212 protein-coding genes, 6 tRNA genes, 2 pseudogenes and 1 riboswitch (1 of these 221 cut by a window edge) are annotated in these 227,314 nt (G+C 60.0%); of the genes and pseudogenes, 109 read left to right on the forward strand and 111 right to left on the reverse strand.

The genetic code is table 11. The features are described 5' to 3' along the window. The first annotated feature begins 540 nt into the window (after positions 1-540). The 4 genes from rhtA to ACLBW8_RS16985 all read left to right on the forward strand — a co-directional run bounded on the left by rhtA (position 541) and on the right by ACLBW8_RS16985 (position 3,362). Positions 541-1,428 carry a threonine/homoserine exporter RhtA gene (rhtA, locus tag ACLBW8_RS16970; protein ID WP_259762787.1) on the forward strand — a complete coding sequence of 296 codons (888 nt, stop codon included), beginning with the start codon at positions 541-543 and terminating at the stop codon, positions 1,426-1,428. A gap of 165 nt (positions 1,429-1,593) precedes the next feature. Beyond that, the gene (locus tag ACLBW8_RS16975) at positions 1,594-1,875 is read left to right on the forward strand and encodes a hypothetical protein (RefSeq protein WP_053255332.1); all 282 of its coding nucleotides are present in this window, start codon (positions 1,594-1,596) and stop codon (positions 1,873-1,875) included. 115 nt (positions 1,876-1,990) lie between these two features. Further along, positions 1,991-2,722 (forward strand): SDR family oxidoreductase, encoded by a 732-nt coding sequence (locus tag ACLBW8_RS16980; RefSeq protein ID WP_447805910.1) that lies wholly within the window; start codon positions 1,991-1,993, stop codon positions 2,720-2,722. Positions 2,723-2,771: 49 nt separating this feature from the next. After that, positions 2,772-3,362: a 2-hydroxychromene-2-carboxylate isomerase gene (locus ACLBW8_RS16985; RefSeq protein ID WP_447805911.1), complete on the forward strand. Its 591-nt coding sequence runs from the start codon at positions 2,772-2,774 to the stop codon at positions 3,360-3,362. Between the two features lie 62 nt (positions 3,363-3,424). Here ACLBW8_RS16985 and ACLBW8_RS16990 read toward each other — a convergent pair whose 3' ends face one another. From ACLBW8_RS16990 to ACLBW8_RS17000, 3 genes are all read right to left on the reverse strand, one after another. Then, positions 3,425-5,233 carry a M24 family metallopeptidase gene (locus ACLBW8_RS16990; protein WP_447805912.1) on the reverse strand — a complete coding sequence of 603 codons (1,809 nt, stop codon included), beginning with the start codon at positions 5,231-5,233 and terminating at the stop codon, positions 3,425-3,427. Positions 5,234-5,282: 49 nt separating this feature from the next. Continuing rightward, complete coding sequence (locus ACLBW8_RS16995; protein ID WP_447805913.1) at positions 5,283-6,443, reverse strand: cysteine desulfurase family protein; 1,161 nt, start codon at positions 6,441-6,443, stop codon at positions 5,283-5,285. A gap of 233 nt (positions 6,444-6,676) precedes the next feature. Further along, positions 6,677-6,946, reverse strand: a complete 270-nt coding sequence (locus tag ACLBW8_RS17000; protein ID WP_128590215.1) for a hypothetical protein — start codon at positions 6,944-6,946, stop codon at positions 6,677-6,679. A gap of 399 nt (positions 6,947-7,345) precedes the next feature. Between ACLBW8_RS17000 and msuE the strand changes: the two genes are divergently transcribed. The 4 genes from msuE to ACLBW8_RS17020 all read left to right on the forward strand — a co-directional run bounded on the left by msuE (position 7,346) and on the right by ACLBW8_RS17020 (position 11,512). Beyond that, complete coding sequence (gene msuE / locus ACLBW8_RS17005; protein WP_262667469.1) at positions 7,346-7,909, forward strand: FMN reductase; 564 nt, start codon at positions 7,346-7,348, stop codon at positions 7,907-7,909. A 9-nt stretch (positions 7,910-7,918) separates the two neighbouring features. Continuing rightward, the gene (ssuD, locus tag ACLBW8_RS17010; RefSeq protein WP_128590218.1) at positions 7,919-9,061 is read left to right on the forward strand and encodes an FMNH2-dependent alkanesulfonate monooxygenase; all 1,143 of its coding nucleotides are present in this window, start codon (positions 7,919-7,921) and stop codon (positions 9,059-9,061) included. 148 nt (positions 9,062-9,209) lie between these two features. Next, the gene (locus ACLBW8_RS17015) at positions 9,210-10,397 is read left to right on the forward strand and encodes an acyl-CoA dehydrogenase family protein (protein ID WP_221294358.1); all 1,188 of its coding nucleotides are present in this window, start codon (positions 9,210-9,212) and stop codon (positions 10,395-10,397) included. 11 nt (positions 10,398-10,408) lie between these two features. Further along, positions 10,409-11,512: a sigma-54 interaction domain-containing protein gene (locus tag ACLBW8_RS17020; protein WP_064451697.1), complete on the forward strand. Its 1,104-nt coding sequence runs from the start codon at positions 10,409-10,411 to the stop codon at positions 11,510-11,512. Here ACLBW8_RS17020 and ACLBW8_RS17025 read toward each other — a convergent pair. Next, entirely contained in the window at positions 11,501-11,866 is a 366-nt protein-coding gene (locus ACLBW8_RS17025) for an antibiotic biosynthesis monooxygenase (RefSeq protein ID WP_221294357.1), read from the reverse strand. The two genes, ACLBW8_RS17020 and ACLBW8_RS17025, sit on opposite strands and share 12 nt — an antisense overlap. A 100-nt stretch (positions 11,867-11,966) precedes the next feature. Here ACLBW8_RS17025 and soxR point away from each other — a divergent pair, with 100 nt between their 5' ends. Then, positions 11,967-12,416 carry a redox-sensitive transcriptional activator SoxR gene (gene soxR / locus ACLBW8_RS17030; protein WP_064451695.1) on the forward strand — a complete coding sequence of 150 codons (450 nt, stop codon included), beginning with the start codon at positions 11,967-11,969 and terminating at the stop codon, positions 12,414-12,416. A 124-nt stretch (positions 12,417-12,540) separates the two neighbouring features. On the opposite strand, the gene ACLBW8_RS17035 is transcribed toward soxR, so the two are convergent. Genes ACLBW8_RS17035 through ACLBW8_RS17045 form a run of 3 tightly spaced genes read right to left on the reverse strand, consistent with a single transcriptional unit; the run spans position 12,541 to position 15,232 of the window. Continuing rightward, positions 12,541-13,311, reverse strand: a complete 771-nt coding sequence (locus ACLBW8_RS17035) for a MetQ/NlpA family ABC transporter substrate-binding protein (RefSeq protein WP_221294356.1) — start codon at positions 13,309-13,311, stop codon at positions 12,541-12,543. A gap of 28 nt (positions 13,312-13,339) precedes the next feature. Continuing rightward, on the reverse strand, positions 13,340-14,005 hold the full coding sequence (locus ACLBW8_RS17040) for a methionine ABC transporter permease (protein ID WP_064451693.1): 666 nt from the start codon (positions 14,003-14,005) through the stop codon (positions 13,340-13,342). A gap of 3 nt (positions 14,006-14,008) precedes the next feature. Continuing rightward, positions 14,009-15,232, reverse strand: a complete 1,224-nt coding sequence (locus ACLBW8_RS17045; RefSeq protein ID WP_447805914.1) for an SfnB family sulfur acquisition oxidoreductase — start codon at positions 15,230-15,232, stop codon at positions 14,009-14,011. Positions 15,233-15,457: 225 nt separating this feature from the next. On the opposite strand from ACLBW8_RS17045, the gene ACLBW8_RS17050 reads away from it, so the two are divergent. The 4 genes from ACLBW8_RS17050 (at position 15,458) to ACLBW8_RS17065 (ending at position 19,433) form a co-directional block, all read left to right on the forward strand. After that, a complete protein-coding gene (locus tag ACLBW8_RS17050) occupies positions 15,458-15,916 on the forward strand; it encodes a VOC family protein (protein ID WP_447805915.1) in 459 nt (152 codons plus the stop codon). 249 nt (positions 15,917-16,165) lie between these two features. Then, positions 16,166-17,041 (forward strand): alpha/beta fold hydrolase, encoded by an 876-nt coding sequence (locus tag ACLBW8_RS17055; RefSeq protein ID WP_064451691.1) that lies wholly within the window; start codon positions 16,166-16,168, stop codon positions 17,039-17,041. 96 nt (positions 17,042-17,137) lie between these two features. Then, positions 17,138-18,439: a dicarboxylate/amino acid:cation symporter gene (locus ACLBW8_RS17060; RefSeq protein WP_064451690.1), complete on the forward strand. Its 1,302-nt coding sequence runs from the start codon at positions 17,138-17,140 to the stop codon at positions 18,437-18,439. A gap of 79 nt (positions 18,440-18,518) precedes the next feature. Beyond that, a complete protein-coding gene (locus ACLBW8_RS17065; protein ID WP_447805916.1) occupies positions 18,519-19,433 on the forward strand; it encodes a LysR substrate-binding domain-containing protein in 915 nt (304 codons plus the stop codon). Here the strand turns inward: ACLBW8_RS17065 and ACLBW8_RS17070 are convergent. From ACLBW8_RS17070 to leuC, 3 genes are all read right to left on the reverse strand, one after another. Then, a complete protein-coding gene (locus ACLBW8_RS17070; protein WP_447805917.1) occupies positions 19,414-20,655 on the reverse strand; it encodes an MFS transporter in 1,242 nt (413 codons plus the stop codon). The two genes, ACLBW8_RS17065 and ACLBW8_RS17070, sit on opposite strands and share 20 nt — an antisense overlap. A gap of 73 nt (positions 20,656-20,728) precedes the next feature. Beyond that, positions 20,729-21,343 carry a 3-isopropylmalate dehydratase small subunit gene (leuD, locus tag ACLBW8_RS17075; RefSeq protein WP_447805918.1) on the reverse strand — a complete coding sequence of 205 codons (615 nt, stop codon included), beginning with the start codon at positions 21,341-21,343 and terminating at the stop codon, positions 20,729-20,731. Further along, a complete protein-coding gene (gene leuC / locus ACLBW8_RS17080) occupies positions 21,340-22,758 on the reverse strand; it encodes a 3-isopropylmalate dehydratase large subunit (RefSeq protein WP_447805919.1) in 1,419 nt (472 codons plus the stop codon). Before leuC ends, leuD begins: the two co-directional genes overlap by 4 nt. 291 nt (positions 22,759-23,049) lie before the next feature. Between leuC and ACLBW8_RS17085 the strand changes: the two genes are divergently transcribed. The 8 genes from ACLBW8_RS17085 to ACLBW8_RS17120 are packed head-to-tail and all read left to right on the forward strand — an operon-like array spanning position 23,050 to position 29,203. Further along, entirely contained in the window at positions 23,050-24,252 is a 1,203-nt protein-coding gene (locus tag ACLBW8_RS17085) for a PepSY-associated TM helix domain-containing protein (protein WP_447806060.1), read from the forward strand. Continuing rightward, positions 24,249-24,788 carry a hypothetical protein gene (locus ACLBW8_RS17090; RefSeq protein ID WP_064451685.1) on the forward strand — a complete coding sequence of 180 codons (540 nt, stop codon included), beginning with the start codon at positions 24,249-24,251 and terminating at the stop codon, positions 24,786-24,788. Before ACLBW8_RS17085 ends, ACLBW8_RS17090 begins: the two co-directional genes overlap by 4 nt. After that, complete coding sequence (locus ACLBW8_RS17095; protein WP_064451684.1) at positions 24,785-25,114, forward strand: hypothetical protein; 330 nt, start codon at positions 24,785-24,787, stop codon at positions 25,112-25,114. Before ACLBW8_RS17090 ends, ACLBW8_RS17095 begins: the two co-directional genes overlap by 4 nt. Then, the gene (locus tag ACLBW8_RS17100; RefSeq protein WP_064451683.1) at positions 25,111-25,671 is read left to right on the forward strand and encodes a DUF6162 family protein; all 561 of its coding nucleotides are present in this window, start codon (positions 25,111-25,113) and stop codon (positions 25,669-25,671) included. The genes ACLBW8_RS17095 and ACLBW8_RS17100 overlap by 4 nt, the downstream gene beginning before the upstream one ends. A gap of 19 nt (positions 25,672-25,690) precedes the next feature. Then, on the forward strand, positions 25,691-26,611 hold the full coding sequence (locus tag ACLBW8_RS17105) for a metal ABC transporter substrate-binding protein (RefSeq protein ID WP_053255310.1): 921 nt from the start codon (positions 25,691-25,693) through the stop codon (positions 26,609-26,611). Continuing rightward, positions 26,608-27,354 (forward strand): metal ABC transporter ATP-binding protein, encoded by a 747-nt coding sequence (locus tag ACLBW8_RS17110; RefSeq protein WP_064451682.1) that lies wholly within the window; start codon positions 26,608-26,610, stop codon positions 27,352-27,354. The genes ACLBW8_RS17105 and ACLBW8_RS17110 overlap by 4 nt, the downstream gene beginning before the upstream one ends. Then, positions 27,351-28,250 (forward strand): metal ABC transporter permease, encoded by a 900-nt coding sequence (locus tag ACLBW8_RS17115; RefSeq protein ID WP_447805920.1) that lies wholly within the window; start codon positions 27,351-27,353, stop codon positions 28,248-28,250. Before ACLBW8_RS17110 ends, ACLBW8_RS17115 begins: the two co-directional genes overlap by 4 nt. Further along, complete coding sequence (locus tag ACLBW8_RS17120; RefSeq protein ID WP_447805921.1) at positions 28,250-29,203, forward strand: metal ABC transporter solute-binding protein, Zn/Mn family; 954 nt, start codon at positions 28,250-28,252, stop codon at positions 29,201-29,203. The genes ACLBW8_RS17115 and ACLBW8_RS17120 overlap by 1 nt, the downstream gene beginning before the upstream one ends. A 170-nt stretch (positions 29,204-29,373) precedes the next feature. On the opposite strand, the gene ACLBW8_RS17125 is transcribed toward ACLBW8_RS17120, so the two are convergent. After that, positions 29,374-30,087, reverse strand: coding sequence for a UTRA domain-containing protein (locus ACLBW8_RS17125; protein ID WP_064454894.1), 714 nt, complete (start codon positions 30,085-30,087; stop codon positions 29,374-29,376). 617 nt (positions 30,088-30,704) lie between these two features. On the opposite strand from ACLBW8_RS17125, the gene ACLBW8_RS17130 reads away from it, so the two are divergent. From ACLBW8_RS17130 to ACLBW8_RS17155, 6 genes are all read left to right on the forward strand, one after another. After that, positions 30,705-31,772 carry an ABC transporter substrate-binding protein gene (locus ACLBW8_RS17130; RefSeq protein ID WP_064451679.1) on the forward strand — a complete coding sequence of 356 codons (1,068 nt, stop codon included), beginning with the start codon at positions 30,705-30,707 and terminating at the stop codon, positions 31,770-31,772. Positions 31,773-31,975: 203 nt separating this feature from the next. Beyond that, a complete protein-coding gene (locus ACLBW8_RS17135) occupies positions 31,976-32,782 on the forward strand; it encodes an alkaline phosphatase family protein (protein ID WP_432750393.1) in 807 nt (268 codons plus the stop codon). Further along, on the forward strand, positions 32,761-33,624 hold the full coding sequence (locus ACLBW8_RS17140; protein WP_447805922.1) for an ABC transporter permease: 864 nt from the start codon (positions 32,761-32,763) through the stop codon (positions 33,622-33,624). Before ACLBW8_RS17135 ends, ACLBW8_RS17140 begins: the two co-directional genes overlap by 22 nt. Further along, a complete protein-coding gene (locus ACLBW8_RS17145) occupies positions 33,611-34,411 on the forward strand; it encodes an ABC transporter permease (RefSeq protein ID WP_064451676.1) in 801 nt (266 codons plus the stop codon). Before ACLBW8_RS17140 ends, ACLBW8_RS17145 begins: the two co-directional genes overlap by 14 nt. Then, positions 34,408-35,397, forward strand: coding sequence for an ABC transporter ATP-binding protein (locus ACLBW8_RS17150; protein WP_447805923.1), 990 nt, complete (start codon positions 34,408-34,410; stop codon positions 35,395-35,397). Before ACLBW8_RS17145 ends, ACLBW8_RS17150 begins: the two co-directional genes overlap by 4 nt. 30 nt (positions 35,398-35,427) lie before the next feature. After that, a complete protein-coding gene (locus ACLBW8_RS17155) occupies positions 35,428-36,081 on the forward strand; it encodes an HAD family hydrolase (RefSeq protein ID WP_064451674.1) in 654 nt (217 codons plus the stop codon). A gap of 144 nt (positions 36,082-36,225) precedes the next feature. On the opposite strand, the gene ACLBW8_RS17160 is transcribed toward ACLBW8_RS17155, so the two are convergent. Next, positions 36,226-37,188 (reverse strand): zinc-binding dehydrogenase, encoded by a 963-nt coding sequence (locus tag ACLBW8_RS17160; RefSeq protein WP_221294345.1) that lies wholly within the window; start codon positions 37,186-37,188, stop codon positions 36,226-36,228. A 138-nt stretch (positions 37,189-37,326) separates the two neighbouring features. On the opposite strand from ACLBW8_RS17160, the gene ACLBW8_RS17165 reads away from it, so the two are divergent. Together ACLBW8_RS17165 and ACLBW8_RS17170 are read left to right on the forward strand one after the other, a co-directional pair. Continuing rightward, positions 37,327-39,408: a carboxy terminal-processing peptidase gene (locus tag ACLBW8_RS17165; RefSeq protein ID WP_237140895.1), complete on the forward strand. Its 2,082-nt coding sequence runs from the start codon at positions 37,327-37,329 to the stop codon at positions 39,406-39,408. 117 nt (positions 39,409-39,525) lie between these two features. After that, positions 39,526-41,295 (forward strand): bifunctional diguanylate cyclase/phosphodiesterase, encoded by a 1,770-nt coding sequence (locus ACLBW8_RS17170; RefSeq protein WP_221294344.1) that lies wholly within the window; start codon positions 39,526-39,528, stop codon positions 41,293-41,295. Here the strand turns inward: ACLBW8_RS17170 and ACLBW8_RS17175 are convergent. The 4 genes from ACLBW8_RS17175 to ACLBW8_RS17190 form a co-directional block, all read right to left on the reverse strand. Continuing rightward, positions 41,292-41,663 (reverse strand): hypothetical protein, encoded by a 372-nt coding sequence (locus ACLBW8_RS17175; protein ID WP_005786715.1) that lies wholly within the window; start codon positions 41,661-41,663, stop codon positions 41,292-41,294. The two genes, ACLBW8_RS17170 and ACLBW8_RS17175, sit on opposite strands and share 4 nt — an antisense overlap. Beyond that, a complete protein-coding gene (locus ACLBW8_RS17180; protein WP_064451671.1) occupies positions 41,660-41,998 on the reverse strand; it encodes a helix-turn-helix domain-containing protein in 339 nt (112 codons plus the stop codon). Before ACLBW8_RS17180 ends, ACLBW8_RS17175 begins: the two co-directional genes overlap by 4 nt. Before the next feature lie 95 nt (positions 41,999-42,093). Further along, positions 42,094-42,549 carry a YkvA family protein gene (locus ACLBW8_RS17185; protein ID WP_064451670.1) on the reverse strand — a complete coding sequence of 152 codons (456 nt, stop codon included), beginning with the start codon at positions 42,547-42,549 and terminating at the stop codon, positions 42,094-42,096. A gap of 323 nt (positions 42,550-42,872) precedes the next feature. After that, positions 42,873-43,613, reverse strand: coding sequence for an FKBP-type peptidyl-prolyl cis-trans isomerase (locus ACLBW8_RS17190; RefSeq protein ID WP_064451669.1), 741 nt, complete (start codon positions 43,611-43,613; stop codon positions 42,873-42,875). 245 nt (positions 43,614-43,858) lie between these two features. On the opposite strand from ACLBW8_RS17190, the gene ACLBW8_RS17195 reads away from it, so the two are divergent. The 8 genes from ACLBW8_RS17195 to ACLBW8_RS17230 all read left to right on the forward strand — a co-directional run bounded on the left by ACLBW8_RS17195 (position 43,859) and on the right by ACLBW8_RS17230 (position 55,454). Continuing rightward, a complete protein-coding gene (locus ACLBW8_RS17195; protein ID WP_447805924.1) occupies positions 43,859-45,670 on the forward strand; it encodes a di-heme-cytochrome C peroxidase in 1,812 nt (603 codons plus the stop codon). Continuing rightward, positions 45,667-46,830, forward strand: coding sequence for a catalase family protein (locus tag ACLBW8_RS17200; protein WP_447805925.1), 1,164 nt, complete (start codon positions 45,667-45,669; stop codon positions 46,828-46,830). Before ACLBW8_RS17195 ends, ACLBW8_RS17200 begins: the two co-directional genes overlap by 4 nt. A 554-nt stretch (positions 46,831-47,384) precedes the next feature. After that, positions 47,385-47,483: a K(+)-transporting ATPase subunit F gene (gene kdpF, locus ACLBW8_RS17205; RefSeq protein WP_053255293.1), complete on the forward strand. Its 99-nt coding sequence runs from the start codon at positions 47,385-47,387 to the stop codon at positions 47,481-47,483. Positions 47,484-47,590: 107 nt separating this feature from the next. Then, complete coding sequence (kdpA, locus tag ACLBW8_RS17210) at positions 47,591-49,297, forward strand: potassium-transporting ATPase subunit KdpA (protein ID WP_447805926.1); 1,707 nt, start codon at positions 47,591-47,593, stop codon at positions 49,295-49,297. Positions 49,298-49,307: 10 nt separating this feature from the next. After that, on the forward strand, positions 49,308-49,955 hold the full coding sequence (kdpC, locus tag ACLBW8_RS17215) for a K(+)-transporting ATPase subunit C (protein WP_447805927.1): 648 nt from the start codon (positions 49,308-49,310) through the stop codon (positions 49,953-49,955). A gap of 12 nt (positions 49,956-49,967) precedes the next feature. Further along, positions 49,968-52,037, forward strand: coding sequence for a potassium-transporting ATPase subunit KdpB (gene kdpB, locus ACLBW8_RS17220; protein WP_156526267.1), 2,070 nt, complete (start codon positions 49,968-49,970; stop codon positions 52,035-52,037). A 76-nt stretch (positions 52,038-52,113) separates the two neighbouring features. Beyond that, complete coding sequence (locus tag ACLBW8_RS17225) at positions 52,114-54,765, forward strand: DUF4118 domain-containing protein (protein ID WP_447805928.1); 2,652 nt, start codon at positions 52,114-52,116, stop codon at positions 54,763-54,765. Then, complete coding sequence (locus ACLBW8_RS17230; protein WP_221294338.1) at positions 54,762-55,454, forward strand: response regulator; 693 nt, start codon at positions 54,762-54,764, stop codon at positions 55,452-55,454. The genes ACLBW8_RS17225 and ACLBW8_RS17230 overlap by 4 nt, the downstream gene beginning before the upstream one ends. On the opposite strand, the gene ACLBW8_RS17235 is transcribed toward ACLBW8_RS17230, so the two are convergent. Further along, on the reverse strand, positions 55,414-56,337 hold the full coding sequence (locus ACLBW8_RS17235) for a LysR family transcriptional regulator (protein ID WP_447805929.1): 924 nt from the start codon (positions 56,335-56,337) through the stop codon (positions 55,414-55,416). The genes ACLBW8_RS17230 and ACLBW8_RS17235 overlap by 41 nt on opposite strands. Before the next feature lie 106 nt (positions 56,338-56,443). Between ACLBW8_RS17235 and ACLBW8_RS17240 the strand changes: the two genes are divergently transcribed. After that, the gene (locus ACLBW8_RS17240) at positions 56,444-57,955 is read left to right on the forward strand and encodes an MFS transporter (RefSeq protein ID WP_447805930.1); all 1,512 of its coding nucleotides are present in this window, start codon (positions 56,444-56,446) and stop codon (positions 57,953-57,955) included. 79 nt (positions 57,956-58,034) lie between these two features. Here the strand turns inward: ACLBW8_RS17240 and ACLBW8_RS17245 are convergent. Together ACLBW8_RS17245 and ACLBW8_RS17250 are read right to left on the reverse strand one after the other, a co-directional pair. Further along, positions 58,035-58,111: transfer RNA gene (locus ACLBW8_RS17245), tRNA-Asp, on the reverse strand. 19 nt (positions 58,112-58,130) lie between these two features. Continuing rightward, positions 58,131-58,206: transfer RNA gene (locus ACLBW8_RS17250), tRNA-Val, on the reverse strand. Between the two features lie 159 nt (positions 58,207-58,365). Here ACLBW8_RS17250 and rdgC point away from each other — a divergent pair. The 3 genes from rdgC (at position 58,366) to sugE (ending at position 60,844) form a co-directional block, all read left to right on the forward strand. Next, positions 58,366-59,286 carry a recombination-associated protein RdgC gene (rdgC, locus tag ACLBW8_RS17255; protein WP_003190130.1) on the forward strand — a complete coding sequence of 307 codons (921 nt, stop codon included), beginning with the start codon at positions 58,366-58,368 and terminating at the stop codon, positions 59,284-59,286. 171 nt (positions 59,287-59,457) lie between these two features. Continuing rightward, positions 59,458-60,423, forward strand: coding sequence for a bile acid:sodium symporter family protein (locus ACLBW8_RS17260; RefSeq protein WP_447805931.1), 966 nt, complete (start codon positions 59,458-59,460; stop codon positions 60,421-60,423). A 106-nt stretch (positions 60,424-60,529) separates the two neighbouring features. Continuing rightward, positions 60,530-60,844, forward strand: coding sequence for a quaternary ammonium compound efflux SMR transporter SugE (gene sugE / locus ACLBW8_RS17265; protein ID WP_017136389.1), 315 nt, complete (start codon positions 60,530-60,532; stop codon positions 60,842-60,844). A 117-nt stretch (positions 60,845-60,961) separates the two neighbouring features. On the opposite strand, the gene ACLBW8_RS17270 is transcribed toward sugE, so the two are convergent. The 3 genes from ACLBW8_RS17270 to ACLBW8_RS17280 all read right to left on the reverse strand — a co-directional run bounded on the left by ACLBW8_RS17270 (position 60,962) and on the right by ACLBW8_RS17280 (position 65,350). Continuing rightward, the gene (locus ACLBW8_RS17270) at positions 60,962-62,836 is read right to left on the reverse strand and encodes an MFS transporter (RefSeq protein WP_447805932.1); all 1,875 of its coding nucleotides are present in this window, start codon (positions 62,834-62,836) and stop codon (positions 60,962-60,964) included. A gap of 63 nt (positions 62,837-62,899) precedes the next feature. Next, complete coding sequence (locus ACLBW8_RS17275) at positions 62,900-64,048, reverse strand: TDT family transporter (RefSeq protein ID WP_447805933.1); 1,149 nt, start codon at positions 64,046-64,048, stop codon at positions 62,900-62,902. Positions 64,049-64,162: 114 nt separating this feature from the next. After that, entirely contained in the window at positions 64,163-65,350 is a 1,188-nt protein-coding gene (locus ACLBW8_RS17280) for an MFS transporter (RefSeq protein WP_432750399.1), read from the reverse strand. A 91-nt stretch (positions 65,351-65,441) separates the two neighbouring features. Between ACLBW8_RS17280 and ACLBW8_RS17285 the strand changes: the two genes are divergently transcribed. Continuing rightward, positions 65,442-65,987, forward strand: a complete 546-nt coding sequence (locus ACLBW8_RS17285) for a TetR/AcrR family transcriptional regulator (protein WP_262667453.1) — start codon at positions 65,442-65,444, stop codon at positions 65,985-65,987. A gap of 135 nt (positions 65,988-66,122) precedes the next feature. Here ACLBW8_RS17285 and ACLBW8_RS17290 read toward each other — a convergent pair whose 3' ends face one another. From ACLBW8_RS17290 to ACLBW8_RS17305, 4 genes are all read right to left on the reverse strand, one after another. Continuing rightward, positions 66,123-66,902, reverse strand: a complete 780-nt coding sequence (locus ACLBW8_RS17290) for an ABC transporter permease (protein ID WP_064451655.1) — start codon at positions 66,900-66,902, stop codon at positions 66,123-66,125. Further along, entirely contained in the window at positions 66,899-67,831 is a 933-nt protein-coding gene (locus tag ACLBW8_RS17295; RefSeq protein ID WP_064451654.1) for an ABC transporter ATP-binding protein, read from the reverse strand. The genes ACLBW8_RS17290 and ACLBW8_RS17295 overlap by 4 nt, the downstream gene beginning before the upstream one ends. Before the next feature lie 134 nt (positions 67,832-67,965). After that, positions 67,966-68,583: a glutathione S-transferase family protein gene (locus ACLBW8_RS17300; RefSeq protein WP_447805934.1), complete on the reverse strand. Its 618-nt coding sequence runs from the start codon at positions 68,581-68,583 to the stop codon at positions 67,966-67,968. Between the two features lie 56 nt (positions 68,584-68,639). Continuing rightward, positions 68,640-69,299, reverse strand: coding sequence for a transglutaminase-like domain-containing protein (locus tag ACLBW8_RS17305; protein ID WP_447805935.1), 660 nt, complete (start codon positions 69,297-69,299; stop codon positions 68,640-68,642). Positions 69,300-69,489: 190 nt separating this feature from the next. On the opposite strand from ACLBW8_RS17305, the gene ACLBW8_RS17310 reads away from it, so the two are divergent. Both ACLBW8_RS17310 and ACLBW8_RS17315 read left to right on the forward strand, forming a co-directional pair. Then, positions 69,490-71,937 (forward strand): acyl-CoA dehydrogenase, encoded by a 2,448-nt coding sequence (locus tag ACLBW8_RS17310; RefSeq protein ID WP_262667452.1) that lies wholly within the window; start codon positions 69,490-69,492, stop codon positions 71,935-71,937. Positions 71,938-72,012: 75 nt separating this feature from the next. Beyond that, on the forward strand, positions 72,013-72,420 hold the full coding sequence (locus tag ACLBW8_RS17315; RefSeq protein ID WP_064451650.1) for a PA2817 family protein: 408 nt from the start codon (positions 72,013-72,015) through the stop codon (positions 72,418-72,420). A gap of 127 nt (positions 72,421-72,547) precedes the next feature. Here ACLBW8_RS17315 and ACLBW8_RS17320 read toward each other — a convergent pair. Beyond that, a pseudogene (locus ACLBW8_RS17320) lies at positions 72,548-73,481 on the reverse strand (LysR family transcriptional regulator). Positions 73,482-73,570: 89 nt separating this feature from the next. On the opposite strand from ACLBW8_RS17320, the gene ACLBW8_RS17325 reads away from it, so the two are divergent. Continuing rightward, positions 73,571-74,197 carry an alanyl-tRNA editing protein gene (locus ACLBW8_RS17325; protein WP_447805936.1) on the forward strand — a complete coding sequence of 209 codons (627 nt, stop codon included), beginning with the start codon at positions 73,571-73,573 and terminating at the stop codon, positions 74,195-74,197. Here ACLBW8_RS17325 and ACLBW8_RS17330 read toward each other — a convergent pair. Together ACLBW8_RS17330 and ACLBW8_RS17335 are read right to left on the reverse strand one after the other, a co-directional pair. Next, positions 74,194-75,768 carry an alkaline phosphatase D family protein gene (locus ACLBW8_RS17330; protein WP_447805937.1) on the reverse strand — a complete coding sequence of 525 codons (1,575 nt, stop codon included), beginning with the start codon at positions 75,766-75,768 and terminating at the stop codon, positions 74,194-74,196. The genes ACLBW8_RS17325 and ACLBW8_RS17330 overlap by 4 nt on opposite strands. Continuing rightward, positions 75,765-76,319 carry a GNAT family N-acetyltransferase gene (locus ACLBW8_RS17335; RefSeq protein ID WP_447805938.1) on the reverse strand — a complete coding sequence of 185 codons (555 nt, stop codon included), beginning with the start codon at positions 76,317-76,319 and terminating at the stop codon, positions 75,765-75,767. Before ACLBW8_RS17335 ends, ACLBW8_RS17330 begins: the two co-directional genes overlap by 4 nt. Positions 76,320-76,509: 190 nt before the next feature. On the opposite strand from ACLBW8_RS17335, the gene ACLBW8_RS17340 reads away from it, so the two are divergent. The 6 genes from ACLBW8_RS17340 (at position 76,510) to ACLBW8_RS17365 (ending at position 83,920) form a co-directional block, all read left to right on the forward strand. Next, complete coding sequence (locus ACLBW8_RS17340) at positions 76,510-76,917, forward strand: ExbD/TolR family protein (RefSeq protein WP_447805939.1); 408 nt, start codon at positions 76,510-76,512, stop codon at positions 76,915-76,917. A gap of 2 nt (positions 76,918-76,919) precedes the next feature. Beyond that, positions 76,920-77,654 carry an energy transducer TonB family protein gene (locus tag ACLBW8_RS17345; RefSeq protein WP_128590277.1) on the forward strand — a complete coding sequence of 245 codons (735 nt, stop codon included), beginning with the start codon at positions 76,920-76,922 and terminating at the stop codon, positions 77,652-77,654. 24 nt (positions 77,655-77,678) lie between these two features. Continuing rightward, complete coding sequence (locus ACLBW8_RS17350) at positions 77,679-79,961, forward strand: TonB-dependent receptor (protein ID WP_064451644.1); 2,283 nt, start codon at positions 77,679-77,681, stop codon at positions 79,959-79,961. Between the two features lie 25 nt (positions 79,962-79,986). Beyond that, positions 79,987-80,634, forward strand: a complete 648-nt coding sequence (locus ACLBW8_RS17355) for a MotA/TolQ/ExbB proton channel family protein (RefSeq protein ID WP_064451643.1) — start codon at positions 79,987-79,989, stop codon at positions 80,632-80,634. Positions 80,635-80,689: 55 nt separating this feature from the next. Beyond that, on the forward strand, positions 80,690-81,907 hold the full coding sequence (locus ACLBW8_RS17360) for a phospholipase D-like domain-containing protein (protein WP_447805940.1): 1,218 nt from the start codon (positions 80,690-80,692) through the stop codon (positions 81,905-81,907). A 273-nt stretch (positions 81,908-82,180) separates the two neighbouring features. Next, positions 82,181-83,920, forward strand: coding sequence for a dipeptidase (locus ACLBW8_RS17365; protein WP_447805941.1), 1,740 nt, complete (start codon positions 82,181-82,183; stop codon positions 83,918-83,920). A 247-nt stretch (positions 83,921-84,167) separates the two neighbouring features. On the opposite strand, the gene gltS is transcribed toward ACLBW8_RS17365, so the two are convergent. The 5 genes from gltS to ACLBW8_RS17390 all read right to left on the reverse strand — a co-directional run bounded on the left by gltS (position 84,168) and on the right by ACLBW8_RS17390 (position 85,993). After that, on the reverse strand, positions 84,168-85,379 hold the full coding sequence (gene gltS, locus ACLBW8_RS17370; RefSeq protein WP_447805942.1) for a sodium/glutamate symporter: 1,212 nt from the start codon (positions 85,377-85,379) through the stop codon (positions 84,168-84,170). 199 nt (positions 85,380-85,578) lie between these two features. Beyond that, a tRNA-Gly gene (locus ACLBW8_RS17375) sits at positions 85,579-85,654 on the reverse strand. A gap of 3 nt (positions 85,655-85,657) precedes the next feature. Next, positions 85,658-85,733 (reverse strand) — tRNA-Glu (locus ACLBW8_RS17380). 105 nt (positions 85,734-85,838) lie between these two features. Beyond that, positions 85,839-85,914: transfer RNA gene (locus ACLBW8_RS17385), tRNA-Gly, on the reverse strand. Positions 85,915-85,917: 3 nt separating this feature from the next. Then, a tRNA-Glu gene (locus ACLBW8_RS17390) sits at positions 85,918-85,993 on the reverse strand. Positions 85,994-86,351: 358 nt separating this feature from the next. Between ACLBW8_RS17390 and ACLBW8_RS17395 the strand changes: the two genes are divergently transcribed. Continuing rightward, positions 86,352-87,122, forward strand: coding sequence for a hypothetical protein (locus tag ACLBW8_RS17395; RefSeq protein ID WP_064451639.1), 771 nt, complete (start codon positions 86,352-86,354; stop codon positions 87,120-87,122). Between the two features lie 116 nt (positions 87,123-87,238). Continuing rightward, positions 87,239-88,051: an alpha/beta fold hydrolase gene (locus ACLBW8_RS17400; RefSeq protein WP_447805943.1), complete on the forward strand. Its 813-nt coding sequence runs from the start codon at positions 87,239-87,241 to the stop codon at positions 88,049-88,051. Between the two features lie 39 nt (positions 88,052-88,090). Here the strand turns inward: ACLBW8_RS17400 and ACLBW8_RS17405 are convergent, their stop codons facing one another. From ACLBW8_RS17405 to ACLBW8_RS17420, 4 genes and pseudogenes are all read right to left on the reverse strand, one after another. Continuing rightward, positions 88,091-88,972: a methyl-accepting chemotaxis protein gene (locus tag ACLBW8_RS17405; protein WP_407017591.1), complete on the reverse strand. Its 882-nt coding sequence runs from the start codon at positions 88,970-88,972 to the stop codon at positions 88,091-88,093. Continuing rightward, positions 88,949-90,058 (reverse strand): annotated as a pseudogene (locus ACLBW8_RS17410) (HAMP domain-containing protein); the annotation flags it as partial. The pseudogene ACLBW8_RS17410 and the gene ACLBW8_RS17405, both read right to left, overlap by 24 nt. 114 nt (positions 90,059-90,172) lie before the next feature. Beyond that, positions 90,173-91,585 carry an aminotransferase-like domain-containing protein gene (locus ACLBW8_RS17415; RefSeq protein WP_064451636.1) on the reverse strand — a complete coding sequence of 471 codons (1,413 nt, stop codon included), beginning with the start codon at positions 91,583-91,585 and terminating at the stop codon, positions 90,173-90,175. A gap of 203 nt (positions 91,586-91,788) precedes the next feature. Beyond that, positions 91,789-92,550 (reverse strand): SDR family oxidoreductase, encoded by a 762-nt coding sequence (locus ACLBW8_RS17420; RefSeq protein WP_064451635.1) that lies wholly within the window; start codon positions 92,548-92,550, stop codon positions 91,789-91,791. 229 nt (positions 92,551-92,779) lie between these two features. On the opposite strand from ACLBW8_RS17420, the gene ACLBW8_RS17425 reads away from it, so the two are divergent. Further along, positions 92,780-93,787 carry an NADP-dependent oxidoreductase gene (locus tag ACLBW8_RS17425; RefSeq protein WP_064451634.1) on the forward strand — a complete coding sequence of 336 codons (1,008 nt, stop codon included), beginning with the start codon at positions 92,780-92,782 and terminating at the stop codon, positions 93,785-93,787. Positions 93,788-93,922: 135 nt separating this feature from the next. Here ACLBW8_RS17425 and pyrF read toward each other — a convergent pair whose 3' ends face one another. Continuing rightward, a complete protein-coding gene (gene pyrF / locus ACLBW8_RS17430) occupies positions 93,923-94,621 on the reverse strand; it encodes an orotidine-5'-phosphate decarboxylase (RefSeq protein WP_064451633.1) in 699 nt (232 codons plus the stop codon). A gap of 260 nt (positions 94,622-94,881) precedes the next feature. On the opposite strand from pyrF, the gene ACLBW8_RS17435 reads away from it, so the two are divergent. Together ACLBW8_RS17435 and ACLBW8_RS17440 are read left to right on the forward strand one after the other, a co-directional pair. Beyond that, positions 94,882-95,646, forward strand: a complete 765-nt coding sequence (locus tag ACLBW8_RS17435) for a response regulator (RefSeq protein WP_064451632.1) — start codon at positions 94,882-94,884, stop codon at positions 95,644-95,646. Then, positions 95,646-96,680 (forward strand): sensor histidine kinase, encoded by a 1,035-nt coding sequence (locus ACLBW8_RS17440; RefSeq protein WP_064451631.1) that lies wholly within the window; start codon positions 95,646-95,648, stop codon positions 96,678-96,680. The genes ACLBW8_RS17435 and ACLBW8_RS17440 overlap by 1 nt, the downstream gene beginning before the upstream one ends. 28 nt (positions 96,681-96,708) lie before the next feature. On the opposite strand, the gene ACLBW8_RS17445 is transcribed toward ACLBW8_RS17440, so the two are convergent. From ACLBW8_RS17445 to ACLBW8_RS17485, 9 genes are all read right to left on the reverse strand, one after another. Then, positions 96,709-97,770: an AI-2E family transporter gene (locus ACLBW8_RS17445; protein WP_064451630.1), complete on the reverse strand. Its 1,062-nt coding sequence runs from the start codon at positions 97,768-97,770 to the stop codon at positions 96,709-96,711. A 72-nt stretch (positions 97,771-97,842) separates the two neighbouring features. Further along, positions 97,843-98,661: a DUF4892 domain-containing protein gene (locus ACLBW8_RS17450; RefSeq protein ID WP_447805944.1), complete on the reverse strand. Its 819-nt coding sequence runs from the start codon at positions 98,659-98,661 to the stop codon at positions 97,843-97,845. Positions 98,662-98,775: 114 nt separating this feature from the next. Next, positions 98,776-99,630, reverse strand: coding sequence for an alpha/beta hydrolase (locus ACLBW8_RS17455; RefSeq protein WP_447805945.1), 855 nt, complete (start codon positions 99,628-99,630; stop codon positions 98,776-98,778). Then, positions 99,627-100,430: an alpha/beta fold hydrolase gene (locus tag ACLBW8_RS17460; protein ID WP_064451627.1), complete on the reverse strand. Its 804-nt coding sequence runs from the start codon at positions 100,428-100,430 to the stop codon at positions 99,627-99,629. The genes ACLBW8_RS17455 and ACLBW8_RS17460 overlap by 4 nt, the downstream gene beginning before the upstream one ends. A gap of 97 nt (positions 100,431-100,527) precedes the next feature. Further along, positions 100,528-100,971: a hotdog fold thioesterase gene (locus ACLBW8_RS17465; RefSeq protein ID WP_128590296.1), complete on the reverse strand. Its 444-nt coding sequence runs from the start codon at positions 100,969-100,971 to the stop codon at positions 100,528-100,530. Positions 100,972-101,001: 30 nt separating this feature from the next. Then, complete coding sequence (locus ACLBW8_RS17470; RefSeq protein WP_447805946.1) at positions 101,002-102,651, reverse strand: AMP-binding protein; 1,650 nt, start codon at positions 102,649-102,651, stop codon at positions 101,002-101,004. 86 nt (positions 102,652-102,737) lie between these two features. Then, the gene (gene sixA / locus ACLBW8_RS17475) at positions 102,738-103,187 is read right to left on the reverse strand and encodes a phosphohistidine phosphatase SixA (RefSeq protein ID WP_064451624.1); all 450 of its coding nucleotides are present in this window, start codon (positions 103,185-103,187) and stop codon (positions 102,738-102,740) included. Further along, positions 103,184-103,531 carry a DUF4389 domain-containing protein gene (locus ACLBW8_RS17480; RefSeq protein ID WP_447805947.1) on the reverse strand — a complete coding sequence of 116 codons (348 nt, stop codon included), beginning with the start codon at positions 103,529-103,531 and terminating at the stop codon, positions 103,184-103,186. Before ACLBW8_RS17480 ends, sixA begins: the two co-directional genes overlap by 4 nt. A gap of 10 nt (positions 103,532-103,541) precedes the next feature. Then, positions 103,542-104,567, reverse strand: a complete 1,026-nt coding sequence (locus ACLBW8_RS17485) for an NAD(P)H-dependent glycerol-3-phosphate dehydrogenase (RefSeq protein ID WP_064451622.1) — start codon at positions 104,565-104,567, stop codon at positions 103,542-103,544. A 195-nt stretch (positions 104,568-104,762) separates the two neighbouring features. On the opposite strand from ACLBW8_RS17485, the gene ACLBW8_RS17490 reads away from it, so the two are divergent. The 5 genes from ACLBW8_RS17490 to fabB all read left to right on the forward strand — a co-directional run bounded on the left by ACLBW8_RS17490 (position 104,763) and on the right by fabB (position 111,721). Next, positions 104,763-106,895, forward strand: coding sequence for a TonB-dependent receptor plug domain-containing protein (locus ACLBW8_RS17490; protein WP_221294320.1), 2,133 nt, complete (start codon positions 104,763-104,765; stop codon positions 106,893-106,895). 1 nt (position 106,896) lies between these two features. Then, the gene (locus tag ACLBW8_RS17495; protein WP_262667442.1) at positions 106,897-107,826 is read left to right on the forward strand and encodes an ABC transporter substrate-binding protein; all 930 of its coding nucleotides are present in this window, start codon (positions 106,897-106,899) and stop codon (positions 107,824-107,826) included. Then, positions 107,823-109,724 (forward strand): ATP-binding protein, encoded by a 1,902-nt coding sequence (locus tag ACLBW8_RS17500; RefSeq protein WP_447805948.1) that lies wholly within the window; start codon positions 107,823-107,825, stop codon positions 109,722-109,724. Before ACLBW8_RS17495 ends, ACLBW8_RS17500 begins: the two co-directional genes overlap by 4 nt. A 249-nt stretch (positions 109,725-109,973) precedes the next feature. After that, complete coding sequence (fabA, locus tag ACLBW8_RS17505; RefSeq protein ID WP_032859207.1) at positions 109,974-110,489, forward strand: 3-hydroxyacyl-[acyl-carrier-protein] dehydratase FabA; 516 nt, start codon at positions 109,974-109,976, stop codon at positions 110,487-110,489. Between the two features lie 11 nt (positions 110,490-110,500). Continuing rightward, entirely contained in the window at positions 110,501-111,721 is a 1,221-nt protein-coding gene (gene fabB, locus ACLBW8_RS17510; protein ID WP_053255243.1) for a beta-ketoacyl-ACP synthase I, read from the forward strand. Positions 111,722-112,651: 930 nt separating this feature from the next. Here the strand turns inward: fabB and ACLBW8_RS17515 are convergent. Further along, entirely contained in the window at positions 112,652-113,284 is a 633-nt protein-coding gene (locus ACLBW8_RS17515) for a LysE family translocator (protein WP_053254450.1), read from the reverse strand. Between the two features lie 84 nt (positions 113,285-113,368). Here ACLBW8_RS17515 and ACLBW8_RS17520 point away from each other — a divergent pair, with 84 nt between their 5' ends. From ACLBW8_RS17520 to ACLBW8_RS17530, 3 genes are all read left to right on the forward strand, one after another. Beyond that, a complete protein-coding gene (locus ACLBW8_RS17520; protein ID WP_262667040.1) occupies positions 113,369-114,334 on the forward strand; it encodes a 2-hydroxyacid dehydrogenase in 966 nt (321 codons plus the stop codon). A gap of 30 nt (positions 114,335-114,364) precedes the next feature. Further along, positions 114,365-115,363 (forward strand): methyltransferase, encoded by a 999-nt coding sequence (locus ACLBW8_RS17525; RefSeq protein ID WP_447805949.1) that lies wholly within the window; start codon positions 114,365-114,367, stop codon positions 115,361-115,363. Positions 115,364-115,413: 50 nt separating this feature from the next. Then, a riboswitch (yybP-ykoY riboswitch) is annotated at positions 115,414-115,535 on the forward strand. Between the two features lie 88 nt (positions 115,536-115,623). Beyond that, positions 115,624-116,208, forward strand: coding sequence for a TMEM165/GDT1 family protein (locus tag ACLBW8_RS17530; protein ID WP_053254447.1), 585 nt, complete (start codon positions 115,624-115,626; stop codon positions 116,206-116,208). Positions 116,209-116,334: 126 nt separating this feature from the next. On the opposite strand, the gene ACLBW8_RS17535 is transcribed toward ACLBW8_RS17530, so the two are convergent. The 4 genes from ACLBW8_RS17535 to ACLBW8_RS17550 form a co-directional block, all read right to left on the reverse strand. Beyond that, positions 116,335-117,153 carry a M48 family metallopeptidase gene (locus tag ACLBW8_RS17535; protein WP_053254446.1) on the reverse strand — a complete coding sequence of 273 codons (819 nt, stop codon included), beginning with the start codon at positions 117,151-117,153 and terminating at the stop codon, positions 116,335-116,337. A 190-nt stretch (positions 117,154-117,343) separates the two neighbouring features. Continuing rightward, entirely contained in the window at positions 117,344-117,964 is a 621-nt protein-coding gene (locus tag ACLBW8_RS17540; protein WP_447805950.1) for an SOS response-associated peptidase, read from the reverse strand. Between the two features lie 36 nt (positions 117,965-118,000). Next, a complete protein-coding gene (locus ACLBW8_RS17545; protein WP_064450739.1) occupies positions 118,001-118,261 on the reverse strand; it encodes a putative signal transducing protein in 261 nt (86 codons plus the stop codon). An 11-nt stretch (positions 118,262-118,272) separates the two neighbouring features. After that, complete coding sequence (locus ACLBW8_RS17550; RefSeq protein ID WP_053254444.1) at positions 118,273-118,452, reverse strand: CPXCG motif-containing cysteine-rich protein; 180 nt, start codon at positions 118,450-118,452, stop codon at positions 118,273-118,275. Between the two features lie 131 nt (positions 118,453-118,583). Between ACLBW8_RS17550 and ACLBW8_RS17555 the strand changes: the two genes are divergently transcribed. Next, positions 118,584-119,747, forward strand: a complete 1,164-nt coding sequence (locus ACLBW8_RS17555) for a 1-acyl-sn-glycerol-3-phosphate acyltransferase (protein WP_208604450.1) — start codon at positions 118,584-118,586, stop codon at positions 119,745-119,747. Positions 119,748-119,869: 122 nt separating this feature from the next. On the opposite strand, the gene ACLBW8_RS17560 is transcribed toward ACLBW8_RS17555, so the two are convergent. Then, positions 119,870-120,127: a hypothetical protein gene (locus ACLBW8_RS17560; RefSeq protein ID WP_128588473.1), complete on the reverse strand. Its 258-nt coding sequence runs from the start codon at positions 120,125-120,127 to the stop codon at positions 119,870-119,872. 181 nt (positions 120,128-120,308) lie between these two features. On the opposite strand from ACLBW8_RS17560, the gene ACLBW8_RS17565 reads away from it, so the two are divergent. Continuing rightward, the gene (locus ACLBW8_RS17565; protein WP_053254441.1) at positions 120,309-120,518 is read left to right on the forward strand and encodes a hypothetical protein; all 210 of its coding nucleotides are present in this window, start codon (positions 120,309-120,311) and stop codon (positions 120,516-120,518) included. Positions 120,519-120,585: 67 nt separating this feature from the next. On the opposite strand, the gene ACLBW8_RS17570 is transcribed toward ACLBW8_RS17565, so the two are convergent. Further along, a complete protein-coding gene (locus tag ACLBW8_RS17570) occupies positions 120,586-121,170 on the reverse strand; it encodes a YajG family lipoprotein (protein WP_064450736.1) in 585 nt (194 codons plus the stop codon). 182 nt (positions 121,171-121,352) lie between these two features. Between ACLBW8_RS17570 and ACLBW8_RS17575 the strand changes: the two genes are divergently transcribed. Both ACLBW8_RS17575 and mqo read left to right on the forward strand, forming a co-directional pair. Beyond that, positions 121,353-121,586 carry a hypothetical protein gene (locus tag ACLBW8_RS17575; protein WP_447805951.1) on the forward strand — a complete coding sequence of 78 codons (234 nt, stop codon included), beginning with the start codon at positions 121,353-121,355 and terminating at the stop codon, positions 121,584-121,586. Positions 121,587-122,311: 725 nt separating this feature from the next. Continuing rightward, complete coding sequence (mqo, locus tag ACLBW8_RS17580) at positions 122,312-123,820, forward strand: malate dehydrogenase (quinone) (protein ID WP_064450734.1); 1,509 nt, start codon at positions 122,312-122,314, stop codon at positions 123,818-123,820. A gap of 69 nt (positions 123,821-123,889) precedes the next feature. Here mqo and ACLBW8_RS17585 read toward each other — a convergent pair whose 3' ends face one another. The 4 genes from ACLBW8_RS17585 to ACLBW8_RS17600 form a co-directional block, all read right to left on the reverse strand. After that, positions 123,890-124,177, reverse strand: a complete 288-nt coding sequence (locus ACLBW8_RS17585) for a PA4642 family protein (protein ID WP_447805952.1) — start codon at positions 124,175-124,177, stop codon at positions 123,890-123,892. 208 nt (positions 124,178-124,385) lie between these two features. Continuing rightward, positions 124,386-124,871 (reverse strand): hypothetical protein, encoded by a 486-nt coding sequence (locus ACLBW8_RS17590; protein WP_064450732.1) that lies wholly within the window; start codon positions 124,869-124,871, stop codon positions 124,386-124,388. Positions 124,872-124,906: 35 nt separating this feature from the next. Continuing rightward, positions 124,907-125,374, reverse strand: coding sequence for a WbuC family cupin fold metalloprotein (locus ACLBW8_RS17595; RefSeq protein ID WP_064450731.1), 468 nt, complete (start codon positions 125,372-125,374; stop codon positions 124,907-124,909). A 3-nt stretch (positions 125,375-125,377) separates the two neighbouring features. Then, positions 125,378-125,935, reverse strand: coding sequence for a hypoxanthine-guanine phosphoribosyltransferase (locus tag ACLBW8_RS17600; RefSeq protein WP_053254434.1), 558 nt, complete (start codon positions 125,933-125,935; stop codon positions 125,378-125,380). Between the two features lie 164 nt (positions 125,936-126,099). Here ACLBW8_RS17600 and upp point away from each other — a divergent pair, with 164 nt between their 5' ends. Together upp and ACLBW8_RS17610 are read left to right on the forward strand one after the other, a co-directional pair. Further along, a complete protein-coding gene (gene upp / locus ACLBW8_RS17605; RefSeq protein WP_017138223.1) occupies positions 126,100-126,738 on the forward strand; it encodes a uracil phosphoribosyltransferase in 639 nt (212 codons plus the stop codon). Positions 126,739-126,740: 2 nt separating this feature from the next. Continuing rightward, entirely contained in the window at positions 126,741-128,015 is a 1,275-nt protein-coding gene (locus ACLBW8_RS17610) for a uracil-xanthine permease family protein (protein WP_064450730.1), read from the forward strand. Between the two features lie 124 nt (positions 128,016-128,139). Here the strand turns inward: ACLBW8_RS17610 and hisC are convergent, their stop codons facing one another. From hisC to ACLBW8_RS17660, 10 genes are all read right to left on the reverse strand, one after another. After that, positions 128,140-129,192: a histidinol-phosphate transaminase gene (gene hisC / locus ACLBW8_RS17615; RefSeq protein WP_447805953.1), complete on the reverse strand. Its 1,053-nt coding sequence runs from the start codon at positions 129,190-129,192 to the stop codon at positions 128,140-128,142. 3 nt (positions 129,193-129,195) lie between these two features. Beyond that, the gene (hisD, locus tag ACLBW8_RS17620; protein ID WP_447805954.1) at positions 129,196-130,515 is read right to left on the reverse strand and encodes a histidinol dehydrogenase; all 1,320 of its coding nucleotides are present in this window, start codon (positions 130,513-130,515) and stop codon (positions 129,196-129,198) included. 376 nt (positions 130,516-130,891) lie between these two features. Then, positions 130,892-131,527, reverse strand: coding sequence for an ATP phosphoribosyltransferase (hisG, locus tag ACLBW8_RS17625; protein ID WP_003188599.1), 636 nt, complete (start codon positions 131,525-131,527; stop codon positions 130,892-130,894). Between the two features lie 168 nt (positions 131,528-131,695). Next, positions 131,696-132,961, reverse strand: coding sequence for a UDP-N-acetylglucosamine 1-carboxyvinyltransferase (murA, locus tag ACLBW8_RS17630; protein WP_053254430.1), 1,266 nt, complete (start codon positions 132,959-132,961; stop codon positions 131,696-131,698). Positions 132,962-132,984: 23 nt separating this feature from the next. After that, positions 132,985-133,224, reverse strand: coding sequence for a BolA family protein (locus ACLBW8_RS17635; protein WP_008434291.1), 240 nt, complete (start codon positions 133,222-133,224; stop codon positions 132,985-132,987). Positions 133,225-133,338: 114 nt separating this feature from the next. Beyond that, positions 133,339-133,644: an STAS domain-containing protein gene (locus ACLBW8_RS17640; RefSeq protein ID WP_064450727.1), complete on the reverse strand. Its 306-nt coding sequence runs from the start codon at positions 133,642-133,644 to the stop codon at positions 133,339-133,341. Further along, complete coding sequence (locus ACLBW8_RS17645) at positions 133,641-134,291, reverse strand: MlaC/ttg2D family ABC transporter substrate-binding protein (RefSeq protein ID WP_064450726.1); 651 nt, start codon at positions 134,289-134,291, stop codon at positions 133,641-133,643. Before ACLBW8_RS17645 ends, ACLBW8_RS17640 begins: the two co-directional genes overlap by 4 nt. Positions 134,292-134,302: 11 nt before the next feature. Continuing rightward, positions 134,303-134,770 carry an outer membrane lipid asymmetry maintenance protein MlaD gene (gene mlaD, locus ACLBW8_RS17650; RefSeq protein ID WP_005784855.1) on the reverse strand — a complete coding sequence of 156 codons (468 nt, stop codon included), beginning with the start codon at positions 134,768-134,770 and terminating at the stop codon, positions 134,303-134,305. After that, entirely contained in the window at positions 134,770-135,567 is a 798-nt protein-coding gene (mlaE, locus tag ACLBW8_RS17655) for a lipid asymmetry maintenance ABC transporter permease subunit MlaE (protein WP_053254427.1), read from the reverse strand. Before mlaE ends, mlaD begins: the two co-directional genes overlap by 1 nt. Next, complete coding sequence (locus ACLBW8_RS17660; RefSeq protein ID WP_003171811.1) at positions 135,567-136,376, reverse strand: ATP-binding cassette domain-containing protein; 810 nt, start codon at positions 136,374-136,376, stop codon at positions 135,567-135,569. The genes mlaE and ACLBW8_RS17660 overlap by 1 nt, the downstream gene beginning before the upstream one ends. Before the next feature lie 302 nt (positions 136,377-136,678). Here ACLBW8_RS17660 and ACLBW8_RS17665 point away from each other — a divergent pair, with 302 nt between their 5' ends. The 10 genes from ACLBW8_RS17665 to ACLBW8_RS17710 all read left to right on the forward strand — a co-directional run bounded on the left by ACLBW8_RS17665 (position 136,679) and on the right by ACLBW8_RS17710 (position 143,731). Next, positions 136,679-137,653: a KpsF/GutQ family sugar-phosphate isomerase gene (locus tag ACLBW8_RS17665; protein WP_053254425.1), complete on the forward strand. Its 975-nt coding sequence runs from the start codon at positions 136,679-136,681 to the stop codon at positions 137,651-137,653. Next, positions 137,654-138,178, forward strand: a complete 525-nt coding sequence (locus ACLBW8_RS17670; RefSeq protein WP_064450724.1) for a KdsC family phosphatase — start codon at positions 137,654-137,656, stop codon at positions 138,176-138,178. An 8-nt stretch (positions 138,179-138,186) separates the two neighbouring features. Then, positions 138,187-138,759, forward strand: a complete 573-nt coding sequence (lptC, locus tag ACLBW8_RS17675) for an LPS export ABC transporter periplasmic protein LptC (RefSeq protein ID WP_064450723.1) — start codon at positions 138,187-138,189, stop codon at positions 138,757-138,759. Beyond that, on the forward strand, positions 138,746-139,321 hold the full coding sequence (gene lptA, locus ACLBW8_RS17680) for a lipopolysaccharide transport periplasmic protein LptA (protein ID WP_064450722.1): 576 nt from the start codon (positions 138,746-138,748) through the stop codon (positions 139,319-139,321). Before lptC ends, lptA begins: the two co-directional genes overlap by 14 nt. Beyond that, positions 139,321-140,046 carry an LPS export ABC transporter ATP-binding protein gene (lptB, locus tag ACLBW8_RS17685; protein WP_053254421.1) on the forward strand — a complete coding sequence of 242 codons (726 nt, stop codon included), beginning with the start codon at positions 139,321-139,323 and terminating at the stop codon, positions 140,044-140,046. Before lptA ends, lptB begins: the two co-directional genes overlap by 1 nt. Positions 140,047-140,230: 184 nt before the next feature. Beyond that, on the forward strand, positions 140,231-141,724 hold the full coding sequence (locus ACLBW8_RS17690; protein WP_064450721.1) for an RNA polymerase factor sigma-54: 1,494 nt from the start codon (positions 140,231-140,233) through the stop codon (positions 141,722-141,724). Positions 141,725-141,799: 75 nt separating this feature from the next. Beyond that, on the forward strand, positions 141,800-142,105 hold the full coding sequence (hpf, locus tag ACLBW8_RS17695; protein ID WP_017138237.1) for a ribosome hibernation-promoting factor, HPF/YfiA family: 306 nt from the start codon (positions 141,800-141,802) through the stop codon (positions 142,103-142,105). Between the two features lie 12 nt (positions 142,106-142,117). After that, complete coding sequence (gene ptsN / locus ACLBW8_RS17700; protein ID WP_064450720.1) at positions 142,118-142,582, forward strand: PTS IIA-like nitrogen regulatory protein PtsN; 465 nt, start codon at positions 142,118-142,120, stop codon at positions 142,580-142,582. A 2-nt stretch (positions 142,583-142,584) separates the two neighbouring features. Further along, positions 142,585-143,442 (forward strand): RNase adapter RapZ, encoded by an 858-nt coding sequence (gene rapZ / locus ACLBW8_RS17705; protein ID WP_447805955.1) that lies wholly within the window; start codon positions 142,585-142,587, stop codon positions 143,440-143,442. Positions 143,443-143,458: 16 nt separating this feature from the next. Further along, positions 143,459-143,731, forward strand: a complete 273-nt coding sequence (locus ACLBW8_RS17710; protein ID WP_049709983.1) for an HPr family phosphocarrier protein — start codon at positions 143,459-143,461, stop codon at positions 143,729-143,731. Positions 143,732-143,768: 37 nt separating this feature from the next. Here the strand turns inward: ACLBW8_RS17710 and ACLBW8_RS17715 are convergent, their stop codons facing one another. The 6 genes from ACLBW8_RS17715 to pmbA all read right to left on the reverse strand — a co-directional run bounded on the left by ACLBW8_RS17715 (position 143,769) and on the right by pmbA (position 149,036). Continuing rightward, positions 143,769-144,662: a ZIP family metal transporter gene (locus ACLBW8_RS17715; RefSeq protein ID WP_262667034.1), complete on the reverse strand. Its 894-nt coding sequence runs from the start codon at positions 144,660-144,662 to the stop codon at positions 143,769-143,771. Between the two features lie 31 nt (positions 144,663-144,693). After that, positions 144,694-145,305, reverse strand: a complete 612-nt coding sequence (locus tag ACLBW8_RS17720; protein WP_447805956.1) for a superoxide dismutase — start codon at positions 145,303-145,305, stop codon at positions 144,694-144,696. A 1-nt stretch (position 145,306) separates the two neighbouring features. Next, entirely contained in the window at positions 145,307-145,750 is a 444-nt protein-coding gene (locus tag ACLBW8_RS17725; protein WP_128588501.1) for a hypothetical protein, read from the reverse strand. 27 nt (positions 145,751-145,777) lie between these two features. After that, entirely contained in the window at positions 145,778-147,154 is a 1,377-nt protein-coding gene (locus ACLBW8_RS17730; RefSeq protein ID WP_447805957.1) for a class II fumarate hydratase, read from the reverse strand. Further along, the gene (locus tag ACLBW8_RS17735) at positions 147,147-147,542 is read right to left on the reverse strand and encodes a FagA protein (protein WP_262667031.1); all 396 of its coding nucleotides are present in this window, start codon (positions 147,540-147,542) and stop codon (positions 147,147-147,149) included. The genes ACLBW8_RS17730 and ACLBW8_RS17735 overlap by 8 nt, the downstream gene beginning before the upstream one ends. 147 nt (positions 147,543-147,689) lie before the next feature. Continuing rightward, positions 147,690-149,036: a metalloprotease PmbA gene (gene pmbA / locus ACLBW8_RS17740; RefSeq protein WP_447805958.1), complete on the reverse strand. Its 1,347-nt coding sequence runs from the start codon at positions 149,034-149,036 to the stop codon at positions 147,690-147,692. Between the two features lie 108 nt (positions 149,037-149,144). Between pmbA and yjgA the strand changes: the two genes are divergently transcribed. After that, the gene (gene yjgA / locus ACLBW8_RS17745; protein WP_064450713.1) at positions 149,145-149,666 is read left to right on the forward strand and encodes a ribosome biogenesis factor YjgA; all 522 of its coding nucleotides are present in this window, start codon (positions 149,145-149,147) and stop codon (positions 149,664-149,666) included. Positions 149,667-149,711: 45 nt separating this feature from the next. Here the strand turns inward: yjgA and tldD are convergent, their stop codons facing one another. The 8 genes from tldD to mreB all read right to left on the reverse strand — a co-directional run bounded on the left by tldD (position 149,712) and on the right by mreB (position 160,946). Further along, complete coding sequence (gene tldD, locus ACLBW8_RS17750) at positions 149,712-151,154, reverse strand: metalloprotease TldD (protein WP_064450712.1); 1,443 nt, start codon at positions 151,152-151,154, stop codon at positions 149,712-149,714. Between the two features lie 16 nt (positions 151,155-151,170). Then, a complete protein-coding gene (locus ACLBW8_RS17755) occupies positions 151,171-152,019 on the reverse strand; it encodes a carbon-nitrogen hydrolase family protein (RefSeq protein ID WP_447805959.1) in 849 nt (282 codons plus the stop codon). 48 nt (positions 152,020-152,067) lie between these two features. Continuing rightward, entirely contained in the window at positions 152,068-155,883 is a 3,816-nt protein-coding gene (locus ACLBW8_RS17760; RefSeq protein WP_447805960.1) for a YhdP family protein, read from the reverse strand. Between the two features lie 76 nt (positions 155,884-155,959). Next, positions 155,960-157,417: a ribonuclease G gene (rng, locus tag ACLBW8_RS17765; protein ID WP_053254407.1), complete on the reverse strand. Its 1,458-nt coding sequence runs from the start codon at positions 157,415-157,417 to the stop codon at positions 155,960-155,962. Positions 157,418-157,487: 70 nt separating this feature from the next. Further along, positions 157,488-158,084: a Maf family protein gene (locus ACLBW8_RS17770; RefSeq protein WP_064450709.1), complete on the reverse strand. Its 597-nt coding sequence runs from the start codon at positions 158,082-158,084 to the stop codon at positions 157,488-157,490. A gap of 51 nt (positions 158,085-158,135) precedes the next feature. Continuing rightward, the gene (mreD, locus tag ACLBW8_RS17775; protein WP_017138250.1) at positions 158,136-158,624 is read right to left on the reverse strand and encodes a rod shape-determining protein MreD; all 489 of its coding nucleotides are present in this window, start codon (positions 158,622-158,624) and stop codon (positions 158,136-158,138) included. Further along, complete coding sequence (gene mreC / locus ACLBW8_RS17780; protein WP_447806061.1) at positions 158,624-159,760, reverse strand: rod shape-determining protein MreC; 1,137 nt, start codon at positions 159,758-159,760, stop codon at positions 158,624-158,626. The genes mreD and mreC overlap by 1 nt, the downstream gene beginning before the upstream one ends. A 148-nt stretch (positions 159,761-159,908) precedes the next feature. Next, positions 159,909-160,946: a rod shape-determining protein MreB gene (gene mreB / locus ACLBW8_RS17785; RefSeq protein ID WP_002555108.1), complete on the reverse strand. Its 1,038-nt coding sequence runs from the start codon at positions 160,944-160,946 to the stop codon at positions 159,909-159,911. A 210-nt stretch (positions 160,947-161,156) separates the two neighbouring features. Here mreB and gatC point away from each other — a divergent pair, with 210 nt between their 5' ends. The 6 genes from gatC to ACLBW8_RS17815 all read left to right on the forward strand — a co-directional run bounded on the left by gatC (position 161,157) and on the right by ACLBW8_RS17815 (position 166,381). Beyond that, positions 161,157-161,444, forward strand: coding sequence for an Asp-tRNA(Asn)/Glu-tRNA(Gln) amidotransferase subunit GatC (gene gatC / locus ACLBW8_RS17790; RefSeq protein ID WP_053254404.1), 288 nt, complete (start codon positions 161,157-161,159; stop codon positions 161,442-161,444). Between the two features lie 16 nt (positions 161,445-161,460). Beyond that, entirely contained in the window at positions 161,461-162,912 is a 1,452-nt protein-coding gene (gene gatA, locus ACLBW8_RS17795; protein WP_053254403.1) for an Asp-tRNA(Asn)/Glu-tRNA(Gln) amidotransferase subunit GatA, read from the forward strand. 10 nt (positions 162,913-162,922) lie between these two features. Beyond that, complete coding sequence (gatB, locus tag ACLBW8_RS17800; RefSeq protein WP_447805961.1) at positions 162,923-164,368, forward strand: Asp-tRNA(Asn)/Glu-tRNA(Gln) amidotransferase subunit GatB; 1,446 nt, start codon at positions 162,923-162,925, stop codon at positions 164,366-164,368. Between the two features lie 158 nt (positions 164,369-164,526). After that, positions 164,527-164,898 (forward strand): septal ring lytic transglycosylase RlpA family protein, encoded by a 372-nt coding sequence (locus tag ACLBW8_RS17805; protein WP_064450705.1) that lies wholly within the window; start codon positions 164,527-164,529, stop codon positions 164,896-164,898. 56 nt (positions 164,899-164,954) lie between these two features. Further along, positions 164,955-166,001 (forward strand): calcium/sodium antiporter, encoded by a 1,047-nt coding sequence (locus ACLBW8_RS17810; RefSeq protein ID WP_082895823.1) that lies wholly within the window; start codon positions 164,955-164,957, stop codon positions 165,999-166,001. Beyond that, a complete protein-coding gene (locus ACLBW8_RS17815) occupies positions 165,998-166,381 on the forward strand; it encodes a carboxymuconolactone decarboxylase family protein (protein ID WP_064450704.1) in 384 nt (127 codons plus the stop codon). Before ACLBW8_RS17810 ends, ACLBW8_RS17815 begins: the two co-directional genes overlap by 4 nt. Before the next feature lie 109 nt (positions 166,382-166,490). On the opposite strand, the gene ACLBW8_RS17820 is transcribed toward ACLBW8_RS17815, so the two are convergent. From ACLBW8_RS17820 to kdgD, 5 genes are all read right to left on the reverse strand, one after another. After that, positions 166,491-167,432 carry an AEC family transporter gene (locus ACLBW8_RS17820; RefSeq protein WP_064450703.1) on the reverse strand — a complete coding sequence of 314 codons (942 nt, stop codon included), beginning with the start codon at positions 167,430-167,432 and terminating at the stop codon, positions 166,491-166,493. A 175-nt stretch (positions 167,433-167,607) separates the two neighbouring features. Further along, complete coding sequence (gene garD / locus ACLBW8_RS17825) at positions 167,608-169,161, reverse strand: galactarate dehydratase (RefSeq protein WP_064450702.1); 1,554 nt, start codon at positions 169,159-169,161, stop codon at positions 167,608-167,610. An 11-nt stretch (positions 169,162-169,172) separates the two neighbouring features. Beyond that, positions 169,173-170,537, reverse strand: coding sequence for an MFS transporter (locus tag ACLBW8_RS17830; RefSeq protein WP_262667026.1), 1,365 nt, complete (start codon positions 170,535-170,537; stop codon positions 169,173-169,175). A 180-nt stretch (positions 170,538-170,717) separates the two neighbouring features. Continuing rightward, a complete protein-coding gene (locus ACLBW8_RS17835; RefSeq protein WP_447805962.1) occupies positions 170,718-172,163 on the reverse strand; it encodes an aldehyde dehydrogenase family protein in 1,446 nt (481 codons plus the stop codon). 54 nt (positions 172,164-172,217) lie between these two features. Continuing rightward, entirely contained in the window at positions 172,218-173,129 is a 912-nt protein-coding gene (gene kdgD / locus ACLBW8_RS17840; protein WP_064450699.1) for a 5-dehydro-4-deoxyglucarate dehydratase, read from the reverse strand. 235 nt (positions 173,130-173,364) lie between these two features. On the opposite strand from kdgD, the gene ACLBW8_RS17845 reads away from it, so the two are divergent. Next, a complete protein-coding gene (locus ACLBW8_RS17845; protein ID WP_064450698.1) occupies positions 173,365-174,522 on the forward strand; it encodes a hypothetical protein in 1,158 nt (385 codons plus the stop codon). A gap of 163 nt (positions 174,523-174,685) precedes the next feature. On the opposite strand, the gene ACLBW8_RS17850 is transcribed toward ACLBW8_RS17845, so the two are convergent. The 8 genes from ACLBW8_RS17850 to rplM form a co-directional block, all read right to left on the reverse strand. Then, positions 174,686-175,435 carry a FadR/GntR family transcriptional regulator gene (locus tag ACLBW8_RS17850; protein WP_064450697.1) on the reverse strand — a complete coding sequence of 250 codons (750 nt, stop codon included), beginning with the start codon at positions 175,433-175,435 and terminating at the stop codon, positions 174,686-174,688. 158 nt (positions 175,436-175,593) lie between these two features. Next, positions 175,594-176,013 (reverse strand): ClpXP protease specificity-enhancing factor, encoded by a 420-nt coding sequence (locus ACLBW8_RS17855; RefSeq protein WP_447805963.1) that lies wholly within the window; start codon positions 176,011-176,013, stop codon positions 175,594-175,596. 17 nt (positions 176,014-176,030) lie between these two features. After that, positions 176,031-176,648 (reverse strand): glutathione S-transferase N-terminal domain-containing protein, encoded by a 618-nt coding sequence (locus ACLBW8_RS17860; protein ID WP_017138266.1) that lies wholly within the window; start codon positions 176,646-176,648, stop codon positions 176,031-176,033. Between the two features lie 149 nt (positions 176,649-176,797). Further along, positions 176,798-177,577 carry a cytochrome c1 gene (locus ACLBW8_RS17865; RefSeq protein WP_069553196.1) on the reverse strand — a complete coding sequence of 260 codons (780 nt, stop codon included), beginning with the start codon at positions 177,575-177,577 and terminating at the stop codon, positions 176,798-176,800. Continuing rightward, positions 177,577-178,788 carry a cytochrome b gene (locus tag ACLBW8_RS17870; protein ID WP_053254390.1) on the reverse strand — a complete coding sequence of 404 codons (1,212 nt, stop codon included), beginning with the start codon at positions 178,786-178,788 and terminating at the stop codon, positions 177,577-177,579. Before ACLBW8_RS17870 ends, ACLBW8_RS17865 begins: the two co-directional genes overlap by 1 nt. After that, positions 178,788-179,384, reverse strand: a complete 597-nt coding sequence (gene petA, locus ACLBW8_RS17875; protein ID WP_003216040.1) for a ubiquinol-cytochrome c reductase iron-sulfur subunit — start codon at positions 179,382-179,384, stop codon at positions 178,788-178,790. Before petA ends, ACLBW8_RS17870 begins: the two co-directional genes overlap by 1 nt. A gap of 265 nt (positions 179,385-179,649) precedes the next feature. Further along, the gene (gene rpsI / locus ACLBW8_RS17880; RefSeq protein WP_003216038.1) at positions 179,650-180,042 is read right to left on the reverse strand and encodes a 30S ribosomal protein S9; all 393 of its coding nucleotides are present in this window, start codon (positions 180,040-180,042) and stop codon (positions 179,650-179,652) included. A gap of 14 nt (positions 180,043-180,056) precedes the next feature. Next, on the reverse strand, positions 180,057-180,485 hold the full coding sequence (gene rplM / locus ACLBW8_RS17885; RefSeq protein WP_003171742.1) for a 50S ribosomal protein L13: 429 nt from the start codon (positions 180,483-180,485) through the stop codon (positions 180,057-180,059). 248 nt (positions 180,486-180,733) lie between these two features. On the opposite strand from rplM, the gene ACLBW8_RS17890 reads away from it, so the two are divergent. Continuing rightward, positions 180,734-181,774, forward strand: a complete 1,041-nt coding sequence (locus ACLBW8_RS17890; protein ID WP_447805964.1) for an NADP(H)-dependent aldo-keto reductase — start codon at positions 180,734-180,736, stop codon at positions 181,772-181,774. A 116-nt stretch (positions 181,775-181,890) separates the two neighbouring features. Here ACLBW8_RS17890 and ACLBW8_RS17895 read toward each other — a convergent pair whose 3' ends face one another. Continuing rightward, on the reverse strand, positions 181,891-183,027 hold the full coding sequence (locus ACLBW8_RS17895; RefSeq protein WP_064450693.1) for an acyl-CoA dehydrogenase family protein: 1,137 nt from the start codon (positions 183,025-183,027) through the stop codon (positions 181,891-181,893). 220 nt (positions 183,028-183,247) lie between these two features. On the opposite strand from ACLBW8_RS17895, the gene ACLBW8_RS17900 reads away from it, so the two are divergent. After that, on the forward strand, positions 183,248-184,168 hold the full coding sequence (locus ACLBW8_RS17900; RefSeq protein ID WP_208604459.1) for a GlxA family transcriptional regulator: 921 nt from the start codon (positions 183,248-183,250) through the stop codon (positions 184,166-184,168). Between the two features lie 140 nt (positions 184,169-184,308). Here ACLBW8_RS17900 and zapE read toward each other — a convergent pair whose 3' ends face one another. From zapE to ACLBW8_RS17915, 3 genes are all read right to left on the reverse strand, one after another. Beyond that, positions 184,309-185,403 carry a cell division protein ZapE gene (gene zapE, locus ACLBW8_RS17905; RefSeq protein WP_012722199.1) on the reverse strand — a complete coding sequence of 365 codons (1,095 nt, stop codon included), beginning with the start codon at positions 185,401-185,403 and terminating at the stop codon, positions 184,309-184,311. A gap of 79 nt (positions 185,404-185,482) precedes the next feature. Then, the gene (locus ACLBW8_RS17910; protein ID WP_447805965.1) at positions 185,483-186,838 is read right to left on the reverse strand and encodes a tryptophan--tRNA ligase; all 1,356 of its coding nucleotides are present in this window, start codon (positions 186,836-186,838) and stop codon (positions 185,483-185,485) included. Positions 186,839-186,862: 24 nt separating this feature from the next. Continuing rightward, entirely contained in the window at positions 186,863-187,492 is a 630-nt protein-coding gene (locus tag ACLBW8_RS17915) for an alpha/beta hydrolase (RefSeq protein WP_447805966.1), read from the reverse strand. A gap of 147 nt (positions 187,493-187,639) precedes the next feature. Here ACLBW8_RS17915 and ACLBW8_RS17920 point away from each other — a divergent pair, with 147 nt between their 5' ends. Then, positions 187,640-188,077 carry a YhcB family protein gene (locus tag ACLBW8_RS17920; RefSeq protein WP_064450688.1) on the forward strand — a complete coding sequence of 146 codons (438 nt, stop codon included), beginning with the start codon at positions 187,640-187,642 and terminating at the stop codon, positions 188,075-188,077. 194 nt (positions 188,078-188,271) lie between these two features. Here the strand turns inward: ACLBW8_RS17920 and ACLBW8_RS17925 are convergent, their stop codons facing one another. From ACLBW8_RS17925 to ACLBW8_RS17935, 3 genes are all read right to left on the reverse strand, one after another. Then, a complete protein-coding gene (locus ACLBW8_RS17925) occupies positions 188,272-189,996 on the reverse strand; it encodes an ABC transporter ATP-binding protein/permease (RefSeq protein ID WP_064450687.1) in 1,725 nt (574 codons plus the stop codon). A 99-nt stretch (positions 189,997-190,095) separates the two neighbouring features. Then, positions 190,096-190,656: a response regulator transcription factor gene (locus ACLBW8_RS17930; protein ID WP_003171731.1), complete on the reverse strand. Its 561-nt coding sequence runs from the start codon at positions 190,654-190,656 to the stop codon at positions 190,096-190,098. Then, positions 190,649-191,911: an ATP-binding protein gene (locus ACLBW8_RS17935; protein ID WP_064450686.1), complete on the reverse strand. Its 1,263-nt coding sequence runs from the start codon at positions 191,909-191,911 to the stop codon at positions 190,649-190,651. Before ACLBW8_RS17935 ends, ACLBW8_RS17930 begins: the two co-directional genes overlap by 8 nt. A 205-nt stretch (positions 191,912-192,116) precedes the next feature. Here ACLBW8_RS17935 and ACLBW8_RS17940 point away from each other — a divergent pair, with 205 nt between their 5' ends. The 11 genes from ACLBW8_RS17940 to ACLBW8_RS17990 all read left to right on the forward strand — a co-directional run bounded on the left by ACLBW8_RS17940 (position 192,117) and on the right by ACLBW8_RS17990 (position 209,072). Beyond that, positions 192,117-192,830 (forward strand): SIMPL domain-containing protein, encoded by a 714-nt coding sequence (locus tag ACLBW8_RS17940; RefSeq protein ID WP_064450685.1) that lies wholly within the window; start codon positions 192,117-192,119, stop codon positions 192,828-192,830. Positions 192,831-193,019: 189 nt separating this feature from the next. After that, complete coding sequence (locus ACLBW8_RS17945; protein WP_447805967.1) at positions 193,020-196,355, forward strand: dermonecrotic toxin domain-containing protein; 3,336 nt, start codon at positions 193,020-193,022, stop codon at positions 196,353-196,355. A 116-nt stretch (positions 196,356-196,471) separates the two neighbouring features. After that, a complete protein-coding gene (locus ACLBW8_RS17950; protein ID WP_447805968.1) occupies positions 196,472-198,073 on the forward strand; it encodes an ABC transporter substrate-binding protein in 1,602 nt (533 codons plus the stop codon). A gap of 258 nt (positions 198,074-198,331) precedes the next feature. Next, positions 198,332-199,960, forward strand: a complete 1,629-nt coding sequence (locus ACLBW8_RS17955) for an ABC transporter substrate-binding protein (protein ID WP_447805969.1) — start codon at positions 198,332-198,334, stop codon at positions 199,958-199,960. A gap of 364 nt (positions 199,961-200,324) precedes the next feature. After that, on the forward strand, positions 200,325-201,869 hold the full coding sequence (locus ACLBW8_RS17960) for an ABC transporter substrate-binding protein (RefSeq protein WP_407016639.1): 1,545 nt from the start codon (positions 200,325-200,327) through the stop codon (positions 201,867-201,869). 170 nt (positions 201,870-202,039) lie between these two features. After that, positions 202,040-203,434 carry an OprD family porin gene (locus ACLBW8_RS17965; protein WP_447805970.1) on the forward strand — a complete coding sequence of 465 codons (1,395 nt, stop codon included), beginning with the start codon at positions 202,040-202,042 and terminating at the stop codon, positions 203,432-203,434. Positions 203,435-203,514: 80 nt separating this feature from the next. Continuing rightward, a complete protein-coding gene (locus ACLBW8_RS17970; protein WP_447805971.1) occupies positions 203,515-205,113 on the forward strand; it encodes an ABC transporter substrate-binding protein in 1,599 nt (532 codons plus the stop codon). Positions 205,114-205,189: 76 nt separating this feature from the next. Next, complete coding sequence (locus ACLBW8_RS17975) at positions 205,190-206,200, forward strand: ABC transporter permease subunit (protein ID WP_010565541.1); 1,011 nt, start codon at positions 205,190-205,192, stop codon at positions 206,198-206,200. A 10-nt stretch (positions 206,201-206,210) separates the two neighbouring features. Next, positions 206,211-207,122 carry an ABC transporter permease subunit gene (locus ACLBW8_RS17980; RefSeq protein WP_064450679.1) on the forward strand — a complete coding sequence of 304 codons (912 nt, stop codon included), beginning with the start codon at positions 206,211-206,213 and terminating at the stop codon, positions 207,120-207,122. 10 nt (positions 207,123-207,132) lie between these two features. Next, entirely contained in the window at positions 207,133-208,101 is a 969-nt protein-coding gene (locus ACLBW8_RS17985) for an ABC transporter ATP-binding protein (protein ID WP_017138287.1), read from the forward strand. Continuing rightward, entirely contained in the window at positions 208,101-209,072 is a 972-nt protein-coding gene (locus ACLBW8_RS17990) for a peptide ABC transporter ATP-binding protein (protein ID WP_064450678.1), read from the forward strand. The genes ACLBW8_RS17985 and ACLBW8_RS17990 overlap by 1 nt, the downstream gene beginning before the upstream one ends. A 111-nt stretch (positions 209,073-209,183) precedes the next feature. On the opposite strand, the gene ACLBW8_RS17995 is transcribed toward ACLBW8_RS17990, so the two are convergent. From ACLBW8_RS17995 to ACLBW8_RS18005, 3 genes are all read right to left on the reverse strand, one after another. Next, complete coding sequence (locus ACLBW8_RS17995; RefSeq protein WP_447805972.1) at positions 209,184-209,438, reverse strand: hypothetical protein; 255 nt, start codon at positions 209,436-209,438, stop codon at positions 209,184-209,186. 97 nt (positions 209,439-209,535) lie between these two features. Beyond that, positions 209,536-209,793 (reverse strand): hypothetical protein, encoded by a 258-nt coding sequence (locus ACLBW8_RS18000; protein ID WP_064450676.1) that lies wholly within the window; start codon positions 209,791-209,793, stop codon positions 209,536-209,538. Between the two features lie 256 nt (positions 209,794-210,049). Then, complete coding sequence (locus tag ACLBW8_RS18005; protein WP_064450675.1) at positions 210,050-211,633, reverse strand: peptide chain release factor 3; 1,584 nt, start codon at positions 211,631-211,633, stop codon at positions 210,050-210,052. A 332-nt stretch (positions 211,634-211,965) separates the two neighbouring features. Here ACLBW8_RS18005 and ACLBW8_RS18010 point away from each other — a divergent pair, with 332 nt between their 5' ends. From ACLBW8_RS18010 to ACLBW8_RS18030, 5 genes are all read left to right on the forward strand, one after another. Next, positions 211,966-212,682: an ABC transporter permease gene (locus tag ACLBW8_RS18010; protein WP_025856261.1), complete on the forward strand. Its 717-nt coding sequence runs from the start codon at positions 211,966-211,968 to the stop codon at positions 212,680-212,682. A gap of 20 nt (positions 212,683-212,702) precedes the next feature. Then, complete coding sequence (locus tag ACLBW8_RS18015; RefSeq protein ID WP_064450674.1) at positions 212,703-213,599, forward strand: glycine betaine ABC transporter substrate-binding protein; 897 nt, start codon at positions 212,703-212,705, stop codon at positions 213,597-213,599. A gap of 11 nt (positions 213,600-213,610) precedes the next feature. Further along, entirely contained in the window at positions 213,611-214,264 is a 654-nt protein-coding gene (locus ACLBW8_RS18020; RefSeq protein WP_027604864.1) for an ABC transporter permease, read from the forward strand. Next, positions 214,261-215,418 (forward strand): osmoprotectant ABC transporter ATP-binding protein OsmV, encoded by a 1,158-nt coding sequence (locus ACLBW8_RS18025; RefSeq protein WP_017138294.1) that lies wholly within the window; start codon positions 214,261-214,263, stop codon positions 215,416-215,418. Before ACLBW8_RS18020 ends, ACLBW8_RS18025 begins: the two co-directional genes overlap by 4 nt. A gap of 478 nt (positions 215,419-215,896) precedes the next feature. Then, positions 215,897-217,060: a type III PLP-dependent enzyme gene (locus tag ACLBW8_RS18030; RefSeq protein ID WP_064450673.1), complete on the forward strand. Its 1,164-nt coding sequence runs from the start codon at positions 215,897-215,899 to the stop codon at positions 217,058-217,060. A 49-nt stretch (positions 217,061-217,109) separates the two neighbouring features. Here the strand turns inward: ACLBW8_RS18030 and ACLBW8_RS18035 are convergent, their stop codons facing one another. Both ACLBW8_RS18035 and ACLBW8_RS18040 read right to left on the reverse strand, forming a co-directional pair. Further along, positions 217,110-217,859: a tetratricopeptide repeat protein gene (locus ACLBW8_RS18035; protein WP_407016591.1), complete on the reverse strand. Its 750-nt coding sequence runs from the start codon at positions 217,857-217,859 to the stop codon at positions 217,110-217,112. A 1-nt stretch (position 217,860) separates the two neighbouring features. Further along, positions 217,861-218,541, reverse strand: coding sequence for a Fe2+-dependent dioxygenase (locus tag ACLBW8_RS18040; protein WP_447805973.1), 681 nt, complete (start codon positions 218,539-218,541; stop codon positions 217,861-217,863). 204 nt (positions 218,542-218,745) lie between these two features. Between ACLBW8_RS18040 and ACLBW8_RS18045 the strand changes: the two genes are divergently transcribed. Next, positions 218,746-221,031 (forward strand): TonB-dependent receptor, encoded by a 2,286-nt coding sequence (locus ACLBW8_RS18045; protein ID WP_447805974.1) that lies wholly within the window; start codon positions 218,746-218,748, stop codon positions 221,029-221,031. A gap of 136 nt (positions 221,032-221,167) precedes the next feature. Further along, positions 221,168-223,693, forward strand: coding sequence for a PepSY domain-containing protein (locus tag ACLBW8_RS18050; protein ID WP_447805975.1), 2,526 nt, complete (start codon positions 221,168-221,170; stop codon positions 223,691-223,693). A 131-nt stretch (positions 223,694-223,824) separates the two neighbouring features. On the opposite strand, the gene ACLBW8_RS18055 is transcribed toward ACLBW8_RS18050, so the two are convergent. The 3 genes from ACLBW8_RS18055 to pfkB all read right to left on the reverse strand — a co-directional run. Next, on the reverse strand, positions 223,825-225,366 hold the full coding sequence (locus ACLBW8_RS18055; protein WP_447805976.1) for an alkaline phosphatase D family protein: 1,542 nt from the start codon (positions 225,364-225,366) through the stop codon (positions 223,825-223,827). 189 nt (positions 225,367-225,555) lie between these two features. Further along, positions 225,556-227,274, reverse strand: coding sequence for a fructose-specific PTS transporter subunit EIIC (locus ACLBW8_RS18060; RefSeq protein WP_447805977.1), 1,719 nt, complete (start codon positions 227,272-227,274; stop codon positions 225,556-225,558). Positions 227,275-227,285: 11 nt separating this feature from the next. Next, a protein-coding gene (gene pfkB / locus ACLBW8_RS18065; protein WP_259763064.1) for a 1-phosphofructokinase crosses the window boundary here: on the reverse strand, positions 227,286-227,314 show its end. 913 nt of this gene lie beyond the right edge of the window; only the last 29 of its 942 coding nucleotides appear in the window; the start codon falls outside the window, past its right edge; its stop codon occupies positions 227,286-227,288.

The raw sequence follows: 227,314 nt of genomic DNA on the forward strand, positions 1-227,314 counted from the left end.
GAGCGGTTGGTTAAGATCTTTCGTCTCAACCGAGGCGCGCATTCTACAGCAGCCTCATTTGCTGTCAAGTGATTATTTTCAGAAGTTTTCGAAGAATTCCTCAACAACTTCAACCACTTGCGCTTCCGATCTCTCGTTAGCGGGAGGCGAATTCTACAGCGTTACACGCTGCTGTCAACACCTCTTTTTCTCCGCTTTCGACCGAGAGGATCGAAACGTTAATAGAGCCAAACAACACTGCCCTACCAACTCCTTCTGGGCTTCGATGAACTGAAGCAACTCGCTGCCGAACTCTGCATAACTCTTTGTTTACCAAGGAGTTTTCCGTTTCGACTGCGCCGGAAGTGGGGCGAATTATAGACTTCCAGAATCTGCCGTCAACCCTTAATTTAGTTTCTCTATCAAACAGTCGAAAAACCTAAAAACCCCTTCTATATAGAACGCCAAAACGAACAGCTGAGCAATATATTGCTCAAAGCAGGTCAGTTAAGCATCATACGCGTTCTGCTTCTCTACTATGACTTCGGACGAACACCCCCAATGAACACCCCACCGCGCAGCCTGGCCTCGGCATTGTTTCCAGTCGGCCTGCTGTTGATCGCCATGGCTTCCATCCAATCCGGTGCCTCGCTGGCCAAAAGCATGTTCCCCATCGTCGGCGCGCAGGGCACCACCACCCTGCGTCTGATTTTTGCCAGTGTCATCATGCTGCTTCTATTACGTCCATGGCGCGCCAAGCTGACGGCAAAGTCCCTGCGCACTGTCGTCGTCTATGGAATGGCGTTGGGCGGCATGAACTTCCTCTTCTATATGTCCTTGCGCACAGTCCCCCTGGGCATCGCGGTAGCGCTGGAATTCACAGGGCCACTCGCCGTCGCCATCTACGCCTCTCGCAGAGCTGTGGATTTTCTATGGATTGGCCTCGCGATTGCGGGCCTTCTGTTGCTGATCCCAACGGGGGAAGCCAGCAGCGGTATTGATTTGATCGGCGTCGCCTACGCACTGGGCGCAGGTGTCTGCTGGGCACTCTATATTCTGTTTGGTCAGAAGGCCGGCAACGACAACGGTGTGCAAACGGCAGCACTCGGGGTAATGATCGCCGCCTTGTTCGTTGCGCCGATCGGCATCGTGCATGCCGGTAGCGCATTACTGACGCCTGCGCTGATTCCCGTCGCCCTCGGTGTTGCCATTTTATCCACTGCCCTGCCCTATACCCTGGAAATGATCGCTCTCACCCGCCTTCCTGCCCGTACCTTCGGCACCTTGATGAGCATCGAGCCCGCATTCGGCGCGCTCTCTGGCCTGTTTTTCCTACAAGAGTACTTGTCCCTCACTCAATGGATGGCGATCACTTGCATCATTCTGGCCTCCGTCGGCGCCACGCTGACCATGCGCAATGAATCCAAACCGCTGGTACCGGCTGATTGATCCTCATCGAAGGTAGCTCTGGCATTTGCCGCTCATTTAGGCCATGTTTAGGCCGTAAGCGAATGTCTTTCATGGAGAATTTCGACACGGACAGCTGAACGCTACAATCGAGAGCGCGTAAAGCCTGCATCGAGCCTTTTTGCGAAGCGGCTATTAAGGATAGTGATGAAACGAATTTTGATACTGTTAATGGTCGTGGGCATAGCTGGCTGTGCGGCGACCACCAAGACAGAAGTGAAACGGGGCAAAAAAGGGCTGCATATCAACTGTTCAGGCCTGTCCTCTTCCTGGGACCAGTGCTACACCAGTGCAACCAATTCATGCGGTGCCAAGGGCTACCGGGTTATCGCCAAGTCCGGTGACAACTCCGAAGAGCCGGGGGACTATCCTTTCGGCATCAATCCTGCCGGCTACACCAGCCGCAGCATGATCGTCATCTGTAAATGACCGCCCGAGCAGTCCACGTCCGACTGCTCCCCCCTTCTTAAATTTCGCCCTCAACCCGGCCATTCGCGAAGCCGCGTCTACACTCCTGCTCGACAATCGAGCCAATGGAGTTTCCATGACACACAACAAGAAAATCGTATTGGTAGTGGGTGCCGGTGATGCAACCGGCGGCGCCATTGCCAAGCGCTTTGCCCGTGAAGGTTATGTGGCCTGCGTCACCCGTCGCAGTGCCGACAAGTTGCAGCCCTTGGTGGACAGTATCCAATCGACGGGTGGCGAAGCTCATGGCTTTGCCTGTGATGCGCGTAAAGAGGAAGACGTGATCGCATTGATCGAACAGATCGAAACCGAACTGGGGCCCATCGAAGCATTCGTCTTTAACATCGGCGCCAACGTGCCTTGCAGCATCCTGGAAGAGACCGCCCGCAAATACTTCAAGATATGGGAGATGGCCTGCTTCTCCGGTTTCCTGAATGCTCGCGAAGTCGCCAAACGTATGGTGACCCGTAACCGAGGCACCATCCTGTTCACCGGCGCCACCGCCGGGCTGCGCGGTGCGGCAGGGTTTGCCGCATTCGCCGGCGCCAAGCACGGCATCCGCGCCCTCGCACAAAGCATGGCGAGAGAATTGGGCCCCAGGAATATCCATGTCGCCCACGTGGTGGTTGACGGCGCTATCGACACCGACTTCATTCGCGACAATTTTCCGCAGAAATACGCCCTGAAAGATCAGGACGGCATCCTCAATCCCGAACACATCGCCGACAACTATTGGTACCTGCACAGCCAACCACGCGACGCCTGGACCTTTGAGTTGGACCTGCGCCCCTGGAATGAACCCTGGTAGGCGCGTCTACTGCCCAATAAAGAACAACAATAAGCAGCGAGTATCGACCATGAGTAAAACCCTGGAATTCTTCTTTGACCTCGGCAGCCCGGCCACTTACCTGGCCTACACCCAACTGCCGGCTTTATGCGCCGAAACCGGCACGCAACTGGTCTATCAGCCGATGCTGTTGGGGGGCGTGTTCAAGGCCACTGGCAACGCCTCGCCAATCACCGTGCCAGCCAAAGGTCGTTACATGTTCAATGACCTGGCGCGATACGCCAAACGCTACAACGTGCCGCTCAAGTTCAACCCGCACTTCCCCATCAACACCTTGGTGCTGATGCGAGCCGTTACCGGTATACAACTACGTCAGCCAGAACGCTTCCAGGCCTTCATCGACTGCCTTTTCCGCGCCCTTTGGGTCGAAGGTCGCAACCTGGGCGATCCGGCTGGCGTGGCCGCAGTTCTGGCCGAAGCAGGTTTCGACCCTGAGGAAGTGCTGGCCCTGGCCAACGACGAAAGCGTAAAAACAGCCCTCAAGGACAAAACCGAAGAAGCCATTCAGCGCGGCGTTTTCGGGGCGCCCAGCATGTTTGTAGGCAATGACATGTTCTTCGGTCAGGACCGTCTGGAATTTGTGCGCGAAGCCCTAAGCTAGACATTGATAGCCAACCGACCTTGAACGCCGCTTGCGAGCAAATCGCAAGCGGCGCTTACCGATCAAATAGCCGCGGTACGCACCTGCAGCCACTCCAACGCAGCACCGCTGAGCAATGGGCTCAAACGCTCACGCACTTCGGCGTGGTAGGCGTTGAACCACTCGCGTTCGTCCACCGTCAGCAACGATGGCTCCAGGCAACGCGTGTCGATTGGGCACAAGGTCAGCGTTTCAAACTTGAGGAACTCACCAAACTCGGTCTTGCCGGCTTCACGGTTCAATACCAGGTTCTCAATGCGCACACCCCAACGACCTGGGCGATAAGTGCCCGGCTCAATCGAAGTAATCATCCCCGGCTGCATCGCCGTCTGCGGCGCAGTGGCGGCCTGGTAGGCGATCACCTGCGGGCCTTCATGCACATTCAAGAAATAGCCTACGCCGTGACCCGTGCCATGGCCGTAGTCCACACCTTCAGCCCAGATCGGCGCACGCGCAATCGAATCCAGCAACGGCGACAGAATGCCCTTGGGGAAGTGTGCACGAGACAGCGCAATCACGCCCTTGAGGACCCGCGTGCAGTCGCGTTTCTGCTCCTCACTCGGCGTGCCGATCGGCACCATCCGCGTGATATCCGTGGTGCCGCCCAGGTATTGGCCGCCCGAGTCAATCAACAGCAAACCATCGCCTTCGATCAGCGCATGCTCTTCTTCAGTGGCGTGGTAATGCGGCATCGCACCGTTGGCATTGAATGCAGCAATGGTGTTGAAACTCAGCGATACATAATCAGGGCGACGGGTGCGTGCTGCCGTCAGGTGTTCATCGATGGTCAGCTCGGTGATGCGCTCGCGGCCCAACGCACTGTCCAACCAAGCGAAGAATTCGCACAACGCCGCACCATCCTGCTCCATGGCCTGGCGGATATGCTCCGCGTCAGCCAGGCTCTTGCGGGATTTGGCCAGCGTAGTCGGGTTCAGCCCCTCGACCAGCTTGACGCCCGCGTCGAGGTTCTCCAGCAACCCGGTGGTTACACGCGCCGGATCAACTTGCAAGCTGGCACCCGACGGCACGGCACGCAGCGCATCCGCCACTTCGCTGTAGTCGCGCAAGGTCACGCCATCCCGCTCCAGTATCGCGCGCAGTTCGGTGTCGACCTTGCTCAGCGCGACAAACAAAGTGGCCTGCTGCTGATTGATCAGGGCAAAGGACACGAACACCGGGTTGAACGACACATCACCGCCACGCAGGTTGAACAACCAGGCGATGTCATCCAGGGTGGCGATGAAATGCCAGTCGGCGCCCTTCTCTTTCAAGCTGGCGCGCAGGGCGCTGAGTTTTTCGCCACGGCTGACGGTGGCCTGCGGGGGCAGGTGTTGATAGATCGGCTGGGCCGGCAACGCGGGGCGGTCGTGCCAGGCTTCATTCAGCACGTCGATATCGGTACGCAAGCGCGCGCCGCGCTCCGCCAGCTTGCCGCCCAGGGTACGCGCCGACGCCACGGCCATCACCGCACCATCCACCGCCACCACACCGCCTTCCGGGGTGTGTTCGGCCAGCCATTCCAGGGGGCCGGGCTGGCCCGGTTGCAACTTCACCAGCTCGATACCACTGCCCTTGAGTTCCTTGGTCGCCTGTTCCCAGTAACGGCTGTCGGCCCAGACACCGGCGAAATCTGCGGTGACAATCAACGTCCCTACCGAGCCATAAAAGCCGGACAACCATTGCCGCCCCTGCCAGTAACCCGGCAAATACTCGGACAAATGCGGGTCGGCCGACGGCACCAACAGGGCGTGGATGCCCTCGCGGCTCATCAGTTCGCGGGTAAGCGCCAGGCGCTGGGGAACGGTTCCATGGGTCAAAGGCTGAGTGCTCATTGTGTCTCCTGCTAACCACTAATAATTGTTATGTACTGCGCATGACAAATCAGACGGCCCAGAACGCCGGTGCACTGGCGAGTGCGGCCTTGATCAATTGCACGGCCTGGTCGATGTCCTGCTCGGTGGTGAACCGCCCCAGGCTCAAGCGAATGGTGCGGCCGGCGCTACGTGCGTCATGGCCAAGGGCCAGAAGCACGTGGGATGGCGCATTGCTCGCCGAGTTGCACGCCGAGGTTGCCGAAAAGGCAATGCCTGCGCTCAATGCGGCGGAATTGAATTCACCTTCACTGAACGTGAGGCTGAGCGTATGTGGAATGCGCTGCGTAGGGCTGCCATTGAGGCGCACACCCGCCACCGATTCCAACTGATCCAACAGGCGCTGACGCAAGGCGACGATAGTGGCCTTTTCTGCTGAGAACGACGCTGCCGCCAAAGCGAACGCGGTGCCCATACCCGCAATCTGGTGTGTCGCCAGCGTGCCGGAGCGCAACCCGCCCTCGTGGCCACCGCCGTGAATCTGCGCCAACACTTTCTGCTGGGCACGAGGGCCCACGTACAACGCACCGATGCCCTTGGGGCCGTAAAGCTTGTGTGCGGAGAACGACATCAAATCCACCGGCCACTCAGCCAGGTCGATCGCTACCTTGCCCGCACCTTGCGCCGCATCCACATGCAGCAACGCACCATGCTCACGCACCCGCGCGCCAATGGCGGGGATATCGTTCAGAGTGCCCAACTCATTGTTCACGAGCATCAAGGACACCAGAAAGGTGTCTTCGCGCAGCGCTTCGCTCACCGCTTCGGCGCTGATCAGCCCTTCGGCATCCGGCACCAGGTAGGTCACGGCCACCCCGGCTTCCTGCAGTTGCCGCGCAGTGTCCAGCGTGGCTTTGTGTTCGATCTGGCTGGTGATGACATGCCCACCTGCCACACCACGCGCCTGGGCCACGCCCTTGATCGCGAGGTTGTTGGATTCAGTGGCGCCGGACGTCCAGACGATCTGCTCGGGCTGGGCACCGACCAACTCGGCCACCTGGCGGCGCGACTGTTCAACCGTTTGCCGGGCCGCTTGGCCGAACGCATGGGAACTGGACGCAGGGTTACCAAAGTTGGCATTGAAGCCCAGGCACTCGACCATCACCTGGATGACCCGCTCATCCACCGGCGTGGTGGCGGCGTAGTCGAAATACAACGGACGTTTATTCATGACGTTTAAGACTCGCAGAGCGGATTCCCAAGAGCAGCGTCTCGGGGGCATGGACCGGAACAGAGGTCGTCAGGTTTAACCGATCGAATGCCATTAAAGAAGAACCACTTTATTTAAATGTGCGTAGGAACGCTCCTGAAATTCAGCTTAACAGGCTGAAGTAACCCCATGGCAAACAAAAAGCCCGAGGTTCCTTAAGGGAATCCTCGGGCTTTTTACCGCTCGGCGCGGGCTCAACTGGGACGACCATGCAACACCACACTGCGTTCAGCGTTCATTTCACCCTGATGATCAAAGCCGAAGGGCTTCTGTGGCTGGCCGGTCAGTGCCGCGCGCTGCTGCTGATACTCATCAAACGACAGGCCACGACGGCCCAAGGCCTCCAAAGCCAATTGCTTGGTTTCTTCTGCGGTGTACGGACGCGATTCTGGTGATGGATGGGTCGCACAACCGGCGAGGACGGAGCTGACAACTATTAAGGAAACAGCCAGAAAATGGTTCATGGTGAAGGCCCTGCGAAGGAGGTTTCGAGTCAATGAACACAGGCTACTCCCGCCCTCGCACGGTGAAAAATCACCGTCCGTGATAGTCGCTATCAACCATTCAGCCCCCTTCGATAGGGCGCAAGATATATTCATTTAAGATCTATAAATATGGAAATACGTTCATTTACGGAATAACCGTAACCCTCTATAACTGGCTGCACACCGACTAACACTGTTCGCCACGCAACTGTTGCCCACGCAACAGTCATTCAACAAAACACCAGGCCGACAACAGCAGCTTTTTTCAGCAGTGAGCGCGCAGCCCATGTAAATCAAGGCTTCCAGCCGTTGGTACAGCTCTTGCTCAAGACGCTTCACTTCTCTTGCAATGAACCACTGTTGAAAAAGGAACTGTTCATGACCCGTCCCCTGAATGTCGTTGCCCTCTCCGGCGGAACCTGGCGCCCCTCCCGCACATTGGTGCTGACCCAAGCCGTGCTGGCCGAACTGGCGAGCCTGCTGCCGATCCAGACCACACTGATCGAACTGGGCGACATCGCCCGGCCTTTGGGCGGTGCCCTGTCGCGTGATGAACTGCCGGCCGAGGTCGAATCCCAACTGTTGGCCATCGAACAGGCCGACCTGCTGATCGTCGCCGCACCGGTCTATCGCGGCTCCTACCCTGGCCTGCTCAAACACCTGTTCGATCTGGTCGGCCTGAACGCGTTGATCAATACACCGGTGTTGCTCGCGGCCACCGGCGGTAGCGAACGCCACGCACTGGTCCTCGAGCACCAACTGCGCCCGCTGTTCAGCTTCTTCCAAGCGCTGACCCTGCCGATCGGCGTGTATGCCACTGAAGCCGATTTCACCGACTACCAAATAACCAGCGAGCCCTTGAAGGGCCGCATCCGCCTTGCCGCAGAACGCGCAGCGCCACTGTTTGCCGCGCACTCTCCTTCTCTGCTGAAAATCGCTTAAGGATTTGTCATGGATGTTTTCTGGTTTCTGCCAACGCACGGCGACGGTCATTACCTGGGCACCACCCAAGGGGCACGGCCGGTCACCCTCAACTATCTGAAACAAGTCGCACAAGCAGCTGACAGCCTCGGTTACTACGGCGTGTTGATTCCTACCGGCCGCTCGTGCGAAGACTCCTGGGTTATCGCATCAGCGCTGGTACCGCTGACAGAACGCTTGCGTTATCTGGTCGCCATTCGCCCGGGCATTATTTCGCCTACGGTCTCGGCGCGCATGGCCGCTACCCTGGATCGCCTGTCCAACGGTCGCTTGCTGATCAACGTGGTGACCGGCGGCGACCCCGACGAAAACCGGGGCGATGGCAGTTTCCTCGACCACAGCGAACGCTACGAAGTCTCAGACGAGTTCCTGCAGATCTGGCGCCGAGTGTTGCAGGGCGAATCGGTGGACTTCGAAGGCAAACACCTGCGCGTACAGAATGCCAAGGCCCTTTATCCACCGGTGCAGAAGCCGTATCCGCCGCTGTACTTCGGCGGTTCTTCCGACGCCGCCCACGACCTGGCCGCCGAACAGGTCGACGTATACCTGACCTGGGGCGAGCCGCCCGCCGCTGTTGCGGAAAAACTCGCGGATGTCCGCGAACGTGCCGCCCGCCACGGCCGCACCGTGAAGTTCGGCATCCGCCTGCACGTGATCGTACGCGAGACCGAAGAAGACGCCTGGAAAGCCGCCGACAAACTGATCGAGCACATCAGCGACGAAACCATCGCTGCCGCGCAAAAATCCTTCTCGCGCTTTGACTCCGAAGGCCAGCGCCGTATGGCCGCCTTGCACGACGGGCGCCGCGACAACCTGGAAATCGCCCCCAACTTGTGGGCCGGCGTCGGCCTGGTACGCGGCGGTGCCGGCACGGCACTGGTCGGTAACCCGCAGCAGGTGGCCGAGCGCATCAAAGAGTACGCCGACCTAGGCATCGAGAGTTTCATCTTCTCCGGCTACCCACACCTGGAAGAAGCCTATCGCTTTGCCGAGTTGGTGTTCCCCCTGTTGCCGGAACCCTACGCCAGCCTTGCCGGGCGTGGCGTCACCAACCTCACGGGCCCGTTTGGCGAAATGATTGCCAACGATGTGCTGCCCACAACGAAGGCCTGAGCGCGCTGAATCTGCTTTATGGGGAAGCGGGCTTGCTCGCGAATACGTCAGTTCAGTTAATTCATTTGCCATCTGACACACCGCTTTCGCGAGCAAGCCCGCTCCCACATCTGGCCTTCATTGCCAAACCGATATTGAGGAACATCGTGTGACAGCCAAACCCCACAGCGTCCTGCCATCGCCGTTGCAGACCGCCAAACTGCTGGCCGCCGAATTTGCCCTCACCGCCGTCGAGCGCGATGAGCGTGGCGGCACACCGAAAACCGAACGGGACGCCCTGCGTCAAAGCGGCCTGCTGGCCCTGAGCATTCCCACCCAATACGGTGGCCTCGGTGCACGCTGGAGCGAAACCCTGGGCATCGTTCGCGAGTTCGCCAAGGTCGACAGCTCCATCGCGCACGTCTTCGGTTTCCACCACCTGATGCTCGCCACCGTGCGCCTGTTTGCGCGTCCGGACCAATGGCAGCCCTGGTTCGAACAGACCGCACGCAAAAACTGGTTCTGGGGCAACGCCCTCAACCCGCTGGACACGCGCACGGTGGTCAAGGATTTTGGCGGCTGGCGTGAATTCTCCGGCAAGAAGAGCTTCTGCTCCGGTGCCAGCGATTCGGAAATGCTGATTGCCTCAGCCGTGGATGAAAGCGCTGGCGGCAAACTACTGATTGCTGCGATTCCCAGCGGGCGCAGTGGCATCACCCTACATAACGACTGGAACAACATCGGCCAGCGTCAGACCGACAGCGGCAGCGCCAGCTTCGAACGGGTACGCGTCGAGGAGTCGGAATTGCTGCTCGACCCAGGCCCACTGAGCACGCCCTTCGCCTGCCTGCGCCCGCTGATCGCGCAACTGACCTTCACGCATATGTTTCTCGGCATTGCCGAGGGCGCATTTGAAGAAGCGCGCAATTACACCCTGACCGAAACCCGTTCATGGCATAAATCCTCGGCCGACAACGTACGCCAGGACCCTTACGTCCTGCACCATTACGGCGAGTTCTGGGTAGCCTTGGAAGGCGTGCGCCTGCTGGTGGAACGCGCTACCGAGCTGCTCGACCAGGCCTGGGCCAAAGGCCCCAACCTCAGCGAACACGAACGCGGCCAACTGGCCATTGCGATCGCCACCGCGAAAGTCGCCGCCACGCGCCAAGGCCTGGAGTTGTGCAGCCGTCTGTTTGAAGTCACCGGCGCGCGCTCCACCCACGCCTCGCTGCGCCTGGACCGCCACTGGCGCAATCTGCGCACGCAAACTTTGCACGACCCGGTGGACTACAAGCTCCACGAACTCGGGGACTGGGCGCTGAACCAGTCCCTGCCGATTCCAACGTTCTACTCTTAAGAGAGGTGCCTATGCAGCTTTTAACCTTACCGCCCTCGCCCGCCCTCGCGACGTCGATTCGCGCCACGGCCCAGGTCTTCGAAGACCCGAAATCCCAGGCCCTGCTCGATCACATCCAGCAAGTGGCACCCAGCGAAGCCAGCGTGCTGATCATCGGCGAGACCGGCACCGGTAAAGAGCTGGTGGCGCGCCATATTCATAACCTCAGCGCACGGCGCAACCGGCCGTTCGTGGCGGTGAATTGCGGGGCATTTTCCGAATCGCTGGTGGAGGCCGAACTGTTCGGCCATGAAAAGGGCGCCTTTACCGGCGCGCTCAGCGCCAAGGCCGGCTGGTTCGAAGAAGCCGACGGCGGCACTTTGTTCCTGGATGAGATCGGCGACTTGCCGATGGCGATCCAGGTCAAACTGTTGCGCGTATTACAGGAACGCGAGGTGGTGCGCCTGGGTTCGCGCAAAAGCATTCCCATCGACGTGCGCGTGCTGGCAGCGACCAACGTGCAACTGGAAAAGGCGATTAATGCCGGGCACTTTCGCGAAGACCTCTACTACCGCCTCGACGTGGTCAGCCTCGAGCTCAGCCCGCTGCGCGAGCGCCCCGGCGACATCCTGCCACTGACCCGGCACTTCATCGAAGCCTACAGCCAGCGCCTGGGCTATGGCCCGATCACCATCAGCCGCGAGGCCGAACACAAGCTCAAAAGCTACAGCTGGCCGGGCAATATTCGCGAGCTGGAAAACGTGATTCACCACACCCTGCTGATCTGCCGCAACGGCGTGATCGAACGCGATGATCTGCGCCTGTCGAACCTGCGCATCGAGCGCCAGGACGACAGCCAGCACGGCAGCGATAACAGCGCAGAAGCGTTGCTGGCGCGCGCCTTTCAAAAGCTGTTCGAGGAACAGGCCGGCGCCCTGCATGAAAAGGTCGAGGATGCGTTATTGCGCGCCGCCTACCGCTTCAGCCATTACAACCAGGTGCATACCGCCAGCCTGCTGGGCCTGAGCCGCAACGTCACGCGCACACGCCTGATCAAAATCGGTGAGTTGGCGGTGAACAAGCGCCGCCCTGGGGAAAACGTGCAAGGCGAGCGGATGCTGCACTTATCCATTTAGGCGACAGTGCAACGCGTTGTCATGGCTGCGCTCAAAGCTGCGCAGCACCTGGAACGAACCAAAGGTCACCGCCGTGGCCTGGTGGGCGCGAATCAGCGTCCAGAAATCTTCCTCGCCGTGCTCAAAACATTCAAACGCCGCCTCACCGTCCTCGCGGGAGCGCCATTGCAGGTAATTGAGCACCCGCCGCCCGTCTTCACTGACCTGCACACTCGCATTGATAAAGCCGCCGTGGCCTTGGGCCAGGCGCTCGCTTTGGGTAGACAAGGCCGCTACCAGGGCGAACTGCTGCCGGGGCTCGATCTGAAACTCGATCAATTGAGTGAAGCTGCGATTCTTCTCTGATACCTGCATGAACACTCCCCTTTCTCTGTAAGCAGAATCTTGCGATTCGATGCAACGCAGGGTAAAACCTCTAGTTAAGTCAAGGTCAAGCATTGATTCGGAGTTTTTCATGCTCACTAAAGAACTCACCGTCGGCCAACTGGCCGCCCGCAGTGGCGTAGCGGTCACGGCTCTGCACTTCTATGAATCCAAGGGCCTGATCAAGAGCAATCGCAATGCGGGCAACCAGCGGCGCTACCCACGGGATGTGTTGCGGCGGGTGGTGGTGATCAAGATTGCCCAGCGCTTGGGGATTGCGCTGGCGACCATTGGCGAGGCATTGCAGACCTTGCCGGATGAGCGCACGCCTACGAAGCAGGATTGGGAACGTTTGTCGGCGCTGTGGCGAGAGGACCTGGACGATCGCATCAACAAATTGTTGCTGCTGCGCGACAAACTCAGTGGGTGCATTGGGTGTGGGTGCCTGTCGTTGGACGCGTGCCCCTTGCGTAATCAGGATGATCAACTCGGGGAGCGTGGGCCGGGTGCCCATTTGCTGGAGCCCACCACCGCATCTTGACTTGGGAATGCGACCAATGTGGGAGCGGGCTTGCTCGCGAATGCGGTGTATCAGTAACAAAATTGTTGGCTGACACTCCGCATTCGCGAGCAAGCCCGCTCCCACATTTAGTGATTTGCCAGGCTCAGAATCCTGGGGCAATCTGGCCTTTGTAGCGCGTCAAAATGAACTGGCGCACTGCCTCGGAATTCAACGCCTTGGCCAACTTCTGAATACCCGGGTCGTTGATATTGTCCGGCCGTGCAACCAGGTATTCGACGTACAGCGATTTACCCTTCTCCACAATCAACGCGCTGTTGGTATCGATCCCCGCTTCCAACGCGTAATTGGCAAACACAAACGCCAAGTCCACCTGGCTCACCGAGCGCGCCAGCAAGGCGCCTTCCAGTTCGCGGATTTTCAGGTGCTTGGGGTTCTGCGCAATATCGCGCGGTGTGCTCAAGGTGTTGCTTGGGTCCTTGAGTTTGATCAGCCCGGCCTCATCCAGCAGCACCAGCGCGCGCCCGGTGTTGACCGGGTCGTTGGGGATCGACACGGTGGCGCCGTCCTTGAGCTCAGCAATGTTTTTGATCCGCGTCGAGTAAGCACCAAACGGTTCGATATGCACACCCACCACCGGCACCAGGTCGGTGTGGCGAGTCTTGTTGTAATCATCCAGAAACGGGCGGTACTGGTAATAGTTGGCGTCGATGTTTTTCAGCGCCAATTGCTGGTTGGGCTGGATAAAGTCGGTGAAGACTTTGATTTGCAAATCCACACCTTCCTTGGCCAATACCGGTTTGACGAACTCGAGGATTTCCGCGTGAGGTACAGGGGTCGCGCCCACCACCAATTTCTCGTTGGCGAACGCATTGAACGACAGGACAGCAGCCAAAATGGCCAGGGACTTTTTCATGCATGCTCCAAGGTTAGCTTTATAAGAATTAACGGCGGCTATAACGCGCTACCAAACGATCACCCGTCATCTGCAAGGCCTGCACCAGCACCAGCAAAAGCACCACGGTGACCACCATTACGTCGGTCTGGAAACGCTGATAGCCATAGCGAATCGCCAGGTCACCGAGGCCACCGCCACCGATCACCCCAGCCATGGCGGTGTAGTCCACCAGCACAATTGCGGTCACGGTCACCGCCGCCAGCAACCCGCCGCGAGCCTCCGGCAACAGCGTGTGGCGGACCACCTGCCAGGTACTGGCGCCCATGGACTGGGTAGCCTCCACCACACCGCGGTCCACCTCGCGCAACGCGGTTTCCACCAGCCGCGCAAAAAACGGGGTGCAGCCCACCACCAGCGGCGGGATGGTGCCCGGCACGCCAAGGGACGTGCCGACCAGCAACGTGGTCAGCGGGATCAACACAATCAGCAGGATGATGAACGGCAGCGACCGCAGCACGTTGACCACCACTGACAGCAACCGATACACCACCAGCGCTTCGTGCAACTGGCGCTTGCCGGTGAGAAACAGCAGCACGCCGAGCGGCAACCCCAGCAGCACGGTAAAACCCAGGGCGGCGCCGAGCATGCTCAGGGTTTCCAGGCAGGCTTGGCCGATGTCAGCCCAATAGATGTTTTTAAATAACTCGGCCATGCGTTATGACCAGTCGTGACGTGGCGGCCGGGTGCCATTGAGCAACCAGTTGCCCACCACGTGGTATTTCCAGCGCACCGGGTCGTGCAGGGTGTGCACCCGCGCGTTGCGCCAGTGGCGGTCGAAGTTGTGCTTCTTCAGCGTCGAACGAGTACCGCCAAGTTCGAACAGTTTGTTGCTGGCTTCTATGGCGATTTCAGTCGTCAACACCTTGGCCCGAGCCACGGCCAGGGACGCGTGGGCGACGTTGTCTTCATTCGGTGCCGGGCGTGCGGCGTCCAAGGCAAACCCGGCGCGTTGCAACAGGGCTTCGGCGGCTTCCAGGCGAATATCCAGGGCGCCGACCTGAATGATGGTCAGCGGGTCTTCACTGGCTTTTTGCACCCCGGCGTCGATCCACGGCCGGGCAAATTGCTGCACGAACTGCACAGTGTCGCGCAACGCGGCACGGGCAATTCCGGCGTCGATGGCGGCGGTGGTCAGTTGTGCGAAAGGACCGGCAAGGGTCGGGGAATCGTAGGATTTATGCGTAGGAAACAGATTGAAAGCCGACACCCGCAGGTTTTCCGCGAGCACGCTGCCGCTGCTGGTAGTGCGCTGGCCCATGCTGTCCCAGTCGTCGACGACCACCAGCCCTTCTGTGCCACGCTTGACGAAGGCCAGTTGCGCATTTTGCTGCTCATCCAGCGCCAACACCGCCAACCAGTGGGCGTACAGCGAACCGGTGCAGTAACCTTTGCGGCCGTTGATCACATAACCGTCGCCTTCGCGTCGAATCGTGGCCTGGATGTCCTGCACGTGCTTGCCGCCGGTTTCCGACAGCGCATTGGCAAAACGATGGCCTTGCAGCGCCAGGCCGAAGAAATGCGCCTGCTGCTCGGGCGTGCCTTGCAGGCGAATATCCTCCAGCAGGCAGTAGTGGTTCTGCGGGATCTGCCCCAGCGATGGGTCGGCCGCCGAGATAATCGCAATCACCTGGGCCAGCACCGCATAGGAGACTTGGGCGCCACCAAACTCGCGCGGCACGCTGATGCCCCACAGGCCGCTGTTGGAATACAAGTCGACCACCTCGGCGGGGACCTGGCGGGTGCGGTCGCGTTCGGCGTCCTGCTCCAGCAGCACGGCGGCAACGCGATGGGCGACGGCAACCGCCTGGGCTTCATCGCGGATCAGTTCGGCATGGGGTGCGTGAATGGGGTAATCGGCAGACACAGGCAGTACAGACATACAACGCTCTCGGGCGAATGGTTTGTCTGCTCTATTGCAGCTTCTGTGCCGTGCCCCGAAACAGGCGGCCTGGCCACCAAACCGAGATCGAAAACCGCCTTTGGCGCAGCAATCTGCCTGTTCACTGTTGCCTGGCCAACACCTCGTCGGCTGCCCGCAAGCCGCGCGATACGTGGCCTATAGTAAATAGCCCGTACCTCCATAACCACAATCAAGGAGAACGACATGAGTGCCAAACCTATCCCCGAGGGTTATCACAGCGTTACGCCTTATATGGGCATCGACAACGCCGCCGAAGCCATCGAGTTCTACAAGAAAGCCTTTAGTGCCACGCAAGTCATGCGCCTGGACATGCCCGACGGCAAGGTCGGCCACGCCGAACTGCGCGTCGGTGACTCGGCGATCATGCTGGGCTCGCCCTGCGCTGAAATGGCATTGCGCAATCCGGACGAACACACCAGTGTCGGCTTGCACCTGTATGTGAACGACGTGGATGCGCAATTCGAACAAGCCGTTGCGGCAGGCGCCAGTGTGGTATCAGAGCCCAAGGATCAGTTCTACGGCGACCGGTCGGCGAGCGTGAAAGATCCATTCGGCCATCTGTGGTTCCTGGCCACACGCAAGGAAGACCTGACCGAAGCACAGATCCGCCAGCGCGCCGAAGCGATGTTCAAGCAAGGCTGAGCGCGCGCCTGCAATACACATCAAATGTGGGCGCTGGCTTGCCTGCGATGCAGACACCTCGGTGTTCAGGTACATCGCGTCGATACCATCGCAGGCAAGCCAGCGCCCACAGGGGTCCTCATTGTCTGAGCGATCGGGGCAGGCCGGCAGGCTCCTACACACTTCATGAACAACCCCTACACGCTTTCCCCCTTGCCCCGAACGCTGCGTGATTCCAGGATGCAGGCAATCATCACAAGGAGTCATTCCATGTTCGCCGGATTCCAAAAAGACCAGTGCCACGTCAACGGCGTGGACATCAGTTACCGCAAAGGCGGTACAGGTCCCGGTCTGCTCCTGTTGCACGGGCACCCGCAAACCCACGTCATCTGGCACAAAGTCGCCGAACAGTTGGCCGAGCATTTCACCGTGGTGGCAGCCGACCTGCGCGGCTACGGTGACAGCAGCAAGCCGCCGGCCAACGATCACCACGGTAACTACGCGAAGCGGGAAATGGCCCGCGACGGCGTCGAACTGATGAAGGCCCTGGGCTTTGACACGTTCTCGGTACTGGCCCACGACCGTGGTGCCCGGGTCGCCCATCGCCTGGCGCTGGACCATCCGAACGCCGTGCAACGCATGGTGCTGTTGGATATCGCGCCAACCCTGGCGATGTACGCCCAGACCGACGAAGCCTTCGCCCGCGCCTACTGGCACTGGTTCTTCCTGATCCGCCCGGCGCCGCTGCCGGAGGCTTTGATCGAGAGCAACCCCGAGCTGTACCTGCGCAGCGTGATGGGCAGCCGCAGTGCCGGGCTCAAGCCGTTTACCGATGAAGCCTTCGCCGAATACCTGCGCTGCCTGCAACTGCCAGGTACGGCTCGCGGTATCTGCGAAGACTACCGCGCTGCCGCCGGTATCGACCTTGAGCACGATCAGGCGGATATCGACGCCGGTAACCACCTGAACCTGCCGTTGCTGGTGATGTGGGGCGCCGAAGGCACTGTCGGCCGCTGTTTCGAACCGCTTGAGGAATGGCAGAAAGTCGCCACCGATGTCCGTGGCAAAGCCCTGCCCGCCGGCCACTACATCGCCGAAGAAGTCCCTGAACTGTTGCTTGGCGAAGTCCTGACCTTCCTGCGCTGAGCCATATGACCCCGTGACCTGACGGACTCGCCTCGCCGGCTGAAAATGCCTGCGACGGGTTCGCTTTGCCCAAAAAAAGCCCTCGAGATAATAACAATGACAATCCGAAAACTGCTGGGAACCCTGTACGTGCAGGTGCTCATCGCTATCGCGCTGGGTGTGTTGATCGGCCACGTATGGCCGCAAATCGGTATCGACCTCAAGCCTCTTGGCGACGGGTTTATCAAGCTGATCAAGATGATCATCGGCCCGATCATCTTCTGCACCGTGGTTTCCGGCATCACCAGCATGCACGATGTGAAACAGGTCGGCCGGGTGGGCGGCAAGGCCCTGCTGTACTTCGAGATCGTCTCGACCATCGCGCTGTTGATCGGCATTCTCGCTGCGCACCTGCTGCACCCGGGCGTCGGTTTCAATATCGACGTGAAGACCCTCGACAGTTCGGCCATCGCCGGCTTTGTCGGCCAGGCGCAGCACAGTGAAGGCGTGACCGGGTTTCTGCTGAATGTCATCCCAGCGACCTTTTTTGATGCCTTCGCCAAAGGTGAAATTCTGCCGGTACTGTTTATTTCCGTGCTGTTCGGCCTCGGCCTGGTGATGGTCGGTGAGAAAGCGCGGCCGCTGGTGAGCGTCATCAACCAGGCCAGCGAGGTATTTTTCCGCATCGTGGCGATGATCAGCCGTGTAGCGCCTATCGGCGCCTTCGGCGCGATTGCTTTCACCATCGGCAAGTACGGCGTGGGCTCATTGCTGCCGCTGCTGAAACTGGTCGGCACCTTCTATATCACCGCGTTGTTTTTTGTCGCGGTGGTACTGGGTAGCATCGCCCGTTACGCCGGCTTCAGCATTTTCAAGTTGATGGCTTACATCAAGTCGGAACTGCTGATCGTGCTGGGCACCAGCTCGTCAGAGTCGGCGCTGCCGCAACTGATCCAGAAACTCGAAAGCCTCGGCGCGTCCAAAGGCGTGGTGGGCATCGTGGTGCCGACCGGCTACACCTTCAACCTGGACGGCACCAACATCTATATGACGTTGGCGGTGTTGTTCCTGGCCCAGGCCACCAATATCGACCTGCCGCTGGAGCAACAACTGACGTTGCTGGCCGTGGCCATGCTCACCTCCAAAGGCGCCGGTGCGGTGGTCGGTGCAGGCTTTGTGGCATTGGCTGCGAGCCTGGCGGTGGTGCCGACTGTCCCCGTGGCGGCAATGGTGCTGATCCTTGGCGTCGACCGCTTCATGGCTGAATGCCGCTCGCTGACCAATATCATCGGCAACGCCGTCGCCACGCTGGTGGTGGCCGCCTGGGAAGGTGAGCTGGATCGCGACAAGATGGCGCCGATTGCCCTCAAACATGGCCGGCATGCGCGTGCCGCGCAAGCGAAGATCGCTGCCGAATAAGCATTCACGCCCAGGCGTGCCGGAAGGTGCGCCCATCCGGTGCTATGCTGGCGGCTCATGCCGCCACGCTTGTTTTCTGATGACTAACAAGAAACATAACGTGCCCCTACCCGAAGACCTGCGGGTGTTCCTGACCGTGATCCGCAAGGCAGGTTTCGCTGCCGCCGCCGAGGAGCTGGGGCTGTCGCCTGCGTATGTCAGCAAGCGTATCCAGATCCTCGAAACCACCCTGGCCACTCGCCTGCTGCACCGCACCAGCCGACGCATCGCCCTGACCGAAGACGGTGAACGGGTGCAGCGCTGGGCCGTGCGCATCCTCGAAGATTTCCAGCAACTTTCCGATGAACTCTGCGACGCCCACGACAGCCCCCGTGGGCATCTTCATTTGTGCAGCAGCTTCGGCTTTGGCCGCAACCATGTGGCGCCTGCCCTGTCGTTGCTGGCCGAACAATACCCGGACCTGGAAATCCGCCTGGACCTGTTCGACCGCGTGGTGGACATCGTCAGCGAAGGCTTCGACCTGGAGATTCGTGTGGGCGATGACATTCCCGGTCAACACATCGGCCGACGCTTGGTGAGCAACCGCCGAGTGCTGTGCGCGGCGCCGGCGTACCTGAAGCGCCGGGGCACGCCGCAACAGTTGAGTGACCTGGAGCAGCACGACTGCCTGGTGCTCAAGGAGCGTGACAACGCCTTTGGCATCTGGAACCTGGAGCGTGATGGCAGCGCGCAAAGTGTTCGCGTACGCGGGCCGCTGTCCTCCAACAATGGCGAGATCGTGTTGCAGTGGGCCCTGGACGGACGCGGGGTGTTGCTGCGCTCGATGTGGGATGTGAAGCCGCTGCTGGAACAAGGCAAGCTGGTGCAGGTGCTGCACGACTACACCCAGAGCGCCAACGTGTGGGCGGTGTACCCGACGCGGTTGGCGTACTCCGGAAAATTAAGAGCGTGTGTGGAATTTTTGCAGGAGCACTTCAAGGGGTTGTCGATCTGATGCCCCGATTGGCGCTGTAACCCAACCATAGGCCCATGACCACCAAGGCGGTCAACGGCAGCCCGTGGAACAACACGATCACTTGGGCCGGTGCCCACGTCAGGTAGAACGGCCCGACCACGAGCATGCCTACGCCAAAGCCGGCCATCTGGATCAGGGTCAATAAACTGAACAGCGGCAGGCGCAGGCTATCCGGTTCACTCTGCGCGCGGGAAACCAAGGCCACCTCGGAGACCCCATCGCCCAACCCCGCCCACACCACCCACACGAGTGCCAGCCACAGTTCGGTTTGCTGGAAGGTCAGGATAAAGCCGCTGGACATCAGCGCCACACCGGCTATAAACAGGCGCTCCATGCCTTGGGTACCACGCGTTTTCAACACTGCACTGGCCAGCCGCGCGCCCACGAACTTGCCACAGGCCCAAACCGCCAACAGGTAGCCCATCACGGTTTTTGCCGTATCGGGCGAAATGTACTGGGACAACACCGGCCAGCCGACGTTATGCGCAGCGCTGCCGAGGGTGTCGAGCAGGCTGATCAACAACATCGCGGCCAGCACCGGTGCGCTCCGCAGGCCTTTTTTCAGTTCATGCCATTCAGCGGCGAGGCCTCGATGCACGGGCATCGCGACTGAGTACAACGCCCGCAACGGCAGGATCAGGCAGGCGGCAACGACATAGGTGCCGATGTTCACGGCAAACACCGCTTCGAATCCCGCCGTGGCAATCAGCACCCCGGACAGCAAGCTGCCGAACACCGCACCGGTGGCGGCCGCAGAGGTGATCCATGCATTGGTGGAAACGCGTTGCCCCAGCGCTACCCAGGTGGGCAACTGACTGTTCAGGCCAATCGCAAACAACGAATTGCACAAGCCGATGCCAAACGCGATGAAGGGCAGCACGCTGAGCTGATGCGCCGGTATCAACACCAGCAGCGGCATCAGCAGTAATGCTCGGGCAAGGTCCAGCCCGGCCAACGTGCCACGCCCGGCAAAGCGCCTGAAAAAAGGAATACCGAACAGGCTCGCAATAATCCCACCGGTGACGCGGCACGCCAGGAAAACACTGACAAACACCACGCTTTGGCTGAGCCAGTAGACGTAAGTGGACAACGCCACCATGTTGAGGAACGCGCCGAAATCCGACACCCCGCGGGCGAAGATGATCAAGCGTGCATTGCGGGTCGACCGCGTTGATTCAGGATCAACGTTCAGCACGTCCATGTCAGACACTTCCCTTTCTTATAATGAGCCGACTTCCTTGTCGGTCCCACTTAAGTCTACGGCGCCCGGTGTGTCAACCGAGCCAGGGGTTGGCCGCCAGGTGCCTGCGTTCGAACGCCTGGATCTGTTCACTGCGCTGCAAGGTGCTGCCAATCGCATCCAGGCCGAGCAGCAACGCGGTCTTGCGCAAAGTGTCGATCTGGAAGGGGATCACCTCGCCGTCCGCCAAACGAATCTGCTGCGCCTGCAGATCCACACTGATCTGCGCCTGTTCAGGCTGGCTTACGGTCTGCCCGAGCGTCTGCAGCACCGCCTCGTCCAGGGTGATCAACAACACGCCGTTACGCTGGCAGTTGTCATAGAAGATGCCGGCAAAGCGGCTGCCGATCAGCGCGCGAATGCCCATTTGCTTCAAGCCCCACACCGCATGCTCACGGCTGGAGCCACAGCCGAAGTTCGGCCCGACCACCATAAAGCGCGCGCCCTGCCAGGCCGGCTGGTTGAGCACGAATGCCGGGTTGGGCTCGCCTGACGCGAGGAAGCGCAGGTCGAAGAACAACCCACAGTCGAGGCCGCTGCGGTCGATACCCTTGAGAAACTGCTTGGGCATGATCACATCGGTGTCGATATTCGCCGCAAGCATCGGCGCGGCCTTGCCGGTGACCTGGGTGAACGGTTGCAGGCTCATGCGCGGTCTCCAAAGTGACGAATATCGGTGAGGCGGCCGGTGATGGCGGCGGCGGCGACCATAGCCGGGCTCATCAGGTGAGTGCGGGCGCCGGCGCCCTGGCGGCCTTCGAAGTTGCGGTTGGTGCTGGAAGCGCAGCGGTCGCCGGGGGCCAGCACATCGTCGTTCATCGCCAGGCACATCGAGCAGCCTGACTGGCGCCATTCGAAACCAGCGTCGATAAAGATCGCCGCCAGCCCTTCGGCTTCGGCCTGGTCGCGCACTTCGGTGGAGCCGGGGACGATCATCGCCCGTACGTGGTCGGCCACGTGTTTACCACGCACGACACTGGCGGCGTCGCGCAGGTCTTCGATGCGGGCATTGGTGCAGGAGCCGATAAACGCATGGCTGATCACGATATCGCTCAGCGGCATCCCGGCTTCCAGGCCCATGTAATTAAGCGCGCGGCGCATGTCCTGGCGCAGGATCAAGTCGCTCACGTCTTGCGGGTCGGGCACGCGGGCGCCGATGGGCGCGGCCTGGTCGGGGCTGGTGCCCCAGGTGACCATGGGTTCCAGGGTGTTGGCATCCAGATGTACTTCTTGGTCGAACACCGCATCGGCGTCCGAATACAGTTGGCGCCAACTCACCAATGCCTGCTCCCACACCTCGCCCTTGGGCGCGCGGGGCTTGCCCTTGAGGTAGGCGAAGACTTTTTCGTCCGGTGCCATGAATGCGCCGCGCGCACCGGCTTCCACGGCCATGTTGCAGATAGTCATGCGTGCTTCGACGCTCAGTGCATCAATGGTGGAGCCGCGAAACTCGATGGCATAGCCGGTGGCGCCGGACGCGCCGATCTTGCCGATCAGCGCCATGATCACGTCTTTGGAGGTGAGGCCGCGCGCCAGTTCGCCGTCAACGGTCACGCGCATGCTTTTCAGGCGTTTGTAAACCAGGGTCTGCGAGGCCAGCAGGTGCTCGATTTCCGAAGTGCCAATACCAAAACCGAAAGCGCCCAATGCGCCATAGGTGGTGGTGTGGCTGTCACCGGCGGCGATCACCATGCCCGGCAGGATAAAGCCCTGCTCCGGCGCGATCACGTGTTCGATGCCCTGGCGCTTGTCGAGGATATCCAGCAGCTCGATGCCGAAGTCCCGGCAGTTTTCCGCCAGGTACGACACCTGCCGCGCGCCGCCCGCATCGGGCATCGCCGCAATACGCGTGGGCGTGGTGGGGTTTACATGGTCAACCACTGCCAGCGCCGTGCCGGGGCGCCAAACCTTACGCCCGGCCTCGCGCAAGCCGCTGAACGCCTGGGGGCTGGTGTATTCGTTGATCACCTGGCGGTCGATGTACAGAAGGACATGGCCCTGATCGTCCAGGGGGCACACCGTATGGGAATCGATGTGTTTGTCGTAGAGGGTTCTGGCAGTCATTTTTTCTTCGGGCTCACTCAACGGTATGCCCCCATCCTACGCAGCCCCCCGGCCCCATCAATGGCACCTGGGTGATGGCTTGGAACATGTTTCGTGTTCGATCAACACCCGAAAAGCACTGTGAATGTGAACCTGAAACATTTTCTTTCATATGCGGCCTGGGGATTTCTCATCCTCATCCGTCTTAACTTAGATACAGCCCGTCGCGTCAGCAAAAGCTACGACCGGCCTTTTCCGGGCCTCCATCGCCCTCCTCCGCTCAAGACCCGTATTCACATGTCAAACGTTCACCTGTCAAAGAAGTCACGTTCAAAGCTCTGGTTTCTTGTGCACAGCTGGCTGGCGTTGCCCATCTGGTTTTTTGTACTGATCGTCTGCGTCACCGGCACCCTGGCGGTGGTCAGCCAGGAAATCGTATGGCTGGCCAACCCGGATATCCGTGCAAGCAAGCCGTCGGAGGATGCCCGGATGCTGAGCTTTGACCAGGTGATCGCCGCGATCAAACGCGAAGAGCCCCAAGTGATCGTGCAATCGATCATCCGCCCGGACGAAACGCACTTCGCCCTCAGTGTCGACCTCAGCTACCCGGATGGGCGCTCCGTTGAGGTCTACGTCAACCCCTACACCGGAGCGATCCAGGGCATCAGCCCAGCCTTCAACTTCAAGCAATTTACCCGCGCCCTGCACGGCTGGTGGCTGGTGCCGTTCACCAATGGCTTCAGTTGGGGCTGGTACCTGGTCTCGGCGCTCGGCCTGCCGTTGCTGGCGTCACTGGTGACCGGGCTGGTGGTCTACAAGCGTTTCTGGAAGGGTTTTCTGCGACCGACCCTGCGTATCAGTCACGGTGCGCGAATCTTCTGGGGGGACTTCCACCGCCTGAGCGGGATCTGGTCAATCTGGTTTATCGCGGTGATTTCCATCACCGGCACCTGGTTCCTGATCCAGGCGATCCTGGGGGACAACCAGATTTCCATCTCCAGCGAACCGATCGTCCCGGTGATCGCCCGTGAAAAGGTGCCAATGTCCGCGCCCGGCGTGCCGGCACCGATGATCCCACTGGACGACGCCATCGGCATTGCCACCCAACGCATTCCCGGGCTGGATGCCACGTTCGTGTTCCTGCCGCTCAACGCCTATAGCCACCTGCAAATCGGCGGGCGCGGCTGGTACCCGCTGATGTTCCAGACGGCCCAACTCAACCCGTACAGCGGCGAAATCGCGGTGTCGCACTTGCTGTCCGACCGCTCGACGCTGGAGTTCGTCACCGAGTCCATGCGCCCGCTGCACACCGGCGACTTTGGTGGGCTGTGGATCAAGCTGATCTGGGCATTCTTCGGCCTGGTGCTGAGCATGATGGTGTTGAGCGGCCTGCTGATCTGGACCAAGCGCACCGCCCTGGCCACCCTCAATGCGCTCAAGCGCGAAGCCAAGACGCAACGTGCGCCGGCCGCCGCCCTCGCCATGCAGACTGAAACCTCGGAGGCCAACTCATGAGCAAGGTCGCTCGCGCTACGCCGCCTTCGCCGCTGCGCGCTTTTTGGCTGAAATGGCGGTTCCATATCAACATCCTGCTGTTGCTGGTGCCCCTGGGGTTCATGCCCAAATACTTCGCCGACGCCGCGTTGTTTCGCGGGGATACCGGCATTGGCGAGCGGGTCGTCGGCGACGTGCAGGTCGGCCCCTGGAGCCTGAAACTCGCCGAATTCCGCAACGAAGGCCCGAGCCCGGACCCGGCCGGCCCAATGAAATTCTTCAACGCCGCCCTGTGTGACACCTGCGCCGAGCAGGTCAAGGCCACCTACCTGCGTATCGGCAAACCGCGCAGCTTGCGCGCCGCCGGGGTGATCTTCTTCGGTACGCCCTACCGCATGGGCGCCGCATTACCAGTGCCTGAACGCACGCCGGTCGACGCCGAACTGTGGGTCACCATGGAAGGCTGGGACGGCACGATGCACCAGGGTTCCATCCCGCTGAGCCAGGCCTCGCCTGCCACCATTGCCTGGCTGAACAAGCAAGGAGTTAAACCATGACGTTCAAGCGTCTGACCCGCACCGCTGCGGCGCTGTTACTTTGCGCAGGTTTCAGTACCACCGCCCTGGCGCACAACCCGATGTGCGAATGCAAGGAAATACCCGGCGAGCAGATCCAGTGCACCGGCGGTTTCTCCGACGGCAGCGGCGCCCCGGGCGTGACCCTGGACGTCATCGGCTACGACGAAACCATCCTGCTGCCCGGCAAACTCGGCCAGGACTCAACCCTGACTTTCAAGAAGCCCGCGGCCGAGTTCTATGTGCTGTTTGACGCGGGCCCCGGCCACGTCGTTGAAATCGACCAAGCGGATATCCAGCCTCAATGAGCACGACACAGGTTGTACGCCCCGCCGGCGCCGGCCACGAAACCCTCTACGTGCTCCTGCTGTGCCTGATCATCCTCGCGGTGGCCGGTTCGGTGGTGGCCCTGCACGGTGAAACCCAGGAAGTCGCGGCGCTGCCCAGCCACCAGTTGGACGCCCGTCGCGACCTCAGTGCATCCGAACAAGGCATCTATGCCGACCTGCGGGTGACCCTGGATGAAATCCAGCTGCTGCAACAGGAGCAAAGCGCCCTGCCGACGCCTGCGCAACTGGCCGAAGAAGGTTTCGCACCGTTTGCCCAGGACGCCAGTTCGGTCAGCCGTGGCGACCACCGCTGGGCGTTGCTGGCGCCTGCTGCCTATTTGGGCTTGAGCCAGACGCCGAGCACCAGCGGCTCGCTGCTGATGCGCGTGCACGGTGCCGAACCGGATATCTGGCTCAACCGCCAACCCCACCTCGCCGCCCCTTCCGACCTCACTGACCAGGCGCTGATCGCTGCCGGCTGGCAGCAGGTGGTCGCGCAATTCGATGCCGGCGTTACGCGCCAGCACCGTCACTGAACGAGAAGACCAATTGCCCATGTCTATTTCATCTCCCTTGTTGCGCCTGTTGCTGGTTAGCCTGTTCAGCCTGATGCTGGCGCCCTTGGCAAATGCCGAGGCGGCCAAACGCCTGCGTATCGGCATCACCCTGCACCCTTACTACAGCTACGTGGCTAACATTGTCGGCGACAAGGCCGACGTGGTCCCGCTGATTCCGGCCGGCTTCAACCCGCACGCCTATGAGCCCCGCGCCGAAGACATCAAGCGCATCGGCACCCTCGACGTGATCGTGCTCAACGGCGTCGGCCATGACGATTTCGCCGACCGTATGATCGCCACCAGTGAGCGCCCGGACATCCCGGTGATCGAGGCCAACGCCAACGTGCCGTTGCTCGCCGCCACGGGCAATGCCGCGCGTGGCGCGGGCAAGGTGGTCAACCCGCACACCTTCCTGTCGATCAGCGCGTCGATTGCCCAGGTCAACAACATCGCCCGCGAGTTGGGCAAGCTTGACCCGGACAATGCCAAGGCCTACACCCAGAACGCCCGTGCCTACGGCAAACGCCTGCGCCAGATGCGCGCCGACGCCCTGGCCAAGCTGACCAGCGCACCCAACCCCGACCTGCGCGTGGCCACCGTGCACGCCGCCTACGACTACCTGCTGCGCGAGTTCGGCCTGGAAGTCACCGCCGTGGTCGAGCCCGCCCACGGCATCGAGCCAAGCCCCAGCCAGTTGAAAAAAACCATCGACGAACTGCGCGCCCTGGATGTGAAGGTGATCTTCTCGGAGATGGATTTCCCGTCCACCTACGTCGAGACCATCCAGCGTGAATCCGGGGTCAAGCTGTACCCGCTGTCGCATATCTCCTACGGCGAATACACCCCTGAAAAGTACGAAGTGGAAATGACCGGCAACCTCAACACCGTGGTGCGGGCGATTCAGGAGTCGGGGGCATGACAGCCGCGGAACAACTCAAAGTGGCCAGCATCGGCCCAACCCTCGACTTCGACAAGGTGTCGTTGACCCTGGGCCGCACGGTGATTCTTGACGCTGTCAGTTTCCAGGTAGAACCGGGCAGCATCCATGCGTTGGTCGGCCCGAACGGCGGCGGCAAAAGTTCGCTGATCAAGACCCTGCTGGGGCAAACGCCGCACCACGGTCAATTGCGCCTGCAGTGGCCAAATACGCCCGGCACCATCGGTTACGTGCCCCAGGCGCTGGAATTCGACCGGGGCTTGCCGATGACGGTGGACGATTTCATGGCCGCCATGTGTCAACGGCGCCCGGCGTTTCTGGGCCTGTCCAAACACTACGCCGCCGCGATTGGCGAGGCGCTGGAACGGGTGGGCATGCAGGACAAACGCAAACGCCGCATGGGCGCGTTATCCGGCGGTGAGCGTCAGCGTGTCTTGCTGGCCCAGGGCCTGATCCCGGCGCCACACCTGCTGGTGCTGGATGAGCCGATGTCGGCCCTTGATGAAGCAGGCATCCAGGTATTCGAGCGACTGCTGCATGACTGGCGGCTGGCCGGAATCACCGTGCTGTGGATCGAACATGACCTGGAAGCCGTCGGCCGCCTCGCCGACCGCGTCACCGGCCTGAACCGCCGCGTGCTGTTCGACGCCACGCCCAAAGAGGCATTGACCCCGGACCGCCTGCTGACCCTGTTCTCCACCCATCCTCGGAGCTCGGCGCCATGAGTTATGAAGCGTTTCGTTTGATGGTCCAGGGCTGGGCCTCGTCCGGGTACCTGCCGGAGGCGCTGGCCTATGGGTTTGTGGTCAATGCCTTGCTCGCCGGTTTGCTGATCGGCCCGGTACTTGGCGGCCTGGGGACGCTGGTGGTGGTCAAGCGCTTTGCGTTTTTCTCCGAGGCTGTCGGGCATGCTGCACTGACCGGCGTGGCCGTGGGTATTCTGCTCGGCGAACCCTACACCGGGCCCTATGGCGCACTGTTCGGCTACTGCCTGTTGTTCGGCATTCTGCTCAATTACCTGCGCAATCGCACAGGGTTGGCGCCAGACACCTTGATCGGCGTGTTCCTGTCGGTATCGCTGGCGTTGGGCGCGAGCCTGCTGTTGATCCTGGCAGGCAAGATCAACGTGCATATCCTGGAAAACGTGCTGTTTGGCTCGGTGTTGACGGTTAACGGCAATGACTTGCTGGTACTCGCAATTGTCGGTTCGCTGGTGATGGCCCTGGCGCTGCCACTGTACAACCGCATCATGCTGGCCAGCTTCAACCCACAGCTGGCAGCGGTGCGCGGTGTGGCCGTGAAGACGCTGGACTACCTGTTCGTGATCCTGGTGACGCTGATTACTGTGGCGGCCGTCAAGGTGATCGGCGCCATCCTGGTGGGCGCGCTGCTGGTGATTCCGGCCGCTGCGGCGCGCCTGCTGAGCCAGTCGCTCAAGGGGTTTTTCTGGGTATCCGTGATGATTGCCACGGTCAGCACGCTGTGCGGCATCCTGTTGCCGATCATCATCGACCTGCCCATCCCCTCCGGCGCCGCGATCATTCTGGTGGCCGGTATCGCCTTCGCCTTCGCCGCCATCGCGCGCGGCACTGTGCCCAGCCTCAAAGGGAATCTTGGATAATGCGCCCTGTCTTTCGCCCACTGGCCCTGGCCATCGCTTGTTTGCTCAGCACCTCGGCGCTGGCCGTCGACGGCCTCGACCCCAAGGAATTCAAAGTCAACCAAGGCCTCGGCCATGCCGCCGTGACCCAATCCAAAAAAACGGTCAAGGTCCTGGCGTCGTTGCCCATCACCTACGGGCTGGCCGAGGTGCTGCTCAAGGGCACCGACGTGCAGCTTGAGCGTGCTGCGCCGGCCAACCTGCCCGGCTCGCGCCAGGTGTCCTACTTCACGGGCCGTGGCGCCCCGGCGCTGAATACCCTGGCGCAGGATGCCGATGCCGCCATCGGCCTGCGCTCGCTGTGGGCGGACGATCCGCTGTACCCGGTGGCGCGGCGCAGCAATATCCGTATCGTCGAAGTCGACGCCGCGCGCCCGGTGGACGGCGGCTTGCCAGGCATCGCCGTGCAACCGGGCAGTGCCGATGGCTTGAACAGCCAGCCCTGGCAGTCGGGCAACAATATGGGGCGCATGGCCGATGTGATGGCCGCCGACCTTGGCCGCCTGGCGCCCAACGCCAAACTGAAGATCGACGCCAACCTGGCGGCCCTCAAGCAACGCCTGCTCAAGCTCAGCGCCGACAGCGAAGCGCGGTTGGCCAAGGCGGACAACCTGAGCGTGGTCAGCCTGAGCGATCACTTCGCGTATCTGGTCAGCAGCCTGAACCTGGAAGTGGCCGGTACCGATGCACGGCCGGATGCGGACTGGACGCCACAAGCGTTGCAGGCGTTAAGTGCCCGCTTGAAGGACAGCGACGTGGCGGTGGTGCTGCATCATCGTCAGCCAAGTGAAGCGATTAAAGCGGCGGTGACGGCAGGGGGTGCGCAACTGTTGGTATTGAATGTCGACGGAGCGGACCCGGTGGCAGAGCTGGAAACCAATGTGGATCAGGTCATTAAAACCCTGATGCCATAGGCGAGCGACTCTTCAAGTCGAGATCGATTCAAGTGTGGGGGCTGGCTTGCCTGCGAAAGCAACAACGTGGTCTGTGTGATGTACCGAGGCGCCCGCATCGCAGGCAAGCCAGCTCCCACATTAAGCTCGCGGTGCATCGGCTGATGGTCAGCCAGCCCGGCAGCCGACTGTCAAACCACATCGACGCCGACATGAATCGCATCATGCCGCCAGAACTCCAGGTCGCAGTCGATCAACCGCTGATGCTGGTCATAGTTCACCCGTGCGATGCGCAAGCCCGGGCTGCCCACCGACACGCGCAATGCGCCGGCGGCTTCCACCGGCAATGACGTCGGTACGATTTCGAAGCGCACGCGGCCGTAATGCAAGTCGTACTTGCGCGCATACAGCTCGGTCATTGATTGATTCAGGTCGCATTCCAGAATCCCCGGAAAATACTGCGGGTTCAGGTAGTGCTCCACATACAACACCAGGCGCCCATCAATCCGTCGGCCTCGGCAAATCTGGATCACACTCGACAGCGCCGGCAATTGCAGCCATGCACACACCGCCGCCGACGCCGGTTGCAGGCGCGCAGAAATCACCTCGGTCGACGCCACCCGCCCCTGGTCGCTGACCATCGCGTGAAAGTGGCTGCGTTGCATCAGGTTGTAAGCCAGCCGTGGCGGCGAAACAAACCACCCGCGGCGTTCCTCGCGATAAATCTGCCCTTGGGCCTCCAGTTGTAACAAGGCTTCCCGCACAGTAATTCGAGTGGTACCAAACAACTCGCTGAGCTTGCGCTCGGCGGGCAATTTACTCGCAGGCGGCAACAGGCCGTGGTCAATCTGCTCTTGCAGCGCCAGGCCGATGGAGGTCACCGCCTTGATTGCCTCATCACGCATCAACATTACCTATCTGGACTAGACCAGCACCGTTCAAGTGCACAAACCGCGCTTTATTTGGGCTTCTGCTATTGCCTGCCAGCCTAGGCATTACAGATGACCGACAGATGACAGTCCCTGTCCAGGCCCTGCACCACACCCTGCAATACATCGGCCAAGTCCAGGGCCTGCGGGTACTTGAGCATGGTCTACGCTGAGTCTGCACTGAGCGACAAAAGCGATTTAAAAACGACACAGACATGAAACTGTCATCCATCGAGCCTAGATTGGCTCAGGTATTGCTCTGACCTAGACCAAAGGGGCGATTCATCACTGATTTCTTGGGGCGCGCCGGACCTGATTTTGTGCAGGGCAAGGCGCGAGGAGCGTGGTTTGGTTGTTCCAAATATGCGACGAGTAACGCAGCCCTGCGCAAAATCAGGCCCGGCCCTTCGGGTTGCGCCTGAAAGCCGGCCAGGCTGTGTTGCAGTCCTTGGCAAGGAAACGACCCTTACCTGCGGACTGCGCCTAGCCCGGCCGGCTTTCAGGCGCAACGCGCCACAAGAAATCAGTGATGAACCGCCCCCCCGCAAACGTTCTTAAAAACGCCGCGTTGAAAACGCCCAAAGGAGCTTCGGATGAAAAAGCTTTTCCTGGCATCACTGTTAGGCTCGACCATTGCCATGTGCACCGCCGCCATGGCCGCTGATACCGATCTGAAAACGCTGGAAGCCGCCGCGAAAGCGGAAGGCGCCGTCAACAGCGTCGGCATGCCCGATGACTGGGCCAACTGGAAAGGCACCTGGGAAGACCTGGCCAAGACCTATGGCCTCAAGCACATCGATACCGACATGAGCTCGGCCCAGGAAATCGCCAAGTTCGCCGCCGAAAAAGACAACGCCAGCGCCGATATCGGTGACGTCGGCGCGGCCTTCGGCCCGATCGCGGTGAAACAGGGCGTTGCGCAGCCGTACAAGCCGAGCACCTGGGCGCAAGTCCCGGATTGGGCGAAAGATAAAGACGGCAATTGGGCCCTGGCCTACACCGGCACCATCGCCTTTATCGTCAACAAAAAGCTGCTGCACGGCTCCGAAGCCCCAAAAAGCTGGGCTGACCTGAAGACCGGCAAATACAAGGTTTCCATCGGTGACGTGAGCACTGCCGCACAAGCCGCCAACGGCGTGCTCGCAGCAGCCCTGGCCAATGGTGGCGACGAGAAGAACATTCAGCCTGCCCTGCTGATGTTTGCCGAGATCGCCAAGCAAGGCCGCCTGTCACTGGCCAACCCGACCATCGCCACCATGGAAAAAGGCGAAGTGGAAGTGGGTGTGGTCTGGGACTTCAACGGCTTGAGCTATAAAGCCAAGATGGCCAACCCGGATGACTACGTCGTGCTGATCCCATCGGACGGCTCGGTGATTTCCGGCTACACCACCATCATCAACAAATACGCCAAGCACCCGAACGCCGCCAAGCTGACCCGTGAATACATCTTCAGCGACGCCGGCCAGACCAACCTGGCGCGCGGCAACGCCCGTCCGATCCGTGCCGAGCACCTGACCTTGCCTGCCGACGTCCAGGCCAAGCTGCTGCCTAACGAGCAGTACAAGAAAGTCACGCCGATCAAAGATGCCGACGCTTGGGAAAAGACCTCCAAGGCACTGCCGCAGAAGTGGCAGGAAGAAGTCATCATCAATATGCAGTAAGGCCTGAGCTGTAAACACGGTCAGTGTGGGAACTGGCTTGTGTGGGAGCCGGGCTTGCCCGCGATGCAAACGACTCGGTGTGTCATGTAAGCCGAGGTGATGCTATCGCAGGCAAGCCAGCTCCCACATAAGCAAGCGCCCACATTTGATCCGGTTCCAAGATGAAACCGAGCCAAACCAGCCGTTGCGGAGCGTCTCCCCCTATGAAGCACAACGTCATCCTTGTGGTGCTCGACGGCCTGAACTACGAGGTTGCCCGACACGCCATGGGGCATCTCCAGGCCTATATCGGCGCAGGACGCGCAGCGCTTTACAAACTGGACTGTGAACTGCCGGCCCTGTCCCGGCCGTTGTATGAATGCATCCTCACCGGCGTGCCACCGATCGACAGCGGCATCGTCCACAACAATGTCTCGCGCCTGTCCAACCAGCGCAGCATTTTCCATTACGCCACCGACGCAGGTCTCACTACAGCGGCGGCGGCTTATCACTGGGTCAGCGAGTTGTATAACCGCACGCCCTTTATTGCCGCGCGTGACCGTCATACCGACGACAAGACGCTGGCGATCCAACACGGGCATTTCTACTGGAATGACCACTACCCGGATTCGCACCTGTTCGCCGACGCCGAAAGCCTGCGCCGCAAACACGCGCCGAATTTCCTGGTGGTGCACCCGATGAACATTGATGACGCCGGCCACAAGCATGGCCTCGATACGCCGCAATACCGCAACAGCGCGCGCTCGGCCGATATCATCCTCGCCGACTACCTGCAAGGCTGGCTCGATGCCGGTTACCAGGTGTTGGTGACTGCGGACCACGGCATGAACAACGATCGCTCCCACAACGGCCTGCTGCCGGAAGAACGTGAAGTGCCGCTGTTCGTGCTGGGCTCGGCCTTCAACTTCGACCCTTCTGCCAGCCCCAAGCAAACCGAACTGTGCGGCACCGTCTGCGAACTGCTCGGCGTACCCCACGACAAACCTGTATGCCGGGAGCTGCTGAAGTGAACTCCATCATCCGTGGCAAATGGCTGGCGATCCTCTGCCTGGTACCGTTTGCGCTGTTCTTTATCGTGTTTGAAATCGCCCCGCTGGTGTGGGTGATGATCAACAGCCTGCAATCGGAGGAGTTCGGCTGGGGCCTGGCCAACTTCACCAGGATCTTCAGTTCGAAGTTCTACCTGCAGGCCATCCAGTACAGCCTGGAGATCAGTTTCTATTCAAGCGTGTTCGGCATCATCATCTCGGTGCTCGGCAGCTACTCGTTACGCCGTGTGGACGGGCCGCTGCGCAACTTCGTGACCGCCTTTGCCAACATGACCAGCAACTTTGCCGGCGTGCCCCTGGCCTTCGCGTTCATCATCCTGCTGGGTTTCAACGGCAGCATCACCATCATGCTCAAGCAGGCCGGGATCATTCAGGACTTCAACCTGTACTCCAAGACCGGGCTGATCATTCTCTATACCTACTTCCAGATTCCACTGGGCGTGCTGCTGCTTTACCCCGCCTTCGATGCGTTGCGTGAAGACTGGCGGGAGTCGGCCTCGCTGCTCGGCGCCAACGGCTGGCAGTTCTGGCGGCACATTGGTCTGCCGGTGCTCACCCCTGCCCTGCTCGGCACCTTCGTGATCCTGCTGGCCAACGCCCTTGGCGCCTATGCCACGGTGTACGCGCTGACCACCGGCAACTTCAACGTGCTGCCGATTCGCATCGCGGCAATGGTCTCCGGCGACATCTCCCTGGACCCGAACATGGCCAGTGCCCTGGCCGTGGTGCTGGTGGCGCTGATGACGGCGGTCACCGTGGTCCATCAACTGCTGCTCAAGAGGAGCTACCATGTCTCGCGCTGAAGCCGGCTCGGCCTCCCTCTACCATCGGGTAGTGGTGTATGTGTTATTCGCGATCCTGGTGTTGCCGCTGGTGGGCACCTTTGTCTACTCCATTGCCAGCAGTTGGTCGGCGACGATCTTGCCGGCCGGTTTCACCGTCAAATGGTACGTGCAGCTCTGGAGCGACCCACGCTTCCTGGCTGCCTTCGGCCAGTCGCTGCTGGTGTGCGTGGGCGCACTGATCCTGTCGGTGGTGCTGATTTTGCCGCTGCTGTTCGTGGTGCATTACCACTTCCCCAAACTCGACGCGCTGATGAACATTTTGATCCTGCTGCCCTTCGCGGTGCCGCCGGTGGTGTCATCTGTGGGCTTGCTGCAATTGTATGGCTCCGGGCCATTTGCAATGGTGGGCACGCCGTGGATTCTGATCGGCTGCTACTTCACCGTGGCTCTACCGTTCATGTACCGCGCGATCACCAACAACCTTCAAGCGATCAACCTGCGCGACCTGATGGACGCCTCGCAACTGCTGGGTGCCAGCACCTGGCAGGCGGCGATCCTGGTGGTGCTGCCAAACCTGCGCAAAGGCCTGATGGTGGCGCTGCTGCTGTCGTTCTCGTTTCTGTTCGGTGAGTTCGTATTTGCCAATATTCTGGTGGGCACCCGCTATGAAACCCTGCAGGTCTACCTGAACAACATGCGCAACACGAGCGGCCACTTCACCAGTGCCATCGTCATTTCCTATTTCTTCTTTGTGCTGGTGCTGACCTGGGCCGCCAATATCTTGAACAAGGACAAAAGCCAATGAGCTTCGTCAGCGTCCAACACCTGCAAAAAGGCTACGCCGGCACCCCGGTGTTCAGTGACATCAACTGCGAGATCGCCAAGGGCGAATTCGTCACCCTGCTCGGCCCGTCCGGCTGCGGCAAGTCGACCTTGCTGCGTTGCATCGCCGGGCTTACGTCGGTGGACAGTGGGAAAATTCTGCTGGATGGCCAGGACATCGTCCCCCTGAGCCCGCAGAAACGGCATATCGGCATGGTGTTCCAGAGCTATGCGCTGTTCCCCAACATGACCGTGGAACAGAACGTCGCCTTCGGCCTGCGCATGCAAAAGGTCAACGCCGACGACAGCCACAAGCGTGTGCAGGAAGTGCTGCAACTGGTGGAACTCAAGGAACTCGCCGGTCGCTACCCGCACCAGATGTCCGGCGGCCAGTGCCAGCGTGTGGCACTCGCCCGCTCCCTGGTGACCCGCCCGCGCCTGTTGCTGCTGGATGAGCCGCTGTCGGCGCTGGACGCAAGGATCCGCAAGCATCTGCGCGAACAGATCCGCCAGATCCAGCGTGAACTGGGGCTGACCACGATCTTCGTGACCCATGACCAGGAAGAAGCCCTGACCATGTCGGACCGCATCTTCCTGATGAACCAGGGCAAGATTGTGCAGAGCGGCGATGCCGAGACCCTCTACACCGCACCGGTGGATGTATTCGCCGCCGGGTTTATCGGCAACTACAACCTGCTCGACGCCGACAAGGCCAGCCAATTGCTGCAACGCCCGATCAGCGGGCGCATCGCGATTCGCCCGGAAGCCATCGAACTGAGCCGCAGCGGCGAGCTGGACGCCCTGGTGCGCAGCCACAGCCTGCTGGGCAACGTGATTCGCTACCGCATTGAAGCGCGCGGCGTGGAGTTGGTGGTCGACGTGCTCAACCGTTCCGCCGGCGACCTGCACCCGGATGGGCAGCGCCTGGCACTTTCCATCGACCCGAGTGCGTTGTGTGAAGTAGCCTGACGCAACGATTTAATTGAGAGAGCATGACGGATGGCATTGGTAATTTTTGATCTGGACGACACCTTGATCCACGGCGACTGCGCCACGCTGTGGAGCGAGCAGATGGGTCGCCTGGGCTGGGTCGACCCTGAGTCGTTCATGCGCAAGAACAACGAACTGATGGACGCCTACAGCCAGGGTAAGCTGTTGATGGAAGACTTCATGGACTTCAGCCTGGAGCCGATGATCGGGCGCACGCCGGAAGAAATTGACCACTTGGTAGAGCCATGGGTCGAGGATGTGATTGAGCCGCTGATCTACAGCGACGCCACCAAAACCATCGCCCGGCACCGCGCGAATGGCGACCGGATTCTGGTGATTTCCGCCTCGGGTACTCACTTGGTTACGCCGATTGCCGCACGTATCGGTATCGATGAAGTGCTGGGGATTGATCTGGACGTCAGCCATGGCGCTTACAGCGGCCGTACCGTGGGTGTGCTGACTTACCGTGAAGGCAAGATCACACGGTTGCTGGAATGGTTGGAGCAGGAAGGTGAATCACTGGAGGGGGCGTATTTCTACTCGGATTCGCGCAATGATTTGCCATTGCTGCTGAAGGTCGATCACCCGCAGGTGGTGAACCCGGACCCGGTGTTGCGCGAGCATGCTGAAAAAGCCGGCTGGCCGATCCATCAGTGGGTGTGACCCCACCTCTTTGAATTGAAATCCTATCAAAATGTGGGAGGGGGCTTGCTCCCGACAGCGGTATGACAGTGAAGAATTCTTCATCTGACACATTGCGATCGGGAGCAAGCCCCCTCCCACACTTGATTGCATCTCAACTTGAGATCAGACCAAGCTCTCGTCAATCACCAACACCAATTTCCCGGAAATCTGGTTGCTCGCCAACTCGGCAAAGGCCGCCTCGGCATCCCTGATCGAGAAGGTCTTGGCCAGTTGCGGGTTCAAGCGCCCCTCTGCAAACAGCGGCCACACCTGCTGGCTCAAATCACTCAACAGGTCCGCCTTGAACTCATCGCTGCGGCTGCGCAAGGTCGAGCCGAGTAACTGGATGCGCTTGCCCAGCACCTGAGCCAGGTCGAGCTGAGCGTCACGCCCGCCCATCAAGCCAATCAACACCCAACGACCATCCAGGGCCAACAGCTTCAGGTCCAGGGCCGCGTAATTGCCGCCAACCGGGTCGAGGATCACATCGAACGGCCCAAAATCGCGCAGCCCTTCAATACCGTCGGTACGTACCACGCCGCCCTGGGCGCCGAGCGCCTCGCAGTAGGCCAGCCGTTCCGCCGAGCCGACACTGACCCAGCAGGGGCTGCCAAATGCCTTGCACAACTGGATTGCCGCCGAGCCCACGCCGCTGGCGCCGGCATGCAACAACACTTTTTCACCGGGTTTAAGGCCCGCCAACTGGAACAGATTCAGCCACGCCGTGCTGTACACCTCTGGCAACGCCGCGGCTTCGGCCAGCGACAAACCTTCCGGCACCGGCAGCACGTGGCGGGCGTCCACCACCACTTCTTCGGCCATGCCACCACCGGCCAGCAGCGCGCAGACGCGATCACCGACTTGCCAGGACGAACCTGCACCCACTTCGCTGATTACCCCGGAACACTCCAGGCCGAGTACATGGCTGGCACCCGGAGGGGGCGGATAGAGCCCCGCGCGCTGTAACAAATCGGCGCGATTAAGGCCAGCAGCCGCCACACGAATGCGAACTTGGCCTACATCGCAGGTAGGACTGGGCTCTTCCAACCACTCCACATGACCTTCAACGCCTTGCAATGCTTTCACAGTGCCTCCATAGTGAGTCTGGACTGAGCCCGTAGCTGTAGCGCCGGGCTTTTTGCATTATGCGACCGGATCATATGGAACCGGCTCCCTCAAAGACGGCCTAATATGCGTTATCAATTGCCCCCGCGTCGAATCAGCATGAAGCATCTGTTCCCCAGCACCGCCCTCGCTTTTTTCATTGGTCTCGGCTTCGCGTCGATGTCGACCAATACGTTCGCAGCCAATAGCTGGGACAATCTTCAGCCTGATCGCGATGAGGTGATTGCCAGCCTTAACGTTGTCGAGTTGCTAAAGCGCCATCACTACAGCAAGCCGCCGCTGGACGACGCTCGCTCGGTGATCATCTACGACAGCTACCTCAAGCTGCTGGACCCGTCGCGCAGCTACTTCCTGGCCAGCGATATCGCTGAGTTCGACAAGTGGAAGACTCAGTTCGACGACTTCCTCAAGAGCGGCGACCTGCAGCCAGCGTTCACCATCTACAAGCGTTACCTGGACCGCGTCAAAGCGCGTCTGGACTTCGCCTTGGGTGAGCTGAACAAGGGCGTCGACAAGCTCGACTTCACGCAGAAGGAAACCCTTCTGGTGGACCGCAAGGACGCACCTTGGCTGACCAGCACCGCCGCTTTGGATGACCTGTGGCGCAAACGCGTCAAGGACGAAGTGCTGCGCTTGAAGATCGCCGGCAAAGAGCCGAAGGCCATTCAAGAGCTGTTGACCAAGCGCTACAAGAATCAGTTGGCACGTCTGGACCAGACCCGTGCCGAAGACATCTTCCAGGCCTACATCAACACCTTCGCGATGTCTTACGACCCGCACACCAATTATCTGTCGCCAGATAACGCGGAAAACTTTGATATCAACATGAGTCTGTCGCTGGAAGGCATTGGTGCCGTGCTGCAAAGCGACAATGACCAGGTCAAGATCGTGCGTCTGGTGCCGGCAGGTCCTGCCGACAAGACCAAGCAGGTCGCCCCGGCGGACAAGATCATCGGCGTGGCCCAGGCCGACAAAGAGATGGTCGATGTGGTCGGCTGGCGCCTGGACGAAGTGGTCAAGCTGATCCGTGGGCCGAAAGGCAGCGTGGTGCGCCTGGAAGTGATTCCGCACACCAATGCGCCGAACGACCAGACCAGCAAGATCGTGTCCATCACCCGTGAAGCGGTGAAGCTCGAAGATCAGGCCGTGCAGAAGCAAGTCCTCAACCTCAAGCAGGATGGCAAGGATTACAAACTGGGCGTGGTGGTGATCCCGGCGTTCTACCTGGACTTCAAGGCGTTCCGCGCCGGTGACCCGGACTACAAGAGCACCACCCGCGACGTTAAGAAAATCCTGACAGAGCTGCAGAAGGAAAAAGTCGACGGCGTGGTCATCGACCTGCGCAACAACGGCGGCGGCTCCCTGCAGGAAGCCACCGAGCTGACCAGCCTGTTTATCGACAAAGGCCCGACCGTGTTGGTGCGCAACGCTGACGGCCGTGTCGACGTGCTCGAAGACGAGAACCCGGGCGCGTTCTACAAAGGTCCGATGGCGTTGCTGGTCAACCGCCTCTCGGCCTCGGCTTCGGAGATTTTCGCCGGCGCCATGCAGGACTACCACCGCGCGTTGATCGTCGGCGGCCAGACCTTCGGTAAAGGCACCGTGCAGACCATTCAGCCGCTGAACCATGGCGAACTGAAGCTGACCATTGCCAAGTTCTACCGGGTTTCCGGGCAGAGCACCCAGCATCAGGGCGTACTGCCGGATGTTGATTTCCCGTCGATCATCGACACCAAGGAAATCGGCGAAAGCGCGCTGCCCGAAGCGATGCCGTGGGACACCATTCGCCCTGCGATCAAACCCGCTTCGGACCCGTTCAAGCCGTATCTGACGCAGCTCAAAGCTGACCATGACGCTCGCTCCGCCAAGGATGCCGAGTTTGTGTTTATCCGCGACAAATTGGCCCTGGCCAAGAAGCTGATGGAAGAAAAAACCGTCAGCCTTAACGAAGCGGATCGCCGTGCGCAGCACACTGACATCGAGAATCAGCAGCTTGTGCTGGAAAACGCCCGCCGCAAGGCCAAGGGCGAAGACCCGCTCAAAGAGCTGAAGAAAGAAGATGAGGATGCCCTGCCGACCGAGCCTGAAAAAACCAAGCCGGAAGACGACGCCTACCTGTCCGAGACAGGCCGGGTACTGCTGGACTACCTGAAAATCAGCAAGCAGGTGGCCAAGCAGTAAATGAAGTCAATTTAATGTGAGCGCTCCCAAGAGTGTCATCATATAGACATCATTCTGTCGTGAAATGAAGGACCGCAGGCTTAATGCCTGCGGTCCTTTTTTTTGATCGAGATCGCCATGACCATGACCGAACAGCTGAATGCATTGGGTTCAATCCTGGCTCAAGGCAGTTTGCACAGCTTGTTCCAACCGATCATTTGCCTGTCCGAGCGGCGCATCCTCGGCTACGAAGCCCTCAGCCGTGGCCCGTCCAATAGCCCGCTGCACTCCCCCGTCGCCCTGTTCTCGGTAGCCAGCCATGCCGGGCGCCTCAGTGAACTGGAAATCGCCTGCCGTGAAAGCGCATGCCGGCGCTTCAGTGAACAGAAACTGCCGGGCAAACTGTTCCTGAACATCTCGCCGGAATCCCTGATGGAGACGGCGCACCAGCCGGGCCGCACGCTGCAACTGTTGCGCGACTTCGGTATCCCACCCAGCCAGGTGGTGATCGAGCTCACCGAGCAGACGCCAACCGACGATTTCGACTTGCTGCAAACCGCGCTGCATCATTACCGCAACATGGGCTTCGCCATCGCTCTGGATGACTTGGGCGCCGGCTATTCCAGCCTGCGTTTATGGTCGGAACTGCGCCCGGATTACGTGAAGATCGACCGGCATTTTATCGACGGCATCCACCAGGACGCGCTCAAGCGCGAATTCGTCGGCTCGATCCTGCAAATCGCCCGAGCCTCGCGCGCGCAGGTGATTGCAGAGGGCATCGAATTGCCAGAAGAGCTGGCGGTGCTGACCGAGATGGGCGTTGACCTGGTCCAGGGCTACCTGCTTTGCCGTCCACAGGAACAGCCTCCCCAGGAAGCACGCCTGATGCTGCCCAAACAGGACAACGCCAACCTCGCCCTCAGCGAAGAAAGCAGCGACCTCAGCGCCCTGCTCAACGAACAACCAGCAGTGGATCAGGACACCGCCACGGCCCTGGTCCTGGAATCCTTCCGCCGCCAGGCCAACCTCAACTCCCTGGCCGTGCTGGATGGGCGCGGCCACCCGGTCGGCATCGTGCACCGGCATTCCTTGTCGGACGCGCTGCTCAAGCCGTTCGCCACTGACCTGTTCGCGCGCAAGCCCATCAGCCGCTTGATGAGCGATGACTTTCTGGCAGTGGAGTTGAGCCAATCCCTGCAGCAAGTCAGCCGCTTGTTGACCAGCCGCGCACGCCAGCGAATTGAAGAAGATTTCATCATCACCCTCAATGGCGATTACCTCGGCCTGGGTCGGGTGATTGATGTGCTCAAGCTGATCACCGAACTGAAGATCCAACAAGCGCGCTACGCCAACCCACTGACACTGCTACCCGGCAATGTGCCGATACAGCAATGCCTGACGCGCCTGCTGCAACAACGGCGCGAGTCGGTGATCTGCTACGTGGATATCGACAGCTTCAAGCCGTTCAACGATATCTATGGCTACGGGCGCGGGGATGAGGTGTTGCTGTGCCTGGCGCAGTGCCTGAACGACCGGGTCGACCCGAGCCGCGACTTTGTCGGGCATATCGGCGGGGATGATTTTTTGCTGGTGCTCGGCCCGCAGGATTGGCGCAAGCGGCTCAACCAGTTGCTGGATGACTTCCACACGCAATGCCGACGCTTCTATCGCGCCGAACACCTCGACGCCGGCTGCTTCGTGGCATTGAACCGCCAGGGCGCGCGCCAGGAGTTCGCCTTGCTGTCGCTGTCGATCGGCGTGGTGCATTTGTATCCACAGGCCTGTGGACAACTGGATGCCAGCCAGTTGGCGGAGATGGCCTCACAGGCCAAGCACCACGCCAAGGATGTGGCCGGTTACAGCATTCATGTCATCGACAGCATGGACAGCCTGCCCCAGGCGCTTTAAGCCTCGGCGGATTCCGGATACTCGTATTCGAACACTCGCACCACTTCCGAGGCATGCCAGGACGCGGCGGCCACACCATCGGATGGCCCGCTGAAACGCCCCAGGCGCTCTACACACTCAAAGAAACCGGTACGCGGCAAGCGACTGGCGCCCTGGCTGATGACCAGAGAACTGCGCAAGGGTTGCTCGGCCTTGGCGTCCAGTGCGGCCAGGTGTTCAAGGGCTGCGGCCAGCGTCTGCATCGCCGGTGTGGGGAACTGCAGGCGCTCAAGCAGCGCGCGGTAGGTCAGCAGGTGGCGCTGGCGGCGCGCCTGGTCCAGTTCGTTGAGTAACCCATCCCAGTGTTGACGACTGATTCGTAGGCTCAAGATTCATCCCTCCAACCTGCAACGCCCAATTCCCAGGCCAGGCTGCGGCGTATGGCGGCATCCGGCTGGCGTTCACCACGTTCAATCAATCCAAGATATGACGGGCTGATACCCACCGTGCGGGCCAGGGTTTCGATGGCCAGGCCCTTGGCTTCACGCAGGCCGCTCAGGTCCGCGAGCGGTCGCAGGTCCTGGTCAATCGTGATGGGTGCGGCGGGGGAAGAAGCGGCTGTGGGTTGCGGCTGACCGGCGGCTTTTAGCAGCGCCTGGTACTGGTCCCATGGCAACACCGCATACTCGGGCTCGCCATTGCGTAAAATTATCTGAATATCCATGACTGCCCCGTAGGATAACAACACTTACTAAGTAAGTTCTTTCCTTAGAAGTGTAATCCTAACAGCCCCGAAGGTCGCAGGGGATATAAGAGACATCAGTTTTTTTGTGGGTTTTCCTGGGCCAGGAGTGCAGCCGTCGCAGGCAGTCGCTCAACCACGGCAAGTTTTTCCGGGCGCTGGGCGTCGCGCCAGGCGCGAAAAGCGCTCAGCTCGCCGTTCAAGGTCTTCATGACCCATGCCAGCACAGCGATGTCATCGAGCATGCCGAATACCGGGATAAAGTCCGGGATCGCATCAATCGGGCTGAGGAAATACATCAACCCCGCCACCACCGAGATCAGCGCCTTCGGGCTGATCGCCCGGTATTCTCCGCGCCAGTAAGCCAGGCACAGGGCCTGGAGCAATTTGAGATCATCCTTGAACTTACCCAGCCGGTTGCCCTGGTTTGAGCCTTTGGCGGCAACGGCAAACAGCAGGGTAGGTAAACGCCCACGGCCCAGCAAGCGCGCAGCCATGGGCAGGAAACGGGTGAAATTGAAAGGTGGTTTCATGCGTCACTCCAGTTCCAGGCGACATAAAAGGTTATCCACACAAATTGTGGATAACCTTGTGAACAGAGCCTGTTTTATCGGCTGAAAGCCACGGACTACAAGGCTTTCAGTCAGATCGGGCGTTTTTTGCGCACATAAAAAAAACCCAAGATTTCATTGACTTGGCGCTTCGGTGCGGCTACCCGTGCTCGAGTCTAATATCAGACTGTTTCAGATTGCAGGGGTTCGTTTGGATTTGCATCGGGTTTGACTGGCGAGGTTTTGCCATACCCCAGATACGACAACGCCCCGTCGAAACGGGGCGTCGTGTGTTCAGCTGCCGATTACTTCTTGGCAGCCGGAGCAGCAGGAGCGTCAGGGGCTTCAGCCTTGGCTGGGTCCTTGATGGCCAGCAGTTCCAGATCGAATACCAGCACGGAGTTGGCTGGAATCGCAGGGCTCGGGCTCTGCGCGCCGTAGGCCAGGTCGGACGGGATGTACAACTCGACCTTCTCGCCCACGTGCATCAGTTGCAGGCCTTCGACCCAACCCGGGATCACGCCGCTGACCGGCAGGTCAATCGGGCTACCGCGATCTACGGAGCTGTCAAAGGTAGTGCCGTTGGTGAGCTTGCCGGTGTAGTGAACAGTCACCACGTCGGTCGGCTTAGGCTGAGCGCCATCGGCCTTCTTCACGATCTTGTACTGCAGACCGGAAGCCGTGGTCACTACGCCGTCTTTCTTGGCGTTTTCTTCAAGGAATTTCTTGCCGGCGGTTGCCGACTCCTCGCTCATTTTGGTCATGCGTTCTTCAGCACGCTTCTGCAGTGCGGCAAACGCTTCAACCAGCTCGTCGTCTTTGAGCTTCTGTTCTTTCTTGCCAACGGCATCTTCGATGCCCTGGGCTACTGCTTTGGAGTCCAGGTCATCCATGCCTTCTTGAGCAAGGCTTTTGCCCATGTTCAGGCCGATGCCGTAGGAAGCTTTCTGCGCCGGGGTTTTCAGCTCTACGCTGGTCTGCGAATCACAACCCGCAAGTACCAGGCTAACCAGGGCCACCGCCGCCGCCAACCGATGCTGTTTCATGCTATTTCCTTGTTCGTGCGCCAAAAGGGCATTCGAGTAAAGTCGCGAGCTTATCAGGCGGCCACGACCAATGGCTACCGGCATCTGAGCAGGAAACTTCTGATAAGTTCACGTGTTTAAAAGCATTTTCATTCATTATGACGTTCCGCGAAGGATCGCGGACTGCCTCTAACAGCCTACTGGCCACTTGCCGCACCTGTGGCGCAATGGCATAAGAACGCTACAACTCGACAAGGATAGTTATCTTGCGCATTTTTTCCCGTGTTTTACTCCTGATACTTGCAGTACTGGGCATTGCCCTCACCGTGGTGCTCTATTACACCGCCAACCCCAAGCTGCCGGACTACGTGCCCGTGGAGCAGGTGCACTACCAGGACCAATGGAGTGCGGCTGATCGCCAGACGTATTACTTCACGCCTCAGGGCACCCAGGTAAAAGGCCTGCATTACAACTGGTTTACCGCTCTGGAACTGCCGTTTTCGGAGCAACGTTTTGCCACGCCCGAATACCTCGCGCGCTTTGGTTTCCTGGTCGATCCCAAACAAGTCCCTACCGCGCAGAACCCCGGCAACCTGCCGGTAGGTTTCGCCCGGCATCAGAACGCCGGCAGCAATGCTGAATACCTGGATATCACCTGCGCCGCCTGCCATACCGGCGAATTGCACTTCAAAAACCAGGCCCTGCGCATCGACGGCGGCTCGGCCCAGCATGTGCTGCCCTCCAGCGTGCCGACCCTGCGTGGCGGCAGTTTCGGCCAAGCCCTGGTGGCCAGTCTTGCCGCCACCTATTACCTGCCGTGGAAGTTCGACCGTTTCTCCCGCAGCGTGCTCGGTCACGACTATGACGAGCACAACAAGCAACAATTGCGTCAGGACTTCAAAGCGTCGCTGAACCAGTTCCTCAGCGTTGCCTGGAACGACACCCACCGCGGCCTCTACCCCACCGAAGAAGGGCCGGGGCGCACCGATGCGTTTGGCCGCATCGCCAATGCGAGTTTCGGCGACGCCATTTCAGCGGAGAATTATCGCGTCGCCAATGCGCCGGTGGACTACCCACACCTGTGGGATATCTGGACCTTCGACTGGGTGCAGTGGAACGGCTCAGCCCAGCAACCCATGGCGCGCAATATCGGTGAAGCCCTTGGCGTTGGCGCCACACTGGATTTCTTCGACAGCGCCGGCCAGCCCCTTCAGGGTGATGCGCGCTACCCATCGAGCGTACGGGTGCGTGACCTCAACCGAATCGAGGAGACCCTGCAACGCCTCAAACCACCCGCCTGGCCGGAAGACCTGTTCGGTGCCGTCGACAAGCCCCGCGCCGCCCAAGGCCGTGCACTGTTCGCCGAGAACTGTGCCGGCTGCCACGTGCCCGCCGTCAATCAGGTCAATGGTCGCCCGGTGCAGCAACTGAAAATGCTGCCTGTGGACTACATCGGCACCGACCCCGGCGCCGCCACTAACATCGCCGATCAGCGCTACGACCTCAGCGCCCTGCAATGGGACGCGGCGGAATTGGCCACGCTCAACGTCGAGTTGCACCCCAAGCCGAGCGCCTCGCTAAATCTGCACAAAATGTCGGTTGCCCAGGGCCTCGCCTACGTCACCGCCTTTGTCGAGGACCACGCCTACCGTGCGGCCGGCGTGACCCCGGCCGAACGCCCAAGCCTGGACGGGTTCGGCCTGCCCATTGGCGTGCGCGAGTTGCGCGCCTACAAAGCGCGGCCATTGGCCGGCGTGTGGGCCACCCCGCCGTTCCTGCATAACGGCTCGGTACCCACGATCTTCCAATTGCTCTCGCCTCAGGACGAGCGCAGCACCACCTTCTACAAAGGCACGTTCAACTACGACCCGCGCCACCTGGGCTTTGAGACTGGCGCCTTCAAAAATGCCTTTGTGTTCGATACCACAATCACCGGCAACCACAACAGCGGTCACGAATTCCGTGACGGCAAGCGTGGCAATGGCGTGATCGGCCGCGCCCTGCTGCCGCAGGAACGTTGGGCGCTGCTGGAATACCTCAAAGTGCTGGGCGGCCCGCTGGAGCAACAACTGCCATGATGATCCGATCTCAATACAAGCAACCTTCGATGCTCGCACGTCTGTGGCTGCGCCTCGGCGCATTTCTGGGTAAAACCCTGTTGTGGCTGGTGGGCCTGGGACTGCTGGGCTGGCTGGTGGCAACGGCCTGGTTTGCCTGGCAACACAGTGGCCCGGTGTCACCGGACGAGCAGGTCCCGCCCGGTGAAGCGGCCATGAGCCAGGGCATCATCCAGACGGCGGTGCGTATCGTCGACCAGCATCGCGAAGGCACCCGCTACTTGCGTGATGCCCACGCCAAGGCGCATGGCTGCGTGAAGGCCGAAGTCAGTGTGCTGAAGGACCTCGATCCGGCCTTGCGCCAGGGCGTTTTCGCCGAGCCGGGCAAGACCTGGCAGGCGATAATGCGCCTGTCCAACGGCAACGCCTATCCGCAGTTCGACAGCATCCGTGATGCGCGGGGCATGGCAATCAAGCTGCTGGATGTACCGGGCAAACAGCTGATGGCGGACCAGCAAACACGCACCGAGCAAGACTTTGTGATGTTCAGCCACCCGAACTTCTTTGTCAGCGACGTAGCGGAGTACGCGCAAAACATCGGCGCCCAGGCTGATGGCAAGAAAGTCTTGGCGTTCTTCCCCAACGTCGACCCACGCAGCTGGCAGGTGCGCCACTTGTTTATCGCCCTGGCGACCCTGGCGCCGCCACCGGCCAGCCCGACGCAGACCACGTACTTTTCAGTTTCGCCCTACAAATTTGGCGCGGCGAATGCCAAGTTTCGCGTGGCGCCCGACCCGCAAAACTGCCCGGACTATGTGCTGCCAAAACAGAATCAGGACCTGCCGAATTTCCTGCGCAGCGCCTTGAATCAGCAACTGTCCACCGACCGAGTGCCGGCGTGTTTTGTGTTGCAGATTCAGCGGCAGAATCCGCAGAAGTTCATGCCGATCGAAGACACCAGTATCGAATGGAAGGAAAGCGACGCGCCTTATGAAACGGTGGCCAAGGTGAACATCCCCGCGCAGGACTTCGACACGCCGGCCTTGAACCTCGCCTGCGACAACCAATCGTTCAACCCTTGGTTCGGGCTGGAGGCGCATCGACCGATTGGCGGAATCAACCGACTGCGCAAAGCGGTGTATGAGGCTGTCAGCGACTATCGGCATAGTCGTAACTTGTAATCGATGGGCGCTGGCTTGCCGGCAATGCCAGCACCTCGGTGTATCAGCCACACGGAGTGGCTGCCCTCGCAGGCACGCCAACTCCCACCTCTGGACCGCGTTCGATATAAAAGATGCAGTGACCCATTTCGCGTAAAGAAGGCGTATAGATTGCCTATTCGCCATAACGATTACGTCGTCCCTATTGAGCAACTAAGGCTGCACACTTTACCGTCACTTCCTACCCCCAAAACCCGTAGGAAGTCATCGTGGAAAGTTCAACTTTAGGCATGGTCGTCCTGTCAATGATTGCGCTCTTCGGCACCGCCGCGTTTTGCTTCGAGCACCTTGCTACCCGCGGCGAGAAGAAAAAGAAAGCCAAATAAGCTGATCACTGAAATCAGCAGAACCCCAGACTTTCAAGGGATACCCCGGCATCGGGCTATCCCTTGTTTTCGTTCGTCGGCGCAAAAACCTTCTATATACCGTCTTAATACCGCCGCCCGTAATCAGTGCCCGAGCTTGATACGCCAACGCTTAACCTCGCCGGCTTATTCAACAAGGGGAGTTTCACCGTGCTCACACTGACCTTCATCTATGTCGCCAGCGGTTTATGTGCCGTCGGGCTGTTCGCTTACTTGGGCTACGCCCTCATTCGCGCCGAAAAGTTCTAGGGAGTTCGCCATGTACGACGTGATGTTCATGGGGCTTTCCCTGGTGTTTTTTGTTGCGACTGCCATGGCCATTGTTGCCATGGGCAAGATTTGAACGGAGCCACGACATGTTAAGCACTTTGCTGGAATTTGCGCTGGTCCTGGGGTTGATGACCGCGCTTGCCGTGCTGATGGGCAAGTGGCTGACCCGGGTGTTCACCGGGGCCCGCCATGCCTTGCCGGAACGTTTTACCTATCGCCTGCTGGGCGTCGACCCACTGGAAACCATGGGCTGGGCCCGCTACGGTTCGGCCCTGCTGCTGTCGAACGCGGCGATGATGCTGCTGGGCTATATCGTCCTGCGCTTGCAGGCGGTGATGCCGATCAACCCACTGGGGTTGGCCGCGCAAACCCCGGACCTGGCGTTCAACACTGCCGCCTCCTTTATTACCAACACCAACTGGCAGGCGTACTCGGGTGAAACCAGTCTGTCGAACTTCAGCCAGATGGCCGTCATCACCTTTCTGATGTTTGTCGGCGCCACTTCAGGCGTCGTTGCCGCCGCGGGTTTTATTCGTGGATTGAGCCGCTCAAGTGCGGCCGATATCGGCAACTTCTGGGTCGACTTCACGCGCACGCTGTACCGGGTAATGTTGCCGCTGTGCGTGGGCATGGCGCTGGTGTATGTGTGGCAAGGCATGCCACAGACCTTCGCCTCCCAAGCCTTGGCCACGACGCTGGAAGGCGCGCAGCAACAGTTGATTGTCGGTGCGGTCGCCAGCTTTGAATCGATCAAGCATATCGGCACCAACGGCGGCGGTTTCTTCAGCATGAATGCTGCGCACCCGTTCGAAAACCCGACACCGCTGACCAACATCCTGCACATCCTCAGCATGCTGTTAATCCCGTCGGCACTGACCTACACCTTCGGCAGCATGCTGTTGCAACGCCGTCAGGGCTGGGTGTTTTTCGCCACGTTCCTGGTGATGTTTATCGGCTTCCTGGCGCTGGTGTATGGCGCCGAACAGACCGGCAACCCGCTGCTGACCCAGGCCGGCGCCAACCAGACGCTGTCGATTGAGCAAAGCGGCGGCAATATGGAGGGCAAGGAACTGCGCTTCGGCATCGCCGACAGCAGCCTGTTTATCGCCACCACCACGGCGGCGACCACCGGCTCCGTCAACACCATGCATGACTCGCTGACCCCCATGGGCGGCTTCGTGCCCCTGGCGCAGATGATGCTCAACTGCGTATTTGGCGGTGACGGCGTGGGCTTCATCAACCTGATCCAGTACGCGCTGCTCACGGTGTTCCTGGTGGGCATGATGATCGGCCGCAGCCCGGAATTCCTCGGCAAGAAAATCGAGGCCCGAGAGATGAAACTGGTGATGCTCTCGGTGCTCGCACACCCGATCAGCATCCTTGGTTTCACCGCCCTCGCCGCCCTGTGGCCAGACACGATGGCCAGCCTGAACAACCTCGGCCCCCACGGTTTCAGTGAGGTGCTGTACGCCTACACCTCCGGCACCGCCAACAACGGTTCGGCCTTCGCCGGCCTGAACGCCAACACGCCGTTTTTCAACACCACCATCGGGCTTGCGATGTTGATCGGACGCTTCTTCACCATGCTGCCGATGCTCGCCGTGGCCGGCTCCCTGGCGATGAAAAAGACCGTGCCTGCCGGCGCCGGCACCATCCCTACTGCGACCCCGCTGTTCATGCTGCTGGTGGTGTTCGTGGTGCTGGTGGTCGGTGGCCTGACCTTCTTGCCGGCGCTCGCGCTCGGCCCACTGGTGGAGCAACTGCAGTTGCTGTCCGGCCAGACGTACAACTAAGGACATGTTGATGACGACTCAATCGATATTCAAAGGGCTGTTGCGCCCGGTGCTGGTTTCGGCGGTGTTTTTCATGCTGCTGACAGGGCTGGCGTACCCGGCCTTCACCACACTGGCGGCGCAACTGTTGTTCCCGTTTCAGGCGCAGGGTTCGCTGATTGAACGCGACGGGCTGGTGATCGGCTCCGCGCTGATCGGCCAGGATTTCACCAAGCCCGCGTACTTCCATGGCCGCCCGAGCATGACCCTCGGTACCGACCCGCAAGACCCGAGCAAAAGCGTTTCGCAGCCCTACAACGCAGGCGCAAGCGGCGCCAGCAACCTGGGGCCGACCAGCCAGAAACTGGTGGACCAGGTCAGCGCACGCGCCAAAGCCTATCGCCAGGACAACGGCCTGGCTGCCGACGCACCGGTACCGGTGGACGCGGTCACCGCTTCCGCATCGGGCCTGGACCCGCACATCTCGGTGGCCAACGCCCGGCTGCAACTGGCGCGAGTGGCGCGCTTGCGGCAGATCCCCGAAACCGAACTGCTGCAACTGCTCAACGACCACACCGCCGCCCGCACCCTTGGTTTGCTCGGCGAGCCACGGGTGAATGTGCTGCAACTCAACTTGGCGCTGGATGCGCGTCAGCCCTCTATTGCGGTCAGTGAGTAAGAGATGTCCCTCATGAAGAATGCTCGTTTACCCCTGTTTGATCGGCGCATCGTGCTCACTGCCGGCGTCGATGCGCTGAAGAAATTACTGCCCCAGGCCCAGTGGAAAAACCCGGTGATGTTCGTGGTCTACCTGGGCAGCATCCTCACGACCTTGCTGTGGTTCCAGTCCCTGGGTGGCAAGGGTGAGGCGCCCAGCGGCTTTATCCTCAGCATCACCTTGTGGCTGTGGTTCACCGTGCTGTTCGCCAACTTCGCGGAAGCCCTGGCCGAAGGTCGCAGCCGCGCCCAGGCCGCGAGCCTGCGCGGTATGAAACGCCAGACCCTGGCCAAGTTGCTGCAGCAACCGCGTCATGGCGCAGCCTGGCTGCCAATGGAAGCCAGCTTATTGCGCAAGGACAACGTGGTGCTGATCGAAGCCGGCGACCTGGTGCCGCTGGACGGTGTAGTGATTGAAGGCGTGGCCTCGGTGGATGAGAGCGCGATCACCGGTGAATCGGCGCCAGTGATTCGCGAGGCCGGTGGCGACTTCTCCTCGGTCACCGGCGGCACGCGCGTGCTGTCCGATTGGCTGGTTGTGCGCATCAGCGTCAACCCGGGCGAATCGTTCCTGGACCGCATGATCTCGATGGTCGAATCGGCCAAGCGCCAGAAGACGCCCAACGAAGTCGCGCTGACAATTTTGCTGGTGGGCCTGACCTTGCTGTTCCTGCTGGTCATCGCCACCTTGAGCCCCTACTCGATCTTCGCCGTGGCCATGAGCGGCAGCGGCAGCGTGATCAGTGCCACGGTGTTGGTGGCGTTGCTGGTGTGCCTGATCCCCACCACCATCGGCGGCCTGCTTTCGGCCATCGGCGTGGCAGGCATGAGCCGGATGATGTCGGCCAATGTCATTGCCACCTCCGGCCGTGCCGTCGAGGCGGCAGGCGATGTGGATGTGTTGCTGCTGGACAAGACCGGCACCATCACCTTGGGCAACCGCCAGGCCAGCAGCTTTTTGCCGGCACCGGGCGTGAAGGAAGCCGAGTTGGCCGATGCCGCGCAACTGGCGTCCCTGGCCGACGAAACCCCGGAAGGTCGCAGCATCGTGGTGCTGGCCAAGCAGAAGTTCGACATCCGCGCGCGCGATATCAACGCCCTGGGCGCCAGCTTCGTGCACTTCACCGCGCAAACGCGCATGAGCGGCGTCGACCTGCCGGAAGGCCGGGCGATTCGCAAGGGCGCAGCGGATGCGATTCGCAGCCACATCGAGGCCTTGGGCGGCAGTTTCCCGGCCGCGCTGCAGGCCAAAGTCGATGAAGTGTCACGGCGTGGCAGCACTCCGCTGGTGGTGTCCGACGGTGCCAAAGCCTTGGGTGTGGTTGAGCTTAAGGACGTCGTCAAAGGCGGCATCAAGGAACGCTTCGCCGAACTGCGGCGCATGGGCATCAAGACCGTGATGATCACCGGCGACAACCGCCTGACGGCCGCCGCGATTGCGGTGGAAGCCGGGGTGGATGACTTCCTCGCCGAGGCTCGCCCGGAAGACAAGTTGCAACTGATCCGCGACTACCAGGCTCAGGGCAAGCTCGTGGCCATGACCGGCGACGGCACCAACGACGCGCCGGCGCTGGCCCAGGCCGACGTAGCGGTGGCGATGAACAGCGGCACCCAGGCCGCCAAAGAGGCCGGCAACATGGTCGATCTCGACAGCAACCCGACCAAGTTGATCGAAGTGGTCGAGGTCGGCAAACAGATGCTCATGACCCGTGGTGCCCTCACCACGTTCAGCGTGGCGAATGACGTGGCCAAGTATTTCGCGATCATCCCGGCCGCGTTTGTCGCGACCTACCCACAGCTCGGCGCCTTGAACGTGATGCACCTGAGCAGCCCCAACTCGGCGATTCTCAGCGCGGTGATTTTTAACGCGCTGATCATTGTCGCGTTGATCCCCTTGGCCTTGCGCGGCGTGACTTACCGAGCCATCGGCGCGGCGGCGTTGCTCAATCGCAACCTGTTGATCTACGGCGTGGGCGGTGTGCTGGTGCCGTTCGCCGGGATCAAGTTGATCGACATGCTGCTCAGCGGGTTGGGCTTGGTGTAAACCACACCGTCACTCAACTGTGGGAGCTGGCTTGCCAGCTCCCACCGTTAAATGTGTTGTATTCAACAGGAATGACATGCCCGCATTAAACGACGAACGCCCCGACCCCGACGCCCTATTGGCCCGGGTACAGCTGGAAGAACAGGCCGCCTTGCGCGGCAAATTGCGTATCTACTTCGGCTCAAATGCTGGGGTGGGCAAGACCTGTGCGATGCTCGCAGCGGCACAACGCGAAGTCGCACTGGGCCGTGACGTACTCGCCGGCGTGGTGGAAACCCATGGCCGCGCGGAAACCGCCGCGCTGCTCGATGGCCTCGAACAACTGCCGCGCGCAGCCCTGCTGCACCGTGACTTCGCGCTCAGCGAATTCGACCTCGACGCCGCCTTGCACAGGCACCCCGCCGTGGTGCTGGTGGACGAACTGGCCCACAGCAACGTGCCCGGCTCGCGTCACCCCAAACGCTGGCAAGACGTAGAAGAATTGCTCGGCGCCGGTATCGACGTGTGGACCAGCCTCAACGTCCAGCACCTGGAAAGTCTGAATGATCTGGTCAGTGGAATCATCGGCATCCGCGTGCGTGAAACCGTGCCCGATCACGTCTTCGATAACGCCCACGAAGTGGTAGTGATCGACCTGCCGCCCGATGATCTGCTGCAACGCCTCAAGGACGGCAAGGTCTACCTCGGCCCACACGCCGAACGGGCCTCAAAACATTTCTTCCGTAAGGGCAACCTGCTGGCCCTGCGTGAACTGACGCTGCGGCGCACAGCGGACCGGGTCGACACGCAGATGCGCGTATACCGCCGCGAACAGTCAATCAAAGCCTTGTGGCCCGCTCGCGAACGGCTGCTGGTGGGTGTGGCGGGCGACGCGGGCGATGAGCGCCTGGTGCGCGAAGCCGCGCGCCTGGCGCAAAAACTCGAAGCGGACTGGATCGTGGTGCATGTCGCATCAGCCCAGGGCCGCGGCGCCAAACGCTATCTGACGGCCATGAAAACCCTGACCCTGGCCAGCGAATTCGGCGCCGACACGGCAACACTGCCGGGCATGGACGTCGCCGACGCGCTGGTCGCCTGTGCCCGTGAGCACAACGCCAATCGCCTGGTGCTCGGCCACCATCCGCGCCAGGCGTGGCGGTTCTGGCATCAGTCGGTCAGCGACCGGATCAGCCGCAATCACCCGCAGATTGATCAGATCGTGATAGCCCACGGTGCAGTGCCGGGGCCTGCGCCTGCCATCGAAAAACCGACACCTGCACCGGGCAGAGTCCTGGCCTATCTGTGGTCCACACTCGCCTGTTTCGCCGCCAGCGCCATTGCTGCATTGCTGCTGCAAGTGTTCGACCTGGCCAACGTGGTCATGCTGTTTTTGCTCACCGTGGTGTTGGTGGCCCTGCGTTACGGACGTGGCCCGGGCGTCTGGGCCGCGATGCTGGCGGTGCTGTGTTTCGACTTCTTTTTCGTGCAGCCGCGCTACTCGTTTACCGTCACTGACACCCAGTATTTCTTCACCTTTGCACTGATGCTCGGCATCGCCCTGATCACCGGGCAACTCACTGCGCGCCTGCGCCACGAAGCACGCACCGCCGCCGCGCGCGAACGGCGCGCCACCTCATTGGCGCGACTGGCTCGCGACCTGTCGGCGGCGCTGACGGTGGAGCAAATCAGTGAAGTCGCGCTGCGCACCTTCAGCGGTGTATTCGAAGCACGCGTCGGCCTGGCGCTGCCGGACGCCGCCGACGGCGTGCACAGCGTGGGCGCGGGCGGGTTGCCGATTGACGAGAGCATCGCCCAATGGACCTACGACCACGGCCAGGCCGCCGGTCACGGCACCGACACCTTGTCGGCGGCCAAAGGGTGTTACTTGCCGCTCAAGGCACCGATGCGCGTACGCGGCGTGCTGGTGCTGGAGCTGGCCCAGAGCGAACGCTTGAGCGATCCGCAGGAGCGCCGCCTGCTGGAAGCCTGCATGAGCCAGTTGGCGATTGCGCTGGAGCGGGTGCATTTCGTCGAAGTCGCGCAAAGCACGCTGGTGCAGATGGAAGGCGAAAAGATGCGCAACACCCTGCTCGCGGCAATATCCCACGACCTGCGTACCCCTTTGACCACCCTGATCGGTGCCGCCGACACCGCCCTGCCCCACGCCCCACCAGGCCCGCTGACCGAGTTGCTGCACGGCATCCATGAACAAGCGACGTCAATGCAGCGGCTGATCGAAAACCTGCTGGACATGGCCCGCATGCAGGAACGCGGTGTGCGCCTGAACCGGCAGTGGCATTCGCTGGAAGAAATCGTCGGCAGCGCACTGCGCCAGTTACGTGAACCTCTGGCGCAACACTGCGTGCACACCGCACTGGACCCGCGGTTGCCACTGGTGGAAATCGACGCGCTGTTGATCGAACGGGTGCTGGTCAACCTGTTGGACAACGCCGCCAAATACACCCCGGCAGGCAGCAGCATTACCGTCGCCGCCCGCTCTGCTGCGGACACCATTGTGCTGGACGTCAGCGACAACGGCCCGGGCCGGGCGCCGGCTAACTTGTTCGAACCCTTCACGCGCGGCCAGCAGGAATCATCCGTCGCCGGCATCGGCCTGGGCCTGGCACTGGCCAAACGCATCGTCGAAGCCCACGGCGGGCGCATCGAAGCCAACGCCGTTGAGGCATGCGGCATGCACTTCATCATCACTTTACCGGCGGGCACACCCCCGCCCATGGAAGCCTTATGAGCACCGCACGCATTTTGATTGTTGAAGACGAAGCCAATATCCGCCGCTTCGTCGGGATCGCCCTGCAGGATGAAGGTTTTCAGGTGTTCGAGGCCGACAGCGTCAAACGCGCGCTGATCCATGCGGCGAGCCGTCAACCGGACCTGGTGATCGTCGACCTCGGCCTGCCGGATGGCGATGGCAAACAACTGATCAGTGAACTGCGCGGTTGGTTGGCAGTGCCGATTCTGGTGTTGTCGGCGCGTGATCGCGAAGAAGAGAAAGTTGCCGCCCTGGACGCAGGTGCCGATGATTACCTGACCAAGCCGTTCGGTGTGCCCGAGCTGCTCGCACGCATCCGCGCCCAGCTGCGCAGGCATGGTCAGACCGGCACCGTGGCAGCGACCAGCAAGGTCGCGTTTGGCGATATTGAAGTCGACCTGTCGACCCACGAGGTATGGCGCCAGGGCCAGCCTGTGCATCTCACCCCCATCGAATACCGCCTGCTCTGCGCGATGATTCGCGGCCAGAGCCGGGTACTGACCCACCGGCAATTATTGCTGGAAGTGTGGGGCCTGGATTACGTGGACCGCGCCCACTATTTGCGGGTGCACATGGCGCACTTACGGCAAAAGCTGGAAGAGGACCCGGCGCAGCCGCAGCATTTCATTACCGAGTTGCAGGTGGGGTATCGGTTGATGGGGTTGTAAAAAGGCGTTCGGCGACAAAGTCCACAAATACGCGGATTTTTGGCGAGAGATGCCGGCTCGAGGGCCACAGCGCCCAGAACTGGCCCTGGTCATCGGAATGCCCGTCCAGCACGGTTTCCAGCTGTGCCTGCGCCAGCGCGTCCCGGGCCAGAAAGTCCGGCACGTAGGCTATGCCATGCCCATCGGTGGCGGCCATGAGCATGGCTTCCATGTTGTTCAAGGTCAGCGCAGTGGGCAGGCGTAATTGGGTGATCGCCGGGTTGGCGGACAAGGTCCATTCCATGATTTTGCCGGTGGTTGCAAAGCGATAACGCAGGCACTGATGGCGCTCAAGATCACCGAGGGTTTGCGGACGCCCGTTAGTACGCAAGTATTTGGGTGACGCGCACAGTAAAAAGCGAAAAGGCCCGAGTTTACGGGCCATCAACGTCGAATCGGCGAGGCCACCGCTGCGAATCACCACGTCGAAGCCCTCCTCTATCACATCCACCAGGAGGTCGTTGAAATCCAGCTCCAACTCAATCTCCGGATAGGCTTGCCTGAACGCGAGCAGGTGGGGAAAGAGGAAGCGATAGCCGATGGTGGGCAGGCTGACCCGCAATTTGCCGCGCGGGGCCTGCATGGCATGGGAAAGCATGGCGCGGGCGTCCTGCAGGTCATCGAGAATTTTCCGACAACGATCGTAGAACAATTGACCTTCGGCAGTCAGGCTGACTTTACGCGTGCTGCGGTGCAACAGCCGGACATTCAACGATGCCTCCAGCTTGACCACATTTTTGCCCACCGCCGAGGCGGAAATCCCCATCGCCCGCGCCGCGCCTGTGAAGCTGAGTGCTTCTGCGGTTTTCACGAAGGCGATCACACCACTGAGATTATCGGTCACACCATTACATCCTTATCGTCCGCTATGAACGGAATGTAGGCCTGTTTATCGGTAATTACATCCTGATTAGAGTCTTTATCTTCATAGAACGTTAGGAATGTACGCGATGAACACAGTCGAACCCGCCCATGGTCGCTATTCGATTCTGGCAGCCATTTGCCTGGCAGCCCTGGTGTTGCCCATGAGCTTTACCGGCGGCGCGGTGGCGACGCCGTATATCGGCCAGGCATTTGCCGCCCACCCCACGCAATTGGTGTGGGTCACCAACGCGTTCATGCTCAGTTTCGGCAGTTTGTTGATGGCCGCCGGCACCCTCGCCGACCGCTATGGGCGCAAGCGCTTGTTCTTGTGGGGCATGGCGCTGTTTACCGTGGCCTCCCTGCTGCTGGCCGTGGCGCCGGGCATTCTTTGGCTGGATATAGTGCGCGGGGTGCAAGGCGTTGCGGCGGCCATTGCGTTGGCCAGTGGCTGTGCAGCGCTGGCGCAGGTGTTTGATGGCCATGCCAGGACGCGTGCCTTCAGCCTGCTGGGCACTACTTTCGGCGCGGGCCTGGCGTTTGGCCCGCTGCTGTCGGGGCTGCTGATCGAACACTGGGGCTGGCGCGCGATTTTCCTGGGCACGGCATTGCTGGCGGGGCTCTCATTGCTGTTCGCCGTGCCCAACATGCGTGAGAGCCGCGACCCGCAGGCGCTGCACCTGGACGTGGCCGGCGTGCTGACCTTTTCGGCCATGCTGGTGAGCTTGACCACGGCGGTCATTCTGGCTCCGGAACACGGTTGGGGCTCAGCAACGACCCGGTATCTGCTGGCGGCAGCAGCGGTGTTTTTGCTGGTATTCATTCGGGTTGAAAATCATACGAGCCAACCGATGCTCGACCTGCGGCTGTTTCGCTTTGTGCGCTTTATTGGCGTGCAGTTGCTGCCGATCGGCACCTGTTACTGCTACATCGTCCTGATCGTACTGTTACCGCTGCGGTTTATGGGTGTCGAAGGCGCCAGCGCATTTGAGGCGGGTTTAATGATGCTGGCGCTGTCCGCGCCCATGCTGGTCGTACCGATTATTGCCGCAACGCTGACACGCTGGCTGTCGGCGGGCGTACTGTGCGCCGTTGGCCTGTTGATTGCGGCTGTGGGCTTGTACGGGTTGAGCCTGGTCAGGATCGGCGAGCCGTTGCAGACCGTCGCCGCACTGCTGGTCATCGGGATCGGGACGGGCTTGCCGTGGGGTTTGATGGATGGCCTGGCAATCAGCGTGGTGCCCAAGGAGCGCGCGGGCATGGCGGCAGGCATTTTCAATACAACCCGAGTCGCCAGTGAAGGGGTGGCGCTGGCAATCACGGTTGCCGTGTTGAGCGCACTGGTTGCCCATCATCTGCCCGCAGGCACTGCGCAGGACGCGGCAGTGCTTGCCCAGCAACTGGTCATGGGCGACGTCCGAAACGCCAGTGCAAACATCCCACTGGAATTGCTGCGCACGGCCTACCTTGCGGGCTTCAATACCTTGCTGCAATTGCTGGCAGGACTCACCCTGTCTACAGCGGCGGTGGTCTTTGTGTTCCTGAGCCGACGCGAAGTTGCGCCAATAGCCGCGGCGCCGACCGTTGAGTCGCTGCGCTGAATTGCAGGCAAAAAAAAGCCCGCTCAATGAGCGGGCTTCTTGTGGTGACCTGGCGTTCAGTGTTCCAGGTTACCGAATATGGCGCAGCGGACGGGACTCGAACCCGCGACCCCCGGCGTGACAGGCCGGTATTCTAACCGACTGAACTACCGCTGCGCGTAACACTTGAAACGAATGGTGGGTGATGACGGGATCGAACCGCCGACATTCTGCTTGTAAGGCAGACGCTCTCCCAGCTGAGCTAATCACCCTTCGCTTCGGTGTGGCGCGCATTCTACGGAGCGACCCTAAGTCTGGCAAGCACTTTCTTAAATCTTTTTTTTGAGGCCTTCCAATGGCTTAGGCAGGGTTGGCCTCAGCGCTGATCAAGAGAATAATGCCCCCCTTTGTATAAAGGAGAGACTCACCCCATGTGGTTCAAGAACCTGCTTATCTATCGCCTGACCCAAGATCTGCCTGTTGATGCCGAGGCGTTGGAAGCGGCAATGGCCACCAAACTGGCGCGCCCTTGTGCAAGCCAGGAGTTGACCACTTACGGTTTCGTCGCGCCTTTCGGTAAAGGTGAAGACGCTCCCCTGGTTCACGTCAGCGGTGACTTCCTGCTGATCGCCGCGCGCAAGGAAGAACGCATCCTGCCAGGTAGCGTGGTGCGTGACGCACTGAAAGAGAAAGTCGAAGAGATCGAGGCCGAGCAAATGCGCAAGGTCTATAAAAAGGAACGGGACCAGATCAAGGATGAAATCATCCAGGCCTTCCTGCCGCGTGCGTTTATTCGTCGCTCGTCGACCTTCGCCGCCATCGCGCCGAAACAGGGCCTGATCCTAGTCAACTCGGCAAGCCCGAAACGCGCCGAAGACTTGCTGTCGACCCTGCGCGAAGTGATCGGCACCCTGCCGGTACGCCCGCTGACAGTTAAAACCGCACCGACTGCGATCATGACCGACTGGGTCACCACCCAGAAACCGGCCGATGACTTCTTCGTCCTCGACGAGTGCGAACTGCGCGACACCCACGAAGATGGCGGCATTGTGCGCTGCAAGCGCCAGGACCTGACCAGCGAAGAAATCCAGTTGCACCTGACCACCGGCAAAGTCGTGACCCAATTGTCCCTGGCCTGGCAGGACAAGTTGTCCTTCATGCTCGACGACAAGATGACCGTCAAGCGCCTGAAGTTCGAAGACCTGCTGCAGGATCAGGCTGAACAAGACGGCGGCGACGAAGCCCTGGGCCAACTGGACGCCAGCTTTACCCTGATGATGCTGACGTTCGGCGAGTTCCTGCCGGCGTTGGTTGAGGCACTGGGCGGCGAAGAGACGCCACAAGGCATCTAAGCCATGTGAAGATCAAAATGTGGGAGCGGGCTTGCTCGCGAATGCGCAGTGTCAGTCACTTAATAGGCTGACTGATTCACCGCATTCGCGAGCAAGCCCGCTCCCACATTTGATTGGGTTTCCAAGCAAACATCAGCACTCCCGAACTTACCTGATAACAAGGACATCCCCATGCGTGCTCTCGCCGCCTTGAGTCGCTTTGTCGGCAATACCTTCGCCTACTGGGTGCTGGTTTTCGCGGTCCTCGCCTTCCTTGAGCCCAGCTGGTTCATTGGCCTCAAAGGCGCCATCGTGCCGCTGTTGGGCCTGGTGATGTTCGGCATGGGGCTGACCTTAAAACTTGAAGATTTCGCCGAGGTCGCCCGCCACCCGTGGCGCGTCGCACTCGGCGTGGTCGCGCACTTTGTGATCATGCCGGGCGTGGCCTGGTTGCTGTGCCAGGCGTTCCACCTGCCGCCGGAGATTGCCGTCGGCGTGATTCTGGTCGGCTGCTGCCCAAGCGGCACGTCGTCCAACGTGATGACTTGGCTGGCGCGGGGCGACCTGGCGCTGTCGGTGGCAATCGCCGCCGTCACCACCCTCCTCGCCCCGCTGCTCACACCGGCGTTGATCTGGCTGCTGGCGTCGGCCTGGCTGCCGGTGTCGTTCATGGAGTTGTTCTGGTCGATCCTGCAAGTGGTGCTGCTGCCGATCGTGCTCGGCGTGGTGGCGCAACGTGTGCTCGGCGAGCGGGTCCGCCATGCCGTGGAGGTGTTGCCGCTGGTGTCGGTGGTCAGCATCGTGATCATTGTCGCGGCGGTGGTTGCGGCGAGCCAGGCGAAGATCGCCGAGTCCGGCCTGCTGATCATGGCCGTGGTGATGTTGCACAACAGCTTTGGCTACCTGCTGGGCTACTTCACCGGTCGGTTGTTCAAGCTGCCATTGGCACAGCGCAAATCGCTGGCGCTGGAAGTGGGCATGCAGAACTCCGGGCTGGGCGCCGCACTGGCCAGCGCGCACTTTTCGCCGCTGGCGGCGGTGCCGAGTGCGCTGTTCAGCGTCTGGCACAATATTTCCGGGGCTTTGCTGTCGACTTACTTCCGCAGAATGAGCGAAAAGGAAGACCGTCGCGCTTTGCAGGACACGCCAAAAACTTGATCGCCCGATCAATATTCGGCACTCTACCGAGCTTCGCGGGGACGACCTCGCGACGCTTTCAAGCGCTAATTCCGGGGACGACCCCAGCTATAGTTTGGAGGTCATCATGTCCTGGATCATTCTGTTTTTTGCCGGGCTGTTTGAAGTCGGCTGGGCGGTCGGCCTGAAGTACACCGACGGTTTCAGCAAACCGCTGCCAACGGCCCTGACCATTGCCGCCATGGCTATCAGCCTCGGCCTGCTGGGGCTGGCCATGAAGGAACTGCCGCTGGGCACCGCCTATGCCATCTGGACGGGTGTGGGCGCGGTGGGCACGGTAATCGCCGGGATTATCCTGTTTGGGGAATCCATGGCGTTGTTTCGGTTGGCGAGTGTGGCGTTGATCATTTGCGGGTTGGTAGGCCTCAAGATCAGCGCCTGAGCCACTATCGCTTTCGTGAGCAAGCCCGCTCCCACACTCAACCGCGTTCGCTTGAACAACTCGGTCAACTGTGGGAGCGGGCTTGCTCGCGAAGGGCCCCTGACAGGCAACAAAAAACTACCTGACACTCCCCCGCAACACCCCTACTCGCTCCTGCAACTGCGCAGGCGTCGCCGCCTCCACCGCAACAGGCTCACCCGCCACCAACGTGACATGCGACCAGATCCGATGAAAGAACCCCTTGTTCGGATCGCGACTGAAGAAACTCCCCCACAACCCCTGCAACGCCATCGGAATCACCGGCACCGGAGTCTCTTCGAGAATGCGCGTCACGCCACCACGGAAGTCATTCAGCTCACCGTCGGCCGTCAATTTGCCTTCCGGAAAGATGCACACCAGCTCCCCTTCTTTCAGGTACTGGGCAATCCGCGTGAAAGCCTTTTCGTAGATCTGGATATCTTCGTTACGCCCGGCAATCGGAATCGCCCCAGCCGTACGGAAGATAAAGTTCAGCACCGGCAAACGGTAGATTTTGTAGTACATCACAAAGCGAATCGGCCGACGCACTGCGCCACCGATCAACAGCGCATCGACGAACGACACGTGGTTGCACACCAGCAAGGCTGCGCCTTCATCCGGAATCAGTTGCAGATTGCGATGCTCCACCCGGTACATGGAATGGCTGAGCAGCCAGATCATGAAACGCATGGTGAACTCGGGGACGATCCTGAAGATATAGGTGTTGACCGCAATGTTGAGCAGCGACACCACCAGGAACAGCTCGGGGATCGACAGCTTGGCCACACTCAGCAACAGGATCGACACGATGGCCGAGACCACCATGAACAGTGCGTTGAGAATATTGTTGGCCGCGATCACCCGCGCGCGCTCGTTCTCGGCGGTGCGCGACTGAATCAGCGCATACAGCGGCACGATATAAAAGCCGCCGAACACACCCAGCCCAAGGATATCGAACAGCACCCACCACGCCTGTCCGTAACCGAGCACCGCCAGCCAATCGTTCGCCTGGACGTTCTGCGGGAAGCCGCCGGAGTGCCACCACAGCAGCAGGCCAAACACGGTCAGGCCAAATGACCCGAACGGCACCAGGCCGATTTCCACCTTGCGGCCTGAGAGCTTTTCGCAAAGCATCGAGCCCAGCGCGATACCCACCGAGAACACCGTAAGGATCAGCGTCACCACGGTTTCGTCGCCGTACAACCATTCCTTGGCGTAAGCCGGGATCTGCGTCAGGTAGATCGCGCCGACAAACCAGAACCACGAGTTGCCGACAATCGAGCGCGACACTGCCGGCGTCTGACCCAGGCCCAACCGCAGGGTGGCCCAGGATTCGCTGAAAATATTCCAGTTCAGCCGCAGCTCTGGCGTAGACGCCGCCGCGCGCGGAATGCTGCGGCTGGCCAGGTAACCCAGCACCGCCACACCGACAATCGCCGCCGCCACGATCGGCGCGTAATGGGTGGACGACATCATGATCCCGGCGCCAATGGTGCCGGCCAGGATTGCCAGGAACGTGCCCATTTCCACCAGGCCGTTACCGCCCACCAGCTCATCGTCGTGCAGGGCCTGGGGCATGATCGAGTACTTGACCGGGCCGAACAGCGCCGAGTGCGTGCCCATGGCAAACAGCGCCAGCAGCATCAGTTCCAGGTGATTGAACAGGAAGCCCGTGGCGCCTACGGCCATGATCACGATCTCACCGATCTTGATCGCACGGATCAATGCGTCCTTGTTGAATTTCTCGCCAAATTGCCCGGCCAGCGCCGAGAACAGGAAAAACGGCAGGATAAACAGCAAGGCGCACAGGTTGACCCAGATGGAGCGGTCACCGTCGAGGGTGAGTTTGTAGAGAATCGCCAGGATCAGCGATTGCTTGAAGATATTGTCGTTGAAGGCGCCCAGTAACTGGGTAACGAAAAACGGCAGGAAACGCCGTTTTCGCAGCAAGGTGAATTGTGAGGGGTGGCTCATCGTCCGTGTTCCTGCGTGGCCTGAAGGCTTGGATTGTCAGGCCACGACTTTACCTAATCTCGCTTACTTATTCCCTAGCCCCGCAATGCAAGGCGAAACAAAAAGCTCACCTTTATAGGCGCCCTGCACGGTGCGCTTGGCGACGATCAGCCACATCAGCGCCAATGCCACCACCAGCACAGTGCCAAACACACTGAAGAAACCCAGGTGCAATACGCTCGCAAGCTTCAGCGTGGCCAAGGCGTAAACCCCCAATGGGAAGGTAAAACCCCACCAGCCGAGGTTGAACGGAATGCCCGCACGCAGGTACCGCAGGGTAATCAACACGGCGATCAGCATCCACCACAAGCCGAAACCCCACAGGGTGATGCCCGCCACCAGGCCAAGGCCGTTGGCCATCTCGCCGACACCGGGCAAGCCGTTGGCCGCGAAGATCGCCGGTGCATCGCCGCCCAGCAGCAGCATGCCGAGGGCGCCGGTGCCGATGGGGCCAAGCGCCAACCAGCTCGACGCAGCCATATTTGCGTGGGGCAGTTTGTGCAGGGCCATGCGCAACATCAGTATGGTCAGGATGCTGAACGCCACCGGCAGGGAAAACGCCCACAACACGTAGCTGGTCACCAGCATCACCAGTTGCGAATGGGCGTCGACCAGGTGCGGCGCCAGCAGGCCACCGCTGGCTGCAGCGACTTCGGCCGCGACCACGGGCAACAGCCACACGGCCGTCATCTGGTCGATGCTGTGTTCCTGGCGGGTGAACATCATGAACGGGATCAGTACACCGCAAGCCAGGGCCATCGCCACATCCAACCACCACACGGCTTCAGCCAACGGTATGACATCGCTGCCCCAGCGTGGCAGGCCGAACAGCAGCAAGCCATTGAGAATCGTCGCGAGGCCCATCGGGATGGTGCCGAAGAACATCGAAACCGTGGAGTGCCCGAAAATCCGCCGCGCCTCGTTGAAGAACATCACCCAACGGGCGGCATACAAGAGACTGAACAGAACAAACAGGCCAATGGTGAACATCCAAAGCCCTTCGGCAATGGCGTGCAAGCCGGGCACACTGAAGGGCAATTGGGCCAAGGCCAACGCCAGCACGCCGGTGCCCATGGTCGCGGCAAACCAGTTGGGGGTGAACTGGCGAATCACTTCCCGAGGACGGGTCAAGTGACTGAAGGGTTTATAGCTGATGGTATTGGAGCAGGTCATGATGGCAATCCTCTTCCTCGCATGAGGTTGAAACCATCATAGAACCTGAACGAATATCTATATAACGGGTAATATCTCTAACTGTTATCTGTTTTACCGATATAGCGATATTTCCTATACCGCAGTTCTGGCTCGCCCCGAATCCTGCAACATCAAACCGACCAGCGCACTGAGGGCCAGCACAATCAGCACGGCGCCGTAGCCATCGGTGGTGGCGATGAGGCCAAACACCCGGCTAAGGTTACCCGCCAACAGCGCCGGCACGCAGAACGCCAGGTAGCTCAATACGTAAAACGCAGACATCAAGCCCGCCCGTTCATGGGGCAGCGCCAACCCCACGATACTGCGCACACTGCCCATGAACCCGCCGCCAAAACCCAAGCCGGCAATGACACTGGCGACAAAAAACAGCCACAGACTGGCACTCTGCACGGCGACCAGCAGCAACGCCACACCCGCCGCCAACAAGACCGCCGACAGCCGCATGAGCTTGTCTGCCGCACGCGCGCGCAGGCTGTAAATCATTACCGCGCCACTCAGGGTTACGACTGCCACCAGTCCGCCGCCAATCAGGTGCGAGGTCGAACCGGTCGCAGCCCGCACAAGCGAAGGGGCCAGGGATGAAAAGAACCCGCCCAGCGACCACACCGCCACATTCAGCGGCATCGCCAGCCACAAGGCACGGCGCGCTTGCTCCGGCACATGCAGGGTCGGCGCCAACGACTTCAAGGCACCGGGTATGCGGCTGACGGTTTCGGGCAAGCGTAAAATGCAGACCGCCTGAAGAGCCATCAACCCCAGCAGTGTGAAGTAAACCAATTGAGTCGGGCGTGGTGCGAACTCCACGAGCAAGCCGCTGCCAAGGCCGCCACTGGCCATGCCCAGGAGTGGCGCCAGGCTATTGAGCATCGGGCCGCGCAAACGGTCGGTGTCCAGCAGCGTGGCACTCAGCACCGCCGTTGCCGTGCCTGTCGCGAAACCTTGCAACGCGCGGGCGGCAATCAAGTAGGCGGTGCTGTCAGCGTTGATAAACAGCAGCATCGCCAGCATATTCAGGATCAGTGCGACGAAGATCACCGGCTTGCGCCCCAGGTAATCCGACAGCGAACCCACGGTCAACAACGCCGCTAACAGGCTCACCGCGTAAACGCCGAAAATCACCGTCAGCATGGCCGCGGAGAAATGCAGGCTGTCCTGGTAAACCTGATACAGCGGAGTAGGCGCGCTGGACGCAGCGAGGAAGGTCAACATCGTGATGACCAGGAACGCCAGGCTGGAACGTTGAGACATGACGCTAGACATAAACACACTCCGCTAAAGCTAATATTTTGCTTTTGCAGAGTGTGCTACTGGCAAGCGCTTAAAGCAAATTCTTTGTGTTAAGGTTTTACGCATGGCGATAAAAGAAGGCCTCCGCCCGGGAGGCCGTAGTGCCCGGGTACAAGAATCAGTGCATAACGCCGCGCGCGAACTGCTGGAGGCCCATGAGCGTTCCAGCGTTACCGTACCGATGATTGCTGCGCGCGCGGGCGTGACGCCCTCGACGATCTACCGGCGCTGGGGCGACTTGTCCGCCCTGCTCGCCGACGTGGCCTTGGAACGCCTGCGCCCGGACAGCGAGCCCGCCAACACCGGCACCCTTCGCGGTGACCTGCACGCCTGGGCCGAGCAATACCTGGATGAAATGAGCTCAGAACCGGGTCGCAACATGATGCGTGACGTGCAGTGCAGCGTAACCCCGGGGTACTGCGTCAGCATCCTGAGCGGGCAGCTGCAGACGATTGTCGATCGCTACCAAGGCGCCACACCACCGCCGCCGAGCGTGGACCATCTGATCAACCTGCTGGCGGCGCCGACGGTGTTTCGCATTCTGTTCTCAACCGCACCGTTGACGGTACAAGAGCTGCACGCGCTGATCGAGTTGGCACTGAACGCCTGAAGATCCTGCACAAAACCCAATGTGGGAGGGGGCTTGCTCCCGATGAGGGTGGACCAGTCACTGAATAGGTTGACTGACCCACTTCCATCGGGAGCAAGCCCCCTCCCACATTTTTTATCCGTGTGTAATCGCTGCTTACGTACGCATACCGCGCCCGCTCACCAGCAACCGCGCACAACTGACATACAGCACCACGGTGGCCACCAGCATGAAGGTGATCGCCACGCTGATCTTGATATCCGATACGCCCAGGATGCCGTAACGGAAGGCGTTGACCATGTGCAACACCGGGTTGGCCAGCGACACGGTCTGCCAGAACGGCGGCAGCAAGGTGATGGAGTAGAACACCCCGCCCAGATAGGTCAGCGGCGTCAGCACGAACGTCGGGATAATCGAAATATCATCGAAATTGCGCGCAAATACGGCGTTGATAAACCCCAGCAGCGAGAAGATCGTCGCCGTCAGTACGACCACCAGCAGGGTGACCCCAAGGTGATGCACCTGCAGGTGGGTGAAGAACAATGACAGCAAGGTCACGATCACGCCGACCATCAAGCCACGCAGCACGCCACCCAGGGTGTAGCCGATCAGAATGGTGTGGGGCGACACCGGCGACACCATCAGTTCTTCGATGGAGCGCTGGAACTTGCTGCCGAAGAAACTGGAGACCACATTGCCGTAGGAGTTGGTGATCACCGACATCATGATCAGGCCCGGCACGATGTACTCCATGTACGTGAAACCACCCATGTCGCCGATCTGGCGGCCGATCAGGTTACCGAAGATCACGAAGTACAGGACCATGGTGATCGCCGGCGGCAGCAGCGTCTGCGGCCAGATCCGGGTAAAGCGCTTCACCTCGCGGTAAACGATGGTCTGCAGCGCGACAATGTTGGGTTGCAGTTCGGAACTCATACCGCCACCTTCGCCAGATTTTTCTCCACCAGGGACACGAACAACTCCTCAAGGCGATTGGTTTTATTACGCAGGCTCAGCACTTCAATGTTCTGGGCCGCCAACTGGGTGAACAGCGCAGTGATGCCCATGGCCTTGTCCACCTGGACTTCCAGGGTGTGGTCGTCCACCAGGCGGCTCGGGTAGCCGAGCAGTTGCGGCGCCACCGACAGGTTGTTTTTCAGGTCAAGCAGGAAGGTTTCCACATGCAACTGGCCCAGCAGGTTACGCATGCTGGTGTTCTCGACGATGGTGCCGTGGTCGATGATGCCGATGTTGCGGCACAGTTGCTCAGCCTCCTCCAGATAATGGGTGGTGAGGATGATGGTGATGCCCTTCTCGTTCAGCTCGGTGAGGAAGGCCCACATCGATCGACGCAGTTCAATGTCCACGCCTGCGGTCGGCTCATCGAGGATCAGCAGGCGCGGCTCGTGCACCAGCGCGCGGGCGATCATCAGGCGGCGCTTCATGCCGCCGGACAACGAGCGCGAAGGCACGTCACGCTTGTCCCACAGGCCCAACTGAGTGAGGTACTGCTCGGCGCGTTCCTTGGCGATTTTAGCCGGGATGCCGTAGTAGCCGGCCTGAGTTACAACGATGTCGAAGGTCTTTTCGAACTGGTTGAAGTTGAACTCCTGGGGCACCACGCCGATGGAACGTTTGAGCGCCGCCGGGGATTTGTCCAGGTCATGCCCAAAAATATTCACCGTGCCGCTGGTCTTGTTGACCAGGGTCGAGAGGATACCAATGGTGGTGGATTTGCCGGCACCGTTGGGGCCGAGCAAGGCGAAGAAGTCACCTTCGGCAACGTCCAGATCGATACCACTCAGGGCCTGGAAACCGTTGCCGTAGGTTTTGGTTAGCTGCCGGATGGACAGAGCGGAACTCATATCGGAATACGCACCAAAGAAGGGAATAGAAAGAATAGATGAGGGCGCGGCCCAGGTAGTTCAACGGCGGCGCATGACAGGCATGGTGCTTGCCTGCGCCGCACAAGTACAGTCACCCGTATTAATAGTAGGTATTAAGTCAACGCAGTCATCACGGCTTTGCGGTAGGCCGGGCGTTCCTTAAGGCGCTGGTACCAGGCCTCTAGATGGGGCATTGCAGGCCGCTCGATGGGCATTTCAAACCAGGCGTAGATAAAGCTGCCCAAGGGGATGTCGCCCATGCCGATCGCATTGCCCGACAGGTAAGGTTGCGTCGCCAGCGCTTTGTCCACGGTGCTCAAGGCATCGATACAGGCCTGGCGCCCGGCATTGATGCTGTCCCAGTTCTGCTTGTCTGCGGGGGTGCGCAGGATGCCCCAGAACACGGCCTTGAACGGCTCAGCGAGGGTCGAAGTGGTCCAGTCCATCCATTTTTCGGCATTGGCCCGCGCTTTCAGGTCGCTCGGGTACCAGCTCGACGCTTGCTTGGCGCAGAGGTAACGCACGATGGTGTTGGACTCCCACAGCACAAAGTCGCCATCTTCGATCATCGGCACCCGGCCATTGGGGTTCAACGCTCGGTATTGCGGTGTGTCGACCACACCAAAAGCCCCGCCCGCATCAATCGCTTCATAGTCCAGGCCGAGTTCCTCGGCGCACCAAAGTGCTTTCCTGACGTTTGATGAATTTTTACGACCCCAGATTTTCAGCATGACCGCGCCTTATCGTGAATGAACATGGCTTGATGAACGCAGCAGCATACGCCGCTTCACGCGCGGCTTAAATCGGAGTGCATGTCAGCCAACACGATCGGCATATCCTCGGCAAACAGGTGCGGGTAACACTGCTGAATATGAGCGAAGAAAAACGCCTCGGGCACGTCGGAAAACTGCCCGTGGTCCAGCACATATTCCATCGAGCGCTGCCCCTGGCGATTGAACGCGTGAAACACACTGTCGTTGATGCCATCAAATTCCAGCGGTGGTACATCGAAGACGTCGCACAGTTGCTGATTGAACGCCGGCGTGGCCTTGACCCAACGGCCGCGCAGGTAGAACTCTGTATAGCCGTGCATGGCGAACACATCACTTTTGAGCAACGCGATCAGGCGTGGCGTCGACAGGTGATTGCGCACGTCCGCCAGACCGATGCGCGCCGGTATACCGCAGTGACGGGCACAAGCGGCAAGCAAGGTGGCCTTGGGCACACAGTAACTTTCACCGGTCGCCAAGGCGAAGCTGGCGCGCAAGGTGCCTGGGTCGCGGCTGAAGGTGTAAGGGTTGTAGCGAATCGCCTCACGTACGGCGTAATAAAGACTGACTGCCTGGTCACGTAAATCCGCACTGGGACCACGGTGTTTTTCGGCGAACTCCACCACCGCAGGGTGGTCACTATCGATGAAGCGGCTGGGATTCAGGTACGTATCCATGAGCTTTATCTCCGAAGGAAGCCTGGAGTGTAACGACAGGTCTGCCGTGGAGATAACGACGATTCGGCCAAATGTCGGCGCCTGGTGATGGTGCTCCCAGTACAACTCGTTACACCCTGATCACCGCGCTTTTTCGGATGCCGACTAAGCTCCATGGTGGTTTCGCCCCTGGTTTCACGGAGGATTGAATATGCTGTTGTTGTGGATACTGGTTCTGGTGGTCGGCATTGCCTACCTGGCACACCGCCGCACCGCGCCCCTGCCCGCCCTGGGCGTGGTCGCCGTTTACCTGTTGGCGATGGGCGCCTGGAGCCACGCACCGGGTTGGCTGCTGCTGATCTTCTGGGTGTTGATCGCCGTCGTCGCCGTGCCCTTGCTGCTGCCCGACCTGCGCCGCCAATACTTCACCAAGCCGCTGTTCAGCTGGTTTCAGAAAGTCCTGCCGCCGATGTCCGAGACCGAGCGCGACGCGATTGATGCCGGCACCGTGTGGTGGGACGGCGAACTGTTCAGTGGTCGCCCTGACTGGGACAAGTTGCTGGCCTACCCCAAGGCGCAACTGACCGAAGAAGAGCAGGCGTTCATCGACGGTCCCACCGAAGAGCTCTGTGCGATGGTCAGCGACTGGGAGATCGGCCAGGCCATGGACCTGCCGCCCGCCGCCTGGGAACACATCAAGACCCATGGCTTCTTCGCGCTGATCATTCCCAAGGAATACGGCGGCAAGGGTTTCTCTGCCTACGCCCACTCCCAGGTTGCAATGAAACTCGCCACCCGCAGCGGCGACCTGGCATCCACCGTAATGGTGCCCAACTCCCTCGGCCCGGCCGAACTGCTGCTGCATTACGGCACCGATGAGCAACGCAACCACTACCTGCCCCGCCTGGCCCGTGGCGATGATATCCCGTGCTTTGCGCTGACAGGCCCACTGGCCGGCTCCGACGCCGGCGCCATGCCCGACACCGGCGTGATCTGCAAAGGTGAATGGGAAGGCCAGGAAACCCTCGGCCTGCGCCTGAACTGGGAAAAACGCTACATCACCCTCGGCCCGGTGGCGACGTTGCTCGGCCTGGCCTTCAAGGCCCATGACCCGGATCACCTGCTGGGCGATAAAGAAGACCTGGGCATCAGCCTGGCGCTGATCCCGACCGACACCCCCGGCGTGGAGATCGGGCGTCGTCACCTGCCTTTGGGCGCCGCCTTCATGAACGGCCCCAACTCGGGCAAAGACGTGTTCATCCCCCTGGAATTCCTCATCGGCGGCCAGGAAATGCTCGGCAAGGGCTGGATGATGTTGATGAACTGCCTGTCGGTAGGCCGCTCGATCTCCCTGCCCGCCGTCGGCACCGGCGCTGCCAAGTTCACCAGCCTGGTGACGGGGCAATATGCCCAGGTGCGTGAACAGTTCAACGTACCGCTGTCGGCCTTCGAAGGTATTCAGGAAGCCCTTGCGCGCATCGGCGGCAACGCCTGGCTGATGGACAGTGCGCGCATGCTCACCGCCAACGCCGTGGACCTGGGGGAGAAACCCTCGGTGCTGTCGGCGATCCTCAAATACCACCTCACCGAACGCGGCCGCGAGTGCATCAGCCACGCCATGGATGTACACGGCGGCAAGGGCATCATCATGGGCCCGAACAACTACCTGGGTCGCAACTGGCAAGGCGCGCCGATCTTCATCACCGTGGAAGGCGCGAATATCCTCTCGCGCAACCTGATGATATTTGGTCAGGGCGCGATTCGCTGCCATCCGTTCGTGCTCAAGGAAATGGCCCTGGCCGGTCGTGAAGACCATGACCAGGCGCTGAAGGAATTCGATGGCCTGCTGATGCAACATATCGGCTTTGCCGTGAGCAATGCCGCCAGCACGCTGGTACTGAACCTGGGCGTTGGCCACTTTGAGAAAGCCCCAGGCAACCGCTTGAGCCAGGGTTACTTCCGCGCGCTTAACCGTCAGGCCGCAGCATTCGCCCTGCTCGCCGACCTGAGCATGATGTTGCTGGGCGGTGAATTGAAACGTCGCGAACGCCTGTCGGCGCGCCTGGGCGATGTGCTGAGCCATATGTACCTGGCGTCGGCGGCGCTCAAGCGTTATCACGACCTGGATTCGCCGGACCATCTGGAGCCGCTATTCGCCTGGGCCATGGAAGAAAGCCTCGGCGAGTCGGAGCGTGCGCTGGATGAACTGCTGAGCAACTTCCCGAACAAGGTGCTCGGCTGCCTGCTGAGGGTCATCGTGTTCCCGTTCGGGCGTCGGCATACCGGGCCGTCCGATGCACTGGACGCCGAAGTGGCTGCGGTGATCGGTCGCGCCAAAGGCGACCCGACCCTCGAGGAGTTGCTGGCCGGCTGCTATCGCCCGCAATCGGCGGAAGATCCTGTCGGCGCCCTGCAACATGCCTACGACCTGCTCGGCGCCAGCCATCCGCTGCAGAAAAAACTGCATGCCGCGTTGAAAAGCGGCCAGGTCAAACCGACTGCCGGCGAGCATGCCATCGATGCCGCCCTGCACGCCGGGGTGCTGCAACCGGCCGAAGCGCAAACCCTGCGCGATGCCGAAGCAGCGCGGCGCAAGGTGATCGACGTGGATGATTTCAGCAAGGAAGAGCTCACCCAGGCTGAGGGTAAGGTCCGCTGATACCAGCGGTCATATAAAAACGGGCGCGAGAGGCATATACTCTCGCGCCCGTTTTTGCTTTAGAGGACTTATCTCGTGTCCAACGTCGTTGCCGATCATCTCGTCTTGCTCGACCACTTGCGCAGCATCCTGGTTGCCGTCGGCGAAGCCGAACAGGTGCCCGAGGAAAGCCACACTTTGTTCATGGAGCGTTTCGACGAATTACGCGCCCTGCTGCCGATCGATCCGATCGAAAGCCAATACCTGGGCCAGGACCTGATGAGCCAGGTCATCCTGCGCTACCCGCAAATTGCCCACCTGGTGCCGCGCGACCTGCTGTGGTTCTTCGGTGGTGACTGCCTGCACTTCATGCCGGACGACGAACTGGACCTTTACCAGGCCCTGGAAGAACGTCGCTTTGAAGCCGAACAGAACGACGAACCGTTCGACTGGAACCAGGAAAAGCAACTGTTGGCGATGCCGCAAGACCAGAGCACCCACTGATCTCGGCTGACACACTGTTTTTCTGTGGAAGTTGGCTTGCCTGCGATGCAGGCGACTCGGTCGGTCATTCAAACCGAGGCGATGTCATCGCAGGCAAGCCAGCTCCCACACAAGCCAGCACCCGCCACTACCGTCGGCGCAATGTCGGCTCACGCGCCATACACTCCACCAGATAATCAATAAACACCCGTAGCTTCGGCGGCAGATACCGTGTGGGCGAATGCAGCAACCACGCCTCGCCATGGTAGGACGCAATAAAATCCCACTCCGGTAATACCTGCACCAAACGGCCCTCTTCCAAAGCATGGCGCGCGGTGAAATACGGCAAACTGCCAACCCCCACATGCTGCAACACCGCATCCAGCCGCACCCCGGTGTGGTTCGCCGCATACCGCCCGCGCACGCCCACCGTTACCGCCTTGCCACCCTGGCGGAATTTCCAGCGTGAATCGCCCGGTGTTTCACCGAGGTAGATGCAACTGTGCTCCAGCAAGTCATGGGGATGGCCTGGCGTGCCATGCTCGGCCAGGTACTGCGGCGTCGCACACAGCAAGTGTTCAATGGGCAACAACTGGCGGCCGACCAATCCGGGCGGTGGGCTATCGGTGATGCGGATGCTCAGGTCGACATTGTCGTCGATCAGGTCCACATGCCGATCCTCAAGGATCAGCTGTACATCGACCTTGGGATAGCGCCGCAAGAACTCCGGCATATGCGGGTGCACCACAAACCGCCCGACGGCCTTGGGTACGCTGACCCGCACCAGGCCCTCGGCCTTCATGGGTGAACTGGCCGCTGACTTCCATCACCGAACGCGCCGCGTTGACCATCTCCTGGCAGCGCTTGAACACCTCTTCACCGCCCTCGCTCAAGCGTAACTTGCGTGTGGTGCGTTGCAGCAAGCGCGTGGCCAGGGCTTGCTCCAGGCGCGAGATACTGCGACTTACCGCCGAGGGTGAAACGCTCAGTTGCCGCGCGGCTTCGGAAAAGCTGCCGGTTTCCACCACTTTGACGAAAATCGCCATTTCACCCAGCAACGGCAAAGGAAGATTGATGCTCATTACGCACAGGTCCATTGATATTTGAATGGATTATCACTCATCAGCGCACTATTTATACTGCCCACAGAACCTTGATGCGGATGTAGATAATGACCGAGCGCCTGTTTTTTACCCACGACCACCTGACGGCCGAGCTTGAAGTGCTGAGTTGTACCCCGCACGAAGGCCAGTTTGCCGTCACGTTGCAATCAACGATTTTTCATCCTCAAGGTGGCGGGCAACCGTTTGACACCGGCTGGCTCGGCGACAGCCAGGTCGTGCGTGTCACCCAGGAAGCCGACCGCGTGCTGCATTATGTCAGCCAGCCCGTGGAACTCGGCCCGATCACCGCGCGGGTCGATGCGCAACGCCGCTCGCTTTACACGCGCCTGCACTCCGCTGGGCACTTGATTGGCAATGCCGGTGAAAGCCTGGGCTGGATGCCGATCAAGGCTCATCACTGGCCGGGCGAATGCAAAATCACCTTTATCCGCGGGCAAGCGGCGCAGGCCATAGACGCCGAGACGCTCCAGGCTCAAATCAACCAATGGATCGCCGCTGACTACCCGCGCCACATGGTCCTGGAAGACGGCACCCGTGAAGTGGGCTTTGGCGAATTGCCCGCCTACGCCTGTGGCGGTACACATGTGCAGGCCTTGAGCGAGTTGGGCCAGGTAACGATCCTCGGCCTGTCGGAGAAAAAAGGCGCGCTGTCAGTGCGCTATAGCCTGGATTAAAGCGCAATCGCCCCCGGCCGACCCGGCTCCACCACAAACGACTTAAGCGTCGACACGGTGGCCTGTGGGTCACGCGGGTCGGTAATCACGCGAAAGTGGGTGAGCATGCTCGAAGCCTCCAGCTCCACCGACACATAGCCGCGTTGTCGACTGTCGAAGAACTTTACATGCGGGTTGAGCGGCAGGATCTGGCTGAACGCCTCAAAGGGCGGGCCATCCGAGGTCACTGAGCTACCGACGAATTCGGTGGCCACAATGTGCGAGTCCGGGTTGTTGGCGTCGGCATGCAGGTCGGTGGTCCAGAACGAATGGATATCACCGCCCCAGAACACCGGGTTCTTTACCTGATGACGCTCGATGGACGCCAGCATGCGTGAGCGGTTCGCCATGTAGCCGTCCCAGCCGTCTGTCCAATGGCCCACCTGGTGGCTGGTCAAATCGCGCTGGATCAGTGGCGCTACCAGCAAGTCCTGAGCGATCACATTCCACTGCGCCTTCGACTGCGCAAACCCCTGGTCAAGCCAGGCTTCCTGCTGCCAGCCGAGCATCGTGCGACGGGGGTCGCGCAGGTCGGCGCAGGTGTTGGCAGCAATGTGCCCCTGATGACTGCCATTAGCCTGGATGCAGGGTTGTTCGGAGCGGTACTGTCGGCCATCCAACACATGGAAACGCGCCAGCTGGCCGTAGTCCAGGCGTCGGTAAACGCGCATGTCCGGACCTTTGGGCAGGCTGCTGGCGCGCAGCGGCATGTGTTCGTAAAAGGCCTGGTACGCCGCAGCCCGTTGCTGGAGAAATTGCGTTACTGGAATCTTCGGGTCCTGGGACCAACGGTTGGCGTAGTCGTTCTGCACCTCGTGATCATCCCAGGTCGCCACGCTCGGCGCAGCAGCGTGCAGGGCCTGCAAGTCCGGGTCGGTTTTGTACAGCGCATAACGGTTGCGGTAGTCGCTCAAGCTCACGGCATTACCGCTGCCATGGGGGCGAATGATCTTGCCTGAGTCCGCAGCAAGGGAACTGTCGTAGATGTAGTCGCCAAGGAAAAACACCAGGTCGGGTTGCTCCGCCGCCAAGTGGCGATAAGCACTGAAGTAACCGCGTTCCCAATGCGAGCAGGAGACAAACCCCAGCCGTGCCGACGCCATGGCCTGCAGCGGCGGCGTCGTGCGCGCCTGGCCCACCGCGCTCTGTGCCCCGAGGCCTTCGAACTGGTACCAATACGGCCTGCCCGCCTCCAGCCCCGCCACCTCGACATGCACCGAATGGGCGAAATGTTCGGTTGCCATGACCTCACCCTGTTTGACAATGCGCTGCATCGCCGCATCGCTGGCCACCCGCCAACGCACCGGCACGGCGCGGCTCAAGCCACCCCGCCCATCCGCTGCGTTAAACCACGGTGCCAGGCGCGTCCAGATCACAAAGCCATCCGGCAGCGGGTCACCGGATGCCACGCCAAGGGTAAACGGATAATCAACCCCGGCACTGCGCGCAAAGGGGCTGAGAATCGAAAACGCGGTGGCGATGGCAAGACCACTGAGTACCCGCCGCCGCTCATGGTCCACTGCACCAGTCACACTCGGCGCTCCCAGTCACCGCGCACGGTGGCGAAGCCGAGCAAGTCCTCATACACGCCGTTCTTGAGAAACGCTTGGCGCATACAGCCCTCATAACGCAGGCCGATTTTCTCCATGACCCGCGCCGACTCCTTATTGCGGCCAAAACACTGGCTGCCCACCCGCTGCAACCCCAGTTCGGCAAACCCGAAATCCATCACCGCGCTCGCCGCTTCAGCCGCATAACCCTGGTTGCGACAGTGCGCTGCCACCCAACCACCCAACTGCCCATAGTGATGACGAGGGTTAAGTCGCAGGCTGACGATGCCGATCAACGCACCGGTTTCACGTACATGCATGCCCAGGTTCAACAACTCACCCGCGCGGTATTTTTCGGCATTCCCGGCAATAAAACCCTGCGCCGTTTCCAGGGTGTAGGGCGACGGGATATTCGCCGTGTTGTCGGCGATTTTCGGCCCGTTGGCGAGGTGGAACAGTGTCTCGGCCTGGTCCATTTCCAGCGCCCGCAATAGAAGTCGCGGTGTGGATATATGAGGCAATGCAGTGGACATACGAGAGGGCTCTCGAGATAAATTCTTCAAGCATGTACGCCCTTCGTGTCAATTTCATTACGTCATAAAACTGCAAGGTTAAACGCCTGTAAGACGCGTCCTAGAGCCTTTAAAACGTAAATTAATGTTAACCATTCGGTCATTTTTGACTGTTAGCGTGTCGCCCCTAATTCAATTACGGGGTAACAGAATGAGAACCTGGGATGAGCCCAAGAAACGCAAGGCGCACATTGAGTTGATCCCAATGATCGACGTGATGATGTTCCTCCTGGTGTTTTTCGTACTGGTGAGCTTGAACGTGATTCCGGCACTCGGCATGAAGACTCAATTGCCCAGCGCGAGCAGCTCACAACAACTCAAGCCGCAGAACAAATTCATCCTGACCCTGGGTCTGGAAGGCCAGTTGCAGCTCGACGGCAAGGACCTCGCGGTCGACGCTCTGGTGCCGGCACTGAAGGCGGCAGAAAAGCCTGATACCAAATCGACAATCATCGTCAACAGCGACAAAGGTGTGGAGGTTTCGCGCCTGATGGAAGTCATGGACACCCTGCGCCTGGGTGGCTTTACCTCCGTGTCCATCGCCACGCGTAAGTCCTGATCATGTATGTACTGTTTCGTACGCGTCGGCTGCTGGGCAGTGTCCCGGCCCTGATCGCCCTGGTGCTGATTGCACTGGGTATCCAGTCCCAACCCCTGAAAATCCAGCCGCAGTACGACGAGTCGGCGGTTGAACTGGCCTTGGTCGAGCCGGAGCCCGAAGTGGTTCCCGAACCCGTGGTGGAGCAAGAGCCGCCACCGCCGGTCATCGAGGATGAAGAGGCCGAACCGGCCCCGCCGCCGCCACCGCCCAAGCCATTGCCAAAACCTGAACCCAAGCCCAAGCCGATCCCCAAGCCCAAGCCCGTCGTTGCTGCCAAGCCAACACCCACGCCGACGCCGGCACCTGCGGTTGCGGCGAAGCCGGTACAGGCTGCCGTGGCACCGACGCCTGCCCCGCCCGCCCCGCCGGCGCCGCCCAAAGTGGATGGCCAGGCGCTGGAAGGCGGCTACCTCAAGGGGCTGCGCAACGAGCTGGACACTTACAAGCAATACCCCACCGGGCGCCAGGCGTCCCTCGAACGCCCCAGTGGCGAGGTGGTGGTCTGGTTGATGGTGGATCGACAAGGCCGCGTCCTGGACGCCGGGATTCAGACCCCGGCGCCCAGCATGCTGCTCAATCGGGCCGCTACCAATAGCCTGCGCCGCATCAAGCAGGTCAAACCGTTCCCCGAACAAGCCTTCGGTGGACGTAACGAGCAACGCTTCACCGCCACCTTCAACTACAGCGTGCAATAAGCACCCGACACCAGGACGACAGTGATGAGGTTCACCCGCATTCATCTGGCACTCGTTGCCGCTACGAGCATGACCCACGGAGTGGTCATGGCAGATACCAGCGACAGTGACGTCGGCACAATTGGAGTACAGGGCAAGGCAACCGCGGGGGGCGGTTACATGGTCCAGGAAGAGAGCGCCAAGGGCCGCTCGACCATCACCAAGGAAGCGTTGGACAAACAGACTGCCACCGGCAACGCCATCGACAAGCTCAAGTACACGCCGGGGCTGAACATCTCCAGCGAGGACAACACCGGCCTTTCGGGCTTTCGCTTCACCATGCGCGGGATGAACTCCGACCAGGTGGGTATGTCGGTCGATGGCATGCCGATCAACGACTCTGGCAACTACGCGCTGTATTCCAACCTGCTGGGCGACCCGGAAAACATCGACCAGATTTTTGTCACCCAGGGCTCATCGGAAGCCGACGGCCCGCACATCGGTTCCAGCGGTGGCAACATCGGTATCGTAACGATTCGTCCGACTAAGGAAACCGGAGCCTTCGTCAAACAGGTGGTGGGCAGCAACGCCACCCGCAAGACGTTTGCCCGACTCAACACCGGTGAAGTCAACGGCCTGAGCAACTGGCTGTCGGCCTCCCATACCGAAGGCCAGATGTGGCGCGGCTCGGGTGCCGTACGGGCCGACAAGGTGGAGTGGAACAGCTTCTTCGACGCCGGCAACGGCAACACGGCCAACCTGATCCTCAAATACCACGAGCAAGACAACAACAGTTACAGCCAGTTGACCAAGGCGCAGTTCCAGCAATACGGCCGCAAATACGACCCGTACCCGGCGACGCCGGCGGTGGGCTCCAACGGCAAAGTCAGCAGCTACTACGACCTGGCGCAGAACCCGTTCCAGACCTTTACCGCCGTCCTCAACACCCAATACAAGTTGCGCGACAACCTGTCCCTCTCGGTGATCCCGTATTACTACTACGGCAACGGCAGCGGCGTAGGCTCCTCCGCCTATGCGCTGAACAGCAGCTCGAACAAGGGTGGCGTTTTCGACCTCGGCAACCTGCCGACGGCGGCCCAATACAACGCCGACGGCTCCGCCACCACGGGCGTCTACTACCGTCCTTCGCGCACTCAGACCTGGCGCCCCGGCATCACCACCAAACTGAACTGGGACCTGGGCGACCACAGCCTGCAATTCGGCTACTGGTACGAACGCGCCCGCCAAAGCCAGACCCAACCGTTCATTGCCCTCAAGAACAGCGGCAAGCCAAGCGACACCTGGCCGGACGGCAGTTCCGTGGTCGATGCGAACGGCAACACCGTACAAGGTCGCGACCGCTACACCGTGACGCCTGCGCAAAAAGTCTGGACCCAGGACACCTGGTACATCAACTCGGACTGGACGCTGATCGCTGGCATTGCCTACATGAACGTCGAGCGTGAAGGCACCAACCACGGCAGCCTCACCGAACAACCGGGCAAAGCCAACCAGACCTACAACAAGTTGCTGCCCAACGCCGGCCTCAAATACCAGCTCGACGAGCGTGACCAGTTGTTCTACAGCCTGTCGCGCAACATGCGTATTCCGCAGAACTACGTGCTGTACGACAAAGGCGTCGGCTCCCTGGACGCCAAGCCGGAACTGAGCTGGAACCAGGAACTGGGCTGGCGCTACACCGGCGAAGACACCACCCTCGCCGCCACCCTGTTCTATATGCAGTTCAAGAATCGCCAGCTCACCTCCCTGGACAGCAACGGTGATTCGGCCGACATCAACGCCGGCACCGTGATCAACAAAGGCCTGGAACTGGAGTGGAGCGGCAAGCTGCCCAACCACTTCAACTACTACACGTCCTACACCTACACCAGCTCCAAGCAGCAGGATGACCTGACCGTCTTCAACGCCGGCAAGCCCATCGTGCTGCCCACCAGCGGCAAGCAGTTCGCCAACGTGCCGACCAACATGCTGGCGGCCAACCTCGGCTATGACGACGGGCGCTTCTACGGCACGTTCGGCGGCAAGTTCACCAGCAAGCTCTACGGCGACCTGACCAACGACGAAGCCATTTCCGCGCGCACCATTTTCAACCTTGGCGCCGGTATCTACCTGCCGGTCGACAAGAAAGTGGTCAAGGACGCAACGCTGCGCCTGAACGTCGACAACCTGTTCGACAAGAAGTACCTGGACGGCGTGTACACCACCAAGACCAACTCGGCGACCTACAGCGGTTTCCGCGATGGCGACCCGGCTTACATCGTGGGCCTGGACCGCACCGTCACGGTTTCCCTGGAAGCGAATTTCTGATTAATCACTTGAGAGGACAACACTCATGGACATGGACCTGCTTCACCAAATCACCTTTTATGTGATGTATGCCGCGATGGCGATTGCGATTTTCATCACCATCGAACGTGGCATCTACTTCGCCTACGTACGCCGCCAGGCGCGGGCCTTGACCGAAGCGCTGGGCGCCAGCGTGCACAGCGAACGCGACCTGCCACAAGCGCTGACCCGCCGTGACAGCCTGCCGCTGAACATGGTGCTGCCGATCCTGGCGCAGAAGGCGTCCCATGGTTCGCGCAAAGACCTGGACGACGAAATCGAAACCCAGTACCTGAAGACCCGCGCACCGCTGTCGCGCAGCCTGTGGATCATCGAAACCATCACCACCGCCGCGCCGTTGCTGGGCCTGTTGGGCACCATCCTTGGCATCATCGACACCTTCAAGGCACTGGCCAGTGCCGGCGTGTCCGACCCAGGCCAGATTTCCGGTGGTATCGGCACGGCCTTGTTCGCCACGGGCTTGGGTATCGCCATCGCACTGTTCTGCGTGGTGTTCCACAACTTCTTCCAGGACAGCCTGGAGCGCATCAACGATCAGCTGAAAATCCTGCTGATCCGCGCCGCCACCGGGGCCCGTGTACAGGGCGAAGTGCCGCACCTGGTGCCGACCCCGTTGCACACCCGCACCGCATGACCTGCAGGGCGGGCGCAGCAGGCGCCCGCCCTTCTTTTTGCCTGCCGAGACACCTATGTCCCTATCGCTGAAGTTGCGTATCGCAGGCCTCACCGGCCTGCTCCTCAGTCCGCTTGCCCAAGCGGACTTTTCGATTCCCGGGTTTGAACTAGTGCACACCGTGCCGGTGGACACCGCATTGGGCACCGCCGATTTGCGCCAGCCTGGCCCGGTGTGGATCGAGTTGTTTGACGGTGCGAAAAGCACCCTTGATATCGGCCAGTTCTACGCGGCCGACCATCCCGGCTCGGTGATGGACAAGGTCATCGAACACCTGGAAGCTGCCGGCAAACGCGGGGTGAAAATTCGCTTTTTGCTCGAAGAAAAAGGCATTCGGCTGTCGGAAGCGTCCACCCTGGAACGCTTGCGGGCGATCCCCAACCTGACCTTCCGCGTGCTGTCGTACGGGCAACTGAGCGGTGGAATCATCCACGCCAAATACATGGTGGTGGACGGCAAGCAGGCGTTTGTCGGCAGCCAGAATTTCGATTGGCGCTCGCTGGAACATATCCACGAGACCGGGCTGCGCATCAGCGATGCCACCGTGGTCAGCCAGGTTCAGGCGATCTTCAATCAGGACTGGCAAGCCCAGGCCGCCCTGGCAGATAAACAACCGGTGCCACTGCCTGCCGCAAGCCAGGCACCTGCGCGCACCGGCAACTATCTGGTGGCCAGCCCGCAACGCTACAACCCGCCGGGCGTGGGCGATTCACAGCTGGAACTGCCGCGCCTGCTGAGCGAAGCCAAGAAAGAAGTGCGTGTGCAACTGCTCGACTACGCGCCGCTGTCCTACGGACCGGACAGGACCCGTCCGTACTACGCGGTGATCGACAACGCCGTACGTGCTGCGGCAGCGCGAGGGGTGGCGGTCAAGCTGATGGTGTCCAACTGGAACACCGACAAGCTGGAACTGCCCTACCTCAAAAGCCTGGCCGTGCTGCCCAATGTAGAGATCAAAATCGTCACCCTGCCCGAGGCCAAGCAAGGGTTTATCCCTTATGCGCGGGTGATCCACAGCAAGACGATGGAAATCGACGGGCAAGTTGCATGGGTCGGCACCAGCAACTGGCTGGGCGGGTACCTGGATAACTCGCGCAACCTGGAAGTGGTGATGCACGACACGGCGATGGCCAAGCGTGTAGGAGAGCTGCATGAACAGTTGTGGGACGGGCCCTATGCCAAGCCATTGGATGTAGCGGCACAGTATCCGGACCCTCATCCTGGCAAGCCTTGATGTGAAACGTGCTTCAACACCCGCCACACCCCTGTGGGAGCGGGCTTGCCTGCGATAGCGATGCACCAGTCACCGCTGGCTTCGACTGACACACCGCCTTCGCGAGCACGCCCGCGCCCACATTTGGATCTCTACAGTCCCGGCATTTAAGTACGACATTTCCCACGCCAGGGTCTCCCTCTCCCGACCTTGGTGATGGTAGTGTGTGGAAATGTTTCTGACTTACTGATCAGAAACTCCTTACTTACTACCTGCAAAGGAATGCCTCCAGCAATGCACTTTCCCCTTAAAAAACTGGTTGCCGCCACGCTGTTCGCCGCCAGCCTCTCGGCCGTCGCCACACCGGCATTTGCCAACATCACCGCCGAACAGAGCGCGACAATTCTGAAGAGTTTCAACGAAACATCGGTCACCGATTTTCGTGGTTTCCTCGGCACCCTGGCCAAGGGCGACCTGGCGAAAACCGATGACGTCGGGCCGGCCATCAATGCCTTCCTGACCAATAAAACCCTGACCGCCGACCAGCAAAATGAAATCAATCGCCTGCTGGGTATTTACACGCGAGTGAAATACGGCAAAGCCGCCCTCGAAACCCTGCGCGAGCTGGTGGAAATCCCGACCTTCAACGTCGACGGCCTGCCACAGTACAAGAACCCGGAGTTCCTCAAGATCGCCGACAAAATTCAGAGCCTGGCCAAGGCCTTCAACCTGAACTTCCGGAACATCGACAACCGCGTGTACGAAATCTCCCTGGAAGGCAGCGGCGATGAAGTGGTTGGCATTCACGCCCACGCTGACGTGGTGCCGGTGACGCCGGAAAACTGGGTGCTCAAGGACGGCACCAAACTCGACCCGTTCAAGGTCACGCTGATCGGCGATCGCATGTATGGTCGCGGCACTGAGGATGACAAAAACGGCATCGTAGTGGCCATGTATGCCATGAAGGTCATCAAGGAAGAGAAGCTGCCGCTGGCGCGCAACTTCAAGTTGCTGGTGGACACCACCGAGGAAACGTCCGGCGACGCGATTCCTTACTACTTCGAACATAACCCAACGCCCAAATACAACCTGGCGCTGGACGGCGGCTACCCGGTGGTGATTGCCGAGAAAGGCTACGGCACGGTCATGGCGACGTTCCCGGTGCGCAAGGGTGAAGGCAAAGGCGCGGAAATCATCGCGATGACCGGCGGCATGGCCACCAACCAGATTCCTTCGGTGTCGGTGGCCACCCTGGTCAGCGACACGCCCGCAGAACTTGCCGCCAGCCTGCAAAAAGCCGGCGCGGAATACGCCAAGCGTAATGGCGGCGACTTTGAGGTCAACGCCAAGGTCGATGGCAAGCAGGTCAAACTGACGGTCACCGGCGTGTCCGCTCACTCGTCCGAACCGCAATCGGGCGTCAACCCGGTTGCACGCATGTTGGAATTGATCCACAGCATCGACGGCAAAATCGCCCTCAAGCACAACCACATCACTGATGCCGCGCGTTATGCCGCCGACAACTGGGGCCTGGATTACCTGGGTGGCAAACTGGGCGTTGGCTTCTCCGATGCATTCATGGGGCCGCTGACCACCTCGCTGACCTTTGTCGGTCTGGATGACAAAGTCTTCAAGCTGGCGGTGAACCTGCGCGTACCAAAGGGCAAATCCCCGGCAGTGCTCAAGGCCGAAATTGCCGACAAACTCAGCGCCTGGGACAAGCAAACCAACGTGGCTGTGAACTTCACCTACTCGGTCGCCGAGCCGATGTACCGCAACCCTGAAGGTGAATGGGTGAAGGCCTTGTTGGCCGTGGCCAGCGAAAACCTGGGCATGGAACACAAGTTCGGCACTTCGGCCGGCGCCACCTCCGTGCATGAACTGCCCAATGGCGTGCAATTCGGCCTGGCGCGGCCGGAGGTCAAATACACCGGGCATACGGACGGTGAATTCAAGACGGTCGACCAGTTCCTGCTGGACCTGCAGATTGTCACTGAAATGATGGGACGTGTCGGGCAATTGCCGAAGCTCTGATTGGCAAAGCACCGGCTGTCGCCGCAATAACAACAACGCCGATCATCACTGATCGGCGTTGTTGTTATTGCGGCCCTGTAAACGAGCCAAAAGGCATCCAGTGCAGTGCAGGGCCTACTGCATCGGCTCGTTCATGGGTTTTCCCGTGGGGTTCAAGCGCTGCAATGCCAGCGGGCGCGGGTCACCGTCGAGCAGGAGCGGTTCTTAATCCTCACCCAACTTCTGGGTGAAGCGAGAGGTCGCGGACTCATCCCACCACATCGAACAACGGCAGCGCCAGGTACAGCTTGATCACCACCGCATTGGTGATATCGATAAAGAACGCACCCACCATCGGCACGACCAGAAAGGCGATTGGCGACGGGCCGAAGCGTTGCGTCACCGCCTGCATATTGGCAATCGCAGTGGGCGTGGCGCCCAAACCGAAGCCGCAGTGCCCTGCCGCCAGCACCGCTGCGTCGTAGTGACTGCCCATGACCCGGAACGTCACGAAAATCGCAAACAGGGCCATCATCAACGCCTGTGCCGCCAACAGGATGAAAATCGGCAGCGCCAGCGCCGCCAGGTCCCAGAGTTTGAGCGACATCAAGGCCATCGCCAGGAACAACGACAGGCTGACATTACCCAGCACCGACACTTCACGCTCAAACACTTGGTGCCAGCCCAGCGCCGACAAGCCGTTGCGCACTAACACTGCGACGAACAGCACACACACAAAAGTCGGCAGCTCGAATGCCGTACCTTGAATCAAACCACTCAAAAACGTACCGACCTGCAAGCTGATCGCCAGGAGCGCAAGCGTCTCAATAAAGGAGAACGGGGTAATCAAGCGCTCCTGATCGGGCTGCTCAAAACCTTGCGGCAGGCGCGGTTGAGAATGCTCAACACCCGGCACGCGTACACGCTTGATCAGCAAACGCGCGACCGGGCCACCAATCAAGCCACCCAGTACCAAGCCAAACGTCGCCGACGCGATCGCCAACTCAGACGCGGACGCCACGCCATACTTCTCACTGAACACTCCCGCCCATGCGGCTCCGGTGCCGTGCCCACCTGACAACGTGACAGAGCCGGCAAGCAAGCCCATGAGCGGGTCGAGCCCGAGCGCCGTGGCCAGGGCGATACCCATGGCGTTCTGCACAACCAGCAGGGCAGTCACGACCAACAGGAAGAGACCCAACACCCGTCCGCCTTTTTTCAGGCTGGCAAAGTCCGCATTCAGGCCGATGGTGGCAAAAAACGCCAACATTAATGGCGCTTGCAATGACGCATCGAATCGAACCTCGACCCCCGTCAGTGCGCGCAACAACACAAGCAACGCGGCAATCAACAGGCCACCGGCGACCGGCTCCGGAATACTGTAGGCACGTAAAAAGCCGATTCGGGCCACCAGCCAGCGCCCCAGTAACAGCACCAGCGAGGCGGCGACCAAGGTTGAATAGAAATCGAGTTGGAACATCCGGGCAGCTCTCTGAAGTGAACACGCAGAACGGGCTGGCCAGAGTAGAGACAACGGAACAGGTACACACCCACCCGATATCAAATACAGATTATTCCTACGCGCTTCACTACACGCCCTACACACGGTGTGTTTCCGTGGATAAAAATCAACACACACAAAAACGCCGATCATCACTGATCGGCGTTTTCGCTAAATATGGAGCGGGAAACGAGACTCGAACTCGCGACCCCGACCTTGGCAAGGTCGTGCTCTACCAACTGAGCTATTCCCGCAAATGGCGTCCCCTAGGGGACTCGAACCCCTGTTACCGCCGTGAAAGGGCGGTGTCCTAGGCCACTAGACGAAGGGGACACGCTACTGAAACACATGGTGTGTATTTCAGTGCCCAGAGGCCTTATCCGAAGACTTGGTCCTGGTTTCACTCAGTGCCGCCCGAAAGCCACACTGCTTGTAAATTGGAGCGGGAAACGAGACTCGAACTCGCGACCCCGACCTTGGCAAGGTCGTGCTCTACCAACTGAGCTATTCCCGCATATGGCGTCCCCTAGGGGACTCGAACCCCTGTTACCGCCGTGAAAGGGCGGTGTCCTAGGCCACTAGACGAAGGGGACACACGTACAACATTCACTCCCTACCGCGTTTCGCTGTGTGCTTTACGCTGTAAGTGGCGCGCATTCTATGGATGGATTGAAAGGTCGTCAACCCCCAAGGATAAATTTATTTAAATCAATGACTTCGCCCTGCTTTCCAGGCCTTTGCGGGCAATCTGCCCGTCCGGGCTTTGACGCCTATATTCTGGCGCCCGACAAGGCGCTATAGTTCGCCTCAGCAAATGATGGCAATGTGCATCTATCCAGCAGGCCTTTACCTATATAGAAGAAACTACCTGGGCAACTGGTCGAACAATCCTATCCGCCGGATGGCCCAGTCACTACACTCCACAACAAACCCTATAAAGAGGTCACACCGGTGACACCACTCATGATCACCCTGCTGGTAGTAGCCGGGATCGTAATACTGATCGCCATTGGCTACATGAACCACATGGTGGAAAACAACAAACTGGAAAAGAAACGCACCGAGATCGAACTCAACGATCGGCTGCGTCGTTGCGGTGAAATTACCGAGACCTTCCCCGGCCAGTTGATGACTCCGAAGCTCAAGCTGTTGCTGACCCGCCTGGAGCTCAACGTCAACCAGCGTCTGTTGAACCTCAACAAGTCCAGCGCGCCGCTCAAGGCCCGTATCGCTGAGTTGAATGCGCTGATCGGCCAGGGCGAATCGATTCCGGTGGCCAACCCCCCGGCGCCGATCCAGACCGAAGCCAAGGCCAAGGATGTGCGTTTCCTGTTGGAAGCCCTGCACGGCCAAGTCACCCGTGCCGCCCAGGACGGATTCCTGCCGACCAACGAGGCCAAGCACTGGATCAAGGAAATTCGCCATATTCTCGTGCTGCTGCACATCGAGTTCTTCAACAACCTCGGCCAGCACGCCCTGCAACAAGGCCAGCCTGGCCAGGCACGCCTGGCGTTCGAGCGTGGCGTACAGTACCTGCGCAAACAGCCGGAGCCGGTCCTCTACAGCGCGCAGTTGCAATTGCTGGAGAATCAACTGGCCCGCGCCAACTCTACGGTGCTGACCAACAGCGCGCCCGCCGAGGATGAAGTCAACGAGTTGACCGAAGGCCTGAAAGTAGTTGATGCCGACGCGGAGTGGAAAAAGAAAGCCATCTACGACTGATCGCCCTGCCTCGCATGTGGCGAGTTACTCGCCACATGCCATCACTTTGCATCTATCCGCACGGCCCCGACTAGCGTAAAAAAGTGCCCCTCACTCCGTGAAGTTAGAGGCCTGCTATGCCTGTTGCCGTGATTGATGGACAACCGCTGCACTATGTCGACCAGGGCACCGGCCCGGTCGTCCTCCTTGGTTCGAGCTACCTGTGGGACCGCAACATGTGGGCACCGCAGATTGAAGCCTTGTCGCAACAATACCGCGTCATCGTCCCCGAGCTGTGGGGCCACGGTGAGTCAGGCCCGCTACCGGCCCAGACCCACTCTCTGGATGACCTGGCGCGCCAGGCCCTGGCCCTGCTGGACCAACTGGACATTGCACAGGTCAACCTGGTGGGCCTCTCGGTCGGTGGCATGTGGGGCGCACGCCTGGCATTGCGGGCACCTGAGCGCATCAACAGCCTGATATTGATGGACACCTACCTGGGCGCCGAGCCCGAGACCACGCGTCAGTACTATTTCTCGCTGTTCAAGATGATCGAAGACGCTGGCGCCATCCCGGAGCCGTTGCTCGATGTGGTCGCACCGATCTTCTTCCGACCGGGGATCGATCGTGAGTCGGCGCTGTATCAGGATTTCCGCAAGGCCCTGAAAGCGTTTACCAAGGAGCGGCTGCTGCAGAGCATCGTGCCCCTGGGGCGCCTGATCTTCAGCCGCGCCGACGTATTGGATCAACTGCCACAGCTGGACGCAGAGACCACCCTGGTGATGTGCGGCGAACAGGACAAGCCTCGTCCACCCGCCGAATCCCAGGAAATGGCCGAGCTGATCGGCTGCAGCCTGATCCTGATTCCAGAGGCCGGGCATATCTCTGCCCGGGAAAATCCGGACTTTGTCAACGAAGCGCTGCTGACCTTCCTCGCCAACAACGCCTGATCGCTCTTGCGCCCTTTGATCGCAGCCAACACGGCACGATCAAAGGCGGAAGTGCCCCACCATGCCCTTGAGCTCAGCCCCCAATTGCGCCAGTTGAATGCTCGACGCGGCGTTACCTTGCATGCTCAACGCCGATTGATCGGCGCTCGCGCGAATGCTGGTGACGCTGCGATTGATCTCCTCAGCCACCGAGCTTTGTTCTTCGGCCGCCGCCGCAATCTGCTGGTTCATCTGCTGAATCAATGACACTGCGGCGGCGATGCTGCCCAACGCACTCTCGGTCTCCAGGGCATCACTGACGGCCAGCTTCACCAATTCGCCACTCTGCTGAATCTGCTGTACCGATGACTGCGCCGCGCTGCGCAAGGTGCTGACCAGCCGCTCGATCTCCTCGGTCGACTGCTGAGTGCGCTTGGCCAGCGCCCTCACCTCATCCGCCACCACCGCAAAGCCTCGGCCTTGCTCGCCTGCGCGGGCGGCTTCGATGGCGGCGTTGAGCGCAAGCAGATTGGTCTGCTCGGCCACGCTTTTGATCACGCTCAACACGGTGCCGATGTTCTGGATTTCCGCACTCAGGCTCTCGATACTGGCGCTGGCACTGGTGCTCGACGTTGCAAGCAATTCAATGCGCTGCAGGCTCTGGCGCACCACATGCTGACCGCTTTCGACCTTGTCATCGGCGGTCTGCGCGGCTTGCGCGGCCTCTTCGGCGTTGCGCGCCACGTCATGCACCGTGGCCGTCATCTGGTTCATCGCCGTGGCGACTTGCTCGGTCTCTTCCTTCTGGCTGCTGACTTCAACATTGGTTTGCTCGGTGACGCTGGACAGGGAATGCGCCGAGCTGGCCAATTGCTCAATACCCGCCTGCAAGCCGCTGACCATCTGGCTCAGGCCATTACCCATCTGCTGCATCGCCTGCATCAACTGGCCGATCTCATCACGACGGCTGACTTCCATCCGCCCACTCAGGTCCCCGGCGGCAATCTGCTGGGCCACGGTGATCACACTGCGCAGGGGCGCGACGATCAACCGGGTGATCACCCAGGCCGCAATCAACCCTACCAACAGTGCCAGGGCTGAGGAACCGATGATCAGCACCGCGCTTTTTTTCAACTGTGCCTGCATTGACTGGTCTTCGGCGTTGTACGCCTGGTTGACCCGGCTGACCACTTGATCGGCGCGGTCATGCAACTGCTTGTAGACGACTTTTTCCTGAGCCAGCAACCCGGTGTATTCGCCGAGTTTTTCGCTGAACGCGGCAATATGCCCGGACACTTCGTTGAGCACGGTCTGGTAACCCGCGTCCTTGACCGACGTTTTCAACTGTTCGACCTGAGCCAGCGCCTGATCGGCCTGCTCGATCCTGCCTTGCTCGGCATTGTCGGCATCCGCCTTGCGGCTCTGATCCAGGCGCACCCGCGCTTCATTCATGGCTTGCAGCATCAACCGCGACACCTGGCTGACCTGCCCCGCCTGCGCGATAAACTCGGCGCCGTCCTTACCCTGGCTTTCCTTGAGGCCATAGGCCCCATCATCGGCCAAACCGGCCTGCAGCACGTCGAGGTTATTGGCCACACTGGACACCGACCAACTGGCCATCTCCAGGGCCAGGTCCTTGGTCCGGGTCAACTCGACGAATTCGTCGAACGCCTTGCGATAAGCGGCCAACGCCTGCTCAACATCGCTCATCACCGGTACATTGGCGGCGGACTGGGCTTTTAACGTGGCCGCCAGGGCCGCCAGCGAATCGACGCTTTCATGCAGGGCATCGACAGCTTTGGGGTCAACGTGCAACGCATAGTCCTGCTCGATCAAGCGCACCTTGAGCAAGCCACTGTTGAGCGAAGACATCGCCTTGAGGCCTTCAAACCGCTGCCCCACAGTTTGCAGGGACCACACGCCAATGGCCGCTACCAGCGCGGTCAGCAGCAGCACCAGGGTGAAGCCCAAGCCTAGTTTTTTCGCCATACCGAGGTTGGCAAAACGTCGTTGCACGGCCGAAATCATTGCACTTGAATCCTCTTGCAATGGCAGATGCCATCAAGCCTGGTTTCCATGCTGGGAGATTCGCAACGACGAGCTACCGGCACAAGACGTTGGCGCCACAATAATGGCAAAAAGCTACATGCTCGTCGTTTTCAGAATGGTCGAGGTCGATCTTGCAGGCCCCATGGCGCGGAACAATGCCAGCGCGCGCTGATCATCAGCATAGGCCACATTGATGCGCAGCCAGTCACTTGCTTCACCTTTTGGATTAAACAGCGCACCGGGCGACAACAAGACGCCGAGTCGCCGGGCACAGGCCTGCAACCGTGAAGGATCGCCCACGCCAGGCCGCGCCCACACAAACATACCGCCGGCAGGCACAACAAACACTTCCCACTCTTCATCCTCCAGCACCTGCAGGGTCGCGGCCATTTGCGTGTTCAAGCGCTTGCGCAGGCGCTGCACCCACTTGCGGTAAGTGCCATTGGCCAGCAACGTGGCGACGACCGCTTCGGCAAAACGCGAGGTGCCGATGCCGGTCAGCGTCTTGAGGCTGGCCATTTGCGCAATGATCGCCGCGCCGGCACTGACGTAACCCACGCGCAACGCACTGCTGAGGGTCTTGGAAAAGCTCGAGACATAGATCACCCGGTCATCGTGGGGCAACGCCGACAGCCGCGTGCAACTGGCGTGCTGCAAGTCGCCATAGACGTCCTCTTCAATGATCAGGAAGTCTTCGCTACGCGCCAGTTGCAGCAAACGCTCGGCTATCGCACGGCACAGGCTGGTACCGGTGGGGTTGTGGTACAGGCAATTGATGAACAGGCACCGGGGGCGATGGCTTTGCAGCAGCGTCTCGAGCACCGGGATATCCGGGCCACCCACGGTGCGCGGGACTTCCAGCAACGTGACGCCGTGGCGCTCCAACTGCCGATAGAGGTTGGCATAGCCCGGCGTCTCGACCACCACCGTGTCGCCGGCCTTGAGCAGTGTGCGTATCAACAGGTCCTGGGCGTGGCCGGCGCCGTGGGTCGTAAGGATGCAATCGAGGCGAGTGGCGACTTTTATCTGGGTCAGCCGCTTGAGCAGTTGCTCACGCAACGCCGGCAGCCCCAGTGGCGTGCTGTAATTGAAGAGGCCGGCGGTGTCGGTACGGCTGATTTCGCGTACCGCGTAGCAGAGGTCGTCGCTTTCACGCCACGCGTCCGGCAACCAGCCGCATCCCAGTTTCAATTCGCCCAACGGGCCTTCGACGAAGGCGCCCCACGCCAGCTCCGCCCCCTCGTACCAGTGGCTTTCAAGGGAAACAGGCGGCTGGGCCACCACAAATCCCGAGCCCTGCCTTGAGGCCAATAACCCCTGGGCCACCATTCGCTCGAATGCCTCGATCACGCTGGACTGGCTAAGCAGGTTATCGAGGGCCACTTGCCGGATGGACGGCAAGCGCGTGCCGGGGCTCGCGCCGCTTTTGCGTATCCATTGCGCCACCGCGCTGACGATTTGCTGCACCACCGGTACAAGGGCTTGTCGATCGATCCCTAAATCCATGAGCCACTCACTTCAACTGTCTGTTATTCAACCCCAAACAGTTAAGCACAGAAGCCCGCTCATGCCGGTCGCCAACCTTTATTAAAGTATTGATTTTATTGACTTATTTACCTGCTGATACACATTCTGACGAGGCCTTGTGCCAGCCATGGAAACGCCCCACAGCGTCCCTGGCCTTTTCGAAGAGTGCGCGACCTTGAGTCCTAGATAGCCGTCGCGCCGCCATCCACTGCCAACGCTTGGCCAGTGGTAAATGCGGCCCCATCACTGCACAGGTACAGCACAGCGCTGGCGATTTCCTCAACTTTGCCAATACGCCCGACCGGGTGCATGGCGGCGGCAAATTCTGCCTTGCGCGGGTCAGCTTCATAGGCACGACGGAACATGTCAGTGTCGATCACCGCAGGGCACACTGCATTCACGCGAATTTTTTTCTTCGCGTACTCAATGGCTGCCGACTTGGTCAGACCGATCACGGCATGCTTGGACGCGGCATAGATGCTCATCTTCGGTGCAGCACCCAATCCCGCTACCGACGCAGTGTTGACGATCGCCCCGCCGCCCTGGGCCAGCAACAGCGGTAACTGATACTTCATGCACAACCACACGCCCTTGACGTTGACGCCCATGATTGCATCGAACTCGTCCAGTGTGCCGTCGGCCAACTTGCCCTTCTCGATCTCGATCCCGGCGTTATTGAAGGCATAGTCAAGGCGCCCATAAGCGGCGACGGTCTGCGCCATCAATTGCTGCACATCCGCGTCCAGGGTGACGTTGCAGCGCACGAACAGCGCCTCGCCACCCGACTGTTGGATCAACGCAACCGTGCCCTCGCCGCCCGCCACGTCCAGGTCGGCGACCACAACCTTCAAGCCTTCTGCAGCGAACGCCAGCGCGGTAGCGCGGCCAATACCGGCGGCGGCGCCGGTCACCAGGGCGACCTGGCCGGAAAACGTCATGCTCATGGGGGATGTCCTATGGAAGAAATAGCCGTGAGACGAGTCTAGCCAACGGCGCGGCGGGCGCGTCAGCACTATCAGAAGGCCGGTGGGTGCTGCATGAATCGCAGTGATAAGACCGCATGACTCACTATCATCCAAGTCTATCGGCAGGCATTCGCCCCCCTCTAATAACCTTGCCCCCAGGCCGTTCAGGGTCTATCACTCAAGGTCCACTTCTTGAAGAGCTCTTGCCATGACTGCCCAGACCAACCGCCAGTTCCTGCTCGCCAAACGCCCGGTCGGGGCGGCCACGCGGGAAACCTTCACCTACCAGGAAGTGCCAGTCGGCACGCCTGGAGACGGGCAAGTGCTGGTGCACAACGAATACCTGTCGCTGGACCCGGCCATGCGTGGCTGGATGAATGAGGGCAAGTCCTACATTCCGCCGGTAGGCATTGGTGAAGTGATGCGGGCATTGGGCGTAGGCAAGGTGATTGCTTCGAACAATCCGAAATTTTCGGTCGGCGATTATGTAAATGGCGCGCTGGGCGTACAGGATTATTTCCTTGGCGAGCCACGGGGTTTCTACAAGGTCGACCCTAAACTCGCCCCCCTGCCCCGTTACCTATCAGCCCTCGGCATGACGGGCATGACCGCCTACTTCGCCCTGCTCGATACCGGCGCCCCCAAGGCCGGCGAAACCGTGGTGATTTCCGGCGCCGCCGGTGCGGTCGGCAGCATTGCCGGGCAGATTGCCAAGATCAAAGGCTGCCGCGTGGTGGGCATCGCCGGGGGCGCCGACAAGTGCAAGTTCCTGGTGGATGAACTGGGCTTCGACGCAGCCATCGACTACAAAAACGAAGACGTACCCGCCGCCCTCAAGCGCGAATGCCCCAAAGGCGTGGACGTATATTTCGATAACGTCGGCGGCGATATTCTCGACGCCGTGCTCAGTCGCCTGGCATTGAAGGCGCGCGTGGTGATCTGCGGTGCGATCAGCCAGTACAACAATAAAGAAGCCGTGAAAGGCCCGGCCAACTATTTGTCGTTGCTGGTCAATCGCGCGCGCATGGAAGGCTTTGTGGTGATGGACCATGCGGCGAACTTTGCTGCGGCCGGGCAGGAAATGGCCGGCTGGATGGCGCAGGGCAAGCTCAAGAGCAAGGAAGATATTGTCGAGGGGCTGGAGACGTTCCCGGAGACGTTGATGAAGCTGTTCAATGGCGAGAACTTTGGGAAGTTGGTGTTGAAGGTCAGCTGACAGACCACGAAACCGGGTGTGGGCAGGTCAATGTGGGAGCTGGCTTGCCTGCGATAGCCCCAACTCAATATCACTGTAGGACCGAGTTGCCTGCATCGCGGGCAAGCCCGGCTCCCACAGTTGACCGCAAACCGGTCAGGCGATTTCGGCAACCACTGCCGCCAGCGCCTTCGCCGGGTCCGCCGCCTGGCTGATCGGGCGACCGATCACCAGGTAGTCAGAACCTGCATCCAGTGCCTGGCGCGGCGTCAGAATACGACGCTGGTCGTCCTGCGCACTGCCCGCCGGACGAATCCCCGGGGTCACCAGTTGCAGAGACGGGTGAGCCGTCTTCAAAGCCTTGGCTTCCAGTGCCGAGCACACCAGACCATCAAGGCCGGCCTTCTGCGCCAGGGCCGCCAGGCGCAATACTTGCTCCTGAGGCTCGATATCCAGGCCGATACCGGCCAGGTCTTCGCGCTCCATGCTGGTCAGCACGGTGACACCAATCAACAGCGGTTTGGGGCCGCTGCGCTGCTCCAGCACTTCGCGGCAGGCGGTCATCATGCGCAGGCCGCCGGAGCAGTGCACATTGACCATCCACACGCCCATTTCGGCAGCGGCCTTGACCGCCATGGCCGTGGTGTTGGGGATGTCATGGAATTTCAGGTCGAGGAATACTTCGAAGCCTTTGTCACGCAACGTGCCGACGATTTCCGCGGCGCAACTGGTGAACAGTTCCTTGCCGACTTTGACCCGGCAAAGCTTCGGGTCCAACTGGTCAGCCAGCTTCAGTGCGGCGTCACGAGTGGGGTAATCCAGGGCGACGATGATAGGAGTCTGGCAGACGGACATTGGAATGGGCTCTCAGGCAAGTCGAAATCGGCGCGGATTGTAGCGCAAGCAGCGCCGTTGCGGGATCCGATGATCGGTAAATACTGTTCAACCACGCTACAGCCGCCATTCAGGTCAATTGTGTCAGGACTGATACATTCACGACATGCCCCCAACACGCGCCGCCTCTAGCCTCGCGCACATGACCGCCCGTCCAGCACTTACAGCCGTGGAGCTGGGCGCCTATGCTGACAGCAACAACCCAGGCAGATGATCGCACTATGCATACCCCTACCGTCTCTGTAAACGAAGAGCAAAAAGGCGCGGTGCTCGCCGAAGACAAGCGCTGGAATACCCGTGCGCTGATCGTCGACGACGATGTACCGATTCGTGAACTGCTGATCGATTACCTGGCGCGCTTCAATATTTTCGCCGTCGGCGTGACCGACGGTGCCGCCATGCGCCTGGCCATGCAAGCCGAAACCTTTGATGTGGTGGTGCTCGACCTGATGCTGCCAGGCGAAGACGGCCTGTCGCTGTGCCGCTGGCTGCGCACTGAGTCAGACATCCCGATCCTGATGCTCACCGCCCGTTGCGAGCCCACCGATCGCATTATCGGCCTGGAACTGGGCGCCGATGATTACATGTCCAAACCGTTCGAACCCCGTGAACTGGTAGCACGCATCCAGACCATCCTGCGCCGAGTGCGCGATGACCGCACCGAACAGCGGGCCAACATCCGGTTCGACAACTGGCGCCTCAACAGCGTATTGCGCCAACTGGTGGCCGACGACGGGCTGGTCGTGCCGCTGTCCAACGCCGAGTTTCGGCTGTTGTGGGTGTTTATCGAACGTCCACGTCGCGTGCTGAGCCGCGAACAGTTGCTGGATGCCGCCCGTGGTCGCTCCATCGAAGCGTTTGACCGAAGCATCGACTTGCTGGTCTCGCGCCTGCGCCAAAAGCTGGGGGATGACCCCAAAGCACCGCAATTGATCAAGACCGTACGTGGCGAAGGCTACCTGTTCGACGCTCGAGACATCGGCTGATGCGCGCCACCTTCAATACGCTGTTCGGAAGGCTGTTCGGCGTACTGCTGGTGGCCATTGTGCTGGCCCATGTGCTGGCGTTCTTTTGGTTTCACCACTATGGCCCGCCGCCGCCACCGCCTCAGGAAACCTTTGTCGAGCAGCCGGACGGCACCATGACGCCGCTGCCCCGGCATCATCGCCCATGGTTTGGTGGCCCCGTGGTGCCGCTGACGTTTCAGTTTATCTCGCTGATCATCGCCGCCTGGTACGGCGCCAAACTGTTGAGCCGGCCGATCCAGCGCCTGAGCGCCGCCGCCGAGCGCTTAAGCCTCGACCTCGACAGCCCGCCGCTCAACGAGTCCGGGCCGCGTGAGGCACGCCAGGCTGCATCGACGTTCAATCTGATGCAAAAGCGCATCCGCGAACAGGTCAGCCAGCGCGCGCGCATGCTCGGCGCCGTCTCCCATGACCTGCGCACCCCGCTGTCACGCCTAAAGCTGCGCCTGGAACAGATCGAAGACACCAAGCTGCAAGGCCAGATGCGCCAGGACCTGGACGACATGATCGGCATGCTCGATTCCACCCTGAGCTACCTGCACGAACAACGCACCAGCGAAACCCGGCATTGGCTCGACGTACAGGCGTTGGTGGAGTCTCTGAGTGAAAACGCCCAGGACCAAGGCGCCGACGTGCAATTTTCCGGCACCTGCGTGCCTTTGCAGGTGCAGCCGATGGCCCTGCGTTCATGCCTCAATAACCTCATCGATAACGCTCTGCGCTATGCCGGTACGGCGCGCATAGAACTGACCGACAGCCGCGAAGCCCTGGTCATCCGTGTCATCGACCACGGGCCCGGGATTGCAGCGGATAAACGAGAGGCGGTGTTCGAGCCGTTCTTTCGTCTGGAAGGCTCACGCAACCGCAACTCCGGTGGCGTCGGCCTCGGCATGACGATTTCCAAGGAAGCGGTGGAACGCCTCGGCGGCCGCCTGAGCCTGGAGGAAACCCCAGGCGGCGGCTTGACGGCGGTGATGTGGCTGCCCCGCGCTTAAGAGCGCCACATTAGCCCTCACCCAGTCTTTACAGTGGTTTGTCTTCGCGGCGAACTTGGGCCTGGGTCGCACTCCAATCGGTCAACAGGCTGTAGGCCACCGCCAGCAACGTCGGGCCGATAAACAGGCCAATAAAGCCAAAGGCGATCAACCCGCCGAACACGCCCAACAGCACGATCACCAGCGGCAAGTTGCCGCCTCGGCTGATCAGGTACGGCTTGAGTACGTTGTCCACGCCGCTGATGATGAACGTGCCCCATACACCGAGGAAAACTGCGTAAGTGTAATCGCCCTTCCAGGCCAGCCAGGCCGTGGCCGGTATCCACACCAGCGGTGGCCCCATGGGGATCAGGCTGAGCAGGAAGGTGACGATGCCCAGCACCAGCGCGCCCGGCACGCCGGCGATCAGGAAACCGATCAGCGCCAGCAGGGCCTGGGCGGCGGCCGTACCGATCACTCCATTGACCACGCGCTGCACGGTACCGGCCACCAGTTCGATGTAGTAACCGGCGCGCTCGCCGATCAAACGCTCCAGCAAGCGATGCACGAACAGCGCCAGGCGTGGCCCGTCGCGGTAGAAAAAGAATACGAACACCAGGCTCAGGGTCAGTTCGAGGATGCCGCCACCAATCTGCGCACTGCGCGCCAGCAGCCAATTGCCGACCTGCCCCAGGTACGGCTTGATGCTGACCATCAGCGCCGCGCCCTGCTGGTCGATGCTGTCCCACGTCGCCACTAAACGCTCGCCGACAAAGGGGATCGAGCCCAGCCAGGTGGGCGCGGCAGGCAAGCCATCGACCTGGATATCCTTGATCAGGCCCACGGCGTCACGCACATGGTCTGCCAGGTTGAAACCCAGCCACACCAGCGGCACCGCCACCAGCAACATCCAGCATAAGGTCAGGATGCCTGCCGCCAGAGATTCCCGGCCGCCCAGCCAGCGAGTCAGCAAACGCATCAGCGGCCAGCTGGCGAACGCCAGCACCGCGCCCCAGAACAGCGCCGACCAGAATGGCGCCATCACCCAGAAGCTGGCACCAAACAACACCAGCAGCAGGATTTGCACCAGTAGGCGATCGTTATTGAGCATCGGGTATCTCGAGAAGAAGGCTGTAGGAAGAGAGCTTAGGCGAGCGGCGCGGGTCCGCTCGCCTGATAACGGTCAGCGTATCAGATGCAGGTGTAAACCCTTAGCGTCACCGGTGCCGGTTTCCATGCGGGCGGCGCGAACGCCGCTGTCGATCAAGCCTTGGCGCCAGGCTTCGGCCGTCGGCCCGGTCAAACTGACGCGCAAGGTGGCGTCAAGGTTCAAGCCGCGCGAAATCAGGGTCAACCAGGTGGCATCAGGCTCGGCCCCCAGCACCGGAAAATCCAGCTCGCCCGTACTTTTCAACTCACGCAGCAAGGTCGCGGAGGTGGGCAGCAAGTCCCCCAGCGGCGCGCTGGCATCGAGTTGCTCCACATGCAGATAAGCGCGACGGTTGCCGCGGGTGATGCCGTACAACGCCACCAGGGAGTTGTCCTGCGGTGCGGCCAGGCGCAACAGCAGGTACTCCTGCTGGCCATCGGCGCCGACCAGCTTGGCGTTGCCGAATACTTCATTGGCCCACAGGCTGCTTTCGCCGCAATCGCGGGCCTGGCACCAGAACAACAGCTGCGCGCCCTTGGCCTGTAACGCTTCACGCGTCTCGGTAAACGCGGCGCTGGAAGTATGCTCGGCGGGCAGTTCATAGGTGATGGCAGTGGCTTGACCGCGCGCCGTGGCCTGGCCTTCGTAGCGCAGCTGGCCGCTGATCTTGCGGATCGCACCCATGGGGTAGATGCGTTCCTTTTCTTCTGCGGGGCGGTAATCGACGATTTGCGCATCGACCTGGCGGGACACGGCCGGTAAATCCTGGCTACCCGGCACGTCGGCGGCGAACACCAAGGGGCTGAAACAGCACAGCCCGAAGGCACGGATACATCCTTTACGCAGGCTCATCGGACCGATAAGCCCTGGCCATCGGAGGTTGCTGCTGTTTTAAGAGCGGTGTTCACATCGTTCATGGTTGACTCCCTTTCAATCCGCCCAGCCTCGGCAGTTGACCCCGCCAAGTCAAGGCGTGGAGAAGAACCGATTGAAACAGTCTGCAACAAGGATCGCGCCAGGCTCATCATTAAGGTGTAAATGATGGCCTCCCGGCAGCGTGTTCACCGTAAAGGGTAGCTGAGAAAGCAATTCGGGATGTTTCGCCAGCATGCCATCAGCGGCGACCACCAACTGCGTAGGACACGCCACACGCCGCACGAAAGCCATCGCCTGTTCATCGGTCAGGCGCATCGGCGAGGCCAGGGTCAGACGGCTGTCAGTACGCCAGGTATAACCGCCCGGCACCGGCATCAAACCGCGCTGGGCCAGCAGTTCGGCGGCTTCACGGCTGACTGCCACAACGCCTTTCATCCGTGCTTCAACCGCCCGATCAAGGGTGCTGTAAACCGGCTTGCGCTTGTTCTGCAGGCTCAATTGCGCCTGCAGCGCCATGCCCAGCCGCTCCGCCGCGTTCTCGCCAGCGGCGGTCGGCGGGATTACACCGTCGATCAAACCCAGGTGCGTCACACGCTCCGGCAAAGCGCCCGCCAACACCAACGACACGATAGCGCCGAGGGAGTGGCCAAGTAATGCAAAACGTTTCCAGCCCAGTTGTTCGGCGACTTGCAGCACGTCAAAGACATAATCCCACAAGGCATAACCCGCCCCGACAGGACGATGCGCCGAGTGCCCATGGCCGGCCATGTCCAACGCGACGATGCGCAAGCCCTGCAGCTTCGGCGCCAGCCGCGCAAAGCTGTTGGCGTTGTCCAGCCAGCCATGCAGGGCGATCACCGGCAAGCCGTCTTCGGGACCAAACAGGTGCGCTGCCAACTCGATGTGCGGCAGGCTCAGGCGCACGTCCTCGACCGGCGCACTCATGCGCAACTGCGCTCGCGGGCTTGCCAACGGGAGAACAGGTTCTTGATCAAGGTCGCAGTGTCCTGAGGGCGTTCAAGGGGGAACATATGGCCACCGGGCATGGTGAGCATTTCGCCCATGGGCAGGCGGTCGACGCCGCTGGCATGGTGCCGCATCACCACCCGGCTCTGGCGCCCGCGCACCACCGCCAGCGGCACCTTCAATTGGCGAACTTGGCCGGGACTGGTGTGTGGCACGCCGCGGTAGATGCTGATTTCGGTGGCGGGGTCAAAGCGCAGGCGCAGGCGATCGCCCACTTGTTGCAGGCCATGTTGCAGGTAGGCGTCAAAGCATTCCGGGTCGAAGCCGCGAAACAGGGTCTTGCCGGCGAAGTAACTGCGCGCGGCGTCGAGATCGGTGAACTCTTCACGCCGGCCCAAGGTGCGTCCGGCAGGGGTCAGGCGGTCGATAAAACCAAAGCGCTTGGCGGCGCGGATTACCCAGCGGTCGGCGCGGGTCAGCACCGGCGAATCCAGCATCACCACACCGCGATACAGCTGTGGGCAGCGCATGGCCGCGTGCAAATGCAACACGCCGCCCAGGGAGTGGCCCACGCCCCACACCGGCTCCGGCTGCAGCTCCAGGTGGTGGATCAACTCATCCACCAGGTTCTGCCAGTTGTCGTCCACCGGAAACCTGGGGTCGTGGCCGTGCTGCGGCAGGTGAGCCACTGCATATTCCGGGGCCAGGGCGGCAAACAACTTGCCGTAAGTGGCCGAAGGGAAGCCATTGGCGTGGGCAAAAAACACGTGCTGCGACATACAAAATCCATCAACAAAAACAGGAGTTGATTGTCACCATGCCTGGCCTTTACAGCAATGACTGTAACCGCCAGGAATGATGACACTCACGCCACGCCTATCGTGCTGGCGGGTTCTCGCCCAAAGGCACCACGGCCATGGTCAGGCGCGATACACAGCTGGCCTTGCCATCGTCGCTGCTCAGGCGAATATCCCAGACTTGGGTGGTACGACCGATATGAATCGCCCGCGCCACTGCCGTCACCCGACCGCTGCGCACACCACGCAAGTGGTTGGCATTGACCTCAAGGCCCACGCAATAGAACTTGCTGGCATCAATACACAGATAAGCCGCCATGGAGCCGACGCTTTCCGCCAACACCACCGAAGCACCGCCGTGCAACAGGCCGTAAGGCTGATGAGTGCGATGGTCGACCACCATGCTGGCGGTCAGTGACTCGTCGTCGAAACGTTCGAAACGAATATCCAGCAATTCACCGATGGTGTTTTTCTGGATGGCGTTGAGTTGCTCGATATCGGGTTGGGTGCGCCACAGGCTCATGCAATTGTCCTTATTGGTTTTATTACGTGCCTAATCCTGCCACAGAATGGATTCGGTGCGCTCGCTCCAGGCCTGGAACTGCGCGCCGTAGGTCGATTCGATCACCGTGCGTTTGATCTTCAGGGTCGGCGTCAGAAAGCCGTTTTCCACCGCCCAACTGTCTTTCACCACCACCAGTTGGCGCAGACGTTCGTGTTTGTCCAGGCTCAGGTTGACGTGTTCCAGCCAGCGCTCGAGGCTACTGTGCAGTGCTTGTCGGTCCTGGCCCGCAGACGACAGCACGCACAAGCCCATCGGCGCGGTCAGGCCATCTCCGACCACGCACACCTGTTCGATCCGCGCATGCTCGGCCAGGCGGTTTTCGATCGGCGCAGGGGCGACGTATTTGCCCTTGCTGGTCTTGAAGATTTCCTTGAGTCGCCCGGTCAGGCGCAAGCGGCCATCGGTGTCCTGCTCGCCCTTGTCGCCGGTGCGCAGGAAGCCGTCATCGGTCAGGGTCTCAGCGGTTTTCTGCGGGTCCTTGAAGTAGCCGAGCATGGTCGCGCCGCTGCGCACTTGCACCTCTCCTGACGCGTCGATGCGCACTTCAACACCGGGGCACGGCCGGCCGATCCAGCCGAGTGTCTGCTGGCCGGGGCGACACACGTGCGAATAGCCGCAACTTTCGGTCATGCCATACACCTCCAACACGTCCAGCCCCAGGCGCTGATACCAACGCAGCAAGCCCTCGGGAACAGGCGCCGCACCGGACAACGCAATGCGCAGCGCATCCAGGCCCAAACCCGCCAGGACTTTATGGCCGACGCGTTTGCCGATAAACGGCAGGCGCAGCAGGGTGTCGAGGCGCTGTTGCGGGATCTTGCTGTAGACACCCATCTGAAATTTGGTCCAGATGCGCGGCACACCAAACAGCGCCGTCGGCCGTGCCCGGCGCAAGTCTGTAAGAAAAGTATCCAGGCTCTCCGCGAAAAACACCGTTTGCCCGGTGTAGATCGAGGCCAGTTCGACAAACATCCGCTCCGCCACATGGCACAACGGCAGGTAGGACAGCAGCCGATCGCCCTCCCCCAACCCAAATAATTGAGTGCCTTGCGTGGCGGCAAAACCCAGGGCGCCGAAGGTCTGCATCACGCCTTTGGGCAAGCCGGTGGTGCCGGAGGTGTAGACGATGGTGGCCAGGCTTGAGGCAGCGGGCGTGGGGTTGTCCTGGATCGGTGAACAGGCTTGCAGGTCTGACCAGCTGAAATCAAAGTCACCGGCCGGGCACAGTGGCAGGCTGATCGTCGGCAGACCGGCCGGGATACCGGCGACCATCGCCGGCCAGTCGTCCAGCTTGCCGATCAACGCCAGCGCCGCCTCGGAATGCGTCAACACATGGGCGACCGAGTCGGCAGTGAGGTTGGGGTACAACGGCACGGAGACATGCCCGGCCATCCAGATTGCCAGGTCGGCGATGATCCAGTGCGCGCAGTTTTTCGAGATCAGGGCAATGTGCGAGCCCTGGGGCAACTCCCGGGCACGCAGCCACTGCGCAGCGCAACGGGCCTGGTGACCGACCTCGCCCCAGGTGAGGGTCTGCACCGCCCCGCCGCCGATGGGTTGCACGAGAAAGGGCTTGCGCGGGTGCCGCGCTTCACGTTCGTAGAAGACCTGCAACGGCAAACGAAAAGCGACAGGCATGGGACGCGCTCCTTTGTGATCCGATGATAGCCAACCAAGCACTTGCTTGGTTGACTATATAGCACACAAAACAGCGATGACTTTTCCTACGGGTTCTTCACGCCCACCAGGCTCATCAGCCCTGCCAGTGGAAAATCCCCCTCCAACTCCGCCAGGCTGGCGGTGTGCATCGGTTGTGGCTGACGCAGATGGCCATGCTGCAAAAAGCTGATCAGGCTGCCTACCAATGGCTGGTGACTGACCAGCAGCACGTTGTCATCAGTGTCGAGCTTGTCCAGCACCTGCAGCGGGTTGCTCTCCGGCGTCAGCCACGGCACCGTGCGGATTTGCGGCTCGAAGCCCAACGCGTCACGCACCAGATGGGCAGTCTGCTGGGCGCGCACATACGGGCTGGCGATGATGGCACTGATCGGCTGGCCGATCAGGTGCGCGGCACTGCGCAACACTTCGCCACGGCCGTGCTCGGTGAGGTTGCGCTCGGCGTCGGTGCGCGCGTGCCCTTCGGCTTCACCGTGACGCAAAATCCACAGCTTCACAGCTTTGGCTCCTCATCACGCACCGGGTGCGGCGCCGGCGGTACGCTGTGGGCGGCTTCGCCCTCCGGTGCGCGCGGGGTCGGCCAGTCGGCGAACGGCCAGGGTTTTTGTTCAGTATGGAAGCTGCCAAAACGGCCAATCTGCGCCAGGAACTGGCTGAGACTGTCGCCAAAGTTCATCAGGCCCAGGTTCGGCGCGCCGTAGATCAGGCGATAGACCAACTGCACCACCACCAGCGCACCGAGCAGGAACTGCGCCACTTGCCACACCAACGCAAAGACCAGCATCCACAGGATACGCAGGAGGATGGACTCGTATGGGGGGGCTGCTTTCGGATCGTTCATGGCGCGTTCCTCAGTTGAAACCACTGGTGGAAATGAAGTCGACATCGGTTTTCGGTTCAGCGCGCATCAGCAACTCGATGACCTGATTCAAGGTGCGCCCTTCAAACAGGATCGCGTGCAGCCCGGCGACCAGCGGCATGTACACGCCGACTTCCTGAGCCTTGGCCTTCAACACTTTAAGCGTGTTGACGCCCTCGGCGACCTCACCCAGGCGGGTGACCGCGTCTTCCAGGCTCAGGCCCTGGCCCAGCGCGAAACCGACCTGGTAGTTGCGGCTTTTCGGCGACGAGCAGGTCACGATCAAGTCGCCCACGCCCGCCAGCCCCAGGAACGTCATCGGGTTGGCGCCCTGATTGACTGCAAAGCGGGTCATTTCGGCCAAGGCGCGGGTGATCAGCATGCTCTTGGTGTTTTCACCCATGCCCAAGGCCACCGCCATGCCGGCAATGATCGCGTAGACGTTTTTCAGTGCTCCGCCCAACTCCACGCCAAAACGATCGCTGCTGGCATACACGCGGAACGTGCGGCCATGCAGCACGGCCTGGACGCGCTCGCACAGCGCTTCGTCTTCACTGGCGACCACGGTGGCCGTCAGTGCGTGCTCGGCGACTTCCCGTGCCAGGTTCGGCCCGGAAAGCACGCCAATGCGCGCCTGGGGAGCGATCTCGGCAAGGATTTCGCTCATCAGCTTGAACGTGTGCGCCTCGATGCCCTTGGTCAGGCTGACCAGCAGCTTGCCCGCCAGGCGCTCGGCGTGGGGCGCCAGCACCGAGCGCAAAGCGCTGGACGGCAGCGCGACGAAGCACAGGTCGCAGTCAGTGAGCGTTGCCAACAGGTCCGTGACCGGCTCGACCGCCGGATGAATCTTGATGCCTTTAAGGTAACGGGGATTTTCCCGATGGACGCGGATGGCCTCGGCCTGCTCGGGATCGCGCATCCACTGGCGCACCGCATGGCCGTTTTCAGCCAGCAGATTAGCCACGGCGGTACCAAAACTTCCGCCTCCCAGGACCGCAATTGGGCGCTGTTCAGTCATATGCAATCCGTTAATCCATACCAGTGGCGATGGCCGCATTATACGGGGCGACTTGCTGGCGGCCAGCCCCCGCGTCAATTCAAGCGCTTGTCGGAAAATGCCACACTTGTGTGAAGTAATTGCAAGGTCCACGACTGGCAAATGGCCCCACCTCAGTTAACATGGGCGGCTATTCGTAATTATCAAGGCCGTGCCGTGTATCTGGGCCCTCCTCCTCGCTCATCTCTGTTGTGGATGCTGCCGTTGACACTGTCGTGCAGTGCAACGGCGCTGGCTGATGACCTGTTCCTCGACAGCCAGCCGCTGCCGCAGGTGCTGACGGCCACACGCCTCAAGCAATCGGCGGCGGCGGTGCCCGGCAGCATGACAGTGATCGACAGCGAGCTGATCAAGGCCAGCGGCGCACGGGACATCGCCGAGCTGCTGCGGCTGGTGCCGGGGATGATGGTTGGCTACACCACCGGCAATCAGGCGGCAGTGAACTACCACGGCACCAGCGCCAGCGATGCACGGCGCATGCAAGTGTTGATCGACGGGCGTTCGGTGTATCGCGCGGGCCTGGCGACGGTGGACTGGAGCGATATTCCGGTCGCCATGGAGGATATCGAGCGCATCGAGGTATTCCGTGGCCCCAACACCGTCAGTTACGGCGCTAATGCACTCATGGCGGTGGTCAACATCCTCACGCGCTCACCGGCCAACAGCCACGGCTCGCGGGTCAAAGTCATCCGTGGCGAGCGCGGGATCAACGACTTCTACGCCAGCCAGGGCGTTGGTTGGGACACCGGCGACTTGCGCCTTTCGATGTCGGGGCAACAGGACGATGGTTTTGACAGCGACGCGGTCGGTGCTGACCGCCGTGACGGTCGGCGCCTCAACCGTTTCAGCCTCGCCGTCAGCCAGACACTGAACGCGCAGCAGAGCATCGACTGGCAATTTGACGCCAAGGAAGGGACCAATCAGCGCCCCTATACCTACGCCCCGGTATTCGCCGGGATTACCGAAGGCGGTACTAATTCCGATGTCGTCGCCAAGGACTATGCCGGGTCAATGCGCTGGAACGTTGAGTTCAACCCCGAGCACAGCTTGTACATTCAGGGCTCGGCCCAGCAATGGGACCGTCAGCAAGTCTGGAAGGCCTGTGACGCCAAGGTGTCGTTCAGCCCGGAATTGACCCGGCTGTGGCAGTTGAACCCCAACTATGCCGAACAACTGGCCCGTCATATGGACCGCTACACACCAGGCAGCCCGCCACCTGGCAGCAGCGCCGAGCAGGCGCTGGCCGATGAAGTGCTAAAACAATGGGGCAACGACGGCAAAAACCCGGTCTGCGGCGACATCGACCAAAGCACTCGCGAAAGCCGCTACGACCTGGAGATTCAGGACACCCTGAGCCTGTCCGACAGCCTGCGCCTGGTCAGCGGCATGAACTACCGCTACGACCGCGCCGATTCCGACACTTACTTCAACGGCACCCTGGACGACACCACCTGGCGCTTGTTCGGCCACCTGGAATGGCGCGCCAGCGAACACTGGCTGCTGCAAGGCGGCGCCATGTACGAAGACACCTACTTAAGTGGCAACTCGCTGACGCCACGGGTGGCGGTCAATTACCTGATCAACCCGCGTCACGGCCTGCGGGCGGTGTACTCCGAGGCAATTCGCTCGCCGGACATGTTCGAGAACAACGTCAACTGGAGCTATCGCGTCACCAATCTGAGTTCCCCGGCCTACGGGCAGAATTCCGGGCAATATTTTGTGGTAACGCGAGGCCCGGGCAACCTCGATAAAGAGTTGATGCGCTCGCGAGAGCTGGGCTACAACGGTTTCTTTGCCGACCTCGGGCTCAATGTCGACGTGAAACTGTTCTATGACGAAATCACCGACATGATCAGTTCGCCGCTGCGCAATAACCAGTACATTGCCAGCAACGCCAACAGCGCGCGGTTTACCGGTGCCGAGTCGCAATTTGACTGGCGCATGAGCAGCGCCGACCGTCTGCGGCTCACCTATGCTTACGTCGATGCCACCTCCAGCAACCCGCTGGACAAGGCACAAACGGCCCGCAACAGTGGCTCGGCCGGTTGGTTGCGCGAATGGGGCCACGGCTGGTCCAGTGCGCTGTTCTACTATGGCGACGATGCACTCAACCAATATCGCTTCGAACGGGTCGACCTGCGGGTGGCCAAGCGCATTGCCTTGGGCAAAGCCAATGTGGAGCTGGCCGGCATGTTGCAACAACGCCTCGATAACCAGCCCACGACCTGGGCCGACAACAATTACGACAGTCGCCACGTCCTCTACTTCAGCGCGGAGTTAGAGTTCTGACATGGGCGATCAGTCACGGATGACCCTCCATTTCTTATCCAGGCTCTGGCGGCGTGGTGTGCTGCTGGCGTGCCTGCTGATGGCTGCGCCGGCGTGGAGCGCGGACATCCTGCTGACCGCCGCCGAAGACGGTGCCGGCGTACAAGCCTTTACCCAGGCCCTCGCCCGGCAGCGCCCCGAAGACCACGTAACCTTTACCCCGCTCAAAGACCTGCCCGCCCCGAGCCAGTTGCCTGCCAGCACCCGCCTGATCCTGCTGGACCTGCCCGGTCTCGACTGGCGCTTGCAGGACACTCAGGGTCCGCCGACCCTGGTGTTGCGCATCAGCCGCCTACAAGCTCGCCAACGCCTGGGCAACGCTCAGCCGGCGAAAATCAGCCTGCTGTGGAGCGACCCGCCACTGGCACGCCAGTTGAACCTGATTGCCAACATCCTGCCCCAGGCTCGCCGCATCGGCGTGCTCTACGGCGCCGACAGTGAATTCCTGCTGCGCGAATTGGCCCAGTACGCCGCGCCCATGGGGCTGGAGATCGTGCCGCAGCTCTGGGACAACATCAGTGACAGCCGCCCGCTGCAAAACCTGCTCAAGAACAGCGATGTGCTGCTCGGCCTCGACGACCCACGGCTGTACAACCCGAAAACCGTGAAGAACCTGTTGCTCAGCAGCTACTCCCAGCAACTGCCCCTGGTGGGCCCCAACGCCGGGTTCGTCAAGGCGGGCAGCCTGGCCAGCACCTACAGCGACCAGGCCGACTGGCTCGATGTGCTCGATCGGCTGCTGGACCACTCGCCGGCCAGTTGGCCGCGCACCTTGTACCCGGAACACTTCAAAGTCGTGGGCAACCCGCAAGTCGCGCGCTCACTGGGGATCGAACAGGTTGACGAAGCCGCCGTCGCCGCCCGATTGGCCGAAGGAGAAAAACGTCCATGACCTTGCGTCGTCGTTGGGACATCAACACCCGCACCCAGCTCATCACGCTGGGCCCGGCGCTGTTGCTGACCTTGCTGTTGATCAGCTTCTTTACGTTCGTACGTATCCAGGACCTGCGCCAGGAACTCGACCATACCGGCCAACTGATCGCCAACCAATTGGCCCCGGCCACCGAGTACGGGGTTATTTCCGGCAACAACGACGTGCTTGAAAGCCTGCTGCGGGCAACCCTGGCCACGCCTCATGTGCGCTTCCTCGAAATACAGGACAGCAGCGAAAACATTCTGGTGTATGTCGAACAGCCGTCGGAAACACACGACCGTTCGCTGTCGGTGAAAGTGTTCCAGGCACCCATCCGCCTGCAACATATCCAGCTGGGCAATGATTTTTTCCAGGACAACCTTAATGAGCCCAGGACGCGGCGCCCGGATTACCTGGGCCGGGTGATCGTCGGCATGTCCAACGATGCGTTCAGCCAGCGCCAACAGGAAATTCTGTTCAAGGCCGGCATCCTCGCCCTGTTTGCCCTGCTCTTCACCTTCCTGCTGGCACGGCGCCTCGCCGCCAGCCTGTCGCAGCCGATCAGCGCCATGGGCCATGCGGTGAAGGCCATCCAGCAAGGCGACTACAAGACGCCGCTGCCGATCGTCGATGACTCGGAGCTGGGCGACTTGTCGCGTCATATCAACAACCTTGCCGAAGGCCTCAACCAGGCCAGCCGCGAACAGCATCAGGCCATGGCCCAACTGATCCAGACCCGCGAAGAGGCTGAGCGGGCGAACAATGCCAAGTCGGACTTCCTGGCGATGATGAGCCACGAGCTGCGCACGCCCATGAACGGCGTGCTGGGTATGTTGCAGTTGCTGGAAACCACCGAGATGACCGAGGAGCAGACCGAGTACGCCGCGCTGGCGTCAGAGTCCACGGAGCATTTGCTCAAAGTGATTAACGACATCCTCGACTTCTCGCGCATCGAACGCGCCGCACTCGAGCTGGAAAATATCCCGTTCAACCTCGCAGACTTGATCAGCAGTTGCGCGCAGGCCTTCCAGCACAGCGCCCAGCAGCGCGGGTTAACACTGGAGTTGCCGATTCCGCCGGGCATGGACTCACTGCGGGTGCAGGGCGACCCGACGCGTATCCGGCAGATCCTGGTGAACCTGATCGGCAACGCGCTCAAGTTCACTGAACACGGCACCGTGGCCGTCGAACCCCATTGGCAAACCCTCGACCATGAACTGGTGTGGTTCACCTGCACCGTGCGCGACAGCGGCATCGGGATTTCCGCTGAACGCCTGGAGTTGATGTTCGACGCGTTCCAGCAGGCCGACAGCTCCATTTCAAGACGTTACGGCGGCACCGGCCTGGGCCTGCCCATTGCCCGTACGCTGGCTGAACGCATGGGCGGCACACTGCGCGCCCAAAGCGAAGAAGGCCGTGGCTCGGTGTTTACCCTGGAAATTCCACTGGCCATCGACCAGCACAGCCTGCCTGCGATCGCTCAGGACCGCGAAGGCAAAACCGGCGCAGGCGACGGTCGCCATGTGTTGCTGGTGGAAGACAACCCGGTCAATCGCACCGTGGTCGAAGCTATGCTGCGCAGCCTGGGGTTTGAAGTGAGCCTGGCCACCGATGGCGCCGAGGCAATCCGTAGCGCCGAAAGCCTGATATTTACGGCAATCCTGATGGACTGCCGCTTGCCATTGATCGACGGCTACGAAGCCACGAGGCAGATTCGCCAGCTGCCAGGCTGCGCCGACCTGCCGATCATTGCTCTGACGGCCAACGCGTTGCAGGGTGATCGCGAAGCTTGCCTGGCAGCGGGAATGAACGATTACCTGGCTAAGCCGTTCAAACGCACGGATTTGCAGCAAATCCTGCAGCGCTGGGTGCAATAGCGCTGCGCCATCAACCAACTGCGACTGGCGTGAAAGACGAAAGTGCGGCAGTCTTAGGCACCCAAACGGGCCGATAAACAGGCTCGGTTTAAAATTTCAGTGAACAAGTGTACATTGAGTGCCTTGACGCTGTGACTTTCACTACAACGCAATAGTCTATGTGTAGGCTGCCGATATGAGGCATGAACGCTTCATTCGGTTCGGGAAGATTTGCCCTACCCTGCCGCATGGGATTATTGAGGAGCTCGCATGACCAAACAAAACGCCTTTACTCGGGAAGACCTGCTGCGCTGCAGTCGCGGTGAGCTGTTCGGCCCAGGTAACGCGCAACTGCCCGCCCCGAACATGCTGATGGTGGATCGCATCACCCATATCAGCGAAGAAGGTGGCAAGTACGGCAAAGGTGAATTGGTCGCCGAGCTGGATATCACCCCTGACCTGTGGTTCTTCGCCTGCCATTTCGAAGGTGACCCTGTCATGCCGGGCTGCCTGGGCCTCGACGCCATGTGGCAACTGGTTGGCTTCTACCTGGGCTGGCAAGGTCTGCCGGGCCGCGGTCGTGCCCTGGGTTCGGGCGAAGTGAAGTTCTTTGGCCAAGTCTTGCCGACCGCCAAGAAAGTCACTTACAACATTCACATCAAGCGCGTCCTCAAGGGCAAGCTGAACCTGGCCATCGCCGACGGTTCGGTGACTGTCGACGGTCGCGAGATCTATACTGCCGAAGGCCTTCGGGTCGGCGTATTCACTTCCACTGACAACTTTTAAGGGTTATCCGCATGCGCCGCGTCGTTATCACTGGTCTGGGCATCGTTTCTTGCCTGGGCAATGACAAAGAGACCGTCACCGCTAACCTGCGTGCAAGTCGCCCTGGCATCCGCTTTAACCCGGAATATGCCGAAATGGGTCTGCGTAGCCAGGTTTCCGGCTCCATCGACCTGCCCCTCGAAGAACTGATCGATCGCAAGATCTATCGCTTCGTCGGCCACGCTGCCGCTTACGCTTACCTGGCCATGAAAGACGCCATTGCCGATTCCGGCCTGAGCGAAGACCAGGTATCGAACGTACGCACCGGCCTGATCGCCGGCTCCGGCGGCGCATCCACCCTGAACCAGATGGAAGCGCTGGACATCCTGCGCGAAAAAGGCGTGAAACGCGTTGGCCCGTACCGTGTAACGCGGACCATGGGCAGCACTGTTTCGGCCTGCCTGGCCACGCCGTTCCAGATCAAGGGTGTGAACTACTCGATCTCCTCCGCCTGCGCCACCAGTGCTCACTGCATCGGTACTGCGGTTGAGCAGATCCAACTGGGCAAACAAGACATCGTGTTCGCCGGTGGCGGTGAAGAAGAGCATTGGAGCCAGTCGTTCCTGTTCGATGCCATGGGCGCCCTGTCCACCCAGTACAACGAAACCCCGGAAAAGGCCTCCCGCGCCTACGACGCCAAGCGTGACGGTTTCGTCATCGCCGGCGGTGGCGGCATGGTCGTGGTCGAGGAGCTGGAACACGCCCTGGCCCGTGGTGCGAAGATCTACGCGGAAATCGTCGGCTACGGCGCCACTTCCGACGGCTACGACATGGTTGCGCCAAGCGGTGAAGGCGCCATCCGTTGCATGCAGATGGCCATGTCCACCGTTGACACCCCAATCGACTACCTGAACACCCACGGCACGTCGACTCCGGTCGGCGACGCCAAGGAAATGGAAGGTGTGCGTGCGGTATTCGGCGACAAGGCTCCGGCCATCAGCTCTACCAAGAGCCTGTCCGGTCACTCCCTGGGCGCCGCCGGCGTTCACGAAGCGATCTACTGCCTGCTGATGATGGAAGGCAACTTCATGGCCGGTTCGGCCAACATCGAAGAGATCGACCCGGTCGTTGCCGATATGCCGATCCTGACCAAGACCGTTGAAAACGTCAAAATCGACACCGTGATGAGCAACAGCTTCGGCTTCGGTGGCACCAACGCCACCCTGGTACTGAAACGCTGGCAGGGCAAGTAAGCCCCGCAGGTTGATCATGTAAAAAAGCCCCGACTGGTTCGGGGCTTTTTTATGGGCAACTGAAAAGGTGAGACCGAGTCGCCCGCATTGCAGCATAGGTATCTACACATCTTTTTTTACGGGTTGAGTGCTGTGGTTGTTGGGGGGGCGCTGAGTACATATCCGTTGTTTGGGTTACGGCTGACATGGGTTCCGGCATCACGAAGCGGGCCGCCGCGACGGGCCGTCCCTGCCCCGTCGCGGCTAAACCGGCGTCCTGCCGGTTTACCCGCTCCGTAATACCTCCGTTCGGCCAGCGTGGTTAACGGGGCGCCTAAGATCAAAATTAACAGCAGATCAAAATCTAAAGCAGAGCACGGCGGCCTGGTAGCCGACCTGATCTTGGAAACTGAACCCAATCAAATGTGGGAGCGGGCTTGCTCGCGAAAACGGTGTGTCAGTTACAAATAAGTTGACTGACACACCGCATTCGCGATGCAAGTCGAATCGTCGCACCGCCGCTCCCACATTTGGAACTCACTTCATCCGGTAAAAGTGGTGTTGCTGTGCTGTTGCCCTGCTTTCGCTTCTACCACTCAGGTCAGCTTTCAGGCCGCCGTGCTCTGCTTTTGATCTGCTGTTGATCTTGATCTGACAGGCCCCGTTAACCACGATGGCCGAACGCAGGCTTGAATCCGTGGGTAACCCGGCAGGACGCCGGGTTAGCCGCGATGGGCCAAGGATGGCCCATGGCGGCGGCCCACGGATTCAAGCCGGAGTGAGGGCATGCCGAGCCTGGGCGAGGCACCGAGTGGTGGGGCAAAGCGTTTTTTGGTTACTTTTTTAGGCGCTTTGTAAAAAAGTGACCCGCCGTAAGGGCGGAACCCTAAGCAGCCGTTACCGCAGCAACGGATATGCCCCCCATCTACCCCACCCAAAAAAAACCATGCCTCATTTCATGCTGGTAAACGCAAGCTTCACACCAATAGCAATCAACACCGCCCCCATGGTCCGATCAAACCAGTGCCCCATACGCGCAAACCCAGCCCGCACGCGCTGCTGGCTGAACAACATGGCCACCAGGCAGAACCACACAGCCGTCGCCACAGCCAGGTACACCCCATAACCGGCCTGAATCGCCAACGGCGTGTGCGGATTAATCACCACGGTAAACAGCGACAGAAAGAACAGCGTGGCCTTGGGGTTCAAGCCATTGGTCACAAAACCTGCAGTAAACGCCCCACGCGCAGTGCGTTCGCCCACTTCACGGTGCAACTCGCCCTCGGCCACGGGCTTGGCCGGTTGCGCGCGCAACGCCTTGAAGCCGATGTACAGCAAGTACGCCGCCGCCGCCCATTTCAGCGCATTGAACAGCACAATCGACTGGGACACGATCAAGCCAATCCCGAGCAACGAGTAACCCACGTGCAGGAAAATCGCCGAACCAACACCCAGCGCGGTCCAGGTTCCGGCGCGACGGCCATGGGTCACACTCTCGCGCACCACCACGGCGAAATCCGGACCGGGACTGGCCACCGCCAACAAGTGAATCAAGGCTACGGTCAAAAACTCGGCGGCGTACATACTCACTCCAGTAAGTAACTGATTATTTCATCTGATAGGCTCGGGAGATTACGCCTTCGAACCCTGTCGCAAAAGGTACAGTTGATGACGAACAATCGCCGCGCCGTCTTCCTTGATCACCCGTCCCTGGACCTGGGGGACCTGGACCTCAGCGAATTGCGCAACAGCTTCAGCGACCTGCAGCTATACGCACACACCACGCCGCAAAACGTGGTCGAACGCTTGCAAGGCGCCCAGGTAGTCATCAGCAACAAGATCGCCCTGAACACCGAAACCCTGGAGGCCTGCCCCGAGCTCAAGCTGATCCTTGTATCGGCCACCGGCACTAACAACGTCGACCTCGCCGCCGCCCGCGCCCATGGCATTACCGTGAGCAACTGCCAGGGCTACGGCACGCCGTCGGTGGCGCAACACACGATCATGCTGTTGCTCAACCTGGCGACACGCTTGAACGACTACCAACGGGATGTCGCCGCAGGCAAGTGGCAAGAGGCCAAGCAGTTCTGTCTGCTGGACTACCCGATCGTCGAGTTGGAGGGCAAAACCCTTGGCCTGCTCGGCCATGGCGAACTGGGCAGCGCCGTGGCGCGACTGGCCGAGGCCTTTGGCATGCGCGTGGTGCTGGGCGCAATTCCCGGGCGCCCTGCCCGCGCCGACCGCGTGCCGCTGGATGAATTGCTCACGCAGGTCGACGCGCTCACGCTGCACTGCCCGCTCAATGAACACACCCGCGACTTTATCGGCGCCCGCGAACTGGCGCTGCTCAAACCTGGCGCGTTTATCGTCAATACGGCGCGCGGCGGCTTGATCAACGAACAGGCGCTGGCGGACGCTTTGCGCAGTGGCCATCTGGGCGGCGCGGCAACCGACGTACTGAGCGTGGAGCCACCCGTGCAGGGCAACCCGCTGCTGGCTGGCGACATTCCTCGGCTGATCGTCACCCCCCACAACGCCTGGGGCAGCCGCGAAGCGCGGCAACGAATCGTCGGCCAATTGGCCGAAAACGCTCGAGGCTTTTTCAGCGGCGCCCCGCTGCGTGTCGTCAGTTGATAAACTGCGCCCCTTTTCAAGGAGCAGACCATGGATCCGCGCAGTGAAGTACTGCTTCGTCAGGCCGAACTTTTTCAAGGCAACCTGCTGCTGGTAGGGTTGCCCGCCGACGATTTGCTCGGCCGCCTGCCCAATGCTCACGGCTGGTGCTGGCATGCCGGTGACCAGGCCGCGCTCGACGCACGCTTCCCCGAGCGCAGCCTGTTCGGCGTGAACGTGCCCGAGCGCGCGTTTGATGCGGCGGTGATTTTCCTGCCCAAGTCCAAGGACCTCACCGACTACCTGCTCAACGCCGTGGCCGCGCGCCTGCCCGGCGCCGAGCTGTTTCTGGTCGGGGAGAAAAAAGGCGGTATCGAAAGCGCCGCCAAACAGATGACCCCTTTCGGCAAGCCACGCAAGCTCGATAACGCGCGGCATTGCCAGCTGTGGCAGGTCACCGTGGCCAATGCCCCCCAAGCGATCGAGCTGGAGAGCCTGGCACAGGTGTTCGAGGTGCCACTGGCCGAGGGGCCGCTCAAGGTAGTGAGCCTGCCGGGCGTGTTCAGCCACGGTCGCCTGGATCGCGGCACCGAGCTGTTGCTCGAGCATTTGGACAAACTGCCCAGCGGGCACTTGCTGGACTTCGGTTGCGGCGCGGGCGTGCTGGGGGCGGCGGTCAAACGTCGCTACCCGCACAACACCGTGACGATGCTGGACGTGGATGCATTCGCCGCTGCCAGCAGTCGCCTGACCCTGGCGGCCAATGGCCTGGAAGCCGAGGTGCTGACCGGTGACGGCATCGACGCCGCGCCGATGGGTTTGAACGCGATTTTGAGCAACCCACCGTTCCATGTCGGGGTGCACACGGATTATTTCGCCACCGAAAATCTGCTGCGAAAAGCCGCGAAACACCTGGCAAAAGGCGGCGAACTTCGCCTGGTGGCCAACAGCTTCCTCAAGTACCAACCGTTGATCGAAGAGCACTTGGGCATCTGTGCGATCAAGGCCGAGGGCAATGGTTTCCGCATCTACCGTGCCAAACGCGGCTGATGGCTTTTTGAAAAAGAAGGCTTGCCGAATGGGTTTTGCCTAGGCAGAATCCGCTCCGTCCTAGGGGAGTAGTCTCCCACGAGCGCCACGCTCGTCCGGCATACGTCAACATACTTGGTCAGCAGACCATGGCGTATGCGACCCAGGAGTCCGCACAGACGGACCGGGGTTTGACAAGACCTATGACACGCACACCTTACCCGGGGCGGGAAGGCTGTACGTGTCATAGCCGTGTCGACCCGCCCCTGGAAACCTACCTGATGCTGGATTCATTACTCGTTCCTACCGCAATCGTTGCCTTGGCCGAAATCGGCGACAAGACGCAGCTGCTCGCACTCATCCTGGCCGCACGCTTTCGCAAACCCTGGCCGATCATCGCCGGCATTGTCGCCGCGACCCTGGCCAACCATGCGGCCGCCGGTGCCGTGGGGGCCTGGTTCGGCAGTTTCTTCTCGGATGCGGTGTTGCACTGGATTCTCGCGGCGAGTTTCTGTGCCACCGCGCTGTGGACCCTGGTGCCGGACAAACTCGACGATGACGAAGCCAGTACCACACGCAAGTTCGGGCCTTTCCTGACCACGCTGATTGCGTTCTTCCTTGCGGAAATCGGTGACAAGACGCAAATCGCCACGGTGATGCTGGCGGCGCAGTATCCGGAGTTGTGGCTGGTGATTATCGGCACCACCCTGGGCATGCTGATTGCGAACGTGCCGGTGGTCTTGGCGGGGAATTTCGCGGCAGAGAAACTGCCGCTGACGTTGATTCGTCGACTGGCGGCTACGGCGTTTTTCGTCCTGGCAGTGGTGGCGGTTTACAAGGCCATGCAAAGCAGCGGCTGGTTGTAAACCCAATCAAATGTGGGAGCGGGCTTGCTCGCGAAGGCGGCGGTCCAGTCAAAGATTTACCGACTGATACTGCGCATTCGCGAGCAAGCCCGCTCCCACATTTAGATCTTCACAAGCCTTGAAATATCAGGATTTTTTGGCCTGTTGATAGAGCGGCATCACCTTCGGAATCGCCGCCTGCAACGAGGCGATCCGACTGTCGGAAGCCGGGTGCGTGCTCATGAACTCAGGTGGCGCGCCTTCCGAAGCCTTGGCCATCTTGTTCCACAACGTGATGGCCGCGTTTGGGTTGTAGCCAGCCCGGGCCGAAAGCTCCAGCCCGATCAGGTCCGCTTCGTTTTCGTTGGCGCGGCTGTTCGGCAAGGTCATGCCGTAGTTGGCAACCGTATCGGCTAAAGCCAGGCTGTCCTGGCCCAACCCGAACAAGGCACCAGCGCCCTGCTTGGCCATTTGGATGCCGTAGGCCTTGGACATGGCTTCACGCCCGTGTTCGCGCAACGCGTGGGCGATTTCATGGCCCATCACCGCAGCCAACTCGTCATCGGTAAGCTTGAGGTTGTCGATCAACGCGCTGTACACAAAAATCTTGCCGCCAGGCCCGCAGTTGGCGTTCATCTCATCGCTTTTGATCAGGTTCACTTCCCACTTCCACTGCGCCGCATCCGGGCGGAAGGTCGGTGCCTGGGCGATCAGACGATTGGCAATCGCCTGCACGCGCTTGGCGTTGGCGCTGGTTTTGTCCAGCATGCCTTTGCCACTCGCCTCCCCCAGCGTCTGCTGATAGGACTGGGCGTACATCTGGTCGACTTCCTGGCTCGATAGCATGCTGAACATGTACTGCTTGCGCTCTACCCCGACGGCACCGCCGTTGGTGGTGTTTACCGACTGGCAACCAGCCAGCAGCATCGCTGCACTGAGTACGCTTACCGCCAATGACTTCTTCATCAACACTCTCCCTGGAAACCTGGCGCGTATCGTAGGCGGTCGTGTGTATCTGCGCCAGATACACAAGACGTGTAACCACCAACTTTCAGATACATCCCACACGCCTACAGCGGAGGCGGGTCATCCCGTTCAAGGTTTAGCGGTTTGCGGTGGTGTTGAGGCCGGTGAATCCAACCTGCAACCACAAGGCTTAAGCCGGCGTCAGGCACTCGGGCCCATTCAACTTCGGGTCATTCACCATGTTGGCCAGGACCCGCTCGCGCAATGCGACGGGCTCGCTGGCCAGCAAGCCTTGCAACACATGCAAGGGGGTCTCTGGATTCAACCAGGCCTCCTGCCCCGCCGCGTCGAGAATCAACGGCCGCCGCTGACTCTGCGCGGCCTGGGTCACCACTGCCGTGCTCAGCCACACCTGCTCCTGCACCGGATACGCCTCCCAGATGGCCGCAAAAAACAGCGTCGAGCCTTCACCCGGCGTCAGCCAGTAAGGACGCTTGCGTTGGGTGCCACGCCATTCGTAAAAACCATTGGCCGGCAGCAGGCAACGGCGCTGGCGAAAGGCTTCGCGAAACATCGGTTGCTCCGCCAGGGTTTCGGCGCGGGCATGGGCCGGAGTGCGGGAAAGGTCGGTCAGCCACGGCGGCGTGAGCCCCCAGCGGGCACGCGCGAGGGTGCGCTGGCCTTCGCTATGGCGCTGGATCAGCACCGAATCATTCGGGGAGATATTCCACTGGGCCTTTTGATCCGAGGGGAATCCCGGTAAGGCAGCGAAGGCAGGATTCCAGCGAAACAGGGCATAACGTCCACACATGGGGTAACACGACTCTTGGGTAAACCGACCGACAGCCTAACAGACCAATACGTCGGGGAAGCTGTCGGGTTCATCGCCGGGCAAGGGCTGCGCACCGATGTAAGCGGTAATCAGCTCGCGGGCGTAGGCGGCCTGGTCGTTATCTACTTCCAGCCCCAGCAGGCCGAAAATCGGCAGTTCGCCGGTACCGCCGAGCAAATGGCGCCCCACCAGGTGCGCCTCGATGCCCTCGCTGGCGAGCATTTGTTGCAGCAGCTCACCTTCCATCAGGTTTTCCGGCTCATAAATTCGCTGCATGGGCGTACCTGTTATTCGTTTTCGCTGCGCACGTTCAGCATCCACTCGTCACCGTGCACCTGGAGCTCGAACGTAATCGGCCGGCAGCACACAGGGCAGTCTTCTATATATTCCTGATCGCCCGCCGACAGGTCCAGCAACGCTGTGACCACCTCTCCACAATAAGGACATTCGTACGACTCCTCTTCCATCGCGGTCTCCAAGGTGACTTGTGCGTATAATCGCCGGTCTATTTACAGGGCTATTCACGGCAGAGCCAATATTGCGGCCGCACCCTGATATTTCCTTTACTAACACTAGCCGTTTCTAACAAGAGAGCATGATGGGCGAATTCGATACCATCCGACCTTACAACGACAGCGAAGTCCCGGCAGTGCTGGCACGTCTGTTCAGTGACAAGGCCTTTCTGGACATCCTGACCCACTTCCGCTTCCCGCGCTTTGCCGGCGCCCTGGGCTGGCTGCTCAAGCCGATGATCGCCCGCAAGCTGCGCCGTGAATTCGCCGGCGTCACCACCGTGGCCACGCTGCAGGACAAAGTCGAGTATTACGTCGATCACACCATTGATCGTGCGACCGACGGCGTAACCTACACCGGCGTCGAGCAACTCAAGTCGGGCACCGCTTATCTGTTTTTGGCCAACCACCGCGATATCGTGATGGACCCGGCCTTCGTCAACTATGCCGTGTACCACGCCGGCCTGCCAACGCCACGCATCGCCATCGGCGACAACCTGCTGCAAAAGCCGTTTGTCAGCGACCTGATGCGCCTGAACAAGAGTTTTATCGTGCACCGCTCGATCACCGGGCGAAAGGAAAAGATGGCGGCCTACCAACTGCTGTCGGCCTACATCAACCATTCGATCCGCAACGACTGCCAGTCGATCTGGATCGCCCAGGCCGAAGGCCGTGCCAAGGATGGGGATGATCGCACCGAGTCGGCGATCCTCAAGATGTTCCACGTCAGCCGCAAAGACGAGCCGTTTGCCGAGGTGATCCAGTCGTTGAACCTGACGCCGGTGTCCATCAGCTATGAATACGACCCGTGTGACAGCGCGAAGGCGCGCGAGCTGTATATCCGCGCCACCACCGGCACCTACAGCAAGGCGCCGGGCGAAGACGACGTAAGCATTGCCCTCGGTATCACCGGCTACAAGGGCCGCGTGCACGTGAACTTTGCACCGCCTATCACCGAACGCTTTGAAGACACCAAGCTGCTGGCCGTGGAGATGGACCGGCAGATTCTTGGGGGTTATCGCTTGTTCCCGGTGCATTACCTGGCGTACGCACAGTGGAGCGATGCCGACCCGCAATTGCAGGTGCCAACCGCGGCCGAGGTATTCCCGGCCGATGAATTGGCGAAGGCGAAAGCGGAGTGGGAGCGACGCTTGAATGAATGCCCGGCTGAACACCGGCCGTTTCTGGTGGTGCAATATGCAACGCCGGTGCGCAATCAGTATCGGGTAAAGGCCGGTATTCCCCTGTAAACACCGAATCAAGAATGTGGGAGCCGGTTTGCTTGCGAATGCGCTGATTCAGTCAACGATGTATCGACTGACACGCCGCTTTCGCGGGCAAGCCCGCTCCCACATTTGGTTGTGCGGTGTTCTTAGAGGTGGGTGCTGAGCCAGGATACGGCCAGCGCCAGCCCTAGGCAGGCGAACCCGACACGGTAGGCCAGACGATGCGCCCGTTCGGTGCGCACATCCAGAAACAACATCGGCAGGTCGATCGCGCGGTCTTCGCTTTTCGCGGTCAGGTCGGCCAGGGCGCGCTGCTCACGCAAGCGGGTAATGAACAGCAGCGCTGCACCCGGGCAGGCCACCAATAAAGCCACAGCATTGATCAGTAGTGCGGGCAGCGCCATCGCAAACCTCGGTCGACCAGTATCTTGGTATCTATTCAGATACAAACCTGAACGATAGTGGCCTCCTGCCCGAGTAATGCTCCGTCCCCATGTACCAGTAATGTATCCAGTAATTTACAGCGTCACCTGAACGTCACCTTAACAAGCCACTCTGTTGCCCTTCGACGCTTAGGAGCTTGTCATGCTGCATGCGCAAAACCAGGATCGGCTATACCTGATCGCCCCAAACGAAGAGCAAGAAGCCCTGGTCGGCGGCTTGGCATTCAACGTCCAGGATCGCCACTGGCTGGTGTATTGCGCCCTCGGCGGGCACCAGCACGCCGACCTGCCGGAACTGGATCTGCTGACTGGCGTAAGTGTGTTGGACTTTTATGTCGAAACGGCTGCATAAAAGCGACAGACGTAAAAAAACCGGGCTCATCGCTGAGCCCGGTTTTTTGTGAGGCGCTTGTCGGCGGTTACTGCGCGCTGAGCAATTGGCCGATGCTTGGGTCTTTAAACAAACGCGTCAGCGCGTCGCTCAATACGTCGCTGACCAGCTTGGTGTTGGTTTCCTGGTTCGGCGACATACCGAAGCGCTGATTCAGGGAAGCGCCGTAGCGGCCACTGTAGCGACGCGTACCGGCACTGACATCAGATTTGAACGTCGCGCCGATGGAGGCTTCCGTCACATAAAGGCCTTCTTTAGGCGACTGGTATTTCAGCTCTGCCAAGGTAATGGTCAGTTGAGGAGCGCCCGGCGAGTTGGCCGGGGTGAAACCCAGCAGGCGCACGGCGGCTTCGGCCTGGGCTTGCAGCTTGGGCAGCACGTCCTGGCCGGTTACCGAAATAAGTGCAGTCTCAGGGTACAGGCCGCCACGGGAGCCCAGGGTAGGCGACGGACGACCATCCACTACACGCACCGACACCGGTTGGCCATGGCCTACAGGGGCCAGCTGCGCAGTGACTTTAGGTTGCGGGCTGAGTTGTTGCGGGCTGTTGGCGCAGCCAACCAGGGTCAAACTGGTCACAGTGATCAAACCGAACAGCAGGCGTTGCAACATACTCATTTCTCCAGGACTAGGTGCAAACAGACCGCCAGTATAACGGTGCACGCAGGTCACCCACCAGCCATCCTGAACGGCAGCTGAAGGCTTGCCCAAATTACAATTTCACATAAATTCGTCACTCCACTGTCATGGCACACTGGCAACCTTCGAGCATGTAACGTAACAGGTACAAAGCCATGCGCCTTCTCAAGTCATTGTTCATGTCACACCCCCGTCATCGCCACTATGCCCTGCTCGATGCCCACGGGCATTGCCTGGCGTTCAAGCAGTGCAGCCTGCCGCCTGTTGGCGAAGGTTGGGTGGAAGTGTCGGAGACGCATCTGGGCTGGATGCATCGCCCGCTACCGACAAGTGCCCGGGTCAGCCCACACGTTACGCACGCGCAACCCCAGCATGCGTTGGCCTCCTGACCGAGACACTAATAAAAGTCATAAAACACGCCCATTTCCTTGGCGTTCTTCGCTACAATCTCCCCCCGATTATAAGGACGTCTCCTGATCGGGCCTCGCAGCATCGTTAATGCCTCGGTATTAACCCCCAAATCGCCCACAGAGAGCCGCCCACACAGATCGAGTGAAGCTGGCGCGCTTGCTGTTTTCTTTGCAAACCACCCCTCTTTGCCGAATCTGCCAGAGCTGCCATTGCGCTCGGCCACTTGAGTTGTTTGCCCGTTTTGCCGCGTGTCGGCAGAGGTTTGCGGGCCAGGTGCCAGGCTGGGGCAGCCCTTTTTTGAGGTTCACGTCTTCAAAAGAGCGTGAAAAAACGGGTTTTCACAACTTCACAAGAGTGTGGCGAGCAAATGAATAGTTTGGCGTTTGTACAAGCACCATCAGCGTCTGGAACAGCCCAACCACACAGGACCGAGCACTCCTCAAACACCGGAGCTTGAGCCTGTCCGCTACGGATTGGTTGCACAAATCGCACGCTTTGACCATAAGTCGAATTGCCACAGGCGCCCATGAATGCGTTCATAGGCAGATTAGCCCGGCAGGAAGCGTGTGCTGAAGATGCAAAGAATTGCGAATCGGACATGGCGATCCTGGCCATGGGTAACCTGGGGCAACACGTGAACCGCCCCGTCACTCCTGGCAGCCATGCCGTCAATTTGGTGCTGCAGATTTTGGAGACGCGTTAAATGGCGCATAACGAAGCAGTCGACGTAGTACTGGTAGGGGCCGGCATCATGAGTGCCACCCTGGCCGTATTGCTCAAAGAGCTCGACCCCGGCCTCAAGCTGGAAGTCGTTGAGCTGATGGATTCGGGTGCCGCGGAGAGTTCCAACCCGTGGAACAACGCCGGTACCGGCCACGCCGGTCTGTGCGAGCTGAACTACACGCCACAGGCAACCGACGGCTCGATCGATATCAAGAAAGCCGTGCACATCAACACCCAGTTTGAGGTGTCGAAGCAGTTCTGGGCGTACCTGACCAAAAAGGGCACCTTTGGCTCGTCCAAATCCTTTATCAGCCCAGTGCCGCACCTGAGCTTCGTGCAGGGTGAAAAAGGCGTTTCCTTCCTCAAGAAGCGCTTTGAAACCCTCAGCCAGCACCACGCGTTCTCGGACATGCACTACACCGAAGACCGCAATGAGATGGCCGAGTGGATGCCTTTGATGATGCCGGGCCGCCCGCTCGACGAAAAAATCGCTGCCACCCGCGTCATGAATGGCACCGACGTCAACTTCGGCGCCCTGACCAACCAGTTGCTCAGCCACCTGAGCAGCTCGGCCGACGCCCAGGTCAAGTACAGCAAGCGCGTTACCGGCCTCAAGCGTAATGGCGCGGGCTGGACCGTCAGCATCAAGGACGTCAACAGCGGCAACAGCCGTGAAGTGGACGCCAAGTTCGTGTTCCTCGGCGCCGGTGGCGCGGCCCTGCCGCTGCTGCAAGCCTCTGGCATCGAAGAAAGCAAAGGCTTCGGTGGTTTCCCGGTCAGCGGTCAGTGGCTGCGTTGCGACAACCCGGAAGTGGTCAAGCACCACCAGGCCAAGGTCTACAGCCAGGCCGCCGTGGGTTCGCCGCCAATGTCCGTGCCGCACCTGGACACCCGCGTGGTCGATGGCAAGAAATCCCTGCTGTTCGGACCCTACGCCGGTTTCACCACCAAGTTCCTCAAGCACGGCTCGTTCCTTGACCTGCCACTGTCGGTTCGCGCCGGCAACATCGGCCCGATGCTGGCCGTGGCCCGCGATAACATGGACCTGACCAAGTACCTGGTCAGCGAAGTCATGCAGTCCATGGAGCAACGCCTGGAATCCTTGCGCCGCTTCTACCCTGAGGCGAAAGCCGAAGACTGGCGCCTGGAAGTGGCCGGCCAACGGGTACAGATCATCAAGAAAGACCCGAAAAAAGGCGGCGTGCTGCAATTCGGCACCGAGCTGGTCGCAGCTAAAGACGGCTCGCTGGCAGCCCTGCTGGGCGCGTCCCCGGGCGCTTCGGTGACGGTGTCGATCATGCTCGAACTGATCGAGCGCTGCTTCCCGGCCAAGACTGCCGGTGAGTGGGCGGCCAAGCTGCACGAGATCTTCCCGGCCCGGGAAAAAGTGCTGGAGACGGATGCCGAGCTGTATCGCAAGATCAACACGCAGAACAACATCAGCCTGGAACTGGTTGAGCAAAGCAACGAGGCCGAAAGCTACGCTTGAGGCTTTAACGCAATAAAAAACGCTCCGCTCTGTGCATGAGAACGGGGCGTTTTTTTATGTCTCGGATAATCAGCCGCGAGCGTTTGCGATCAGCTCGATGTACTCGGCGGCGTTACGCTGATCCTTGATCAGGTCAACGAAGGTCTGGCCATGCTCATCCTTGCCGTCGAGGTCCAGGCCTGCTTCCTTGAAAAAGCCCAGGAACCGCGCAAAGTCATCGATACGCAGGCCACGGTAGGCCTTGATCAGTTTGTGCAGGGACGGTGAAGTCGCATCGACCGGTTCGAAGTCCAGGAACAACTTGATCTGGTCGTCGCCGATCTCGTCACCAATCACCTGTTTCTTATCTTTACGCATTACCGACTCCAGCCTGCAGACATTACACGGGAGAGGAAGTCTACCTGCCAGACACCCCCTTCGAAAACAACCAAGCACACCTGTGGGAGCTGGCTTGCCTGCGATAGTGTTGCATCAGTGACAGTTGGGCCAACTGGCTCACCGCTATCGCAGGCAAGCCAGCTCCCACATTGATTGCATTCACATGACTGAACGCGTGTCGGCTGAATCATTTAGCGCGAACAGCGCCGGTGTGCAGGTCCGCCCAGATATGCCCGTTGGCATAACTGAGGAACTGCACGTACACCGTGTCATTGCGCAGCAAGTCGACAATCACCCGGTACTGCGCCATCGGGTATGACAACGTCAGGGTTTTGCTGGTGTTATCGAACACTGGCTTTTTCAGGCTCTTGCTTTCGGCGTCAAAATTGAGCACCACCTGGCTGATGGTCGCGCCTTTGTTCAGGGACTTGCCCTTGAGGCGAATCATCAACGGCGAGGTCACCGGGATGGGCTGCTGCGTGGATTGCCGCTGGTTACCCACCACCACCGCGTACTCGGTGACTTGCAGCAGTTGCTGCTGGTCGGGGGTGTTGGCGCGCAGGGTAAGGTCATCCGGCGGCAGGAATTGGCTGTGCATCGGCGCGGGCGCCGCCGCCAGGGGCAGGCTGAGGGTCAACGCCAGGGCGGCGCAGGTGCGTATCAACAGGCTCATGGGCCGCTCCGTGAGAGATGGCCGAGCACTGTAGCTCAATCGAACTGGGCAAGCATCCAGCGTTGATACACGGCGACGCCGGCATCGCCTTCGCGCGGTGCCCAGTCAGCCGCTTCGCCCTCGCCCAGCGCTCGATACGGCCCGGCCTTGCATTCGAACATCACCGTATCGGGCTCCAGCACCACCAAGCCATGAAAGACGCCCGGTGGCAGGTCGACACCCGCACATTCGCCGCCCGCCTGCATCACGCGCTTGGCGATCACCTCGCCGGTATCGCTGAACACCAACAGGCCCAGGCTGCCCTTGAGCACCAGCAGGGTTTCCGCCTTGTCCGCGCTCAAGTGCCGATGAGGCGGCACATACGTCTCAGGTTGCAAGCCGACGGCCAGGCGATGACACGGCTCTTCCATCTGATGGAAGTTGTGGTGGTGCCGACCACGGGGGCTGGCGGCCGCTTTCTCGGCCAATTCGGTGAACAGCGTCTGATCAAGAAAGCGGACCATGGATTACATCCCTTTAACGGCGAAGATCCCATTGGCGTTACGCCAGTAGCCTTTGTAGTCCATGCCGTAACCGAAAATGTAGCGGTCGATGCACGGCAGGCCGACGTAATCGGCTTTCAGGTCCGGACGGGCCTTACGGTCGTGGTCTTTGTCGATCAGCACGGCGGTGTGCACTTTGCGTGCGCCGGCGTGTTTGCAGAAGTCGATGATTGCGCCAAGGGTGTGACCTTCATCGAGGATGTCGTCGATGATCAGCACGTCGCGATCAATGAACGAGACTTCCGGCTTGGCTTTCCAGAACAGGTCGCCGCCGGTGGTTTCGTTGCGATAACGGGTAGCGTGCAGGTAGGAAGCTTCCAGCGGGAATTGCAGGTGGGTGAGCAATTTGCCGGCGAAGATCAGGCCGCCGTTCATCACACAGAACACCACCGGGTTGGTCTCGGCCATTTCGCGGGTGATGTGTGCGCCAACCTTGGCGATCGCTTCTTCGACTTGCGCTTCGGTGTACAGGCAGTCAGCCTCGCGCATGATTTGACGGATATGCTCGAGATCAGCGGACATGGCGCTCTCCAAGGGGGTGCTGTGGCAAGAAAAGCGGGCAAAGGTACGCATGTGAGGCGCAACGATCAAGCCTTAATGGACTAACGTACTAGATGTCTATAGGACAACACCCTCGGATAGATTAATCTAGGCCGGTTTTTTTGCCCGCCGCCGGAGCCTTTCCCATGCCCACTCGCGAGATCCGCCACCCGCTGATCCGACACAAACTCGGCCTTATGCGCCGCGCCGACATTAGCACGAAGAACTTCCGTGAGCTTGCTCAGGAAGTCGGAGCGCTGCTCACTTACGAAGCTACCAAAGATTTGCCTCTGGAAACCTACGAGATCCCCGGTTGGGCCGGTCCCGTCCAGGTCGAGAAAATCGCTGGTAAGAAAATCACCGTGGTGCCGATCCTGCGCGCCGGTATCGGCATGCTCGAAGGCGTACTCAGCCTGATCCCGGGCGCCAAAGTCAGCGCCGTCGGCGTGGCGCGTAATGAAGAAACCTTGCAGGCCCACACCTACCTGGAAAAACTCGTACCGGAAATCAACGAGCGCCTGGCGATGATCATCGACCCGATGCTCGCCACCGGCAGTTCCATGGTTGCCACCATCGACTTGCTGAAAAAAGCCGGTTGCAAGGACATCCGCGCCATGGTGCTGGTCGCCGCCCCCGAAGGCATCGCCGCCGTCGAGAAGGCCCACCCGGACGTGCAGATTTATACCGCGTCCATTGATGAGCGCCTGAACGAACACGGCTACATCATCCCAGGCCTGGGCGATGCCGGTGACAAGATCTTCGGCACCAAGCAGAAGGATGCTTGAGCATGCAGGATGAATTCAACGACCCGCTTTGGCGCCAGATCCTGTCTGGCGCACAAATGCTCTTCGTAGCATTTGGCGCGCTGGTGTTGATGCCGCTGATCACAGGTCTTGATCCAAACGTTGCACTGTTTACCGCCGGCCTTGGCACCTTGCTGTTTCAGGTAGTCACAGGGCGGCAGGTACCCGTCTTCCTGGCGTCGAGCTTCGCGTTCATCACCCCGATCATTCTCGCCAAAGGCCAGTTCGGCCTCGCGGCGACCATGGGCGGCGTGATGGCGGCTGGTTTCGTTTATACGTTCCTGGGGCTGGCCGTGAAGGTCAAAGGCACCGGTTTTATCGACCGCCTGCTACCGCCCGTGGTGATCGGCCCGGTGATTATTTCCATCGGCCTGGCCATGGCGCCGATTGCCGCCAATATGGCGATGGGTAAAGCCGGTGATGGCAGTGAGCTGATCCATTACCAGACAGCGATGCTGATTTCGATGCCGGCGCTGCTCACCACCTTGATCGTGGCGGTATTCGGCAAAGGCATTTTCCGCCTGGTGCCGATCATCTCCGGTGTGCTGGTAGGTTTTGCCATGGCCTTCTACTTTGGTGTGGTCGACACGGCGAAAATCGCTGCTGCGCCGTGGTTCGCCCTGCCCCACTTCACCGCGCCGGAGTTCAACTGGCAGGCGATCCTGTTTATCGTCCCGGTGGCCCTGGCCCCGGCGATCGAACATATCGGTGGTGTGATTGCAGTGGGCAGCGTGACCGGTCGCGACTACCTGAAGAAGCCCGGCCTGCATCGCACCCTGCTCGGTGACGGCATTGCCACCACAGCTGCCGGGCTGTTTGGCGGCCCGCCGAACACCACGTACGCCGAAGTGACCGGCGCAGTGATGCTGACCAAGAACTACAACCCGAAAATCATGACCTGGGCGGCGGTGTTTGCCATCAGCCTGGCATTTATCGGCAAGTTCGGCGCACTGCTGCAGAGCATTCCAATACCGGTAATGGGCGGGATTCTGTGCCTGCTGTTCGGCTCGATTGCCGCGGTAGGCATGAACACGCTGATCCGCCACAAGATCGACCTTGGGGAAGCGCGCAATCTGGTGATTGTGTCGGTGACCCTGGTGTTCGGGATTGGCGGTGTGCTGGTCGGCACCGGCACCGGCCCGGATGATTTCGGCCTCAAGGGCATTGCCCTGTGTGCGGTGGTAGCCATTGCACTGAACCTGCTGCTGCCGGGCAATGATGGCTGGAAGAACAAGAAGCCGGATGAGCCGTTGCTGTAACCAACACCGCAAAAACAATGTGGGAGGGGGTTTGCTCCCGATGACGGTAAATCAGTCAATTAGATGTCGACTGACAGTCCGCCATCGGGAGCAAGCCCCCTCCCACATTTGCTTTCAGCGGATGTTAAAGCTCGCCAAGGCCATCAATCAGCGCCTGGTTCTGCTCCGGCGTACCGATGCTGATCCGCAGGAACTGGGCAATCCGCTCCTGCTTGAAGTGCCGCACAATTACGCCCTGCTCACGCAACTTCGCGGCCAAACCAGCGGCGTCGTGCCGTGGGTGGCGAGCAAAGATGAAATTGGCCGCCGACGGCAACACTTCAAAGCCTTTAGCTTGCAGTTGCGCGACCACCTGGTTACGGCTCTCGATCACCTGCTGGCAGGTCTTCTCGAAGTATTCACGGTCCTCGAATGCCGCCGCCGCACCAACAATCGCCAGCCGATCCAACGGATAGGAGTTGAAGCTGTTCTTGACCCGCTCCAGCGCCTCGATCAGGTCCGGGTGGCCCACCGCCAGGCCCACGCGCAAACCGGCCAGTGAGCGCGATTTGGACAGGGTCTGGGTCACCAGCAGGTTCGGATAGCGATCCACCAGGCTGATGGCCGTTTCGCCGCCGAAGTCGATATAGGCCTCATCGACCACCACCACCGAATCCGGGCTGGCCTTGAGGATCTGTTCCACCGCATCCAGTGCCAGCACGCAGCCAGTCGGCGCGTTCGGGTTGGGGAAGATGATCCCGCCATTGGGTTTGGCATAGTCGGCCACGCGAATCTGGAACTGCTCGTCCAACGGCACCGGGTCAGACTTGATGCCATAAAGGCCGCAGTAAACCGGATAAAAGCTGTAGCTGATGTCCGGAAACAGCAGCGGCAAGTCGTGCTGGAACAGCCCGTGGAAGATGTGCGCCAGGACTTCGTCGGAACCGTTACCGAGGAACACCTTGCCGGCGTCAATCCCGTAATACTTGGCCACCGCCTGCTTGAGCAGGTCGCTGTTGGGGTCCGGGTACAGGCGCAAGTTGTCGTTCAACTCGGCCTGCATGGCTGCCAACGCCTTGGGGGACGGGCCGTACGGGTTTTCATTGGTATTGAGCTTGACCAGCCTGGTCAGCTTCGGCTGCTCGCCAGGTACATAAGGCACGAGGTCCTTGACGAAAGGGCTCCAGAATTTGCTCATGTCTTAGTTCCCTTCTTCAAGGATGCGGTATTCGGCGCTGCGGGCGTGAGCGCTGAGGGATTCACCACGGGCCAGCACCGAGGCGGTCTTGCCCAGCTCGGATGCACCTTGTGGCGAGCAGAAGATGATCGACGAGCGCTTCTGGAAGTCATAGACCCCCAGCGGCGACGAGAAGCGCGCAGTGCCGGAAGTCGGCAGCACGTGGTTCGGGCCTGCACAGTAGTCGCCCAAGGCTTCGCTGGTGTGGCGCCCCATGAAGATCGCACCGGCGTGGCGAATCGACGGCAGCCAGGCTTGTGGGTCAGCCACGGACAACTCCAAGTGCTCCGGCGCAATGCGGTTGGCCACTTCGATGGCCTGCTCCATGTCACGCACCAGGATCAGCGCGCCACGCCCATTGATCGACTTCTCGATGATCTCGGCGCGTTCCATGGTCGGCAGCAGCTTGTTGATGCTGGCGGCGACCTTGTCGAGGAACTCGGCGTCGGGGCTGACCAGGATCGCCTGGGCGTCTTCATCGTGCTCGGCCTGAGAAAACAGGTCCATGGCGATCCAGTCCGGGTCGGTCTGGCCGTCACACACCACCAGGATTTCCGAGGGGCCTGCGATCATGTCGATACCGACCTGGCCAAATACGTGGCGCTTGGCGGTGGCCACGTAGATGTTGCCGGGACCGACCACTTTGTCGACCTTCGGCACGCTTTCGGTACCGTAGGCCAGCGCCGCAACGGCTTGAGCACCACCGATGGTGAACACGCGGTCAACGCCGGCGATGCAGGCTGCCGCCAGTACCAGCTCGTTGATTTCACCGCGTGGGGTCGGCACGACCATGACCACTTCGGTCACGCCCGCCACTTTGGCCGGGATTGCGTTCATCAGTACCGACGACGGGTACGAGGCTTTACCGCCCGGCACGTACAAGCCGGCGCGGTCCAGAGGCGTGACCTTTTGGCCCAGCACGGTGCCATCGGCCTCGGTGTAGCTCCAGGAATCCTGCTTCTGTTTTTCGTGGTAACTGCGCACCCGCGCCGCCGCGACTTCCAATGCTTCGCGCTGAGGCACAGTGATACGCGTCAGGGCCAGCTCGAGGCGTTCGCGGGGCAGGATCAGGTCCGACATCGACGCGACGTCGAGGCCGTCGAACTGGCGAGTGAAGTCCACCAGCGCCGCATCACCGCGCTCGCGCACGGCCTTGATAATGTCGAGCACTCGCAGGTTGACCGAGTCGTCGGACACGCTTTCCCAGCTCAGCAGATGATCCAGATGATGGGCGAAATCCGGGTCGGCAGCGTTGAGTCGGGCAATTGCAGTGGACGTGGTCATAGCGAGGGCCTCATAGGATTGGCAAAAACTCAGGCGCCCGAAGGTGCGCTGACGTTCAATAACGAAGCGCGTTGTTACTGTGGTTGTGCCAGGCAAGGCGCGGGACGCTGGTAAGGGTTGTTTCCTTACCAAGTCCCGCAACGCAGCATGGCGCAACCACAGTGCCAACCCGCAGGGCCTTACCTCAAAAGGCAGACTGCTACGCGTCGCTAATTATTGAAAAAGAATCTTCTACTAACATAAGTTGCCTTTTGGGGTAAGGCGCGATTCGTTATTGAACGTCAGCGCACCTTCCCAGCAGTCGATCCGCTTGGGCACCTGAGAATTCTGGCTATGAGGCGGATAGACGGGCGCGACCCAAGGCCGCGCAGGTGAGTCAACCGCGGTGTCGAGACTCCACTGCCTTGCGCAGGGTGTCGATCAACGCCTGGATACGGGCGTGTTGCATTTTCATCGAAGCTTTGTTGACGATCAGGCGAGAGCTGATGTCGGCAATGAAATCCTGAGGCTCAAGACCGTTGGCACGCAGCGTGTTGCCGGTGTCGACCACGTCGATAATCTTGTCGGCCAGGCCGATCAGCGGCGCCAGCTCCATCGAGCCGTAGAGCTTGATGATGTCGACCTGACGGCCTTGTTCTGCGTAGTAGCGCTTGGCGACGTTGACGAACTTGGTCGCCACGCGCAGGCGGCCTTTGGGCTCGACGTCACCGACACGGCCGGCGGTCATCAGCTTGCACAGGGCAATACGCAGGTCCAGCGGCTCGTAAAGGCCCTGGCCGCCGTATTCCATCAGCACGTCTTTGCCGGCGACGCCGAGGTCGGCCGCGCCATGTTCAACGTAGGTCGGCACGTCGGTAGCCCGCACGATCAGCAGACGAACGTCGTCCTGGGTCGTGGGGATGATCAGCTTGCGGCTCTTGTCCGGATTCTCGGTCGGCACGATGCCCGCTTCAGCCAGAAGCGGCAAAGTGTCGTCAAGGATGCGGCCCTTGGACAGTGCGATGGTCAACATGGGAAACGTCAGTCCTTCATCAGGCTATTGCTGTCCGGTCGCAAACGGCGCCAGACACAGATCGAGGCCATTACAGCCTCGATTTGAAACAAATTCGGCCGGGGTGCGCAAGCGTTAATGCGCGTACACACCCCGGGCGGGCGCTTCCCTGCGCCCGTGCAGCGGGAACTAGCCCGGTACGCGGCGGATCTTGGCGCCGAGCATCTGCAGTTTTTCTTCGATGCACTCGTAACCACGGTCTATGTGGTAGATGCGGTCGATGAGGGTGTCGCCGTCAGCGCACAACGCCGAGATCACCAGGCTGGCGGAAGCACGCAGGTCGGTCGCCATGACTGGCGCACCCTTGAGCTTCTCGATGCCAGTGACGATGGCGGTGTTGCCTTCGACCTGGATCTTGGCGCCCATGCGATGCAGTTCATACACGTGCATGAAGCGGTTTTCGAAGATGGTCTCGATCACGGCACCGGTGCCTTCGGCAATCGCGTTCAAGGAAATGAACTGCGCCTGCATGTCGGTCGGGAACGCCGGGTACGGAGCGGTACGCACGTTGACCGCTTTGGGCCGCTTGCCGTGCATGTTCAGCTCGATCCAGTCTTCGCCGGTGGTGATTTCTGCACCGGCCTCACGCAGCTTTTCCAGGACCGCTTCCAGGATGGTCGGATCAGTGTCCTTGACCTTGACGCGACCACCGGTAACGGCAGCGGCAACCAGGTAGGTACCGGTCTCGATGCGATCAGGCATCACTTTGTAGGTGGCCGGATGCAGGCGTTTAACACCGTCGATGGTGATGGTGTCGGTGCCGGCGCCAGTGATGTTGGCACCCATGGCGATCAGGAAGTTGGCCAGGTCGACCACTTCCGGCTCGCGCGCGGCGTTTTGCAGCACGCTGCGGCCGTTGGCCAGGGCTGCCGCCATCATGATGTTCTCGGTACCGGTCACACTGACGGTATCAAAGAAGAAGTTGGCACCGCGCAGGCCGCCTTCCGGCGCCTTGGCCTTGATGTAGCCGCCTTCAACGTCGATGGTTGCACCCATGGCCTCAAGGCCACGAATGTGCAGGTCGACCGGACGCGAACCGATGGCGCAACCGCCAGGCAGTGCCACTTCAGCTTCACCGAAGCGCGCAACCATCGGGCCCAGTACCAGGATCGACGCACGCATGGTTTTCACCAATTCGTACGGAGCGATCAGGGTTTTGATGGTGCGCGGGTCGATTTCGACGCTGAGTTTCTCGTCAATCACAGGCTCAATGCCCATGCGACCGAACAGCTCGATCATGGTGGTGATGTCGTGCAGGTGCGGCAGGTTGGCCACAGTCACCGGGCCGTCGCACAGCAGGGTTGCTGCCAAAATCGGCAAGGCGGAGTTTTTCGCACCGGAAATGCGGATCTCGCCGTCAAGGCGGGCACCGCCGGTAATAATCAATTTATCCATAAGAATCTCGACGCCTTGGGGGCTCAGGTGCGCTCGGCCCAGGCCGCGCGGCTGAAAAATTTCATAGTGACCGCGTGAATGCTGCCATCGGTGATCCACGGGTTTAAATGGGCATAGATCTGCTGTTGACGCTTGACCGGGCTCAGTGCCGCCAGTTCATCGCTAATCACGTTCAGCTGGAAATTGCAGCCTTCGCCTTCAACTTCTACGTTCGTTTCCGGCAGCTTTCCTTCAAGGAAGCTTTTAACTTCTAGGGCCTGCATGCTCAACCTCTATCGGCGCCCAGTGCGCACGGGTCGCACATCATACAAAAAAGCCCCGCGCCTGCGAACCCCGCATAGCAGGACTCTGACGGGGGGCTTCTTTAATAATGTGTATTAAGGATGCGCCAACAGCTCGGTCAGACCGGAAACCTGCGCAATTTCACGCATGTCGTCGGGCAAGGCACGAATGCTGACCGGCTTCCTGGCCGCTTCGGCATCACGAATGAAGCACAGCAACAACGACAGGCCGACGCTGCTGGACTTGGTCACCGCCGAGCAATCAAGCACCAGCGCAGGCGCCGCACTGGACTTGATCAGCGCCTGACCCTGCTTGCGCAGGTCAGGCCCGGAGCGGTAATCCAGCACGCCACTGAGGAACAACTCGCCGGCGTCGCCAAGACGAACAGCCGACTCGGTCATTGCGCAGGCTTCCCGGCAGCTTGTTTGTCAGTTTCTTCTTTGGCCTTGGCGACTTCACCGGCCCAACCATTGATGGTCTTGTCCAGGTTGTTGCCATTGCGCTGCATGGCGTCGGCGAACTGATCGCGGAACAGCTTGCCGATGTTGATACCGTTGATGATCACGTTACGCAGCTTCCACTCGCCGTTGACCTTCTCCAGCGTGTACTGCACAGGGTAGATGGCGCCGTTGTTGCCTTTGACGCTCATGTTAACGCTGGTGCGATCACCCGACTCATCCCCGGCTGGGGCGACGGTAATGCCTTGATTGTTGTACTCCAGCAGGGCGTTGCCATAAAACTGGAACAGGCCCTTCTTGAAGTTTTCCTGGAATGTCTGCATTTGCGCAGGGGTAGCCTTGCGCGAATACTTGACCGTCATGATGCTGCGGGAAATGCCTTCGGCATCGACCACCGGACCAACAATGGTATTCAGCGCATCGTAAAACTTGGTCGGGTCTTGCTTGTACTGCTCTTTGTTGGCAGTCAGGTCAGCCAACATCTTGTTGGTCGTGTCCTGCACCAGATCGTGCGCAGAACCCGCCGCGTTGGCCATCAGCGGCAGTGCTGCAAGCAGCACCAGCAGGCCACGTCGCAAGGTAGAGATCATGAACAGATTCCTCATTTGGCGTCTTTATTGACCGTATTGAGCAGGAATTTACCGATCAGGTCTTCAAGCACCAACGACGACTGTGTGTCGTGGATTGTCGAACCATCCTTGAGCAGGGCTGTTTCCCCGCCCACGCTGACACCGATGTACTTCTCGCCCAGCAGACCCGCAGTGAGAATAGATGCAGTCGAGTCAGTCGGCAGATTATCTACCTTCTTGTCGACTTGCATGGTCACTCGGCCGGTGAAGCTGTCGCGATCCAGATCGATTGCCGTGACCTTGCCGATGGTTACACCGGCCATGGTCACTTTAGCTCTGACAGTCAAACCGGCAATATTATCGAAGTACGCGTAAAGTTTATAAGTGTCGGCGGTGGGGCTGGCCGAAAGACCGCTGACTCGCAGGGCCAGTAACAATAAAGCCAGGATGCCAGCCAGCAAGAAAAGGCCGACACCGATTTCCACAGTGCGGTTTTGCATCAGAAATCTCCAAACATCAAGGCGGTCAAAATGAAGTCAAGGCCCAGTACCGCCAGCGAGGCGTACACAACGGTCTTGGTGGTGGCGCGACTGATCCCTTCTGAAGTGGGCTCACAGTCATAGCCTTGGAATACGGCGATCCAGGTCACTACAAAGGCGAAGACGATGCTCTTTATGATGCCGTTGAGCACGTCGCCGCTGAAGGTCACGCTGTTTTGCATGTTGCCCCAGTAAGAGCCGTCATAGACGCCCAACCAGTCAACCGCCACCCATGAACCGCCCCAGATGCCCACCACGCTGAAAATCATCGCCAGCAGTGGCAGGGAAATGAAGCCGGCCCACAGGCGCGGGGCAACAATGTACTTGAGCGGGTCCACGCCGATCATTTCCAGGCTGGACAACTGCTCGGTGGACTTCATGTTGCCGATTTCGGCAGTCAACGCGGAACCCGCGCGACCGGCAAACAGCAAGGCGGTGACCACCGGGCCCAGTTCGCGCAACAGCGTCAGGGCGACCATCTGCCCCACAGCCTGCTCTGAACCGTAGCTGGAGAGGATATTGAACCCCTGCAGTGCCAGCACCATGCCGATGAAAATCCCGGAAACCACGATGATCACCAGGGACATCACGCCTACTGAGTGCAGTTGCTTTAGCAGCAGGCCAAAGCCGCCACCAATGCCGCCGCGACCGAGCAACGCATGAAACAGGAAAATCGTCGAACGCCCCAGTACCTCGACCAAGTCGATACCGGAGCGACCGAAAAGGCGAACCTTCTCGATTAAAGATGTCTTGCGCATCAGCGCTTCCCCAGAAGATCTGAGCGGTAGTCCGCTGCCGGAAAATGAAAAGGCACCGGGCCATCGGGATCGCCAGTCATGAATTGGCGAATGCGCGGGTTGTCAGCGTTCATCAGTTCTTCAGGCGTGCCCTGCCCCAGCACCTGACCATCGCCGACTACATAAAGGTAGTCGGCAATGCTCGCGGTTTCGGCCAAGTCGTGCGACACCACGATACTGGTGATCCCCAACGCATCGTTGAGCAGGCGAATCAGGCGCACCAGCACGCCCATGGCGATCGGGTCCTGGCCCACGAAAGGCTCGTCATACATAAGGATCTGCGGATCGAGGGCGATGGCTCGCGCCAGCGCGACACGGCGCTTCATGCCACCGGACAACTCGTCAGGCATTAGGTCGATGGCACCGCGAAGGCCAACGGCCTGCAGTTTCAGCAACACGATGTCACGAATCATCTCATCGGACAGCTGAGTGTGGACCCGCAGCGGAAACGCCACGTTTTCGAACACGTCGAGGTCGGTGAACAGTGCGCCGCTCTGGAACAGCACCCCCATGTGCTTGCGCGCATCGAACAGATCACTGCGCGACAATGTCGGCAGGTTCTGGCCGTTGACCCACACTTCGCCGGCGCTGGGACGCAATTGCATGCCCATCAGGCGCAACAGTGTGGTCTTGCCGCAACCGGAAGGCCCCATGATGCCTGTGACCTTGCCGCGGGGAATGCGAATATCGACGTTATTGAAGATGCTGCGCGTCCCGCGCTTGAAGGTAAGGCCCTTCAGCTCGACCGCGTAGGCGTTATCGGCACTCATCTAATCTCCTTGGGATGCAGCCTTTCACTCAGACACCATGCTTGCGACTTTCGTTTACAACGAATGCGCAATAAATAATTAGGCAAATTGGCTGGGCGGACCGAACTGGCGGCGAACTATATCACTGCTGGTACAGAGCCCCCAAGGCCGGAACAGCGCTCGTTCAGATTCGGGACAGGGAAAAAACGCTGCCGAGCATGAAACTCAGGCACCTGCCGAATACAGCCTGACGAACTAACGTGAGGGAATTGATCATTACCGCTATAATCGCCGCCTTTTCGTCAGGCTATACGATTTAAGACATGAGCCAATCCAGCGAGCTTATTCAATCCGCACAACGCACCATCCGCCTCGAGCTTGAAGCCGTAGAAGGTTTACTGGCCCATATCGACGCAGATTTCGTACGTGCATGCGAGATGATTCTGGCCAGCAAGGGCCGCGTTGTCGTGGTCGGCATGGGCAAATCCGGCCACGTCGGCAACAAAATCGCCGCCACCCTGGCAAGTACCGGGACCACGGCTTTTTTTGTGCACCCGGCCGAAGCCAGCCACGGCGACATGGGCATGATCACCAAGGATGACATCATCCTGGCACTGTCTAACTCCGGCACCACCAACGAAATCGTGACCCTGCTGCCGCTGATCAAGCGTCTGGGCATCAAAATGATCAGCCTCACCGGCAATCCGGAGTCAACGCTGGCCAAGGCTGCCGAAGTGAACCTGAATGTTCACGTGGCCCACGAGGCCTGCCCGCTGAACCTGGCGCCGACCTCCTCCACCACAGCCGCGTTGGTCATGGGCGATGCCCTGGCCGTGGCCCTGCTGGAAGCTCGCGGCTTTACCGCTGAGGACTTCGCGTTTTCGCACCCGGGCGGCGCGTTGGGTCGTCGACTGCTGCTTAAAGTGGAAAACGTCATGCATTCAGGCGACGAGTTGCCTCACGTGCAGCGCGGCACCTTGCTGAAGGACGCGCTGATGGAAATGACCCGCAAAGGTCTGGGCATGACCGTGATCCTGGAGGCTGATGGGCGTTTGGCCGGGGTATTCACCGACGGTGACCTGCGCCGCACCCTGGACCGCACGATCGATATCCACACCGCCACCATTGATGCAGTCATGACGCCACACGGCAAGACTGCACGCCCCGAGATGCTTGCAGCCGAAGCGCTGAAGATCATGGAAGACCACAAGATTGGCGCGCTGGTGGTGGTCAATAGCGACGACCGCCCGATTGGCGCCCTGAACATGCACGACTTGCTGCGTGCGGGAGTGATGTAAATGACCAGCAACCTGTTAGAACGCGGCAAAAACATCAAATTGGCGATTTTCGACGTTGATGGCGTACTGACCGATGGCCGCCTGTACTTTCTCGAAGATGGCAGCGAATTCAAGACCTTCAACACCCTCGACGGCCAGGGCATTAAAATGTTGATGGCTGCCGGTGTGCAAACAGCCATTATCAGTGGTCGAAAAACACCGGTTGTGGAACGCCGCGCACAAAACCTGGGGATTCCTTACCTGTATCAGGGCCGCGAGGATAAACTGGTGGTTCTGGACGAGCTTCTTGGCCAACTCAACCTAAGCTATGAGCAGGTTGCCTATCTGGGCGACGATCTGCCTGACCTGCCGGTCATTCGCCGGGTGGGCCTGGGCATGGCCGTCGCCAATGCGGCGGCTTTTGTTCGCGAACATGCCCATGGCATCACTACCGCACGTGGCGGTGAGGGTGCCGCCCGCGAGTTCTGCGAATTGATCCTGCGTGCCCAGGGCAGTCTTGAAGCGGCCCACGCCGCCTACCTATAGAGCGTTTTATGCTGAGCAAAAAGATTCGCAACTTCCTGCTATTCGGGGTCATCGCCGCGCTGTTCCTGGCGGTGGGCTACTGGAATATCAGCCCGGAGCGCTTTCTCGACAAGCCTGTAGCACAGGTTGACGAAGGCGCTGTCGACTATTACGCGACCAATGCCTACTCCGTGCAATTCCTGCCTGACGGCAAGGTGCAGTATGAGATGACTTCGGACAAGGTCGAGCATTTGAAGGCTTCGGAGGTCAGTTTGCTGACCAACCCGGACATGAACCTTTACCGCGGCACCGAGTTTCCGTGGCACGTCACCAGCAAGCGTGGCGAGGTCAACCCGGACGGTACCCAGGTGGAACTGATCGACTCGGTACGTGTTGCACGTACTGACGAGAAGAAGCGCGACACCATTATTACCAGCAGTCGCATGACCGTTTTCCCACAACAGCAATATGCGCAGACCGAGCAAGACGTTAGAATCGACGGCGCTGGCGGTGTATCGACTGGCAAGGGAATGAAAGCGTATTTGAAAGAAAGCAGGATACACCTGCTATCGAACGTAAGAGGACAGTATGAGGCTCGTTAAAACCCTCCCTATTTTGCTCGGTCTGGGCGCAGCACTGGGAAGCGTGAGCGCCTGGGCTCTGCCGAACGATAGCCAGCAACCGATCCACATCCAGGCTGACGACGCTCAGTTGGATGACAAGCAAGGTGTTGCGACCTACACAGGCGCCGTGATCATCACCCAAGGCTCGATGAAAATCACCGGCAACACGGTGACGCTCACGCGTACGCCGGCTGGCGACATTGATGTGGTGACGTCGGTGGGCAACCTGGCTTACTTCGAACAGAAGCAGGCGGCTACGGACCCGGCTCCGATCAAGGGCTATGGCAAGACCATCCAGTATCACGCCCAGCAGAATCGCATCATCCTGATCGACCAGGCCAGGGTTGTCAGCAGCGATGGCAACACCACCGACGGTGAAAAAATCACCTATGACACGGTGAAGCAGATCGCCCAGGCGGGTCGCGCTACCGGCTCGAAGATCGGCACTCCGAAGCCGCGCATCGACATGGTTATCCAGCCGAAGCAGAAAGAAGGCGCCGCCCAGCCTGCGCCCAAACCCGCTGCGAAGAAGGCGAACTAATGGCAACCCTGAAAGCCCAGCATCTGGCCAAGGCTTATAAAAGCCGTCAGGTCGTACGCGACGTCAGTTTATCGATCGACAGCGGCCAGATCGTTGGCTTGCTCGGCCCCAACGGCGCCGGCAAGACCACGTGCTTCTACATGATTGTTGGCCTGGTCCAGGCGGATCAGGGCCGTGTATTGATCGACGACCTGGACGTAAGCAACCAGCCGATGCACGGTCGTGCGCGCGCAGGTATCGGCTATCTTCCCCAAGAGGCGTCGATCTTCCGCAAACTGTCGGTAGCAGACAACATCATGGCGATCCTGGAGACCCGCAAGGAACTCGACCGTGACGGCCGCCGCAAAGAGCTGGAAAGCCTGCTGCAGGAATTCCACATCAACCACATTCGCGACAACCTCGGCATGAGCTTGTCCGGTGGTGAGCGTCGCCGTGTGGAAATCGCCCGTGCCCTGGCCACTGCGCCGAAATTCATCCTGCTGGATGAACCCTTCGCCGGCGTCGACCCGATCTCGGTCGGCGACATCAAACAGATCATCCATCATCTCAAGGCCAAGGGTATCGGTGTATTGATCACCGACCACAACGTCCGTGAGACCCTCGATATCTGTGAAACGGCTTATATCGTCAACGATGGTCAGCTGATCGCCGAAGGCGACTCCGCCACCATCCTGGCCAACGAACTGGTCAAGGAAGTATACCTGGGCCACGAGTTCCGCCTGTAAGCACTGTGGTGTCTGGCCGTTCGCCAAAGCGCGCGGGAGTCAATAAAAACCTCCGGTTTTTTATTGTTACCGCGCTCTAGGCAAAGCCCCCGACATCAGGCATATAATTTGCTTATGTTTGGCGCTCACGCGCCCTGTCGTGGATGGCGCATTGCGCCGGCGAATAAGGTGTTAAGCCCCTGCCATGAAACCATCGCTAGTCCTGAGAATGGGCCAGCAGCTGACGATGACACCGCAGCTGCAACAGGCCATCCGCCTGCTCCAATTGTCGACCCTGGACCTGCAACAGGAAATCCAGGAGGCCCTGGAGTCCAATCCGATGCTCGAACGCCAGGAAGAAGGCGACGACTTCGATAATGCAGACCCGCTGGCCGACAACATCGAGCAAAAACCCAATTCCGACGTGCAGGAACCTTCCTATCAGGAAACCGCCCCTACGGTGGACAACCTTGAGGAAGGCGAATGGAACGAACGCATTCCCAACGAGCTTCCAGTAGATACCGCCTGGGAAGACGTTTATCAGACCAGCGCCAGCAGCCTGCCCAGCAATGATGATGACGAGTGGGATTTCACCACCCGCACCTCCGTCGGCGAGAGCTTGCAGAGCCATTTGCTGTGGCAATTGAACCTGGCGCCGATGTCCGACACCGATCGCCTGATCGCCGTGACCCTGATCGACTGCATCAATAACCAGGGTTATCTGGACGAGACTCTCGAAGAGATCCTTGAGGCTTTCGATCCGGAACTGGACATCGAACTGGACGAAATCGAAGCCGTCCTGCACCGCATCCAGCAGTTCGAACCCGCCGGTATCGGCGCGCGCACGCTGAGTGAGTGCCTGTTGCTGCAACTGCGCCAACTGCCTGCCAAGACCCCGTGGCTCGCCGAAGCCCAGCGCCTGGTCACCGACTACATCGACCTGCTGGGCAGCCGCGACTACAGCCAGTTGATGCGCCGTATGAAGCTCAAGGAAGACGACCTGCGCCAGGTCATCGAGCTGGTGCAGAGCCTTAACCCTCGCCCGGGCTCGCAGATCGAGTCCAGCGAAGCCGAATATGTCGTTCCCGATGTGATCGTGCGCAAAGACAACGAACGTTGGCTGGTAGAGCTGAACCAGGAGTCGGTGCCTCGTCTGCGGGTCAACCCGCAATACGCAGGTTTTGTGCGCCGTGCCGATACCAGCGCCGATAACACCTTTATGCGCAACCAGTTGCAGGAAGCGCGCTGGTTCATCAAGAGCCTGCAAAGCCGCAACGAAACCCTGATGAAAGTGGCTACTCAGATCGTCGAGCATCAACGCGGCTTCCTGGAATACGGCGACGAGGCCATGAAACCCCTGGTCCTGCACGATATCGCCGAAGCGGTAGGCATGCATGAATCGACAATTTCCAGGGTGACCACACAGAAATTCATGCATACCCCACGGGGTATTTATGAGCTGAAATACTTTTTCTCCAGCCACGTAAGCACCTCCGAAGGCGGCGAATGCTCGTCCACGGCGATCCGCGCGATCATCAAAAAACTGGTTGCCGCGGAAAATCAGAAAAAGCCGTTGAGTGACAGCAAGATCGCTGGTTTACTGGAGGCACAAGGCATTCAGGTCGCCCGTCGAACCGTCGCCAAGTACCGCGAGTCCCTCGGGATCGCGCCTTCCAGCGAGCGTAAGCGTTTGATGTGACGGGCGGGCCATAGCGTTCCAGTGGCAGGCGCTTTTGCCTGTCGCTTTATGCACTGGCAACGAAGGAGAAGCTGTATGCAAGTCAACATCAGTGGACACCATGTAGAAGTCACCCCTCCATTGCGCGAATATGTCGAGCAGAAGCTGAAACGACTCGAGGGTCATTTCGACAAGATCACCAATGTGCAGGTCATCATGAAGGTCGATAAGCTTCAGCAGAAAATTGAAGCGACCTTGCAGATACCCGGTGGCGAAGTGGTCGCCAATGCCGAGCATGAAGACATGTATGCATCGATCGATGCCTTGACTGACAAGCTTGACCGCCAACTTAAAAAGCATAAGGAAAAGCAGCAGAGCCTTCTTCAAGGCACTGGCCGCTAACACTCCCCACCCATGATTCGACTTGAAACCATCCTGACCCCCGGCCGTTCACTGGTGAACGTGCCGGGCGGCAGTAAAAAGAAAGCCCTCGAACAAATTGCCAAGCTGATCAGCCACGAAGTGCCTGAACTGGATGAGCAAGTTGTCTATGAGGCGCTGATTGCCCGTGAAAAACTGGGTTCAACCGGTTTTGGAAACGGCATCGCCATTCCCCATTGCCGCCTGCAAGGCTGTGAGTCTCCAGTCAGCGCCCTGCTGCACATGGAAAAACCTATTGATTTCGACGCCATCGACGGCGCCCCGGTCGACCTGCTGTTCGTCCTGCTGGTCCCGCAAGCCGCCACCGATGCGCACCTGGAACTGCTCCGGCAAATCGCCAGCATGCTCGACCGCAAGGAAGTACGCGACAAACTGCGCAGTGCCAACAGCAATGAGGCGCTCTATCAGGTTGTCCTGGATGAACAAAACGGGCAGTAATCATGCGTTTGATCATCGTCAGCGGCCGCTCCGGCTCGGGTAAAAGCACCGCCCTCAACGTCCTTGAGGACAACGGATTTTATTGCATCGACAACCTGCCCGCCGGTTTGCTGCCCGAGTTGGCGGAACGTGCACTGATCCACACCGAACTGGCGCAGCCTCTGGTTGCCGTCTCGATTGACGCCCGAAACCTGCCCAGCCATCTTCAGCGCTTCCCGCAATTGCTTGAGGAAGTACGCGCCAAGCATATTAATTGCGATGTGCTGTACCTGGACGCCGATGAGGAGACGCTGCTCAAGCGCTTTTCCGAAACCCGTCGACGCCACCCCCTCAGCAGCCCTCACCGCTCGCTGGCCGAAGCCATCGAGGACGAGACCACACTGCTGGGACCGATCATTGACCTCGCCGATCTCAAGATCAACACCACCGGCCTGAACCTGTATCAATTGCGTGATGCGATCAAGCTGCGTTTGTTGAATCAGCCGGAGCCTGGCACCGCGTTTCTGGTCGAGTCATTTGGCTTCAAGCGTGGGATGCCTGTGGATGCCGACCTGGTGTTTGATGTGCGCTGCCTGCCCAATCCTTACTGGAAGCCGGAGTTGCGTGATCAGTCAGGCCTTGATCAACCAGTGGCCGAGTACCTGGCTGCACAGCCGGATGTCGAGGAGATGTTCCATGACATCTCCAGCTACCTGCTCAAATGGTTGCCGCGCTTTGCGGCAAGCAATCGGGCCTATGTCACCATTGCCATCGGCTGCACCGGAGGCCACCATCGCTCGGTCTACCTGACCGAACGCCTGGGCCAGGTGCTGCAACAAACCCTCAAGAACGTTCAGGTTCGCCACCGCGACCTTAGCTGAAAGGAACACCCCCGCGATGCCCGCTCTGGAAATTGAAATCATCAACAAGCTGGGCCTGCACGCCCGCGCTTCAGCTAAATTTGTCGGTGTTGCCGGGCAGTTTCCTTGCCAGATCCGCGCCGGGCGCACTCCGGAATCCATGGTCGACGGCAAAAGTATTATGGCCATGATGATGCTGGCCGCCGGCAAGGGCACCAAGATTCATTTAAAGACGGAAGGCGAACAAGAGCAGGAAGCGATGGACGCGCTGGTGAAGCTGATCAATAACTTCTTTGATGAGGGTGAGTAAACTCACCCTTTGAGGCGGGTGTGAGGCTGCAATGGCCTCACCCTAAAGCAGTATCCATCACCATCATCAAACAGAACCCGACGCACAACCCCAGGCTGGCAAGCTTTTCGTGACCATTACGGCGCGACTCGGGGATCACTTCGTGCGTCACCACCAGCAACATCGCCCCAGCCGCCAGCGCGAGCCCCAGCGGCAACAAAACCTCCGCCAGGCTCACCAACCACGCACACAGCACAGCAAATACCGGTTCAACCAGGCCCGACGCCGCGCCGATCAGGAACGCTTTGACTCGCGACATCCCCGCCCCGGCCAAGACCAGTGCGATCACTAAACCTTCCGGCACGTCCTGCAGGGCAATCCCCATGGCCAAGCTGTCGGCATCCGGCATTCCTCCACCTGCCGAAACGCCTACCGCCATGCCTTCCGGAATGTTGTGCGCAATAATGGCAAATACGAATAGCCAGATGCGTGGGGGAATCACCGGTTTATCCGGCGTGCCCACCAGCATCTCCGGGCTAGCGCCTGATACCTTGCGGTCGACCAGATAAAGACCGAACGCCCCGAGCATGATCCCGAAGCTGATCAAACCACTCGCGCCCCAAGGCGAAAGCCCAAGGCTTTGGGCTGCTGCAATGCCCGGCACGATCAGCGAAAAGGCCGTCGCCGCCAACATTACCCCGGCACCAAAGCCCAGCAAGGTATCGCTCAGCGCCACCGGCATCCGGCGAATCACCAACACCGGCACCGCGCCCAGTGCCGTGCCGAGCGCGCAGATCGCGCCGCCCTGCAAGGCACGCAAGATACGCGGTTCAAGGTCCAGCCAGGTCAGCCCGTGTGCCACCAGCAACGCAGTCCCTGCCAATAGCAGCAGCGAGCCAAACGCGTAACGAAACATTCGCCCACTGCTGATCGCCAGTGTTTCAGTGCCCATAGTCGGCCTTAGATCTTGTTATAAATAAATGTCAGGCTACGGCGGCCTGGTAGCGAGCGGCGACTTCCGGCCAATGGATGACGCTGTAGAAGGCATTGATGTATTCCGGGCGACGGTTCTGGTAGCGCAGGTAGTAAGCGTGCTCCCACACGTCCAGACCCAGGATCGGCGTGTTGCCGCTCATCAGCGGGCTGTCCTGGTTACCACTGCTTTCCACCACCAGGGTCTTTTGCGGGGTAACGCTCAGCCAGGCCCAGCCGCTGCCAAACCGGGTCAAGGCCGCTTTGGTAAAGGCCTCCTTGAAACTGTCGAAGCCACCCAATTGCTCGTCGATGGCTTTGGCTAACGCACCATGTGGCTTGCCACCGCCCTTCGGCGACATCACCGCCCAGAACAACGAGTGGTTAGCATGACCGCCGCCCTGGTTGATGACTGCAGCACGCAATTTTTCCGGCAATTGCTGAACGCTGGACACCAGTTTCTCAACCGGCCAGCCTGCGAACTCGGTGCCTTCGACCGCTGCATTCAGGTTATTGATGTAGGTCTGGTGATGCTTGGTGTAGTGAATTTCCATGGTTTGCGCATCAATATGCGGCTCCAGGGCATCGTAGGCATAAGGCAAGGCCGGTAAGGTGTAGGACATATCAATGTGCTCCGTAATAGGGGCTGTTGCGGGTCGACGTACCCGGTTGCGCAGCAGTGCCACCCAGCAAGCGATGGGTACGCGGGTACTCGCCGTGATCGCTGATGAAATTCAACAGCTCGACATAAGTTTTGCTGCTCTGGCGCAGCGCAGCCTCGCGTAATTGCGGGCTCATGCGCGGGTCTTGCAGGGTCTGCAGGAGGCGCTGGTGGATAGCACAAAGGTATTCCGCGCTTTCTTCAGGCTGGTTCAGGCGCAGGTGCAGGTCCGCCAGGTTGTGATGGGAAATGACGCAGGCCGCCACTGCTTCGTCGGCATCCGCCCAACGCTCGAATAACACTTGAGCCAGGGCCAGGGCTTGCAAATAGGCTTCGCGAGCGTCGACCAGCTCGCCTTGCATAAAGCAGCGATTGGCCCGTTCGATCGTGCGTTTCCAATGCTCCATGGTGAACCTCCAAAGCAGAGTCGGTGATTACACGCCGCCGGCCGTGAGCTTTTCCGGATCCAACAGGATTTCCAGTTGGCTACGTGGCAAGTCGGTGTGCTCGAGGGCGACATCAATCACCGGGCGGCCTTGCTGATAAGCCTTCTTGGCAATTTCAGCGGCTTTTTGGTAACCAATGATCGGGTTGAGTGCGGTGACCAGAATCGGGTTACGCGACAGCGCTTCCTTGAGCTTGGCCTCATTGACCTTGAAGCTGGCGATCGCCTTGTCGGCCAGCAGCCGGCTGGAGTTGGCCAGTAGCTCAAGGCTGCTCAGCAGGTTCTGGGCAATGATCGGCAACATCACGTTCAGTTCGAAGTTACCGGACTGGCCGGCAACGGTAATGACCGTGTCATTGCCAATAACTTGGGCGGCGACCATGGCGGTCGCTTCCGGGATCACCGGGTTGACCTTGCCCGGCATGATCGAAGAGCCTGGCTGCAGGCCTTCCAGCTCGATTTCACCCAACCCGGCCAATGGGCCGGAGTTCATCCAACGCAGGTCGTTGGCGATTTTCATCAGCGACACGGCGGTGGCTTTCAGTTGGCCGGAGACAGCGACGGCGGTGTCCTGGGAGCCGATCAATGCAAACAGGTTTTTGCCCGGCGTGAATTTCACGCCGGTGAGGATGCTCAGTTGTTGGCCGAAACGGGCCGCAAATTCCGGGTGTGCGTTGACCCCGGTGCCGACCGCCGTGCCGCCCTGGGCCAACGCCTGCAAGCTCGGCAGCAGGTCCTGCAAGTGACCGATATTGGCCTTGAGCTGTTGCGCCCAGCCATTGAGCACCTGGCTCATGCGCACGGGCATCGCGTCCATCAGGTGCGTGCGGCCGGTCTTGATGAAGGGGTGGACTTGTTCAGCCTTGTGTTCAATCACCTGAACCAAGTGCAGCAGGGCTGGCAAGGTTTGCTCATGCAAGACCAGCGCTGCGCTGACGTGAATGGTGGTGGGAATGATGTCATTGCTGCTTTGGCCGCAGTTCACGTGGTCATTGGGGTTGACCGGCTCGCCCAGCAGGCGCGTGGCCAGGGTCGCAATGACTTCGTTGGCGTTCATGTTGGAACTGGTGCCGGAGCCGGTCTGGAAGATATCCACCGGGAAGTGCGGCATGAAATCGCCTTCGAGCAAGCCTTGGGCAGCGTCGACAATGGCCTTGCCCTGCCCTTCGCTGATTTGCTTAAGGTCGACGTTAGCCTTGGCAGCGGCAGCTTTGGCCAGGATCAGTGCGCGAATGAATTGCGCCGGCATGCGTTGGTTGCTGATCGGGAAATTGTTCACCGCGCGCTGGGTTTGCGCACCATACAAGGCATCGGCAGGTACTTGCAGTTCGCCCATGCTGTCGCGTTCGATACGGGTGTTACTCATCGGAAGATCCTTGCACCAGGTCAGAAACAGAAAGGGAAGGCAGTAATTCACAGGTCGCCAATTGCCAGGCAAAGGTCTGCCAGCGCTTGAGGCGGCAGGCGCAGTGGGAAAGTTTTTCCAGGTCGCGTAATGGACGCCACGCCTGGTCCAGACACATGGATCGCCAGTGCCAGGGCAAGGCAATATCGCTGGCGGTGTCGATCAGCAGGTGGAAGGAGGTTTCAGCGATCGTCCACGGATGGGTCGCGGTGCAGCACGCCAGGTATCGACCTTCATTGAGGTAATGTTCAATCAGGCGAGGTTCGTTTGGATCGAGGCCGCAGCGAATCTGACGACTCATCCAGCGCCAGCTCTCCAGGTAAGGATCCTCATGCAGGACAGAACTCATGGTCCACACTCATTCGATAATGAGATTTATTATTAAATGATATTAAGAATCAAAACAAGAGCGGCACGTCAATCCGCTAATGGCTCAGCCACAAAAAAGGCGCGCCATCGATAAGATGGCGCGCCTTTTTCGTTAGCATCCGAGGGGTTAGCTGCCGGCGACGGTCATCCGCTCGATCAGTACAGAACCCGTGCGAATATTACTGCGCAGTTCCAGGTCATTACCCACCGCGACGATCTGCTTGAACATATCGCGCATGTTGCCAGCGATGGTCACTTCCTGAACGGCGAATTGAATTTCACCGTTTTCCACCCAGAAACCTGCCGCGCCGCGTGAATAATCACCGGTAACCATATTCAGGCCACTGCCCATCAATTCGGTCACCAGCAAGCCGCGACCCATGCGACGCAACAGCGCCGCCTGATCTTCGTCGCCATGGGTGACGAACAGGTTGTGCACGCCACCGGAGTTGGCTGTGCTTGGCAGGCCAAGCTTGCGGCCGGCGTAAGTGCCCAGTACGTAAGACACCAACTCACCCTTCTCGACAAACGGCTTGGCATAAGTGGCCAGGCCATCACCGTCGAACGCTGAGCTGCCCATGGCACGCATCAGGTGCGGGCGTTCATCGATGGTCAACCACTCAGGGAACAGTTTCTGGCCGATAGCGCCTTCAAGAAACGAAGACTTGCGGTACAGGTTGCCGCCGGAAATCGCGCCCAGGAAACTGCCGAACAAGCCACCGGCCAGTTCAGCCGAAAACAGCACCGGCACTTCGCAAGTCGGTACCGGGCGGGCGCCCAGACGGCTTGCTGCACGTTGCGCCGCGCGCTGGCCGATGCTGGCCGGGTCGGCCAACAATTCGCCCTGGCGGCTTACGTCATACCAATAGTCGCGCTGCATCTGGCCATTGGCTTCGGCGATCATCACACAGCTCAAGCTATGGCGAGTGGAGGCGTAACCGCCGATAAAGCCATGGCTGTTGCCATATACGCGACAGCCTTGATGCGTGCTCAACGTGGTGCCGTCAGCATTTTTAATGCGGGTATCGGCATCAAATGCCGCCGCTTCGCAAGTCAACGCCAGTTCGATTGCCTGTTCGGGCGTGATATCCCAGGCGTGAAAAAGATCGAAATCCTTTAAGTCCTTGGCCATCAGCGCCTTATCTGCCAGGCCCGAGCTTTCATCTTCGGAGGTGTGCTTGGCAATTGCCAACGCCGCGGCGACAGTCTCGCGAATCGCTTCCGGCCCACTGGCCGAGGTACTGGCCGACCCTTTGCGCTGCCCCACATACAATGTGATGCCAAACCCCTGGTCGCGGTTGAATTCGACGGTTTCCACTTCCCGCTGGCGTACCGACGTCGACAGCCCCTGCTCCAGCGAGACCGCCACTTCACAGGCACTCGCCCCCTGGCGCTTGGCCTCGGCAAGGATCTGCTCGACTTGTTCCTGCAGTGCCGGTAACGCTTGCGGACCGACGCTTTGGGCTGCACTCATGGTTTTCTCCACTCAAATTCTGCTTTCGGTTAAGGCCATCGAGCGACCGGGCCGGACAAGCGGCCCCCGACTGGTTATCATGGCGGCGTTTCTTTGCGGACTGCCACCATGGTTGATTCTTACGACGACTCCCTCGATGGGGAGAAAAGCAAAACCCAGGTCAAACGCGAGCTGCATGCTCTGGTTGATCTTGGCGAGCGCCTTACAACGCTCAAGCCTGACTTGGTTGCAAAACTGCCACTGACCGACGAAATGCGCCGGGCCCTGGCTGATGCGCCTAAGCACACCGCGAATATCGCGCGTAAACGGCACATCATGTTTATCGGCAAACTGATGCGCGATCAGGACACTGACGCCATTCTGACCTTGCTCGATCAACTCGATGCCTCCACTCGCCAGTACAACGAACGCTTCCACAACCTGGAACGTTGGCGTGACCGCCTGATTTCGGGCGATGACGCTGTGCTGGAGAAGTTCGTGTTGGACTACCCGGACGCGGACCGCCAGCAACTGCGCTCCCTGATCCGTCAGGCCCAGCACGAACTGGCGCAAAACAAGGCTCCGGCCACCAGCCGTAAAATTTTCAAGTACATCCGTGAGCTGGACGAGACTCAACGCGGCCTGCGTTGATCCTCTTCCCCGGGTGGCGTTCTGCGCCACCCGAAGCTCCGCTTCTTACGAGCCCGTGCCACCCACGGTGATCGCATCAATCTTCAAGGTTGGCTGGCCAACGCCGACTGGCACCGATTGCCCATCTTTGCCGCACGTGCCCACGCCGCTGTCCAGCGACAGGTCGTTACCGACCATCGACACCTTGCTCATGGCTTCCGGCCCGTTACCAATCAACGTTGCCCCTTTGACGGGCGCGGTAATCTTGCCGTCTTCGATCAGGTACGCTTCGCTGGTGGAGAACACGAACTTACCGCTGGTGATGTCCACCTGACCGCCGCCGAGGTTGGCGCAGTAGATCCCGCGTTTTACCGAAGCGATGATTTCCGCCGGGTCGCTTTCGCCACCGAGCATGTAGGTGTTGGTCATACGCGGCATCGGCAGGTGCGCGTAGGACTCGCGGCGGCCGTTACCGGTACGCGCCACGCCCATCAGGCGAGCGTTGAGCTTGTCTTGCATGTAACCCTTGAGCACGCCGTTTTCAATCAGCGTGGTGCACTCGGTCGGTGTACCTTCGTCGTCGACGCTCAGCGAGCCACGGCGACCGGCCAGGGTGCCATCATCGACAATGGTGCACAGCTTGGATGCGACCATCTCGCCCATGCGCCCACTGTAGGCCGAACTGCCCTTGCGGTTGAAGTCGCCTTCCAGGCCATGGCCAACGGCTTCGTGGAGCAACACACCGGACCAGCCCGAGCCCAACACTACCGGCAATGTACCGGCCGGCGCCGGAATCGCTTCGAGGTTGACCAGTGCCTGACGCAGCGCTTCACGGGCATAGCCCATGGCACGGTCTTCAGCGAGGAAATAACGGTAGTCGGTGCGCCCACCACCACCATGACCACCACGCTCGCGGCGACCGTTCTGCTCGACGATCACGCTGACATTGAAACGCACCAGCGGCCGTACATCCGCCGCCAGGCCGCCGTCAGTGGACGCCACAAGGATGCGCTCCCACACACCGGCCATGCTCACGGTCACTTGCTGGATACGCGGGTCGAGGGCACGGGTGGCCGCGTCGATACGCTTGAGCAAGTCGACCTTCTCCGCACGGCTGATCACTTCCAGGGGGTTATCCGGAGCGTACAACTGGGCTACGTCCTGGGTGCTGAACGCCTGCACCGTGCCGTTCTGGCCTGCCCGGGAAATCGAGCGCGCCGCCCGGGCAGCCAGGCCAAGGGCTTCAAGGGTGATAGCGTTGCTGTAGGCAAAGCCGGTCTTTTCACCGGATTGCGCCCGCACGCCCACGCCTTGATCAAGGTTGAAACTGCCTTCCTTGACGATGCCGTCTTCGAGAGCCCATGACTCCGAAATCTGGCCTTGGAAATACAGATCGGCCGCGTCGATGCCCGGCCCGGCCAGATCACCGAGCACGGTTTGCAAACTTTCGATGGTCACGCCACCGGGTGCCAGGAGGTGTTCACTGACTGAGGACAACAACTCGCTCATAGGTTTGGCCTTAAATTCATCGTTCCGAAGCAGGTCGCTGCGCGCCCTGCGAGAAAAAGCGCCGATGGTTGACCACCGGCATGCGCGCCCGTATCGACGCCTGTTCACTGCTGTCGCGTTCGGCCAACAACACCGCCTCGCCTTGATCCTGTTGGGTCAGCACTCGCCCCCAAGGGTCGACAACTGCCGCGTGGCCAAAGGTTTCCCGTGGGCCTGGATGCACACCGCCTTGAGCGGCCGCCAGCAGGTAGCACTGGGTTTCAATGGCGCGCGCGCGGATCAGTACATCCCAATGCGCGGCACCGGTCACCGCCGTGAAGGCCGAAGGCGCGGTAATCAATTCCGCCCCCGCCGCGCGCAATTCGCTGTACAGCTCCGGGAACCGCAAGTCATAACACACCGTCAGGCCCAAGCGGCCCACCGGCGTATCCGCCACTACCACATTGCTCCCGAAAGCATAGTCGTCGGATTCACGATAACGACCTCGCGCGTCCGCTACGTCCACATCGAACAGGTGCAGCTTGTCGTAACGGGCAACGATTTCACCCCGATCATCGATCAGCAGCGAACAGGCGTTGGACTTGGCGTCAGGTTGGTCCTTGGGCGGCAGCGGCAAAGTGCCGGCCACTATCCATAAGGTGAGGTCGCGGGCGGTCTGTTTCAACCATGGCAGGATAGGACCTTCGCCCAACGCTTCAGCGCGGCCAATGTCGGCCACGTCACGACGCCCCATGGCAGCGAAGTTCTCAGGCAGAACTGCCAGCTTCGCACCACCTGCCGCCGCCTGCTCCAGCAAGCGCCGGGCCTGTGCCAGGTTGGCCAGCACATCACTCTGGCTGACCATTTGAATTACCGCAAAGGACATAGGCCGACACTCCGTAAAAGGCATGCGGCCATGCTACTCCACAGGCTCTCAGTTTGGCTTTTCAAATGGCTTGTCGAAGGTGATTTTGGGATCCTTCCAAGGGCCTTCCACTTTGTATTGCACACTGGCGAAGCGCGAAACACGATCACCGATCAGCTTGTCGATCAGGAACAATGCGCCACCAATGGCCGGCGCACCCACGATCAGCGCGGCAATCGGCAGGTTATTGGTGACCGGCAATGTAACCAGCAACTTGGCGTCGACACGGTCAGCCACCAGATCCAAGGTGCCATTGAGCTCCAGGTTGGTAGAAGGCCCCGTCATGGTGATCGGCTCACGGGTCACAAACACACCATTACTGGCGGCCAGCAAACCTTTGACCCGGTCATAACTCAAGCCTTTGCCGAGCAAGTCGGAAAAGTCCAGGCGTAAACGGCGGCCAATGGAGTTGAAGTTCAACAACCCAAACACCCGCAAGGCCTGGGCGCCACCATCCACCTCAACGAACTGACCTTTGCGGAATGCGGCATCCAGACTACCGGAGAAACGCTTGGGCCCGACCCACGCCGGCGAACCCGGCCAACGACCATCCACGTCCAGGTGGAATTCATCGCTGGTTACCGTCGGCGCAAAGCCCCAGCCCTTGAGCACATCGGCGATATTCTTGCCATCCAGGCGGCCCTTGTACCAACTGCTGCTGGCACCGGGTGCACCTTCCCAGCCACCGGCGCCTTTGAGCTGCATCCCCTTGAGGCCCAAGTCCAGGTTGTTGAAGGCCAGGCCTTTGGCGGTCGGTCGAATCTTCAGCGACCAGGCGCCCACCAAGTCAGGCCCCTGGAACAGTTGGTTGATAGCGATATCCAGTGCCGGGATGTCTTTGGGGTCGATATCCGCCAACGGATCCGGCGCATTTTCGTCCGCCTGAACGGTAGGGTCTACGGCCGGTAATTTCACATACTGCAGGTTGATCGCAATGGGTGCGCCCTTGGCGTCCGGCAAATTTACCGCGCCTTTGGCCTGCTGACTGTCCAGCTGCAAGCCCCAGGCTGCCGGCTTACGGTCAAGCTGCAAGTTGACCTGGTCAAACTGAGTACCAAAGCCGGTCAGCTTGCCCACCTTGAAGTCCGCACCACTGAGCAGCTGCTTGGCACTCCCGCCGGGGTCATTACCCGCGTAGCGGTCGACCAGTTTTTTCCACGGGTCGATGTCCAGTTCAGAAAGCACACCGCGAATACGCAAGCCTTTGGCGGCAGGCAGCACGGCATCACCATTGCCGAGGAACAGCTCACCGCGACCGTCATTGAATTTATCCGCCGGCGCAGCAAAGGTAAAACTCGCCAGCTCGCCGTAACTGAACCAGTAACGCCGCTCGGCACCCTGCAAGGTCATGCGGAATACGCTGTCGCGGCCCTGGCTGGCGGGCATACCGAAAGGCGCCGGCAGGTCCACCGCTACGCCTTTCATATTGGAGCTGACCATCAGTTGGCTGTCCGCGCCGTCCAGGGTCAGTTGCAATTGGTAAGGAATATCGCCGGACACCGGCAACGGTTGGCTGATTTTCAACCAATCCGTCAGCCGCTTGACCGTGACCTGGCCCTTGGCAGTGACCCGCGTACTGATACTGCCCGGCTTGCCATCGGCAAGGATCTGCGCCGTGATGGGGCGATCGAACGCCTTGGCCGAGATGTTCTGGCCGCTCAGGCCTTTGGCGCTGTCGAAGCGGAAATCGCCCTTGAGCTGGGTCAGATCCAGAGTCGGCTCCGCCAATTGCAGGCGAGCCTTGTCAGTCTGGAAGTCCACGACAATATTGGGCTCGGTGCCCTTGGCCAAAGGAATGTCCAGATCCAGCTTGCCTTGCAGGTCACCTTCGCCTTTCCAACCGGCGAAAGTCGAGCCAGTGCCTATCGGCGCGTCCTGAAGGATTTTCAGGCCATCGCCCAAACCACCCGCAAACCCGCCGGTGATCAGCAGATGGCTGTCCTTGCCGGCCGGCGCGTGAGGGATGTTGACATAGACGTCCTTGACCTTGGTGTCGAGCAATTGGCCCTTGTTGGCCAGGATGCGCACACCGCTCTCCTCGACAAACACTTCGCCATTAACCTTGCTCACATGGGGCCAGCCCGGCTGGAACGCCAGTTCGGCGTCATGCACCTTGAAGAACAGGCTGATATTGCGCGCAGCGGGCAACGCGTCGTGGTTCAACGACCCCTGGTACTGGAAGAAACCTTGGTCCACCGCACCTTTGAGAATCGCCGTGCGCAACCATTCATCCAGTGAAGGGCTCAATACCGCCGGCAGATATTTGGGTGTGAAACGGCCATCGCCATCGACCATGCCGACCCGCAGGTCCATATAGTCTTCCTGGGCATGGTCGAAATGCAGGCGAATCAAAAAGTCTGCGGCGACCTTGCCCTCTTCGCCCAGCACCTTGATATACGGGGCGATCAGGGTGAAGCCTTCCTTATCCAGCGTCCATGTCAGGCGCGCGTTGGCCTGCATGTACTGCCAGGGCTTGGCGAAGATCGGGTACAAGTGCAAGGAAAAATCCTTGCTGTCCATGCGCAACTCGCCATGGCCAAGGTCGCCGCTGATGCTGCCGGACACATTACGCGCGGCCGGCGCGCCGAAGTACGCATCAAAGCCGATGCGCTCAAGGTTGGCGGCGAAGCTGACTTTCTGATCGGTCGTGTCCTGCGGGCGGAAATCCACCAGCACATTGCGCAGCAGGCCCGTAGCTTTCAGGTGTTCGACCGCTTTGGCAAACCCTTCCGGCAACGGCGCCAGGGCATTCAGCAACGGGGTAATCGGGGTCAGGTCCAAACGATCGGCCTGAAGCTTCCAGGTTTCCTGTTCTTTATCGGTGGCCAGGCTTTGCTGCAATTGCAGCTGCGACTCCCAACGGGTCTCGCCGATGTTCATCGCCAGCGAATCGAACAGCACCTTCAGGCCGCTATCACTGCGCTGCAGGTAAGCGGTGAGGGCGAGGTTTTCGATATGTACCGGCTTACGGTCCGCGTAGCTGCCCTTCACCTGGGGTGAATTGAGGTGCACCACGGCGCTTTGCACGTTGCCCTTGGCCCACGTCAGCCAGAACTCCCCGCCCGCCTTCAATTGCGTGAGCTTCCATTGCTGGGTCAGCTCTGCGGGAATCCATTTGGCCCAGTCGCTTTGAGGCAGGCTGAGGTAGGCCTCGACTTCGCCCTCCTTCCATTGGCTTGCGCGAATTCGGCTACGCAGGCTCAAGGCAAGCGGCTGGCCGTCGGGCAGGGTCAAGCGTGCGTCCAGGCGTTGGCGCGAATCACCGGTGTGCAGGCTCAGGCCCACGTAGGTCAGGGTCAGCGGCGCCTCGCCGAACGGTTGCAAGGTGACTTGGCTATCCAGCAACGACACGCGCTCGACGATCTGCATGCGTGTCAGCAACTGCTCCGGGTCCAACGGCTGGTCGTCCTGCACCGGCAGACCTTGCAGTGCCCAGTGGCCGTCCTTGTCTTCCTTGACGCTCAACTGCAACCCGCTGACTTCCAGGTGAGCAATACGCACTTCACGGGCCATGAGGCTGGCCCAGATATCCGGCACCACTTCGACCTGATCCAGGCGCAAGGCGCTGTTGCCTTCGCCGACCATCACGTCGTGGGCCAGCAATACTGGCGCAAAGCCGCTCCAGCGCCCTTCCAGGCTGCCGATTTGCAGGGGCACATCCACCGCAGCCTGGGCCTTGGCTTGGATTTCGGCGCGATATTCGGCCACCAGCGGGACCAACTCACGACCCAGGCTCACGTACACCGCCGCCAACACCAGCAGTAAGGCGCACACGCCCAGGCTCCAACGGGTCAAAGCGGCAAAAAAGCGTTTCAGACGCTCCATGTCAGGCGACCCTCAAGGCAATTAGCGGACGGAAGATCAAGGTCTGCCGGTCTCGAAGAAAGAAAGCGATTGGGGATCAGAGCAGCACCACGTCGTATTGTTCCTGGGAATACATGGTTTCGACCTGGAAGCGAATCGTGCGCCCGATAAACCCCTCCAGTTCAGCGACGTTGCCCGACTCCTCATCCAGCAATCGATCGACCACTTTCTGGTTGGCGAGCACTCTATAACCTTCGGCCTGGTAAGCACGCGCCTCCCGTAAGATTTCCCGGAAAATCTCGTAGCAAACGGTTTCCGGGGTCTTCAACTTGCCGCGCCCCTGGCAACTGCTGCAAGGTTCGCACAGCACTTGCTCAAGGCTTTCGCGGGTGCGTTTGCGGGTCATCTGCACCAGGCCCAACTCGGTAATACCGATGATATTGGTCTTGGCGTGATCGCGCTCAAGCTGCTTCTCGAGCGTGCGCAGCACCTGGCGCTGGTGTTCTTCGTCTTCCATGTCGATGAAGTCGATGATGATGATGCCGCCCAGGTTGCGCAGGCGCATCTGACGCGCGATAGCGGTGGCTGCTTCGAGGTTGGTCTTGAAAATGGTTTCTTCGAGGTTGCGATGGCCAACAAATGCACCGGTGTTGACGTCGATGGTGGTCATGGCTTCCGCCGGGTCCACCACCAGGTAGCCGCCGGACTTGAGTGGCACTTTGCGTTCCAGGGCTTTCTGGATTTCGTCTTCAACGCCATACAGGTCGAAGATCGGCCGCTCACCTGGATAGTGCTCCAGGCGGTCGGCAATTTCCGGCATCAGTTCGGCAACAAACTGCGTGGTGCGCTGGAAGGTTTCCCGCGAGTCGATGCGGATTTTCTCAATCTTCGGGCTGACCAGGTCACGCAGCGTGCGCAGGGCCAGGCCCAGGTCTTCATAGATGACGCTCGGAGCACCGATGGTTTTGATCTGTGCACCGATCTGGTCCCACAAGCGCCGCAGGTAGCGAATGTCCATCAGGATTTCATCGGCGCCGGCGCCTTCTGCGGCGGTGCGCAAGATAAAACCGCCGGCTTCCTTGATGCCCTCAGCGGCCACGCAGTCGCTGACCACCTTTTTCAGGCGTTCACGCTCGGCTTCGTCTTCGATTTTCAAGGAAATGCCGACGTGGGCAGTCCGCGGCATGTACACCAGATAACGCGACGGAATTGACAGTTGCGTCGTCAAGCGAGCGCCTTTGGAGCCGATAGGGTCCTTGGTGACTTGCACCACCAGGCTCTGCCCTTCATGCACCAATGCGCTGATGCTCTCGACCGCAGGGCCTTCGCGCAGGGAGATTTCCGAAGCGTGGATAAACGCGGCACGGTCCAGGCCGATGTCAACGAACGCGGCCTGCATCCCTGGCAGTACGCGCACAACCTTGCCTTTATAGATGTTGCCAACGATCCCGCGCTTCTGGGTGCGCTCGACGTGCACTTCTTGCAGAACACCGTTTTCTACCACCGCCACGCGCGATTCCATCGGCGTGATATTGATCAGAATCTCTTCACTCATGGCTGGGTCTCGTTCAGGCGTTTTCACAATAGTGACCGATCGCTTAAGGCTTGGCGCGCAAGTAAGGCGTTCAGCGCGCGGTAAGGTTTTGCCAACAGGGTATGCCGAATTGGCCAAGCAGTTGCGCGGTTTCGCACACCGGCAGGCCTACCACAGCGGAATAGCTGCCATTGAGTCCGGCAACGAACACAGACCCAAGCCCTTGGATAGCATAGCCGCCGGCTTTGTCCTGTGGCTCACCACTGTGCCAGTAGGTTGTAGCCTCCTCGACAGAAATCCCACGAAACCGTACGCGACTGCTTACACACCGAGTATCGCAGCGCTGGCCGTCGGTGACGGCGATGGCAGTGAGCACTTCATGTTCTCGATCGGAAAGAGCCAGCAACATCGCCAGGGCATCAGCCTGGTCCACGGGCTTGCCCAAAATCTGACCATCAACGATTACGGCCGTGTCGGCGCCCAGTACACAGACGCCGGAGGTTTGTTCAAGCGCAGAAAACCCCGCCGACGCCTTACCCCGAGCAAGGCGCTCGACGTAGGCAACGGCGGATTCGTTTGTAAGAGGAGTTTCATCGATAGCGGCGCTGACCACGGTAAATGGCACACCGATCTGGGTCAGCAGTTCACGCCGCCTTGGGGAGCCCGAGGCCAGATAAAGCGAATTCATTCCAGACTCTCCCTGTAGGGTTCGATAACCAGGCAGAGCCTCGCAATCCATTCAATTGATTTTATAGCGACGACGTAACCCACGCAGACCGAAACTGACCCAAGGCCACAGCAGTGCGCTGACCAGGGCAGGCAAGACCAACGCCAAGGTTGGCTGACGGTTACCGGTCAAGGCGCTGAGCCACAGTTGCACCAACTGCGCCAGGCCGAAGATCACCAGGATCACCAGGCACTGCTGCCACATCGGGAACATCCGCAGGCGCTGTTGCAGTGACAGCACCAGGAACGTAATCAAGGTGAGGATCAACGCGTTCTGGCCCAGCAAGGTGCCATAGAGCACGTCTTCCGCCAAGCCCAGGCACATCGCCGTGACCATCCCGACTTTATGCGGCAAGGTCAGCGACCAGAAGGCAAGCAACAACGCGAGCCAGAGCGGTCGCAGGATTTCCATGAATTGCGGCAGCGGCGAAACGCTTAGCAGCAAGCCGATGGCGAAGGTCAGCCAGACGATCCAGCCATTGCGCGAATGAGTACCGGCCATTATTCCTCCCTCTGCCGCGTGGTTGCCGGGGCGGCGGCCGGTGACCGGGTTGCCGGGGTCGCAGCCGCAGGCGGTTTAGCCGCCGGGGTTGTGGCGGCGGGCGCCGACACAGGTGGTTTGGTTGCAACCGGCTTGGCCGCCCGCGCGCTGTGAGCCGCTGGCTTGACCGGCGTCGCCACGGGGGCTGCCGGGGTTGCTGCGGGCGCAGGCGGCCCCACGAACGCCGGTTTCGGCACCGTGGCAGGAATGACCGGCGCAGTGCCGTTCTGCTTGTCTTCCGCTTCCTGGGCCTGGGCGGCGTCGTTGGCGCGCTCTTCCGGGGTACGGTTGTCGCTGAATACCAGCAGCAGGTAGCGGCTGCGGTTCAGCGCGGCAGTCGGTACGGCGCGGACGATCGCAAACGGCTGGCCGGAATCGTGGATCACTTCCTTGACCGTCGCGACCGGGTAACCCGCCGGGAAACGCTGACCCAGGCCGGAGCTGACCAGCAGGTCGCCTTCCTTAATGTCGGCAGTGTCCGCCACATGACGCAACTCAAGACGCTCCGGGTTGCCTGTACCGCTGGCAATCGCACGCAAGCCGTTACGGTTGACCTGCACTGGAATGCTGTGGGTTGTGTCCGTGAGCAGCAACACCCGTGAGGTGTAAGGCATCAGCTCGACCACCTGGCCCATCAGGCCACGGGCGTCGAGCACCGGCTGACCGAGGACCACACCGTCGCGCTCACCCTTGTTGATGATGATGCGATGGGTAAACGGATTGGGGTCCATGCCGATCAACTCGGCCACCTCGACCTTTTCGTTCACCAGCGCGGAAGAATTGAGCAACTCGCGCAGCCGAACGTTCTGCTCGGTGAGGGCCGCCAGCTTTTGCATGCGCCCCTGCAACAGCAGGTTTTCAGTCTTGAGTTTTTCGTTCTCGGCGACCAGCTCGGTGCGGCTGCCGAATTGGCTGGCCACGCCCTGGTAGAGACGTTGCGGCAGGTCGGTGATCCAGTAAGTCTGCATCAACACCAGCGACATCTGGCTACGCACGGGCTTGAGCAGTGCAAAGCGGGCATCGACCACCATCAGCGCGACCGAAAGCACGACCAGCACCAATAAGCGCACGCCCAATGAGGGGCCTTTGGCGAACAGCGGTTTAATAAGCCGCTCCTCCCAGGCAAATGTTCTCTTTATTCATACGGCATCAAACCGGCCTGGATGCAGATTGAAGAAGATAAACGCCAACAGGCAGCACTGCAAAGTGCTGCCTGCGGGCGAAGCATGAACCACCCAAGCAATCTTATTCGCTGGAGAGCAGGTCCATGGTGTGTTTATCCATCATTTCCAGTGCACGGCCACCGCCACGGGCGACGCAGGTCAGCGGGTCTTCGGCAACGATCACCGGCAGGCCGGTTTCCTGGGCCAGCAGCTTGTCGAGGTCGCGCAACAAGGCACCACCACCAGTCAGCACCAGGCCACGCTCGGCGATGTCGGAAGCCAGTTCCGGCGGCGATTGCTCCAGGGCGCTCTTCACAGCCTGAACGATAGTGGCCAGGGACTCTTGCAGAGCTTCCAGCACTTCGTTGGAATTCAGGGTGAAGGCACGTGGAACGCCTTCGGCCAGGTTGCGACCGCGAACATCGACTTCGCGAACTTCGCCGCCCGGGTAAGCGGTGCCGATTTCCTGCTTGATGCGCTCAGCAGTGGATTCACCGATCAGGCTGCCGTAGTTACGACGCACATAAGTGATGATCGCTTCGTCGAAGCGGTCGCCGCCTACACGGACGGATTCGGCATACACCACACCGTTCAGGGAAATCAGGGCGATTTCAGTGGTACCACCACCGATATCGACCACCATCGAACCGCGCGCTTCCTCAACCGGCAAACCAGCGCCGATAGCGGCAGCCATGGGTTCTTCGATCAGGAACACTTCGCGAGCACCGGCACCAAGGGCCGATTCACGGATGGCACGACGCTCCACCTGGGTGGACTTGCACGGAACGCAGATCAGCACACGAGGGCTGGGCTGCAGAAAACTGTTTTCGTGAACTTTATTGATGAAGTACTGCAGCATCTTCTCGCAGACGCTGAAGTCGGCGATCACGCCGTCTTTCATCGGACGAATGGCAGCGATGTTGCCTGGTGTTCGGCCGAGCATGCGCTTGGCCTCGGTGCCAACGGCAACGACACTTTTCTGATTACCATGGGTCCGAATGGCCACAACCGATGGCTCATTCAGAACGATACCGCGCTCGCGCACGTAAATAAGGGTGTTGGCAGTGCCCAGGTCAATGGAAAGATCGCTGGAAAACATGCCACGCAGTTTCTTGAACATGGGGAAAGGACCCTAGGCAACGCGTGGGTAAAAAAGTGCGGCAAACTCTAACAACGACAGGGATTTTGGGCAAGGCGCCAATGTGCTAAATTGGCCGACTTTCTGTGCACCAACCCCCACAATCGCGGCCTTATGACCGTAGAAATGCGGTAGTGTTCCGACAATCTAACACACGGACGCCCTCCGTTCTGTTTTCCACTGGAGAATCCCATGGCGCTTGAACGCTCCGACGTGGAAAAAATCGCTCATCTGGCCTCGCTTGGCCTGAATGAAGCCGATCTTCCACAGACCACCGCAGCCTTGAACAGCATTCTCGGGCTGGCTGACCAAATGCAGGCCGTCAATACCGACGGCATCGAGCCCCTGGCTCACCCACTGGAAGCCAGCCAGCGCCTGCGTGCAGACGTTGTGACCGAGCGAAATAATCGCGAGGCCTACCAGTCCATCGCGCCAGCGGTCGAAAACGGCCTGTACCTGGTTCCGAAAGTCATCGACTAAAGGGAAAGAGCCTGCAATGCATCACATGACTCTGGCCGAGATCGCCCGCGGTCTCGCCGACAAAAAGTTTTCTTCCGAAGAGCTGACCAAGACCCTGCTTGCGCGTATCGCCGAGCTCGACCCCAAGGTCAACAGCTTCATCAGCCTCACCGAAGAGCTGGCCCTGAGCCAGGCCAAGGCCGCCGACGTGCGTCGCGCCAACGGTGAAAACGGCGCACTGCTGGGCGCACCGATCGCCCACAAAGACCTGTTCTGCACCCAGGGCATTCGCACCAGCTGCGGCTCGAAGATGCTCGACAACTTCAAGGCGCCCTACGACGCCACCGTGGTGTCCAAGCTGGCGACTGCCGGGGCCGTGACCCTGGGTAAGACCAACATGGACGAATTCGCCATGGGTTCGGCCAACGAGTCGAGCTACTACGGCGCGGTGAAAAACCCGTGGAACCTGGAACACGTGCCCGGCGGTTCGTCGGGTGGTTCGGCTGCGGCCGTTGCCGCGCGCTTCCTGCCGGCCGCCACGGCAACCGACACCGGCGGCTCGATCCGTCAGCCTGCCGCGTTCACCAACCTCACCGGCCTGAAGCCGACCTACGGTCGTGTTTCCCGTTGGGGCATGATCGCCTACGCCTCCAGCCTGGATCAGGGCGGCCCGTTGGCACGCACTGCCGAAGACTGCGCAATATTGTTACAAGGTATGGCCGGGTTCGATAAACAGGACTCCACCAGCATCGATGAGCCAGTGCCGGACTACAGCGCCAGCCTGAATACGTCGATCAAAGGCCTGCGTATCGGCGTGCCGAAAGAGTATTTCAGCGCCGGCCTCGACCCGCGCATCGCCGAACTGGTGCACAACAGTGTCAAAGAGCTGGAAAAGCTCGGCGCGGTGATCAAGGAAGTCAGCCTGCCGAACAACCAGCACGCGATTCCTGCGTACTACGTGATCGCGCCGGCAGAAGCCTCCTCCAACCTGTCGCGTTTCGACGGCGTACGTTTCGGCTACCGCTGTGAAAACCCGAAAGACCTGACCGACCTGTACAAACGCTCCCGGGGCGAAGGCTTCGGGGCCGAAGTACAACGCCGCATTATGGTCGGTGCCTACGCACTGTCGGCCGGCTACTACGACGCGTACTACCTCAAGGCGCAAAAAATCCGTCGCCTGATCAAGAACGACTTCATGGCTGCTTTTGAAGAAGTCGATGTGATCCTCGGCCCAACCACGCCGAACCCGGCCTGGAAGATTGGCGCCAAGACCGGCGACCCGATCGCCGAGTACCTGGAAGACCTGTACACCATCACCGCCAACCTCGCGGGCTTGCCGGGCTTGTCCATGCCAGCCGGTTTCGTCGATGGCCTGCCGGTCGGCGTGCAATTGCTCGCCCCGTATTTCCAGGAAGGCCGCCTGCTCAATGTGGCGCACCAGTACCAGTTGAACACCGACTGGCACACTCGCACCCCTACCGGCTTCTGAGGAGAACACTATGCAATGGGAAGTTGTGATCGGGCTGGAGATTCATACCCAGCTCGCCACCCAATCGAAGATTTTCTCCGGTAGCGCCACCACGTTCGGCGCAGAGCCCAACACCCAGGCCAGCCTGGTCGACCTGGGCATGCCCGGCGTACTGCCGGTGTTGAACCAGGAAGCGGTGCGCATGGCGGTGATGTTCGGCCTGGCGATTGACGCCGAGATCGGCCAGCACAACGTGTTCGCGCGCAAGAACTACTTCTACCCGGACCTGCCCAAGGGCTACCAGATCAGCCAGATGGAATTGCCGATCGTCGGCAAAGGCTACCTGGACATCCCGCTGGAAGACGGCACCATCAAGCGTGTTGGCGTCACCCGCGCGCACCTGGAAGAAGATGCCGGCAAGAGCCTGCATGAAGAATTCCCGGGCGCTACCGGCATCGACCTGAACCGTGCCGGCACGCCGTTACTGGAGATCGTCTCCGAGCCGGACATGCGCAGCGCCAAGGAAGCCGTGGCTTACGTCAAGACGATCCACGCGCTGGTGCGCTACCTGGGCATCTGCGACGGCAACATGGCCGAAGGCTCGCTGCGTTGCGACTGTAACGTGTCGATCCGTCCAAAGGGCCAGGTCGAGTTCGGCACCCGCTGCGAGATCAAGAACGTCAACTCGTTCCGTTTTATCGAGAAGGCGATCAACAGCGAAGTGCGTCGCCAGATCGAACTGATCGAAGACGGCGGCAAGGTGATCCAGCAAACCCGCCTGTACGATCCGAACAAAGATGAAACCCGCGCCATGCGCAGCAAAGAGGAAGCCAACGACTACCGTTACTTCCCCGACCCGGACCTGTTGCCGGTGGTCCTTGAGGATTCGTTCCTCAATGATATCCGCGCCACCCTGCCGGAATTGCCGCAGCAAAAACGCGAGCGTTTCCAGGCGCAGTTCGGCCTGTCGGTCTACGATGCCAGCGTATTGGCGTCCAGCCGTGAGCAAGCCAACTACTTCGAAAAAGTCGTGAGCATTGCCGGCGACGCCAAACTGGCGGCCAACTGGGTAATGGTTGAGCTGGGCAGCCTGTTGAACAAGCAGGGCCTGGAAATCGACGAAGCACCGGTTAGCGCCGAACAACTGGGCGGCATGCTGCTGCGCATCAAGGACAACACCATCTCCGGCAAAATCGCCAAGACCGTGTTTGAAGCGATGGCGGCAGGCGAAGGCAATGCGGACGAGATCATCGACAAGCGTGGCCTGAAGCAAGTCACCGACAGCGGCGCGATCTCGGCCGTACTCGATGAGATGCTGGCGGCCAACGCCGAACAGGTCGAGCAATACCGCGCCGCAGACGAAGCCAAGCGCGGCAAGATGTTCGGCTTCTTTGTCGGTCAGGCGATGAAAGCCTCCAAAGGCAAGGCCAACCCGCAACAGGTGAACGAACTGCTGAAAAGCAAGCTCGAAGGCTGATTCGCGGTGAAATGGTCCGGGCGGGATTTCATGCCCAACTCGGACCCATGTGGGAGCTGGCTTGCCTGCGATAGCAGCGCCTCGGTGCAACTGCAACACCGAGGTGCCTGTATCGCAGGCAAGCCAGCTCCCACATTTACAATGGGGACTTACTTAACGTGAAGCGTCTACTCGGCCTACTGGCCCTGTTCTCCCTGCTGGCCGGTTGTGCCAGCGGCCTCATCGACCCCAACGGCTACGACGAAGCCGGCACCGCCTCGTATTACGGCGCCAAGCACCATGGCAATAGAACCGCCAGCGGTGAACCCTTCAGCCAGAACGCCCTGACCGCCGCTCATCGGCGCCTGCCTTTCGGCACCCGGGTCAAGGTGACTAATCTCGACAACAACAAATCCGTGGTCCTGCGCATCAATGATCGCGGCCCGCACACCCGTGGCCGCCTGATTGATGTTTCACGCAAGGCTGCCGAACAGCTCGGTATGCTGGGCAGCGGAACCGCACGGGTTCGCGTGCAAGCGCTGAACAACTGACAGGAGCCCTGGCCATCTTCGGACTAACCGCCCTCTCCCCCTTCAGCCTGCTCGAATTGATCAGTGGCCTGGTGTTGCTGATTATCGGCGCCGAAATCCTGGTGCGGGCCGCCGTGCGCCTGGCGGCCAGCCTCAAGGTGCGGCCGCTGATCATCGGTTTGAGCATCGTCGCCTTCGGCAGCAGTGCGCCGCAGATGACCGTCAGTTTGCAAGCCACCCTGGCCGGCAATACTGACATTGCCGTGGGCAGCGTGATCGGCAGCAGCATCTTCAACATCCTCGTCACCTTGGGCCTGTCCGCGCTGATCATCCCCCTGCGAGTGTCGCGGCAACTGGTGCGCCTGGACATCCCGGTGATGATTTTCGCCGCCCTGCTGGTGTTTACCCTGTCGGCCAATGAAGAACTGACGCCGGTTGACGGCCTGTTACTGCTCGCGGCCCTGATGGCCTACCTCGGCGTATTGCATTACCAGACCCGCCATTCCCGCCGGCCTCGCACATTGGACACCGTCGCCAGGGCGCCATGGCTGAGCAGCGTATTGCTGATGCTGGGCGGGCTGTTGATCCTGGTGCTGGCCGGGCATTTGCTGCTGGGCGCGGCGGTGGATGTAGCGAGCGACCTGGGCCTCTCGGAGCGCATCATCGGCCTGACGCTCATCGGTGTCGGCACCTCGTTGCCGTGCCTGGCCACCTCGCTGATTGCCGCCCTGCGCGGCCAACGCGAGATTGCCGTGGGCAATGTGATCGGCAGCAGCCTGTTCAATCTGCTGGGCGTGCTGGGGTTTACGGCCCTGGTGGCGCCCTCTCCGCTGTCGGTGTCGCCCAACGCCCTGGACTTCGACCTGCCGGTGATGCTCGGCGTGGTGGTGTTGTGCCTGCCGGTTTTCTACACCGGCTACCGGGTCACTCGCGCCGAAGGCCTGGTGTTTCTGGGTCTTTACCTGGTGTATGGGCTGCACGTAGTGTCGTTCACATTCGGCACGCCCCTGGCCAACAAACTTGAACACTTGATGCTGTATTACATCCTGCCGGCGCTGGTGGCTTTTCTGATATTCAGCACGCTGCGAGCCTGGCGCCGCCAACGCAAGAGGGAATCGCAATGACCGATCAGAAAAAGCCCGGGGTTGAAGTGCGTCGCCAGGTGATGGGCGATGTGTTCGTCGATCGCGCCCTGGGCAATGCCACCGAGTTCACCCAGCCGCTGCAGGATTTCGTCAACGAACATGCCTGGGGCAGCGTGTGGAACCGCGAAGGTCTGCCATTGAAGACCCGCAGCCTGATCACCCTCGCCGCCCTCACGGCGCTCAAATGCCCGCAGGAACTCAAGGGCCACGTACGTGGCGCGTTGAACAATGGCTGTACCGTGGAAGAGATTCGCGAGGCGCTGCTGCATTGCGCGGTGTATGCGGGTGTGCCAGCGGCGATTGACGCGTTTCGGGCGGCGCAGGAAGTGATTGAGGCGTATCAGGCAGATAAGCAGTGACTGTCAGATAGTCATCGCAGGCAGGTCAGCTCCCAAAGTTTGAACTGTGAATACATTCAAATGTGGGAGCTGGCTTGCCTGCGATTGGCCCTCAACCACACCGAAAAATTCAGATCCAGCCCCCCGCCTGCAACACGAAGATCCCGATATTGGTGGTCACTGCCGCCATCAACGTGGTGATCACGATAATCGCCGCCGCCAGTTCATGATTACCCTCGGCCGCCCTGGCCATGACGAAACTCGCCGCCGCAGTCGGAGCGCCGAAATACAGAAACAGAATCCCCAGTTCCGGCCCTCGAAAGCCCAGCAGCCAGGCGCCAAGTGTCGCCGCCAGCGGCAAGCCGATCATCTTCACCAGGCTGGCACTCAAGGCCATGCTCCCGCTTTTGCGCAAGGCCGCCAGTGACAAGGTGCCGCCAATGCAGATCAGTGCCAACGGCAAGGTCATGTCCGCCAGATACTGGCCGGACGACTCCAGCCAGGCAGGCAGGCCGAGATTGAAAATAGCGAACGGCGCGGCCGCAATCACGCTGATGATCAGCGGGTTGGCTATCACACTTTTGAAGATGCTCCAGGGGTCGGACTTGATCACCGGGCTGTACACCGCCAGCACGATGGTCGACAGCGTGTTGTAGAACAGGATCACCAGCGCCGCGAGGATCGCGCCGAGGGAAATGCCGTAGTCGCCGTACATGCTGGCCGCCAGCGCCAGGCCGATCACGCCGTTATTGCCACGAAACGCGCCCTGAGTGTAGATGCCACGGTCTTCACGCGGGCAACGAAAGATCGCCCAACCCCAGGCCAGGGCAAAGCTCAGCAGCGTGGCGACGGCAAAGTAGATCAGCAACCCCGGCTTGAGCGCCGAGTGCAGGTCGGCATGCAGGATGCCCAGGAACAACAGCGCCGGCATGGTGACGTTGAATACCAGGGATGAGGCGGTGTGGATAAAGTTGTCGTTGATCCAGTGGATGCGCTTGAGCAGCACACCGAGGAACAGCATCGCAAACACCGGCGCGGTGATGGTGAGGGTGGTGAGGAAGATAGCCAGCATGCCGGGGAGAACCTTGGTGAGCGTCATCAGGGGGCTAATGATAAGCCATGCGGCCGTGCGGCGTCTGGTAGGCCGCCTTCGCGAGCAAGCCCGCTCCCACACTTGACTGCATTCTCATGCTGGAACTCGGTCAAATGTGGGAGCGGGCTTGCTCGCGAATACAGGCGACGCGGTCTCAGGTAATGGGCGCCGGGTTGAACAGCGTAATGTCGTTATGCAGCTTGTGCCGCTCCGCCCACGTCTGCTTCTTGCCGCTGGCCACGTCCAGGTAGAAGTGGAACAACTCCCACCCCAACTCCTCGATCGTCGCACGCCCGGTGGCAATGCGCCCGGCGTCAATATCGATCAGGTCCGGCCAGCGCTGAGCCAATTCCGTACGCGTCGAGACCTTCACCACCGGCGCCATCGCCAGCCCGTAAGGCGTGCCACGCCCGGTGGTGAACACATGCAGGTTCATCCCGGCCGCCAGTTGCAAAGTGCCGCACACAAAGTCGCTGGCCGGCGTCGCGCAGAAGATCAGGCCTTTGCTCTTGATGCGCTCGCCCGGGCCGAGCACGCCATTGATCGCGCTGCTGCCGGATTTGACGATGGAGCCCAGGGACTTCTCGACAATATTCGACAACCCGCCCTTTTTGTTGCCCGGTGTGGTGTTGGCACTGCGGTCCGCCTCGCCTTTGGCCAGATAACGGTCGTACCAGTCCATTTCCCTGACCAGCTCTTCGGCAATTTCCTTGGTCTGCGCCCGAGAAGTCAGCAGATAGATGGCATCGCGGACCTCAGTCACTTCGGAAAACATCACCGTCGCCCCGGCCCGCAGCAGCAAGTCCGAGGCATAGCCCAGCGCCGGGTTGGCAGTGATGCCGGAAAATGCATCGCTGCCGCCACATTGCATGCCCAGGATCAGTTCCGACGCCGGCACGGTTTCACGGCGGCGCTGGTCGAGTTTTTTCAAACGGACCTCGGCCAGCGCCATGATCTGCTCGATCATCTCGGTAAAACCGTGGCTGGAATCCTGCAGCCGATACAGCCATGGCTCGCTCAGGTCGACGGAGCTGTCGTTGTCGTGCATCACCTGCCCGGCCTGCAATTTCTCGCAGCCCAGGCTGATCACCAGCGCTTCGCCACCCAGGTTCGGGTTGCGCGCCAGATTGCGCACGGTGCGGATCGGGATGTAGGCATCCGTCGCGGTGATCGCCACGCCGCAGCCGTAGCTGTGGGTCAGCGCCACCACGTCATCGACGTGCGGGTACTTGGGCAGCAACTCATCCTTGATGCGCTTGACCGCATGGTCCAGCACGCCGGTGACGCACTGCACCGTGGTGGTAATACCGAGGATATTGCGCGTGCCCACGGTGCCGTCGGCATTGCGATAACCCTCGAAGGTGAAGCCTTCCAATGGCGCCTGGGTGTCGGGCACTTCGGTGGACAGCGGCAAGCTGTCCAGCGGTGGTGCGGTGGGCATGCGCAGTTGGTCTTCCTGCACCCAACTGCCACGCGGAATCGGCGCCAGGGCGTAACCGATGGTCTGGCCATAGCGAATAATCTGACCGCCTTCGGGGATGTCTTCCAGGGTCACCTTGTGGCTCTGCGGGATGAAATCCACGGTCACCAGGCCGTCCGGAAACTCGGTCCCGGCCGGTACGCCTTGGTCGTTGACCACGATCACCACGTTGTCACGCTCGTGCAAACGGATCGAGCGCGGCGAGTCGGCATGTTCAATCAACTGCATTACATCGCCCCTCAAGAGTGCGCTTCGGTAAATTTAGTCAGCTCAGGCCCTTTGCTGGGTGGCTCTTTGAGCACCACGCGCTTGATCGGGCCGACAATTACCAGGTAACTGAACACCGCCACCAGCGCGTTGGCGCCGACGAACACCAATGCCCACTTGAACGAGCCGGTGGTGCTGATGATGTAACCGATCACGATAGGCGTACTGATAGACGCCAGGTTGCCAAACATATTGAACAAGCCGCCACTGAGGCCGGCGATTTGTTTCGGCGAGGTGTCGGACACCACCGCCCAACCCAGTGCGCCAACGCCTTTACCGAAGAAGGCCAGGGCCATGAAGCCCACCACCATCCATTCGATGTCGACATAGTTGCACGCCACGATGCTGCTGGAGATCAGCAACCCACCGATGATCGGCGCCTTGCGCGCAAACGTCAGCGAATGGCCCTTGCGCAGCAGGTAGTCGGAAATCACGCCGCCCAACACCCCACCTATAAACCCGCAGATCGCCGGCAAAGACGCAATGAAACCAGCCTTGAGAATGGTCATGCCGCGATCCTGCACCAGGTACACCGGGAACCAGGTCAGGAAGAAGTAGGTAATGCCGTTGATGCAGTATTGGCCCAGGTACACGCCGAGCATCATGCGGTTGGTCAGCAGTTGGCGAATGTAATCCCACTTAGGCCCATCGGTTTTCTGCCCCTTGGTCTTGTCCTGGTCCATATCGACCATCGCGCCATTTTCAGCGATGTGCTTGAGCTCAGCCTCGTTGATCATCGGGTGCTGGCGCGGGCTGTGGATAACTTTCAGCCAGATCAGCGAGAACAGCACGCCGATCCCCCCCATGACGATAAACACATGCTGCCAGCCAAAGGTGTAGACGATCCAACCCATCAGCGGTGCAAACAACACCGTGGCGAAGTACTGCGCGGAGTTGAAAATCGCCGACGCCGTGCCGCGCTCAGCGGTAGGAAACCATGCCGCAACAATACGGGCATTTCCGGGAAACGAGGGCGCCTCAGCCAGGCCCACCAAAAAGCGCAGCATGAACAGCGCCACGATAGCGGTGGAAACCCCGAATTCACCGACATAGCCTTGCAGCACGGTGAACAGCGACCAGGTGAAGATGCTCAGGGCATAGACTTTTTTCGAGCCAAACCGGTCCAGCAGCCAGCCACCGGGAATTTGCCCGGCCACGTAGGCCCAACCGAATGCGGAGAAGATGTAACCGAGGGTGACCGCGTCGATGCCGAGGTCTTTTTGCAGGCTGGAGCCGGCGATCGCGATAGTAGCCCGGTCGGCGTAGTTGATCGTGGTCACCAGAAACAGCATGAGCAGGATCAAATAGCGGACGTGGGTCGGCTTGGTCGCTTGCATGAAGATGTACTCCCACTAATTATTTTTTTTGCGGGTAATCATTTTTTGTGTGCGGGACCCGCTTTATGTGGGAGCTGGCGTGCCTGCGATAGCATCACCTCGGTCTCATTGAAGCACCGAGGTGTCTGCGTCGCAGGCACGCCAGCTCCCACACAAGCCGGTGCCCACAGGTGCTGCGTGTTACGAACCGATGTAGCTGGTTTTCACCACGGTGTAGAACTCTTGCGCGTAGCGACCTTGCTCACGCGAACCATAGGACGAGCCCTTACGCCCACCGAACGGCACGTGATAGTCCACACCAGCGGTCGGCAGGTTGACCATCACCATCCCGGCTTGGGAGTGGCGCTTGAAGTGGTTGGCGTACTTCAGCGAGGTGGTGGCAATACCCGCCGACAAACCGAACTCGGTGTCATTGGCCATGGCCAGCGCCGCCTCGTAATCGGCCACGCGCACCACGTTGGCTACCGGCCCGAAGATCTCTTCACGGCTGATCCGCATCGCGGCTTCGCTGTCGGCAAACAGCGTTGGCGCCAGGTAGTAGCCCTCGGTGTCGCAGGTCACCAGGCCGCCACCGCTGACCAGCCGCGCGCCTTCGCTTTGGCCGATGTCGATGTATTTCAAGTCCTGATCCAGTTGGGCCTGGGAGACCACTGGGCCGATATCGGTGCCGCTTTTCAGGGCGTGGCCGACTTTGATCGACTTCATGCGCTCGGCCATGGCCGCGACGAACTGGTCGTGAATACCCGCAGTGACAATCAAGCGGCTTGAGGCGGTGCAGCGCTGGCCGGTTGAGTAGAACGCGCTCTGTACCGACAGCTCGACGGCCTGCTTGAGGTCGGCGTCATCGAGGATGATCTGCGGGTTTTTGCCACCCATTTCCAACTGCACTTTGGCCTGGCGCGACACACAGCTGACGGCGATCTGACGACCTACGCCGACCGAACCGGTAAAGCTGATGCCGTCGACTTTCGGGCTGTTGACCAATACATCGCCGACCACACGGCCACTGCCCATCACCAAGTTGAACACACCGGCGGGGAAGCCGGCGCGGGAGATGATTTCGGCCAGGGCCCAGGCGCAACCCGGAACCAATTCAGCCGGCTTGATCACCACGCAGTTGCCATAGGCCAGGGCTGGGGCGATTTTCCAGGCGGGAATCGCAATCGGGAAGTTCCACGGGGTAATCAAGCCGACCACTCCGAGGGCTTCGCGGGTGACTTCAACGTTGACGCCCGGGCGCACCGACGGCACGTAGTCACCGGACAGGCGCAGGCATTCACCGGCGAAAAACTTGAAGATGTTACCGGCGCGCGTCACTTCGCCGATGGCTTCGGGCAGGGTCTTGCCTTCTTCCCGAGCCAGCAGGATGCCGAGCTCTTCACGGCGGGCGAGGATTTCGCTGCCGACTTTGTCGAGGGCGTCGTGGCGAGCCTGGATGCCGGACGTCGACCAGGCCGGAAAGGCGGCACGGGCCGCGTCGATGGCGGCGTTGACTTGAGCTACGTCAGCCTTGGCGTATTCGCCGATGACATCGGACAACTCCGACGGATTGATGTTGGTGCAGTAGTCGGAACCGGCCACCCACTCGCCGTTGATGTAGTTCTCAAAACGTTTGGCTTGGGACACAAATCTTCTCCTGACGCAAAAGGCCGCTGATTGCTCAGCGGCCTTGTTGATAAGTTACTGCGGACCTTGCTTGTCGATCAGCGCGGCCAGGGCTTCGTACTCTTCCGGCAGCAAATCGGTGAGCGGCGTGCGCACCGGGCCTGCGTCGTAGCCAGCGATTTTTGCGCCAGCCTTGACGATGCTTACGGCATAACCGGCTTTACGGTTACGGATATCGAGGTAAGGCAGGAAGAAGTTGTCGATGATCTTGCCGACGGTGGCGTGATCGTCCTTGGCAATCGCGTGGTAGAAGTCCATCGCGGTTTTCGGAATGAAGTTGAACACCGCCGAGGAGTACACCGGCACCCCCAGGGCCTTGTAGGCAGCAGCGTAAACCTCTGCAGTCGGCAGGCCGCCGAGGTAACTGAAACGGTCGCCAAGACGACGACGAATCGACACCATCAACTCGATATCACCCAGGCCGTCCTTGTAGCCGATCAGGTTCGGGCAGCGCTCAGCCAGGCGTTCCAGCAATGGCGCGGTCAGGCGGCAGACGTTGCGGTTGTAGACCACCACGCCGATCTTGACCGACTTGCACACCGCTTCCACGTGGGCGGCAACACCATCCTGGCTGGCTTCGGTCAGGTAGTGCGGCAACAGCAGCAAGCCCTTGGCGCCAAGGCGTTCGGCTTCCTGGGCGTACTCGATAGCCTGGCGAGTCGAACCGCCGACACCGGCGAGGATTGGCACGCTGGTGGCGCAGGTATCAACAGCGGTCTTCACCACTTGGGAATATTCACTCGCGGCCAGGGAGAAAAACTCACCGGTGCCGCCGGCGGCGAACAAGGCGGTAGCGCCGTAAGGGGCCAGCCACTCCAGACGCTTGATGTAGCCCGCCTGGTGAAAATCACCCTGCGCATTGAAATCGGTCACGGGGAAAGACAGCAGACCGTGGGAGAGGATGGACTTCAGTTCTTGTGGATTCATTATTCGAACACCCTGGGCAAAGACTTTCTGTCGAAAGGTTGTTGTTGGTTTTGATGATGTCGTACGTCATCGTACAACTATAAAAGGATTCGTCAACTGCAATTCATCGGCGGCTGCGACAGCTTCATGTTTAGACATGCCTTCTTGACGTAGGAAATTATTCCTCTATGCTCCGAGTAGCTGTATATACATACAGTTATTAAGGAAGATTCCTACGACATAGCAAGGAGCTAACATGTCAGGTCTTGAACTAGCAGCACCGGAAAAGAAACCACCTACCCTGCGCTTCGAAGGGGGTGAACACACCGCTATTGGCGACGACACCCTGTTGCGATTCGCCAAGGACGCTCCCGCGATTCCCGCGCGACAAGTCGAATTGCACCTGCCCAATGGCCTGGCCCTGACCTACGGCCAAGTGATCGCGCTGGGCGGTGACTTCTATGGCATTCCTGGCCAGCCGATCAGCGACGGCGCCTCCCCAGCGGATCGCGTGCAACGCTTCACAGCGGCGTTCAACTCATTGGCGGTGCTGCCGGCCTCCCGAGAAGAAGCACAGAAGATCCTCGCGGTGATGCAAAAGGAGATCAACGCAGTCAACCAGGCGATCAAGGACGGCAAACAACCCCACGAAGCCTATGACGCATTGGGCGATACGTTGTCTGAGGAGTGGAACCGAATCACCGGCGGCGGCAGTGCCGTTTCGGCACTCCTCCCTCTGGGTCGCTACCTGAAACTGGCAGCCGACAACGCTGACCACTTTGGCGAATGGGCATTGTCCGCCTACCTGGCCGGCCACACGGCGGCACTGCAACAGGCGGTCGTGGCCCATCAGACCGGCACCGACCAGGCACTGGAATTGGCCTATGCGATGAACAGCTTCGCTGATCATTTTTTGACTGACCTGTTTTCCGCCGGCCACCTGCGGGTGCCGCGCAAACAATTGGCGGCGGTGGTGACGCCAGGAGAACTGGGCTCGCTGATCAGCCGCTTCATGCACGATGAAGACAGCAAGTTCGGGCTCAAGGTGCGCAATGCCATGGGTGATCAATGGCACGCCTATGGCGACAAGCGTTATTTCGACGCCATCGACGCAGACAATCGGACGATGGTCAAACGTGCGGTGCAGGCCTCGGCCGATGAGATCTTCGAGACCTTCATCAGCGGTGTCGCGCCCTCTCCAGCCGTCTTCAAGGCGCCGCTGCATGTGCCGGACCTGAATGCCGCGCAGAACCCGGCGAACAACTTCTCGCCGCTGTTCAAGATGGAAGGAGACAAGGTGCTGCGCCGCAAGGACGTGAATGACCTGAACGACAAGCACTGGACCAATGACTGGTGGGGTTGGAGCACCTACCTGTTGCTCAAGGACTACAAGCCCAATCAGCCGGCCAGCTAAGTAGACGCAAAACTCCAGGCCAAGGAGATCAAAATGTGGGAGCGGGCTTGCTCGCGAAGGCGTTTTTTCAGTTGATGCATGTGCAGACTGACACACCGCATTCGCGAGCAAGCCCGCTCCCACACTTGAATCGATTTACTCCCGACACCACTCGGTTGCCCGGTTAACCGCGCTGCGCTTCTGCCTCTTCGTGGGCATGGCGCAGCCGCTCACGGCTGTTGGTCAGGTGCAAACGCATGGCCGCTCGTGCCGCGTCCGAATCCTGGCGGGCAATCGCCTCATAAATCTCTTCGTGCTCGCGGCTCAGGCGGCCCATGTAGTGCTGCTGGTCATCATGGGCCAGACGCGCCGAATTCAGGCGGGTACGCGGAATGATGCTGGTGCCCAGGTGGGTCATGATGTCGGTGAAATAGCGGTTGCCGGTGGACAACGCAATTTCCAGGTGGAACGCAAAATCTGATGCCACTGCATCGCCTGCGTGGGCCGCGCTTTCATTCAGGGCGTCGAGTGCCGCACGCATGGCCGCCAGTTGCGCATCGCTGCGACGTAATGCAGCAAGACCGGCGGACTCCACTTCCAGGCTGATACGCAACTCCAGAATCGCCAGCACATCACGCAAGGTCACTACCGTGGCCGGATCAATCCGGAAGCCGCTCGGGCTTGGCGTGTCCAACACAAAGGTGCCGATACCGTGACGGGTTTCCACCTGCCCCGCCGCCTGCAAGCGCGAGATGGCTTCACGCACCACGGTACGGCTGACCCCATGAGCGTCCATGATCGCCGACTCGGTAGGCAACTTATCGCCACGCTTGAGTTGGCCATCGCGGATTTGCTCGGACAACACCGTGACCAATTCCTGGGCAAGGCTGCGACGCTTGCGGGGAAGACGAGGAGCGGTACTGGCGTTTTCCATGATGAACCATCTTTCTCGGCGAACTTGAGCCCGCATCATAGCCCATGGCGGTTGTACGATCACCGTTCTGTCACGACTTTCATCCCTATCCTGCGCGCAAAAAAATGCCCCGACACAGGTCGAGGCATTTTTAAGGCTCACCCGAGGGTGAAAGCCGCTTACTTCACCACTTTCAAGCTCGGCCGGCCGCTTGGACGCGGAGGCTCGGCGTCCGGTGGAGGCAGATCGTCGCCGTCTTCACCTTCGATCGCTTCGTCCTCCTCGAAAGGCGTCTCCAGATCGAACACCATGCCTTGGCCATTTTCACGGGCATAGATCCCGAGGATAGCGCCAATCGGCACGAACAGCGTATGCGGCACGCCGCCAAAACGCCCTTCGAAGCTGACCGCTTCGTTGTCCATGTGCAAGTGGCGCACAGCACTGGGTGATACGTTCAGCACAATCTGCCCGTCACTGGCAAAACCCTGCGGCACGTCAACCTTGGGAAATTCAGAGTTGACCAGCATGTGCGGGGTGCAATCGTTGTCCACAATCCACTCATAGAGCGCGCGGACCAAATAGGGTCGACTGGAGTTCATCAGCGGCTCCTTAAGCCTTAGCGCATATCGCGTTCGACACCAGACAGACTTGCCTGGAAAGCCTCACGCGCAAACTGGCGCTCCATGTAATCAAGCAACGGCTTGGCCGGCCGTGGCAGTTCAATGCCCAGGATCGGCAAGCGCCAGAGTATGGGTAATAGGCAGCAATCCACCAAGCTTTGTTCCTCGCTGAGGAAAAAAGGTTTGTCGGCGAACAGCGGCGAAACACCCGTCAGGCTCTCGCGCAATTCCTTACGCGCCTGCACCCGAACGGCCTCTTTACTGCGTGTATCCAGAATCACATCCACCAGCCCACACCAGTCACGCTGGATCCGATGGATCAGCAGGCGACTGTTGGCACGCGCCACCGGATACACCGGCAACAAAGGTGGATGCGGGTAACGCTCATCCAGGTATTCCATCACCACGGTTGACTCCCACAACGCCAGGTCACGATCGACCAGGGTGGGCAAGCTGCCGTAAGGGTTCACTTCGATCAGTTTCGGCGGATGACGTCCTGCCTCCACACTGATGATCTCGGCGCTGACACCCTTCTCTGCGAGCACGATGCGTACTCGGTGGGAATAGTGGTCGGCGGGGTCGGAGTAACAGGCCAACCGATTGGTCACGCCCATGGCGGTCCTCCTCGCTTGTTGAAATTATCGAAAGCTCAAAAACGAGCGCGCCCAGAGAGCATCTCTGCAGTGCCTGGTTCAACCAGAGCGCTACGTATTCAGAGATGCCGCTGGGCGCGCAAGATTAACAGCAATTGCTTACGGTTGGATCAATGCACATCCTTCCAGTATTCGCGTTTGAGCAGATAGGCGAACACAAAGAAGAAGGCCAGGTACAGCAATACATAAGTACCAATGCGCTGATGTTGCAGTTTGACCGGGTTGGCCGAGTAGGCCAGGAAGGTCACCAGATTCTTGACCTTCTCGTCAAACTGCTCTTCGTTCAGCGTACCGGTCTTGGGCACGATGGTCAGTTGGTCACACGCTTCATGCGTCAGAGGCGTGCCAGTCAACGGATCATATTGCTTCTTGCCGTCTTCAACGACCTGAACCTGCTTGCATCCTACCACTTGGCGACCCTGCAGGCCGACCAGAACGTTAGGCATGCCGACGTTCGGGAAGACTTTGTTGTTTACGCCATAAGGACGCGCCGGGTCTTCGTAGAAGGATTTCAGGTAACCGTAGAGCCAATCGGTACCGCGCACACGCGCCACCAGGGTCAGGTCGGGCGGTGCTGCGCCGAACCAGACCTTGGCGTCGGCGGGTTGCATACCGATGCTCATGTGGTCGCCGATTTTCGCGCCCGTGAACACCGAGTGGCTGAGCATCACGTCATGCGGGATGCCCAGGTCATCGGCAACACGCTCGTAACGCTGGAACTTGGCGCTGTGGCAGCCCATGCAGTAGTTGGTGAAGGTACGCAGCCCATCCTGCATGGCGGCCTTGTCGGACACGTCGATATCGACTTTTTCCAGTTCCGGCCCGTGCTCGGCCGCGAAGGACAGTAGCGGCAGCGCCGCAAGCATCAAAGCAACAAATAACTTTTTCATCAGCCAGTCACCCTTTCCGGAACCGGTTTGGTCTTCTCGAGCCGGGTATAGAACGGCATCAGAATGAAGTAGGCGAAGTACAGGAAGGTGCAGACCTGCGACAGCAACGTACGCTCAGGCGTTGGCGCCAATACGCCCAGTACCCCCAGGATCACGAACGCAATGCAGAACACCCACAGCCAGATCTTGCTCAGCCAGCCCTTGTAGCGCATGGATTTGACCGGGCTCCGGTCGAGCCACGGCAAGACGAAGAGCATCGCGATCGAGGCACCCATTGCCATCACGCCCATGAGCTTGTCAGGGATCGCGCGCAAAATCGCGTAGAACGGCGTGAAGTACCAGACCGGGGCAATGTGCTCAGGTGTCTTGAAGGCGTTGGCCTGTTCAAAGTTCGGCTTTTCCAGGAAATAACCACCCATTTCCGGGAAAAAGAACACGATCGAGCAGAAGATAAACAGGAAGACGACTACGCCGACAATGTCTTTCACCGTGTAGTACGGGTGGAAAGGAATGCCATCCAGCGGGATGCCGTTTTCGTCTTTATGCTTCTTGATGTCCACGCCGTCCGGGTTGTTCGAACCCACTTCGTGCAGTGCCAGGATGTGCAACACCACCAGGCCAAGAATCACAATCGGCAGGGCTACGACGTGCAAGGCAAAAAAGCGGTTCAGGGTGATGCCGGAGATCAGGTAGTCACCCCGGATCCACTGGGTCAGGTCGTTGCCGATCACCGGAATCGCACCAAACAGCGAGATGATCACCTGGGCGCCCCAATACGACATCTGCCCCCACGGCAGCAGGTAGCCCATGAAGGCCTCGGCCATCAGCGCCAGGTAGATCAACATGCCGAAGACCCACACCAGCTCGCGAGGCTTCTGGTAAGAGCCGTAGAGCAGGCCGCGGAACATGTGCATATAGACGACGATGAAGAACGCCGAAGCGCCGGTTGAGTGCAGCAGGCGCAGGATCGAGCCGTACTCGACATCACGCATGATGTACTCGACGGAGGCAAACGCCTCTTCCGCCGACGGGGTGTAGCTCATCGTCAGCCAGACACCCGTGACAATCTGGTTAACCAGCACCAACAGTGCCAGCGAGCCGAAGAAGTAGAAGAAGTTGAAGTTTTTTGGCGCGTAATATTTGCTGAGATGGTCTTCCCACATTTTAGTCGCGGGGAAGCGCGCATCCACCCAATCCATGAACTTGCTCATCAGGCTTTCTCCCCCTCGTCGACACCAATGACAATGACACTGTCAGTCTCGTAGTGATGTGGCGGAACTGGCAGGTTCAGCGGTGCGGGTTGTGACTTGTAGACGCGGCCAGCCAGGTCGTAGTGGGAACCGTGGCAAGGGCAGAAGTAGCCACCCACCCAGTCTTTGCCCAGGTCGGCAGGAGCAACTTCAGGACGGAAAGTAGGCGAGCAACCCAGGTGGGTGCAAATACCGATCAGCAGCAGAATCTCTGGCTTGATCGAACGAATTTCCTTATCGACGTAGGCGGGTTGGTCGGAATTCTTCGAGTCGGGATCAGACAGCTGACCTTCGATTTTCTTCAGATTCCCAAGGATTTCCTCAGTACGACGAACGATGAAGACCGGCTGACCGCGCCATTCAGCAATCATTTGCTGGCCTGGGTCGATCTTGCTGACATTCACCTTCACCGGTGCACCTGCGGCTTTCGCCTTGGCACTGGGAAACCATGACCCCACGAACGGGACCGCAGCCCCCACCGCTCCTGCAGCACCCACCACGGACGTGGCTGCTACCAAGAAGCGACGCCGGCCTGCATTCACGCCGTCATTGCTCATTCAGTCCTCTCCCATCAGCTTTTTGGCCTGTTAAATCAGGCGTCTACTAAGTGTTGTATCTTTACTTATAAAAATTTTGCCGAATGGTAATGAAAAGCCCCACGTATGACAAGGGAATTGCCCGGGCCTCCCTCTCCAGGCCTTGTAGTATAGGGGGTCTACGGATGTGGCAAGTTGTCACGGCGAAATTTATGCATAAATCGCAGGCAATAAAAAACGCCCAGCTCCGTGAGGAGTTGGGCGTTTTTGTGGAACGTAAAGCGAATTAACGCTTCGAGTACTGCGGACGCTTACGCGCTTTACGCAGACCGACTTTCTTACGTTCAACTTCACGAGCATCGCGAGTTACGAAGCCAGCTTTGCGCAGAGCGCCACGCAGGGTTTCGTCGTACTGCATCAGAGCGCGAGTGATACCGTGGCGGATTGCGCCAGCTTGACCACTTACACCGCCACCGATAACGGTGACGTAGATGTCGAACTTTTCAACTGTCTCGGTCAATTCCAGCGGCTGACGAACTACCATGCGGGCAGTTTCGCGACCGAAGAAGTTTTCCAGAGTGCGGTTGTTGATCGAGATGTTACCAGTGCCCGGACGCAGGAAAACGCGTGCGGTTGCGGTTTTGCGACGGCCAGTGCCGTAATTTTGAGTCGCCGACATAATGAACTATTCCGTTAAAACTTCAGTTCTTGGGGCTGCTGAGCAGCATGAGGGTGTACAGCGCCCGCATAGACTTTCAGCTTGCGAAACATATCGCGACCCAGTGGGCCCTTCGGCAGCATGCCTTTGACCGCGATTTCGATCGGGGCTTCAGGCTTCTTGGAAATCAGACCTTCGAAGTTCGAAGACTTGATACCGCCTGGGAAACCGGAGTGACGGTAGTACATTTTGTCTTGCGCTTTGTTGCCGGTAACACGTACCTGCTCAGCGTTGATGATCACGATGTAGTCACCGGTGTCAACGTGAGGGGTGTACTCAGGCTTGTGCTTGCCACGCAGACGGCTGGCGACTTCAGTGGCCAGACGACCCAGGGTCTGACCAGCGGCGTCGACGACAAACCAGTCGCGCTGAACTGTTTCCGGTTTTGCAGTAAAAGTTGTCATTCTTTAATAGCCTCAGGGGCCGCCCTGTAAATTAGACGGCGGATCTTACTGAATAGTGCGTACTTTGACAAGTCAAAGGCAGCCGGATACAGACGCTATCGGGGGCTCGGGTCGGCGCGTCCGTTCAACGGCAAGATTCTTCGGCAGGCGGCGCATCACTTCCACTGCAGAAAGAGGTGGGCAATTATGCAGATTGCGAAAAAAAATTCAACCTGCTTTTATGATTGTTTTCCCCGAAGGAGTACCCGATGGATTATCGACAGCTGGGCCGTACCGATCTGAATGTAAGCGCGATAGCCTTGGGCACCATGACCTGGGGCGAGCAAAACAGCGAGGCAGAGGCCTTTGCACAGATCGAACGGGCCAAGGCCGCGGGGATCAACTTCCTCGACACAGCAGAAATGTACCCGGTGCCGCCGAAGGCCGACACCTATGCCACCACCGAGCGCTATATCGGTAATTACTTCAAAAGCCGTGGCGACCGGGCCGACTGGATCCTCGCCAGCAAGATCGCCGGCCCCGGCAACACCATTGATTACATCCGTGACGGCCACTTGCGCCACAACCGCAAGCACATCGTCGACGCCCTGGATGCCAGCCTCAAGCGCCTGCAAACCGACTGGATCGACCTCTACCAGTTGCACTGGCCGGAGCGCAGCACCAACTTTTTCGGCCAACTGAGCTACAAGCACAAGGACGAAGACGACCTGACCCCGCTGGAGGAAACCCTCGAAGCACTGGACGAACAGGTGAAGGCCGGCAAGATCCGCCACATCGGCCTGTCCAACGAAACCCCGTGGGGCACCATGAAGTTCCTGGCCCTGGCCGAAGCCCGTGGCTGGACCCGCGCGGTGTCGATCCAGAACCCCTACAACCTGCTCAACCGCAGCTTTGAAGTGGGCCTGGCGGAAGTCGCCATTCGTGAGCAATGCGGCCTGCTGGCCTACTCGCCGCTGGCTTTCGGCATGCTCAGCGGCAAATACGAAGACGGCGCCCGTCCGGCAAAAGCCCGCCTGACCGAATACAGCCGCTTCAGTCGTTACTTCAACCCGCAGTCAGAAGCAGCCTGCAGCCGTTATGTGGCACTGGCGCGGGAACATGGCCTGGACCCGGCGCAGATGGCGCTGGCGTTCGTGACGCAACAGCCGTTCGTGACCAGCAACATTATTGGCGCCACGAGCCTGGAGCAACTGGACAGCAACATTGCCAGTGCCGACCTGAAGCTGTCGAAAGAGGTTTTGGAAGGGATTGAGGCGATTCAGAAGGACCATCCGAATCCAGCGCCTTGATTGATCCTTAAGCCGCTATCGCAGGCAAGCCAGCTCCCACATTTGACTGTATTCACACATCAAATTGTGGGAGCCGGGCTTGCCGCGATGTGGCCCGGAGCAGCACTACAAATCCATCAAAGCGCCCGCGCAATAATCTCTTTCATGATCTCATTGGTCCCCGCATAAATCCGCTGCACCCGCGAATCGGCCCAGGCCCGGGCAATCGGGTATTCCCACATAAAGCCGTAGCCACCGTGCAGCTGCACGCACTCGTCGAGCACCTTGCATTGAAGGTCCGTGGCCCAATACTTGGCCATCGCCGCCGTGGGCACATCGAGCTTGCCCTCCAGATGCAACGCCATGCATTTATCCACAAACACGCGGCCGATCTGAATCTCGGTGGCCATCTCCGCCAGCTTGAACCGGGTGTTCTGGAAGTCGGCAATTGCCTTGCCGAACGCTTTGCGCTCACGGGTGTATTCAAGGGTCCATTGCAACGCCGCCTCGGCTGACGACAGCGCGCCAATCGCCACGGTCAGGCGCTCCTGGGGCAACTCCTGCATCAAATACGCGAAGCCCATGCCGGCCTGGCCCAACAGGTTTTGCTTGGGCACGCGCACGTCCTGGAAAAACAGCTCCGAGGTGTCCTGGGCCTTCATGCCCACCTTCTCCAGGCGCTTGCCCTTGTCGAAGCCCGGCGTATCAGCCTCCACCAGAAACAGGCTGGTGCCCTTTGCACCGGCCTTGGGGTCGGTCTTGGCCACAACGATCACCAGCTCAGCGAGAAAGCCGTTGGTGATAAAGGTCTTGGAACCGTTGATCACATACTCATCGCCGTCCAATACCGCAGTGGTCTTGACGCCTTGCAGATCGGAACCCGCCCCTGGCTCAGTCATGGCGATGGCCGTGACCATCTCGCCGGAGATCAATTTGGGCAGGTACTTCTGTTTCAGCGCTTCACTGCCGTAATGCAGGATGTAGGGCGCCACGATGTCCGAATGCAGGGAAAACCCGATGCCGGTCAGCCCCAGTCGGCTGATTTCCTCAATCACCACTGCGCTGTAGAGAAAGTCCGCACCCAGGCCGCCATATTCCTCCGGCAGATGAGAACACAGCATCCCCGCCTCCCCCGCCTTGCTCCACAGACTACGGTCGATATAGCCCTGTTTCTCCCATTGCCCATGGAACGGCGCGGCGTGTTTTTCGAGGAAGGTGCGCACGCTCTCGCGGAAGAGTTCGTGCTCCGAGCTGAACAAGGTTCTGGGGATCATGGGTCACCTGCGTGGATTGTCGGACAAGGACGAGCCCACAGAGACTAAGCCGCGAAGGCGTCACGGGACACTGGACACATGCGACAAAAAATAAGACGATCCAGCCGTCTGGTGACCACTTTCCCCTATAAGAATAAATGAAATTATGTCTAACCAAATCTCCACGCCCCTACGGCGCGTCAGCATTTTGGCCATTGATCGGGTATTCGCTTCAACCCTCATGCAAGCCAAGGATTTCTTCCATCTCGCCAGCCTGCGTTATGGCAAACAACAAGGCCTGGGCCTGACCCCAGCGTTTGAAACGCGCCTGGTCAGCCCCGACGGGCAATCGGTACGCAGCTTCAGCGATGTGATCATGCCGGTGGACGGCGGCCTGGAAAACGCCGACATCATCGTGTTGCCGGCCTTCTGGGATGACTTCGACGCGCTGTGCACCCGTTACCCCCAAGTGCTGCCCTGGCTGCGCGAGCAACACGCCCGCGGCGCGGTGCTTTGCGGCGAGGCCACCGGCGTGTTCTGGCTCGCCGAAGCCGGCCTGCTCGATGGCAAGGAAGCGACCACCTACTGGCGTTTCTTCAATGCCTTCAGCGAACGGTTCCCCCAGGTGCAGCTCAACCAGGACAAGCACCTCACCGATGCCGACAACCTGTATTGCGCCGGCGGCACGACCTCGGCGTGCGACCTCTACATCTACCTGATCGAACGTTTCTGTGGCGCCAATATCGCGCAGGCCGTGGCCCGCGACATCCTCTACGAAGTGCAGCGCAGCTACGCGCCTGGGCGTATCGGCTTTGGTGGACAGAAGTTGCACCAGGACGTGATCATCCTGCAGATCCAGCACTGGCTCGAAGAGCATTTCGCCGACAAGTTCCGCTTCGAAGACGTCGCCCGGGAACACGGCATGAGCATCCGCAACTTCATGCGCCGTTTCCAGACCGCCACCGGCGACAAGCCGCTGCATTACCTGCAACGGCTGCGTATCGAGACGGCCAAAGGCCTGCTCTCGGGAAGCCGCAAGAGCATCAAGACCATCAGTTATGAGGTGGGTTACGACGATGCGAGCTTCTTTGCGCGGCTGTTCAGGCAGCACACCGAGCTGTCACCGAACCAGTATCGCCAGCAGTTCCAGCAGGCCGCGTAAGCCAAGACAAACACAAATCAATGTGGGAGCTGGCTTGCCTGCGAAAGCAATGTATCAGCCAGTAAATGAGTTGACTGAGACACCGCCATCGCTGGCAAGCCCGGCTCCCACATTGGATCTCCTTTGTTCTGGAAATCGATTTACGGCTTATGCCCGCGCGACAGGAACTCGTGGGATTGCATTTCAAGCAAGCGGCTCAGCGTCCGCTGGAATTCGAAGTTCAAGCGACCGCCGGTGTAGAGGTCCTTGAGTTCGACCTCGGCCGAGATGATCAGCTTGACGTTACGGTCGTAGAATTCGTCGACCATGTTGATAAACCGGCGCGCGATGTCGTCGGTGGTGACGCTCATCTGTTCCACGCCGCTCAGGATCACCGCGTGGAAGATTTTGCCCAGCTCGATGTAATCGTTCTGGCTACGCGGCCCGTCGCACAATTGGCGGAATTCGAACCAGGCCACGTCGTCGCAGGTACGCAGCGCGATGATTTCGCGGTTTTCGATCATCAACTTGTCGTTTTCCACCGCCTGGGTGCATTCCGGCGTCAGCGCGCGGAAGCTTTTTTTCAGGCTTTCGTGCGCCGCTTCGTTCAGCGGGAAGTGGAACAGCTCCGCTTGCTCAAGGTGGCGCAGGCGGTAATCAACGCCACTGTCGACGTTGACGATCTCGGTGTTCTGCTTGATCAGCGCGATGGCCGGCAGGAAGCGTGCACGTTGCAGGCCGTCCTTGTACAAGCCGTCAGGCACGATGTTCGACGTGGCGACCAGCGTCACGCCATTCTTGAACAGTTCTTCCATCAGCGTGCCGAGGATCATGGCGTCGGTGATGTCGGAAACGAAGAACTCATCGAAGCAGATGACCCGCGCTTCGTCGGAGAAACGCTTGGCGATGATGGTCAGCGGGTTTTTCTCACCCGGCAGGGTCTTCATTTCTTCGTGCACACGCTTCATGAAGCGGTGAAAGTGCGTACGCACCTTTTCCTTGAACGGCAGCGCTTCAAAGAAGGTGTCGACCAGGTACGTCTTGCCCCGGCCCACGCCACCCCAGAAATACAGGCCTTTGACCGGCGTGTGGTCTTTCTTGCCAAACAGCTTGCTGAACATCCCTGGCTTGCTTTGCGAGGCCGCGACCAGGTCGTCGTACAGGCGCTGCAAATGACGCACCGCCGTTTCCTGGGCCGCGTCATGGAAGAATTCAGGGCGTTTCAGATCAGCTTGATATCGTTCTAGGGGCGTCATAATTTCGTTAGCAAGGCAACAAAAACGGGCCGTCACTGTAACGACGGCCCTGGATAATGGCAATCAACCCTTGGTCGGGTTAATCCTCGATAGGCGTCAACGCAACGCGCAAGGCGGCGATGGCAGCATCGCGTAACGTTTCGTCGGCGAACTCGGCACTGTCGGCCACCGCAGCGCCGTCCAGCCATACGCTGAAGCTCAGGGCTTCGGTGCGCACGTCCAACGCGTCGCCGCTTTGCAATTGCTTGGTCACGGCGCCAGCCGCTTTGCCGTCGGCAAAATTGCGCGACAGCAGCAGTTGCTCGCCGTCAGCGGCCAACAGGCGGAAGCGGAAACTGCCGTCGTCTTCGCGAAAGCTTACGAAGCGTGCAGCTTTGGAGGCTTTCTTCTTGGCCACAACCGGCGCGGCGGCCTGATTGACGAATGAACGCAGGCCCACCGCCTCACGCAGCTCGGCCAGGAATGGCGCCGCTACGGCACGGGCCTTCTTGGCGCCAATCAGTAGCAGGTCTTCCATGTCGGAGGGGCGCGACATCAACTGGTGGTAACGCTCGCGCGCCTCGCCCAATTGATTGTCCAGCAGTTGGAACAGACGGCTCTTCGCCTCGCCCCAGCCCAGGCCTTCCAGCAATGCGTTGCGCAATTCCGCTTCCTCGGCCTTGGTGGCAAACGCCTGGAACAGGGTGAACAGGTGCGAGTTGTCCGGGTCCTTGGCTTCGCCGGGCGCGCGGGAGTCGGTGACGATCCGCGAGATCGCGTCTTTCATGTCCTTGGCGCTGGTGAACAACGGGATAGTGTTGTCGTAGCTCTTGGACATCTTGCGGCCATCAACGCCCGGCAAGGTGGCGACGCTTTCTTCGATCAACGCCTCGGGCATGGTGAAAAATTCTTTACCGTTGCCGAACAGGTGGTTGAAACGCTGGCCGATGTCGCGGGCCATTTCCACGTGCTGGATCTGGTCACGGCCGACCGGCACCTTGTGTGCGTTGAACATCAGGATGTCCGCCGCCATCAGCACCGGGTAGCTGTACAAGCCCATGGTGATGCCCGCATCCGGGTCTTCGCCGCTTTCGACGTTCTTGTCCACCGACGCTTTATAGGCGTGGGCACGGTTGAGCAGGCCCTTGGCGGCAACACAGGTCAGCAGCCAGGTCAGCTCGGGGATTTCCGGGATGTCGGACTGGCGGTAGAAGGTCACCCGGTTCACATCCAGGCCACCGGCCAGCCAGGTCGCGGCAATTTCCATACGCGAGCGCTGGATGCGCTGCGGGTCATCGCATTTGATCAGGGCGTGGTAATCGGCCAGGAAGTAGAAAGAGTCGGCATTGGCGTCCTGGCTGGCGAGAATCGCCGGGCGGATCGCACCGGCGTAGTTGCCCAGGTGCGGCGTGCCGGTGGTGGTGATGCCGGTGAGGATACGGGTACGAGTCGTCATGGGTAATCGCTTATCAGACTGCTATCAATTCGAGAGGCGTGGCAGCACCAGATCCTTGAGATCGGTGAGCTTGCCATGAAAAAAGTGCCCGCATTCTGCCACTTTCAGCAGCTCATGGGGGCGTTTCAAGGCAGCGGACCACTCGTAGACGACCTGCGGGTCGACCACTTCGTCGGTTTCCGGCTGGATCAGGGTCAATGGGCAGCCTTGGGGCAACACGTCGGTATCGCGCAGGCGCATCACGGCAGCGGCGACCATGAACAGGTGCGCGAGTTTTTCGCCCTTGGCTTCCAGGCGCCCGCCGAGGCTGGCGGCCACATAACCGCCAAACGAGAAACCGAGCAAGGTGATCGGCAGATCGGGGTGCTTTTCCCGCAGCCAGTTGGCAGCAGCTTCGGCATCGTCCACTTCACCGGTGGCCATATCGTGGGTACCGGCGCTGGCACCGACACCCCGGTAATTGAAACGTAAAGTAATCAAACCGGCATCGCGGGCGGTGCGTTGCAGGGTCGATACGACTTTATTGAGCATGGTCCCACCCTGCACCGGGTTAGGGTGGCAGATCAGCGCCAGGCCACGTGGCTCGGGGTGATCAAGGTACAGGGCTTCCAATTGGCCAACCGGGCCATCGATCAAAACGGGGGTTTCACGCATGAGCAAGGAATGAACTCCGTGACCTCTCAAAGGGTCGACTCGTCTAGCTAAAAGTCTGTGCATGGCATGATTGCGAGCTTAATCGCGGTATACAGCGCAGGTCCGAGCCGTTAACGTAAAGCAAAGCCGTTTATAGAGGAAGGACTCGTGGAACACTCGCTCTTAGTTTGGTTGTTGCCGACTCTCGCCTTGGTTGCCGGTGTCGCCATTGGATTCCTGGTTGCCCGCCTGCTGCCGAATGCCGCGCCTAACCGCACGCAGCGTCAGTTGGATGACATTCAGGAACGTTTTGACAGTTATCAGAACGAGGTAGTTACCCACTTCAACAGCACCGCGACCCTGGTCAAGAAGCTCACTCAGAGCTACCAGGAAGTACAGGATCACCTCGCCGATGGCGCTAACCGCCTGGCCCTCGACGACATCACCCGTCAGCGTCTGCTGGCCGCGTTGCATTCCGATGCACCGCAAACACCGCGGGAACGCCTGACCCCTCCGCGGGAAAACCAGGAGCCACCACGGGACTACGCGCCAAAAACGCCAAACGCCCCAGGCATGCTGGATGAGCAGTACGGCTTGAAGAAGTAAGTCATGTTCAAGCATTAAAAAAGCCCGGCTGATCGATGATCAACCGGGCTTTTTTGTGGGCTTCACTCGCCAGGACAATGGAGATCCACTGTGGGAGCGGGCTTGCTCGCGAAAGCGGTGGGTCAGTCTGAACATCTGTAACTGACAGACCGTATTCGCGAGCAAGCCCGCTCCCACATTGACCGCGTAAGACCCTAAGCCGATTGCTGCTCCTGCAACAACCCACTCTCGATCCGCACATGCCGCCCATGGAAGCGCTTGAGGCTGCTGCGATGACCGACGCTGACGATGCTCAGCCCCGGCAATTCATCGATCAGCGCTTGATACAACGTCGCCTCATCCTCTTCATCCATCGCCGAGGTGGCTTCGTCCATGTACAGCCACTGCGGCGCGAACAACAACGCGCGGGCAAAGGCCAAACGCTGCTGCTCACCCGGCGAGAGCATACGTTGCCAGTGGTTGGCCTCGTCCAGGCGCGCGACCAGGTGCGGCAAGCGGCAGGTTTCCAGGACCTGTGCATAACGTTGCGCCGGGTAGACGCTGTCGTCCTGTGGATAACTCAATACGGCCTTCAAGGTCCCAATCGGCAGGTAGGGTTTTTGCGGCAGGAACAGGTAACGCGCAGCCGGCAGGCGAATGCTGCCATGCCCCGCTGGCCACAAGTGCCCCATCGCACGCAGCAGCGTACTTTTACCACTGCCGGAACGGCCACTGAGCATCACACGCTGACCCGGCTCTACGGTCATGTCGGCGTCGGTGAGCAAGTGGCGGCCGTCGGCCAGGTCCATGCCCAGATCCTGCACCACCAACCGCTCGCCCTCAGGGCGCACATCGATTGCTGGAGTACGCTGTTCGTTTTCACTCATAGCCTGGTGGAAGCTGAGCAGACGGTCACTGGTCGCACGCCAGCTGGCCAGGTCGGCATAGGCACTGATGAACCAACTGAAGTTGCCCTGCACATTGCCAAACGCGGAGTTGATTTGCATCAGCTCGCCCAGTTCGATCTTGCCGGCGAAATAGCGCGGCGCCGCAACCATGAAAGGGAAGATGATTGCGATCTGTTCGTAGCCGGCGGTGAAGAAGGTCAGGCGCTTGGACACTTTCATGATGTCCCAGAAGTTGTGCCAGACTTTACTGAAGCGTGTGCTCAAGCGCTGTCTTTCATTCGGCTCGCCGTTGTACAGGGCGATGCTCTCCGCGTTTTCACGCACACGCACCATGGAGAAACGCAGGTCTGCTTCGAAGCGTTGTTGTTGGTTGCTCAGGCCAATCAAGCGACGACCGATCAGGTGAGTCAACCAGCTGCCGACACCGGCGTAGACCAATGCGCACCAGAACATATAGCCCGGAATGGTGAAGCCAAACACCTCGATACTGCCGGAAACACCCCACAAAATAATCGAGAACGACACGAGGCTGACGACATTGCGCAGCAGCCCGAGGCCCAGGCTCAACGTGTTCGAGGTGAAGTTATTGAGGTCTTCTGAAATCCGCTGGTCCGGGTTATCGGTGTACCCACCCTGCTCCAGCTGGTAGTAGTTCTTGTCGGCGAGCCAACGTGCAAAATGCTTTTCGGTGAGCCAGGCACGCCAGCGGATGGTCAGCATCTGGGTCAGGTAGAGGCGGTAGACGGCACCCAGAATGGCCACGGCCGCGATACCGCCGAAATAGCCGATCAGTTGCCAGAAAGCCGCCGTGTCCTTGTGCTCCAGAGCGTTGTAGAAATCCTTGTACCAGTGGTTGATCCACACGGAGATCGCCACGCTGAACAGCGACAAGCCAATCACCGCGCCCAGCAGCAACCAGGCCTTGCCCTTCTCTTCACTGCGCCAATACGGCGTGATCATCGCCCAGGTTCGGCGGAAGAATTGCCCACGCACCGCGTCGTTGACCGCGGAATACTCAGCGTTCTGATTCATCGTTCAGGCTCGGTAGGGGAAAATGACAGGCGTTTGAACCGATCATAGACGATCGGTTCAGCGCTCCGTGCTGCCTGAAGCAGATTGTTCAGACTTTGTTCAGCGCCGTACCGGACGCTTCTGCAGCTTGCGTTGCAGGGTGCGGCGGTGCATGCCCAGGGCACGGGCAGTGGCGGAGATGTTGCCCTCATGTTCGGTCAGCACGCGCTGGATGTGTTCCCACTGCAAGCGGTCCACCGACATCGGGTTTTCCGGCACCAGGGTATCGAGGTCGGCGTGTTCGGACAGCAAGGCTGCCAGCACGTCGTCGGCGTCCGCCGGTTTGCACAGGTAGTTGCAGGCGCCGCGCTTGATGGCCTCGACAGCGGTGGCAATGCTGGAATAACCGGTGAGGATCACTACGCGCATTTCCGGGTCGAGTTCCAGCAGCTTGGGCAGCAGCACCAGGCCGGAGTCGCCGTCCATTTTCAGGTCGAGCGCGGCGTAGTCCGGCAAATCAGCCTGAGCGATGGTCAGGCCTTCTTCGGCGGAGCCTGCGGTGCTCACGCGAAAACCACGACGGCTCATGGCGCGCGCCATGACGCGGGTAAAGGTGGCGTCGTCATCTACCAGCAACAGGTGCGGCAGTTCTTCGCCTTCGACTTGGATCTCGTCACTCATCGATATCTCCTCGTGCGACACGGGGCAGGCGCAGCTCGGTGAGCGTGCCACCTTCCTCATGACTATAGAGCTTCACTGAGCCGCCCGCGCGGGTCACGCTGGCCTTGCTCAAAAACAGGCCCAGGCCGAAGCCTTTGCCCTTGGTGGTAAAGAACGGTTTGCCGATCTGCTCGGCAATGGCCAGCGGCACGCCCGCGCCGTGGTCACGAATGCTGATGGTCACGTTTTCCGCATCCCAGTCCAGCTGTACGCCCAGGCCTTCGGGGCAGGCATCAGCAGCATTGTTCAACAGGTTGAGCAGCGCCTGGGTCAGGTCCGGTGGTGGCGCCATGCGTGGCACGCTGCCTTGGCCCAGCAGGTTGAAACGGTAACTGGCTTCGGGGCGCATCAGGTGCCAGCGGTTCAGGGCTTCGTCGAGCCACTGGGTCACATCCTGCATCTCCACGGCCAGGCGGCGATTGGCTTCAGCGGCACGCACCAGTTGCTGCAAGGTCTGTTTACATTGCTTGACCTGTTCCTGCAGCACGCTCAGGTCATCCTGCAGGGCTGGGTCGTGATGGTCCTGGACCATCTCATTGAGCAGCACGCTCATGGTCGCCAGCGGCGTGCCCAATTCATGGGCGGCGCCGGCAGCCTGAGTGGCGACGGCCAGCAATTGCTGGTCGCGCAGGCCTTCTTCGCGGCGAATGGCGCGCAACTCTTCCTGGCGACGCAGTTCTTCGGCCATGCGTGCAGCGAAGAAGGTAATCACTGCAGCTGACAGGGCGAAACTCAGCCACATCCCGTAGATCTGCAGGTTTTCCCGCGCGATGGGGAACGTCTGCAATGGATAAAACTGTGCCAGCAACAAGGTGTACAGGGTCAGCGCAATACCCGACAGCACCACCGAGTAGCGCCACGGCAAGGTCACCGCGGCGATGGTCAGTGGCACCAGGTAATAAGAAACAAACGGGTTGGTGGAACCACCGGAGAAATACAGCAACACACTGTGGATAAACAGGTCGCAGGCCAATTGCAGGGCGTATTCCAGTTCAGTCACCGGCCACGTGGTGCGCAGGCGGATGGCCGTAAACACACACAGCACGATGGAGAAGCCGAGGGTCACGGCCAGTTGCAGCCACGGCAACGGCAGCAGGTCGAACCAATACGCGAGCCCGACGGAGCCAGCCTGTGCGGCCAGTACCAAGGTGCGAATGAACGTCAGGCGCCAGAGGTTCTGGCGTGTGGCGGAAGTCAGTTTTACGGCGGCGAGCATGAGCTCTCCCGGTGAGCGCTGCAGGCGGATCGGCAGGAGTATAAACGAAGCAGGCCGCCTGGCATGGCGTGTGTGGCTCTTTGACGCAGGCCGCGTAAATGACCGTTCGTCGGCATCCCCACAACTTGTAGCGAATGTGTAAACCCGAAGAACCCGACATCACCGTCTACAGTCATACCGAACACGACTATCCCAAGGAGCTTCCATGTCTCGTTTCACTCGCAGTGCAGCCGTTATCACCCTCAGCGCCAGCGCCCTGGCCAGCCTTCCCGCCATGGCCGCCGATGCGCTGAATTACAACCAGATTTCCCTGCGTGCCGAGGTCAGCCAGGAAGTTGCCCGCGACAAGATGATCGTCACCCTCTACACCGAATCGCAAAACGCCGACCCGGCCAAGCTTGCCGCTGAAATCACCACGACCATGAACAAGGCCCTGGGCGAGGCTCGTGAAGTCAAAGGCGTGACCCTGCGTCAGGGCAGCCGCAACAGCTACCCGATCTACGACAACAAGAACCAGAAGATCACCGGCTGGCGTGAACGCGCTGAACTGCGCCTGGAAAGCGCCGACTTCCCGGCGCTGTCCAAGCTCACCGGCGATCTGCTGAACACCCTGAAAATGGAAAACATGGACTTCGCCATCGCCGACACCACACGTAAGGCCAGCGAAGATGCGTTGCTCAAAGACGCGGTTGCCGCCTTCAAGGCACGCGCCCAATTGGCCACCGACGCACTGGGCGGCAAGGGTTACAAGATCGTCAACTTGAACTTCAACACCAACGGTTATCCACAACCGTACGCCCGAAACGGCGGGATGATGATGAAAGCGGCCATGATGGATTCGGCGCCGACGCCGGAAGTGGAGGCCGGGACCAGTCAGGTGAACATGAGCGCCGACGGCGTGATTGAAGTCCTGCAGTAAGGCTTTTCGAAACAGAAAAACGGCGCGGCCTTGAGGGTTAGCGCCGTTTTTTTTGTAAGACCCAGCGACACCGTCTGTAGTCCCTCATATCCAGCCACAGACCCATATGGAATCAAATGCCCGGTTCTCACTACAGAGTTAATGCAACGGCGCACGCCGACATCCTCTTACTTCACGAGAACCGAATTCATGACCGTATATCTCAATCGGACACCTCCTCAGTTACAGGAAAACCTACCTGTCTATGCGCCGCCGAAAACCGAAGCGCAAACCACGCAAGCGCCCCAACGTTCAGCCGAAAAAACGGTTAACCCTCATGAAACACAGCTGCTCAAAGCTTACCTTGAGCAGGTGAATCGCCTGGCGCTGCACACCTCGCCCAGACTGGTCAGTGTTCCGAGACAGAGTACCTTGGGCCAATGGCTTGAATTATATGATGCCCACGTGCGACAACCCGCTCTCAATGGATGGCTGTTTAGACAAGGAATCCACGACATCGGCCAGTTTTCGGTCGCCCCCTCAACAGGCACCTTGTCCGCTGAAGTGGAGGGAAAAAAGAAAACTTTCAGCCTTACGGACACGTCGGGCTGGGGACAAATCTCAGCGGCATTGCTGGCGACCGCCAGCGTGATCGCACCCGGAAAAAGTGGTGATTTGCGGGTGGAACAACATGATGGCTTCCTTCAAGTCCATCCAAAGGTAGTGGCACACTTCCAAGGTGTTCCATTCCCGCAATCCGCCGCCTTTGCGCGGGCGCAATTCAACCAACTGGCCCCCAAAGATGCGTTCGACCCTATCCCGCCTGATGACCGATTACGCCCTGCCAGCCGCCGCTCAGAAGACGCGATGCAAGCGCAAATACAGAGTGCCGGCAAGTTCTACAGCACCGCCCCCGCGGCACTGGATTACAAGCTTTTGGCGGTCGACGTCGCCAACAACCTGCCCGATACGCGGGCCGAAGCCAAGAAGTGGGCAGAAGCGCTGATTCTCAAGTTGACGGGCAACGTGGTCGATGCTGACACGATCTATTTGAACCGTTTCAGGAGCGCGAGCAGCGCGAACACCGTAACAGGCTGGGAGCACACCTTTGAGGAGCCCTACTCCTCATTACGCCTGCCGGATGCCCTGCTGAAAAACTTCTCCGAACACGATTGGATTCCGGGCACCCTGGATCAGGAAGCCGGTCTGTACACGGTAGGTGCCGGTCAAAGCACAAAGGGTGGGTACGGCGCCGACAACCAATTCGCCCTCGTACCCTCCTCGGTCATGCACGAGAGTTGGAAGACCGACTTCCAGACCCAGATGACCCAGAAAATCGACAATTTCTGGAGCGCTCATAGCAGTAACTACGAGACGGCGATCAAAGGTGAGTTCGTCTTTCAGGCTCGCAAGCAATTGAAGGCCAATGAAGCCAGATCAACAGCTGAGCGCAAACTGCAAGCACCCGAGCACCAACTCACCCGTGACGATTACCGCTTGGTGATGGGGGCAGTGTCCAACCTCCCACTCGATGAAAATGCGCCGATCAGCGTGGAACAACTCAAGGCCATGGCGCCAGCGAAAGGCATCGTCCAGGCGAATGCGCTTAACCTCCATGGCTTTACGTCCAACGATATTGTGCGTTTCAGCGCCGCAGACGGTGGCCGTCAAGTGCTCTATATCCCTGGTGCCGAACCGGCGTTTCTCAGGTTTGACTCACTTGCGAAACTGGATCAATGGGTCATTCAGCAGACCCGGGAGCCTAAAAAGCGAGAGGCACTGCTCTCTCATTTTCCGTTGATCTACCGCCAGGACCATGAAGCCAGTTTGGGCATTCGAGCAGCCAATATACTCGTGCCACTTCTAGGGTTCACCCATGTAGCCGACAAGAAAGAGGGCTTGGATACCCTGTTCAAAAAAATGGCTACCGGAGAGTTCAAGGGGTCAGCGATCAACAACAGCCACTCCGGGATCGAGGGGGATGTGTTTTCCACATTGGCAACCGCCAGCAAGGAACGCATGAAGAGTGATGCTGACGTTGTCATCAAGTCCAACAGCGAAGTGATCCGCGACACTTGGCTGAACGACATCACCGTGGCCGCCGGTTTGTTGGCCAAATTTGCCCCCATCGCTGCACCGGTTGCCGCTGCGGCCGTGCTCGCAGGGCTAACCGAACTGGCGTTAGGAGCAGAAAAAGCCTCGTCCGGCGACACGCAGGCGGAACGCAAGGACGGTGCTTCCAAGGCATTCGATGGTTTGTTGAATACCCTGTTCTCAGTCGGGGCGAGCGCAGTCCCTGAAGACCCGTTTGCCCTGCCTCCCGAGACAAAATTACCGCCCGCGGAGCCGCTGATTCCACCGACCGCCAATGAAATCCAGGAGCCACGGCCAGGACCGTCCTCCGGTAACAGTTCTGTCGTCAACGCGCCTGTGCCGCAACCCTTGCCGAGATCCGAGTCACTTATCCGCATGGCGCAACATGCCGTCCCTGACGGTGAGGCATTGATAAAGAATGCTACTCGAGACGCACTCGGTGTTTATCGAATGACTGACAGTAAGGGGACATTCCGCCAATTCGTGCGTTTTACCGATGAAACAGAAACGAGCCGTATATTTGAAATATCGGGGCGTTACCGGTCCGGCGACGCCTTTGCCAAAATCATTAATCCGGATAACGGCGCGGGGCTGATGGTGATAACACCGGGGCGCGATGCTCAATGGGAGCGCGCACCTGCCGATGGCGGCCTTCGACTGTGGCCATGGACAGGTACGCCTTCGCCAACGCCGAGTGAAAACCTGACGCCGAAATTCTCTGACTTGTTCGCAGACTTCGATGAGCCGGCGGTAAAGCAATCGGAGAGATTTGACGCACTTCTAAAAGTTGATGAAGCAAAACCCTTCTTGCCGTCGACAAAAGGATATGAAGAAAATGGCGAACTCAAAAGAAAGTTGGTGCTTACCTGGAGCGCCCCCAAACAGGAATTCACGCTGCTTGAATCTGAGAAGGCTATCGCTACGCCTTACAGCGACAGCAACTATTCGCACAACTTCATTCTTGACCTTAACCGCTCTGACTACTCAGTCACTAAACTGACAGAACACGGCGAGCTTCACTTCAGTCTGGATGCCCACGGCGACTCTGCAGAAACGATCCGACTCAATAGGCTTAAACAGTTCGAGAGCGCGATTCCCGATGCGGCTATGCGCTCGCGAATTTCCGAGGTCGCCCATCAAGGCTCGGTCGAGCCCGCCACTATCGAGTTGATCAGTACTTTAAAAGACGGCTATAGCCCGAAAGTGAGCACCGCTACGTACTCGGTAGAATATGACCCCGTCAAAAACGAAGCCCGCGTCAAAGTCGCCGCCCAATGGGATGTGAATGATTTGAGCGGTGACGAGATGAAGCCTGTTTCAGATATGAAAATGACCAGCAGCCGAACCTTTCTCGTCAGCTTGGGCAACGAAGTATCAGACAACCCCTACATCATCCAGGAGATGGCCCCGACTCAGCTCGAGGCAACGCTGCCAGGAGGCCCGGCCCAATAAGCTAGTCACAGCCATTGAGACGCTAATCTCTACCTGAGTCACAAGAACGGCGGTAACCTCGGTGACCGCCGTTTTCGTTTGGGCAGCTTTATACGCCAGCCACTTCAGGGGTCTCCATGGAAAGAATCGCCTTAAAACCGCTCCTCCTCGCTGCCGGCCTCTTGGCCTTCATGCCGCTGGCCCAAGCGGCCAGCACCCTGGTCTACTGCTCCGAAGCCAGCCCCGCCGGCTTCGACCCCAGCCAGTACACCAGTGGCACCGACTTTGATGCCTCCGCCGAAACCGTGTTCAACCGCCTGACCCAGTTCAAGCGTGGCGGCACCGAAGTCGAACCCGGCTTGGCCACGAGCTGGGATGTGTCCAACGATGGCCTGAGCTACACCTTCCACCTGCGCGATGGCGTCAAGTTTCACACCACCGACTACTTCACCCCCACCCGCGACTTCAACGCGGATGATGTGCTGTTCACCTTCAACCGGCTTTTGGACGCCCAAAGCCCATTCCGCAAGGCTTACCCGTCCGAGTCGCCCTACTTCACCGACATGGGCTTGAACACCACGATCAAAAGCGTCGAAAAACTCGACGAGCACACCGTGCGTTTCAGCCTGAACAATGTCGATGCCTCGTTTGTGCAGAACCTGGCCATGAGCTTTGCCTCGGTGCAATCGGCCGAATATGCGGCCCAGCTGTTGAAAGAAGGCAAGGCGGAGGACATCAACCAAAAACCGGTGGGCACCGGGCCATTTGTGTTCAAGCGCTACCAGAAGGACTCGCAGATCCGCTACGTCGCCAATAAACAGTATTGGAAGCCCGAGGACGTGAAGCTCGACAACCTGGTGTTCGCGATCACCCCGGACGCGGCGTCGCGGTTGCAGAAACTCAAGGCCGGCGAATGCCAGGTCAGCGGTTACCCACGGCCTGCCGACATTGAAGTGATGAAACAGGACCCGAACCTGCGCGTGCTGCAACAAGCCGGTTTCAACCTGGGCTTCCTGGCCTACAACGTGACTCACCCGCCGCTGGACCAGCTCAAAGTGCGCCAGGCCCTCGACATGGCCATCGACAAGCCAGCAATCATCAAGGCTGTTTACCAAAGCGCCGGACAATTGGCGCAGAACGCACTGCCACCGGCGCAGTGGTCTTACGACCCGACTATCAAGGACGCGCCCTACGACCCGACCAAGGCTCGGGCGCTACTAAAAGAAGCAGGGGTTGCACCAGGTACCACCATCAATTTGTGGGCGATGACTGTGCAGCGCGCCTCCAACCCCAACGCGCGAATGTCAGCACAAATGATCCAGCAGGATTGGGAGAAGGTCGGTATCAAAGCCAACATAATCAGCTACGAATGGGGCGAATACATCAAACGCGCCAAAAATGGCGAGCACGACGCGATGATTTATGGCTGGACCGGCGACAACGGCGATCCGGATAACTGGCTCGGCGTGCTCTACAGTTGTGCTGCGGTCAAGGGCAGCAATTATGCGAAATGGTGTAACCCGGCCTACGACAAACTTGTGCAGCAGGCCAAGCTCAGCAGCGACCGCGAGCAGCGCATCAAGTGGTATCAACAGGCGCAGAAAATCCTTAAGGAACAAGTACCTATAACACCTATCGCTAACTCGACGGTTTTCCAGCCTATTCGAAAAGAAGTGCAGGACTTCAAGATCAGTCCTTTTGGCCTGACGCCGTTTTATGGTGTCAGTCTAGATAAGTAACAGCTACGCCCCAACCGAGTGCACCAGACGCTTCGGTTGGGCCTTTTTGGTGCGACGAATGCACCGAAAAAACCCTCTATATATATGCATTTATGTACAAACTTTCATAAATGCGACATTCCTGTACGTTCGTACCACACTTTGCCTCTTGCAACGGTTCAGCATCTTGCAATGGGTATGGCCCCTGCATAAGTATCCGCAGGCCGACTCACGAGGTCGCCCTCACCACCAAAAATGACAACAAATCATGAGGCCAACATGCTTAAACACGCAGTCATTCCGCTTTTAGTTAGTGCTGGCCTTATGGCCGCAGCCCCTTTCGCCCAAGCGGCGACTAACCTGGTGTTCTGCTCCGAAGGGAGCCCGGCCGGTTTTGACCCAGGCCAGTACACCACCGGAACAGACTTCGATGCTTCGGCCGAAACCATGTTCAACCGTCTGACTCAGTTCGAACGCGGCGGCACCGCTGTGGTTCCTGGGCTGGCCACCACCTGGGACGTGTCCCCGGATGGCCTGACGTACACCTTCCACTTGCGCGACGGTGTCAAGTTCCACACCACCTCGTACTTCAAGCCGACCCGTACCTTCAATGCCGATGACGTGCTGTTCACGTTCAACCGCATGATCAACAAGGACGACCCGTTCCGCAAAGCCTACCCCACCGAGTTCCCGTACTTCACGGACATGGGGATGGACACCAACATCAAGAACATCGAAAAAGTCGATGACCACACCGTCAAGTTCACCCTTGGCACCGTGGACGCGGCTTTCATCCAGAACCTGGCGATGAGCTTCGCTTCGATCCAGTCGGCTGAATACGCAGCCCAGCTGTTGAGAGAAGGCAAGGCACAGGACATCAACCAGAAGCCAATCGGCACTGGCCCGTTCGTATTCAAGAGCTACCAGAAAGACTCGAACATCCGTTACACCGGCAACAAGGATTACTGGAAACCTGAAGACGTGAAGATCGACAACCTGATCTTCGCTATCACCACCGACCCGTCGGTGCGTATCCAGAAACTCAAGAAAAACGAATGCCAGGTGACCCTGTTCCCACGTCCGGCCGACCTCAAGGCGCTGGGTGAAGACAAGGATCTGAAACTGCCGCACCAGGCCGGTTTCAACCTGGGCTACATCGCTTACAACGTAATGCCGGTTCTCAAAGGCCAGACCGCTGCCAACCCGCTCTCCGACCTGCGTGTGCGTGAAGCGCTGGACATGTCGGTGAACAAGCAGCAGATCATCGACTCCGTGTATCAGGGCGCAGGCCAACTGGCCGTCAACGCCATGCCGCCGACCCAGTGGTCCTACGACACCACCATCAAGGACGCCCCGTACGATGTGACCAAAGCCAAGGCTTTGCTCAAGGAAGCAGGCGTCAAGGAAGGCACCGAAATCACCCTGTGGGCGATGCCGGTTCAACGTCCATACAACCCGAACGCCAAGCTGATGGCCGAGATGCTGCAGAACGACTGGAAACAGATCGGCCTGAAGGTCAACATCGTCAGCTACGAGTGGGGCGAGTACATCAAACGCTCCAAGGGCGGCGAGAACCAGGCCATGATCATTGGCTGGAGCGGCGACAATGGTGACCCGGACAACTGGCTGAACGTGCTGTTCGGCTGCGATTCGCTGTCCGGTAACAACTTCTCCAAATGGTGTGACAAGAAATTCGACGGCATCGTGAAAGAAGCCAAGGCCACTTCGGATGTCACCAAACGCACCGAGCTGTACAAGCAGGCGCAACATATCCTCAAAGATGCAGTCCCGATGACACCTATCGCGCACTCGACGGTGTATCAACCCATGCGCAACACCGTGCAGGACTTCAAGATCAGCCCGTTTGGCTTGAACTCCTTCTACGGCGTGAGCGTAAGCGGCAAGTAAGGATTAATAACGGCGACGCTTCATAACGTCGCCGTTATTGCATCCGCCTGGACCGTAGGAAACAGACCACGACAAAACTCATTGCGTCTTACAGCAATGAGCCGCGACGTAGAGCTCCGTTACCTACAAGGTCAATCCGTTTTGGCGCATTTACTGCGAAGTCCGCGGCCCATACCGTCGTAGGACAGCAGAGTCTCCAATCTCGGAAAGGCACTTGCTGCGTGTGGGATCAGTGATGTCTCCCTGGCTGAACGCCCGGGTGATTGCTCACTGATGACAACAACAAACAAGGATCGGGATCGTCATGCGCCATACCACCGTTCTATCCGCAATTTTTGGCACCAGCCTGCTGGCTGTGGCCACGATGGGCCAAGCCGCCGACAAGAAGAGCCTGGTGTTCTGCTCTGAAGGCAGCCCGGCCGGGTTTGACACCGCGCAGTACACCACCGCCACGGACAACGACGCAGCGGAGCCGCTGTACAACCGCCTGGTTGAGTTCGAAAAAGGCGAGACCAATGTGGTACCTGCGCTGGCAACCAAGTGGGATATTTCGCCAGACGGCCTGACCTACACCTTTCACCTGCGTGAAGGGGTGAAATTCCACAGCAACAAGGAATTCAAGCCGACGCGCGACTTCAACGCCGACGACGTGCTGTTCACGTTCAACCGCATGCTTGACCCCGACCACCCGTTTCGCAAGGCCTACCCCACCGAGTTTCCGTACTTCAACGGGATGAGCCTGAACAAGAATATTGCCAAGGTCGAGAAAACCGACCCGCACACCGTGGTGATGACATTGAACACGGTCGACGCCGCGTTCGTGCAAAACATCGCCATGAGCTTTGCCGCGATTCTGTCAGCCGAATACGCCGAGCAGTTGCTTAAGGAAGGCAAACCCAGCGACATCAACCAGAAGCCGATCGGCACTGGCCCGTATGTGTTCCAGCGCTATCAGAAAGACTCGCAGATCCGTTATGTGGCCAACAAACAGTACTGGGACCCGAGCCGGGTCAAGCTGGATCAATTGATCTTCGCCATCAACACTGACGCGTCAGTGCGGGTGCAGAAGCTCAAGGCCGGCGAATGCCAGGTGACCCTGCATCCGCGCCCGGCCGACGTCGATGCCCTCAAGGCCGACCCGAACCTGCAACTGCTGACCAAGCCCGGTTTCAACCTCGGCTATATCGCCTACAACGTGCGCCACAAACCCTTCGACCAGCTCGAAGTGCGGCAGGCGCTGGACATGGCGGTGAACAAGCAAAGCATCCTGAATGCCGTGTATCAGGGCGCGGGCCAACTGGCCGTCAACGCCATGCCGCCGACGCAGTGGTCTTACGACGACACCATCAAGGACGCCGCCTACAACCCGGAAAAAGCCAAGCAACTGCTCAAGGCCGCCGGCGTTAAGGAAGGCACCGAGATCACCCTGTGGGCGATGCCGGTACAACGGCCCTACAACCCCAACGCCAAGCTGATGGCCGAAATGCTGCAAAGCGATTGGGCCAAGATCGGCCTCAAGGTCAAGATCGTCAGCTACGAGTGGGGCGAATACATCAAGCGCACCAAGAACGGTGAGCACGATGTCAGCCTGATCGGCTGGACCGGTGACAACGGTGACCCGGACAACTGGCTGGGTACTCTTTATAGCTGCGACGCCATCGGCGGGAACAACTACTCCATGTGGTGTGACCCGGCGTACGACAAGCTGATCAAGCAAGCCAAGGTCGTGACCGACCGCGAACAAAGGACTGTTCTGTACAAACAGGCGCAGCAACTGCTCAAGCAGCAGGTGCCGATCACGCCAGTCGCCCACTCGACGGTCAACCAGCCGTTAAGCGCCAAAGTCGAAGGTTTCAAAGTCAGCCCCTTCGGCCGCAACGTGTTCTCGGGCGTCAGTATTAACCCATAAGAAAATAACTGGATGGCGGGGAGCGAAATTCGCTCTCCGGCAAACGTGCAGCCTTTTGTTGGGAATTTTCCTACGGCAAACGTTTGCAAGAGCTTGAACGAGTTACACACCCAATAGCCGGTTCACCTAAAAAGACCGGCATTAAAAAGAGAACCAAAGGAGCTTCACCCATGAAACTGAGTAGCAAAGCGCTTCTGGCCCTGGCCATCAGCAGCATCACGGCAACCGCCTTCGCTGAAACCCAGAGCCAGGACTTCGTTCCAACCACATTGGCCGGCACCAGTGCCCAAAGCGAGGCCAAGGGCTTTGTCGATGGATTCAGCCTGGGCGGTACTACCCGTAACTGGTTTGCCAACGAACAGAAATTCCGTGGCGGCAAGTTCACTTACCAAAAACACGGCGAAGCCCGCACCGACGCGTACCGTACCAACTGGGTGCAAGGCACCATCCTCAACGCTACCTCGGGCTTCACCCAAGGCACCGTTGGCGTGAGCACCGAAGTGGCGGTCTACAACGCTCTGGTTCTGGACCGTAGCAAGCGCGACATCAAGGGTGGTTCCAACCGTACCCTGGCCGACTCCAACGGTGACGCAGTCGACCAGTGGAGCAAACTGGGCCTGGCCAACGTCAAGTTCCGCGTCTCGAACACCACATTGACCGCCGGTCGCCAGAACTTCAGCAGCGGTATCGTCGACACCATCGGCAACCGTGCCCTGCCTTCGAGCTTTGAAGGTGTGAGCTTCAACAGTGAAGAATTCAGCAACCTGTCGTTCCAGGGTGGCGTGTTTGACCGCGTTTCGCCACGTACCGAGCAGAGCCTGTCGAAATTCCGCTCCGAGTACGGCAATGGTCAGGAAACCGACAAGGTCAACACCTTGGGCGTCAACTACCAGCCATTCAAGAGCCTGAAAACCAGCCTGTTCGCCGCCAATGTCGAAGACTTCTGGAACCAGTACTACTTCGGCGCCACCCACGAACTGGGTGATGCACAGACCCTGGCACTGACCACGGGCCTGAACTACTACAAAACCGTCGATACCGGCAAAAAGCTGATGGGTAAAATCGACAACGATACCTACTCGCTGTCGCTGGGCCTGACTCACCAAGCCCACAGCCTGACCTTCTCGTACCAGGAAGTGAACGGTAACGAGTACTTCGACTACCTGCACGAAACCAACGGCATCTACCTGGCCAACTCCCTGACGTCCGACTTTAACGGCCCGAACGAGAAATCCTTCCAGGTTGCCTACGGTATCAACATGGCCGAATACGGCGTGCCAGGCTTGAAGTTCAATATCTACTCGGCTCGCGGCTGGGGCATTGACGGCACTCACTACACCGGCAACGGTGGCATCGCCGGCCGTGGGTATGACGGCATTCAGTCCCAGGACGGCGAGAAACACCAGGAATACGGCATCGGCACTTCCTACGCCTTGCAGAGCGGCCCACTCAAGGCCACCACGATTCGTGGTACCTACGTGACTCACCGCGCCAGTGCCAACCAGGCTGACGGCAACATCCGTGAGTTCCGCCTGGTCACCACCATCCCGTTCAACATTCTTTAATTAGCACCAGGTAGTCGGCGGGCTCATTACGAGCCCGCCGGCTACGCTTGTCTGGTTTAATCGATTGCAGAGGGCTCTGAATGAAAATGCTCCCGCTACAAGCTGCCATTGCCGCTGCGCTGTTGAGCGTCGCGATCGGCGTTTCGGCCAAACCGCTGGTGGTCTGCACCGAAGCCAGCCCGGAAGGTTTTGACCCGGTCCTGTACACCACCGCAGTGACGTCTGACGCCGCCGCCGAAACCATGTTCAACCGCCTGGTGGACTTCAAGCCCGGCACCACCGAAGTGATCCCCGCACTGGCCAAGGCCTTGCCGGAAATCAGCGCCGATGGCCTGATCTACACGTTCCACCTGCGTGACGACATCAAGTTCCACACCACCGACTACTTCAAACCCACGCGCAACATGAATGCCGACGATGTACTTTGGAGCTTCCAGCGCCAGTTGGACCCGAATCACCCTTGGCACAACAAGTCCAACGTGGGCTACCCGTACTTTGAAAGCATGGGCTTCAAGGAACTGCTCAAGAGCGTAACGAAGACCGACGACCACACCGTCGTTTTTACCCTGACCCGTCCTGAAGCACCGTTTTTGGCCGACCTGGCCATGGCGTTTTCCTCGATTCACTCCGCCGAATACGCCGACCAGTTGCTCAAGTCCGGCAAGACCGATGACCTGAACGCCAAGCCGATCGGCACCGGGCCGTTCATCTTCACCCGCTACGCCAAAGACGCCCAAGTGCGCTTCAAGGCCAACCCGGATTACTTCCGTGGCAAGCCGCCGGCGGACCCGCTGATCCTGGCGATCACCACCGACAACAATGTGCGTCTGCAAAAGCTCAAGGCCAACGAATGCCAGATCGCGCTGTATCCGAAACCGGATGACGTGCCGAGCATGAAAGCCGACCCGAACCTGAAAGTGACGGAACTGGCGGCGATGACCACCAGCTACACTGCGCTGAACACCACCCACAAGTACATGAGCGACGCGCGGGTGCGTCACGCGATCAACATCGCGTTCGACAAAAAAGGCTACAACGAATCCCTGTACGGCAAAGGCAACGCCATCGACGCCACCGGCCCGTATCCACCGACCCTGCTGGGTTTCAGCGACAAACTGAAAAACCCGCCGCGTGACCTGGACAAGGCCCGCGCCCTGCTCAAGGAAGCCGGCGTACCGGAAGGCACCGAGTTCACCCTGTTCACCCGTAACGGCGGTGGCCCGACCAACCCTAACCCAATGCTCGGCGCCCAGCGCATGCAGGCGGATTTGGCTCAGATTGGCCTGAAGGTCAATATCAAAGTCATGGAATGGGGCGAGATGCTCAAGCGTGCTAAAAACGGCGAGCACGACATGGTGTCGGCTGGCTGGGCAGGGGATAACGGGGACCCGGATAACTTCCTCACCCCTAACCTGAGTTGCGATGCAGCCAAAAACGGCGAAAACTACGCCCGCTGGTGTAACAAAGAGTTTCAAGACTTGATCGATAAGGCACGCGCCATTGAGGAACCCTCGAAACGGGCTGCACTCTACGAACAAGCCATGGACGTTTTCGAGAAGGACCAACCGTGGATTCCCATGGCTTACCCGAAAATGTTCACCGCCATGCGTAAAAACGTCGAAGGTTTTACCCAAAGCCCTCTGACGACAAATAACTTCGCCACCACCCAGGTGAAGTAATAAGAGAAGACGCTCGGCACCGTCGCCATTGACGGTGCCGAACCTGCCTAACCGGCTGATTGAGGTACACAACAAGATGTTTAGTTTTATTGCCCGCCGATTGGGGTTATTGATCCCCACGTTTTTCGGCATCACGTTGCTGACGTTTGCGTTGATTCGCATGATCCCTGGCGACCCCGTCGAAGTCATGATGGGCGAACGACGAGTCGACCCCGAGATGCACGCACAGGCAATGGAACGCCTTGGTCTTAACAAGCCGCTGTACGCGCAATACCTGGACTATGTTGGCAAGCTCGCCCACGGCGACCTTGGCGAATCGCTGCGCACGCGCACCAGCGTGTGGACCGAATTCACCGCCCTCTTCCCGGCGACCCTGGAACTGTCCATGGCCGCCCTGTTGTTCGCCGGTATCCTGGGCCTGTTGGCCGGGGTGATCGCGGCCTTGAAACGAGGATCCCTGTTCGACCATGGGGTGATGGGCATCTCCCTCGCGGGATATTCGATGCCGATCTTCTGGTGGGGCCTGATCCTGATCATGTTCTTCTCGGTAAGCCTGGGCTGGACCCCGGTTTCCGGGCGTATCGACCTGCTCTACGACATCGAGCCGCGCACCGGCTTCATGCTGATCGACACCCTGCTGGCTGACGAGCCGGACGCATTCTTCGACGCCCTGCACCACCTGATCCTGCCGGCCATCGTGCTCGGTACCATCCCGCTGGCGGTGATTGCGCGGATGACCCGTTCGTCGATGCTCGAAGTATTGCGTGAAGACTACATCCGTACCGCCAAGGCCAAAGGCCTGTCGCCGGCGCGCGTGGTATTCGTACACGGCCTGCGTAACGCGCTGATCCCGGTACTCACCGTGGTGGGCCTGCAAGTCGGCACCCTGCTGGCCGGTGCGGTCCTCACCGAAACCATCTTCTCGTGGCCTGGCATCGGCAAATGGCTGATCGAAGCCATTGGCGCGCGGGACTACCCGGTGGTGCAAAACGGCATCCTGCTGATCGCCTGCCTGGTGATCCTGGTGAACTTCGTGGTGGATATCCTCTACGGCTTCGCCAACCCACGCATCCGTCACCAGCGCTGAGATCATGACCATGACCACACCTACTCAAGTGTCAGCAGTCGATCAAAGCCTGCTGTATCCGTCCCCGTACAAAGAATTCTGGCAAGCCTTCTCCAAGAACAAAGGCGCCGTTGCCGGCCTGCTGTTCATGTTGCTGATCGTGTTCTGCGCGCTCTTCGCCCCTTGGGTTGCGCCGCATAACCCGAGCGAGCAATACCGCGACTTCCTGCTCACCCCACCGGCCTGGCTGGAAGGCGGGCAGATGCAATTCCTGCTGGGTACCGACGAACTGGGCCGTGACCTGCTCTCGCGCCTGATTCAGGGCTCGCGCCTCTCATTGCTGATCGGCTTGTCGTCGGTGGTGATGTCGCTGATCCCGGGCATCCTGCTGGGGCTGTTCGCCGGGTTCTTCCCGCGCATGCTTGGCCCAACCATCATGCGTTTGATGGACATCATGCTGGCCCTGCCGTCGCTGCTGCTGGCCGTGGCCATTGTCGCGATCCTCGGCCCTGGCCTGATCAACACCGTGATTGCGATTGCCATCGTGTCCTTGCCGTCCTATGTCCGTCTGACCCGCGCTGCGGTCATGGGCGAACTGAACCGCGACTACGTGACGGCCGCCCGCCTCGCCGGCGCCGGCCTGCCACGCCTGATGTTCATCACCGTGCTGCCTAACTGCATGGCGCCGCTGATCGTACAGGCCACCTTGAGCTTCTCTTCGGCGATTCTCGATGCTGCGGCCCTGGGCTTCCTTGGCCTTGGCGTACAACCGCCAACCCCGGAGTGGGGCACCATGCTGGCTTCGGCCCGTGACTACATCGAACGCGCCTGGTGGGTAGTGAGCCTGCCTGGCTTGACCATTTTGCTCAGCGTGCTGGCTATCAACTTGATGGGTGACGGCCTGCGCGATGCGCTGGACCCGAAACTCAAGAACGCCGCCTGAGGAGATTCCCATGTCACTGTTAGAAATCAAGAATCTCAACGTGCGCTTCGGCGACAAGACCGCCGTACCGGTGGTCGATGGCCTCGACATTTCCGTCGACAAAGGCGAAGTGCTGGCGATCGTTGGCGAGTCGGGTTCGGGTAAATCCGTGACCATGATGGCGCTGATGGGCCTGATCGAGCACCCCGGCATCGTCACCGCCGATGCCCTGAACTTCGACGGCAAGGACATGCTCAAGCTGAGCAACCGCCAGCGCCGTCAGATCGTCGGCAAAGACCTGGCAATGGTGTTCCAGGACCCGATGACCGCGCTGAACCCCAGCTACACCGTGGGTTTCCAGATTGAAGAAGTGCTGCGCCTGCACCTGAAAATGTCCGGCAAGCAAGCGCGCAAGCGTGCCATCGAACTGTTGGAAAAGGTTGAGATCCCAGGCGCTGCCAGCCGTATGGACGCCTACCCGCACCAACTGTCCGGCGGTATGAGCCAGCGTGTTGCAATCGCCATGGCGATTGCCGGTGAGCCGAAACTGCTGATTGCTGACGAACCGACCACCGCGTTGGACGTGACCATCCAGGCGCAGATCATGGAGCTGCTGCTGGCCCTGCAGAAAGAGCAGAACATGGGCCTGGTGCTGATCACTCACGACTTGGCCGTCGTGGCCGAAACCGCCCAGCGCGTGTGCGTGATGTACGCAGGCCAGGCCGTTGAAGTCGGTCAGGTGCCGCAGTTGTTCGACATTCCGGCGCATCCGTACAGCGAAGCGCTGCTCAAGGCGATCCCCGAGCACAGCCTTGGCGCCACGCGCCTGGCCACGCTGCCGGGTATCGTTCCCGGTCGTTATGACCGCCCGCAGGGTTGCCTGCTGTCACCGCGCTGCCCGTACGTGCAGGAATCCTGCCGTGCCCAGCGGCCCGGGCTTGATCCGAAAAGCAACAGCCTTGCGCGCTGCTTCTACCCCTTGAACCAGGAGGTGGCGTAATGGCCGTCGTTCTTACCGCCCGCGACCTCACCCGTCACTACGAAGTGTCCCGTGGCCTGTTCAAGGGCCACGCCCTGGTGCGCGCGCTTAATGGCGTGTCGTTCGAGCTGGAAGCTGGCAAGACCCTCGCCGTAGTGGGCGAGTCGGGTTGCGGCAAATCCACCCTGGCCCGCGCCCTGACACTGATTGAAGAGCCGTCTTCGGGTTCCTTGAAGATCGCTGGCCAGGAAGTGGCCGGCGCCGACAAGGCCCAGCGCAAGCAATTGCGCAAAGACGTGCAGATGGTGTTCCAGAGCCCGTATGCCTCGTTGAACCCGCGCCAGAAAGTCGGTGATCAACTCGGCGAGCCGCTGTTGATCAACACCAACCTGTCCGCCGCCGAGCGCCGCGAGAAAGTGCAGGCGATGATGAAGCAAGTGGGCCTGCGCCCTGAGCATTATCAACGCTACCCGCACATGTTCTCCGGCGGCCAGCGCCAGCGGATCGCATTGGCCCGCGCCATGATGCTGCAACCTAAAGTGCTGGTGGCGGATGAGCCGACGTCGGCACTCGACGTGTCGATCCAGGCCCAGGTGCTCAACCTGTTCATGGATTTGCAGCAGGAATTCAACACCGCCTATGTGTTCATCTCCCACAACCTGGCGGTGGTGCAACACGTTGCCGATGACGTGATGGTGATGTACCTCGGCCGCCCGGTGGAAGTGGGCCCCAAGGACGACATCTACGCCCGTCCCCTGCACCCGTACACCCAGGCGTTGCTGTCGGCTACCCCGACCATCCACCCGGACCCGAACAAGCCGAAAATCAAGATCGTCGGCGAATTGCCTAACCCGCTGAACCCGCCGCCGGGTTGCGCCTTCCACAAGCGCTGCCCGTATGCGACCGCGCGGTGCAGCAGCGAGGAACCGCAATTGCGCGCCCTGGATAACCGCCAGGTGGCTTGCCACTACGCGGAGCAATTTGTGGCCTGACCGCAACAAAAATGCCCTGGGTGATTAAGCCCAGGGCATTACACAAGTTCTACCGCCCCACCCGTCGGATTGCGCATCAGTCCGGCCGGTGGGGCTTTTTTTCACGCTGACTTACGTATCACTGTCGCTGTCATCGTCGTCTGGCGGGGCTTGCTGGTCATCATCATCCTTGGAGCCACCCTGGTCCTTATCACCGGGCTCTGACTCGTCCGCAGCCAGTTGCAAACCACCCGCTGTCACCGACTTCGCCGCTACAACCGCCGGGGCCTGGCTCTGCACGACCGTATTGGCCCACGCAGATGAAGCACCCAGCGACAACATCACCAACACCTTTAGCAACAGCACCACACGTTGAAAGATAGTCATGGTCGATTTCCGTCCAGTCAGTGAAACACGCGCGCCGGCGTTCGACCGTCGCAGTGAATTAAGCTAGTTCCGTTCTCGGGTTTACGCCACTCGCTCATCAGGTATCGCCGTCATCGTAGGTTTCGCTGTCCTCCCCCTCGTTGTAAGGATTTTCCGCGTCTTCCTTGGGCGCAGGTTGGGCCTGTGGCTGCCAGCCGCCGGAGTTGACCTCTTTTTGCTTTTTTTTGCTGACCGGGCCGGTGTCTTTCCATTGGGCCGTACCTGTATCCGCCAGCGCCGAGGTGTACGCCAAAGCAGTGGACAGGCCCAGGGCCCCCAGCAGCACCATATGAATGGCGCGTTGAGTTATACGCAAGGTCGCCTCCTGATCCGTCGGTAAGTGGACGTAATAATTCAAACGCTAGACGGGATGCGGGCATCTCGCCAATTCATCGCCACGTGGAGATCAGAATGTGGGAGCGGGCTTGCTCGCGAATGCGGTGTATCAGTCAGCCTATCCATGGCTGACACTGCGCATTCGCGAGCAAGCCCGCTCCCACACTTGGATTATCGGCGCCCACAAAAAAGGGCGAAGCCATCACGGCTTCGCCCTTTCGTGTGCCGCTCAGACCTTAATGGTGCTCGCGGGTCGCACGGAATTTCACGTCCGGCCAGCGCTCTTCCATCAGCGCCAGGTTGACCCGGGTCGGCGCCAGGTAGGTCAGGTGACCACCGCCGTCGATCGCCAGGTTTTCTACGGCCTTGTTGGAGAACTCTTCCAACTTCTTCTTATCGCTGCAATCGATCCAGCGCGCGGAGTACACGGTGATCGGCTCGTAGGAGCATTCGACCTTGTATTCCTCTTTCAAGCGGCTGGCGACCACATCGAACTGCAGCACACCGACGGCGCCGAGGATGATGTCGTTGCTGCGCTCGGGGAAGAACACCTGGGTCGCGCCCTCTTCCGCCAATTGCTGCAAACCTTGGCGCAGTTGCTTGGATTTGAGCGGGTCACGCAGGCGCACGCGACGGAACAGTTCCGGAGCGAAGTGCGGGATACCGGTGAAGCCCAGCGCTTCGCCTTCGGTGAAGGTGTCACCGATCTGGATAGTGCCGTGGTTGTGCAAGCCGATGATGTCGCCGGCGAAGGCCTCTTCCAGCTGTTCACGCTCCGAGGAGAAGAACGTCAGGGCGTCGCCGATGCGCACGTCCTTGCCGGTACGCACGTGGCGCATCTTCATGCCTTTTTCGTATTTGCCGGAGCAAATGCGCATAAAGGCGATACGGTCGCGGTGCTTGGGGTCCATGTTCGCCTGGATCTTGAACACGAAGCCGGTGAATTTCTCTTCAACCGGTTCCACGGTGCGCTCGTTGGCAACACGGGCCAGAGGCTCTGGCGCCCAGTTCACCACGGCGTCGAGCACGTGGTCGACGCCGAAGTTGCCCAAGGCGGTACCGAAGAACACCGGCGTCAGTTGGCCATCGAGGAACTCCTGCTGGTTGAACGCGTGGCAGGCGCCCTGCACCAGTTCCAACTGATCGACAAAGCGGTCGTACTCGTCACCCAGGTGGGCGCGGGCTTCGTCGGAGTCGAGTTTCTCGATGATTTTTACATCGGTGCGTTCGTGGCCGTGGCCAGCGGTGTAGACAATGATGTAGTCGTCAGCCAGGTGGTAAACGCCCTTGAAGTCGCGGTAGCAACCAATCGGCCAGGTGATCGGCGCGGCCTTGATCTTCAGGACCGCTTCGATTTCATCGAGCAACTCGATCGGGTCGCGGATATCGCGGTCGAGTTTGTTGATGAAGCTGACGATGGGCGTATCACGCAGACGGCAGACGTCCATCAGCGCGATGGTCCGTGGCTCAACGCCTTTACCGCCGTCGAGGACCATCAGTGCCGAGTCCACTGCCGTCAATGTGCGGTAGGTGTCTTCGGAGAAGTCTTCGTGGCCCGGGGTGTCGAGCAGGTTGACCATGTGGTCGCGATACGGAAACTGCATGACCGACGTGGTAATGGAAATACCCCGTTGTTTTTCCATTTCCATCCAGTCGGAGGTGGCATGGCGGTCGGATTTGCGGGATTTCACCGTGCCGGCCACCGCGATTGCCTTGCCCATCAGCAGGAGCTTCTCGGTGATGGTGGTTTTACCGGCATCGGGGTGGGAAATAATAGCGAAAGTGCGGCGTTTCGCGACTTCGGCGGCCTGGTGGGTCATGGGAAATCGCCTGGCAGGTGAGTCAAAAAAGGGCGGCGAGTATAGCGCAAACCCAGGGTTACGGACCACCGTTCAGCCCATTGGGGGTGGCTAAATGCTGCCAAGTGTGGAACCTTTTAAAAGGTAGAGACGTCCACTCCCCTGCTACCGCACTCGGAACAGGGGCTGAAAAATCAGCAAGTTAGCCTGACGAGGCTGCGCTCATGGCTTGATCGCATACCGCATTGCCGGTATCGGCGAGCTGCTTTTCGCGAACATATTCGCCGACAGCCAGGAATGGCATTGCCGCTCGGAAATGTGTTCGCCGACAAAAGAAAAAAAGGAGTCCGCCTGTGGCTATTCGCTATGGCAAAGGGCTGATAGGAGGAGCGGTTGTCGTCGCTCTCCTGGCCCTGCTGGTCCACTGGATCGGCATCAACACGATCGAACTGTACCGCGACGATTTGTTGTTTTACCTGCAAGCACACCTGATCCTCGTTCTTGTCTCCATGCTGGCCGCCCTCGTTGTAGGGATCCCCGCCGGTATCCTGCTTAGCCGACCGAACATGGTCGGGCGCGCAGAACGTTTCATGCAAATCTTCAACATCGGCAACACCGTCCCTCCCCTGGCCGTACTGGCCATCGCCCTCGGCGTCCTTGGCATCGGCAGTGGCCCGGCCATCTTCGCGCTGTTCCTCGCCTCCCTGTTGCCCATTGTGCGCAACACCTACGAAGGCCTGAAAAACGTACAGGGCTCCCTGAAAGAAGCCGCCACCGGCATCGGCATGACGCCGCGCCAGGTGCTGTTTCGCGTGGAATTGCCCAACGCCGTGCCGATCATCATCGGCGGTGTGCGTGTGGCTCTGGCGATCAACGTCGGTACAGCGCCGCTGGCCTTCCTGATTGGCGCCAACAGCCTGGGCAGCCTGATTTTCCCCGGCATCGCCCTGAACAATCAGCCGCAATTGCTGCTCGGCGCCGCGTGCACCGCGCTGCTGGCGTTGCTGCTCGACGGTCTGGTGACCATGGCCAGCCGCCTCTGGCTGGAACGCGGGTTGCGTCCGTCTTAAGGCTTGGCAAAGGAAATCACATGAAAAAACTGACATTGATACTGAGCTGCGTCCTGCTGTTTGCAGGTTTTGCGCAAGCCGCAGAAAAACCAGTGATCCGTATCGGCGCCCGGGTGTTCACCGAACAGACCTTGCTCGCCGAAATCACCTCCCAATACCTGCGCACCAAGGGCTACGACACCCGCGTGACCGGCGGCCTGGGCAGTAACCTGGCGCGCAGTGCCCAGGAAAGCGGGCAACTGGACCTGATCTGGGAATACACCGGCGTGTCGCTGGTGGCCTACAACCATGTGGACGAGAAACTCGACAGCGAACAGTCCTACGCCCGAGTGAAAGAACTCGATGCGAAAAAAGGCTTGGTCTGGCTGTCGCCGTCGAAATTCAGCAACACCTACGCGCTGGCACTGCCGGACAACGTGGCCCAGGAATTCCCGCAGATCAACAGCATCAGCGACCTGACCCAAGCACTCGCAGAGAAAACCAAAGGCACACGCCTGGTGGCCCTGGACACCGAGTTCGCCAACCGTTCTGACGGCATGGCCGGCATGGTCAAGCTGTATGACATGAACCTGACCCGCAAAAACACGCGGCAGATGGACGCCGGGCTGGTCTACACCGCGCTGCGTAATGGCCAGGTGTTTGCCGGGTTGGTCTACACCACCGACGGTCGCTTGAATGCCTTCAAATTGAAGCTGCTGGAAGACGACAAGCATTACTTCCCGGACTACACCGCCGCGCCCGTGGTGCGTCAGGTTTATCTGGACGCGCACCCTGAATTGGCCGCTGACCTCAAGCCGCTGGCCGCGCTGTTCGACGATGCAACCATGCGCCAGCTGAATGCGCGGGTCGACGTCGACCATGAAAGCCCGTCCGCCGTGGCCGCAGACTTCCTGCGCCAACATCCGATCAACCCATAAGAGGAGAAGACATGGAATTCCTGAACGCCTTTTCCCATCTTGATTGGGCCCAAGTCCTGCACCTCACCTGGCAGCACATCACCCTGGTCGGCATTGCGGTGATCCTGGCGATTGTCGTCGGCGTGCCCCTCGGCGTGCTGATGACCCGCTTCCCCACGTTGGCCGGTCCGCTGCAAGCCAGCGCTACGGTGCTGTTGACCGTGCCGTCCATCGCCTTGTTTGGCCTGCTGCTGCCGTTCTACTCCAAGTTCGGCCAGGGCCTGGGGCCGATGCCGGCGATTACCGCCGTGTTCCTCTACTCCCTGCTGCCGATCATGCGTAACACCTACCTCGCCCTCACCGGCGTGGAACCTGGTATCCGCGAAGCCGCCAAAGGCATCGGCATGACCTTCGGCCAGCGCCTGCGCATGGTCGAACTGCCCATCGCCGTGCCGGTGATCCTCGCCGGCGTGCGCACCGCCGTGGTGATGAACATCGGTGTGATGACCATTGCCGCCACCATCGGCGCCGGTGGCCTGGGTGTACTTATTCTGGCTTCCATCAGCCGCAGCGATATGTCGATGCTGATCGTTGGCGCCGTGCTGGTCAGTCTCCTGGCCATCTTCGCCGACCTGCTTCTGCAATGGCTGCAACGCTCGCTGACTCCAAAAGGACTGCTCAAATGATCGAACTTCAAAACCTGACCAAGACTTTTCAAAGCAACGGCAAAACCGTGTCCGCCGTGAACGACGTAAGCCTGACCGTCAATGAAGGCGAGATTTGCGTATTCCTCGGCCCGTCGGGCTGCGGCAAGAGCACCACGCTGAAAATGATCAACCGCCTGATCAAGCCCACCTCGGGCAAGATCCTGATCAATGGCGAAGACACCACCGACCTCGACGAAGTGACCCTGCGTCGTAACATCGGCTACGTGATCCAGCAGATCGGCCTGTTCCCGAACATGACCATCGAGGAAAACATCGTGGTCGTGCCCAAGCTGCTCGGCTGGGACAAGCAGAAATGCCACGACCGCGCCCGCGAATTGATGAGCATGATCAAGCTGGAACCCAAGCAGTACCTGCACCGTTACCCGCGTGAACTGTCGGGTGGCCAGCAACAGCGGATCGGTGTGATCCGTGCGTTGGCGGCCGATGCACCGTTGCTGCTGATGGACGAGCCGTTCGGTGCGGTCGACCCGATCAACCGCGAGATGATCCAGAACGAGTTCTTCGAGATGCAACGCGCGCTGAACAAGACCGTGATCATGGTCAGCCACGACATCGACGAGGCCATCAAGCTGGGCGACAAGATTGCGATCTTCCGCGCCGGCAAGCTGCTGCAGATCGACCATCCGGACACCTTGCTGGCGCATCCGGCTGACGAGTTCGTCAGCAACTTCGTCGGCCAGGACAGCACCCTCAAGCGCCTGCTGCTGGTTAAAGCCGAAGATGCGGCCGACAACGCCCCATCGGTGAGCCCGGAAACCCCGGTGGCGGATGCGCTGGAGCTGATGGATGAAACTGACCGTCGTTATGTGGTGGTCACCTGTGCCGAGAACAAGGCGCTGGGTTATGTACGACGTCGCGACCTGCACCGTCAGACCGGTACCTGCGGGCAATACCTGCGGGAATTCAACGCCACGGCGGCGTACGACGAGCATTTGCGCATCCTGTTGTCGCGCATGTACGAGTTCAACCGCTCGTGGTTGCCGGTGATGGATGCCGAGCGGGTGTTCCTGGGTGAGGTGACTCAGGAGTCGATTGCCGAGTACCTGAGTTCCGGTAAGTCGCGTGGCGGTAAGACCAGTATTGTGTCGCCTGCCGAGACAGCGTTGGCCTGATCTGACGCCACTCAGTACAAAAATGTGGGAGCGGGCTTGCTCGCGAATACGGAGTGTCAGTCACTGAATAGAGTGCCTGATGCACCGCTTTCGCGAGCAAGCCCGCTCCCACATTTGGTCCGTGGTGTATCAGGGAAATCCAACCGATTTGCCCCATTCGGGGAACATCAATCCGTCACACCTGTCGGTTACATAAGTAGCTGCACCGGGTCCCGCGACGAACGCGTGCAAAAACGCGACATTTTTAGTTGATCTATGGCCCCTCACGTCCTAAAGTTCGCGCCGAACGTCCATGCTGGAAACGATCCATCCGGCTCAAGTACTGACGACGAGACAGCAAGGCCAAGGGACGCGGTTATCCCATGGCCTTTTTGCTTTCGGCGACATGCCTTGGGAAGTAGGCGAACCAAAGTGGGGATACGGAGGACGTTCATTTGCACCCATTGATCAAATTAGTTTGCCCTTAGGAGTTCCCAGCATGTCGATTAACGTCGAAGATTATTTCGCGCGCGCCACCTTTGACAAAATGAAGGCGTTCGCCGACAAGCAAGAAACCCCGTTCGTGGTGATCGACACCGCGATGATCAGCCAGGCCTACGATGACCTGCGCGCCGGTTTCGAATTCGCCAAAGTCTATTACGCGGTCAAGGCCAACCCGGCTGTCGAGATCATCGACCTGTTGAAAGACAAGGGCTCTAGCTTCGACATCGCCTCGATCTACGAGCTGGATAAAGTGATGGACCGTGGCGTCAGCCCCGACCGTATCAGCTACGGCAACACCATCAAGAAATCCAAGGACATCCGCTACTTCTACGAGAAAGGCGTGCGCCTGTTCTCCACCGACTCCGAAGCCGACCTGCGCAACATCGCCAAGGCCGCGCCGGGCTCGAAAGTGTACGTGCGTATCCTCACCGAAGGCTCGACCACGGCTGACTGGCCTTTGTCGCGCAAATTCGGCTGCCAGACCGACATGGCCATGGACCTGCTGATCCTCGCCCGCGACCTCGGCCTGGTGCCTTACGGCATCTCCTTCCACGTCGGCTCGCAACAGCGCGACATCAGCGTGTGGGACGCAGCGATCGCCAAGGTCAAAGTGATCTTCGAGCGCCTGAAAGAAGAAGACGGTATCCACCTCAAGCTGATCAACATGGGCGGCGGCTTCCCGGCCAACTACATCACCCGCACCAACAGCCTGGAAACCTACGCCCAGGAAATCATCCGCTTCCTCAAGGAAGATTTCGGCGACGACCTGCCGGAAATCATCCTGGAACCGGGCCGTTCGCTGATCGCCAACGCCGGTATCCTGGTCAGTGAAGTGGTACTGGTGGCGCGTAAATCGCGTACCGCCGTCGAGCGCTGGGTATACACGGATGTGGGCAAGTTCTCCGGCCTGATCGAAACCATGGACGAAGCCATCAAGTTCCCGATCTGGACCGAGAAGAAAGGCGAGATGGAAGAAGTGGTCATCGCCGGTCCTACCTGCGACAGCGCCGACATCATGTACGAAAACTACAAATACGGCCTGCCACTGAACCTGGCGATTGGCGATCGTTTGTACTGGTTGTCGACCGGTGCTTATACCACCAGCTACAGCGCGGTTGAGTTCAATGGCTTTCCGCCGTTGAAGTCGTACTACGTGTAAGCACGCCGCACACAAAAAACCCATGACATGTCATGGGTTTTTTTATGGGTCAGGAAAGAGTCGCAGCACGTTGCTGGTAAGCGTCGGCCATGGCCCGGATCTGCGGATTCTCGGCCGCCGCCAACGCCTTGTGGGCCGTTCGCAGGAACTTGAGATTTCCGCCGGCCAGTGCCTGGCGTAACCACTCCAACGCGCTTTCGACTTGACCTCTATCGGCCAGCACCGCCGCATAACTGAACTGCCCGCGAAAATCCCCGCCTTCGGCTGAGCGTCGATACCAGGCCACGGCAGCCTCAAGATCCTGTGGGCAACACCGGCCATCTTCCAGATAACGCCCCAGCAAGTTCATCGACTTGGCATGGCCTTGCTCGGCCGCCTGGCGATAAAACCCCAGCGCTTGCGCTTGATCTTCCGCCACGCCACGGCCGGTGGCCAGCAGGTTGGCGTAGTTGTACTGGCCCCAATCCAGCCCGGCCTCTGCCGCCAGGCGATATGCCCTTGCGGCCGCCGCCTCGTCGACGGCGCAGCCCCAGCCATGTTCCCGGCAACGCCCGGTCATATTGCGGGCCATCAAATGCCCGCCCTGCGCCGCGATCTGGAACCAGCGCAGTGCCAGCGCTTCATCCCGTGCAATGCCGCGCCCTTCCAGCAGGATTTGCCCAAGCAAGGCCTGGGCGTCGACAACGCCCTCCTTCGCAGCCATCAAGATGGCCTGGGCGGCGCGCACCGGGGAGTCGTCAAGCATGCGTTGCAATTGCTCGACGTTGAGGACTTCTTCACGGCGCAATAAAAACCCCATGTCAGACCTCAACCCAGCGGCGCAACAGGTTGTGGTAAGTGCCGGTCAGCTGGATCAGCGCCGGATGGTCGGGGACATCGCGGGTCAGTTGCTGGATCGCACCGTCCATCTCGAACAGCAAGGTGCGCTGGCTGTCTTCGCGCACCAGGCTTTGGGTCCAGAAGAACGCGGCATACCGCGCGCCGCGCGTCACCGCGTTGACTTTGTGCAGGCTGGAGCCTGGGTAAAGCACCATATCGCCGGCCGCCAGTTTTACCCGCTGCAGGCCGAAGGTGTCCTGGATCTCCAACTCACCGCCGTCGTATTCATCCGGGTCGCTGAAAAACAGCGTGGACGACAGGTCGGTACGTACCCGCTCATGGCTGCCCCTGGGCTGACGCACGGCGTTGTCGATATGAAAGTCGAAACTGCCACCCGCCGTGTAGCAATTGAGCAGCGGCGGAAAGACTTTGTGCGGTAATGCCGCCGACATAAACAGCGGGTTTTTCCACAAGCGCTCAAGCATTGCCGCGCCGATTTCCTTGGCCAACGGGTGGCCTTCGGGCAATTGCAGGTTGTGCTTGGCTTTGGCGGATTGGTGCCCGGCGGTGATTTTACCGTCGGCCCACTCGGTGTTTTCCAGGGCTTGGCGAATGCGCAGCACCTCCTCGCGAGAGAACAGGCCGGGAATGTGCAGCAGCATGGGGCAATACCTGAATTCAGAGAGGCGCCAATGGTATTGATTCTTATCCGCCCTGTAAAACGCGAGAACGAACGAGTGGGTAAAAACCGTAAGCAAAAAGTGTAAAGAATGTAAATTCAGTGCGAATAGCAATGTATCGCAATTGATAGAAAGTCTTGTTAGCCCTATATTCCGCGGCCTCACCTCCTTGGGGAAGGACAACTCATGTCGCGCACCACGCTAAAAATATCTGCCGGTTCACCACGCGTACTGGCTTCGGCCATCGGCGTTGCACTCAGCGCCGGCGCTGCCGCCCACATGGCGCAAGCGGCCGAAAGCACCGAACAAAAAGGCGAGCGCAACAGCATCTCCCTCGGTGCCACCAGCATTACCGGCCAAGAACAGGACGCCCCGTCCTACCAGGTGGAAAAAGCGTCTTCGCAGAAGTACACCGCGCCACTGGTGGACACTCCGCGCTCAGTCACCGTAGTGCCGCAACAAGTCCTCAAGGACACCGCCGCCACCTCGTTGCAGGATGCCTTGCGCACCGTACCGGGCATTACCTTCGGCGCCGGTGAAGGTGGCAACCCTCAGGGCGATCGCCCGTTCATTCGTGGTTTTGACGCACAGGGCGACACCTACCTCGATGGCGTGCGCGACACCGGCGGCCAGAGCCGCGAGATCTTCGACATCGAGTCGATTGAAGTCAGCAAGGGCCCCAACTCCTCGTTCGGCGGTCGGGGCTCGGCCGGCGGCAGCATCAACCTAGTCAGCAAAACGCCACAAGCGCGGGATTTCACCAACGGCGGTTTCACCTACGGCTCCGACCAGACCCGCCGCTACGTGCTCGACGTAAACCGTCAGTTCCTCGACAACGCCGCGTTCCGCCTGAACCTGATGAGCCATGAGCAGAACGTGGCCGGTCGTGATGTGATCGACTACGACCGTTGGGGCGTCGCACCGTCGCTGACCTTCGGCCTGGGCACGCCGACCCGCGTCAACTTCAGCTACTACCACATGGAAAGCAACGACCTGCCGGACTCGGGCATTCCATACGGCTACAGCAACAGCGGCGCCAAAGCCGTTCATGTGCATGACAAACCGACCGACGGCGGCGACAGCAACAACTTCTACGGTTTGAAGGACCGTGACTTCCGCAAGACCCGCGCCGACATCAGTACGTTCTCCATCGAGCACGACCTGAACGACAACATGACGCTGAAAAACACCCTGCGCCATGGCAGCACCGGTCAGGACTACATCCTCACCCAGCCGGACGACAGCCAGCACAACGTCAATCAGTTCGGCACTGTGTGGCGTCGCGCCAACACCCGCGTGTCCACCACTGACACCACCACCAACCAGACCGATCTATTCGGCAATTTCCAACTGGCGGGCATGAAGCACTCGTACTCCACCGGCCTGGAATTCACCGGTGAAGAAACCCGCATCAGCGGCTACACCGTCAGCCCAAACACCAACCCCACCTGCACCGTAGCCAAAGGCAGCCTGGGCGGCCAGTGCACATCCTTGAGCAACCCGACACCGGACGACGCCTGGACGGGCAGCACCACACGCAACTACCTGGGCACCAACACCAAGGCCACCAGCCGCGCGGCCTATGTGTTCGACACCATCGAACTGGACCCGAAATGGCTGCTGAACGTCGGCTTGCGCTACGACACTTTCGACACAGTGGCCAACACCAATGCCGCCGCCGGGCGCACTAAAATCAAGGACGACAGCCAGTTCTTCAACTGGCAGGCGGGCCTGGTCTGGAAGCCGCTGGAGAACGGCAGCATCTACACGTCCTACGCCACTTCGGCCTCCCCGCCCGGTGGCCTGGTCGGCGAAGGCGCCGATGGCAACCCACTGTCTGCCGGTGCCGCCACCAGCGACTTGAAACCGGAAGAAACCGTCAACTATGAGCTGGGCACCAAGTGGGACCTGTTCCACAGCCGCCTGTCCCTGACCGCTGCGGTCTTTCGCACCGAGAAGAAAAACACCCGAATCTTGGTGGACGCGATGACCTACCAGAACGGCGGCGAGTCCCGCGTCGACGGCCTCGAACTGTCCGCCAGCGGCAAACTCACCGATCAATGGCAAGTGTTCGCCGGCTACAGCTACCTGAAAAGCGAGCTGGTGGATGCCGGTCTCAATGGCCGCAATGGCGTCATCAGCGCTGGCTCCAACAAAGGCAATGCAATGCCCAACACGCCGAAGAACACCTTCAGCCTGTGGACGACGTATGACATCACACCCAAGCTGACCATCGGCGGCGGCGCGTTCTATGTCGACCAGGTTTACGGCGACGCCGCCAACACGGTTTACGTGCCGGCCTACACCCGCTACGACGCCATGGCCAGCTACAAGCTGACCAAGAATGTCGACCTGCAATTGAACGTGCAGAACCTGACCGACAAAACCTACTACGACAAAGCCTACGCGGCGCACTTTGCCAACCAGGCGGCCGGTCGTACGGCGCTGTTGACCACCAGTTTCCACTTCTAAACCCGGTCAACGTTAAGCCAGAAGCCCCACGCATCGGATGCGTGGGGCTTTTGCGTGTAAAACAGAATGTTTCTCGACAACTCACGGCATAATGCGCGCCGTGACAACTACATCCAGATGAGCGAGGCGGTCAGACGTGTTGAAGAAAACCCTGTTTCAATTGCACTGGTTCTTCGGCATTACTGCCGGGCTGGTGCTGGCGTTGATGGGGATCACCGGGGCTGCGGTCTCGTTTCAGGATGAAATCCTGCGGGCGCTCAACCCCTCGGTATTGCACGTCGAAAAACGCGAAGCCGGCGTACTGCCGCCTGCCGAACTGGTGCGCAAACTCGAAACCACCGAAGGCAAGACCGTGTCGATGCTGTGGGTAGAAAGCGACAGCGGCAACGCCGCGCGCGTGTTCTTTACCCCGCCGCCCGGTGAGCGCCGTGGCCAGATGCGCTACTTCGACCCCTACACGGGCGACTACATGGGCGACGCCGTCGGCCAGGACGTCTTCGGCTTTATCCTGCAGTTGCACCGCTTTCTGGCCATGGGCGACACCGGCCGGCAAATCACCGGCGCCTGCACGCTGATATTGCTGTTCTTCTGCCTCTCGGGCCTGTACCTGCGCTGGCCACGCCAAGTGGCGAACTGGCGTGCGTGGCTGACCTTGGACTGGCGCAAAAAAGGCCGCAGCTTCAACTGGGATTTGCACTCGGTATTCGGTACGTGGTGCCTGCTGTTCTATTTGTTGGCGGCGCTGACCGGCCTGTCCTGGTCCTACGATTGGTACAACCAGGGCCTGACCAAACTGCTCTCCGACGCCCCGCACAACGAACGCATGCGCAAGCGCGGCCCGCCGCCCGAGGGCCCGGCGCCAGTGGCCAACTACGATGCGATCTGGAGCAGCATCTACGCCAACGCCGGCCCTGGTTTGAGTGCCTATAACATCCGTATGCCGGCCGTCGCCGGACAACCGGCCATCGTGTATTACCTGCTCAAATCATCGCCCCATGACCGAGCGCTGAACCAGATCAACCTCGACCCGGCCACCGGCGACGTCAAATTCCACGATCAATACGCGAGCAAAACCCTAAAGTCGCAATGGCTGACCAGTATTTACGCGCTGCACACCGGCAGCTACTTCGGCTTGGTCGGTCGCATTATCCTGACCGTCAGTGCGCTGTGCATGCCGCTGTTCTTCATTACCGGCTGGCTGCTGTACCTCGACCGTCGCCGCAAAAAGCGCCAGGTTCGCGATGCCCGCAAAGGCCTCGGCGCCAACCACAGCGATGCCCCGGCCTGGCTGATCGGCTTTGCCAGCCAAAGTGGCTTTGCCGAGCAACTGGCCTGGCAAACTGCCGGGCAATTGCAGGCAGCCGGCATGCCGGTGAACGTGCAGCCCCTGGGCAACGTCAGCCAGGACGACCTGACCCAATCGGAAAATGCACTGTTTGTGGTCAGCACCTTCGGTGACGGTGAAGCGCCCGACAGCGCACGCGGTTTTGAGCGCGGCGTGCTCGGCCAGGACCTGTCGCTAAAAGGCCTGAATTACTCAGTGCTGGCCCTGGGTGATCGCCAGTACGAGCACTTTTGCGGCTTTGCCCGGCGCCTGCACTTTTGGCTGACTCACCAGGGCGGCAACCCCTTGTTTGCCCCGGTGGAAGTCGACAGCGGCGACGCCGAGGCCTTGCTGACCTGGCAACAGCAACTGGGCCAACTCACCGGTCACGCGCCGGCAGCTGCCTGGCAAACCGCCCTATACGACCACTGGGCCCTGACTTATCGCACCCTGCTCAACCGCGGCAGCGTCGGCTCGAACATCTACCTGCTGGGCCTCACGCCGCCGTCGCCGCAAAACTGGCTGGCGGGTGACCTGGTGGAAATCCTGCCGCGCAATGGCCCCAAGGCCATTGAACACTTCCTCGCCGGCCTGGGCCTGACCGGCAACGATAGCGTGCTGATCGACGGCCTGGCGCAACCCCTTGACCAGGCACTGGCGACCCGCCAACTGCCGGACAACCGCACGCACCTGGTCGGCTTGCATGCCCAGGCACTGGTGAACGCATTGGTGCCACTGGGCATGCGCGAATACTCCATCGCCTCGATTGCCAGCGACGGCGTGCTGGAGCTGATCGTGCGTCAGGAACGTCACCCCGACGGCAGCCTGGGCCTGGGCTCCGGCTGGCTGACGGAACACGCCGCCATCGGGTCCGGTATCAGCCTGCGCCTGCGCCGCAACAGTGGTTTTCACTTGCCGCAGGCACCGGCGCCGCTGATCCTGCTGGGCAACGGCACCGGCCTCGCCGGCCTGCGCAGCTTGCTCAAGGCGCGCATTGCCGATGGCCAGCAGCGCAACTGGCTGCTGTTTGGCGAGCGCAATATCGCCCACGACTACCTGTGCCGCGACGAACTGCAAGGCTGGCTGGCCAGCGGCGACCTGGCCCTGCTGGACCTGGCGTTTTCCCGTGACCAGAAGGAAAAAATCTACGTGCAGGACCGCCTGCGCGAGTCGGCGGACGTATTGCGTCGATGGCTGGCCGATGGCGCGGCGATTTATGTCTGCGGCAGCTTGCAGGGCATGGCGACGGGCGTGGATCAGGTGCTGCACGACGTGCTGGGCCGCGAGGCGGTTGAGCGCTTGATTGAACAAGGCCGCTATCGCCGGGATGTGTACTGACCCCTGAAAAGACACAGGTCAAAATGTGGGAGCGGGCTTGCTCGCGAATACGGTGGTTCAGTCAACAGATTCGGTGACTGACACTCCGCTTTCGCGAGCAAGCCCGCTCCCACATTTGATTGCATTTCAAATCAGACCGGTTGCAGCTTTTGCTCGAACACTGACACCCCATCCAAATCCCGCAAAATGACAGTCAACTCCGCCGTCTGCCCATCAATCTGCACCTCACCAAAAAACTGAAACCCGGCAAATGGCGAAGTGTTTTGCGCGGGTGGCGCCTTCTCGAACACCACCTCCGGGCCAAAGGTTTTATCCAATGGGTTCGGCCCGAAACTTCCCGCATTCAACGGCCCTGCCACAAATTCCCAGAACGGCTCAAAATCCTGGAACGCCGCGCGATCAGGGTGATAGTGATGCGCCGCGCAGTAGTGCACATCCGCCGTCAGCCATACATGGTTACGCACCTGCTGAGCGCGCAGAAAGCCCAACAGCTCGGCAATCTCCAGCTCGCGACCTTGGGCCGGGCCAGGGTCACCGTTGGCGATCGCCTCCCAGCGCGGCACGCCGGGGCTGACCTCGCCATCAGGCACGCCCAGTCCGATGGGCATGTCGGCGGCGATGACTTTCCACTGCGCCTGGGAAGCCTTGAGCTCGCGCTTGAGCCAGTCCAGTTGCTCGCGGCCCATGAAGGGTTTTTCGCCGCCCAGGTTGTCATCGTTGGGGCCGCGATAGCTGCGCATGTCCAGCACGAACACATCCAGCAAGGGGCCGTAGCTGAGCTTGCGATAGATCCGCCCGCCACCGTCGGCGCTTTGCCGGCGCATCGGTGAATACTCCAGCCAGGCTTGGCGCGCGCGGCCGACCAGGGTGTTGATGTCCTTGGTCTGGTAACGCTCATCCAACTGCTTGCTCGGCGACCAGTTGTTGACTACCTCGTGATCGTCCCACTGCCAGATCTGCGGCACCTCGGCATTGAAGCGGCGCACGTTTTCGTCGAGCAGGTTGTAGCGGTAGTTGCCGCGATATTCATCGAGGGTTTCCGCGACTTTGCTCTTGGCCTCGGTGGTGATATTGCGCCAGATGAGGCCGTCTTCAACGGTCAGCTGCGCCGGCACCGGGCCATCGGCGTAGATGGTGTCGCCGCTGTGAATAAAGAAGTCCGGCAGGCGCAGGCGCATGGCTTCGTAGATGCGCATGCCGCCGATGTCCGGGTTGATGCCGAAGCCCTGGCCGACGGTATCGCCGCTCCACACGAAACGAATGTCGCGGCGCTGTTGCGGCACGCTGCGCAAGTGACCGAACCATGGCTCGCTGGCGACGCCGGTCTGGGCGTCCTCAAAGTGCACGCGATAGAAAATCGCCTGATCGACCGGCAGCCCGGTGAGTTCGACGCGGGCGGTGAAGTCGGTGCGGTTGTCGGCCAGCGGCGAGATGAATTTACGCGGGTTGCTGAACACACTGCGGGTGTCCCACTCCACCACCATCTTCGCGGGGCGGTCGCTGCGGCTCCAGATCATCGCGCGGTCGCCCATCAGGTCGCCGGACTGCACACCATCGGTGAGTTGCGGCCGGTCTTTGACCGAGGCGATCACCGCCGGGGCCAGGCCCGGCAGCAACAGACCGGCGCCAACGGCTTGCATCACACGGCGACGGCCGAGATCGAAGTGGCTCATGCAGGTGCCCTCTTGAGTATCAAAAGGGCCACTTAAACATGGCGTGATGAAGCCGGTGTGACACCGACCTACAGACCAATGCAGATCAACTGTGGGAGCTGGCTTGCCTGCGATAGCATCACCCGGGTCTAACTGATACACCCAGGTGCCTGCATCGCAGGCAAGCCTGCTCCCACAGTTTACATTGCGTCAGGCCTTGGCTGAGGAGACCGCCAGCTCAACCACATCCGGCCGCTTGATCAGCGCATAGACCAAACCGGTCAACAGGCTGCCGGCAACAATCGCCAGCAAGTAAAGCAGCGCATGGTTCATCGCATTCGGAATCACCAGCACAAACAGGCCACCGTGAGGCGCGGCGAGTTTGCAGCCGAAGTACATCGACAGCGCGCCGGTCAAGGCGCCGCCGGCGATGCTGGCCGGAATCACGCGCAGCGGGTCTTTGGCCGCAAACGGGATCGCCCCTTCGGAGATAAAGCACAGGCCCAGAATCATCGCGGCCTTGCCTGCCTCGCGTTCGGTCTGGGCGAATTTGCGCCGCGCCAGGAACGTGGCGATGCCCATGCCAATTGGCGGCACCATACCGGCGGCCATGGTCGCGGCCATGGGTGCGCCGCTCGAGGCCGCCAGCAAGCCGACCGAAAACGCATACGCCGCCTTGTTGATCGGCCCACCCAGATCGACACACATCATGCCGCCCAACAGGATGCCCAGCAGCACCGCGTTGGTGGTGCCCATGGTGCTGAGGAAGTCAGTCAGGCCAGTGAGCAGCCGCGCGACCGGCGGGCCGACGAGATAGATCATCGCCAGGCCGGTGAACAAACTCGCCAGCAACGGGATGATCAAAATCGGTTTGAGCGCCTCCAGGCTCTGCGGCAATTTCACCGCGCGGGTGATCAGCTTGACGCAATAACCCGCGAGAAAACCGGCGAGGATGCCTCCGATAAATCCGGCGCCCAATGTGCCCGCCAACAGCCCGCCGATCATGCCGGGCGCGAGCCCGGGACGGTCGGCAATCGAGTAGGCGATGTAGCCCGCCAGCAACGGCACCATCAGCATAAAGGCCTGGTCGCCGACGGTTTTGAGGGCTGCCGCCAAGGTGCCTTTTTCTTCAAAGGCATGAATGCCGAACACGAACGACAGGGCGATCAACAAGCCGCCCGCCACGACCATCGGCAACATGAACGACACGCCGGTGAGCAGGTGTTTGTACACACCGGTTTTTTCTTTTTTGGCCACCGCACCGCTGGCTGCACTTTCCACCGCGCCTTCGGCCAATGCCTGGTTGAGCGTGGCTTCGGATTGCTTGAGGGCGATGCCGGTACCGCAGCGGTAAATCTTCTTACCGGCGAAGCGCTCGGTGGCGACTTCGATATCCGCCGCCAGCAACACCACGTCGGCGTCGGCGATCGCTTGCGGGCTCAACGGCGTGCGCGCGCCCACCGAGCCCTGGGTTTCGACTTGCAAGTCATAACCCAGGCGCTTGGCTGTTTGCTGTAAAGCTTCGGCGGCCATAAAGGTGTGCGCCACGCCCGTCGGGCAAGCCGTAATAGCGACGATACGTGGAGCACGCTTTGCCGCCGCCGGTGCTGCGCTGGCGACATAGACCTGGGCCTCTTCGGCGCCACGGCGCAATACCGCCTCGACATCTGCCAACGCCTGGGCCGGCGTGCTTTGGAACACACGCTTGCCGACAAACCGCTGCATATCCACCGGCGTGCTGCTGACCAGCAATACCCATTCGGCTTCGTCGAGTGTGGCCTGGGACAACTGGCGCTCCGGGTGCTGCACGTCCACCACTTCGACGCTGGTGTGCAAGCCCATGCGCTGCGCGGCAGCGTCCAACAAGCGGGCGCACAGCACACTGGTGACCATGCCGTTCGGGCACGCAGTAACAATGGCTAACTTCATCACAAACCCTCTTATTGTTCTGTCAGCGCACGCACGTGGA

The organism is Pseudomonas sp. M5A4_2d (genome assembly GCF_053345295.1).

Excerpts from the sequence above, each read along its gene's own strand:
- ACLBW8_RS17465 (WP_128590296.1), bottom strand. The coding sequence starts at position 100,971 with ATGAGCCTGTGGCGCACCCAACCCGATATCGAGCAACTCAACGCCATC.
- ACLBW8_RS17035 (WP_221294356.1), bottom strand. The coding sequence starts at position 13,311 with ATGAAAAAGTCCCTGGCCATTTTGGCTGCTGTCCTGTCGTTCAATGCG.
- ACLBW8_RS17950 (WP_447805968.1), top strand. The coding sequence starts at position 196,472 with ATGGAAAGAATCGCCTTAAAACCGCTCCTCCTCGCTGCCGGCCTCTTG.
- ACLBW8_RS17990 (WP_064450678.1), top strand. The coding sequence starts at position 208,101 with ATGGCCGTCGTTCTTACCGCCCGCGACCTCACCCGTCACTACGAAGTG.
- ACLBW8_RS17595 (WP_064450731.1), bottom strand. The coding sequence starts at position 125,374 with ATGGTCCGCTTTCTTGATCAGACGCTGTTCACCGAATTGGCCGAGAAA.
- ACLBW8_RS17760 (WP_447805960.1), bottom strand. The coding sequence starts at position 155,883 with ATGGAGCGTCTGAAACGCTTTTTTGCCGCTTTGACCCGTTGGAGCCTG.
- ACLBW8_RS17935 (WP_064450686.1), bottom strand. The coding sequence starts at position 191,911 with ATGCTCGCCGCCGTAAAACTGACTTCCGCCACACGCCAGAACCTCTGG.
- hisC (WP_447805953.1), bottom strand. The coding sequence starts at position 129,192 with ATGAGCAAATTCTGGAGCCCTTTCGTCAAGGACCTCGTGCCTTATGTA.
- ACLBW8_RS17980 (WP_064450679.1), top strand. The coding sequence starts at position 206,211 with ATGACCACACCTACTCAAGTGTCAGCAGTCGATCAAAGCCTGCTGTAT.
- ACLBW8_RS16995 (WP_447805913.1), bottom strand. The coding sequence starts at position 6,443 with ATGAATAAACGTCCGTTGTATTTCGACTACGCCGCCACCACGCCGGTG.
- gatB (WP_447805961.1), top strand. The coding sequence starts at position 162,923 with ATGCAATGGGAAGTTGTGATCGGGCTGGAGATTCATACCCAGCTCGCC.
- ACLBW8_RS17295 (WP_064451654.1), bottom strand. The coding sequence starts at position 67,831 with ATGAGTTCCGCTCTGTCCATCCGGCAGCTAACCAAAACCTACGGCAAC.
- ACLBW8_RS18045 (WP_447805974.1), top strand. The coding sequence starts at position 218,746 with ATGTCGCGCACCACGCTAAAAATATCTGCCGGTTCACCACGCGTACTG.
- ACLBW8_RS17190 (WP_064451669.1), bottom strand. The coding sequence starts at position 43,613 with ATGAAACAGCATCGGTTGGCGGCGGCGGTGGCCCTGGTTAGCCTGGTA.
- pmbA (WP_447805958.1), bottom strand. The coding sequence starts at position 149,036 with ATGAGTGCAGCCCAAAGCGTCGGTCCGCAAGCGTTACCGGCACTGCAG.
- ACLBW8_RS17165 (WP_237140895.1), top strand. The coding sequence starts at position 37,327 with ATGAAGCATCTGTTCCCCAGCACCGCCCTCGCTTTTTTCATTGGTCTC.
- ACLBW8_RS17850 (WP_064450697.1), bottom strand. The coding sequence starts at position 175,435 with ATGGAAAACGCCAGTACCGCTCCTCGTCTTCCCCGCAAGCGTCGCAGC.
- hisG (WP_003188599.1), bottom strand. The coding sequence starts at position 131,527 with ATGTTGACCATCGCACTGTCCAAGGGCCGCATCCTTGACGACACTTTG.
- gltS (WP_447805942.1), bottom strand. The coding sequence starts at position 85,379 with ATGTTCCAACTCGATTTCTATTCAACCTTGGTCGCCGCCTCGCTGGTG.
- fabB (WP_053255243.1), top strand. The coding sequence starts at position 110,501 with ATGCGCCGCGTCGTTATCACTGGTCTGGGCATCGTTTCTTGCCTGGGC.
- ACLBW8_RS17725 (WP_128588501.1), bottom strand. The coding sequence starts at position 145,750 with ATGGAGCATTGGAAACGCACGATCGAACGGGCCAATCGCTGCTTTATG.
- rng (WP_053254407.1), bottom strand. The coding sequence starts at position 157,417 with ATGAGTGAAGAGATTCTGATCAATATCACGCCGATGGAATCGCGCGTG.
- ACLBW8_RS17040 (WP_064451693.1), bottom strand. The coding sequence starts at position 14,005 with ATGGCCGAGTTATTTAAAAACATCTATTGGGCTGACATCGGCCAAGCC.
- ACLBW8_RS17140 (WP_447805922.1), top strand. The coding sequence starts at position 32,761 with ATGCCGGGAGCTGCTGAAGTGAACTCCATCATCCGTGGCAAATGGCTG.
- ACLBW8_RS17590 (WP_064450732.1), bottom strand. The coding sequence starts at position 124,871 with ATGAGCCTGTTGATACGCACCTGCGCCGCCCTGGCGTTGACCCTCAGC.
- ACLBW8_RS17095 (WP_064451684.1), top strand. The coding sequence starts at position 24,785 with ATGACGTTCAAGCGTCTGACCCGCACCGCTGCGGCGCTGTTACTTTGC.
- ACLBW8_RS17955 (WP_447805969.1), top strand. The coding sequence starts at position 198,332 with ATGCTTAAACACGCAGTCATTCCGCTTTTAGTTAGTGCTGGCCTTATG.
- garD (WP_064450702.1), bottom strand. The coding sequence starts at position 169,161 with ATGCAGTTGATTGAACATGCCGACTCGCCGCGCTCGATCCGTTTGCAC.
- ACLBW8_RS17715 (WP_262667034.1), bottom strand. The coding sequence starts at position 144,662 with ATGGGCACTGAAACACTGGCGATCAGCAGTGGGCGAATGTTTCGTTAC.
- ACLBW8_RS17645 (WP_064450726.1), bottom strand. The coding sequence starts at position 134,291 with ATGATCTCTACCTTGCGACGTGGCCTGCTGGTGCTGCTTGCAGCACTG.
- ACLBW8_RS16980 (WP_447805910.1), top strand. The coding sequence starts at position 1,991 with ATGACACACAACAAGAAAATCGTATTGGTAGTGGGTGCCGGTGATGCA.
- ACLBW8_RS17755 (WP_447805959.1), bottom strand. The coding sequence starts at position 152,019 with ATGTCCTTTGCGGTAATTCAAATGGTCAGCCAGAGTGATGTGCTGGCC.
- ACLBW8_RS17055 (WP_064451691.1), top strand. The coding sequence starts at position 16,166 with ATGTTCGCCGGATTCCAAAAAGACCAGTGCCACGTCAACGGCGTGGAC.
- ACLBW8_RS17090 (WP_064451685.1), top strand. The coding sequence starts at position 24,249 with ATGAGCAAGGTCGCTCGCGCTACGCCGCCTTCGCCGCTGCGCGCTTTT.
- ACLBW8_RS17360 (WP_447805940.1), top strand. The coding sequence starts at position 80,690 with ATGTCCCTATCGCTGAAGTTGCGTATCGCAGGCCTCACCGGCCTGCTC.
- ACLBW8_RS17570 (WP_064450736.1), bottom strand. The coding sequence starts at position 121,170 with ATGTTGCAACGCCTGCTGTTCGGTTTGATCACTGTGACCAGTTTGACC.
- ACLBW8_RS17440 (WP_064451631.1), top strand. The coding sequence starts at position 95,646 with ATGCGCGCCACCTTCAATACGCTGTTCGGAAGGCTGTTCGGCGTACTG.
- lptA (WP_064450722.1), top strand. The coding sequence starts at position 138,746 with ATGAGGCTCGTTAAAACCCTCCCTATTTTGCTCGGTCTGGGCGCAGCA.
- ACLBW8_RS17710 (WP_049709983.1), top strand. The coding sequence starts at position 143,459 with ATGCCCGCTCTGGAAATTGAAATCATCAACAAGCTGGGCCTGCACGCC.
- ACLBW8_RS17540 (WP_447805950.1), bottom strand. The coding sequence starts at position 117,964 with ATGTGTGGACGTTATGCCCTGTTTCGCTGGAATCCTGCCTTCGCTGCC.
- ACLBW8_RS17445 (WP_064451630.1), bottom strand. The coding sequence starts at position 97,770 with ATGCTCAATAACGATCGCCTACTGGTGCAAATCCTGCTGCTGGTGTTG.
- ACLBW8_RS17860 (WP_017138266.1), bottom strand. The coding sequence starts at position 176,648 with ATGGGCGTGACCAATCGGTTGGCCTGTTACTCCGACCCCGCCGACCAC.
- ACLBW8_RS18040 (WP_447805973.1), bottom strand. The coding sequence starts at position 218,541 with ATGCTGCTGCACATTCCCGGCCTGTTCTCTCGCGAGGAGGTGCTGCGC.
- ACLBW8_RS17275 (WP_447805933.1), bottom strand. The coding sequence starts at position 64,048 with ATGACCTGCTCCAATACCATCAGCTATAAACCCTTCAGTCACTTGACC.
- yjgA (WP_064450713.1), top strand. The coding sequence starts at position 149,145 with ATGGTTGATTCTTACGACGACTCCCTCGATGGGGAGAAAAGCAAAACC.
- ACLBW8_RS17260 (WP_447805931.1), top strand. The coding sequence starts at position 59,458 with ATGCGTGCTCTCGCCGCCTTGAGTCGCTTTGTCGGCAATACCTTCGCC.
- ACLBW8_RS18015 (WP_064450674.1), top strand. The coding sequence starts at position 212,703 with ATGAAAAAACTGACATTGATACTGAGCTGCGTCCTGCTGTTTGCAGGT.
- ACLBW8_RS17480 (WP_447805947.1), bottom strand. The coding sequence starts at position 103,531 with ATGAACGATCCGAAAGCAGCCCCCCCATACGAGTCCATCCTCCTGCGT.
- ACLBW8_RS17670 (WP_064450724.1), top strand. The coding sequence starts at position 137,654 with ATGACCAGCAACCTGTTAGAACGCGGCAAAAACATCAAATTGGCGATT.
- ACLBW8_RS17200 (WP_447805925.1), top strand. The coding sequence starts at position 45,667 with ATGATGATCCGATCTCAATACAAGCAACCTTCGATGCTCGCACGTCTG.
- ACLBW8_RS17135 (WP_432750393.1), top strand. The coding sequence starts at position 31,976 with ATGAAGCACAACGTCATCCTTGTGGTGCTCGACGGCCTGAACTACGAG.
- lptC (WP_064450723.1), top strand. The coding sequence starts at position 138,187 with ATGCTGAGCAAAAAGATTCGCAACTTCCTGCTATTCGGGGTCATCGCC.
- ACLBW8_RS17025 (WP_221294357.1), bottom strand. The coding sequence starts at position 11,866 with ATGCAGGTATCAGAGAAGAATCGCAGCTTCACTCAATTGATCGAGTTT.
- murA (WP_053254430.1), bottom strand. The coding sequence starts at position 132,961 with ATGGATAAATTGATTATTACCGGCGGTGCCCGCCTTGACGGCGAGATC.
- kdpB (WP_156526267.1), top strand. The coding sequence starts at position 49,968 with ATGAAGAATGCTCGTTTACCCCTGTTTGATCGGCGCATCGTGCTCACT.
- kdpC (WP_447805927.1), top strand. The coding sequence starts at position 49,308 with ATGACGACTCAATCGATATTCAAAGGGCTGTTGCGCCCGGTGCTGGTT.
- ACLBW8_RS17225 (WP_447805928.1), top strand. The coding sequence starts at position 52,114 with ATGCCCGCATTAAACGACGAACGCCCCGACCCCGACGCCCTATTGGCC.
- ACLBW8_RS17720 (WP_447805956.1), bottom strand. The coding sequence starts at position 145,305 with ATGTCCTACACCTTACCGGCCTTGCCTTATGCCTACGATGCCCTGGAG.
- ACLBW8_RS17535 (WP_053254446.1), bottom strand. The coding sequence starts at position 117,153 with ATGAAGAAGTCATTGGCGGTAAGCGTACTCAGTGCAGCGATGCTGCTG.
- ACLBW8_RS18060 (WP_447805977.1), bottom strand. The coding sequence starts at position 227,274 with ATGAAGTTAGCCATTGTTACTGCGTGCCCGAACGGCATGGTCACCAGT.
- ssuD (WP_128590218.1), top strand. The coding sequence starts at position 7,919 with ATGGATGTTTTCTGGTTTCTGCCAACGCACGGCGACGGTCATTACCTG.
- ACLBW8_RS17230 (WP_221294338.1), top strand. The coding sequence starts at position 54,762 with ATGAGCACCGCACGCATTTTGATTGTTGAAGACGAAGCCAATATCCGC.
- pyrF (WP_064451633.1), bottom strand. The coding sequence starts at position 94,621 with ATGTCCGTCTGCCAGACTCCTATCATCGTCGCCCTGGATTACCCCACT.
- ACLBW8_RS17525 (WP_447805949.1), top strand. The coding sequence starts at position 114,365 with ATGGATCCGCGCAGTGAAGTACTGCTTCGTCAGGCCGAACTTTTTCAA.
- ACLBW8_RS17425 (WP_064451634.1), top strand. The coding sequence starts at position 92,780 with ATGACTGCCCAGACCAACCGCCAGTTCCTGCTCGCCAAACGCCCGGTC.
- ACLBW8_RS17060 (WP_064451690.1), top strand. The coding sequence starts at position 17,138 with ATGACAATCCGAAAACTGCTGGGAACCCTGTACGTGCAGGTGCTCATC.
- leuD (WP_447805918.1), bottom strand. The coding sequence starts at position 21,343 with ATGAGCCTGCAACCGTTCACCCAGGTCACCGGCAAGGCCGCGCCGATG.
- ACLBW8_RS17130 (WP_064451679.1), top strand. The coding sequence starts at position 30,705 with ATGAAAAAGCTTTTCCTGGCATCACTGTTAGGCTCGACCATTGCCATG.
- ACLBW8_RS17405 (WP_407017591.1), bottom strand. The coding sequence starts at position 88,972 with ATGCAGGCGATGCAGCAGATGGGTAATGGCCTGAGCCAGATGGTCAGC.
- ACLBW8_RS17985 (WP_017138287.1), top strand. The coding sequence starts at position 207,133 with ATGTCACTGTTAGAAATCAAGAATCTCAACGTGCGCTTCGGCGACAAG.
- ACLBW8_RS17665 (WP_053254425.1), top strand. The coding sequence starts at position 136,679 with ATGAGCCAATCCAGCGAGCTTATTCAATCCGCACAACGCACCATCCGC.
- ACLBW8_RS17970 (WP_447805971.1), top strand. The coding sequence starts at position 203,515 with ATGAAAATGCTCCCGCTACAAGCTGCCATTGCCGCTGCGCTGTTGAGC.
- ACLBW8_RS17270 (WP_447805932.1), bottom strand. The coding sequence starts at position 62,836 with ATGAGCCACCCCTCACAATTCACCTTGCTGCGAAAACGGCGTTTCCTG.
- ACLBW8_RS17170 (WP_221294344.1), top strand. The coding sequence starts at position 39,526 with ATGACCATGACCGAACAGCTGAATGCATTGGGTTCAATCCTGGCTCAA.
- ACLBW8_RS17815 (WP_064450704.1), top strand. The coding sequence starts at position 165,998 with ATGACCGATCAGAAAAAGCCCGGGGTTGAAGTGCGTCGCCAGGTGATG.
- ACLBW8_RS17975 (WP_010565541.1), top strand. The coding sequence starts at position 205,190 with ATGTTTAGTTTTATTGCCCGCCGATTGGGGTTATTGATCCCCACGTTT.
- ACLBW8_RS17500 (WP_447805948.1), top strand. The coding sequence starts at position 107,823 with ATGACCTTGCGTCGTCGTTGGGACATCAACACCCGCACCCAGCTCATC.
- ACLBW8_RS17345 (WP_128590277.1), top strand. The coding sequence starts at position 76,920 with ATGTATGTACTGTTTCGTACGCGTCGGCTGCTGGGCAGTGTCCCGGCC.
- ACLBW8_RS17340 (WP_447805939.1), top strand. The coding sequence starts at position 76,510 with ATGAGAACCTGGGATGAGCCCAAGAAACGCAAGGCGCACATTGAGTTG.
- ACLBW8_RS16990 (WP_447805912.1), bottom strand. The coding sequence starts at position 5,233 with ATGAGCACTCAGCCTTTGACCCATGGAACCGTTCCCCAGCGCCTGGCG.
- ACLBW8_RS17965 (WP_447805970.1), top strand. The coding sequence starts at position 202,040 with ATGAAACTGAGTAGCAAAGCGCTTCTGGCCCTGGCCATCAGCAGCATC.
- ACLBW8_RS17435 (WP_064451632.1), top strand. The coding sequence starts at position 94,882 with ATGCATACCCCTACCGTCTCTGTAAACGAAGAGCAAAAAGGCGCGGTG.
- ACLBW8_RS17325 (WP_447805936.1), top strand. The coding sequence starts at position 73,571 with ATGACCGAGCGCCTGTTTTTTACCCACGACCACCTGACGGCCGAGCTT.
- ACLBW8_RS17455 (WP_447805945.1), bottom strand. The coding sequence starts at position 99,630 with ATGAGTGCGCCGGTCGAGGACGTGCGCCTGAGCCTGCCGCACATCGAG.
- ACLBW8_RS17900 (WP_208604459.1), top strand. The coding sequence starts at position 183,248 with ATGCAAGCCAAGGATTTCTTCCATCTCGCCAGCCTGCGTTATGGCAAA.
- ACLBW8_RS17575 (WP_447805951.1), top strand. The coding sequence starts at position 121,353 with ATGCGCCTTCTCAAGTCATTGTTCATGTCACACCCCCGTCATCGCCAC.
- rapZ (WP_447805955.1), top strand. The coding sequence starts at position 142,585 with ATGCGTTTGATCATCGTCAGCGGCCGCTCCGGCTCGGGTAAAAGCACC.
- ACLBW8_RS17050 (WP_447805915.1), top strand. The coding sequence starts at position 15,458 with ATGAGTGCCAAACCTATCCCCGAGGGTTATCACAGCGTTACGCCTTAT.
- mlaE (WP_053254427.1), bottom strand. The coding sequence starts at position 135,567 with ATGCGCAAGACATCTTTAATCGAGAAGGTTCGCCTTTTCGGTCGCTCC.
- hpf (WP_017138237.1), top strand. The coding sequence starts at position 141,800 with ATGCAAGTCAACATCAGTGGACACCATGTAGAAGTCACCCCTCCATTG.
- ACLBW8_RS17660 (WP_003171811.1), bottom strand. The coding sequence starts at position 136,376 with ATGAGTGCCGATAACGCCTACGCGGTCGAGCTGAAGGGCCTTACCTTC.
- ACLBW8_RS17355 (WP_064451643.1), top strand. The coding sequence starts at position 79,987 with ATGGACATGGACCTGCTTCACCAAATCACCTTTTATGTGATGTATGCC.
- ACLBW8_RS17335 (WP_447805938.1), bottom strand. The coding sequence starts at position 76,319 with ATGTCCACTGCATTGCCTCATATATCCACACCGCGACTTCTATTGCGG.
- ACLBW8_RS17730 (WP_447805957.1), bottom strand. The coding sequence starts at position 147,154 with ATGAGTAACACCCGTATCGAACGCGACAGCATGGGCGAACTGCAAGTA.
- ACLBW8_RS17290 (WP_064451655.1), bottom strand. The coding sequence starts at position 66,902 with ATGAGTTCCGAACTGCAACCCAACATTGTCGCGCTGCAGACCATCGTT.
- ACLBW8_RS17420 (WP_064451635.1), bottom strand. The coding sequence starts at position 92,550 with ATGAGCATGACGTTTTCCGGCCAGGTCGCCCTGGTGACCGGCGCCGCC.
- zapE (WP_012722199.1), bottom strand. The coding sequence starts at position 185,403 with ATGACGCCCCTAGAACGATATCAAGCTGATCTGAAACGCCCTGAATTC.
- ACLBW8_RS17930 (WP_003171731.1), bottom strand. The coding sequence starts at position 190,656 with ATGAGTGACGAGATCCAAGTCGAAGGCGAAGAACTGCCGCACCTGTTG.
- mqo (WP_064450734.1), top strand. The coding sequence starts at position 122,312 with ATGGCGCATAACGAAGCAGTCGACGTAGTACTGGTAGGGGCCGGCATC.
- ACLBW8_RS18025 (WP_017138294.1), top strand. The coding sequence starts at position 214,261 with ATGATCGAACTTCAAAACCTGACCAAGACTTTTCAAAGCAACGGCAAA.
- mlaD (WP_005784855.1), bottom strand. The coding sequence starts at position 134,770 with ATGCAAAACCGCACTGTGGAAATCGGTGTCGGCCTTTTCTTGCTGGCT.
- sugE (WP_017136389.1), top strand. The coding sequence starts at position 60,530 with ATGTCCTGGATCATTCTGTTTTTTGCCGGGCTGTTTGAAGTCGGCTGG.
- ACLBW8_RS17940 (WP_064450685.1), top strand. The coding sequence starts at position 192,117 with ATGTCTCGTTTCACTCGCAGTGCAGCCGTTATCACCCTCAGCGCCAGC.
- ACLBW8_RS17105 (WP_053255310.1), top strand. The coding sequence starts at position 25,691 with ATGTCTATTTCATCTCCCTTGTTGCGCCTGTTGCTGGTTAGCCTGTTC.
- ACLBW8_RS17995 (WP_447805972.1), bottom strand. The coding sequence starts at position 209,438 with ATGACTATCTTTCAACGTGTGGTGCTGTTGCTAAAGGTGTTGGTGATG.
- ACLBW8_RS17285 (WP_262667453.1), top strand. The coding sequence starts at position 65,442 with ATGGCGATAAAAGAAGGCCTCCGCCCGGGAGGCCGTAGTGCCCGGGTA.
- ACLBW8_RS17830 (WP_262667026.1), bottom strand. The coding sequence starts at position 170,537 with ATGCAAGCGACCAAGCCGACCCACGTCCGCTATTTGATCCTGCTCATG.
- ACLBW8_RS17485 (WP_064451622.1), bottom strand. The coding sequence starts at position 104,567 with ATGACTGAACAGCGCCCAATTGCGGTCCTGGGAGGCGGAAGTTTTGGT.
- ACLBW8_RS17415 (WP_064451636.1), bottom strand. The coding sequence starts at position 91,585 with ATGGATTTAGGGATCGATCGACAAGCCCTTGTACCGGTGGTGCAGCAA.
- soxR (WP_064451695.1), top strand. The coding sequence starts at position 11,967 with ATGCTCACTAAAGAACTCACCGTCGGCCAACTGGCCGCCCGCAGTGGC.
- rpsI (WP_003216038.1), bottom strand. The coding sequence starts at position 180,042 with ATGTCGGCGACTCAAAATTACGGCACTGGCCGTCGCAAAACCGCAACC.
- ACLBW8_RS17865 (WP_069553196.1), bottom strand. The coding sequence starts at position 177,577 with ATGAAAAAGTTATTTGTTGCTTTGATGCTTGCGGCGCTGCCGCTACTG.
- ACLBW8_RS17910 (WP_447805965.1), bottom strand. The coding sequence starts at position 186,838 with ATGACGACTCGTACCCGTATCCTCACCGGCATCACCACCACCGGCACG.
- gatA (WP_053254403.1), top strand. The coding sequence starts at position 161,461 with ATGCATCACATGACTCTGGCCGAGATCGCCCGCGGTCTCGCCGACAAA.
- rdgC (WP_003190130.1), top strand. The coding sequence starts at position 58,366 with ATGTGGTTCAAGAACCTGCTTATCTATCGCCTGACCCAAGATCTGCCT.
- ACLBW8_RS17945 (WP_447805967.1), top strand. The coding sequence starts at position 193,020 with ATGACCGTATATCTCAATCGGACACCTCCTCAGTTACAGGAAAACCTA.
- ACLBW8_RS17915 (WP_447805966.1), bottom strand. The coding sequence starts at position 187,492 with ATGCGTGAAACCCCCGTTTTGATCGATGGCCCGGTTGGCCAATTGGAA.
- ACLBW8_RS16985 (WP_447805911.1), top strand. The coding sequence starts at position 2,772 with ATGAGTAAAACCCTGGAATTCTTCTTTGACCTCGGCAGCCCGGCCACT.
- ACLBW8_RS17845 (WP_064450698.1), top strand. The coding sequence starts at position 173,365 with ATGTCAGGTCTTGAACTAGCAGCACCGGAAAAGAAACCACCTACCCTG.
- ACLBW8_RS17460 (WP_064451627.1), bottom strand. The coding sequence starts at position 100,430 with ATGTCGCAGCACGTGTTTTTTGCCCACGCCAATGGCTTCCCTTCGGCC.
- msuE (WP_262667469.1), top strand. The coding sequence starts at position 7,346 with ATGACCCGTCCCCTGAATGTCGTTGCCCTCTCCGGCGGAACCTGGCGC.
- ptsN (WP_064450720.1), top strand. The coding sequence starts at position 142,118 with ATGATTCGACTTGAAACCATCCTGACCCCCGGCCGTTCACTGGTGAAC.
- ACLBW8_RS17400 (WP_447805943.1), top strand. The coding sequence starts at position 87,239 with ATGCCTGTTGCCGTGATTGATGGACAACCGCTGCACTATGTCGACCAG.
- ACLBW8_RS17495 (WP_262667442.1), top strand. The coding sequence starts at position 106,897 with ATGGGCGATCAGTCACGGATGACCCTCCATTTCTTATCCAGGCTCTGG.
- gatC (WP_053254404.1), top strand. The coding sequence starts at position 161,157 with ATGGCGCTTGAACGCTCCGACGTGGAAAAAATCGCTCATCTGGCCTCG.
- ACLBW8_RS17610 (WP_064450730.1), top strand. The coding sequence starts at position 126,741 with ATGCAGGATGAATTCAACGACCCGCTTTGGCGCCAGATCCTGTCTGGC.
- ACLBW8_RS17070 (WP_447805917.1), bottom strand. The coding sequence starts at position 20,655 with ATGGACGTGCTGAACGTTGATCCTGAATCAACGCGGTCGACCCGCAAT.
- ACLBW8_RS17555 (WP_208604450.1), top strand. The coding sequence starts at position 118,584 with ATGGGCGAATTCGATACCATCCGACCTTACAACGACAGCGAAGTCCCG.
- rhtA (WP_259762787.1), top strand. The coding sequence starts at position 541 with ATGAACACCCCACCGCGCAGCCTGGCCTCGGCATTGTTTCCAGTCGGC.
- ACLBW8_RS17350 (WP_064451644.1), top strand. The coding sequence starts at position 77,679 with ATGAGGTTCACCCGCATTCATCTGGCACTCGTTGCCGCTACGAGCATG.
- ACLBW8_RS17640 (WP_064450727.1), bottom strand. The coding sequence starts at position 133,644 with ATGACCGAGTCGGCTGTTCGTCTTGGCGACGCCGGCGAGTTGTTCCTC.
- kdgD (WP_064450699.1), bottom strand. The coding sequence starts at position 173,129 with ATGAATCCACAAGAACTGAAGTCCATCCTCTCCCACGGTCTGCTGTCT.
- hisD (WP_447805954.1), bottom strand. The coding sequence starts at position 130,515 with ATGACCACGTCCACTGCAATTGCCCGACTCAACGCTGCCGACCCGGAT.
- rplM (WP_003171742.1), bottom strand. The coding sequence starts at position 180,485 with ATGACAACTTTTACTGCAAAACCGGAAACAGTTCAGCGCGACTGGTTT.
- ACLBW8_RS17530 (WP_053254447.1), top strand. The coding sequence starts at position 115,624 with ATGCTGGATTCATTACTCGTTCCTACCGCAATCGTTGCCTTGGCCGAA.
- ACLBW8_RS17110 (WP_064451682.1), top strand. The coding sequence starts at position 26,608 with ATGACAGCCGCGGAACAACTCAAAGTGGCCAGCATCGGCCCAACCCTC.
- ACLBW8_RS17960 (WP_407016639.1), top strand. The coding sequence starts at position 200,325 with ATGGGCCAAGCCGCCGACAAGAAGAGCCTGGTGTTCTGCTCTGAAGGC.
- ACLBW8_RS17120 (WP_447805921.1), top strand. The coding sequence starts at position 28,250 with ATGCGCCCTGTCTTTCGCCCACTGGCCCTGGCCATCGCTTGTTTGCTC.
- ACLBW8_RS17150 (WP_447805923.1), top strand. The coding sequence starts at position 34,408 with ATGAGCTTCGTCAGCGTCCAACACCTGCAAAAAGGCTACGCCGGCACC.
- ACLBW8_RS17240 (WP_447805930.1), top strand. The coding sequence starts at position 56,444 with ATGAACACAGTCGAACCCGCCCATGGTCGCTATTCGATTCTGGCAGCC.
- kdpA (WP_447805926.1), top strand. The coding sequence starts at position 47,591 with ATGTTAAGCACTTTGCTGGAATTTGCGCTGGTCCTGGGGTTGATGACC.
- fabA (WP_032859207.1), top strand. The coding sequence starts at position 109,974 with ATGACCAAACAAAACGCCTTTACTCGGGAAGACCTGCTGCGCTGCAGT.
- petA (WP_003216040.1), bottom strand. The coding sequence starts at position 179,384 with ATGAGCAATGACGGCGTGAATGCAGGCCGGCGTCGCTTCTTGGTAGCA.
- mreD (WP_017138250.1), bottom strand. The coding sequence starts at position 158,624 with ATGGCCGGTACTCATTCGCGCAATGGCTGGATCGTCTGGCTGACCTTC.
- ACLBW8_RS16975 (WP_053255332.1), top strand. The coding sequence starts at position 1,594 with ATGAAACGAATTTTGATACTGTTAATGGTCGTGGGCATAGCTGGCTGT.
- ACLBW8_RS17585 (WP_447805952.1), bottom strand. The coding sequence starts at position 124,177 with ATGCGTAAAGATAAGAAACAGGTGATTGGTGACGAGATCGGCGACGAC.
- ACLBW8_RS17155 (WP_064451674.1), top strand. The coding sequence starts at position 35,428 with ATGGCATTGGTAATTTTTGATCTGGACGACACCTTGATCCACGGCGAC.
- ACLBW8_RS17000 (WP_128590215.1), bottom strand. The coding sequence starts at position 6,946 with ATGAACCATTTTCTGGCTGTTTCCTTAATAGTTGTCAGCTCCGTCCTC.
- ACLBW8_RS17870 (WP_053254390.1), bottom strand. The coding sequence starts at position 178,788 with ATGAGCAAGTTCATGGATTGGGTGGATGCGCGCTTCCCCGCGACTAAA.
- ACLBW8_RS17310 (WP_262667452.1), top strand. The coding sequence starts at position 69,490 with ATGCTGTTGTTGTGGATACTGGTTCTGGTGGTCGGCATTGCCTACCTG.
- upp (WP_017138223.1), top strand. The coding sequence starts at position 126,100 with ATGCCCACTCGCGAGATCCGCCACCCGCTGATCCGACACAAACTCGGC.
- ACLBW8_RS17180 (WP_064451671.1), bottom strand. The coding sequence starts at position 41,998 with ATGGATATTCAGATAATTTTACGCAATGGCGAGCCCGAGTATGCGGTG.
- ACLBW8_RS17890 (WP_447805964.1), top strand. The coding sequence starts at position 180,734 with ATGGATTATCGACAGCTGGGCCGTACCGATCTGAATGTAAGCGCGATA.
- ACLBW8_RS17515 (WP_053254450.1), bottom strand. The coding sequence starts at position 113,284 with ATGTACGCCGCCGAGTTTTTGACCGTAGCCTTGATTCACTTGTTGGCG.
- ACLBW8_RS17065 (WP_447805916.1), top strand. The coding sequence starts at position 18,519 with ATGACTAACAAGAAACATAACGTGCCCCTACCCGAAGACCTGCGGGTG.
- ACLBW8_RS17100 (WP_064451683.1), top strand. The coding sequence starts at position 25,111 with ATGAGCACGACACAGGTTGTACGCCCCGCCGGCGCCGGCCACGAAACC.
- ACLBW8_RS17125 (WP_064454894.1), bottom strand. The coding sequence starts at position 30,087 with ATGCGTGATGAGGCAATCAAGGCGGTGACCTCCATCGGCCTGGCGCTG.
- ACLBW8_RS18030 (WP_064450673.1), top strand. The coding sequence starts at position 215,897 with ATGTCGATTAACGTCGAAGATTATTTCGCGCGCGCCACCTTTGACAAA.
- ACLBW8_RS17690 (WP_064450721.1), top strand. The coding sequence starts at position 140,231 with ATGAAACCATCGCTAGTCCTGAGAATGGGCCAGCAGCTGACGATGACA.
- ACLBW8_RS17365 (WP_447805941.1), top strand. The coding sequence starts at position 82,181 with ATGCACTTTCCCCTTAAAAAACTGGTTGCCGCCACGCTGTTCGCCGCC.
- ACLBW8_RS17450 (WP_447805944.1), bottom strand. The coding sequence starts at position 98,661 with ATGAGCCTGCGTAAAGGATGTATCCGTGCCTTCGGGCTGTGCTGTTTC.
- ACLBW8_RS18055 (WP_447805976.1), bottom strand. The coding sequence starts at position 225,366 with ATGAGCCACTTCGATCTCGGCCGTCGCCGTGTGATGCAAGCCGTTGGC.
- ACLBW8_RS17565 (WP_053254441.1), top strand. The coding sequence starts at position 120,309 with ATGCTGCATGCGCAAAACCAGGATCGGCTATACCTGATCGCCCCAAAC.
- ACLBW8_RS17305 (WP_447805935.1), bottom strand. The coding sequence starts at position 69,299 with ATGGATACGTACCTGAATCCCAGCCGCTTCATCGATAGTGACCACCCT.
- ACLBW8_RS17560 (WP_128588473.1), bottom strand. The coding sequence starts at position 120,127 with ATGGCGCTGCCCGCACTACTGATCAATGCTGTGGCTTTATTGGTGGCC.
- ACLBW8_RS17820 (WP_064450703.1), bottom strand. The coding sequence starts at position 167,432 with ATGCTGGCTATCTTCCTCACCACCCTCACCATCACCGCGCCGGTGTTT.
- ACLBW8_RS17545 (WP_064450739.1), bottom strand. The coding sequence starts at position 118,261 with ATGCAGCGAATTTATGAGCCGGAAAACCTGATGGAAGGTGAGCTGCTG.
- ACLBW8_RS18035 (WP_407016591.1), bottom strand. The coding sequence starts at position 217,859 with ATGGGGTTTTTATTGCGCCGTGAAGAAGTCCTCAACGTCGAGCAATTG.
- ACLBW8_RS17895 (WP_064450693.1), bottom strand. The coding sequence starts at position 183,027 with ATGATCCCCAGAACCTTGTTCAGCTCGGAGCACGAACTCTTCCGCGAG.
- mreB (WP_002555108.1), bottom strand. The coding sequence starts at position 160,946 with ATGTTCAAGAAACTGCGTGGCATGTTTTCCAGCGATCTTTCCATTGAC.
- ACLBW8_RS17770 (WP_064450709.1), bottom strand. The coding sequence starts at position 158,084 with ATGAATTCGCTTTATCTGGCCTCGGGCTCCCCAAGGCGGCGTGAACTG.
- ACLBW8_RS17145 (WP_064451676.1), top strand. The coding sequence starts at position 33,611 with ATGTCTCGCGCTGAAGCCGGCTCGGCCTCCCTCTACCATCGGGTAGTG.
- tldD (WP_064450712.1), bottom strand. The coding sequence starts at position 151,154 with ATGAGCGAGTTGTTGTCCTCAGTCAGTGAACACCTCCTGGCACCCGGT.
- ACLBW8_RS17520 (WP_262667040.1), top strand. The coding sequence starts at position 113,369 with ATGACGAACAATCGCCGCGCCGTCTTCCTTGATCACCCGTCCCTGGAC.
- ACLBW8_RS17635 (WP_008434291.1), bottom strand. The coding sequence starts at position 133,224 with ATGCAGGCCCTAGAAGTTAAAAGCTTCCTTGAAGGAAAGCTGCCGGAA.
- ACLBW8_RS17550 (WP_053254444.1), bottom strand. The coding sequence starts at position 118,452 with ATGGAAGAGGAGTCGTACGAATGTCCTTATTGTGGAGAGGTGGTCACA.
- ACLBW8_RS17735 (WP_262667031.1), bottom strand. The coding sequence starts at position 147,542 with ATGAGTTCTGTCCTGCATGAGGATCCTTACCTGGAGAGCTGGCGCTGG.
- ACLBW8_RS18020 (WP_027604864.1), top strand. The coding sequence starts at position 213,611 with ATGGAATTCCTGAACGCCTTTTCCCATCTTGATTGGGCCCAAGTCCTG.
- ACLBW8_RS17045 (WP_447805914.1), bottom strand. The coding sequence starts at position 15,232 with ATGTCTGTACTGCCTGTGTCTGCCGATTACCCCATTCACGCACCCCAT.
- ACLBW8_RS17600 (WP_053254434.1), bottom strand. The coding sequence starts at position 125,935 with ATGTCCGCTGATCTCGAGCATATCCGTCAAATCATGCGCGAGGCTGAC.
- ACLBW8_RS17925 (WP_064450687.1), bottom strand. The coding sequence starts at position 189,996 with ATGAATCAGAACGCTGAGTATTCCGCGGTCAACGACGCGGTGCGTGGG.
- ACLBW8_RS17020 (WP_064451697.1), top strand. The coding sequence starts at position 10,409 with ATGCAGCTTTTAACCTTACCGCCCTCGCCCGCCCTCGCGACGTCGATT.
- ACLBW8_RS17470 (WP_447805946.1), bottom strand. The coding sequence starts at position 102,651 with ATGCCTGTCGCTTTTCGTTTGCCGTTGCAGGTCTTCTACGAACGTGAA.
- ACLBW8_RS17300 (WP_447805934.1), bottom strand. The coding sequence starts at position 68,583 with ATGCTGAAAATCTGGGGTCGTAAAAATTCATCAAACGTCAGGAAAGCA.
- ACLBW8_RS17280 (WP_432750399.1), bottom strand. The coding sequence starts at position 65,350 with ATGTCTAGCGTCATGTCTCAACGTTCCAGCCTGGCGTTCCTGGTCATC.
- ACLBW8_RS18005 (WP_064450675.1), bottom strand. The coding sequence starts at position 211,633 with ATGACCCACCAGGCCGCCGAAGTCGCGAAACGCCGCACTTTCGCTATT.
- ACLBW8_RS17855 (WP_447805963.1), bottom strand. The coding sequence starts at position 176,013 with ATGAACTCCAGTCGACCCTATTTGGTCCGCGCGCTCTATGAGTGGATT.
- lptB (WP_053254421.1), top strand. The coding sequence starts at position 139,321 with ATGGCAACCCTGAAAGCCCAGCATCTGGCCAAGGCTTATAAAAGCCGT.
- ACLBW8_RS17115 (WP_447805920.1), top strand. The coding sequence starts at position 27,351 with ATGAGTTATGAAGCGTTTCGTTTGATGGTCCAGGGCTGGGCCTCGTCC.
- leuC (WP_447805919.1), bottom strand. The coding sequence starts at position 22,758 with ATGACTGCCAGAACCCTCTACGACAAACACATCGATTCCCATACGGTG.
- ACLBW8_RS17185 (WP_064451670.1), bottom strand. The coding sequence starts at position 42,549 with ATGAAACCACCTTTCAATTTCACCCGTTTCCTGCCCATGGCTGCGCGC.